Source organism: Streptomyces sp. NPDC052043 (genome assembly GCF_044548235.1).
GTDB lineage: Bacteria > Actinomycetota > Actinomycetes > Streptomycetales > Streptomycetaceae > Streptomyces.
On record NZ_JBIUBT010000001.1, the window covers coordinates 1 to 172063 of the forward strand.

Genomic DNA, 172063 nt, shown 5'->3' on the forward strand with positions numbered 1-172063 from the left:
GCGCAATCCCCGCAACTACCTGGCCTTTCTCGGACTCGCCGCCGCCCTGTGCTGCTACAAGAGACTCCTTCGCCTCACCACGTAGGACACGGTCTTAGAAGATGCGGGCAGGCTCCGGTGGGACGCTCCGCAGTCTCCCTGCGGCCGCCGTGCCGGGCTGCCCAGCTCCACTGCCGTCTGTTGTCGTTGCCGTCACTGCCGTCGGCGCAGTGCTGCGTGAGCACCGCTTGTTGCTGTGCGCGCCGGGGTGGACGACAGAGCCCTCCGCCCCGACCGTGACCCTGTGCGCCGTCCGTGCGCCCGTGATCGGTTTCATAGGGTCTTACTACAGTCCGCCTGCATGGCGAAGAAGAAAAAGAATGACCTATGGCGCTACTGGGGACTCATCGTATTCGTCATTGCTATCACTGGGTGGTTGACTTCTGACATAGGCCCCGCCGGCATCGCCGCCTTATCTGCACTTAGCTTCCTTTGGTTTCTTTTTCAGGCGCCTGTGCCATGTGGCGCGCTTAACCGTGGTGACGTGGAGCAATGCAGAAACAACGGTCGAGGAGTTTTACGGGGCTGCCACATCAAGCAACATCAGTGGCAGAAGTTGAAAGCGCTCGTTTTGCGTCGTAGATGGCGGCAAATTTCGTCCGAGCTCTTTCCGAACGCGACCACAGCCTTGGCTAGCTTGGGTGCGATTATCGCCTTAATGTCTTCAGCGATTGGTGTCTTCAAGTCACTGACCGGTAAGGAGTGATGGAAACTGAATTTGCGGAATCTGCGTCTCGTTGCCGCACGCTGTTTGACGAGCGGTTCCACGGCCCACAACGCGTGGATGAGACCATTCAGTCCATCCTTTACCTGTAGGTGATGGGCGATCAAGTTTTGCCTGTCTAGCAGTATCCACAGTGCGAGGACTGCCATCGGATCGTACGGCGCCTCTCCAGAGGTCGCAGTCCTCTACTGGAGCTCTCGCCGGGCACCCGGGATGCCGGGTGGTGTTTGAACATCAGCATTTACCTGGCCACCCAACGTCATCACGTTGAGCGTCGCGGAGTTCTCGTTGGCGATTGCGCTCTCTACACGGGCGACTAAGGTCGTGAATGCTTCGCTGTAGGACAGACCTGAGTAGGGCCCTACCTTGGTTTCAAAGTAGATCCGCTCATGCCCAAGGAGCTGCTCAGTTGACCTGTAGTTCTTCCACTGTTCGCGGTAGCGGTACACGCTCTCCAAGGACACGGAGCCGACGACGATCAAGCTAAGCACGGTGGCAGTGAGCTTGGCGAATGGCAGATCCAAGTTGACCAACACTGGAACCAATGCACCCCCGACGACGGATACCGTCCGCATCCGTAGATGCATGGCCTTCGTCTTAACGGCCTTCTTGTCGTACCAACTTTGGTATTGAGACAGTCTGGTGTCCACGTAGTCCTGAGCCGTGGCCACGGGCTGGGAAACAGCGGGGTGAGCCTCAATCGACTGATCGTCATCCGTCCCTGGCATGCGTGGAAGTACATCGATGACGGAATGACTCAGTCAACCCCGCAGGTCAGGACCGCCGGCAACTGCGGTCAGTAGCCGGTCTACTGATCACCCGTCCCGCTGACCAGCGAGGCAGAAGAAGCCCACGGCCCTGACCAGCTCAGATGCCGTGGGCTTCTGTCGGTGTCGGGTGACCTCGCACGGCCCAGAGACGGCCCAAGGACTTCGCGCCGGATCTGCCCAGCACGTCAGTCGTTCGACTGGGGCGTCCCAGACCATGAGGCGGGTGCGACCGCCGCCGCGCGTCGGCGCTTTACGGCTGGTTTCCTTCCGACCAAATTCGGGTGCAGGACGAGATTCCCTCGATGGCTCCTACCGTGGCCCCGAATTTACGCCCATCCTCGGATGAGAATTCGAAGTCGTATCTATGAGATTCGGTGGCGATCTCTGATCGAATCACCGTAAGTCTGTCCATGGCAACGTGGTAGTGCTCGTGAATCCGCGCCTTAGCGAGCTGTTCCGCGTCCTCGATGGTGGGCGCGCTCTCCAAGGACTCCCGTTGCGCTCGCTTTTTGAGCTTTTGATACACCGACTTGATGGCTGCAGTGATCGCAGGTGCTCCGACTCCTGCAGCTGTTCCAGTACCCACCTGCAATATGATCTCTGAGAAAGACCCGGAGGCTCCCCAATTGAGCCGACCTGAGCGTGCGCCCACTGAATAGTTGTTGGGATATTCGTTCCCCTCAGCCCATGCGATGGTCTCAAGCTCCGCGATCACCTCCTCTGTGAACATGTCAAGTTGCCAGAATCCGAGGTCCCAGACCTCATTCGGGTCGGAGTCGGGGGCCTCGACGATGGCAACGGTGATATGAGACTCAGGAGTCTTCATGCTTCCTCCCTAAGTACGGTCGTTCTGCATGATGTCAGGAGTGCTGCTCGCTTGGGGGTAGAACGGGAACAAATAGGTCGGCGGAACGGCTTTGGCCTGGAGCTGATTTGGCGTGAGTGATCATGGCCCATTACGCTGACCCGCGAGTGGGCAGGCTTGTGGACCTGCCCGTTAGTGCCCGATGTTGGGCCATGATCTTCGAGGCTCGCGCCAAAGTGGCTGGCTAAAGTCGTGGAGCCGACCGACCTCAGCCACATAGGGTTTTCTCTGCTCTGCCCGCTGCGCGCAGCGCGCCGCCGGGCGCGGCCAGCCGGGGCGGAGACAGGAGGCAGGCCGCGCCGCAGAGGCGGCGCGCGCCCGCGCCGTGCGCGGGCCTTGATGAAGGAGAGAAGGTTTTATCCCGCTGGGATGAGGTGCTTGCCGTCGTGGCTGCGTACGTGGGGGCCGTTGCCGTCCAGTGCGTCCAAGAGCCTGACCGCGAAGGCCTCTGTCATACGCTCGCTGACCTCGTCGGGTGTGAGCCAGGAGACGGCCGTGGACTCGCTTGAGGTGCGTTCGGTGCCGCCGGAGGGCTTGCAGCGGAAGACCAGGGCGACGACGCCGCGGGTCATGTTCTTGTAGACGCCGGTGAGTTCGTCCACCTCGACGTGGATGCCGGTCTCCTCCAGGACCTCGCGGGCCACGCCGGCCTCGGGCGTCTCGTCGAGTTCGAGGATGCCGCCGGGGAGTTCCCAGGTGCCGTTGTCGGCTCGGCGGATCGCCAGGAGGCGGCCATCCTCGCGCACCACCACTCCGGCCACGGACACGGAGTGCAGGGGAGATGGTGCCGCTTCCTGTGGTTGACTCATGTAGAGGAGCATAGGAGGCAGAGAAGGACTATGGGAACTGCGGCTGGAGGGGTCGGTTCCGGGCCTCGATACGTGCAGATCGCGGACGAGATCATGCAGCAGATCCGGGCTGGCGTCCTGAAGCCCGGCGACATGGTGCCGAGCGAGTCCGAGCTGGTGGAGCGCTATGGCGTGTCCGGCGGGACGATCCGTAAGGCCATGGTCGAGGTGCGGGCGAGTGGGCTGGTCGAGACCCGGCACGGCAAGGGCTCGATCGTGAAGAACCGGCCTCCGGTGCGGCACCGCTCCTCCGACCGCTTCCGGCGTTCGCTCCGGCAGGGAGGGAAAGCGGCCTACCTTGCGGAGTCCACGCAGTCCGGCGCCACCGCCAAGGTCAGCGTCCTCTACATCGGGCCCATGGAGGCACCCGAGGACGCCGCTGAGCGTTTGGGCGTCCCCGTTGGCACGCAGGTGCTGGCACGCCGACGCCTCTACTTCCGCAACGGCACCCCGGTCGAGACCGCCACGTCCTACCTCCCCTGGGACGTCGTGAAGGAGATCCCGGAGTTGTTCGCCGAGAATCCCGGCGGCGGTGGCATCTACGCCCGACTCGAAGACCACGGGCATGAGTTCGCGGAGTTCGTGGAGACGCTCCAAGCGCGGCCGGCCTCCAAGGCGGAGGCATCGGAGCTGGCGTTGAGCCCGGGGGCGCCCGTGGTCCACCTGATCCGGGAGGCTCGTACGACCGCGGGTCTCGTGGTCGAGGTGTGCGACACCCTCATGGCCGCTGACCAGTTCGTTTTCGAGTACCGGATCCCCGCCGCCGACTGACACCCCCTCAACTTCCTGCAGCCCGTCACGGGTTCTTCTCCGTGGCGGGTTGACTCATGTATAGGAGTCGGGCACTCTTCTTCATGTCACTCCTGTACATGAGTGACGGAGTCCAGGATCTATAGAGGAGTGGTTTCCGTGCGTCAGATTCCCGTCGACACCGCCAGCGCGGTCGTGATGGTCGCCAAGTCCCCGCAGGTCAAGGTGCGTGACCGCCGTACCGGCGAGATCGCCACCGACGCCGAGACCGGAGCGAAGCTGATGACGGTCGACGTGATGTTCGCGGCGAACGAGGAGGTGGAGATCCTTTCCATCACGGTCCCGGAGCCCGGGATCAGCGGCGAGCTGTCCATGGGCACGCCGGTCGCGCTCACCGGCCTGATCGCCCGGCCCTGGGAGAACGACTTCAACGGCCAGAAGCGGCACGGCATCGCGTTCCGTGCGGTCGCGGTCACCTCGCTCGCCGACGTCGCCGCAAGGCCCGAGGCGGCCTGATCATGACCGGCTTCACGGTCGCCCTGGTGCTGGTCGCCGCCGCCGTGGGACTCCTGCGGTGGCGGCGCCCCGCCTGGTACTGGTTGACCTTCGGGGTCACGTTGGCCGTGGTGCGGGTCCTGGTCCGCTACGGCTCCGTCATGGACGCCTGCGGACTGACCGTCCCGCCGGCGCGGTGGCGGCTCGCCCTCGCCCGTGCCGCCAACCGGCCGATACCGGAGCCCCGTTCGCCGCGCATCCTGCGGCTGCGGCCGACTCGTACCGGCCTGGTGCTGCGGCTCAAGCTCCGTCCCGGGCAGGATGCTTTCGACATCGCCGCCGCCTCGGACCGGCTTCGGCACTCGTTCTCGATGTACGGCGTGACCTCGCGTGAGCTGCGCTCCGGCGTCGTAGAGGTGCGGATGACCGGCTACGACGTGCTCAAGCGGGTGCAGATGCCGACCGAGACCGATACCCGGCCCATGCGGGTGCCGGTCGCCCTGCGGCAGGACGGTTCGGTGCACTACCGCGACTACCGGGCGGTACCCCATGCCCTCACCCTCGGAGCCACGGAGTCCGGCAAGTCCGTCTACCAACGCAACCTGGTCGCCGGACTCGCACCGATGGACGTCGCCCTCGTCGGCATCGACTGCAAGCAGGGGGTCGAACTGTTCCCGTTGGCCCGCCGGTTCTCCGCGCTGGCCGACGACCCCGACACCGCCGCCGAAGTACTCGATGCGCTCGTGGCCCGGATGGAACGCGTCTATCAGCTCATCCGGACTCAGCAACGGATCACCGCTGACGTGCCGGATGCGGAGATCGCCGCCGACATCTGGGATTTGCCGGCCGATGTGCGTCCGGTTCCGGTCGTGGTCCTGGTCGATGAGGTCGCCGAACTCGCCCTGTACGCCAACAAGGAGGAGGAGAGGCGCCGGGACCGCGTCGTCACCGCCCTGGTCCGCCTTGCCCAACTCGGCCGCGCGGCCGGCATCTACCTCGAGATCTGCGGGCAGCGCTTCGGCTCCGAACTCGGCAAGGGCATCACGATGCTCCGCGCCCAACTCACCAGCCGTACCGCCCACCGCGTCAACGACGAGACATCCGCCAACATGGCTTTCGGCGACATCTCCCCGGACGCCGTCCTCGCCGCCATCCAGATCCCGGCCGAGATGCGGGGGCTCGCCATCGCGGGCGACTCCTCCGGAGGATGGCACCGCATCCGCGCCCCGCACACATCGCTCCGCCAAGCCGTGAACATCTGCAACCGGCACGCCGACCAGACCCCGGACCTGCCCGAACTGGCCCCCTTCCGGCCCGACCTCGGGTCCGATGACGCGCCCGTGCCGCTGGTCAAGCTCTCCTCGGCCGCTGCCTGATCTGTCGGATCCCACCGGCCGGCGTGACCGCCTTCGCGCCAAGTCCCTACCCCCGCCATGCCCAAAGAAGGGAGAACCCGGCATGTGCCCGAACTGCGAGGACTTCGCACGGACCGTGCTCCTGCTCGGCCAACTCGCCTTGTACGCCGACATGGCTGGCGCCGACCTCGACTTCGTGGAAGCCGTCAGCCCGTCCCTGGCCGTCTCGCTGCCCGAGCCGCCGCTCGGCACGTTCCCGTCCGACTACGACCCCGACGGCGGCCCCGACTACCCGGGTGGCTCCTGATGGGTGCCCGTCACGCTCTCCGGGTCGACGCGGTCCTGGTTCAGGCCGTGATCGCCGGTGCCCTGTCCTTCGCCCACCTGCACGACCTCGCCGCGGCTGCCGGACAGAACGGTTGGAAGGCGTGGGCCTACCCGGTCAGCGTCGACCTGCTCCTGGTCGCTGCCTGGCGCCGCCTGCGCAGTGAGGGCCCGTCCCGGCTGGCCTGGTGCTGGTTCGTCGTCGCGCTGTTCGCCTCGCTCGGTGCCAACGTGGCCACCGCCGGGTTCCTCGACCTGACCGACCCGCCCGCCCTGCTCCGCCTCGGCATCGCCGGATGGCCCGCAGTCGCCTTCCTCGGTGGAACGCTCCTCGCTCACTCGTCGGCTGCGGAGTCGGAGCCGGTTCCGCCGGCACCCGTCGCGGACACGCGGGACGCCGAGCCCCCCGCCGAGCAGCCGGTACCGGACACCGAACGCGCGACGGTCACGGAAGTCCTGCCCGTACCCGACACCGCAGCAGCCCAGGAAGCCCACGTCTCCTCCGCCCGGGTGCCTGCTCCTCCGGTCCCCGCCGTGCTGGTCGACCACGCCCGCAAGGTCGCCGACGAGTACCGCACCCGCACCGGATCCCCGATCGATCCCGACACCCTGCGCTCCCGCCTTGGCGTCCCGCCGCACCTCGCCGACGCCATCGCCGCCCACCTCGCCTGACCAGGAAGGAGACACCGCGATGCCCGCCCGCGACAACTTCCACTCCGTGCTGCGGATCGGCCCCGTGCAGATCGGCACCCACCGCGACCGCAACGGCCGGACCACGCACGCCGCCGTCTGCACCGCCGACCGCTGCGGCTGGTCCGCCGACTACTCCAGCCACACCGCCGCCCAGCTCGCCGCCCGCACCCACCGCTGCGCCGTCCGCTAGGAGACACCGCCCGTGGACGTCCCCCTCTGGTTCGCCCTGCTGGCCGTCGGCTACCTCGGCGTCAAGCTCATCCGCCCGCCGTGGTGGCTCATCGCCGTGCTGCTCCTCGGCGGCTACCTCCTCGCCGACAGCCTCTTGGCCCCCGTCATCGACACCGCCGTCAGGTAACCCGCCCGCGAGAGGAGATCCGTTCATGTTCCGGCCCAAGCTCCCGGTCATGCCGCAGCCCACCGGCCCGGCCACCCCGCCCACGGTCGTCGAGCCGACCAGCATCACCCCGGGCACCTCGGTCCCGTCGCCGGTGCCCGTCGCCCCCGCCTCGTCCCGCCCGGTCGTCCAGGTCACACCCGGCACCGCGCTCGCCCTCGTCGGCGGTGGCACGGCCGTCGTCCTGGTCCTCGGCGCCGTCCTGGTCTCCCTGCTCCTGGCGGTCGCCATCACCGGAGCCTCGGTCGCTGTCTGCGCGGTCGTCCTGCGCTCCCTGCTCGCCTCCCACGCCAAGCGACGCTGACCGGCTCCCGGGCGGCCTCGATACCGCCAAGCATCCGCCGCCCGGGCGCCGTCCCTGTCCGATCTCGCAACCGGAAGGAACCCCCAGCATGGCCCACCGCGCCTCACCCGCGACACCGAGCGCGCCCATGCCAGACACATTGCTCGACCCCACCACCCTCCGGGACGTGCTCCGGGTGGCCTCGGCCTCCGACTACGCCCGCTGGGAAGACCAGATCCGCCGCACCGGCGGCTGCGCCGACCCGATCCACCTCACCGGCTGGATCCTCCACAAGGACAAGACCACCGGCGAGACCCTGCACCACTACTCCACCGCGAACGAGCCGGGCGGACGCCTCCGCCTCGCCTGCGGCAACCGCCGCGCCTCCCGATGCCCGGCTTGCGCCTGGACCTACGCGGGCGACACCTACCACCTGATCCGCGCCGGCCTGGCCGGGGACGACCGCCGCGACATTCCCGCCGCCGTCCGCGATCACCCGCTCGTCTTCGCCACCCTCACCGCCCCCTCGTTCGGCCCGGTCCACAACCGCCCCGACCACGGCACCTGCCGCTGCGGCGCCCAGCACGCTTCCGACGCCCTGGAGCTGGGCACCGCTCTCGACCCGGACACCTACGACTACGAGGGCGCCGTGCTGTTCAACAACCACGCCGGACAGCTCTGGCAGCGCTTCACCACGCGGCTGCGCCGCGAACTCGCCGCCCGCGCCGGCCTTCCTCGCCGAGAACTCGCCGAACACCTTCGCGTCTCGTACGGCAAGGTCGCCGAGTTCCAGAAGCGCGGGGCCCTGCACTTCCACGCCGTCGTACGCCTGGACGGCCCGGAGGGTCCCGGGACACCGCCGCCCGCCTGGGCCACGGTCGACCTCCTCACGGACGCGATGCGCGCCGCCGCCGCGCACTCGTACACGTCCGTCTCGGTCCCGGCAGCCGGTGACCAGCCGACCAGGACGTTCCGATGGGGTCGACAGCTCGACGTGCGCCCGGTCAAGGCCTTCGGCGACGGCTCCGACATCACCGAACAGGCCGTCGCCTCGTACGTGGCCAAGTACGCCACCAAGGCTGCCGAGAACACCGGCACCCTGGACCGCCGTATCGGCGAACTCGCCGAACTCGACCGCCACCAGGTCCCGGACCACACCCGTCGGCTCATCATCGCGTGCCGCGACCTGGACGCCCTGTATCCGGACCGGCGCCTCTGGGCCTGGGCGCACATGCTCGGCTTCCGCGGCCACTTCTCGTCCAAGTCGCGCAGCTACTCCACCACCCTCGGCGCCCTCCGCCAGGAACGCGCCGACTACCGCGCCGCCCAGGAAGCATCCGCCCTGGGCCTCGACGACCGGGAGCCGGACACCGTCCTCGTCCTGACGGACTGGCAGTACGCCGGCCACGGCCACACACCGGGCGAAGCCGCCCTCGCCGCGACCGTCGCGCGCGACCTCCAGACCAACCGTGAGACCGCCCGCGACGCCCTTCTGAGCGAAGGGAGCACGACATGACCACGGCCATCCGGTCACGCAGCATGCTCACCCTCGCGGAGGTCTGCGAGGAACTGGCCGTCTCGCGCTCGACCTTCTACGACTGGCGCGCGAAGCGCCGTGCCCCGCGCTGCATCAAGCTCCCGAACGGCGACCTCAGGATCCGGCGGAGCGACCTCGAACACTGGCTCGACGACCGTGAGGACGCCGCCTGATGGAGACGACGTACGACGTCAAGATCTACAAGATCCTCACGTACAAGGGCGCCCGGAAGACCACCTACACGGTGCGCTGGGTGGTGGCGGGCAAGCGCTGGCGTGAGCCGTTCGACACTGTCGCGCTCGCCGAGGGCTTCCGCTCCGAACTCATCAGGGCGGCCGGTAAGGGTGAGGCGTTCGTCATCGCGACCGGCCTGCCGGTGTCGCATCGCTCCAAGTCGGCCGCGATGAGCTGGTACAAGTTCGCCGTCGAGTACGTGGACGCGCGCTGGGCCCAACTCGGCGGCAACAGCCGGAAGAACCTCGCCAAGACCCTGACCGCGACCACCGTGGCGCTCCTGCGCGTCAAGCCCGCTCAGTTCGAGCCGGCCGCGGTGCGTACCGCCCTGCGCGAATGGGCGTTCAACACGAACCGGCGCGGTGCGGCTCCCCGCGACGTGGAGAGCATCCTCAGGTGGGTGGAGCGGAACTCGCTTCCCGTCTCGGCCTGGGAGGACCCGGACAAGGTCGACGAGGTCTTACGAGTCCTAGACACACGTCTCGACGGCAGGCAGGCCGCCGCATGGTCACGCAAGCGGCATCGGCGGATCCTGAACGTCGCCATGAAGCATGCGATGCGGCGGCGCATCCTGCGGGATAACCCCCTCCCCAAGGGGAAGGACACGACCGCTGCCACCAAGACCACCAACGCCGTGGACAAGCGGTCGCTGATGGGTCCAGACCAGGCCGCAGCGCTCCTCGACTGGATCCGGCGTCGGCCGCGCGGAGGCAGGCGCCTGCACGCGTTTTTCGCCACGTTGTACTACTGCGGTCCGCGTCCCGAGGAAGCAGTGGCCATTCGGGTGGAAGATGTGACCTTGCCCGTTCCTGATGCCGCAGACCAGTGGAGTGAACTTCTGATCCACACGGCGACTCCGGAGGTCGGCAAGCAGTGGACCGACACGGGGGAGATCCACGAAGAGCGCGACTTGAAGGGCCGTGCCGAGGGGGAGACCCGCACCGTGCCGGGGCATCCCGCTCTGACGCGGATCCTGCGGCAGCACATCGAGGACGAGCGGCTCCAGCCGGGTGACCTGCTCTTCCAGGGGGAGAGGGGCGGCATCCTCGCGGGCTCCGTCGTCCGCCGGGCCTGGCACGGTGCGCGCAGGGCGGTGCTGTCTCCCCACGTCTTCGAGTCGCCGACGGGGAAGCGCGTGTACGACAACCGCCACACGCGCCTGACGAAGTGGCTCAACGACGGGATACCGCCCGCTCAGGTGGCGGACTGGGCCGGCAACAGTGTCCCGGTGCTTCTGGCCACGTACGCCCGCTGTGTCGAGGGGCAGCTTCCTGATCTCAAGAGGCGGCTCGAAGCTGCGGGGGATCTTCCGGAGCTGCCGGACGGCGGCTGACCGTCCCGGCTGAGAACTTCGACACGTATTCGACACGGCCACCCGCGAAAACCCGGTGACAGCCGGACAGCCCCGGAGCCTCCCCATGATCGTCGGGGGAGTGCCCGGGGCTTCGCCGTGTGCGGTGAAACCCTGCCTGACCAGCGAAAAGCCCTCCCGTGAGGGAGGGCGGAGACTGGCGCCCCCGGCAGGACTCGAACCTGCGGCCAAGCGCTTAGAAGGCGCCTGCTCTATCCACTGAGCTACGGGGGCCTGGTGTGGTGGCCTCTGTCGCGGTGCCCTGGTGGGGCTGATCCGAGACATCGCCGGGGACAAGGATAGGGCTCCCGGATCCATGTCCCGGTTGCTTCGCCTCCGTGGCTCAATGTGGAGGTTCGGTGAAGCGGTCCTGATAATCGCAGGCGGGTACGAATCGTGCATCGCTTTTGACGTCCGGCGCACCTGGTGTTGTGCACTCGTTATGCCTGGGCTGTGCCCGCGCCCCAGTCGTCCCTTCCGTCCGTTGTGTTCTATCGGCGCGCAGACATGCTCATATGCTTCAGAATTCCCCTAAAATTGGGCATTCTTCGCATGTGGTGACCTTGGACGTAAGGCCTCAGCTGCTCGACGCACTCTCCGCCCTGCGCGACCGCGTCGCCGCCGCACGCTTCCCGCTGCCCCTGGCAGGGGCTCCACGCGCGCGTGTCAACCGCGACGAACTGCTCGCACAGCTCGACGACTACTTGGTGCCCCGCTTGAGAAGGCCCCAAGCTCCGTTGCTGGCGGTCGTCGGGGGATCCACGGGCGCTGGGAAGTCCACCCTCGTCAACTCGCTCGTCGGACGGCGGGTCAGCGAGGCGGGCGTGCTGCGGCCGACCACACGGACACCGGTGCTGGTCTGCCATCCGGAGGACCACCACTGGTTCAGTGGCATGCGCGTCCTGCCGGACCTCACGCGCGTGTGGGTGCCCAGGGGCTCCCCCGGGGCCGCGGACGACCTGCTGACGCAGGAGAGCGCCCCCTCCCGGGTGCTGCGCGTGGAGACCGTCGACACCCTGCCCCTCGGTCTCGCCCTCCTCGACGCGCCCGACATCGACTCACTGATCGCCGACAACCGTGTCCTCGCCGCCGAGCTGCTCTGTGCCGCCGACATCTGGGTCATGGTCACCACGGCCTCCCGGTACGCCGACGCGATCCCGTGGCGCCTGCTGCGCACGGCCAAGGAGTACGACGCCACGCTGGTGACCGTGCTGGACCGGGTGCCGCACCAGGTCGCCTCGGAGGTCTCCCGCCAGTACGGGGCGCTGCTCACCAAGGCCGGACTGGGCGAGGTGCCGCGGTTCACCGTGCCCGAGCTGCCCGAGTCGGCCTGGGGCGGGGGCCTGCTGCCCGCCTCCGCCGTCGCGCAGCTGCGCACCTGGCTGGTCCACCAGGCCCAGGATCCCGGGGCCCGGGAGTACGTCATGACCCGTACCGCCCAGGGCCTGCTCGACTCGCTGAAGTCCCGGATGCCCGAGCTGGCCAGTGCCACCGCCGCCCAGTACGCGGCCGGGCTGCGACTCACCTCGGCCGTCGACACGGCCTACGACAGCGAGCACACGCGCGTGCGGGGACGGCTCCAGGCCGGGGCGGTGCTCGCCGGGGGCGCCCTGAAGAGATGGCGCGCCTTCCCCCTGGACTGCTCCGCCGGGGAACTGCTCGACGCGCTAGTGGAGAGCCTGGGCACCCTGCTGCTGTGCGCCGTCACCGCCGCCGACGAGCGCGTCGACGAGGCCTGGCGGCACGAGCCGGCCGCCACGGTGCCGGGGCTCGATGGCCGCGACCACACGTCGGAGAGCGCCGAACACCGCATCGGGCTGGCCGTACGGCGCTGGCGGCGGGAGCTGGAGGAGTACGCCGAGGACGAGGTGGGCCGGCTGGACCGGAGCGTGGCGCCGGACCCCGAGGTCGTCGCCGCCCTGGCCGCCACCGGGCTGCTGGGAGGCCGCCGGGCGCGGTCCGCGGGAGAGGGACTCGCGGAACGGATCGGCGCGCACGGAGCACTGCGGCTGCGCGACCGCGCCGGGCGGCTGCTGACCGAACACCTGGACCGGGTGATCCACGTCGAACGCGAACGCCGTCTGGCCCCGCTCGACGCCCTCGACCTGCACCCCGAGCCCCAGGCCGAACTCATCGCCGCGCTGTCCGTACTGCTGAAGGAGAGGTGACCGTGACCGCCATCACTGACCAGAACCTGACGGAACCCACCGATCAGACGGAGGGCACCGTCCTCACGGACGGAGAGACGGACGCGAGGGCGAGCAGGGAGAGTACGGGCAGCGAGCAGACGCGCTCAGAGAACTGGGCCCGGGACCGGGCGGCAGACCCCGGGACCGAGGACGGTCACGGCGCCGAAGGGGTGCCCGAGGCCGGAGAGGCGCAGAGGCCGGGCAACGCCGAGGGCCACCGGATCCCCGGGGCGGCCTCCGAGCCCTCGGTGACCGAGCAGGTCGGCACGGCGAAGGAGGCCGGCGTCGGCCACGCGCGCGTGCGGCACGACGGCTGCGACGCGCGCGGGACGGACGACGACGCACCGAACCGTGCGGAGGCCGACGGCGCCTGGGACGACGGGCTGATCGCGCGCCGTGTCAACGAGACGGCCCCCGCCGAACTCGTCCCCGTGGAGCCCCGGATCGCCCGGCATTCGGCCGTGCCCCCGCTGGCGTACGACGGACCGCTGCGGTCCCGGCTCGACGCGCTGCGCGAACTGGTGGGCCTGTCCCGCACCCGGCTCGACAGCGGCACCCTCGCGGAGGCGGGCCGTGTCCTCGACGAGGCCGCGACGCGACGCCGGCTCTCCGGGCAGCACACGGTCGTCGCCATCGCGGGCGCCACCGGCAGCGGCAAGTCCCAGCTGTTCAACGCCCTCGCCGGCGTCGCCATCTCGGAGACCGGTGTACGGCGGCCGACCACCGCGGCGCCCATTGCGTGCAGCTGGAGCGACGGCGCGGCCAGTCTCATCGACCGGCTCGGCATCCCGGGGCGGCTGCGCAGGCGTCCGGTGCAGGCCCAGGACGCCGACCCGCAGCTGCGCGGCCTGGTCCTGGTCGACCTGCCCGACCACGACTCGGCGGCCGTGCAGCACCGCGAGCACGTGGATCGCATCCTGCGGCTCGTCGACGCCGTCATCTGGGTCGTCGACCCGGAGAAGTACGCCGACGCCGTCCTCCACGAGCGCTACCTGCGGCCCATGGCCGGCCACGCGGAGGTCATGTTCGTCGTCCTCAACCAGGTCGACCGGCTGCCCGGCGAGGCCGCCGACCAGGTCCTCGACGACCTGCGAAGGCTGCTCGACGAGGACGGGATCGCCCTCGGCGAGTACGGCGAGCCGGGCACGACCGTGCTGTCGCTGTCCGCGCTCACCGGGGACGGAGTCGGTGAACTGCGCGAGGCACTCGGCCAGTTCGTGGCCGAGCGCGGAGCGGCGGTGCGGCGGATCTCGGCCGACGTGGACGCCGCCGCCCAGCGCCTGCGGCCCGTCTACGCCACCCGGTCGAGCGCCGGGCTCAGCGAGGAGGCGCGCGAGGAGTTCGCCGCCCGGCTGGCGGACGCGGTGGGCGCCACCGCCGCCGGTGAGGCGGCCGAGCGGGCCTGGCTGCGCAACGCCAACAAGGCCTGCGGCACGCCCTGGCTGCGGCTGTGGCGGTGGTGCGGGAGCCGGCGCCTGGCACCCACCGGACGCCTCGTGCTGCGCAACCAGCAGGACGAGGAGGCCACCGCGCGGCAGCGGGTCGAACACGCGGTACGCACGGTGGCCGACCAGGCCTCCGCCGGCATGCCGCCGCCCTGGGCGCAGGCCGTGCGCGAGGCCGCCGTACGCGGTGCGCAGGGGCTGCCCGAGGCGCTGGACCAGCTGGCGTCGCGGGCCGGACTGCCCCCGGGGCGGCCCCCGCGCCCCGGCTGGTGGCCGCTCGCGGTCCTCGTCCAGGCGGCGATGACGATCCTTCAGGTGGCCGGCGGCCTGTGGCTGGTCGGCCAGATCGCCGGGGTGACGGCGCCGAACCTGGGTTTGCCCGTGCTGATCATGCTCGCCGGCATCGTGGGCGGACCGCTCGTGGAGTGGAGCTGCCGGATCGCGGCGCGCGGGCCCGCACGGCGGTACGGCCAGGAGGCCGAGCGCCGCCTGCGGGAGGCGGCCTCGGGGTGCGGCCGGGCCAGGGTGCTCGATCCGGTGGCCGCGGAACTCCTGCGGTACCGGGAGGTGCGGGAGCAGTACGCGCTGGTGAGGGGAGCGGGCGTCGGATAGAGGCCGGGCAGACAAAGGTCGGACAGCAGGGGGGCTTCGCCCACAAGGGTGAGGGAGTTTTCCACCGGCAGGCGGTGGTCCACAGGGCTCGGCGGGCTCGGCCCGGACGGAGGCAGTCTGGTTCCGCGGCGATCGCGACATACGCGGTCGCCGCGGCAGACGCAGCCGTACGGGACGGGCCCGTACGCGTGTCCGCCCGGACCGAGCGGCCGGGCGAGGGAGGGGTTTCGACGATGAACGAGACGATCGTCTGCACCGTGGGGAACGTGGCGACGCAGCCGGTGCACCGGGAGCTGCCCTCGGGCGCCTCGGCGCGGTTCCGGCTGGCGGTGACCTCGCGCTACTGGGACCGGGAGAAGAGCGCGTGGACGGACGGCCACACCAACTTCTTCACGGTGTGGGCCAACCGCCAGCTCGCCGCCAACGCGGTGGCGTCGCTGACCGTGGGCGACCCCGTCATCGTGCAGGGCCGGCTGAAGGTGCGCACCGAGACCCGCGACGGCACCAGCCGGACCTCGGCGGACATCGACGCCCTGGCGATCGGTCACGACCTGGCGCGGGGCACGTCGGCCGTCCGACGCACCGTCAGGACGGACCACCGGCCCGCGAGTCCGCCGCCCCAGCCGGAGCCCACGTGGGAGACGGCCCCGGCGGACACGGAGTCCCCGCGGCCGCCGGAGCCGGTCGCGGCGGTGTGCTGAGGTGATCTTGGCGATAACGATTGCGATTCGGATCTGTCATCTGACGATATGACAGCGAAGTCCCGGTGCGAGGGCTTCATAGGATGCCGGACACAGCTCTCTGGGCTTGTCTCTGGGCTTGAAGATTCTGCTGGTGGGACCACACCCCCACGTCAACGGGTCCTGCTCGAAGGGGAATTCTGTGTGTGCTTGGTACTCTGCGCCGTCCGTGCGCAGGCGGGGGGCGGCCCGGCTCGCCGCCGCCACCCTGGTCTCCGGATTCGTCGCCGCGGGTGTGCTGGCCGCCGCCGGACCGGCCGCCGCCGACGGTGTGCCGCAGAGTCCGGGTGGCGCGACCGCCACCATCGGCGGCCTGAAGACCTACGGCACCGCCGTCATCCATGACGACGGCGGTGACCACCAGGTCTCCGCGGGCCTGTTCGAGATGTCCGTCGACGGCGGCGGGACCCTGCAGACGTACTGCGTCGACGTGCACAACCCCACGCAGCGGGATGCCAAGTACCGCGAGACGTCCTGGAGCGGCACCTCGCTGGTCACCAACAAGAACGCCGGGAAGATCCGCTGGATCCTGCAGAACTCCTACCCGCAGGTCAACGATCTCGCGGCGCTCGCCGCCAAGGCCGGCGTCGGGAGCCTCACCGAGCAGGACGCGGCGGCCGGCACCCAGGTGGCCATCTGGCGCTACTCCGACGGAGCGGACGTCGACGCGGTCGAGCCGCGGGCCGAGAAGCTCGCCGACTACCTGGAGAAGAGCGCACGCGCCCTGCCCGAACCGCGGGCCTCGCTCACCCTCGACCCGCCCGCCGTCTCCGGTCACCCGGGCGAGCGGCTCGGCCCGGTGACGGTGCACACCAACGCGAGCAGCGTGACCCTGACACCTCCCGCGGGCGCCGCCACCAGCGGCGTGCGGATCGTCGGCAAGGACGGCAAGGAGATCACGTCCGCCAGGGACGGCAGCCAGGTCTTCTTCGACGTGCCGGAGGACGCCGGGGACGGCTCGGCGACGCTGACCGCACAGGCCTCCACCACGGTGCCGGTCGGCCGCGCCTTCACCTCCGACAGCCGCAGCCAGACCCAGATCCTGGCCGGCTCCAGCGAGTCCACGGTCGCCGCCACCAGCGGCGCGACCTGGGCCGTCGGGGGTGCGATACCCGCCCTGTCCGCGGTGAAGAACTGCGCCAAGGGCGGCCTGGACATCACCGTGGCCAACAAGGGCGACGAGCCGTTCACCTTCGAGCTGATGGACACCCGCCACACCATCGCCGCGGGCGCGTCCGAGACGATCACCGTCCCGCTCCAGGAAGACCAGGCCTACGACTTCACGATCACGGATCCCGGCGGTCACGCGCAGCGCTTCGCCGGCGTCCTGGACTGCCGGATCCAGGGCAGCCCGAGCGGCGCTGTGACCCAGACCGTCGGCGAGCCCAGCCCCGTCACGGCGGGTGGCGGCACCTCGCCCGACCCCAACCTCGCCGAGACCGGCGGCACCAGCACCACCCCGCTGATCGCCGCCACCGGCCTCAGCCTGCTGGTTCTGGGCGCCACGGCCCTGAGCATCGTCCACAAGAGGAAGAGCGCCGGGAACTGACCTAGCGTGGAGGAGGACACCGAGCGGATGCCCGGCACCGGCCGTTGAACGGGATGTGACATGACCGTGCGCGCGAGCAGGACAGACTCCGACACAGCGCCTGCCGGCGCACCGGCTCCGATCACGAAGCCCCACGGCGCCCGCGCCGCGGCCGAACGGGTCCTTTCCGGTGATGCGGTGACCGTCTCCCTGGGCGGTCTCCGCATCGAACTGCCGCCGCGGGACCAGCTCGCCTACCTCGTGGGCCTCGGCCTGCTCACGGCGTTCGACGTCATCGAATGGCCGGTCGCGCTCGCCATCGCCGTCGGGCACGAACTGGCCCGCAGCAGCCGCGGCAAAACCCTGCGCGAGTTCGGCGACGCCCTGGAACAGGCCTGAGCGCACGCTCGACGTTCGGGGGACGGCCGGACGGCCGGATAGTGATCACGCTGTGACCTGTGAGTACTCTGCATGGAAGCCGTGATCACTACGGTTCAACCGCGCCAGTGAACGACGATGTGACCACGGATCACGACCGTCGGGACGACGACAAGCGGAACGTGACGCTCGACGACGACTTCGTCACCAGCGCCACGGTGAAAGAGGGCTCCGCGGAAGAGGGCGCCGCGCCCGCCCCGAAGCGGGTGTGGCCCCGGAACACCGCGCTGGCCGTGGCGGCGGCCGCGCAGGCTCCCCCGCCCGAAGCCGCCCCGCCGGCCCTCGGGCTCCACCGCCGCGCGCCGGACAGTACGAGTCGTAGCAGTGGTGCCGCCGCGACAGCGCCCAGGGCACTCGGCAGCGACCGACAGTGACAGACGAGCCACCGCCGTCACCAGCGAAAGCCCAGGTCAGCGCGCTCAGAGCTAACGGGTTTCCGCGTAGGGGTGGCGGTACGGCAAGATGGGGTGTATCTGCCCTTGCCTGATTTCAAGCTGCCGGACGGTTTCTCTTGGCTGAGTTCATTTACACCATGCGCAAGGCGCGCAAGGCGCACGGCGACAAGGTGATTCTCGATGACGTCACCCTGAGCTTCTACCCAGGGGCGAAGATCGGTGTCGTCGGCCCGAACGGTGCCGGCAAGTCGACCGTGCTGAAGATCATGGCAGGGCTGGAGCAGCCGTCCAACGGTGACGCGTTCCTGTCACCCGGTTACACCGTCGGCATCCTGCTGCAGGAGCCTCCGCTGACCGAGGACAAGACGGTCCTGGAGAACGTCCAGGAGGGCGTCGCCGAGATCAAGGGCAAGCTCGACCGGTTCAACGAGATCGCCGAGCAGATGGCCACCGACTACTCGGACGCGCTGCTGGAGGAGATGGGCAAGCTCCAGGAGGAGCTCGACCACGCCAACGCCTGGGACCTCGACGCCCAGCTCGAGCAGGCCATGGACGCCCTGGGCTGCCCGCCCGGCGACTGGGCCGTCACCAAGCTCTCCGGTGGTGAGCGCCGCCGCGTCGCGCTGTGCAAGCTGCTGCTCGAACAGCCCGACCTGCTGCTCCTCGACGAGCCCACCAACCACCTCGACGCCGAGTCGGTGAACTGGCTGGAGCAGCACCTGGCCAAGTACGAGGGCACCGTCGTGGCGGTCACCCACGACCGGTACTTCCTGGACAACGTCGCCGGCTGGATCTGCGAGGTGGACCGCGGTCGCCTCCACGGCTACGAGGGCAACTACTCCAAGTACCTGGAGACCAAGGCCACCCGCCTCAAGGTCGAGGGCCAGAAGGACGCCAAGCGGCAGAAGCGGCTCAAGGAAGAGCTTGACTGGGTGCGGTCGAACGCCAAGGGGCGGCAGGCCAAGTCCAAGGCGCGTCTGGCCCGCTACGAGGAGATGGCCGCCGAGGCCGACAAGATGCGGAAGCTGGACTTCGAGGAGATCCAGATTCCGCCGGGCCCCCGCCTGGGCAGCATCGTCGTCGAGGTCAACAACCTCAACAAGGCCTTCGGCGAGAAGGTCCTCATCGACGACCTCTCGTTCACGCTGCCGCGCAACGGCATCGTCGGCGTCATCGGCCCGAACGGCGCGGGCAAGACCACGCTGTTCAAGATGATCCAGGGCCTGGAGCAGCCGGACTCCGGCAGCATCAAGGTCGGCGACACCGTCAAGATCTCCTACGTCGACCAGAGCCGGGCGAACATCGACCCGAAGAAGACGCTGTGGGCCGTCGTCTCCGACGAGCTGGACTACATCAACGTCGGCCAGGTCGAGATGCCGTCCCGGGCGTACGTGTCCGCGTTCGGCTTCAAGGGCCCGGACCAGCAGAAGCCCGCCGGCGTGCTCTCCGGCGGTGAGCGCAACCGCCTCAACCTGGCGCTCACCCTGAAGCAGGGCGGCAACCTGCTGCTCCTCGACGAGCCGACCAACGACCTCGACGTCGAGACCCTGTCCAGCCTGGAGAACGCGCTCCTCGAGTTCCCCGGCTGCGCCGTCGTGGTCTCCCACGACCGGTGGTTCCTGGACCGCGTGGCGACGCACATCCTCGCCTACGAGGGCGACTCCAAGTGGTTCTGGTTCGAGGGCAACTTCGAGTCGTACGAGAAGAACAAGATCGAGCGGCTCGGCCCGGACGCCGCCCGGCCGCACCGTGCCACCTACAAGAAGCTGACCCGGGGCTGATCGAAGCAGATGCGCCACATCTACCGCTGCCCGTTGCGCTGGGCGGACATGGACGCGTACGGCCACGTCAACAACGTGGTGTTCCTCCGCTATCTGGAGGAGGCGCGCATCGACTTCCTGTTCCGTCCGGACAAGGATTTCCAGCAGGGGTCAGTGGTGGCGCGTCACGAGATCGACTACAAGCGCCAGCTCGTCCACCGGCACGCGCCGGTGGACATCGAGCTGTGGGTCACCGAGATCAGGGCGGCGTCCTTCACCCTGTCCTACGAGGTCAAGGACGGCGACCAGGTCTACGTCCGCGCCTCGACGGTGATCGTGCCGTTCGACTTCGAGGCGCAGCGTCCGCGGCGGATCACCGCGGAGGAGCGCGAGTTCCTCGAGGAGTACACCGACGACGCCGGCGCCGGTGACGACACCGCGGACAAGGGCGACAAGGAGGAGGCCGTCGCCGCATGACGGACCTCCGCCTCGCCGACGAGACGGAGGCGGCCGACCTCGCCGCCTTCCTCTCCCGGCTGCTGCACTACGACCGGTCCGCCGCGGTGCGCCTCCAGGCGGCGGGCACGGCGCTCGCCGTCTTCGGACGGCCGGCGTCCTTCGAGGTGCTGGCGGTGCGCGCGGTGCGGCTCGCCGAGCCGTACCGGAACGCGCCTGACGCCGTCCTCGACGTGACCGTCTCCGCCGGTGAACTGCTGGAGTCCGTCGACGAGTCGGCGGCCACGGCCGTCGTTCCCGCGCCGGTGACCGGTCCGCCGTGGGCGGGCGTGCTGCCGCCGCGCGGCGGCTGGCGGACGGAGCCGGGGCTGCCCCCGGCCGGGGCCCTGGGCGCTACGGTGGCCGCCGCCGTCGCCGAGTTCCGCTCCCGTACAGGGGAGTTGGCGCAGGAGCATCGCACGCGCGCCGAACTCGACCGGATCGGGCGGGAGATCTGGTCCCGGCTGGTCGGCGAGACCCAACTGCCCGTGCGCGCCCTACACGCGGCGCAGTCCCTGCGATTCCTCAGGCCCCCCGCGGCGATGGGCGGGGAGGGCCCCGCAGAGCCCCCCGTGGCCGTTGGCGGGGAGGATTCCGCGAGGCCCCCGGCGGCTGTTGGCGGGGAGGATCCCGTGAAGTCCCCGGCGGCTGTTGGCGGGGAGGATCCCGTGAAGTCCCCGGCGGCTGTTGGCGGGGAGGATCCCGCGAAGCCCCCCGCGGCCGTTGGCGGGGAGAACTTCGTGAAGTCCCCGGCGGACTTTGGCGAGGAGGACTCCGCGAAGCCCCCGGCGGCCGTTGGCGGGGAAGGTCTCGCGTTGTTGTCGTCGGGTGCGTGGCTGAGGTTGCGGACCCCCTACGGGTCGATCGCGGTGCGGCGGGCGGACGCCGGGCTCGGCGCTCTGGGCGTCAGCGTCCGCTGAACGCGGCGGCTCAGCCCGCCTCGCTGTCGTCCGGCCGCACCGCGATGTGGTCGGGCTCCAGCTCCAGCGCCACGCGGTCGCGCATGCCCAGCGCCCGGGTGTACTCCGCGGGCAGTTGCAGACGGCCGGCCCGGTCGAGCATGGCGTACTCGCGGCTCACCAGCATCTCGTCACCGGTCGCCGCGTCCACCTCGCTACGGCGCAGCACCTCGGTGGAGGTGCGGCCGTCGCGGATGGCGACCGTGCGGCGCACCTCGCCGGCGACCGCCTGGTCGTGGGTGACGATGACGATGGTCGTGCCCAGACGCTCGTTGGCGGTGCGGAAGGCGGCGAAGATCTGCTCGCCGGTGTGGGAGTCCAGTTCGCCGGTGGGCTCGTCGGCGAGCAGCACCGCGGGATTGTTGGCGAGGGCCACCGCGATCGCCACGCGCTGCTGCTGGCCGCCCGACATCTGGTGCGGGCGGCGGTCCCGGCACTCGCCCACCTCCAGCAGCTGAAGGAGCTCCACGGCTCGTTCGGCCTTGGCGCGGCGGCTTCGCTCACGGGATCCGGACAACTGCATGGGCAGGGCGACGTTCTGCGCCGCCGTCAGGTACGGCAGCAGGTTGCGGGAGGTCTGCTGCCAGACGAAGCCGACGACCTCGCGACGGTACTGGAGCCGGTCCTTCGCGGTCATGGCGAGCAGGTCGCGTCCCGCGACCCGGGCCGCGCCCGCCGTGGGGGTGTCCAGGCCGGCGAGGATGTTCATCAGGGTGGACTTGCCGCTGCCGGAGGCGCCGACCAGGGCCATCAGTTCGCCCTCGCGGACCAGCAGGTCCAGGCCCTGGAGGGCCTGGACCTCCACGCCGTCGGCGGTGAAGATGCGGACCAGGCGGTCGCAGCTGATCAGCGCGTCGTGGCCGAAGGCCGGGCGGGTGCGGTTCGCGGCGGCGCGCTCGGCCAGGTCGGCCAGGGTGGGGTTCGTCGTCATCGGGGCTCTCCTGCGCGGCGGCTACGGCGGCTGTGACGGCTACGGCAGTTGTGGCGGTCGGGGCAGCCGTGGCGGTCCGGTCGGTTCATCTCGCGTCCCCCGCTCTCAACTCCCGCACGGATCCCCTGCGTCCCGTCCACCACGCCTGGCCCATGGCGATCCCGACGGTCAGCAGCAGTACCGCAGCTGCCGGCAGGGCCAGCGAGAGCGGGTCCGTCCGCAGCGCGCTCCCGCCGGCGGACGCCCCCGACGACGGCAGCGCGATGGCCGTCAGGTCGACACCGGGGGAGAGGAGCAGCACGGTCGCCCAGCCCGTCAGGGCTCCGCCCGCCGCGGCGAGCAGTGCCTGGGGCAGGGACTCCAGGACGAGCAGGCGGCGGCCCTGCGCGCGGGTGAGGCCCATCGTGCGCAGGCGGGCGAGCAGCGCGGCACGCTCGGGCGCGGCACGCAGCAGGGCGAGCAGCAGGGCCAGGACGGCGTAGCCGGCTCCGGCGGCCACCGCCACGGCGTAGACGCGCTCGGCACCGGACTGGAGGGGCGAGTCGACGTACTGCGCCCGCTCCTCGGAACGCAGGTGCAGCGACACCGACTTGCCCACCGTCCGGCGCAGGGCGCCGCCGTCCAGGTGGCCGCCGGTCAGCAGCAGCGTGTTCGTACGGGCCGCCTCGCGGTTCAGCCCGGCCCGGTCCACGACCAGGAAGCCGCTGCCGAGCACGGCCGGGGTCCGCTCCCGTACGGCGACGATCCGGACGGTGACCTCGGTCCCGTCGCCCAGCGTCACCGCGAAGGGCTTGGTGCCGTACGACTCGGCGAGCGAGGGGGAGGCCAGTGCCGGCAGCGGGGCCCGGGAACCGCCGGCCGGCCGCCGCACCTGCTGCTCGGGGAAGGCACCGAGCCCGGTGCTCCGGGCCAGGGACGCGTAGGACGCCGGGTCGACGCCCGCCAGGGTCAACCGGGTCAGGCCCGTTCCCGCCTTGGCCTGGGAGTCGACGCTCACTTCGGTGAGCTCCCGCACGCCCGGTGTCCGGCGGACCCGGTCGGCCAGGTCGGCCGGCAGCGCGGTGTCCTCGACGCGGGCGTCGGCGCCGACGGCGAGGAGGGCCGCCTCGTCGCGGGCCCCGGCCACGCCCGCCAGCACCGAACCGCCGAAGGCGGCGGTGGTGAGCGCGGTCAGCAGCGCCAGCAGGGGCAGCACCGCCGAGGCGGAGGAGCGGCCCGCGCGCGCCAGGGACAGATGGCCCACCGCGCCGCGCAGCCGGCCGGCCGGACGCATCAGCCAGCGCAGCGGCAACGGGTACAGACGGACCAGCACCAGGGCGGCGATCACACCCACCAGCACCGGGGCCAGGGAGACCAGTTGGTCCCCCGAGGCGCCGGCATCCTCCGACGGCCCCGAGACCCCGTGCCGCCGCAGCGCCTCCACCGCTCCCGCCGCGATCACCAGCAGCGTCAGCTCGGCGACCGTACGGCGCCGGGAGGGACGTACGGACACCGCGTCCTTGCGCGGTCCGTGGACGCGGACCGCGCGGTGCGCGACCAGCGCCCGCACGGGCAGCGCGGCGCAGGCGACGGCGGTGACCGCAGCGGCCGCGAGGACCGCGTGGCTCAGGCGGCCCTCGGGGACGGCGAGCAGGGCCGCCCCGAGGCCGAGCGCCCCGGCGGGCACGGCGACCACCGCCGTCTCGGCGAGCAGCCGGCCGGCCAGACCGGTCAGGGAGGCGCCGCGGGCGCGCAGCAGGGTGAGTTCGGAGCGGCGGCGGTCGGCGGCCAGGCCGCCGGCCATCAGCAGGACGACCGCGGCGACCGTCGCGCTGCCGAAGGCGGCGACCGCGACCAGCGGGCCGATGCCGGACCTGAGGCGGCCGTAGGAGACGAGCACGTCGTCGAGGTCGGTGTTCACCTGTGCGGCCGGGTCGGTGGCCGTGCGCACCTGTCCCAGGCCCGGCCCGGACTTCAGGGCGGCGACGGCGGAGTTCAGGCCGTCGAGGTCGTGGGCGTGCAGGGCACGGGTGTCGGGGGCGACCTGCCAGTAGCGGACCGGCTGTCCGTCGGTGCCCAGCATGGCGGGGGCCGCCTCGGGCGGGAGCAGCAGGGCGAAGTACCAGTACCTCCGCGATTGCGGGTCGGCCGGGTCCGAGGGGACCAGCGCGGGGGTGCGCGTCAGGGGCTGCGTCGCCCAGTACGCGCCGTCGGGCTCGCGCGGTGTCAGGATGCCGGTGATCCGCACGGCCAGCGGGGAGCGGGACACGCCGGGTACGTGGACGACCGAGCCGACCTCGATGTGCAGGCTCTTCGCCGTCTCGGCGGTCACGGCGCCCTCCACCTCCGCGGTCGCCGCCGTCACCTCGCCGTTCGCCCGCGGCAGCCGGCCCGTGCGCACCGAGGAGTGCGCGGCCAGTCCGCTCTGCGCGACCAGGCGCATCGTCGCGGGCAGCCCGTAGGGCCGCGGGACCCAGGGGTCGGGGACGATGAGGTCCTTGCCGGTCAGCACCCCGTACGCCGACTGGCCGGGATCGGCGGCGAGCGGTCGTTCGACGGCGCCGAGGACGGCGGCCTGCTGGCGGCCCATGACCGGCGGGCGCAGCGCCTGTTCCCGTTCCCGCTGCGTGAACTGGAGGCCGGGCTGCGGAGCGTACACCTGCAGGGTGGTGCGGTTCGGGGTCGCCCGGTCGACGGCCCGGACCAGGCCGGCGTCCTCGTACCGGTCGAGCGCGCGCGGGAACGCGGCCGCCAGGCACGCGGTCAGCGCGACCAGCAGGGCGAGGGCGGCCGCGGCACCCGGCGCGGTGCGCAGGCGTACCCGGACCCAGGCGGGAGTGACGGCGTTCAGCTCACTCACCTCCGCGGTCTCGAAGGGACAGCGCCGGGTCGGGCCGGCGCAGGGTCAGCACCGCCGTGACGACGAGCGGCGCGGCGGCGACGGCCGCCAGCAGCAGGGCCACCCGGGCGACCGGCAGTTCGACCAGGACGGTCGGCATCGGTTTCGTGGCCTGCCCGGTCAGGACGATCAGCGGGATCACCGCCCGCGTCAGCACGGTGCCCAGGGCGACGCCGACCACCAGTGCCAGGGCCAGCAGCACGCCCTGCTCGGCGGCCAGCGTCCGCGCCAGCCGACGGCGCGGGGCGCCCAGGGCGCGCAGCACGGCGAACTCGGCGTCCCGTTCCCTGAGCGCTCCGGCCGCGCTCACCGCGAAACCGACCGCGGCCAGCGCCGCGGCGACCACGGCCGCCGCGGTGAACGCGGCCGCGGGTCCGGCGCCGAACGGGTCGTCGCGCAACTGGGCGGCGATCTCCTCCCGCACGATCACCTGCGTCGCGGCGATGTCGGGCTGGGCCCGCAGGGCCGCGGCCACACTCGCCGCCTGGCCGTCGTCGGTGCGCAGCCACCACTCGGTGGGCCCCGCGCTCTGGCCGTGGCGCTCCTGGAGCAGCCGGTTCACCGACCGCAGGTCCATCAGCACGCCTCCGCCGTCGTGCGCCGTGGCACCGCTCTGGTCGGCACCGGTCGTGGTCGGCAGCTCCCGTATTGCGTGGACGATCCGGACCGGAACGTTCTGGCCGCCGAAGGTCACGTCCACCCGCTGCCCCTCGTGTGCGCCCGTGGAGGCCAGGAAGCGGTCGGTCGCCAGGGCGGCGACCTCCGGCTGTGCGGGCTGCGCGACCTGGAGCCGCAGGGTCAGCGTGGCCGTCGTCCAGCGGTCGTCGCGCGGCACGTAGCCGGTGTCGTAAGAGACGGTCAGCGGGCTGGAGGACGTCACGGTGGGCGCGGCCGGCGTGTTGTCGCCGGAGGGGGTGGGGTCGGAGTCGGTGGTGGCCGAGGTCGCCTTCCAGTTCGTCGGCAGGCTCAGGCGCCGTTGTGCCCCGTCGGCACCGGTCGCGGTCGCCTCGGAGAGGGTGAGGCGGTGCCGCTCGGCATGGTCGACGGGCTGGGGCAGGGTCAGGTCCAGGCCGGTGAGGACCAGGGGGCCCGCGGTGGCGGGGAGGTCCAGGTCCAGCGGGTGGGGGCGGCCGTCGGCGGGCAGCGCGCCGAGCGGCAGCCGGTACGGGACCCCGTGACGGTCCTCGACGGTGGCGGCGACGTCCGCCGACCTCCCGGCACCGGCGCCGCGGATGCCGGCCGTCAGCCGCAGCCGGGCCGTTCCGGCGGGCACCTTCAGACCCGCCGTCGGGCTCTTGGGCGCGAGCCCCGCCAGCAGCGGCCGTACGGGCTCGGACGCCAGGTCGGGGCGCATCAGCATCGTGTCCCCGGCGTTCGCGGTGTCCAGCGCGAGCACGGTCGCGGTGCGGTCGCCGGACAGCGGCTGCGTGGTGCGGACGGCGGGGGCGGCGGCGCGCACGTGCGGGAGGGCCGCGTACTGCTCGGTGCGGCCGAGCTCCCCCTCCCCGGCGGCCAGCACGCGCACCGGCGCACCCGCCTCGAAGTCGGCCTGGTCGTCCTGCGAACGGTCCCAGGAGGCGCCCTGACCGATCGCCAGCATGCCCAGCGCGATGGTGAGCACCAGCAGCAGCACCGGCCCGGCCCCGCGCATCGGGCGGCGGCTGAACTGCCAGCCCGCCAGCGCGGCCGACAGTCCGCGGCCTCCGGTCGCGCGGCGCTCGGCCAGCCGGGCCACCGGCGGCAGCAGCCGCAGGGTCAGCACCGTTCCCGCCAGCAGGGCCAGCGCGGGCGCGGTGACCAGCAGCGGGTCGATGCCGAGCGCGCCGGTGAGGTCGCCGCCGACCGCGCCGGAGGGCTGCCGGTTCAGCTGCCAGTACGCCACACCGGCCACCGCCAGCAGCCCCAGGTCCGCGCCGGCGCGTAGCGGCGCGGGCAGCGTACGGGCCCGCGAGCCGGTCGTGAACGACGAGGTCAGCGCGGGCAGCGTCACCGCCATCGCGCAGCCCAGCGCCACGGCCGCCGCCACCAGCCAGACCCCGGGCCGCCCGATCGCGGACACGTCCGGGTGCAGTCCGATCCGGGCCAGGGCGCCCCGCCCGGCCAGCAGCCCGGTCAGGGGCCCCGCCAGCAGCGGCGCGCAGGCCACGGCGGGCACGGCGAGGAGCAGCGCCTCCGTGGCCGCGAGGCCCGCGATCCGGGCACGGGAGCCGCCGCGGGCCCGCAGCAGGCGGGTCTCCCCGGCGCGTTCGGTGCTCAGCAGCCGGGCCACCAGCAGCAGCGCGTACCCGGCGAGCAACGCCAGCTGGAGCACGGCGATCAGCAGGGTGGAGCGGGCCACGAGCAGGGAGCGGTCGATCCGGTCGAGGACGTCGGGCAGCGAGGACGTCACCGCCGGTGAGCCGCTCACCGCGGTGGACTTCCGCAGGGCCGCGGCACTCTCGCGCACCGCGTCGCGCAGCGCCCCGATCCGCCCGGTCGTCAGCGTGGAGAAGTCCGCCGACGCCTGCCACGCGGTCTGTCCCGCGCTCACCCGGCCGCCGGTGACGACGGCGGAGTCGGTCAGCAGCGGCCCGTACATCGTGAAGCCGACCTTGCGGACGCCGCGGCCGCCGAGTTCGTCCAGCTGCCAGTACGGCGCGTCGGCGTGGGCGGGGCGGTAGAGCCCGGTGATCCGCACCTGGGCCTTTCGGCCGCCGAGGCGGTCGGTGAGGGTGAGCCGGGCGCCGGGCTTCAGCCCGAGGCGCTCCGCGGCGGTCTGCGGCAGCGCGACCTCGAGGTCACCCGTCGCCGTCTCGCGGGGCAGGCGTCCGGAGACGAGCCGCACCTGCGTGGGGTCCATCGCCGCGAAGTAGGTCAGGTCCGGGTCGCCGGAGCGTTCCGCCGGGGGCCGCAGGGACAGGGGCAGACCGTAGGGGCCGGAGCGCTCCAGGGTGCGCACGGTGACCGGCAGCCCGTCGAACGACGTGCGGGTCTGCTCGCGTACGGCGGCGTCGGCCGACGCGCGCGCCTCGGACGGCGTGTAGGCGCGGACCACCAGGGTGGCGTCGGCGGCGTTGCGCGGGTCCCGCAGGGAGTGGCGCAGCGCCGCGTCGCCGATCGCGCCGGAGTAGGCGGTGAGCGTCGCCAGTACCGCTGTGGTCAGCAGAACCGTGAGCAACGCGGCGGCCAGCAGCAGCCGGTGCGCCCGCGCCCGCAGCAGGACGAATCCCGTGAACCCCGCCACCCGGCTCCCCCTGCCGTTGTCCAGACCTTTTCGGTGATGTTGTCAGAGGGGACACGGCCCGGGTAAGCGTTGGTGGGTGGACTTTGACCGGATCGTGATCGGAATCCGGCGCCGAACGACCGGAATCCGGTAGTCAGGTGCTCAGCGGTGGCTCAGTCGGGTGTGTTCACCATCGACGCCGCCGCGTACGTCAGGTAGTTCCACAGCGTCTGCTCGTGCTCCTGGGACAGGCCGAGCTCGTCGACGGCCACCCGCATGTGCCGGAGCCAGGCGTCGTGCGCCGCCCGGTCGACCCGGAAGGGCGCGTGCCGCATCCGCAGCCGCGGGTGGCCGCGCCGCTCGCCGTACGTCGTCGGACCGCCCCAGTACTGGATCAGGAACAGCCTCAGCCGCTCCTCGGCCGGTTCCAGATCCTCCTCGGGATACATCTCCCGCAACTCGGGGTCCCCGGCCACCCCCTCGTAGAAACGGTGGACCAGTCGGCGGAAGGTCTCCTCCCCGCCGACCTGCTCGTAGAAGGTCTGCTCCTGAAGCGTGCCGCGCCGAATCTCATTCACCCGTCCATGCTCTCAGACGGCAGGACGAGGACCGGAGGCCTAGGTCCTGCCCGACGACAGGGCCGCGGACCACCGGTCCCGACGTGTTCTGGACGAGAGGCCCTAGCCGCGCCTGACCGTGATCGTCGTCCACGCGCCCACGTGCACGCGGTCTCCGTCCTGGAGGGGGATCGGCACGAAGGGCTGGATGGGGTCCTCCGAGCCGTTGACCGTGGTGCCGTTGGTCGAGTTCTGGTCGACCACCGCCCAGCTGCCGTCGGGCTGCTGGACCAGCACCGCGTGCTGGTGGGAGACGCCCGGGTCCTCCGGCGGGACCGCCAGGTCGATGTCGGGGGTGTCGCCGGTGGAGTGCCGGCGGCGGCCGATGGTGACCTGGTTGCCGCTGAGCGTGCGCTGCTGCTCGGGCGAGTACGCGGGCAGGTTCAGGCCCGTGGCCTCGGGGCCGGAGCGCTGCATCATCGCCATGAAGTAGTCGCGGTCCGGACCGACCGTCGCCGTCCAGGTCGCGGGCTGCTGCGGCTGCTGCGGAAAGGCCGGTCCCGGCGGGGCCTGGGTGGCACCCGGCTGCGGGTAGCCGTAGCCGCCCGCCTGACCGGGACCGGGGGCGCCGGGACCGGACGGACCGGCGGACGACGGCGGGGAGATCACCCAGTCGTCGTCACCGCCGTGCTGCGGCCGGCCCGTCTCCTGCGGGAACGCCGGCGGAGCCGGCGGGCCGGGCTGCTGGAACGCCTGCGGGGCACCACCGGGGGCACCGGGCGGCGGCGGAACCGGCCGGGACGGGTCGGTGCCGAAGTTGGGCGGCCCGGGGCGGCCGGGGGGCTCGGTGCCGAAGTTCGGCGGGCCGGGGCGGCCGGGGGGCTCGGTGCCGTAGGGCGGGGCGTGCGGGATCGGTTCGGCGGGCCGGTTCATCTGGGAGGGCCGGGAGCCCTGGTACTCGAACGAGTCGCCGCCGTAGGCCGGGCCGGGCGGCTGCGGGAAGCGCGGGCCGGAAGTGGGGCCGGACGCCGGCGGAGCGGCCGGCGTGTACGAGGTCGCCGTGTTCGTCAGGAAGTTCCACCGGCACTCCTCGCAGAACGGCGCGCCGCCCTCGCGGGGCGTACGGCACTGCGGGCACAGCTCCGGCTGGGAGTCCGGTACGGCGGACAGATGCGGGCGCCCGCCGGGCATGCCGGGCGCACCCGGCTGTCCGGGGCCGCCGGGCCCCGGCGCGGGCGGGAAGCCGTAGCCCCCGACCGGGGGTGGCGGCGGAGGCGGAGGCACGGCACCGGCCATGCGGTGACCGCACACCTCGCACCAGTCGTCGGATCCCGACTGATGTCCGTTCGGGCAGGTCGGCATGTCGGCGCTTCCCCCTCTCCTGTTCCGGCCGGTGCGGCCGGATTTCTCCAACCCCGAGGGGCCGGGCTCGTCGTCTTCCGCGGTCGTCCCGCGTTACCTCTTCACACGAACGGTCTTGGTGGACCGGGTCTCGAGCGTCATCTCGTCCGCCTCTTCGACCTTCGCTTTGAGTCGCACAGTACCCGTCGCGGCGTCGACCACGTCCACCACCTTCGCAAGCAGTTTCGCAGTATCCGCGTTCCCTGAAGCGCCGGCGAGCTGAACCGCCCGGCCCAGTTTGGCGGTTGCTCCGTCGAAATCGCCCGCTTTGCGAAGGTCGAGGCCCTGTTGGATGGCCTGTGCCAGTTCGGCCTGTCCGGTGTAGTGGGCCACCTGCGGATTGATCGAGGTGGAGGCGGCCATGTCGTCGGTCCACACGGCCCGTACCAGGCCCTGGGCGCCGAGGTTCTGCACCGTCCCGTCGGGTTGGGGCACCACCAGCGAGACCCGGGCGGCGAGCATCTCCTGTCCGATGCCGGCCGCGGGCACCTCCACACAGACGTGGTAGTCGCGGGACTCGTCCCCCCAGGAGCCGGTGGGATAGTCCCCGGCGCGCGGGCCCGCCTCGGTTCGCCGGTCGGTCAACTCCTCCACGGACGGGGCGACTTGCTTGACGAACTTGATGGTCGTGCCCACCGGCGTCCACACCCGCAGCCGGACGTCCGCGACCTCCTTGCCCATCGCCGTCTCCATCATCCGCGTGAAGTCGGCGGCCAGGCCCGCCGGGTCGGCGACGATGTCGGCGGTGCCGAGCAGCGCGGAGGCGATCTGTGTGACTTCTTTCACTTCCCAGTCGGTGCCCACGCCCCGCGCGTCACACGTGAAGCGTCCGGCGCAGTCGTCGAGGGCCTGCCTGAGGTCCTCGGGCGACTCGTGCTCGTTGCGGCCGTCGGTGAGCAGGATGCCGTGCCGGATGGCGACGTCGGCCGAGGACAGCAGCCGGTCGGCCAGCCGCAGCCAGGTGCCGATGGCCGTGCCGCCGCTCGCGCTGAGCCTGCGCAGCGCCTGCTTGGCCTGGTCGCGGGTGGTCGCGTCGGCGACCGCGAGCCGGCCGCCGCCCGGGTAGACCTCCTTGGCCACGTGCGTGCCGCCGATCACCGCGAAGTGCACGCCGTCGCGCAGGGTGTCGATCGCGGCGGCCGTGGCGTCCCGGGCGTTGCGCATCTTGGTCGGCGGGTAGTCCATCGAACCCGAGCAGTCGACCATGATCGCCACCGCCGCGGACGGTCCCTCCCCGGGCGTGTACAGGTGCGGTGCCGTGACCGCACTGCCGATCGTGCCGCCGCCGGTCGCGGTGACCGTGGCGATCGCGTTGACCTCCCGGCCGCCCTCCGGCAGGTACTCGTTCTGATACACGTCCACCGAGAACTGCGGCACGCTGGACTTCGAGAAATTCGCCATGTCTTCCCAGATCCCCCTCTGGACCCCGCGAACGGGGGCGACGACTGTGAAGGGACCGGCCCCCGCCGGTCCTCGGAGCTTTCCGCGCCGGGGACTCGGCCGGGGGTGTCCGTCACCCGCCCCGGCGTACGTCCCTCAGGCCGATCCTGCCCCCTGCGGCGCGGCCGGGAACGGCAGGACGGCCACTGTTACGTTGTCGTGGCCCCCGCCGTCCAGGGCGTGGCCGACCAGGACCCGGGCGCTGTGCAGCGGGCGCACGGCGGCGTCGAGGGGGACGGCGTCGGCCATTTCCTGTGCCGTCTCGGCGTAGTTCCACAGCCCGTCCGAGCACACCACGACCACTCCCGGCCGGTCCGGCTTGAACGAGGCGGTGTGCGGCTCCAGTTCGTAGGCGTCCGCGCCGAGCCAGCCGGTGATCGCATGGGCGCGCTGATCGGCGTACGCCTCCGCCTCGGACATCAGGCCCGCGGAGACCATCTGCGCGGCCCACGAGTCGTCCTCGGTGAGCCGGGCCGGGGGCGCGGTGCGGTCCACCGGCACCCAGTAGGCGCGGCTGTCGCCGACCCAGCCGACGACCAGCAGTCCGGGGGTGACCACCGCGCCGACGAACGTGCAGGCCGGCGCGTTCTGGTGGGCGGAGTGCCGGCCGGCCGGCGCGGGCTGTCCGGCGAGCGCGTCGACGGCCTGCGCGGCGGCCACGATCGCGTCGTGCATGGCCTGCTGGGGGTGGGTGCCCCGGGGCAGTGCGGCCAGCAGTGACTCGCTCGCCGTTCGTGAGGCGGCCAGGGAGGCCTCGTCGGGGCGGGTCGCGGAGGACACGCCGTCGCAGACGACCGCCGCGAGGGCGGGCGAGCCGTCGGGCAGCGTGGTGCGGCCGAGGGCGAAGGCGTCCTCGTTGCGGTGGTGGCGCAGGCCGCGGTCGCTGACGGCGGCGATCGGGCCCGACTCCTCTTCCATGTGGTCGCGTTCGCGCGGCTGGGCGTGCCCGCAGTTCTCGCAGTAGCCGTCGCTGTCGACGCGGCCGGCCCGGCAGGCCACGCACGTCGCGGCGGCCTCGCCCGGGGCGCCCTCGCGCGCGGCGTCGGCGTCCGCGTCGGCGGGCACGCGCGGATCCGGCGCCTGCAACGGGTACTCGTCGGGCTCCGCCGGCCGGTCGAGTCGCACGCCCGAGGCGGGCGCCTCGGAGAGCGGCGGCTGCCCCTGACTCTGGCCCGGCTGCGGCTGCGGCTGCGCCGAGGTCTGCGGCCGCGGTTGCGGCGGCTGGGCGGTCGGCTGTGGCTGGGCCGCCGCCTGGGCCTGGGCGGATGGCTGTGGTTGGGGCTGCGGCTGGGGATGCGGCTTGGCCGCCGCCTCCGGCTGCCGCGGGGACTGCTCCGCCGGGTGCGGCTGCTGCACCGCCGCCCGGGCCCGGTCCTGAGCCCGGTCCTGAGCCTGGGCCCGGGCCTGGGTCTGGGCCTGCGGCTGCCGTGCCGGTGCCGGCAGCGGGGAGCCGCTGGAGTCCGTGCCCGGCAGGTCCGTCGGCAGGTGCAGCCGCGGTGGGGCCTCGGAGGCGTCCGGGTGCGGTGCGCGCGGCCACACGGCGTCGTCGGCACGCTCACCGGGGCCGGCCGGGCGCGGCACCGCGCCGCGGTCCATGGTGAGCGTCGGCGCGTCGCCCGGTCCCGCGGCGGCCGCGGACAGGTCGTACCCGCACGCGCCGCAGAAGCGGTCACCCGTTTCGAGCGGCTCCGCACAGCTCGGGCACTTCGGCAGCGCGGCCTGCTGGTGCATCTGCGACATCAACTACACCCACGTCCGGGGGCGGTAACGGTTGGCACGTTCCACCAGGTCGATCCTCTCCTCGCCACCGGGCGCCAGCCGGGCCAGCGTGCGGTACGAACGCTCCAGGCCGAAGCGGAGTCCCCGCTCGTCCAGGTCGCTGCCGAGCAGCACCCGTTGGGCGGCCGGGTCGGTGGCCCGGCCCCCGGAGAGTATCCAGTCCAGGGCACAGCCTAGGACCTCCGCCGACAACCGCTCGCGCCGTGCCGGGTCCAGACCGTAGGCCTGGAGTGCCTCGACCTGCCCGGAGGCGGCCGTCAGATCGTCCAGGAACGGCGTGTCGGACGCCGCCGCCGTACGGTGCCGCAGACGCGCCCGTACGGCCGCCACGCGCGCCGCCGTGTAGTGGATGGAGGACTCAGGAACGGACTCCAGGGTCCGAACCGCGCCGTGCCGGTCGCCGGTGGCGAGCCGCACGCGGGCCAGGCCGAACGCGGCGCTGACCTGGCTCGGATCGGTCGACCACACCAGGCGGTAGTACTCGGCGGCGTTGTCGAGCTGGCCGAGCACCTCGGCGCACAGGCCGAGCGCCAGCTTCGGCGCGACCTCACCGGGGAAGGCGTCGTAGACCGCGTCGAAGGCGAGGGCCGCGTCCTCGTGGTCGCCGGTGACCAGCGCGGCCAGGCCCCGGTACCAGACGACCCGCCAGTCGTCCGGGTGCCGCTGCTCCAGTTGGCGCAGTACCTCCAGCGCCGTGGCCGGTTCACCGGTCTCCAGGCGGGCGCGGACCTGGCGCAGCCGGGTCTCGGCCGACTGCGTGGGCACCGCCGCGAGCGCGTGCGCCAGTTCCCCGGGCGCGGACGTCAACAGGCCCGCCAGAAAACCCGCGTTCGGGTCACCCGGGTCGACGTGCGGGACCGGCAGGGCGAGCGACGCGGCCTGCGTGTCGACGGGCTTGACGAGCGCCGGGGGAGCCGGGGCGTCCGGCGTGTTCGGAGCTCCGTGGCCGTGCGCGGTACCGGCCGTGAGGGCCGGGGCCGAACCGCGCGAGCGCGTCGCCCGCGCCCCCAGCCGGGACACGTCCCCGTCCAGCTTCGGGAACAACTCCGTGTCCGTCACTCGAAGTTCCGGGCCGAACAGGGTCGAAAGGGCCGGCCGTGCCCGGCCGGTCTGCAAGGACACGACCTCCCGCAGCACGCCCGTGAGCTGCTCGGACATCTCCTGCGCCGAGGCGAACCGGCGGGCCGGGTCGGGGTCGGTGGCACGGACCAGCAGCCGGTAGAAGGACTCGTACCGGCGGAAGACGTCGATGTTGTCGGGGTCGGGCAGGGAGTCCGCGAAGACGTTCGTGTAGCCCTGGAAGTCGAAGGTGAGGACGGCGAGCGTACGTCCCACCGTGTACAGGTCGCTGGCCACCGAAGGGCCGACCTCGGCGACTTCGGGCGACTGGTAGCCGACCGTGCCGTAGATGGCCGACTCGTCGTCGTCCATACGGCGCACCGCGCCCATGTCGATCAGCTTGAGCTGGTCCTCGGTCTGGATCGCGTTGTCGACCTTGAAGTCGCAGTACAGCAGGTTGCGGCCATGCAGATGGCCGAGCGCCTCCAGGGCCTCGATGCCGTAGGCGCAGGCCTGTTCCACCGGCAGCGGATCGCGTCTGCCCTCCGGGTTGCGGCGGGAGTTGGCGATCTCCTTCAGCGACTTGCCGCCGACGTACTCCATCACGATGTAGCCGTCGAGGGAGCCGGTGCGCTGGTCGAGGTGCTCGACGAAGTTGTAGATCCGCACGATGTTGGCGTGCTCGATCTCGGCCAGGAACCGCCGCTCGGAGATCGCCGCCTCCATCGCGTCCTGGTCGCCGGTGTCCAGCAGGCCCTTGAGCACCACCCAGCGGTCGGACACGGCCCGGTCCACGGCGAGGTAGATCCAGCCCAGGCCGCCGTGCGCCAGACAGCCCACGACCTCGTACTGGCCGTGGACGATGTCCCCGGCCCTCAGCTTGGGGACGAAGGAGTACGGGTGCCCGCACTTGGTGCAGAAGCCCTCCGTACGGCCCGGGCGGTCCCCCCGCGCGCGCCCGACCGGCCCCCCGCAGTCCGAGCGCGAGCAGAACCGCTTGCGTTCCGGCACCTCGGGGTTCTCGAGCACCATCGAACGCGGGTCGGGCCGCGGTACCTGCGGCACCTGCACCAGGCCCGCGCCCAGCCGGCTGCGGCTGGAGGAGCCCGACGCGGAGCCGGAGCTGCGCACCGACACCGAGCGGCCGGTCGCCCTGCCCGACAGCGAGCGCGAGAGCCGTCCCGACACCGAGCGGTGGGACCGTGAGGAACCCGTCGACTGCGACGACGTACGCGAACTGCGGGCGCTGGAGGACGAACGGCCGCTGCCCGCCGAGCCCCTGCCGCCGACGGCGACCCCGGTGGGCGGCGACCCCACCGAGCCGGTCGCGGACACGACCGGCGCCAGACCACACGTGTCGCAGTACAGCTCGCCGCCGCCGACGTCCTCGTACGTCCCGCCGCAGTCCGGCCGCTGACAGGTCTGCCCCGCCTGACTCATGGCTCCCCCTGCCGTCCCTCGGACCCGCCCTGACCCGGCACCCGGGAGCCGCCGAGCAGTTCGGCCGCCGCCTGCTGGTAGCGCCGCACCGCCTGTTCGGCCACCCGCAGGTCGCAGGGCGCGCTCCACAGCATGCGGCGGGCCGCGTCGTACCGCTCGACCAGCAGCGGGTCCTCCGCCAGGCCGTGCCGGGCGACCTTCGCCTTGTACGCGTCCAGCCGCCCGCGCAGCTCGGCACGGACCGCCAGCGGCGCGGTGACCGCTGTCAACGACTCACGGGCACGCTGGAGTTCGTCATCCGCCTTCTGCTCCAGCGATTCCAGCAGCGGCGACAGCCGGTGCCACCGGGCCTGCCTGCGGTACTCGGCAGCCGTCGCCAGCTGCTCCTGAAGGACGGTCGGCGGACCGCTGACCACCGGCACCTCCGTGGCGGCGATCTTCGCCAGCACCTCGCCGCGCGCGGTGCGCGCCTCGGCGAGCGTGCGGTCCGCGCGCGAGAGCACGTCCCGCAGTCTGATCAGCCGCTGCTCGGCGTCCTGCCGGACCCCGAGCACGGCCTCGATCTCCCGGCGCACCTCGTCCAGGGCCCGCGCCTGACGGTCGTACACCGTGGTGTCCGGCCGTCCGCCGCCCGGGGCCGAACTGCCCTGCGCGGGCGCCCAGAAGGCGAGCGGATCGGAGATCACCTCCGCACGCAGCCGCGTCAGTGTGCGTGTGACGTGCTCCAGGTCGTCGCCCGCCGGGTGCTCGCCGGGGCGGACGCCGACCGAGTGCGCGAGCCGGCGGGTGCGCTGGAGTTCCGCGGCCAGCAGATCGATCCGCGCGGGCAGCGCCGACCAGACCGCGTCGGCGGCGACCACCATGTCCAGACCGGTCGCGTACAGCTCGTTCATCCGCTCCACCAGCGTGGCCAGGGAGAAACTCTGGCTCAGCCGGCCCGGCCCGGGCAGCGCGGGCGCGGCGGCGGCGCCGGGGACGGTGACGGACTCGCCGCGCAGCAGCTCGGTCAGCTCCGCCAGGTCCTCGCGGCTGGACCAGCGGCGGCGGGCGCGGATCTCACGGGCGGCGCGCAGGGCGCCGCTGTAGGTGTCGAAGTACGCCCACAGCAGGGTGATCGACGCCTCGGTGGCCGCCCAGCGTTCCTTGGTGACACCGGTCAGCTCGGCGCCCTCCAGGAGTCTGCGGCCCGCGTGGTCCTGAAGGGCGAGCAGCGAGGTCTCGATGGCCTCGTGCTCCGCGCCGAGCCGCGCCAGCGCACGGTCCACCTCGTCCCGGTCCATCACCGGCCCGGCGGGGTCCGTGACGCCCATCGATCACCTCTCGCTGCTGCGTGTCGCCTGTGTCCTGTCGGGTGGTACCGGTCCGTCGCCTGTGCCCCGGCCGGTCACCGGTAGACCGGCGTCGGCGCTGTGGCCGACGGTGAGTCCTTACCCAACGTGGCGGACAACCACCTGCCGTACGACGCCTTCCAGCCCCCGTCCTTGCGGTAGTTCTCCAGTGTCCGGTTGACCTGGCGGACCAGATCGTCCGGACCGAGCTTCATGGCCACACCGTAGAACTCCTTGGTGAAGGAGGCGCCCTTCAGGGCCACCGTGGGGTCCTGCGCGGCCTGGCTGGCGGCGAGCGCGCCGTCGGTCACCACCGCGTCCACCTCGCCGAGTTGGAGCCGCACCAGGCAGTCCAGCTGGTTGGGGACCGTGGTGGTGATGTCGGTTGACGCGGGGAGGCTGCCGTTCTTCGTGTCCGCGGACAGGTGGTCGTAGGCCGTGGAGCCGGTCGCCGAGCAGATCTTCTTCCCGGCGAGGGAGTCGTCGTACCCGGTGATGTCCGAGGTCTTGGGGGCCAGGACCTGCTGGCCGGTCAGGAAGTAGGGGGCGGAGAACGCCACCTGCTTCAGGCGGTCGCAGGTGACGGTCATGGTGCGCACCACCATGTCCACCCGGCCGCTCTGGATCGCGGGTATCCGCTCGTTGGTGGGGATGGCCCTGAACTGGACCTTGTCCGCGTCGCCGAGGATGTCCTCGGCGATGCGGTGCACGAGGTCGATGTCGAAGCCCTCCAGCGCGCCGGAGGCGTTGTTCGGGTTGCGGTAGCCCCAGCCGTAGCTGTTCTGGTCGACGCCGACCGACAGGTAGCCGCGCGAGCGGATGGCCTTCAGCGTGGGGCCGTCGGCGCTCGACGGGGCCGGGCTCAGGTTCTGGGCCTGGCTGTCCTCGCAGTTGTCCGCCTTGGACTGGGTGCCCCGCGCGGCGCGCGGACCGCTCATGGCGGTGCCGCCCGCGCCGTCCGGCTGGGTGCGGGGCAGCAGCAGGACGAACGCCAGCGCCAGGGCGCAGACGGCCGCCATCGCGCCGACACCGCCCCAGCCCTTCAGGCCGGCCCGCAGACGTCGTGCTCGCATCGCCACGCCCCCTCTCACCGCTGCCACGCTCCCTTTCACCGGTACTCCGAAAGCCTGCGCCCTATGCCCACCACCGCGCCGGCCGCGCCGAGCACCGCGAGCACCGCGGAGCCGACGGGCAGGCCCGTCATGGCGGCCCGGCCGTCCTCCGCGGCCTGCTGGAACCTGCCCCTTTCGTGGGTGAGCGCCGAGGCGAGGGAGGCGTCGACGCTGTCGAAGCACTCGCCCGTGGACTCCGCCCGGCCCTTGGCGGTGGTGCCGATGACCAGGTCGCGTGCCGTCTGGTAGTCGCCGGAGTCGTTGGCCTGGCTGGCCTGTTCGTGCCGGGACTTCCAGACCTTCGTCGACTCGCTCGCCGTGCTCACCGGCTTCCTGCCGGCCGGGTCCTCGGCGAGGGCGCCGGCCCGGGCCAGCGTCCGGGTGAGGGCGTCGATCTCCTGGTCGTACGCCCAGTCGTAGGCGTCCATGATCGAGCCGTCCTTCAGCGTCTTGGTCTCCGCGCCGCGGCTGACGAGGGTCAGGTTCTCGTCGCTGCGGGCCTTGAGGGAGGCGATACGGGCGTCGTGCAGCACGTTCAGCGAGCGCACGCCGTGCGTGTAGGAGCCGTTGAGCCCCGCGCGCGCGACGCTGTGGCCGATCACCAGCCACAGCAGGACGACCGTGGTGGCGGCGGTGGCGGCGACCAGGCCGTGGTTCAGCACCCGGTTCGTCCGCCGGTAGTTGCGCCGCTGGGCCCAGGCGAGGGCGGCCAGGGCGACCACGCCGAGGGCGATCGCGGCCCACGGGTACGGTGTCGCGTCCCCGTAGTCGGAGCGCAGCCGCTGGTTCTCCTTCTGGTACAGGTCCTCGGCCGCCGGGAGCATCTCGGTCTGCATGGTGTCATTGGCGGCGCGCAGGTACGCGCCGCCCACCGGGAAGCCCTGGCGGTTGTTGGCGCGGGCGGACTCGACCAGGCCCTTGTAGCGCGGCAGGAGTTCGTTGAGTTTGGTGATGGTCTCCGCGGAGGGGCTGCCGGGGGACGAGTTGGCGGCGGCGGTGACCAGCTTGGCGGCGGCCGTGCGGACGTCGGACTCGTAGCGCTCGCGGGTGGCCGCCGTCTCCTGGAGGCCGGCCAGGTAGCCGCTGGTCGCCATGGTGTTGGCGTCGGCGAGCGAGCGGTAGATGTCCGCGGCGTCGGAGCTGAGCGGCTGGCTGCGGTGCAGGACGTCGTCGGCGGCCGAGGCGCGGTCGGTGGTCTGCAGGGCGGTGACCGCGCCGAAGGCCACGACGAGGAGCGCGAGGACGGCGCCGATGATGCGGAGGCGGCCGGGCTCCGTGGTGGCGGCGCCGCGCAGGCGCTCGGCACCCTCGGCGAAGGCGGTGCGGCGCGGCGGCGCGGCGGGCCGGGTGGCGGGAGCGGGCGCCGCGGGCTGCGGCGGCACCGCCGGCAGCGTGGGCAGGCCCGGGCCCGCCGATGCCGAACTGCTCGTCGGCGGTTGTGTCACTGTTGACCTCCCCCGTGGTCATCCGTCGCCGCAAGTATCGCTGCCGGGACCGCCATCCGCACACGCCTTCACTGGATCTCGCCCGGCCGCGGCGCGCTCGCCCGTACCACCCCTTGCCCATGAATACGCCGGGGGAACCAGTTCGGTTCCCCCCGCGCCCGCCCGCGCTTCCCTCGTGCCTCCACCCCGCACGGGCGCGCCGCCGCTCACCGCTCGAAGTGGGCCCGCACCCTTTCCCGGGCCGCCGCCGGGGCTCCCACGTGGTCCAGGCCCAGGAGGGCCGCGCCCAGGACCGGACGGGCCGTGACGACCCGTGGGACCGCCTTGGGCGCGCGGGCGGCGAGGAGGGCGCGGACGGCGTCGTCGAGCCGGGGGTGGCGGGCGGCGAGGACACTGCCGCCGAGGAGGACCGGGGTCTCCTCGTCGAGCAGCCCGAGGCGGGTCAGGGCGACCGTGGCCATGACCACCACCTCCTCGGCCTGGCGATCGACGATCGTGCGGGCGACCGGATCGCCCTCGTCGGCCGTGGCGAACAGGACCGGGGCCAGTTCGTGGCGGCGGTGGTGGTCGACCTGTCCCAGGTGCAGCGACTCGATGAGGGCGTACACGGAGTCGAGGCCGAAGTGGGCGGGGAGGCTGCGGGACAGGGCCGTGGGCGCTCCGCGGCCGTCCTCCGCGCGGGCCGCGTACCACAGGGCCTCCTCCGCCAGGCCCCAGCCGCCGCCCCAGTCGCCGGAGACGCGGCCGAGGGCGGGGAAGCGGGCGGTGCGGCCGTCCGGGAGCATGCCGACGCAGTTGATGCCCGCGCCGCAGACGACCGCGACACCGCGCGGTTCGGACACGCCCGCGCGCAGGATCGCGAACGTGTCGTTGCGGACCTCCACGGTCGTGCCCCACGCGCGCGCGTGCAGGGCGGACGCCAACTGCTCCTCCTCCACGGGCAGATCGGCGTTGGCCAGGCATGCCGCGACATGGTCCGCGGCGGTGACGCCGGCCTGCGCGTACGCCCGCCGGACCGTTTCCTCCAGGGCGTCCACCGCGGTCCCGACGCCCACGGACGGCGGCCGGAACCCGCCGCCGCGGGCCGTGGCGAGGACGTGTCCGTCGGCCGCCACGACCGCGACGTCGGTCTTGCTGTTGCCCGCGTCGATCGCGAGGACGCTTGCGGTCAGGCCCACGCGAGGTACTCCCGGTTGTGCGCGACCAGTTGGTCGGTGAGGGTCTCGGCGTAGGCGTACTGGCCGATCAGGGGATGCGAGAGGAGGGCGCGGAAGACCCGGTCCCGGCCGCCGCGCAGGGCCGCCTCCAGAGCCAGGTCCTCGTACGCGGTGACGTCCGCCATCAGACCCGCGTACAGCGGGTCGACGGGGGAGACCGGGAGGGGGACCGGGCCCTTGGTGCCCACCGCCGCCTGCACCTCGATCACCGCGTCGTCCGGCAGGAAGGGCAGGGTGCCCCTGTTGTACGCGTTCACCACCTGGTACGGGTTGCCCCCTCCGCCCAGCAGGGCCGCCGCCAGGTCCACCGCGGCCTCCGAGTAGTAGGCGCCGCCCCGCGAGGCCAGCAGGGCCGGCTTCTCCACCAGGGTGGGGTCGCCGTACATCGTCAGCAGCTCGCGCTCCATCGCGGCCACTTCGGCCGCCCGGGACGGCTTGGTGCGCAGTTCCTCCACGACCTCGTCGTGCGCGTAGTAGTAGCGCAGGTAGTAGGAGGGCACCACGCCCAGACGGTCCAGGAGCGGGCGGGGCAGGCGCAGGCCGTCGGCGATCGGCCCGCCGTGCTCGGCCAGGAGCCGGGGGAGCACGTCCTCGCCCTCCGGGCCGCCCAGGCGCACCCCCGTCTCCCAGGTGAGGTGGTTCAGGCCCACGTGGTCCAGGTGGACGTCGGCGGGCGCGAGGTCGAGCATCGCCGCGAACTTGCGCTGGAGGCCGATCGCCACGTTGCACAGGCCGACCGCGCGGTGGCCGGCCTGGAGCAGGGCACGGGTGACGATGCCGACCGGGTTGGTGAAGTCGATGATCCAGGCGTTCGGGTTGGCGCGGCGGACCCGGTCGGCGATGTCCAGCACCACCGGGACCGTGCGCAGCGCCTTGGCCAGACCGCCCGCGCCGGTGGTCTCCTGGCCGACGCAGCCGCACTCCAGGGGCCAGGTCTCGTCCTGCTGCCGGGCCGCCTGGCCGCCGACGCGCAGCTGGAGCAGCACCGCGTCGGCGCCGTCGATGCCCGCGTCCAGGTCGGAGGTGGTGACGACACGGCCCGGGTGGCCCTGGTGGGCGAAGATGCGGCGGGCCAGTCCGCCCACCAGCTCCAGCCGGTCCGCCGCCGGGTCCACCAGCACGAGTTCCTCGACGGGCAGGGTGTCCCTCAGCCGTGCGAAACCGTCGACGAGTTCGGGTGTGTAGGTCGAGCCGCCGCCGACCACGGTGAGTTTCATAGCTGTCTAACCCTTCACTCCGGTGAGCGTGACACCCTCGACGAACGCCTTCTGGGCGAAGAAGAACACGAGGATCACTGGGGCCATGACCAGAACGGTCGCGGCCATGGTGAGGTTCCAGTCGGTGTGGTGGGCGCCCTTGAAGGACTCGAGGCCGTAGGACAGGGTCCAGGCGCCCGGGTTCTCCGAGGCGTAGATCTGCGGTCCGAAGTAGTCGTTCCAGGCGTAGAAGAACTGGAAGAGGGCGACGGCCGCGATGCCCGGCCTGGCCATGGGGACGACGACCTTCAGCAGGGTGCGCAGGTCGCCGCAGCCGTCCACCCGCGCCGCGTCCAGGTACTCGTTCGGGATGGTCAGCAGGAACTGCCGCAGCAGGAAGATGGAGAACGCGTCACCGAACGCCATGGGGATGATCAGTGGCCACAGCGTGCCGGACAGGTCCAGCTGCTTGGCCCAGAACAGGTACATCGGGATGATGATCACCTGCGGGGGCAGCATCATCATCAAGATCACCAGCATGAGGGACAGATTGCGGCCCCGGAAGCGGAACTTGGCCAGCGCGTACGCCACGGGCAGCGAGGACGCCACGGTCAGGACGGTGCCCAGACCGGCGTAGAGCAGCGTGTTCCGCCACCAGGTGAGGAAGCCCGGGGTGGCGAAGACCTTCTGGTAGTTGCCCCATTCCCAGGTGTGCGGGATCAGGTCGCGGCTGAGCGCCTGGCTGTCGCTCATCAACGAGGTCAGGAAGACGAAGACGAAGGGGAGGGTGAAGAAGAGGGCCGCCGCCACGCCGAGCGCGTGGACCGCGATCCACTCCAGCACCGCCCTGCGGCGGGCCGTGCGTTCGGCGGGGGAGACCGGCCCCCGCCGTCGGGTCCCCGGCTCCACCGGCGTGTCCAGTACGTGAGTCATCGTCAGTCACCTGCCTGGATCAGACCGCCCCGGCGCCGCATCAGGAACGCGGTGAACACCATCGACAGGACGAACAGCACCAGCGCCACCACACAGGCCGAGCCGTATTCGAAGCGCTGGAAGCCGAGGTTGTACACGAGTTGGGGGAGGGTGAGCGTGGACCTGTCCGGGTAGCCGGGCTCGAACTGGGTGCCCGAGCCCTGGATCACGCCCGAGGCGACCTTCCCGGCGATCAGCGGCTCGGTGTAGTACTGCATCGTCTGGATCACCCCGGTGACCACCGCGAACATCACGATCGGAGAGATGTTCGGCAGCGTGACGTACCGGAACCGCTGCCAGGGCGAGGCGCCGTCCAGCTCCGCGGCCTCGTACTGCTCCGTGGGGACGTCGAGCAGCGCGGCCATGAAGATCACCATCAGGTCGCCGATGCCCCACAGGGCGAGCATCGTCAGGGCCGGCTTGGACCAGGCGGGGTCGTTGAACCAGCCGGGGGCGGAGATCCCGGCCTTCTCCAGGAGGGAGTTGACCGGGCCCGTCCCGGGGTTGAGGAGGAAGGCGAAGGCCATGGTCGCCGCCACCGGCGGGGCCAGGTAGGGCAGGTAGAACAGGGTGCGGAAGACCCCCGTGCCCGTCTTGATCCTGGTGATCAGCAGGCCCACGCCGAGCCCGAAGACGACCCGCAGGCTGACCATCACCAGCACCAGCCACAGCGTGTTGCGCAGGGCCGGCCAGAACAGGGGGTAGTTCTCGAAGACGTACGTCCAGTTCCGCGTGCCCCGCCACGTGGGCGGCTGGAAGCCGTCGTAGTGCATGAACGAGAAGTAGACGGTGGAGATCAGCGGGTACGCGAAGAAGACCGCGAAGCCGATCAGCCACGGCGACATGAAGGCGAGGGTCCGCAGCGCCGAACGGCGGCGCCTGGACGCCAGGGTGACGGTGGCCATGCGCGCCTACTTCGCCTGCGCGATGTCCGTGTCGATCTGCTGGGCCGTCCTGGTCAGGCCCGCCTTGAGATCCTTCGCCTTGCCGCTCTCGTAGTCGTAGCCGAACTGCTGGATCGTCACCAGGTACTGGCCGCCGTTGACCGACGCGGGCGTGGTGGTCGAGTGCGGGTCGGCGGCGATGTCCAGGAACGTCCTGAAGCGCGGGTCGTACTTCAGCTTCGGGGACTTCAGCGCGTCCAGCGTGGAGGGCACGTTGTGGATGTCGTTGGCGAAGCCGACCACCGCGTCGGTGTCCGTGGCGATGTACTTCACCAGTTCCCAGGCCGCGTTCTGCTTCTTGCTGGTGGCGGCGACACCGGCGATGGTGCCGGTGAGGTAGCCCTTGCCGTACTGGTCGGCCCGGTCGTCGGGGACGGGCAGCGGGGCGACGCCGATCTCGAACGCCGGCTTGGCCTCCTCGGCCATGCCCAGTCGCCACTCGCCGTCGAGCTGCATGGCCACCTGGCCGGTGTGGAAGGGGTGCTTGGGGCCCCACTCGTCGCCGAGCGTGGCGCGGTACCTCTCCAGCTTCTGGAAGCCGCCGAGCTCGTCGACGAGCCGCTTCTGAAGGGTGAAGCCCTCGTCGAACGCGGGGTCCTTGGCGAGGTTCGACCTGCCGCTGGAGTCGAAGTACGTCGGCGAGAACTGCGCGAAGTAGTGCTCGGTCTGCGTCTCCCAGCCGTGGTAGTTCGGCATGAAGCCCAGTTGCTGGTAGCCGTCGCCCCGGGTGATCGTCAGCTTCTTGGCGTCGGCCTCGAACTCGGACCAGGTCTTCGGGGGAGCCTTGATGCCCGCCTTGGCGAAGGCGTCCTTGTTGTAGTAGAGGCCGTACGCGTCGCCCAGCAGCGGCGCCGTGCAGCGGTTGCCGTCGAACTGGGTGTACTCGTTCATCGCCTTCGGGAACGTCTTCTCCGGGTCGATGCCCGCCTTCTTGAAGAACGGGTTCAGGTCGATCAGTGCGCCGGAGGAGCAGAACTTTCCGACGTTGTTGGTGGTGAAGGAGGAGATCACGTCGGGCGCCTTGTCGCCGCCGGTGCGCAGCGCCTGGTTGATCTTGTCGTCGGTCACGTTGCCGACGACGTTCACGTGGATGTTGGGGTGCGCCTTCTCGAAGCCGGCGACCAGCGACGTGACGGCCTTGACCTCGCTCGGGTCGCTCCAGCCGTGCCAGAAGTTGATGGTCGTCTCCTTGGACGCGTCGTCGTTCGCGCCGGAGCCCGAGCTGTCGGGCTGACCTGTACAGGCGGTGGCGAGCAGGGCCATGGCGGCGGAGGCAGCGAGGGCGAGGGCCGCTTTCCGGGACACTTCGGGCATGGCTGGATCTCCCTGGGACGGGCGGGCGGTGAGGGAAGGGGCGGAGCGGGTGCGGTAGCCGTACGGCGGTCAGCGGGAGGTGTCGAAGACCTCGTCGCGGGTGGTCGCGAGTGCGCTCTCCAACGCGCCGCGCAGTACGGGGTGTTCACGGACGTCGCCGACCACCAGGCGAGGCCGGGAGGCGGCCAGCTCCTCCAGTTCGGCCTGGACCAGGGCGCGCAGCACCTCGCCGCCGGCGGTGAGCGAGGCGCCGCTGAGGACGACGAGTTCGGGGTCGAGGACGGAGACGAGGGAGGCGAGACCGGTCGCGAGCCGGGTCGCGTACGTCGTCAGGAGCGTGCGGTGGGGGCCGGTGGCGTGGTCGGCGGCCCGGGCGACCAGGGTGGCGGCGGCCTCGGGGTAGGGACCGGCGGGCACGTCCTCGATGCCGAGTTCGCGGGCGAGCCGGGGGACGGCCTGCGAGCCGGCCAGTTCCTGGTAGCCGCCGCTGTTGGCCCTGGTCACCTGGCGGACCAGCGGGGTGCCCGGCACCGGCAGGAAACCGACCTCGCCGGCGCCGCCGGTCCAGCCGCGGTGCAGCCGGCCGCCGAGCACCAGGGCGGCGCCGAGGCCCTCCTGGTTCCACAGCAGCACGAAGTCCCGGTGGCCGCGGGCCGCGCCGAGCCGCTGCTCGGCCATGGCGACGAGGTTGACGTCGTTCTCGTACTCCACCGGCATCGGCAGGGCGGCGGCGAGTTCGTCAAGCAGGGTGGGGGAGTGCCAGCCGGGCAGGTGGGAGGCGTAGCGCAGCCGGCCGGTGCCGGGGTCGAAGGCGCCGGGGGTGCCGATGACCAGCCGGTGCACGTCGCCGCGGCCCAGCCCGGCCGCCTTCACCGCGCCGTCGAGGGCGTCGGTGACCTGCCGTACGACGGGCGACGGGGGTCCCCCCTGCTCGAGTAGGCCCGAGGGGCCGGGGGAGGAACGCCGAACCGGGGTCGGCAACTCGTACTCGCCGACGGTACGGCCGGTGATGTCGGCGACGGCGGCCCGGATGCGGACGGGGTTGACGTCCAGCCCCGCGGCGTGGGCGGCGGCCGGATTGACCGCGTACAGCTGGGCGTTGGGGCCCGGGCGTCCCTCGCTGGTCCCCGTGGCGAGGACCAGCCCGGCGGCCTCCAGGCGGGCAAGCAGCTGGGAGGCGGTCGGCTTGGACAGGCCGGTCAGCTTGCCGATCCGGGTGCGCGACAGCGGCCCGTGCTCCAGCAGGAGGTCCAGGGCGGCGCGGTCGTTCATGGCGCGCAGGAGACGTGGCGTGCCCGGTGTGCCGGCGGTTCCTGGCATGCGTGTCGTCACCTGCCCTCCCCTGAAGACCACTGTTAGGAAAGTTTCCTGTTCGGGTGGCAGGAAGGTATGCCCGGGGCGAAGCGGCCGTCAAGAGAGGCGGAGCGGTCGTGTGAAAGAACAGACGGAGCGTGCGGGGCGCGTCGCACGGTGGAATCCGCGCCCCTTCGCTCGAACGAGCGTGCTGAACCGTTCCGCCCGTCTGCTCGCAGGCTTCCTGGCCTCCTCGCAGGGCCCCTGGCCCTACTTCGACAGCGTCGGCGGGGGGATCGGCGAGGCCGCGAGGGACTGCGGCGAGGTGGCGCTGGCGAACGCCGAGGGGGCCGACATGCTCGCCGTCGGGTCGACTGCCGGGGCCCCGTCCTCCGGGGCCGTCGCGTCGCCCACGATGCGGATGTCGGCCGCGTCGAAGGCCTGCTTGACGCGCCAGCGCAGCTCCCGTTCGACGGTCACCGACTTGCCCGGCATGGTCTTGGCCGTGACGTGGACGACCATGGAGTCGATCAGCACGCTGTCCAGGCCGAGCACCTCGATCGGGCTCCACAGGAGCTCGTTCCAGGGCTCCTCCTTGCTCATCCGCTCGGCGACCTCGTCGAGGGTGGCCTTCACCTTGTCCAGGTCCTCGTCCGCCTTGACGGTGACGTCGACGCCGGCCGTCGCCCAGCCCTGGGAGAGGTTGCCGATGCGCTTGACCTCGCCGTTGCGGACGTACCAGATCTCACCGTTCGCGCCGCGCAGCTTGGTCACGCGCAGGCCGACCTCGATCACCTCGCCGACGGCGATGCCCGCGTCGATGGAGTCGCCGACGCCGTACTGGTCCTCCAGGATCATGAACACGCCGGAGAGGAAGTCGGTGACCAGGTTGCGGGCGCCGAAGCCGATCGCCACACCGGCCACACCGGCCGAGGCCAGCAGGGGGGCCAGGTTGATCTCGAAGGTGGACAGCACCATCAGCGCCGCGGTGCCCAGGATCAGGAAGCTCGTCACCGACCGCAGCACCGACCCGATCGCCTGCGAGCGCTGCCGGCGGCGCTCGGCGTTGACCAGCAGTCCGCCCAGCGCGGTGCCGTCCACGGCCTGGGCGGTGCGGGCCATGCGGTCGATGACCTTGGTGATCGCCCGCCGGACCAGTACGCGCAGCACCGTCGCGATCAGCAGGATCAGCAGGATCTTCAGGCCGATGGCGAGCCAGGTGGACCAGTTCTGTTCGACCCAGCTGGCCGCGTTCGTCGCGCTCTCGTGGGCGTCCTGGAGCGTGGGGACCGTCAGGGCCGGCGACTCGGAGGGCGACGGCGACGGCGACGGACCGACGGCCAGTGGGACGGCGGACAGGGACACAGCGGGTACCTCCAGGTGCATCCGCCCTCCGGCACGGGTCAGTGTCGACGGGGTCACGAGGAGATCACCGGACGGGCAGAACCACCACACTAACGGGGCAGGGTGTGTGGGTTCCCGTGAAGTTCCGGGAAGGACGCGCGGGGGGACGGTGACCACCGGTCTCTGAACAGGCTGTGTGAAGGGGCCGGGGTTCGGGGGATGAATGGGGTGTGGTCGAAAACACTCCCAGCCCGTTACCGGGACATGGTGGCGCGTTCACCAGGCATGAGGGGAAACTGACTGCAGGCAGCCCCGGCGCGAGCCACGCGCCGCCGGCGTACAAGGAGGCATCCGTGCCGCATGTCCTGGTTCTCAACGCGTCGTACGAGCCGCTCGGCGTCGTACCGCTCCGCCGCGCGCTCGTCCTCGTCCTCGAGAACAAGGCAGTCTGCCTCGAGGAGTCCGGCGCCTATCTGCACAGCGCAACCGTCACCGTCCCCGCACCCAGCGTGGTCCGGCTCAAGCGTTTCGTGCGGGTTCCCTACCGGGGGCCCGTTCCTCTGACCCGAAGGGCGCTGTTCGCGCGCGACGGGGGCCGGTGCATGTACTGCGGTGGCATCGCCACCAGCGTCGACCACGTCATCCCGCGCTCACGCGGTGGCAAGCACGTCTGGGACAACGTGGTGGCCTCCTGCCGCCGCTGCAACCATGTCAAGGCCGACCGCCACCTGGTCGAGCTCGGCTGGCGCCTGCGCCACAAGCCGGCCCCGCCCACGGGCCTGGCCTGGCGCATCATCGGCACCGGGCATAGGGACCCGCGCTGGCTGCCCTACCTGCAGCCGTACGGCGCGGACGACGCCCTGGCCCGGATCGACGGCATCTCCGCCTGACGATTCCGGGCCTTCGCATTGGCCGACGGGTGTGACGCCCGGCCTGCGTCCTGTACGTGTACGCAGGCCGGGCGTCACACCCGGCCTCGGCCTGGGCCTCTGCCTGGGCGGGGGCTGGTGTTGTCGTTACGGCTTCGATCGCCGTGGGGGGCCGTACTTGCGGAGCTTTCTCGCGTCCATCTCCCGGCCTGAGCGGCGTCGCGTTCCTGCGTAGAACAGGGCCGCGGCGGTGGCGGTGAACAAGGCGCCGGTGGTTCCGAGGCTGACGGTGTCGGAACCGCGGTCGTCCTTGGCCTCGGCCCACGGCCTGAAGATGCCGAGCGGGTCCTTGTACAGGATGATGTGCTGCCCTGGCTTGAACTGGCCATGGCAGTTCTGCTGTTCGGTCAGGTCCTGGACCTTGCCCGTGGTGTCCACGATGCGGCAGACGTCGCGTTCGCTGTTCCTCCCGGCGTTCCGGTACGTCGCGGTGTCGGTGACCAGGACGTCGGCCTTCTCGCCGTACTGCTTGACGTATGTCTCGAACAGGGTGGGCCCCGCGAAGAGACCGAGCGCGAACGTGGTGACGGCTGCGAGGGTCGCGGCCCCCGCGCGGTTCCAGGCGGCTCCGGCCACGATGGGCGCGGTGAACCCCGCGATGACCACGACGGCGATTCCGAACCACTGCCAGGGAAGCTGAGCGAGGACCGCCCCCACCACGGCTGCCAGCGGGATCGCCAACGCCCACAGGAGCGAGGTCAACGCGCGTGGTGCGGCGGGGCTCGGGGCCGCGGCTTCCTGTGTGGCCTCGGCTATGCCTGCTGTCCCTGACGTTCCCACGCTGATTCCCCTGTTGCGGCCGGCGGTTGTGCCGGGCCAGCTTATGAGAGCTCAACCAGGGGTTGAGGAACATCGACGGGCTGAGGACCCCCGAACGGTGGGTTCGTGCAGCCTGAGACGGCTGGTCCGGTCCCGGGGGTCCCCTGTGCCCCCGGGACCGGCGGACGTTCACGCGTACCGCAGCTCCGCCGGGCGGACCGAGCGGCGGAGCAGGGGCAGGGAGGCGGCCGTGGCCAGCAGGCAGGTGGCGTACACGGCGGCCGGGACCAGGAGCGCCGTGTACGGCACGGTTCCGGTGGTGAGGAGGCCGTACCAGAGGCCGATCGCCAGGCCGCCCGTGCCGGCCACGAGGACGGCCGGGGCCAGGGGCAGGGCGGTCTCCAGCAGGAGGGCTCGGGCGAGCACCCGCCGGGGCACTCCGGCGGCCGCCTGCGCGGCCAGCGCGCGGCGGCGGGTGGCGACGGACTCGGCGGTGCCGACGGCGAGCGCCGTGAGGACGATCACCAGGGCGAGGGCGATGGCCGCGGCGGTGAGGTTCAGCCCGGTCGTGTAGAACGACATGTCCGTCCCGAGCGTGTGCTTTCGGCGCATCTCCTCCAACGTGGCGAGCAGGGCCTGCCGTACGCCCGTGAACCCGGTCCCGACGACCGTCACCAGCAGCACCGCCGCATGCGTACGGGCCGCCGCCCACGGGTCGTCCCGCAGCCGTTCCGCCGCGATCAGCACCGCCGGGGAGCCGGTCCGGGCCGCGAGCAGCCGGCCGGTCAGCCGGGACAGGGCGCCCGTGAGCCACACCGCGCCCGCTCCGACGGCGAGGACCGCCGCCAGGACGATGACCGGGCCCCTCGCCAGGCCCGTGTTCCGGGAGTCGGCGGACGTACCGGCCACCGCCCCCAGCGCCACCACGCCCACGACCAGCAGCCCGCCCACGAACAGCAGCGCCGGACCACGCCCCGAGCGCGTAGGGCTCCGCCGCACCCACCCCAGCGGCGAGGCCACCACGTGGCGCAGCGCCAGCACCCCGGCCGCCACGCCCAGCACCGGTACCACGACCGCGACCAGCGCCATCCCGGCCCCGGCCGACGCGGTCGGCCGCTCCCACACGGCCACCAGCACCGCCCCCGCACCGGCCGTGGCGAGCGCCGAGCCCAGCAGGCAGGCGAGCCCGGTCTCCAGCGCCGCGATCCGCCGCACCCGGCCCGGCTCCGCGCCCGCCAGCCGCAGCACGGCCGTTCGCCGGTCGCGGTGGACCGCGCCGATCCGGGCGCACTGCCCGAGGAAGCCGAGCACGGGCACCAGCAGGAGCAGCAGCGTGACGATCACGCCGGAGCGCTCGCCGGGCTGGTCGAGCAGGCCGTTGCCGACGGAGAAGCGGTACTGCCCGCGTACCGTGGCCAGGACGGCGGCCGCCAGTCCCAGCCCCGTCGCGCACATCGCCCCCACCGCCGTGAGCGCGATCCGCCACCACTCCCGCCGGTCCGAACCCCGCACGAGCAGCCAGGCCAGCCGCAGATCGGTCCTCATACGAGCACCTCCGACGCGACCGTCACGCCGTCCTGGAGCCGCACCTCGCGGTCGGCGTACGCCGCCGTCTGGGCGTCGTGCGTGATCAGCAGCACCGCCGCACCCGCCTCCCGGGCGGCTCCCACCAGGGCCGTCATCACCTGTTCGCTCGCCAGGGAGTCCAGCGCCCCCGTCGGCTCGTCCGCGAACACCACCCTCGGGCCGGTCACCAACGCCCTGGCCAGGGCCACGCGTTGTGCCTGGCCCCCGCTCAACTCCCCGGGGCGAGCGGCTTCCTGCTCCCGCACCCCGAACCGCTCCAGCCATACCCCCGCCTGCTCCCGGGCCGCCCCCCGCGCGGCTCCGGCCAGCATCAACGGCAGTGCGACGTTGTCCACCACGGTCAGCTCGGGGATCAGCTGCCCGAACTGGAACACCACCCCGAAGTCGGTGCGGCGCAGCTCGCTCAGGCGCCGCTCCGCCATCCTGTCGACGCGTTCCCCGCGGTACGTCACCGAGCCGTCGTCCGGCCGGACGATGCCCGCCAGGCAGTGCAGCAGCGTGGACTTCCCACTGCCGCTCGCGCCGGTCACGGCGACGATCTCGCCCTCGCACAGCTCCAGGCACGCCCCGCGCAGCGCCGGGGTCCTGCCATGGGACTTGACGAGGTCTCGGGCCACCACAAGGGGCGCCGGAGGGTTGCTCATGCTCGGTCGACCTCCACGGTCAGAGCGGTCAGGGTGGTGAGCCGGGCCTGCGTGGTGGTCATCCAGCGCAGGTCGGCGTCGAGGTGGTTGAGGGCGTAGTCCGCCGAGAGCACGGTCGCCAGATCGGCGCCCGGGGCGGTCTTGACCGCCGTCAGCTCCCGCATCCGCTCCATGTGCGCGGCGCGTTGCGCGAGCAGGTGGGCGCCGGGGTCACCGCCGGTGAGGATCGCCACGACGACCTTCGCGAAGATCTCGTTCGCCACGAACGGTGCGGGCGGCGTGACCTGCCCGGCCCAGACGCCCACCTCCCGGGAGCCCTCGGCCGTGAGGCGGTACAGCGTGCGTTCCGGGCCGCCGTCGGAGTCGGTGCCCTCCACCTGGGCCAGTTCGTCGCGGACCAGCCGCTGCAAGGTCGTGTAGACCTGCCCGTAGGCCAGCGGGCGGGCCTGCGGGAAGTGTTCGTCGTGGCGTCGCTTCAGGTCGTAGCCATGGCTCGGCCCTCCGGCGAGCAGGCCCAGCAGGATGTGACGGGTGCTCATGTGGCTCAGTATGTACTACGTACATGTACTGAGTGAATAGTGATCGGCGAGAAACTCCGCAGGGTGCGATCGCGCGCGGTACGGCGGGCTCGGTTACCGGTTCGGTTCGGTTCGCGGTTCGATCCGCGGTTGGGTCTGCGGCTCAGTCCGCGGCTCGGTCCGCGGCTCGGTCCGCGACTGCGTACGCCTCCACCGACCACAGCGAATAGCCGTACTGGGTGGCCCGCTTGTCGCCCTGTACGCGGATGTAGCGGACGTCCCGCGCGTCCATGCGCAGCGTCTCGCGGCCGCCGGTGCTGTCGCGGACGGTGGTGGCGGTGCGCCAGCGCCGGCCGTCGGTCGAGACCTGGATGCGGTAGGCGGAGGGGTGGGCGTCCTGCCAGTGGAGGGCGACCTTGCCCAGGCGCACCGGGTGCGGGAGCTCCACCTGCCACCAGGCGCCGTCGTCGACGGGGGAGGACCAGCGAGTGTCCGGGTTGCCGTCGATCGCGGCGGACGCCGGGAAGTCGGGGGTCTCGTCGGCGGAGGAGCTCGCCGTGCCGGTGCGCGCCAGGTCGGGGCCGGCGGTCCGCGGGAAGGCGCGGACGGTGAGGGTGCGGGTCACTCCGGCGAAGGTCACGTGGATGTCGTAGGCGCGCGAGGGCGAGGACGGTGGCACGCTCACCTCGACCGGGACGTCCACGGTGGTGCCGCGGGGCACGGTGACCGAGGTGGTGGGGACACGGACCGTGACGCCCTCGGGAGCCTTCACGGTGACCTTGCCCCGCACGTCGGCGGGGCGGCCGGAGGACAGCCGGGCGGTCAGCCGCTCCGTGCCGCCGATCTCCGCGTCGGCCTCGGCGCGCGGCAGCTCCAGGTCCGCGACCGGGGTGTCCGCGAACCAGGGGACCAGGTGGCGCACCCGGGAGGGGTAGGCGCCGGTCACGCGGACGGCGTCGACGCGGGTGCCGGCCGGCGGGGGAGCGGGCTGCACGAGGGCCGGCGGGCGCGTCCAGAGGTCCGGAGCCGGGGAGACCGGCGGCCAGAGGGCCGGCGGGTGCGTCACCGGGCCGCCCGGGGACGGGGACTGCGCGGTGGAGATCTCCGTCGCGCCCCGCTCGGCCAGTGTTCCCACGCGGAGCCAGCCCTGGCCGGGGACGTGGACCTCGACGGCGCCGGAGGTTTCGGGGTCGCTCAGGACGGTCACGGCGGTGAGGGCGCGGGCGTGCGGGAAGCGGACCGTGCGGCCGTCCGGCGCCCCGCCCGGGTCGGCGGCCGGCTCGTGCGTCAGGCCCGCCCAGGTCTCGTACTCCTGCTGCGCCCGGTCGAGGAAGGGGTCCAGTACGCCCTTGCCGACCGTCACGTCGGCCTGCTTGATCCCGGCCCGCAGGCGGTCCAGCGTCCGATACGCGGTCCAGGCGCCCGTCGCGTCGCCCGAGCGCTGCGCGTGGAGCATGTCGAGCGCCGCCTCGCCGGCCTGGCCGTAGCGGGCCAACTGCGCGGACCACGGAGCTACTTCGGCCGCCAGGGTGCCATCGCCCGCCAGCCCCCGGGGCAGGTCGCGCAGCGTCGTGAAGGCGGCGCGCAGCCGCTGCTCGGCACGCTCGTTCGCGCCCCGGTCCGTCGTCGTACGGGCCTGCCACACGGCCGCGATCAGCGGGCGCAGATACGCCGACTCGGTGCCGCCGAGCACTGAGGACGCGTCGTTGCCGGCCAGCGCCGACAGCGCCTCGTGACGTCGTGCGTCGCCCCCGGCGAGGTCGGCGATGGCCGCCTGCCAGGACTCCTCGGGGCGGTAGTCGCGGGGGTTCCAGGCGTAGTCGGCCGCCGTGAACAGCGGGATGCGGGAGGCCTCCGCCTGCTCCATCGCGTTGGCCAGCAGGGCGGCCGAGCCGTTGGCGACGGCCGGTTCGCGCCCGGTGTACGCGCCGAGGAAGATGCGGTCCTCGGCGTAGTCGTTGACCGGGTAGTTGTCCATGGTGACCAGCGGGTGCCCGAACGCCGCGCGGGCGTCGGCCAGCTCGTCGCCGGTGATGGTCCGCGGCACCACGCCCACCCCGGTCCAGGCGACCTGGACCGACGCGTCCAGCGCGGACGCCAGCGCCCGCCGGTAGGGCGTCGTGCCGTCCTCGTAGAACTCCGTCGGCATCAACGACAGCGGCGCCGCGCCCGGGTGCCGCTCCGCCAGGTGACGGGCGACCTCGTTCGCCACCCGCGCCTGCGCCCGTGCCGCCGCGTCCGGGCCGGAACCGAAACGGGCCGGGTCCGCGCCGCAGTGCCACTCGCTGTAGCTGACGTTCTGGAACTGGAGCTGGAAGCTCCGGAATCCGAGCGCCCACATCGCGTCCACCTTGCGCGTCAGCGCCCGTACGTCGTCGTCCGAGGCGAAGCACAGCGACTGGCCCGGCGCCACCGCCCAGCCGAGCGTGACGTGGTTGGCGCGCGCCCGGTCGGCCAGCTCCCGGAAGGCGGCCCGCTGCGCGGCCGGGTACGGCTCACGCCAGCGCTCCTGGCGGTACAGGTCGTCGCCCGGGGCGTACAGGTAACGGTTCTGCTTGGTGCGGCCCATGAAGTCCAGCTGGGCGAGCCGCTGCTGCTGCGTCCACGCGGTGCCGTAGAAGCCCTCGGTGGTGCCGCGCACGGCGGTGCCGGGCCAGTCCCGGACGGTCACGCCGGGGACGGTCCCGTCGGGGCGCAGCAGCTGCCGCAGCGTCTGCACGGCGTGGAAGAGTCCGTCCTTCCCGGCGCCGGTGAGCGTCAGGGAGCCGCCGCCGGTGGTGATCTGGTAACCGCCGGAGGGCAGCGCGTGCCGCGGGTCGCTGTGCGCCCGCTCGGTGTACGCGCGCACCACCAGGGCGCCCGCCGGAACCGGGTCCGAGCCGGCGAGGTCCGTGACCGTCCGGGCCCCGGCCTCGAACAGCAGCGAGCGCAGCGCGCTCAGGGCGTACGGGTCCGCCTCCGCGTCGGTGACCAGGGCGACGGCCCGGTCGGCGACCGTCACCGCGCCGCCGGTTGCCCGCAGGGACTGCGGGCGCGGCCACACCGCGAGGTCGGAGGAGGAGGTGGCGGGGTGCTCCGGGGTCGTGGCCGGAAGGCCGGTGCCGGGGTCGGGGGCGGACGGCGCCGCGACGGCCGCGGGCGCGGCTCCCAGTGTTCCGGCCACGACGGCGAACGCGAGTGCGGCCGTACTCTTCCCGTGCCCCCTACCGCGCCGAAGCCGCACGGCCCCTCCTCGTCGATCGGCCTTGGCCGGGCGGAGCCGAAGGCGGTGTCGAAGACTCCCGACCACACCATCCCCGGGGGAAGGTGTCAACGAGAGTGGCCGTTGTGCCGAGATTGCCCCAACCTGGTGAAGGTGAATGTGACCGGCGGCACGCGGGTCGTCTTCCTACGTCTGCCGTGGCGTGCACTGGGTAGGGCTGCGGTAATCCCCTTGATGCCGTACTCGACAAGGAGGCCCCCGTGGCCGCACCGGCGCACCTTCTGCTCTCGGCCCTGTCCAAACACGTGGCGGAGTCGCCCGCCGACCACCTGCCGCCCACCGACGACCTGCCGTCCACCACCGGACTGCCGTCCCCCGCCGGACTGCCGCCCGAGCGCCGGCTGCCCGCCGACCCCGGCCTGAGCGTGTTCAGCGCGGAGGACACCCGTGCCGACGTCCCGCTGACCAGCGAGCCGCCGCTGCCCGACGCCGAGCCCCTCACCAGCGAGCCGCCGCTCGCCGAGACGGCCCCCCTGACCAGCGAGTCGGTCGCCGAGTCGACCGAACAGGACCCCCGTCGCGCGGAGCTGTAGATGACGGAACCGCGGCCGGACGAACCTCCCGGACCTCCCGGACCTCCCGGACCTCTCGGTGACGAGCTGACCCGGCTCGCCGCGCTGCATGGCGTGGCCACCTCCTACAGCCCCTCCCCGGGTCGCACGGTCACCGCCTCCGCCACCGCGGTCGTCGCAGCCCTGGCCGCCCTGGACGTCGACGCGAGCACCCCCGCGGCCGCCCGCGCCGCGCTCACCACCCGCGAACGGGAACGGGACGAACGGCTGCTGCCACCGACGGTCGTGTGCTGGCTGGGCCCCGTGCCTGACGCCCGCGTGGGTGGCGACCCGGCGGCAGAGGCGGACGCCGGGCTGCCGCCGGCCGCCCTCGCCGGGCTGCCGCCCGGCACCCGGCTGGACGTCGGGACGGAGCAGGGCGGGACCCGCACGTGGGTGCACGGAGTGGACCGGGCCGGCGGGGCGGAGGGCCTTTTGCCGGGCGTCCACCGGCTGACCGCCACCGCCCCCGACGGCCGCACCGCGCGGGCGCACCTGATCGCCGCCCCGCCCCGGCTGCCCACCCCGGCGGGACGCTTGTACGGGCTGCTCGTCCAGCTGTACTCCCTCCTCTCCCACCGTTCCTGGGGCATGGGCGACCTCGGCGACCTCGCCGAGCTGAGCGGCTGGGCCGGACGGGCGCTGGGCGCCGGGTTCGTCCAGGTCAACCCGCTGCACGCGGCCGTACCCGGACCGCCCGCCGACCCGTCCCCCTACCGTCCCTCCTCGCGCCGTTTCCCCGACCCGGTGCACCTGCGCGTCGAGGACGTCCCGGAGTTCGCGTACGCCGAGGACCGCGAGCGGCTGCGGGCCCTGAGGGAGCGGGCCGGCCGGCTGCGCGCCGCCGTACTGGGCGAGGGCGCGCTGATCGACCGGGACGCGGTGTGGGAGCTCAAGCGGGAGGCGCTGGAGCTGGTGCGGCGGGTGCCGCTCGGGCCCGGCCGCCGCGCCGCCTACGCCGACTTCCTCGCCGAGCAGGGCCGGGCCCTGGAGGACCACGCCACCTGGTACGCCCTCGCCGAGGTGCACGGCGCGGACTGGAGCCGGTGGCCCGAAGGGCTGCGGGACCCGCGCTCGACGGAGACCGTCCGCGCCCGCGCCGCGCTGAGGGACCGCGTCGACTTCCACTCCTGGCTCGCCTGGCTCACCGACGCCCAGCTCACCGCCGCCCAGCGCACCGCGCGCGAGGCGGGCATGGGCATCGGGATCGTGCACGACCTCGCCGTGGGCGTGCACCCCGGCGGGGCCGACGCCTGGGCGCAGCAGGACCACTTTGCGGCGGGCATGTCGGTCGGCGCCCCGCCGGACGCCTTCAACGCGCGCGGCCAGGACTGGGGCCTGCCACCCTGGCGCCCCGACCGGCTCGCCGCCTCCGGCTACGCGCCCTTCCGGCGGCTGCTGCGCGCCCTGTTCCGCTACGCGGGCGCGCTGCGCATCGACCACGTCATGGGCCTGTTCCGGCTGTGGTGGATCCCGCGGGGCCTGCCGCCCACCGAGGGCACGTACGTCCGCTACGACGCCGAGGCCATGCTCGCCGTGCTGGTCCTCGAGGCCTCGCGGGCGGGGGCCGTGGTGATCGGCGAGGACCTGGGGACGGTGGAGCCCGGGGTGCGCGAGACCCTGGACCGGCGCGGGGTGCTCGGCACCTCGGTGCTGTGGTTCGAACGGGACTGGGAGGGCTCGGGCCGCCCGCTGCCCCCCGAACGCTGGCGCGCGGACTGCCTGGCCACCGCCACCACCCACGACCTGCCGTCCACCGCGGCCCGCCTCACCGGCGAACACGTCGAACTGCGCCACCGGCTCGGCCTGCTCACCCGCCCGCTGGCGGAGGAGCGCGCGGAGGCGGCCGCGGACACGGACGAGTGGCTGGCGCTGCTGGCGGAACTGGGCCTGCTGCGGGACGCGGGCGGCGGCGCCGACGCCGCCTCGGAGGAGGCCGGGATCCAGGCCGTCCACCGCTTCCTGCTGCGTACCCCGGCCCGCATGATCGGCCTGTGGCTGCCGGACGCGGTCGGCGACCGGCGTCCGCAGAACCTGCCCGGCACCTGGGACCAGTACCCGAACTGGCGCCTGCCGGTCGCGGATGCCGAGGGCCGTCCGGTGACCCTGGAGGACCTTGCCGCCTCCCCTCGGCTGCACGCCCTGACGGACGTGCTGCGCACGGACGCGCGCACCGCGCCGGGCGACGCGGGCTGACCTGCCGGGCCGCTCACGCCGGTGCTCGGGCGCGGATACGGTACCCCGCGCGCGCGACCGGTTCCGGCGTTCGCTACGTTTGCACCGTGGACAAGAAGAACGCCCTGCGCGCCGGCGCTCTGGCCGCCGGTACGACGCTGATGATGCTGCTCATGTCGTCTCCCGCGCTCGCGCTGACCCGCGACGACGGCGACGACCCCGGCCCGGGCCTGAGCGTCATCCAGACGCTGGGTCTGTTCGTCGGTCTCCCTCTCCTGCTGTTCCTGGTCATCACCGGCCTGGTCATGGTCCTGGACAAGTCCAAGGACCGGAAGCCGCGCGCGAGCCAGGACGTGGACGTCAAGGCCAAGGTCGACGCCAAGGCCTGACCGAGTCCTCCACCCGCCGCGGGCCCGTCCGCAGCACACTCCTCCCGAGGGCGCCGACCTCGCCGTACGTACGCGCACAGCCGCCGTACGTGGGCGAGGTGGGCGCCCTCGGCGCGTTCCGGGGGCGTGCGTTCGTCAGGGGTGCGGCGCGGTCAGGTACCGCTGCACGGTGGGTGCGAGCCACGCCAGGATCTCCTCACGTGCCAGGGCGACGGTCGGTGGCAGTCGCAGCACGTAGCGGGTGAACGCGAGCCCCAGCAGCTGCGACGCGCACAGCGCGGCCCGGGCCGGGACCTGTTCGGGGTCGGGGCACACTTGTCGGGCCACCGGCAGCAACTGGTCCCGGAACACCTGCTGCATCCGCTCGGCCCCGGCCGTGTTCGTGACGCCGACCCGCAGGATCGCCGTGAGTTCCCCGTTGGCCTCCCAGATGTCGAGGAAGTGCGACACCAGCGTCCGTCCGGCCTCGTCGCGGGGCAGCGCGGCCAGGTCGGGAAGCTGTAGATCAAGAGTGACGGCCGCCGCGAACAGGCCCTCCTTGTTGCCGTAGTACCGCATGACCATCGACGGGTCGATGTTCGCGTCCTTGGCGATGGCCCGGATGGTGGCCCGCTCGTACCCGTCGGCGGCGAAGCGCTCGCGGGCAGCGTCGAGGATGGCGGCGCGGGTCGCGTCGGAGCGGCGGGCGGGGGTGGGCGCCGCCGCGGATGCTGTGGGAGGGGTGAAGGCACTGTCACGCATGCCAACAAACGTAGGCCAACACGTGTTGACACGTCCACCCTGTCGCACTACGTTGGCCAACAAGCGTAGGCCAACAGGTGTTGGCCAACAGTTGTTGTCCTCAGGAGGTCGCCATGACCGGCACAACTGGAACTGGAAACCGCACCCCGGTGATCGTCGTCGGTGCCGGCCCCACCGGACTGCTCCTGGCCGGTGACCTCGCCGCCGCCGGCGTCCCCGTCACCCTCGTCGAGAAGCGGGCACACCGCGTCAGCAACCTGTCCCGCGCCTTCGTCCTGCACGCCCGCACCCTCGAACAGCTCGACGCCCGCGACCTCGCCGACGGCCTGGAGTCCGTCGGCCGCTCCCTGACCCGGCTCCGGCTCTTCGGCCGGCTCGGCATCGACCTCTCCGCCCTGCCCTCCCGCTTCAACCATGTGCTCGTCCTCCCGCAGTACGAGGTGGAGGAGGCCCTGGAGCGGCGTGCGGTCAAGGCCGGCGTGGACTTCCGCTACGAGACCGAGGTGACCGGTCTGGCCCAGGACGCGGACGGCGTCACGGTCCAGGTCCGCGGGCCCGGCGGCCGGGCGGAGTCGCTGCGGGCGGCGTACGCCGTCGGCACGGACGGAATCGGCAGCCGCGTGCGGCAGGCGGTCGGGCTCCGCTTCCCGGGGCGCTCGGTGATCCGCTCCGTCGTCCTCGCGGACGTACGCCTCACGCAGCCGCCCGAATCCCTGCTGACCGTCAACGCCGCCGGCGGTGCCTTCGCCTTCCTCGTTCCCTTCGGTGACGGCTACTACCGGGCCATCGGCTGGCGCCGCGGCACCGAGGTCGCCGACAGCGCGCCCGTCGGCCTGGACGAGATCAGGGAGATCACACGGCTCGCCCTGGGCACCGACTTCGGTATGCACGACGCCCGCTGGATGTCCCGCTTCCACAGCGACGAGCGCCAGGCGCCCGCCTACCGCGTCGGCCGGGTCTTCCTCGCCGGCGACGCCGCCCACGTCCACAGCCCGGCCGGCGGGCAGGGCATGAACACCGGCCTGCAGGACGCGGCCAACCTGAGCTGGAAGCTCGCCCAGGTCGTCACCGGGCACGCCCCCGAGGCACTCCTGGACACCTACCAGGTCGAACGCCACCCCGTCGGCAGGTCCGTACTCCGCAGCAGCGGCGGGATCATCCGCCTCGCCATGGCCCACCGCCCCTGGACCCTGGCCCTGCGCGCCGCGCTCGCCACCGTCCTCGACAAGGCCGGCCCCGTCCGCCGCAGGGCGGCGGGCCAGCTCACCGGCATCGGCTACCGGTACGCCGCTCCCCGAGGCGCCCACCGGCTCGTCGGCACCCGCGTCCCGGACGTCGCCCTGGCCGGTGGCGGCCGGCTCTACGAGGCCCTGCGCGGCGGCCGGTTCGTGCTCGTCGCGCCGCGCACACACCCGGCCGGGCAGGACAGGGCCGGCCGGCTGACCGCGGCGCGCTGGGCGAGTGGGCGCCGTACGGCGGTGCTGGTGCGCCCCGACGGCTACGTGGCCTGGGCGGCGGACTCGGCCGACCCGGCCGCGATCGACGCCGCGCTCGCCACCCACGTGGGTTGAGCGGGCCGCTCGACGACCCAAGCGGCCCTGTGCCGGAGCGCCGGTCATTCCGGCCGGCAACTCCCTGGGCAGGTCGGCCAGTTGGCCGGTCCGCTCGGCGTCCGGGGCGGACAGTGCCTCCGTCTGCACCAGGTGGAGGCGGTGCGTACGCCTTCTCCGTCCGGTCTCCCACCGCCCTGGACCGCCCGTGAGACCGCCCGCGAGAGCGGAACAGGGGGCGCCCGGTCGAGTACCGGGCGCCCCCTACCGCCGCAGGGTCGGTGTTACGACCGCGTCGCCGCGTCCGCCGCCTGGGCCTTCAGGGCACGCTCGACGCCCGAGCGCGACTCCGCGACCAGCCGGCGCAGGGCGGCGTTCGGCCCGGCCGAGGCCTGCCACGCGTCGGTCTTGCGCAGGGTGTCCTCGGACACCTGGACCGACGGGTACAGTCCGACCGCGATCTGCTGGGCGATCTCGTACGACCGGGACTCCCAGATGTCCTCGACCACCTCGAAGTACCGGTCGGCGTACGGTGCGAGCAGCTCCCGCTGGTCGGTCTGGACGAAGCCCTCGATGACCGCCTCCTGGACGGCGTTCGGCAGCTTGTCGGAGTCGATGACCGACGCCCACGCCTCGGCCTTGGCCTCCGTCGTCGGACGGGCCGCCCGCGCGGTGGCCGCGTGCCGCTCACCGGCCGCCGTCCTGTCGCGCTCGTACTCGCCCGCGATCTCCGCCTCGTCGAACCGCCCGACGGCCGCCAGCCGCTCCACGAACGCCCAGCGCAGCTCCGTGTCCACGACCAGGCCCTCGACGGTGTGCGAGCCGTCCAGCAGGGACTCGAGCAGGTCCAGCTGCTCCGGCGTGCGCGCGGTCGCCGCGAAGGCGCGCGCCCATGCCAGCTGGTGGTCGCTGCCCGCGTCCGCCGCGCGCAGGTGCGCCAGCGTGGCGTCCGTCCAGCGGGTGAGCAGGGCCTCCCGGGCGGCCGGGTCGGAGTACAGGTCGACGGCCAGCTTCACCTGGCGGTGCAGCGACTGCACGACGCCGATGTCGGACTCCTTGCCGATCCCGGACAGCACCAGCGACAGGTAGTCGTGGGTCGCCAGCTCCCCGTCCCGGGTCATGTCCCAGGCCGACGCCCAGCACAGGGCGCGCGGCAGCGAGGACTCGAAGTCGCCCAGGTGCTCGGTGACGACGGCCAGCGACCCCTCGTCCAGGCGCACCTTGGCGTACGACAGGTCGTCGTCGTTGAGCAGGACGACCGCCGGACGGCGCCGGCCGGCCAGCTGCGGCACGGCGGTCAGCTCGCCGTCCACGTCCAGCTCGATCCGGCCGTCCGCGGCGCGCACCAGCTTGCCGCTCGCCTCGTCGAGGTCGTACAGGCCGACCGCGATGCGGTGCGGGCGCAGGGTCGCCTCGCCCTTGGCGCCGGCGGGCAGGGCGGGGGCCTCCTGGCGGATCGCGAAGGAGGTGATGACGCCCGCCCCGTCCTCACCGTCTGTCTCGATCTCCGGACGCAGGACGTTGATCCCGGCCGTCTCCAGCCACTTCTTCGACCAGGTCTTCAGATCACGCCCGGAGGTCTCCTCCAGCGCGCCCAGCAGGTCGGACAGGCGCGTGTTGCCGTACGCGTGCTGCTTGAAGTACGCCTGCACGCCCCGGAAGAACTCGTCCATGCCGACGTACGCCACGAGCTGCTTGAGCACGCTGGCGCCCTTGGCGTAGGTGATGCCGTCGAAGTTGACGAGCACGTCGTCCAGGTCGCGGATGTCCGCCATGATCGGGTGGGTGGAGGGCAGCTGGTCCTGCCGGTACGCCCAGGTCTTCATCTGGTTGGCGAACGTGGTCCACGAGTGCGGCCACTTCGAGCCGGGGGCGTACGCCATGCAGGCGGCCTCGGCGTAGGTGGCGAACGACTCGTTCAGCCACAGGTCGTTCCACCACTCCATGGTGACCAGGTCGCCGAACCACATGTGGGCCAGCTCGTGCAGGATCGTGGTGGCCCGCGCCTCGTACGCCGCGTCGGTCACCTTGGACCGGAAGACGTACTGGTCGCGGATGGTCACCGCGCCCGCGTTCTCCATCGCGCCCGCGTTGAACTCGGGCACGAAGAGCTGGTCGTACTTCTCGAACGGGTAGGCGTAGTCGAACTTCTCCTGGAACCAGTCGAAGCCCTGCCGGGTCACCTCGAAGATCGCGTCCGCGTCGAGGAACTCGGCCAGCGAGGGCCGGCAGTAGATGCCGAGCGGGACCGACTGCCCGTCCTTCTCGTACACGCTGTGCACGCTGTGGTACGGCCCGACGATCAGCGCCGTGATGTACGTCGAGATGCGCGGCGTCGGCTCGAACACCCAGACGTTGTTCTCGGGCTGGGGGGTCGGCGAGTTGGACACGACCGTCCAGCCCTCGGGCGCCTTGACCGTGAACTGGAAGGTGGCCTTCAGGTCCGGCTGCTCGAAGGAGGCGAAGACCCGGCGGGCGTCCGGGACCTCGAACTGGGTGTAGAGGTAGGCCTGGTCGTCGACCGGGTCGACGAAGCGGTGCAGGCCCTCACCGGTGTTGGTGTACGCGCAGTCGGCGACGACCCGCAGCACGTTGCGGCCCTGGAGCAGGCCCGGCAGGGCGATCCTGGAGTCCTCGAAGACCTCGGCGGGGTCCAGGGAGTCGCCGTTGAGGGTCACCTCGTGGACGGCCGGGGCCACCAGGTCGATGAAGGAGGCGGCGCTTCCCCCGTTCTCGGCTTCGCTCGAGCGGGAGGTGCCCCCACCCGCGACGTCGAAGCGCACTGTGGTCACGGACCTGTAGGTACCGCCCTCCTGCGCGCCGGAGAGGTCGAGATCGATCTCGTACGAGTCAACGGTGAGCAGCTTCGCCCGCTGCTGCGCCTCTTCGCGAGTCAGGTTTGTGCCAGGCACGCGGTCATCTCCTCGTGATGTGTGGATTGCGCCATCCTTCCACGTGACGCGCGCGGAGCGCGACGACCGGAATGCGCCGGTGGCCGGGGCGGCGGGGCGCGAGCCTGGACGCATGACAACACTGAGGGAAACGACGCGACACGGCGCGCGTGCCATCGCACCGGCCACGCTGGCACAGCTGCGGGAGCGGGACGACGCCGGACGCCCGGCGGCCCCGTTCACCGACGAGGAGGGCGGCGCGCCCCTGCGCTGCTGTCTGCGCAGGAGCGCGCCGGGGGAGCGGATCGCGCTGGTCACCTACGCCCCGCTGCGACGCTGGGCGGCCCGGACGGGCGCCACCCCGGGGGCGTACGACGAACAAGGGCCGGTTTTCGTCCACGCGCGGGAGTGCGCGGGACCGGCCGGCGAAGGCCACCCGTTCACCAACGCCCACCGTGTGGTCCGGCGCTACGGCGCCGACGGGCGCATCCTGGGCGGGCGGCTGGTCCAGGAGGGCTCCGCGCGGTTCGACGCGGCGTTCGCGGAAGCGTTCGACGACCCGGCCGTGGCGCTCGTCCACGTCCGGGCCGTCGAGTACGGCTGCTTCCTCTACGAGGTGCGCAGGACCGGGTGACCGGTGACCGGCCTTCGGGCCGACCGGCCCTCGAGCCGGCTAGGCCTTGAGCTCCGCCGCCACCAGCTCCGCGATCTGCACCGCGTTCAGGGCAGCGCCCTTGCGGAGGTTGTCGTTGGAGATGAACAGGGCCAGGCCGTTGTCCACCGTCTCGTCGCGGCGGATGCGGCCGACGTACGCCGGGTCCTGGCCGGCCGCCTGGAGCGGCGTCGGGATGTCCGAGAGGGCGACACCGGGGGCGCCGGCCAGCAGCTCGGTCGCGCGCTCCACGCCGATCGGGCGCGCGAAACGGGCGTTGACCTGGAGGGAGTGGCCGGAGAAGACGGGCACGCGCACGCAGGTGCCGGACACCTTCAGCTCCGGGATCTCCAGGATCTTGCGGGACTCGTTGCGGAGCTTCTGCTCCTCGTCGGTCTCGTTCAGGCCGTCGTCGACGAGGTTGCCCGCGAAGGGGAGCACGTTGAAGGCGATCGGGCGCTTGTAGACGGACGGCTCGGGGAAGTCCACGGCCGCGCCGTCGTGGGTCAGCCTGTCGGCCTCCGCGACGACCTTCTGGGTCTGGCCGTGCAGCTCGGCGACGCCCGCGAGGCCCGATCCGGACACCGCCTGGTAGGTGGCGACGACCAGCGCCTCGAGACCCGCCTCCGCGTGCAGCGGCTTGAGGACCGGCATCGCGGCCATCGTCGTGCAGTTCGGGTTCGCGATGATGCCCTTGGGGCGGTCGGCGATCGCGTGCGGGTTCACCTCGGACACCACCAGCGGTACGTCCGGGTCCCTGCGCCACGCCGAGGAGTTGTCGATCACCACGGCGCCCTGGGAGGCGACCTTCTCGGCCAGCGCCTTCGAGGTCGCGCCGCCCGCCGAGAACAGCACGATGTCCAGGCCGCTGTAGTCCGCGGTGGCCGCGTCCTCCACCGCGACCCCGTCGAGGACCGTTCCCGCCGAGCGGGCCGAGGCGAACAGGCGCAGCTCGGTGACCGGAAAATCGCGCTCCGTGAGGATGCCGCGCATGACCGTGCCGACCTGACCGGTGGCTCCGACGATTCCGATCCTCACGGGGACTCCTTCTGCTCACTTCACTGGTTCCGCGTACGCGGTACGCGGACGACGCTTCCATCATGCGTCTGTCCCGGGCCGGTCTGTCCAATCATCGCCACGTAGTGGGACGGACCGGGACGGGGCGGGGCGGGCTGGGACGGCCCGGTGGCCGGGCTCCGCGGCGAACGAGCCGCCGCGAACGCTCCCCGCACACGCAAGGGGCGGGCTCCGAGTGGAGCCCGCCCCGCCATCACGTACCGGAGGTGGAGACCGCCGTTACGGGACGACCTTGCCGATCTTCACGCTGCCGACGCCCGCGACGGTGTCCCGGGTGTTCAGCACCTGGACCTCGCCGAAGAACTCGCGGCCCGCGGGGGCCGACGCGTTCGCGACGACCTCGGCGGTGATCTGCGCCGTGCCGTTCGGGGCGAGCGAGTACACCTTCGAGTCGTCGACCTTCACCGAGCCCAGCGCCGCCGAGTAGTACACGTCCCGGTAGTCGTAGGCCGTGGTGCCGGCCGGCACCGAGTAGGCGTCGACCAGGACGGTGTAGGTGCCCGCGGCGGGCTTGGCGATGGAGACGGACTCCTCCGAGCCGCCCGCCGCCGAGTAGGCGACGCGCTGGCCGGCGGCGTTGTACACGTAGAGGTCCAGGTCGGCCCCGGCGTCCGAGACGTTGCCGATGGCGATGTCGAGGCGCTCGGCACCCGCGGGCACGTCGACGGTCAGGTACTGCTCCTCGCCGTCACGGATGGTGGGACGATCCGACTTCGCCGAGCCCAGCGAGCCGCCCTTCAGCTTGGCGTCAAGGCCGGCGAGCTTGTTCGTCAGCGTCCAGGTCACGGGGGCCGGCGTACCGGCCTTCGCCTCCTCGACCGTCTGCACCGCGGGGTCGAAGTCCAGCCCGTACACCGCCGCGTTCAGCGTGAACGGGTTGTCCAGCAGCGGCGAGGTGCGACGCGCCTCGACCTCGATCTCCCAGACGCCCGGCATCGGGCTGGCGTACGAACGCACGTCCGGACGGCAGGTGTTGGCCGGGTTGTAGTTCGGGTAGCAGCTCGGGGTCGAGGTGTCGTCCACCGGGGTGCCGTAGGGGTGGATCGCGATGAAGCGGGTCTGGCTCTGGTCCTTGAGGCCGCTCATCGAGATCTCGAGGGTCTTCGCGCCCTGCGGGACCGTCACGAAGTACGACAGGGTGCTGTTGCGCTGCGCGACATCGGAGACCGAGTAGGTGTACGACGGCTTGGCGATCTCCGTGGAGACCACCACGGTCAGCATGATCTGCTTGTCCACGCCCTCGGTGCCGCGGTCGTCGACCTCGAGGATCGCGCTGTGCACACCGGCGGAGCCGGGCTTCGCCTCGATCTTGACCGTCACCGGCTTGTTCAGCGGCAGCGAGACCTCGGGCGAACCGACGATCTTGAAGGTGCCGTCGCCGTTCTTCAGGCTCAGGTGGTGCTTGACCGTACCGGTCCGGCCCGTCGTGCGGGTGACCTGGACCTCGTAGGTCTTCTTCTGGCCCTTCTTCAGACCGCCCTCGCGGTCGTACAGGCCGGTGCCGAACTCGGGGGTCTCCAGTGCCCAGGACAGCGAGGTGCTGACCGGGGCCTTGACCGTGTACTCCTGCGCCGAGGCGCCCTTCTCGATCGACTTCCAGGCCTTGACGATGTCGATCAGGCCCGCGCCCTCGCTGTGCGGCTGCTCGCCCTTGATGTGCTGGGCGGTCGAGGTCAGCGCGGTGCGGAGCTTCGCCGGGGTGAGGTCGATGCGCTTCTGCTTGGCCGCGGAGAGGAGCAGCGCGGACGCGCCGGCCGCCTGCGGGGACGCCATCGAGGTGCCCTGGAGCATCGAGTAGCCGGCCGGCAGCGAGTAGCCGGCCTCGGCGACCGGGCCGCCGGGCAGCCAGGTCTGGGTGGTGTTGATGGCCGCGCCGGGCGCCGAGATGATCGGCGCGAAGCCGCCGTCCTCACGCGGACCGCGGGAGGAGAACGGCATCATGGAGTACTTCGTGTCCATGATGGAGCCGTAGTTGGCCGCCCAGGTCTCCTTGGAGATGCTCGCGCCGACCGAGAGGACCTTGTCGGCGAGGCCGGGGTCACCGATGGTGTTCAGGCCCGGGCCGCTGTTGCCCGCGGAGATCACGAGCTGCACGCCGTAGGTGTCGATGAGCCGCGTGTACAGCTTCGCGCGGGCGTTGTTGCCGTCGTTGAGCGCCGGCAGGCCGCCGATGGACATGTTGACGACGTCCACGCCGCGGTTGGCGACGAGGTCGATCATGCCCTCGGTGAGCGCGACGTTGGTGCAGCCGCCGTTCCAGTTGCAGGCCCGGGAGGAGACGATCTTCGCGCCCGGGGCGGCGCCGTTCATCTTGCCGCCGAACAGGCTGTTGGCGGCAGTGATGCCGGCGACGTGCGTGCCGTGCTCGGACTCGATCACGCCGATGTTGACGAAGTCGGCCTTCTGGCCGATCCAGGACCCGCCGTAGGGGTCCATCGCCACGTCCTTGCGGATCTCCACGACGAACGGCACGCGCAGGTCGGCGCCGGTCGCCGGGTCCTTCTTGTCCTGGCCGAAGTAGCCGACCTGGTAGCCGTCCTTGTACGGCTTCATCGGGACGTCGTCCGTGAAGTCGTTGTTGTTGTTCAGGTCGACGCGGACGGTGCCGTTGGCCGGGTCGTACAGGACGCCCCACACGCTGGTGGTCTTGCCGTCGCGGTCCAGGTCGCCGTTGGCGTCGCCGCCCTTGGTCGCGGACTCGCTGAAGGTGTTGAACAGGAAGTTGCCCTGCGGCGCCTTCCAGGTCTTGCCGCCCGCGGTGAACTGGGGACCGGTGACGCCGGTGGTCATCGGCCGCCAGGTGCCGTCGCTGTCGACGATCGGGTCGGTGGCGGTGACCCAGTCGACGATCTTGCGCTCGCCGGTGGTGGTCTTCTGGAGCGCCGGGTGGCCGAGGTCCACGCCGGAGTCGAGGATGCCGATGGTGACGCCCCGGCCGTCCGCCTTCGGGTTCTTCTTCACGAAGTCGACGGCGCCCGTCTCGAAGGACGGGTTGTACGGGTTCTCGGCGGGGGTGTTCTTGTCCGGCGCCGGGTAGGTGCCCTTCCCCTTGTCCTTGCCCTTGTCCTTGCCCTGGGCGGTGTCCGCCTCGGGCCTCGGGTCGTCGAGCGGGATGTCCTGCTTCAGGTCGATGGCCTGGACGGAGGACAGCTTCGTGGCGGCGTCGATCACCGAGTCCGCCTTGTCCGTCGGCACGGTGGCGCGGACGTAGCCGAGCTTGTCGTAGGTGCGGCCCACGGCGCCGCCCCTGACGGCATCCAGCTGCTCGGCGACCTGCTCGGTCTTGCCGGGCTCGGTCGCGATCATCATGGTGACGTTCTTGGCGCCCTCGGCCTTGGCCTCGGCGAGCAGTTCGGCGCCGGCCGAACCGAACTTGTGGTGGCGCGCCGACTTGGCGGTCGGGTCGGCGGACGCGGGGCCGTCCTGGGCGACGGCCAGGGGTATCGGGCCGGCCACGGAGAGCGCGGCCACCACGCCGGCGGCCATGGTGATGCGGGCCAGGCGTCTCGCGCCCGTGATCGGTGCGCGCTGGGGGTCGGGGGTCATCGGCATCCCTTGCAGGTAAAGGAACCAAGCGAGGTGCGATCGGGGTCGATCGCGATCGTCCGGATTTCGGGGTCGGATGATCGCTCAGCTTTACCCAAGGGAAAGATGTTTGACGAGACTTGGTCTTGTCGGGATGGAAGCATGGCGTACTTCCGCCATGCGCCACGAGAGGCATAGAGGCCCAAACCATGCCACTTCCCTCGACGGCGCGGGGCCCCAACCGCCCCTGCCGGAACGGACGTTCACTCGGTCGCGCCCGGACCTGCCCGACGTGCCCCCGTGGGCACCCGGCCGCTACCGGGGGAGCACCAGCACGGACGCGGCCGGATCGCGGTCGGCGGCTGCCATCAGGGCGGTGCGGACGACGGTCGCCTGCTGGTCCAGGGACTCCCGCAGCTTCCTGGGGCTGATGTGGACGACCGTGACGCCCAGCCGCTCCAGATGCTCTCTCCTGCGGGCGAGTTCGGAGCACGGGGACCCGTCGTCGGGCCGGCCGCCCGGGCGGGGTGCGCGGGTGTCCAGCTCCAGCGCGACCGCCTGCTGTGGCCAGTAGGCGTCCACGCCGCCGAGGCGGGGCCCGCCCGGCAGACGGAGGTCCACGTTCCAGACCGGGTCCGGCAGGCCGTGCTCACGCACCATCCGGTACAGCCGGTCCTCCGCGCGCGCCCGCCCCTCCGCCAGCAGCAGGTCCACCGCGTCCACCACGCACGGCCGGCCAAGCAGCCCGGCCCCGGCCAACTCGCGGACCACGGCGGACGGCTCGCAGTACCCGCCGCGCACCGCCTCCGTCAGCAGCCGCTGTACCGTGCCCGCGTCGGACAGGCCGGCCACCGCGTCCGCCAGGGCGCGCGGCACCGGCGCGACCGGCAGACCCGTGACCGCCTCGGCGGCGGGCAGCCCGGCCGCCCGGACGATCCGCGCGCAGCCGGCCGAGCGCAGCCGCCGGCCGCGCTCCACCAGGACGTCGATCTCCTCCAACGCCGGCAGGCCGGGAGACGTGGTGAAGCCGTGCAGGGTGAGCGCCGCCAGACCGGTCACCATCACGTCCGCGTACACCGGGCGCTGCGGATCCCCGGCGGTCGGCTGCGCCGGCACCCCGGCGGCCGTGCACGGAAGGGGCCCGCGCGCCGCGTACAGGAGGACCGCGTGCAGCCGTTCCTCACTCGTCGGTGGGCCGGGATGGAGCAGGAACACCCCCGGCAGGAGCTGCCGCCAGGGCCCGCCGGCGCGGCACCGCACGGCCGTCTCGGCCGCCGACACTCCGTGCTCGCGCAGCTGAGCGGCGGTCAGGACCCGGCAGGGCGCCTCGGCCAGATGGTGCAGGGGGCGGGGGGAGAGCTGGGTCTCGTGGTTCATGTCCGGCACGTTCCCCGCCCCGTGTCCGGCCTTCAACCGCTGTTACAGGCCCGTCGACAAACCTGGACAAGCCCGCCCTGAAGGACGGTTGTTCGGATACCGGAAACCCCTGATCCCCACGCGGGTGGACCAGGGGTTACGGCGAGCCGGGCACGCATCCTGTAACAGCTGTCGCGCGCCCGACCGTTGGCCAGAACTACGGCTCAGGCGGCGGACGTTCCGGCCGCCGCGTCGCACGCCTGTCCGCGCAGTGCCCGGGCCAGGTCGTCCCGGGCCTCCAGCACCAGGCGGCGCAGGGCGGGAGCGGCTCCCTCGTGCGCGGCGAGCCACGTGTCGGCCGCCTCCACCGTCCCCGGCGAGTCCTGCAACGCCGGGAACAGCCCCCGCACGACGTCCATGCCGATCTGGATGGACCGCTCGGTCCACACCCGCTCGATCGCCTCGAAGTACCTCGACGCGTACGGCGCGAGCAGCTCCCGCTGGGAGGCCTGCCCGAAGCCCGCGATCGTCGCCTCCACCAGCGCGTTCGACAACGCGTCGGAGTCCACCACCTGCTCCCAGGCCCGCGCCTTGACGTCGGCGGAGGGCCGCGCGGCCAGGCAGCGCACCTGGTGCCGCTTGCCGGAGGCGGTGTCGTCCCGGGCGAGTTCGGCGGCGAGCGCCTTCTCGTCCGCCACCCCGTGCGCCGCCAGCGGTTCCAGGAACGCCCAGCGCAGTTCCTGGTCGACGTCCAGGCCGGCGATCTCCTCCGTGCCGTCCAGCAGCGACTTCAGCAGCTCCAGGTCGTTCGGCGCGGAGGCCGTCGTGGCGAAGAAGCGCGCCCACGCGAGCTGGTGCTCGCTGCCCGGCTCGGCCTGCCGCAGCTCGCCCAGCGCGCCCTCGGCCAGCGCCCGCCCGCCGGTCTCCCGCCACTGCGGCGCCGCGTAGTGCACCAGCGCGGACTCCGCCCAGGCGTGCAGCATCTGGAGCACGCCGATGTCGGTCTCCCGGCCGGCGAAGCGCAGCACCAGGTCGACGAAGTCCCGCGCCGGCAGCAGCGCGTCCCGGGTCAGGTTCCACAGCGCCGACCAGCACAACGCACGGGCCAGCGGGTCGGTCAGGGTGCCCAGGTGCTCCCGCAGGGTCGCCAGCGAGGTCTCGTCGAAGCGGATCTTGCAGTAGGTCAGGTCGTCGTCGTTGACCAGCACCAGATCGGGCGCGTCCGCACCCGCCAGCTCGGACACCACCGTACGGGCGCCGGCCACGTCGGTCTCGGCGCGCGCGTACCGCTCCAGCGCCCCCACCTCGGACCGCTGGTACAGGCCCACCGCCACCCGGTGCGGGCGCAGCTCGGGGTGGTCCGCCGGGGCAATGACAGAGGCCTCCTGGACCACGGCCAGCTCCTCGATCCGGCCGTCGGCGCCCAGCACCACCTGCGGGGTCAGCGAGTTGACCCCGGCCGTCTGGAGCCACGACCGCGCCCACGCGCCCATGTCCCGGCCGCTGGTCTCCTCCAGCACCGCGAGCAGGTCGCCCAGCCGGGTGTTGCCGTAGGCGTGCCGCTTGAAGTAGCGCCGCGCGCCCTCCAGGAACGCGTCCTGGCCGACGTACGCCACCAGCTGCTTGAGCACCGAGGCGCCCTTGGCGTAGGTGATGCCGTCGAAGTTCAGCTTGGCGTCCTGCAGGTCGCGGATGTCCGCGGTGACCGGGTGCGTGGAGGGCAGCTGGTCCGCGCGGTACGCCCAGGCCTTGCGGCGGTTGGCGAAGGTGATCCAGCCGTCCGTGAAGCGGGTCGCGCCGACCAGCGAGAAGGAGCCCATGAAGTCAGCGAAGGACTCCTTCAGCCACAGGTCGTCCCACCACTCCATGGTGACCAGGTCGCCGAACCACATGTGCGCCATCTCGTGCAGGATCACGTTGGCCCGGGCCTCGTAGGAGGCCTGCGTCACCTTCCCGCGGAAGATGTACTCCTCCCGGAAGGTGACCAGACCCGGGTTCTCCATGGCGCCGAGGTTGTACTCGGGCACGAACGCCTGGTCGTACTTGCCGAACGGGTACGGGTAGTCGAAGTGGTCGTGGAAGAAGTCCAGGCCCTGCTTGGTGACCAGGAAGACGTCGTCGGCGTCGAAGTGCCTGGCGAGTCCCTTGCGGCACAGCGCGCCCAGCGGGATCTCCAGCCGCGTACCGTCCTCGAACACCCGCTCGTAGGAGTCCGTGACGTAGTGGTACGGGCCCGCGACCACACAGGTGATGTACGTCGAGATCGGCTTGGTCTCGGCGAACCGCCACACCCCGTCCTGGACCTCGCCCGCCCCGTTGCTCCACACCGTCCAGCCCTCCGGCGCCCGCACCTCGAAGCGGTACGGCGCCTTGAGGTCGGGCTGCTCGAAGTTGGCGAAGACCCGGCGGGAGTCGGCGGGCTCGTACTGCGTGTAGAGGTAGACCTCGCCGTCCTCCGGGTCGACGAAGCGGTGCAGGCCCTCGCCGGTGCGCGAGTAGGCGCACTGCGCGTCCACGACGAGCTCGTTGTCGGCGGCCAGGTCCTCCAGGAGGATCCGGGAGCCGTCGAAGACCTCGCTGGGGTCGAGGTCCCTGCCGTTGAGCGAGACGGCGGTGACGCTCGGCGCGAGCAGGTCGGCGAAGCTCGACGCGCCCGGCTCGTTGCAGCGGAACCGGATCGTCGTCACGGACCGGAACGTCCGCGGACCGTCCCCGGTGTCCTCGCCCACCGCGGACCGTACGTCCAGGGACACCTCGTATCCGTCGACGGACAGCAGGGCGGCCCGCTCCCGGGCCTCGTCGCGGGACAGATTCTCACCGGGCACAGGCGGCACTCCCTCGGATGGTTTCACGATGTGGACAGCACCGATCCTGCCATGCGGGTTTGCCGCGCGGCAGCCGGGAATGCCGTACGCGATCGTCGATGTTGGCACTTCAACGACCCTTTACCGAGGAGAGCCATGTCCGAGACCGCCTCCGCCGCGACCCCGTCGTCCGGCAAGACTCCCGTCGACTTCTGGTTCGACCCGCTGTGTCCCTGGGCCTGGATCACGTCCCGGTGGGTGCTGGAAGTGGAGAAGGTGCGGGACATCGAGGTCCGCTGGCACATCATGAGCCTCGCGGTGCTCAACGAGCCGAGGCTGGACGAGCTGCCCGAGGAGTACCGGGAGCTGCTGACCACCAAGGCGTGGGCGCCGGTCCGGGTGGTCACCGCGGCCTGGCAGAAGCACGGCCAGGACGTCCTCGGCCCGCTGTACACCGCGCTCGGCACCCGCTTCCACAACCGCGGCGAGGGCCCCACCCGCGAGGCCCTGGTCGCCGCGCTCGAGGAGGTGGGCCTGCCCGCCGACCTGATCGAGTACGCCGACCAGGAGGACTTCGAGTTCGACGCCGAGCTGCGCGCCTCGCACAAGGAGGGCATCGAGAAGGTCGGCCAGGACGTCGGCACCCCGGTCATCGCGGTGCCCGGCCCGGACGGCGAGCAGCTCGCCTTCTTCGGCCCGGTCGTCACCCCCACCCCCAAGGGCGAGCAGGCCGCCCGGCTCTGGGACGGCACCCTCGCGGTCGCCTCCGTCCCGGGCTTCTACGAGATCAAGCGCACCCGCACGGTGGGACCGGACTTCAGCAACCTGTGACCCGACAGGTCCGCGACCTTTGACCCGTCACCCTCTGAGCCGTCCGACCATCCTCTGAGCCGTTCCGATCGGCGAAAGCCCCCGCGAGTCGCCTTCTCGCGGGGCTTTCTCCTGCCCGTGGGGCTTCTCCCCGCTCCGGGGCGACGCCCGGCACCGCGTCAGCTCCGGGTGCGCGTGCGCTGCCGGAGGTACCCGATCGCCGCCAGGAAGATCGTCATGCCGCCCGTCGAGTACAGCTGCACCCGGGTGCCGGACTCAGCGGCCATCAGGACGAAGACCGCCGCCATACCGGCCAGGGCCACCCAGGTCAGCCACGGGAACGCCCACATTCGGACCGCCAGCTTCTCCGGCGCCTCCTGCTCCAGCCTGCGGCGCAGGCGCAGCTGCGAGACGGCGATGAAGATCCAGACGACGAGGATCACCGCGCCGATCATGTTCAGCAGCCAGGGGAAGACGTCGCTCGGCCGCCAGTAGCTCAGCAGCACGCAGACGAAACCGAAGACGGAGCTGGCGAGCACCGCCGGCCGGGGCACCCCGCCGGACACCTTCGCCAGCGCCTTCGGGCCCTGACCGCGCTCGACCAGCGAGTACGCGATGCGCGAGGAGCCGTAGATGTTGGCGTTCATCGCACTCAGCAGCGCGACCAGCACCACCACGTTCATCAGCTGGCCGGCCCCCGGGATGCCGAGGTGGTCCAGCGCGGCGACGTACGGGCCCCTCCCGACGACCTCCTCGGAGTCCCAGGGGACGAGCGTGACGATCACCGCCATGGAGCCGACGTAGAACAGCGCGATGCGCCACATCGCCGTGCGCACGGCACTCGCCACACCGCGCACCGGGTTCTCCGACTCGGCCGCCGCGATGGTGACCGTCTCCAGGCCGCCGTAGGCGAAGACGGAGGCGAGCAGGCCGACGACCAGGCCGTGGCCGCCGTGTGGCAGGAAGTCGGTGAGGTTCGAGGCGCCCGGGGAGTGCGTGCCGGGTAGCACGCCCGCGACGGCCAGCACGCCGAGGACCAGGAACAGGGCGATCGCGCCGACCTTCAGCGCGGCGAACCAGAACTCGAACTCGCCGAAGTTCTTCACCGCGGCCAGGTTCGTGCCGCAGAACACCACCATGAACAGCGCCACCCACACCCACTCCGGCGTGCCCGGCAGCCACCCCGTGACGATCTTCGCGGCGCCCATGCCCTCCAGACCGACCGCGGTGCACAGCAGCACCCAGAACGACCAGCCCGCGGTGAAACCGGCCCACGGACCGAACGCCCGCTCGGCGTGCGCGGAGAACGAGCCCGACGACGGATACGCGGCCGACATCTCCCCCAGCATCCGCATGACCAGCATCACGAGCGTGCCGGACAGGGCGTAGGCGACGACGATCGAGGGTCCGGCGGCGGCGATGCCCGCGCCGGAGCCGACGAACAGGCCGGCGCCGATCACACCGCCGAGGGCGATCATCGACAGGTGGCGCTGCTTCAGACCGTGGGACAGGGAGGCGTCGTCCGCCCGCGGGGGCGTTTCGACACGGGTGCTGCTTGGCATGGGCGGCTCGTCCGGTGGGGGGATACGAAAGCCCCCACAGTCTGGGCGGCCGCCGTGTCGCGACGGATCGGCCGCTCACCATCCGGACGCGCTCCGTGCGCAGCGTGAGACGGCGACTACCCCGCGCCGGGTGCCCCCGGCCGTCGCGCGGTGCGAGGTGCCGCGCATGATCGAGCAGCCGGGCCGTTTGGCGGGATCCTACAGTCGCGCTTCCCTCGGCGGGCGGGGCGGAAACCGCGTCAACTCAGTGACAGGCGTCACGCCCCACCGGGTGTAGGGCCGCTCCTTTGTGGGGAACCGACCAAGCGTCCGTTCCCCCCTTGTCGGGCGCTGACGGTGATCGTCGCGCCGCCGCTGGGATAGCGTCACGCTGTCCCGAACCGTCCTCACCCCGCGGAGTCCCCATGAGCACCGCTGCCGCCGCCCCCGCCCGTACCGGGGTCGTCCTCGCCGACCTGCTGCCCTCCTCCCGCGTCCGGGACGCGGCGCTCGTGGTGGGCGGCGCCGCGCTCACCGGACTCGCCGCCCAGATCTCGCTGCCCGTGCCGCACTCCCCGGTGCCGGTGACCGGCCAGACCTTCGCGGCGCTGCTCGTGGGCACCACGCTGGGTGCCGGCCGCGGTTTCCTCTCCCTGGCGCTGTACGCGCTCCTGGGTGCGGCGGGTATGCCGTGGTTCGCCGGCGGCGCCTCGGGCGTGGGCTCCGTCTCCTTCGGCTACGTCGTCGGCATGCTGCTCGCCGCCACCGTCGTGGGCGCCCTGGCCCGCCGCGGCGGCGACCGTAACGTCTGGCGCACGGCCGGCACGATGGTGCTGGGCCAGGCGGTCATCTACGCGGTCGGCGTGCCCTACCTGGCCCTGGCCACCGGCATGTCCGCGTCCGCCGCGCTCGCCGCCGGCCTCGTCCCGTTCCTGATCGGCGACGCCCTCAAGGCCGCCCTGGCGATGGGCCTGCTCCCCACCGCCTGGAAGCTGGCCGGCAAGTGACCGTCCGCCTCGCCACGTCGTAGGGACCACCGAAGAGGCCCGCCGGGTGACGTCGCACTGCGACGTCACCCGGCGGGCCTCTTCGGTGGTCCGGGCGTCGTCAGCCGACCGGGACCTTGGCCGTCTCCTCGGCGGCCGGGCCCGTGTCCGCCGTACGGCCGCGTCCGAGCTTGTGCCGGACGAGGGAGATCGCCAGCACGATCGCCGCGACCAGCAGCGACAGCAGCACCGTCTCGCGGCCGTCGTGCTCGGTGTCGGTCAGCATGTAGACGAAGATGAAGACGATCAGCGCGGCGGCGGCCCACGTCAGATACGGGTACAGCCACATCTTCACGACCAGCTTCTCCGGCGCCTCCCGCTGGATGATCTTCCGCATCCGCAGCTGCGAGAAGCAGATCACCAGCCAGACGAACAGGGCGACCGCGCCGGAGGAGTTGACGAGGAAGAGGAACACGGAGTCCGGGAACCGGTAGTTGAAGAACACCGCGACGAAGCCGAACACGACCGACGAGACGATCGCGGCCATCGGCACACCGCGGCGGGTGGTCCGCGCGAACGCCTTCGGCGCGTCCCCGCGTTCGCCGAGCGAGAAGGCCATCCGGGAGGCGGTGTAGAGGCCGGAGTTGAGGCAGGAGAGCACCGAGGTCAGCACGATGAAGTTCATGATCTGACCGGCGTGCGCGATGCCGAGGGAGTCGAGGGCGGCCACGTAGGAGCCCTTCTCGGCGATCGACTTGTCGTTCCAGGGGAGCAGGGCGACCACGACGAAGACGGAACCGAGGTAGAAGACGCCGATGCGCCAGATGATGCTGTTGGTCGACTTGGTGACGGCGCGCTGCGGGTCCTCCGACTCGCCCGCCGCGAGGGTGGCGATCTCGCTGCCCATGAAGGAGAAGACGACGAGCAGGACACCGGTGAGGATGGCGCCGGGCCCGTGCGGCAGGAACCCGCCGTGGGCGGTGAGGTTGCTGAGCCCTGCCTTGTCGCTGTGCACGCCGGGCAGCACGCCGAAGATCGCGAGCGCGCCGACGACGATGAACGCGCCGATCGCCACGACCTTGATCCCGGCGAACCAGAACTCGAACTCGCCGTAGGAGCCGACGGACACCAGGTTGGTGGCGGTCAGCACCACCATGACGATGAGGGCCCAGCCCCACTGGGGCACGGCCGGTACCCAGCCGGAGAGGATCTTGGCGCCCGCCGTCGCCTCCACGGCTAGCACGACGACCCAGAAGAACCAGTAGAGCCAGCCGATGGAGAACCCGGCCCAGCTCCCGAGCGCCCGGTCGGCGTGCGCGGAGAAGGAACCGGAGGTGGGGTTGGCGGCGGACATCTCGCCCAGCATGCGCATCACGAGGACGACGAGCGTGCCGACGAGGGCGTAGGAGAGAAGAATGCCCGGCCCGGCGGTGGCGATGGCCGAACTGGAACCGACGAAGAGACCGGCGCCGATGACGCCGCCGATGGCGATCATCGACAGATGGCGGTTCTTGAGACCGGCCTGGAGTCCCGAAGTCATGGGGGGAATTCCTTTGCTCTGGTGGAGCGGTTCCCCGTACGAGCGGCGTACGAGATGGTCCAGTGAAACGGAGGCAATGGAATCCGTGAACCTTCGAAATGTAATTGTTACTTGAGGTTTCTTTGAGCTTTGAAAGATTAGTCACTTTCTTCTTGTGGATGTGATAATGCGCTGACCCCGGCGCTGCCGCCTGCATTCCGCCATGTCACACTCGGACCATGCGCGTGTATCTCGGCTCCGACCATGCGGGCTTCGAACTCAAGAACCACCTCGTCGAGTGGCTCAAGGCGGCGGGTCACGAGCCCGTCGACTGCGGACCGCACATCTACGACGCCCAGGACGACTACCCGCCCTTCTGCCTGCGCGCGGCGGAGCGCACGGCCGCGGACCCCGACTCCCTCGGCATCGTGATCGGCGGCTCCGGCAACGGCGAGCAGATCGCGGCGAACAAGGTCAAGGGCGTGCGCGCGGCTCTCGCCTGGAGCGAGGAGACGGCCTCCCTCGGCCGCCAGCACAACAACGCGAACGTCGTCGCGGTGGGCGCGCGCATGCACACCACGGAGGAGGCGACGAAGTTCGTCGAGACCTTCCTCGGCACCCCCTTCTCCGGTGACGAGCGCCACATCCGCCGCATCGACATGCTCACGGCCTACGAATCGACGGGCGACCTCCCCCCGATCCCGGCCCACCACCCCCAGCAGTAGCCGCCCCCGCACCGCCACAGGCCGGGGCCCCCGGCAGAGCACTGTCGGGGGCCCCGGCCAGGGGTGCAGGGGACGGAGTCCCCGCGGGGCCTGGGGCTGAGCCCCGGGCCCGGACGTAGCCCAGCCGGGCGGCCGGGGCCGAGCCACAGCCCGGGCGCCTCGGACGAAGCCACAGCCCGGGGCGCCTCGGACGTAGCCCCAGCCCGGGTGGCCGGGGCGCAGCCCCAGGCCCGGGCACCCTTTCACCCACCGAGACGGGCGGGTGGGTGGGAAACGGGGTCCGGGGCGCAGCCCCGGCGGGGTCTGGGGCAGAGCCCCAGGGCCGGCGCACCCCTCCACCCACCGAGTCGGGCGGGCGGGCGGGCAAAAAACCGCAAGAAAGGGACACCCGTGCCAGAGGGGCACACCATCCACCGCCTCGCACAGGACTACGCCGCCCACTTCTCCGGCCGGCAGGCCCACGTCACCAGCCCCCAGGGCAAGTTCTCCACCTCCGCCACCCTCCTCACCGGAGCGGAGCTCACCCGCACGGAAGCCCACGGCAAACACCTCTTCCTCCGCTTCCGCGACGGCGACTGGATCCACATCCACCTCGGCCTCTTCGGCAAGGTCACCTTCGGCGACGCCCCTGCGCCCCCGCCCACGGACACCGTCCGCCTCCGCCTCGCCAACGCGACCTCGTACGTCGACCTGCGCGGCCCCACCACCTGTGCCCTGATCACCGACGCCGAGAAGCAGGCCGTCCACGACCGCCTCGGCCCCGACCCCCTGCGCCCCGACGCCGACCCCGACCGGGCCTACGCCCGCATCCGCCGCAGCCGTACGACCGTCGCCGCCCTGCTGATGGACCAGAAGGTCGTCGCGGGCGTCGGCAACGTCTACCGCGCCGAGGTCCTCTTCCGGCACCGCGTCGACCCCTACCGCCCGGGCAGGGACCTCACCCCGGCCGAGTGGGACGCCATCTGGGCCGACCTCGTCGCCCTCATGCGCGAGGGCGTCCGCAACAACCGCATCGACACCGTCCGCCCCGAGCACACCCCCGAGGCCATGGGCCGCCCGCCCCGCGTCGACGACCACGGCGGCGAGGTGTACGTCTACCGCCGGGCCGCCCTGCCCTGCCACGTCTGCGGCACGGACATCCGCACCGCCGACCTCGCCGCCCGCAACCTCTTCTGGTGCCCCACCTGCCAGCAGCCCGCCAAGGCCGGATGAGGCGCCCGGCTTCAGAAGAAGGCCGGATGAGACGCCCGGCTCAGAACCCGTGCGGCAGCCACGGCGCCACCGCCGAGCCGAACGCCACCGACGCCTGAGCCAGCGCCCCGCTCCGCAGCTCCCGCACCCGTCCGGCCGCCGCGAGCCCGGTCAGCGGCACGCCGCCGAGGTACACCGCCCCCAACTCCCGTACGGACAAGGAGAGATCCGCCGTGTCCGAGGTCCGCTCGCAGGACGCGCCTTTCGCGTCCCCGGTCAGCCGCCACCGCCCGGCGTTCCAGGGGCAGAAGTCGTCCGCCACCTCCATCACCACGTCCACCGGCGTCTGGTAGATCCGCGCGGCCAGCGCCGCCCCCACGTCCACGAGCCGCACGTACAGCGCGTCCCGCAGCCGCGGCCGGCACCGCCGGATGTCGGACACCAGGTACTGCCAGGCGTCGTCGACCGGCCGCTCCCGCACGACCAGCGTCGAGGTCAGATCGATGCCGAACAGGAAGCGCCACAGCGCGGCGTCGCTCGCCGGGTCCAGCGCGGCCAGGTCGCTCAGGTACACCGTGCCCTCGTGCCCGCCGGTTCCCCAGCCCGGCTTGACCCGGTAGCGGGCGTACCCCGTGACCTCGCCGGCCCGCTCGGCGACCACGCACTGCAGCGGCGAGGCGCCGTTCCGCGCGCTCTCCGGGTCGATCAGCGCCACCCGCCCCCAGCCGGGCTGCCGAGCCAGCATCCCGGGCCGGCCGGGCACCAGCCGCGCGTAGACCGCCTCGCAGTCGTCGAGCACGTCGGCGGGTGCCGCGTACCGCAGGCGTATGTCGTCCGTGCCGGCCGGGACCGTCAGACCGGACCGGTCGGTGTCGATCTCGGCGCCGAGCTCGAAGGCCGCTGCGCCGTAGCCGAAGCGGCCGTAGATCGCCGGCTCGGAGGCGGTCAGCACTGCCAGCGGCTCGCCCCACGAACGCACGTCGTCCAACTGCCGCCGCATCATCGACGTCAGCACACCGCGCCGCCGGTGCGTGGCGGCCACGCTCACCATGGTGACGCCGGCCGCCGGCAGCAGGCCGCCGCCCGGCACGGTGATCCGGAAACTGAACGCCCCCGCCGTGCCCACGCACGCGTCCCCGTCCCAGACGCCCAGGGAACGGTCCACTTCGGTCAGGGAGTTCCACGCCTCCCGCTCCTCGTCCGGCTCCGGGACCCCGCCGAAGGCGCGGACCAGATTGTCGTACCAGCGGTCCCACTCGTCCCGCCGCAGCACCCTCAGCCTGGTTGCACACTCAGTCGCCATGCGCCATGCCTACCAGCGCGCCACGGACCCTGCGAACGAATTTCGTCCAGGTGGCAGCGAGACGGCCGCCGGTGAAGTTCACTGTGAATCCGAGCCTCGGACGGGGGACAAGTGGGACCTCCCGTGCCAAGCCTCAGGTCGGATGGATAGGGTCCCCAACTAATGGCAGCAGGACGACAGCGGCGCGCGGAAGCCGAGACGTTCACGGCCCGGTTGAAGATGCAGTGGCACCGGGCCCGCGTCGGCGTGCGCAGAGCCGCCGTCGACTACTTCCGCGGGGACGGCTCGGACTGGATCGCGCTCGGCGGTCTGCTGCTGACCATCCCGCTGATCCTGGTGCTGACGCTCGCCAACTCGGTGTGGTTCTCACCGGTCGCGCTGGTGCTGCCCATCGTCGCCGGCGGGCTGCTGCTGCGCCCGGCGAGCCTGCTCGGCCTGTACGCCACCGCGGCCACGGCGCTGATCGTGGAGTCGGTGCGGCTCGGCCCGTACACCGAGGGCCCGTCCCGGGTGACCCCGGGCGTGGTGCTCGTGGTTGCCGCCTGCGGCTTCTTCGGGCTTCTGATCGCCCAGTTCCGCAGCCGGGTCGGCGTGCCCTGGCGGCGCGGCGGCACCATGCTGTTCGACCTGCGCGAACGCATCCGCGTCCAGAGCAAGCTGCCGCAGCTGCCCGACAGCTGGCACCACGAGATGGCGCTGCGTCCGGCCGGCGGCCAGTCCTTCTCCGGCGACTTCGTGGTCGCGGCCCGGACGAACGGCGGCCGCACCCTGGAGGTCGTGCTCACGGACGTGTCCGGCAAGGGCATGGACGCGGGTTCGCGGGCGCTGCTGCTGTCGGGCGCGTTCGGCGGTCTGCTCGGCAGCCTGCCTCCGCACGCGTTCCTGCCCGCCGCCAACGGCTACCTGCTGCGCCAGGACTGGGACGAGGGCTTCGCGACCTCCATCCACCTGGTGCTCGACCTGGACTCCGGCGACTACGAGCTGTACTCCGCGGGCCACCCGCCGGGCCTCCAGCTCAGCGCGGGCAGCGGACGCTGGGAGGAGAAGGCCGCCGAGGGCCCGCTCCTCGGCGTGTACGACGGCGCCCAGTTCGACCCGGTCAAGGGCTCCCTGTGCGCCGGGGACGTCCTGATGCTGTTCACCGACGGCCTGGTGGAGACGGCCGAACGCGACATCGTCGAGGGCATCGACCGCCTCACCGGCGAGGCCGACCGGTACGTCGCCGGCGGCTTCCACGGCGCCGCCTGGCACCTGATCGAGGCGGTGGCCAAGGACGTCAACGACGACCGCGCCCTGCTCCTGATCTGCCGCGAAGGCCCCACGGCCCTGGCGGCACGCTGACACACTGGGCACGTGACCGACACGCCCCGCGCCCCGCGCACCCTGTCCCTGGCCGAGGTCGAGGCGGTCGCCCGGGCCGCCCACGAGGGGCAGACCGACAAGGCGGGCCGGCCCTACGCCGAGCACCTGCGAGCCGTCGCCGAGGGCGTGCGGGCCCGGGGCGGTGACACCGAGCAGATCGCGGCGGCCTGGTTGCACGACTCCGTGGAGGACGGCGTCCTGTCCGAACAGTGGCTGCGCGAGGCCGCGCTGAGCCGTCGGACGCAGGACATCGTGCGCGCGGTCACCAAGCGGGAGGGGGAGGACCCGGAGGCGTACGCGCGGCGGATCCTCGCCGTGCCCGGCGCGCTGCTGGTCAAGGAGGCCGACCTGGCGCACAACGCCGACCCGGTCCGCCTCGCGGTCCTCGACGAGGCCACCCGCGACCGGCTGACCGGGAAGTACGCGCGGATGCGCGCGCTCCTCGGCCTCCCGGACGGCTCTCTCAGGCGCTGACCGAGCCGGACTTCTCCCACTGCGCCCGCGGTGCCTCCCGGCGCTCGCGGGCCTGCTCGCCCGCGTCCCGCCGGAAGGCCCACTTCATCTCCGGCTCCATCACGCACCGGAAGACGCGCCGCACGGGCCGCGTGCACAGCAGGGTGATGACCGCCGCCGCCAGGACGGTGGCGAGGATCTCGCCGAGCGGGCCGTGCAGCCAGGCCTGGTCGAACCAGCCCCGGAACTCGGCGCCCTTGATGACGAAGCCGTGCAGCAGATAGCCGTACAACGTGCCCGTGCCGAGCGCCGTGAACCACATCCGGCGGCCCGGCACCCAGGCGAAGAAGCAGGCGGTCAGCACCAGCGAGCAGCCGAACAGCGCCAGTGTCATCACCGGGCCGACCCACCAGGGCGCGCCCAGATCCTGCGCGGCGTCGCGGTGGTAGAACCAGGAGGCGTTCATCCGAGGCGCCGCCCACCAGGCGGTGACCAGCGCCGCCGCGAACACCGGCACCGACGCGATCCGCGCCGAACGGCGGCGCACCAGCCGGAAGTGCTCGGCCCGCAGCGACAGGCCCAGCACGAAGAACGGCAGGAACTGGAGCACCCGCTGCATGTCCAGGTCGTTGCCGATGGCCGGGCTGAGCGAGGCCAGCATGGCGATGCCGAGCGCGAGCGGCAGCGGCCGGCGGAACAGCTTCCACAGCGGGGCGGTCAGCCGCCAGACGAACAGGGCGCACAGGAACCAGGTCAGGTACCAGGGGTCGAGGAGGCTGATGTCCTGGTCGGGGCTGTGGCCGGCGTAGCGCTTGAAGAGGGAGAGGGCGGTCTCGAAGACGACGTACGGCACCACGACACCGGTGACCAGCCGTTTGAGCCGGTCGGGCCGGGCGTCGAAACTGCGGGAGAAGTAACCGGAGATGATGATGAAAGCCGGCATGTGGAAGGCGTACACGAACATGTAGAGGCCTTGCAGGACGCGGCTGTCGCCCTTGAGTTGCGCCCAGGAGTGCCCCACTGCCACCAGCACGATCGCCAGGTATTTGGCGTTGTCGAAGAACGCGTCGCGCTGTTTGCCGGGTCTTCCGTCCGGCTCGCCCGATCCGTGCGGACTCGGCGCTGCCGGCGCCGGCGCCTGTGCCGGAGGGAGCGGTGTTCTGTTCTGGCCTGGGGAAGGGGCGGCGTGGAACATCTGAGGCACCCTAGTGCCGTCCTGGGGGTTCCGTAAAAGCGCCGCCGTTACGCGCCGCTATTCACCGCGGCTATCGCGGATTTGACGAAGTCCGCGGGCCTTCACGCGTGACGGTCGACACAGCCCGGGAGCCGTTCGCGCGGGCTGCGTCACCCCCCATGTCCGGACTCGTCCTGATGAGTTGACACCCGAGTTCGTGTCTTGGGCAACAATTCGAATTCCTTGCGAACATCATGTGGATGGCATGTGACCGATCGCCGTGAATTCCCGGTGGTGACGGGCGCGGCGACCGTCGCCGAAATGCCGTACGAAGCGCGGCCCGAGGAGCACCGCGCCCCAGTGGGAAAGATCCCCGGAACGAGGAACTTGGCCGATGATGCGTCAGCCGCCGCATGCGGGAGCCGCGTTGGTGGCACGATGGTTCCAGCGGGGTGCGCGGGGCTGGCGTCCGCGGGCCGGGAGAGCTACCGACCAAGGGTGTGATCAGTTGTGGCCATTTCACTGTCAGTGGTGCTGATGTTGGCGATCATCCTGGTGGTGCTGCTCCGAGGCGGATCCATCAAGGCCGGCCCGGCCATCGTCGCCGTACTCTTCGGCTTCTTCCTCGCCTCCACCGGAATGGCGCCGTCGATCGACCGCTTCCTGAACTCGATAGCGCACACGATCAACACGATGAGCTTCTGACAGCTGACAGCTGACAGCTGACAGCGGGCAGTCGACAGGCAAGCGGCGTGCCGGAAACCGATCAGGACCAGGTCGGAGGACTGTTCCTCCGGCCTGGCCCTGAGCCGTACAGAGCGGGCGACGGGAATCGAACCCGCGTAGCCAGTTTGGAAGACTGGGGCTCTACCATTGAGCTACGCCCGCACACAAGGCGCCGTTGGTCTGCCGACCGCGGCACACAAGGCATCGTAGCGGGTCGTGCGCCGTCGACGCACACTCCGTTCCCGCGAGGTGTCCCGCGAGGCCCCCGCGAGCCGCTTGCGCCCCGCCGCCCTGCACGGCCCGGCGCCGGCCCGTGCCGGGCGGCGTGATTCCGGCGGTCGCGGAATGCGACGACCGCACTGCCTGCGGGCATGTACCCTACGTGTCGCACCAGACGGGGTGTGGCGCAGCTTGGTAGCGCGTCCGCTTTGGGAGCGGAAGGCCGTGGGTTCAAATCCCGCCACCCCGACCATCCGCCGGCCGCCGGTCGGCGTCACCACGTGTGATCGCCTTTGGGGGCGCGGAGTGGCTGCGGTTACTATGCAAACTGCGCGCCCGTGTGTCCGGTCCTGCTGGGCCAGCGAACTCCTCCGGGCGGGGCGAAATCCGCCGGACCCATCTGGCCCCGGCAGAATCCAAGCAGTCAGCCACAAGGAGACCGAACCGTGAAGAGCGCCGTGGAGACCCTGAACCCGACCCGGGTTCGGCTCACTGTCGAGGTGCCCTTCGAGGAGCTCAAGGACAGCCTCGACGCGGCGTACAAGAAGATCAACCAGCAGGTCACGGTGAAGGGCTTCCGCAAGGGCAAGATCCCGGCCCGCGTCATCGACCAGCGGTTCGGCCGCGGTGCGGTTCTCGAGGAGGCCGTCAACGACGCGCTGCCGAAGTTCTACACCGAGGCGGTCAACGAGGCGGAGCTGAACCCGCTGGGCCAGCCCGAGGTCGACATCACCGAGCTGAAGGACGGCGAGACGCTGAACTTCACCGCCGAGGTCGACGTCCGCCCGGCCGTCGAGATCCCGGACTACTCCGGCATCGAGGTCGAGGTCGACGCCGTCGAGGTCACCGACGAGGACGTCGACAAGGCCGTCGAGCAGCTGCGTGAGCGCTTCGCCTCGACGACCCCGGTCGAGCGTGCCGCCGAGGACGGCGACGTGGTCACCATCGACCTGGAGGCCAAGGTCGAGGGCGAGGTCCTCGAGGACGGCGTCGCCAATGGCGTCTCCTACACCATCGGCTCCGGCGAGCTGCTCGACGGCATCGACGACGCCGTGAAGGGCCTGGAGGCCGGTGGCGAGGCCACCTTCACCTCCGAGCTCAAGGGCGGCTCCGCGGCCGGCAAGGAGGCCGAGGTCACCGTCAAGGTCACCCAGGTCGCCGCGCGCGAACTGCCCGAGCTGGACGACGACTTCGCGCAGCTCGCCTCCGAGTTCGACACCCTCGAGGAGCTGCGCGCGGACAGCCGCAAGCGCCTGGAGAACATGAAGCAGTACGACCAGGCCACGCAGGCCCAGGAGCGCGTCCTGGACAAGCTGCTCGAGCTGGTCGAGGTCCCGGTCCCCGAGAAGCTGCTCGAGGACGAGATCAACACCCGCAAGCACAACCTGGAGCACCACCAGCTCGGCCAGATGGGCCTCACCCTCGACAAGTACCTGGAGATCCAGGGCAAGACCGCCGAGGAGTTCGACACCGAGACCCACGACGCCGCGGTCAAGGGCATCAAGACCCAGTTCGTCCTCGACGAGCTGGTCAAGACGGAGAAGCTCAACGTCAACCAGGAGGAGCTCACCGAGCACCTCATGCGGCGCGCCGCCTCCTCCGGCATGTCCCCCGACCAGTTCGCGCAGGCGGTCGTCGAGCAGAACCAGGTTCCGATGCTGGTCGGCGAGGTCGCCCGCGGCAAGGCCCTGGCCGTCGTGGTCGAGGCCGCGACCGTGAAGGACACCAACGGCGAGATCGTCGACCTGGACGACGAAGAGGAAGCCGCCGAGGCCGCCGAGGCTGCCGAGACCGCCGCCGAGGGCGAGGGCGAGGAGAAGGCCGAGGCCTGATCCGTACGGCATACGGATGCGCACGGAGGGCGGGCCCCGGGTACGTTGGTGACCTGGGGCCCGTTCGCTTTTCCGAAGACCGTTTCCGAGGACTGTTTCCGAGGACCGTGCGCTACGCCCCCGGCGAACACTCCCCTCAGCGGGATTCGCCGAAGGGAGCCGCGCGTTAGGGTCCATGAGTACGGGGGCAGGGGAGTCCCCAGCCCCTGGCAGGAACACGTGAGACGGCCCGGCGCCGTCGTAAGACGAGCAGGTGGATACGTGACGAATCTGATGCCCTCCGCCGCCGGCGAGCCTTCCATCGGTGGCGGCCTCGGCGACCAGGTCTACAACCGGCTGCTGGGCGAGCGGATCATCTTCCTCGGCCAGCCGGTCGACGACGACATCGCGAACAAGATCACCGCACAGCTGCTGCTCCTTGCCGCGGACCCGGACAAGGACATCTACCTGTACATCAACAGCCCCGGCGGCTCGATCACGGCCGGCATGGCGATCTACGACACCATGCAGTACATCAAGAACGACGTGGTGACCATCGCCATGGGCCTCGCGGCCTCGATGGGACAGTTCCTGCTCAGCGCGGGCACTCCGGGCAAGCGCTTCGCGCTGCCGAACGCCGAGATCCTGATCCACCAGCCGTCCGCCGGTCTGGCCGGCTCGGCCTCGGACATCAAGATTCACGCCGAGCGGCTGCTGCACACCAAGAAGCGCATGGCCGAGCTCACCTCCTTCCACACCGGCCAGTCGGTCGAGCAGATCACCCGCGACTCCGACCGCGACCGCTGGTTCGACGCCCACGAGGCCAAGGAGTACGGCCTCATCGACGACGTCATCACCTCGGCCGCCGGCATGCCGGGCGGCGGCGGCACCGGGGCCTGAGCCGCTCCAGGGGGCGCAGGAGGCCCCCTGAGCCGCTCCCGCGGAGTCCCGGCCCCGTGCGGGTGTCCGAGACCTCCCCGCGCAGCCCAGCCAGCCCCAGCCGACCGCCCAGCCCCTTTCCAGGAGACACCGTGAACGACTTCCCCGGCAGCGGCCTCTACGACCGTGCGCGTGCCGAGTACAACGGCCCCACGGCCGAGTCCCGCTACGTCATCCCGCGCTTCGTGGAGCGCACCTCCCAGGGCATCCGCGAGTACGACCCGTACGCGAAGCTCTTCGAGGAGCGCGTGATCTTCCTTGGCGTCCAGATCGACGACGCCTCCGCCAACGACGTCATGGCGCAGCTGCTGTGCCTGGAGTCGATGGACCCCGACCGGGACATCTCGGTCTACATCAACAGCCCCGGCGGCTCCTTCACGGCGCTCACCGCCATCTACGACACGATGCAGTTCGTGAAGCCCGACATCCAGACCGTGTGCATGGGCCAGGCCGCCTCCGCCGCCGCCATCCTGCTGGCCGCGGGCACGCCGGGCAAGCGCATGGCGCTGCCCAACGCCCGGGTGCTGATCCACCAGCCGTACAGCGAGACCGGCCGCGGTCAGGTCTCCGACCTGGAGATCGCCGCCAACGAGATCCTCCGGATGCGTGCGCAGCTGGAGGAGATGCTGGCCAAGCACTCCACCACGCCGATCGAGAAGATCCGTGAGGACATCGAGCGCGACAAGATCCTCACGGCCGAGGAGGCCCTGTCGTACGGGCTGGTCGACCAGATCATCTCGACCCGGAAGATGAACAACGCGTCCGTCCGCTGACGGGAGGCAGTATCGTCTGCCACTCCTTGGCACGGTGCACGTCAAAGCGAAACCGTGCCAAGGGGGGCCCGAACGAGGGGCCCGGCAAGGTACCGTCGACATAAGGCAGCACCAGGAGCCGCTGGACGTAGGCGTCTCCCAGGCGAAGGGGAAGCACACCGTGGCACGCATCGGTGACGGCGGCGATCTGCTCAAGTGCTCGTTCTGCGGCAAGAGCCAGAAGCAGGTCAAGAAGCTCATCGCAGGGCCCGGTGTGTACATCTGCGACGAGTGCATCGATCTCTGCAACGAGATCATCGAGGAGGAACTCGCGGAGACCAGCGAGGTGCGCTGGGAGGAGCTGCCCAAGCCCCGCGAGATCTACGAGTTCCTGGACGGGTACGTCGTCGGCCAGGAGGCCGCGAAGAAAGCCCTGTCCGTCGCGGTGTACAACCACTACAAGCGCGTCCAGGCCGGCGAGAACGGCGGCGCGCAGGGCCGTGACGACGGCATCGAGCTCGCCAAGTCCAACATTCTGCTGCTGGGCCCCACGGGCTCCGGCAAGACCCTGCTGGCCCAGACGCTGGCCCGCATGCTGAACGTCCCGTTCGCCATCGCCGACGCGACGGCGCTGACGGAGGCGGGGTACGTCGGCGAGGACGTCGAGAACATTCTGCTGAAGCTGATCCAGGCGGCCGACTACGACGTCAAGAAGGCCGAGACCGGGATCATCTACATCGACGAGATCGACAAGGTCGCGCGAAAGAGTGAAAACCCCTCCATCACCCGTGACGTGTCGGGCGAGGGCGTCCAGCAGGCCCTGTTGAAGATCCTCGAGGGGACCACGGCCTCGGTCCCGCCCCAGGGCGGCCGCAAGCACCCCCACCAGGAGTTCATCCAGATCGACACGACGAACGTCCTGTTCATCGTGGGCGGCGCCTTCGCGGGCCTGGAGAAGATCATCGAGGGCCGGGCGGGTGCCAAGGGCATCGGGTTCGGCGCGACGATCCGCTCCAAGCGGGAGCTGGAGACCAAGGACCAGTTCGAGGACGTCATGCCCGAGGACCTGGTCAAGTTCGGCATGATCCCGGAGTTCATCGGCCGGCTGCCGGTGATCACCTCGGTCCACAACCTGGACCGCGAGGCGCTCCTGAAGATCCTGGTCGAGCCGCGCAACGCGCTGGTCAAGCAGTACCAGCGCCTGTTCGAACTCGACGGCGTGGAGCTGGACTTCGAGCGTGAGGCCCTGGAGGCCATCGCCGACCAGGCCATCCTCCGCCAGACCGGCGCCCGCGGCCTGCGCGCCATCATGGAGGAAGTGCTCCAGGGCGTGATGTACGAGGTCCCGTCCCGCAAGGACGTGGCCCGCGTGGTCATCACGGCCGACGTCGTCCTCTCCAACGTCAACCCGACCCTGATCCCGCGCGACGCGCGCGGCCGCGGTCCGGGCGAGCAGAAGACGGCGTAACCGCCGCCGCGCGAACGAGTGGAACGAGTAAGGGGCCCCGGTCGATTCGACCGGGGCCCCTTCGTCCGTCAGTCCGGCGTCAGGCCTTGACGCGGACCTCCGTGCGGAACTTGGCGGTGAGTTCGGCGTCGGCCGCCGGGTCGCCGCTCTTGCCCGACGCGAGGTTGGCGACGTCCATCGGCATGACGACACCGAGCGTGCTGTGGTCGCCCCAGATGCAGATCGTCATGTTCATCTCCTTCGGCTCACCCGCGCCGCCGGTGGAGTTGTCGACCTTGGCCTGCTGGCACTTGAGGACCGCGTCGCCGAGCGAGTCCGGCGTGTACGCCTTCGGCTCGCCGACCAGCGTGGCGTCCTCGTTGTCGCCGCCCTTCTTGGACTCGTCCTTCATGTGCGCGAACATCGCGTCGACGGTCTTCTCGGGATCGTCGATCGTGCCGTAGACGCCGCCGAACTGGATCATCTTCTGGCTCAGGGGGTTGTCCTTGTCCCCGGCCTGGTAGGCGGCGCTGACGTCCTTGGGGTTGTGCACACCCCACTTCTCGGCGTCCTTCATGTCGTTCTTCGACATGCTGCCGCTGTCTTCGTCGGACTTCTTGTACTCCGTCAGCACCGTCGCCGGCGTCGTCAGCTTGTGCGGGCCGTCGTTCGCGACGCTGGAGCCGCTGCCGCCCCCGCCGAACACGAAGTACGCGCCCACCGCGATCGCCGCGACGACCGCCACCGCGCCGATGATCAGGCCGGTCTTCTTGCCGCCGCCACCGGCAGCCGGGGGCTGCGGGGCGGCGCCGTAGGGCTGCTGGCCGTACGGGGGCTGCTGGCCGTACGGGTTCGGCTGGGGCGGGACGCCCGGGGCGCCGGGCTGCTGCGGGTAGCCGTAACCGGGCTGCGGCTGGGCGGGAGGGGCCTGCTGGGGGTAGCCGTAGCCGGGCTGGGGCGGTCCCTGCGGCGGCTGCTGGCCGTAGGGACCAGGCTGGCCGTACGGCCCGGGCTGCTGGGGCTGCCCGCCGTACGGGCCCGGCTGGTTGTCGCTCATTTCCTGGGTTCCCCTCCAGATGCTTATGTGTCCCTGACATCCTGGCGCAGGTACGGCGATGCCATGTCATCGGGGTCGCCACCGTTACGAAACAAATGCGGTTCGGGACAGCGGCGTGACGCCTCTAAACTGACCCCGTGACCGAGAACGCTCAGCAGCAGCCCCCAGCGCCCGACACCGAACTGCCGACCCAGTACGCGCCGGCCGACGTAGAGGGGCCGCTGTACGAGCGCTGGGTAGAGCGGGGTTACTTCGAGGCGGACGCGAAGAGTGAGAAGCCGCCGTTCACCGTCGTCATCCCGCCGCCGAACGTCACCGGCTCGCTCCACCTGGGCCACGCCTTCGAGCACACGCTCATCGACGCCCTCACCCGCCGCAAGCGCATGCAGGGCCACGAGACGCTGTGGCAGCCCGGCATGGACCACGCCGGCATCGCCACCCAGAACGTCGTCGAACGCGAGCTCGCCAAGGAAGGCAAGTCCCGGCACGACCTCGGCCGCGAGGCCTTCGTCGAGCGCGTCTGGCGGTGGAAGAACGAGTCCGGCGGGCAGATCTCCGGCCAGATGCGCCGCCTCGGCGACGGCGTCGCCTGGTCGCGTGAGCGCTTCACCATGGACGAAGGCCTGTCGCAGGCCGTCCAGACCATCTTCAAGCGGCTCTACGACGACGAGCTGATCTACCGCGCCGAGCGCATCATCAACTGGTGCCCCCGGTGCCTGACCGCCATCTCCGACATCGAGGTCGAGTACCAGGACGACGACGGCGAGCTCGTCTCGATGAAGTACGGCGACGGGGACGACACCATCGTCGTCGCCACCACCCGTGCCGAGACCATGCTCGGTGACACCGCCGTCGCCGTGCACCCCGACGACGAGCGCTACCGCCACCTCGTCGGCAGGCTCATCAAGCTCCCGCTCACCGACCGTTCCATCCCGGTCGTCGCGGACGAGCACGTCGACCCCGAGTTCGGCACCGGCGCCGTCAAGGTCACCCCGGCCCACGACCCGAACGACTTCGAGATCGGCCGGCGCCACGACCTGCCCGCCATCACCGTGATGGACGAGCACGCCGTCATCACCGCGCACGGCCCCTTCCAGGGCCTGGACCGTCTCGAGGCCCGCTCCGCCATCGTCGCCGCCCTGCGCGCCGAGGGCCGGATCGTCGCCGAGAAGCGCCCGTACGTCCACTCCGTCGGCCACTGCTCGCGCTGCAAGACCACCGTCGAGCCGCGCCTGTCCATGCAGTGGTGGGTCAAGGTCGGCCCGCTCGCGCAGGCCGCCGGCGACGCCGTCCGGGACGGCCGCGTCAAGATCCACCCGCAGGAGATGGAGAAGCGGTACTTCGACTGGGTCGACAACCTCCACGACTGGTGCATCTCGCGGCAGTTGTGGTGGGGCCACCGGATCCCCGTCTGGTACGGGCCGAACGGCGAGGTCGTCTGCGTCGGACCCGACGAGCAGCCGCCCGGCACCGAGGCCGAGGGCTGGAAGCAGGACACCGACGTCCTCGACACCTGGTTCTCCTCCGGCCTGTGGCCGTTCTCCACCCTCGGCTGGCCCGAGCAGACCGAGAGCCTCGCGAAGTTCTACCCGAACTCCGTCCTGGTCACCGGCTACGACATCCTCTTCTTCTGGGTCGCCCGGATGATGATGTTCGGCCTGTACGCGATGGACGGCACCCCGCCGTTCCGCACCGTCGCCCTGCACGGCATGGTCCGCGACCAGTTCGGCAAGAAGATGTCGAAGTCCTTCGGCAACGCGGTCAACCCGCTGGACTGGATGGACAAGTACGGCTCCGACGCCCTCCGGTTCACCCTGGCCCGTGGCGCCAACCCCGGCGTCGACGTGCCGATCGGCGAGGACTGGGTCCAGGGCTCGCGCAACTTCGCCAACAAGATCTGGAACGCCACCCGCTTCGCGCTGATGAACGGCGCGACGGTGGACGGTCCGCTGCCGGACGCCGCGAAGATGTCGGCGACCGACCGCTGGATCCTGTCCCGGCTGAACTCGGTCGTCGCCGAAGTCGACGCGTACTACGAGGACTTCCAGTTCGCCAAGCTGTCGGACACGCTGTTCCACTTCGCCTGGGACGAGGTCTTCGACTGGTACGTCGAACTGTCCAAGACGACGTTCCAGGCGGGCGGCGAGCCGGCCGAGGTCTCCCAGCGGGTCCTGGGCGAGGTCCTGGACGTCACGCTGAAGCTGTTGCACCCGGTGGTCCCGTTCGTCACGGAGACGCTGTGGACGACGCTGACCGGCGGCGAGTCGCTCGTCATCGCCGAGTGGCCGACCGACAGCGGCTTCCGGGACGCGGACGCCGAGCGGGAGATCGAGACCCTCCAGTCCGTCATCACCGAGGTCCGCCGCTTCCGTGCCGACCAGGGGCTCCAGCCGGGCCAGCGCGTCCCGGCCCGCCTGGTCCTGGACGGCACGGCGCTGGTCCCGCACGAGCCGGCCATCCGCCAGCTGCTGCGCCTCCAGCCGGAGGGCGACGCCTTCACCGCCACGGCGACGCTGCCGGTCGCGGGCGTCGAGGTCGCGCTGGACCTGTCCGGGGTGATCGACGTGGCGGCGGAGCGCAAGCGCCTCGCCAAGGACCTGGCCAACGCCGAGAAGGAGAAGGCCCAGGCGACGGCGAAGCTCGGCAACGAAGCCTTCCTGGCCAAGGCCCCGGACAACGTCGTGGAGAAGATCCGCGGCCGCCTGGCGAAGGCCGAGGAGGACATCGCACGGATCGCCGCGCAGCTGGAGCGGCTGCCGCAGGCGTAGGGCCTCCCGCGGCGGGCACCCCGCAAGCGCGGGGAGCGGACCCACGTGAGGGCACGAAGGTCCCTGGAGCCACTCGACTCCGGGGACCTTCGACCACGTATGTCAGCGGCCCTCCGTACACTGGCCCCGTGAGTGAGTTCCCCCCGGACAACAGCGGGCAGCCCGACCCCCTCGACTCCTTCGACGAGATCATCGAGGCCGAGACCACCCGCGACCCCGACCTCGCGGTGATCGAGGCCGGCAGCCGCACCCTGCGCACGCAGGGCGGCCCGCCGCAGACGGACGTCCCCGGGCGCCCGGAGGACCCCGAGGTCGACAAGGCGCTGCGCGAGGTCGAGGCGGAGCTGGCCACCCGCTGGGGCGAGACCAAGCTGGAGCCCTCGGTCAGCCGGATCGCCGCGCTGATGGACGTCCTGGGCGAACCGCAGCGGTCCTACCCGTCCATCCACATCACCGGCACCAACGGCAAGACCTCCACCGCCCGCATGATCGAGGCCCTGCTCGGCGCCTTCGAACTGCGCACCGGCCGGTACACCTCCCCGCACGTGCAGTCGATCACCGAGCGGATCAGCCTGGACGGCGCCCCGATCTCCGCCGAGCGGTTCGTCGAGACGTACCAGGACATCAAGCCGTACGTGGAGATGGTCGACGCCGCGCAGGAGTACCGCCTGTCCTTCTTCGAGGTGCTGACCGGCATGGCGTACGCCGCCTTCGCCGACGCGCCGGTCGACGTGGCCGTCGTGGAGGTCGGGATGGGCGGCAGCTGGGACGCCACCAACGTCATCGACGGCGACGTCGCCGTGGTGACCCCCATCGACCTGGACCACACCGACCGCCTGGGCACCACGCCCGGCGAGATCGCGGGGGAGAAGGCCGGCGTCATCAAGCAGGACGCCACCGTGATCATGGCCCAGCAGCCGGTGGACGCCGCCCAGGTGCTGCTGAAGAGGGCCGTGGAGGTCGACGCGACGGTCGCCCGTGAAGGGCTGGAGTTCGGTGTCGTGGCCCGCCGGGTGGCCGTGGGCGGGCAGCTGCTCACCCTGCGCGGTCTGGGCGGCGAGTACCCCGAGGTGTACCTGCCGCTGCACGGCGCCCACCAGGCACACAACGCCGCCGTGGCGCTCGCCGCCGTCGAGGCGTTCTTCGGCGTCGGCGCCCAGCGCGCCCAGCCGCTGGACGCGGAGACCGTGCGCAAGGCCTTTGCGTCCGTCGCCTCGCCGGGCCGCATGGAGGTCGTACGGCGCTCGCCGACCGTGGTGCTGGACGCCGCGCACAACCCGGCGGGCGCGCGGGTGACCGCCGAGGCGGTCCAGGAGGCGTTCGACTTCAGCCGGCTGATCGGCGTGGTCGGGGCCAGCGGCGACAAGAACGTGCGCGGTCTGCTGGAGGCCTTCGAGCCGATCTTCGCGGAGATCGTGGTGACGCAGAACTCCAGCCACCGCGCGATGGACGCCGACGAACTGGCCGCCCTCGCCGTCGAGGTGTTCGGCGAGGACCGGGTCCAGGTCGAACCGCGGCTGCCGGACGCGCTGGAGGCCGCGATCACGCTCGCCGAGGAGGAGGGCGAGTTCGCCGGCGGCGGTGTGCTCGTCACCGGCTCCGTCATCACCGTCGGTGAGGCCCGACTGCTCCTGGGGAGGGGCTGACTTCTCGTGCGTACGCTGTGTTCCTCGACCCTGATCGGCGAGTTCTTCGTCATCGGCTTCGCCGCGCTGGTCGCGATGAAGGACCCCGGCCTGTCCATGGCCACGGTGTGGACGGTCAGCGGCATCGCGATGCTGCTGTGCCTGCTGCTGTGCGGCGTGGCGACCCGGCCCAGCGGTGTGGTCCTCGGCTGGGCGCTCCAGGTGGCGCTGATCGCGTCCGGTCTGGTCGTGCCGATGATGTACTTCCTCGGCGCGGTCTTCGCGGCCCTGTGGTGGGCGTCGGTGCACTTCGGGCGGAAGATCGAGGAGGCCAGGGCCCGATTCGCCGCGCAGGCCGCCGAGGCCGGCCCTCCGGCTGACGCTGCGTGACAGGAACGGCGACACGCCCTGTAACCTCGTCCCACCGCACATCTGCCAGGTGAAGGAGCCACCCGTGACCCAGCGCACCCTCGTCATCCTCAAGCCCGACGCCGTCCGTCGTGGCCTGACCGGCGAGATCATCAGCCGTATCGAGCGCAAGGCCGGCTGGCAGATCACCGCGCTGGAGCTGCGCGGTCTGGACACGGAGACCCTGGAGCAGCACTACGGCGAGCACAAGGGCAAGCCCTTCTACGAGCCGCTGATGGAGTTCATGGCCTCCGGCCCGGTCGTGGTCATGATCGTCGAGGGCGAGCGGGTCATCGAGGGCGTGCGCGCGCTGGCCGGCCCGACCGACCCGATCGCCGCCGTTCCGGGCTCGATCCGCGGCGACTTCGGCGTGATCGTCCGGGAGAACCTGATCCACGCCTCCGACTCCGAGGAGTCCGCCGAGCGCGAGGTGAAGATCTTCTTCCCCGGCCGCGGCTGACCCTCGCGGAGCCGTCCCCGGCCCGCCCCGGCTGACACCTCGTCAGCTCTGCTGTTCGCCCGACCCGGGCGGCCGCGCGAACCCGGCCGCCCGGTGGTATAGGCGTGCCGATCGGGGGAACGAGTGCCTCCGATGGACCGTCTCCACAAGCGAGGCGGTACGCCATCTGCTGACAATGGCGAAGACCCTCGCGCAGTGTTCGTGCAGGCGCGTCTACGATGGAAGCCTTCACGTCACAGCACCTACCTCGCCGTACCTGAAATGCCGTCAAAAGCTCCCAGGGAAGGCCAGACGAATCCTGATGGGGAACTCAATGTCGTTCATCGGCCGTGACATGGCTGTCGACCTCGGGACCGCCAACACGCTGGTGTACGTCAGGGGTCGCGGGATCGTACTCAACGAGCCGTCCGTCGTCGCGATCAACACCAACACCGGTGGGATCCTCGCGGTCGGCGCCGAGGCGAAGAAGATGATCGGGCGCACGCCGGGCAACATCGTCGCCGTGCGTCCGCTCAAGGACGGCGTGATCGCGGACTTCGAGATCACCGAGCGGATGCTCCGCTACTTCATCCTGAAGATCCACAAGCGGCGGTATCTGGCTCGTCCGCGGGTCGTCGTCTGCGTGCCCTCCGGCATCACCGGTGTCGAGCGTCGCGCCGTCATCGAGGCCTCGTCCCAGGCCGGCGCACGTCAGGTGCACATCATCGAGGAGCCCATGGCCGCGGCCATCGGCTCCGGCCTGCCGGTCCACGAGGCCACGGGCAACATGGTGGTGGACATCGGCGGCGGCACCACGGAGGTCGCGGTCATCTCGCTCGGCGGCATCGTCACCGCCCAGTCCATCCGCGTCGCGGGCGACGAGCTGGACAACGCGATCATCCAGCACGTCAAGAAGGAGTACTCCCTCCTGCTGGGCGAGCGGACGGCCGAACAGATCAAGCTCACGATCGGTTCGGCGTACGACCTCGACGCCGACGAGCACACCGAAATCCGTGGCCGGGACCTGGTCTCGGGGCTGCCGAAGACCGTTGTCATCTCGGCCGCCGAGGTGCGCAGGGCGATCGAGGAACCGGTCAACGCGATCGTCGACGCGGTCAAGACGACCCTCGACAAGTGCCCGCCGGAGCTGTCCGGCGACATCATGGACCGCGGAATCGTCCTGACCGGCGGCGGAGCACTGCTGCGCGGCCTCGACGAGCGGCTGCGCAGCGAGACCGGCATGCCGATCCACATCGCCGAGGACCCGCTCGACAGCGTGGCGCTCGGGTCGGGCAAGTGCGTCGAGGAGTTCGAGGCACTCCAGCAGGTCCTGGACGCGCAGCCGCGCAGATGACACAACTCATCGACTCCGCCGTACGAGATGATCTTTTCTCGTGCGGCGGATCGTTGATATAGAGGCTTAAGCTCCCGCAAGCGGGCCCCTTGGGATGGCGCGCAGACCGCGCTTCGCCGGGGCCACCCAGTTCCTATGAGGAAGGCACGGCCGCCGCACGTGAGGGACACGAAAGAGAGCCGGCTGCTCCTGGTGCTGCTGATCGCCATCGCGTTCGCGCTGATCACGGTGGACATCCGCGGCGGGGAGAACTCCCCGGTGGACGGTGCCCGGCGGGCCGCCGCCACCGTCTTCGGTCCGATCGAGAACGGGGTGTCGGCCGCGGTGAACCCGGTCGGCAACGCGGTCTCAGCGGTCCGCGACTCCGGCGAGCGCCACGACCGGCTCGCCGCGCTGGAGAAGGAGAACGCCGCCCTCAAGGCCGAACTCGGCAGCGACGCCGGCAAACGCAGCCGCCTCAACCAGCTGAACAAGATGCTCAAGCTCGCCGGAGACGGCCAGTACGGCATCAAGGGCGCCCAGGTCATCGCCATAGGGGCGGCCCAGGGCTTCTCCTGGACCATCACCATCGACGCCGGGGCGAGCGACGGCATCAAGCGCGACATGACCGTCCTCAACGCCGACGGCCTGGTCGGCCGCGTCACCACCGTGGGCCCCAGCACCTCCACCGTGCTGCTCGCCAACGACCCCGACTTCACCGTCGGCACCCGCATGGAGGGCAGCGACGAACTCGGCTTCGCCTCCGGCCAGGGCGACCGGCCGCTGCGCGTGCAACTCCTCAACGGCAAGGCGGACGTGAAGAAGGGCGACCGGATGGTCACCTTCGGCTCCGAGGCCGACCGGCCCTTCGTGCCGGGCGTCCCGGTCGGTGTCGTCTCCCGTGTCGACCCCTCCGGCGGCGACCTGACCCGTACCGTCTACGTCACGCCGTTCGCCGGCTTCACCAAGCTCGACGTGGTCGGCGTCGTCGTCCAGGCCCCGAAGAAGGACCCGCGCGACGAGGTCCTGCCGCCGAAGCCCAAGCCGACCCCGACGCCCACGGTGACCGTGACGGTCACCCCCTCCGCCGACGCCTACGCCAACGACTATCCGCAGCAGTAGGAGCTTCACGTCCCATGCGCCTCAACCGGATCCTGCTCTCCACCGCGCTGGTCGTCGTCGCCCTGGTGATCCAGGTGAGCGTCCTGTCCCGGCTGCACCTGCCCGGAGCCGTCCCCGACCTGCTGCTGCTCACCGTCCTCGGCCTGGCCATGGTCTACGGCCACGTCGGCGGCGCCCTGGTCGGCTTCGGCGCCGGGCTGCTCGCCGACCTCGCCCCGCCCGCCGACCACGCCGCCGGCCGCTACGCGCTCGTGCTGTGCGTCATCGGCTACCTCGCCGGACTCATCAAGCCCGGGACCGGCCAGGTCAAGTCGGTCACCGGACCCATGGCCGTGGTGGTCGCCGCCGCCGTCAGCTCCACCCTGCTGTACGCGGGCGTCGGCGCCCTCGTCGGCGACACCGCCGCCCGCCATGTCGGCCTGGGCGGACTGCTGCTGACGGCCGCCGTGTACGACCTGCTGCTCGCCCCCTTCGTGGTGCCCGGGATCATGTGGCTGGCCCGGCGCGCGGAGAACGACCCGCTCGCCGACTCCGGCTCCGCCGCCGGGAAGAGCGACATCTCCTCCGGCTGGCTCTCCGCCGGCACCGGACTGAGCATCGGCGGCCGGCGCGGCACGCTCGGCGGCCTGAAGGCCAAGGCCCGCACCCGCACCGCCCGGGTCGGCCGCATCAAGGGAGTCAAGCGACTGTGACAGCACGGCAGCCGGCCGCGCAGCCGGCCGCACAGGTCCGTTACACGCACTGAGAGGGGGAGGCAGCACCCGTGACCAACATCCCTGAGACCGGCCGGACCCCACGCGTCCAGACGCGGCTCGTCGTCATCCAGATCCTCGTCCTCTCCCTGCTCGGCACCCTCGGCGGCCGGCTGTGGTACCTCCAGATCCGCGAGGGCGCCCACTACCAGAAGGAGGCCTCCGGCAACCACGTCCAGCAGGTCGTCCAGCCCGCCGTGCGCGGCTCCATCCTGGACGCCCGCGGTGTGCCGCTCGCCGACAACGAGACCCGGCTGGTGGTCTCCGCCTCCCGCACCGACCTGCTCAAGCAGAAGGACGACGGCAAGGCGGTCCTCACCAAGCTCGCCGGTGTCCTCGGCATGGACGTCGACGAGGTCATGCAGAAGGTCCGGCTGTGCGACGCCAAGACCCCGCAGCCCTGCTGGAACGGCTCGCCGTACCAGCCCATCCCCATCACCGACGAGGCCACCCCGCGCCAGGCCCTCCAGATCCGCGAACGCGCCGAGGACTTCCCCGGCATCACCGCCGAACCCGAGGCCGTGCGCCGCTACCCCGGGCCCGGCAAGTCCAACTCCGCGCAGGTCCTCGGCTACCTCTCACCCGTCACCGACGAGGAGATCCAGCAGGCCAAGGACACCGAATCGCCCTATCTGCGCTCCGACATGGTCGGCCGCTCCGGCCTGGAACGGCAGTATGACCGGGCGCTGCGCGGCAAGGCCGGCGTCACCCGCTACGAGGTCGACAACCTCGGCCGCGTCATCGGCAAGTCCAAGTCGGACGCCGCCGAATCCGGCTCCAGCCTGGTCACCAGCATCGACTCCCGCGTCCAGCGGATCGCCGAGTACGAGCTGGACAAGGCGATGAAGGACGCCCGGCTGCAGTTCGACAACATCACCGGCAAGAACTACAAGGCCGACTCCGGGGCCGTCGTCGTCATGGAGGCCAAGACGGGCCGTGTCGTCGCCATGGCGTCCGCCCCCACCTACGACCCGAACGCCTGGGTCGGCGGCATCTCCGCCAAGGACTACAAGGCCCTCACCGGCAAGAACTCCGACTACCCGCTGCTCAACCGGGCCATCCAGGGGCAGTCCGCGCCCGGTTCGACCTTCAAGGTGGTCTCCACGGCCGCCGCGGTCGAGGCCGGCTACGACTTCAACGGCAACTACCCGTGTGTCAGCTCCTACTCGGTCGGCAACCAGGTCTTCAAGAACTTCGAAGGGGAGAGCTTCGGCCCGATCTCGCTCGGCCGGGCGCTGGAGGTCTCCTGCGACACCGTCTTCTACTACCTCTCGGACAACGAGTGGAAGAAGGACGGCGGCATCAACCCCAAGAAGGGCAAGCCGAAGGACTACTTCTACAAGGCCGCCCACCAGTTCGGCCTCGGCAAGGAGACCGGGATCGACCTGCCCAACGAGGTCACCGGCCGCGTCCCCGACCGCGAGTGGAAGCAGCGGTACTGGGAGGCCAACAAGGACGGCTGGTGCAAGACCGGTAAGAAGGACGGCAGCTACGTCGAAAAGATCGCCTACGAGAACTGCCTCGAGGGCAACAAGCTGCGCGAGGGCGACTCGATCAACTACTCCATCGGCCAGGGCGACACCCTCCTCACCCCCATCCAGGAAGCCGTCATCTACGGGGCCATCTCCAACGGCGGCACCATGTACACGCCGAGCATCGGCAAGGCGATCATCAGCTCCGACGGCAAGCAGGTCACCGAGATCAAGCCGAAGTCGCACGGCAAGCTGCCCATCACCAAGGCCACCCGCGACATGATGGACGAGGCGCTGGCAGGCGTGGCCACGCGCGGTACGGCCGCCTGGAAGTTCGCCGGCTGGCCGCAGGACAAGATCCCGCTGCACGCCAAGACCGGTACCGCCGAGGTCTACGGCAAGCAGACCACCTCCTGGCTGGCCACCTACAGCAAGGACTACACGATCATCATGACCATCGCCCAGGCCGGTACCGGCTCGGGCGCCTCCGGTGAAGCCGTCCGCAACATCTACAGCGCCCTGTACGGCGTCCAGGCCGACGGCTCCATCGACAACAAGAAGGCCCTGCTGTCCACCCCGCAGAAGAGCCTGCCGAAGATCCAGTCCGACGGCTCGATCGCCGCCCCGAAGGTGCCCGCCGACCCGGCCAAGGACCAGGAGAAGAACGCCAAACAGTCCGACCAGCAGGGCGGCAACGCCCAGGACGACCAGCAGGGCGGCGCCACCGCGAACGACCAGCAGGGCGGCAACGCGCCGAACGACCAGCAACCGCCGGCGACCACCGCCTCGCCCCCCACAGGCAACCGCAACACCCGCAGGCGCCAGCGCCGAAGGGGAAGCCGGAGGACGACCGCATGACCGGCGCGAACAGCTTCTCCATCTCCGGATACGGCCCCGAACGGGGCGGCTGGACCCGGATCCTCGCCCGCGACTCGGCCGCCCGCCGACTCGACTGGCCGATACTGTTCAGCGCGCTCACGCTGTCCGGGATCGGCGCCGCCCTGGTCTACTCCGCCACCCGCGGCCGCTCCGGCATCAACCAGGGCGACCCGTACTACTTCCTGATCCGGCACCTGATGAACACCGGCATCGGGTTCGCCCTGATGCTCGGCACCGTCTGGCTCGGCCACCGCACCCTGCGCAACGTCGTGCCCATCCTCTACGGGCTCTCGGTCCTCGGGGTGCTGCTGGTGCTCACCCCGCTCGGCGCCACCATCAACGGCAACCGCAACTGGATCGTCCTCGGCGGCGGCTTCTCCCTCCAGCCCTCCGAGTTCGTCAAGGTCACGATCATCCTGGGCATGGCGATGCTGCTCGCGGCCCGGGTCGACGCGGGCGACAAGCCCTACCCCGACCACCGCACGATCCTCCAGGCGCTCGGCCTGGCCGCCGTACCCATCATGGTCGTGCTGCTCATGCCCGACCTCGGCACGGTCCTGGTCCTGGTGACCATCATCCTGGGCGCGCTGCTCGCCTCCGGCGCCTCCAACCGCTGGATCTTCGGCCTGCTCACCGCGGGCGTCCTCGGCTGCGTCGCCGTCTGGCAGCTGCACATCCTGGACGAGTACCAGATCAACCGGTTCGCCGCCTTCGCCAACCCCAGCCTCGACCCGGCCGGCGTCGGCTACAACACCAACCAGGCCCGCATCGCCATCGGCTCCGGCGGCCTGACCGGCGCGGGCCTCTTCCACGGCTCCCAGACCACCGGCCAGTTCGTCCCCGAACAGCAGACCGACTTCGTCTTCACCGTCGCGGGCGAGGAACTCGGCTTCGCCGGCGCCGGCCTGATCATCCTGCTGCTCGGCGTCGTGCTCTGGCGCGCCTGCCGCATCGCCCGCGAGACGACCGAGCTGTACGGCACCATCGTCGCCGCCGGGATCGTCGCCTGGTTCGCCTTCCAGGCCTTCGAGAACATCGGCATGACCCTGGGCATCATGCCGGTCACCGGCCTGCCCCTGCCCTTCGTGTCCTACGGCGGCTCGTCGATGTTCGCGGTCTGGGTGGCGGTCGGACTGCTCCAGTCGATCAGACTGCAACGGCCCTTGTCCGCCTAGCAGCCCCTGCCGGCACATCCAACCCGGCGGCGACCCACCGCCCGGACCCCTGCCGCCGGAGCCGGACCCGCACTAGATTCGGGTCATGGCGGACATGAAGGTGAAAAGGGAGATCGAGCGGAAGTACGAGGCCGGCGACCGCGCACTGCCCGACCTGACCGGCGTCGGCCCGGTGGCGGCCGTCGTCGACCAGGGCGTCGCCGAACTCGACGCCGTCTACTACGACACCGCAGACCAACGCCTCACCGCCGACGGACTCACCCTGCGCCGCCGCACCGGCGGCACCGACGCCGGCTGGCACCTGAAGTTCCCGGTCGGCCCCGGAGTGCGCGACGAGATCCACGCCCCCCTCTCCGACACCGTGCCACCCGACCTCGCCGGGCTCGTCCGCTCCCGCGTCCGCGACGCGGAACTGCTCCCCCTGGTCCGCATCCGCTCCCGGCGCGGCATCCGCCACCTCGTCGACGCCGACGGCACCCCGCTCGCCGAGGTCGCCGTCGACGCCGTACGGGCCGAACGGCCGACCGGGCACGGCCGCACGGCCCAGTGGACCGAGATCGAGGTGGAACTCGCCGACGGCGGCGACCCGGCGCTCCTCGACGCCGTCGACAAACGCCTGCGCAAGGCAGGCGTACGCCCCTCCCCGGCAGCCTCCAAACTGGCCCGCGCCCTGACCGAGACCGCCCCACCGGACCGCCCCCGTCCCACCCCGGACGCGACCCCCACGACGGCCGGCGACCACGTCCTCGCCTACCTGCGCGCCCAGCGCGACGCCCTCGTCGCACTCGACCCCGCCGTCCGCAGGGACGAGTACGACTCCGTCCACCGCATGCGCGTCGCCACCCGCCGCCTGCGCAGCGCCCTGCGCACCTACCGCAACGTCCTCGACCGGAACGCCACCGACCCGGTCCGCGCCGAACTGAAATGGCTCGGCACCGAACTCGGCCGCGACCGCGACCAGGAAGTCCTCACCGAACGCCTCACCACCGGCCTCGACGACCTGCCCTACACCCTGGTCAGCGGCCCCGTCCGCACCCGGCTGCGCACCTGGTCGCAGACCGCACACGGCGACGCCCGTGGACTGCTCCTCGCCGACCTCGACGGCGAGCGCCACCTGGCCCTCCTCGACGCACTGGACGCCCTGCTCGCCGACCCGCCGCTGCGCCCGGCGGCCGCCGGGAAACCCGCCAAGGTGATCGCCAAGGCCGTACGCAAGGAGCGCGCGGCGCTCTCCGCCCTGCTCCACCAGGCCCTCGACCTGCCGCCGGGCCACGACCGCGACCTCGCCCTGCACGAGGCCCGCAAGAAGGCCAAGGCCACCCGGTACGCGGCCGAGGCGGCCGTGCCCGCCCTGGGTGATCCGGCCGCCGCCCTGGTGAAGGCGGCGAAGTCGCTGCAGAGCCTGCTCGGCGACCACCAGGACAGCGTCATGGCCCGCCGTACCCTGCGCGAGCTGGCCGGCCAGGCGCACGCGGCGGGGGAGAGCGCCTTCACGTACGGGGTGCTCCACGGACGCGAGGAGCAGCGCGCGGCCGAGGTGGAGGCGCGGCTGCCGGAAACCCTGCGGACGATCAGGAAGCGCAAGGCCCTCTGAGTGCTCCGGCCCGCCTCCGGAGCGTTCGGGACAGGTCCGGGACCGGGTTAGGCTTGATGGTCACCCCTGTCAGCTCACGAAGGTCCGTCGAGATGTCTGCCGAAGCCGCCGAGACCGTCGAGTCTGTGTTCCCACAGCTCGAAGCCCTGCTCCCGCATGTGCAGAAGCCGATCCAGTACGTGGGTGGCGAGCTCAACTCGACCGTCAAGAACTGGGACGACTGCGACGTCCGCTGGGCGCTCATGTACCCGGACGCCTACGAGGTCGGTCTGCCCAACCAGGGCGTCATGATCCTCTACGAGGTCCTCAACGAGCGCGAGGGCGTCCTGGCCGAGCGCACCTACAGCGTCTGGCCCGACCTGGAGGCGCTGATGCGGGAGCACGGCGTCCCGCAGTTCACGGTGGACGGCCACCGCCCCGTGAAGGCCTTCGACGTCTTCGGCCTGTCCTTCTCCACGGAGCTGGGCTACACGAACATGCTGACGGCCCTGGACCTGGCCGGGATCCCCCTGGAGGCCAGGGACCGCACGATCGACGACCCGATCGTGATGGCGGGCGGCCACGCGGCCTTCAACCCCGAGCCGATCGCCGACTTCATCGACTGCGCGGTCATCGGCGACGGCGAGCAGGCGGTACTGGAGGTCACGGAGATCATCCGGGCCTGGAAGGCGGAGGGCCGCCCGGGCGGACGCGAGGAACTCCTCTTCCGCCTGGCGCGGACGGGCGGGGTGTACGTGCCCGGCTTCTACGACGTCGAATACCTCCCCGACGGCCGCATCGGCCGCGTGGTCCCCAACAGGTCGGGCGTCCCGTGGCGCGTGTCGAAGCACACGGTGATGGACCTGGACGAGTGGCCGTACCCGAAGCAGCCGCTGGTGCCGCTGGCGGAGACGGTGCACGAGCGCATGTCGGTCGAGATCTTCCGCGGCTGCACGCGCGGGTGCCGCTTCTGCCAGGCCGGCATGATCACCCGCCCGGTGCGCGAGCGCTCCATCACGGGCATCGGCGACATGGTGGAGGCCGGTCTGAAGGCGACGGGCTTCGAGGAGGTGGGCCTGCTCTCCCTGTCCTCCGCCGACCACTCGGAGATCGGCGACGTCGCCAAGGGCCTCGCCGACCGCTACGAGGACGACAAGATCGGCCTCTCGCTGCCCTCCACCCGCGTGGACGCCTTCAACATCGACCTGGCGAACGAGCTGACCCGCAACGGCCGCCGCTCGGGCCTCACCTTCGCCCCGGAGGGCGGCTCGGAGCGCATCCGCAAGGTCATCAACAAGATGGTCTCGGAGGACGACCTGATCCGCACCGTCGCCACGGCCTACGGCAACGGCTGGCGCCAGGTGAAGCTGTACTTCATGTGCGGCCTGCCCACGGAGACGGACGAGGACGTCCTCCAGATCGCCGACATGGCGACCCGCGTGATCCAGAAGGGCCGCGAGGTCTCCGGCGCCAACGACATCCGCTGCACGGTCTCCATCGGCGGCTTCGTCCCCAAGCCGCACACCCCGTTCCAGTGGGCGCCCCAGCTCTCCTCCGAGGAGACGGACGCCCGTCTGGAGAGGCTCCGCGACAAGATCCGCGGCGACAAGAAGTACGGCCGCTCGATCGGCTTCCGCTACCACGACGGCAAGCCCGGCATCGTCGAGGGCCTGCTGTCCCGCGGCGACCGCCGCATCGGCGCCGTCATCCGCGCGGTCTACGACGACGGCGGCCGCTTCGACGGCTGGCGCGAGCACTTCTCCTACGACCGCTGGATGGCCTGCGCCGACAAGGCCCTGGCTTCCTTCGGCGTCGACGTCGACTGGTACACCACCCGCGAGCGCACCTACGAGGAGGTCCTCCCCTGGGACCACCTCGACTCCGGTCTCGACAAGGACTGGCTCTGGGAGGACTGGCAGGACGCCCTCGACGAAACAGAGGTCGAGGACTGCCGCTGGACCCCGTGCTTCGACTGCGGGGTGTGCCCCCAGATGGACACGGCCATTCAAATCGGCCCGACGGGCAAGAAGTTGCTTCCGCTGACGGTCAAGAACGCAGGTCCGACGCCGGCTGCGAGTGGTCACGCGCACTGAGGTCAGCGAGGCACTCGACCGGGTGAGGGAGGCGCTGGCTGGCTTCGAGCCCGCTCTCCTCCAGCGAGGGGACTCGCCGGTTTCCGGTGGCGTTTGAAGGCGTGGGTGCGCCCTATACGACCGCAGGGCTGCGGCGTTCGATGAGCACGACGTCGCGCCATACGCCGTGATGCCGGCCGATGCGTTCGCGCGTGCCGATGACGCGGAAGCCCGCCTTCTGGTGCAGAGCGAGGCTGCTGGTGTTCTCGGGGAAGATGCCCGACTGGATGGTCCAGATGCCCGCCGCTTCGGTCGAGGCGATCAACGCGTTCAGCAACGCCGTCCCGACTCCTCGGCTGCGGGCGTCGGGGTGGACGTACACCGAGTGTTCGACCACGCCGGCGTAGACGCACCGGTCGGACACCGGCACCGCCGCGGCCCAGCCCAGCACCTTGCCCTCCTGGTCCACGGCGACGTGCCGGTGGTCGGACAGCTTGGTGGCGTCGAACCGTTCCCAGGTGGGCGCGGCGGTCTCGAAGGTGGCGTTGCCCTCGTCGATGCCGAGTCGGTAGATCCCCAGCACCTCGTCGGCGTGCTCGGGGCCCATGGCCACGATGTGAACTTCGGTCGCGGCACTCACACTTGGCTCGTCGGGGCGATCTCGTCGAGCAGGCCGCGGATGCGCTTCTCGATTTTGTCGCGGATGGGTCGGACGGCGTCGACGCCCTGCCCGGCCGGGTCGGGGAGTGCCCAGTCGAGGTAGCGCTTGCCGGGGAAGACGGGGCAGGTGTCGCCGCAGCCCATGGTGATGACCACATCGGAGGCCTGGACGGCTTCGACCGTGAGCACCTTGGGCACCTCGGCGGAGATGTCGATGCCTGCCTCCGACATCGCTTCGACGACGGCCGGGTTGACCGTGCCGGTGGGCGCGGACCCGGCGGAGCGGACCTGTACGCGGTCGCCCGCCAGGTGCGTGAGGAACGCGGCGGCCATTTGGGAGCGCCCGGCGTTGTGGACGCAGACGAACAGTACGGAGGGACGTTCAGCGGAGGTGTTCATGCCGGTGTGTCTTTCTGGGCGGAGGCCGGTCAGGGGCGTGGGGGAGCGGCGAGTTCGGGTTCGCCCCGGGAAGGAACGGTTGCGGTCTGTGCGGGGGCTGGGTGTCCGAAGACCGCGAGCACCAGCCCCAGCCCCAGCGCGGCACCCGCCAGTTGGGCCACGACGAACGGGCCGAGCGAGCCGGGGGCGATGCCGGCGAAGGTGTCGGTGAAGGCCCGGCCGAGGGTGACCGCCGGGTTCGCGAACGAGGTGGAGGACGTGAACCAGTACGCCGCTCCGATGTAGGAGGCCACGGCGACGGGTCCGAAGTGGGCGCGGTCGGAGCGGGCCAGTCCGAAGACCAGCAGGACGAGTCCGGCGGTCGCGACCACCTCGCCCAGCCACAGGTGACCGGCGGAGCGGTCATGGGTGGACCAGTGGACGAGCGGTTTGCCGAACATGGCGTCGGCCACGACGGCACCGGCGATGGCTCCCATGATCTGGGCCGGGATGTAGGCGGCGACGTCTCGCGTGGTCAGTGCGTCCTTGCTGCGCCGGTCGGTGAGCCAGGCGGCGAGGGTGACGACGGGGTTGAAGTGCGCACCGGAGACCGGCCCCAGGAGCGCGATGAGCACGCCCAGGCCGAAGACCGTGGCCAGTGAGTTGGCCAGCAGTTGTACGCCGACGTCCCTGGTCAGCTCGGTGGCCTGGATGCCGGAGCCGACGACCACCGCGACCAGGGCGGCCGACCCCACGACTTCGGCGGCGGCCCGGCGGCCCAGCGGGGCGCTCACGCGGTTGTCTCGGCCGTCTGCGACGTCTTCAGGACGGCGGCGAGCCGGTCGAGGGCGGCGGGCAGTGCCCAGTAGTAGACCCACGTGCCGCGCCGCTCGCAGTCGATCAGACCGGCCTGCCGCAGCAGCTTGAGGTGATGCGAGATCGTCGGCTGGGACAGATCGAAAGCCGGGGTCAGGTCACAGACGCAGACCTCACCGCCCGCCCGTGAGGCGATCATCGACAGCAGGCGCAGGCGTACCGGGTCGCCCAGCGCCTTGAACGGCTTCGCCAGCTCCGCCGCCTGGTCCTCGTCCAGGGGAGCGGTCACCAGCCCGGGGCAGCACGCGTCGTTCTCGTCGTTCTGTCCGAGCACCACAAGCTCTTGCTTCGACATGCGTCTATGTTGACATCCTTCGATCCAGCTCACAAGCTTGCATAGGCAGACATCAATGCAAGCAGATGGGGGCCCTGTCATGTCCCGTGCTCAGCTCGCCCTGCGGGTCAGCGACCTGGAAGCGTCGATCACCTTCTACTCGAGGCTGTTCGGCACCGAACCGGCCAAGCGACGCGAGGGCTATGCCAACTTCGCCATCACCGAGCCCCCGCTCAAGCTCGTCCTGATCGAGGGCGAGCCGGGCGAGGAGACCCGCCTCGACCACCTCGGCGTCGAGGTCGAGTCCACCGACCAGGTCGACGCCGCCACCACCCGACTCAAGGACGCGGGCCTGGCCACCTTCGAGGAGAACGACACCTCCTGCTGCTACGCCCTCCAGGACAAGGTCTGGGTGCACGGCCCCGGCAAGGAGCCCTGGGAGGTCTACGTCGTCAAGGCCGACGCCGACAGCCTCGGCAAGAGCGCCGCCCCCGACGCGACCGGCCACGGCTGCTGCACCACCCGGACCACCGAACCGGCCGCCGCGTCCACGGGTTGCAGCTGCGGCTGAACCGGCGGCCAGGGCATCGGCCGGCGGGGTGTCTTGCGCCGACCTGCGCCTGGTGCTCCTCGGGGAACCCCGGCCGGTGGTCCGTCGGGAACCTGTGGCGGCCGGGACGCGTACTCTAGAGGAAGGACCGGGCGCGAAGTCTCCCCGCCGACGGGGTGGCGCCACGGACCGTCCGCCGTACACGAGGAGAAGTTCCACTGGGCAAGCGACAGCCCGAAGGCCCACCGCCCGCACCCGCGGTGCAGCGCATCCGACTGCGCTACACCAAGCGAGGCCGCCTCCGGTTCACCAGCCACCGTGACTTCCAGCGCGCCTTCGAGCGTGCGTTGCGCCGTGCCGAGGTGCCGATGGCGTACTCGGCCGGGTTCACGCCGCACCCGAAGGTCTCCTACGCCAATGCCGCACCCACCGGCACGGGCAGTGAGGCGGAGTACCTGGAGATCGCGCTCACCGCGCCCCGCGACCCGGAGCGCCTGCGTGACCTTCTCGACGAGTCGTTGCCCTCCGGGCTGGACGTCGTCGAGGCGGTCGAGGCCCGTACGTCGGGGCTCGCCGACCGGCTGACCGCTTCCGTGTGGGAGCTGCGGCTGGACGGCGTGGACCCGGCCGAGGCCGAACGCGCGGTCGCGGCCTTCAACGGGGCCGAGACCGTGGAGGTGCAGCGCCGGACCAAGAACGGCCTGCGCACCTTCGACGCCCGGTCCGCGGTGGTGGATCTGGAGAGTGCGGAAACGCACGGTTCGGCGGCTGATGGGCCGACCGACCAGCCTTGTGCGATACTGCGGCTGGTTGTTCGGCACGTGACGCCTGCCGTACGACCCGACGACGTCCTGTCCGGTCTCCGCGCCGTGGCCGACCTGGCGCCGCCGGTCCCCGCAGCGGTGACCAGGCTGGCGCAGGGGCTGCTCGATGAAGAGACCGGCACGGTGACCGACCCGCTCGCGCCCGACCGCGAGGCAGACCCGGCCGCCCCGGCCGATTCAGTGGGGGCCGCCGTTCCTGCCGCCGCGAAGGCGCCCGCGTAGGGACGGTTCCGCACCGGGACGGACGTCGAAGCGCCGCCCTCGTACTCGGGAGCCACCTGGGTCGGGCAGCGCACCGACCAACAGACTTTCGCCAGGCCGTGCACGACAAGGCGTACGGAACCGGCGAGACAGGACACAGAGAGCTCCCGTGCGGCGCCCGCGCCCCGGACGGCGGCCGTCGCGCATCGCGCGGCCGCGGACGTCAACGGTGCCGATCCACGTGATCGGCGCCGGACCAGGCGCGGCGCCCGGGAGCCTGACGGGAGATTCGCCCGCATGCTCGAACCGACCGAACCCATCAAGGGTTCCGAAGAACTGAACACCCCCAGCGACACCCTGCCGCCGCGTCGTCGGCGCCGTGCCGCGTCCCGCCCGGCGGGTCCGCCCGGCGCCGCGTCCTTCGAGGCCGCGGCCGAGATCACTGCTCCGGCCGTACCGGCCGCCTCCTCCGCGGAGCTCGCGGAGCAGGCGGAGGAGCAGCGGACTGCCGGTGGCGCGCAGGCCGCCGAGGCCGTGACCGCCGAGACGGCCGCCGTCACGGGTGAGGAGCTGGAGGAGACGGAGGAGGCCGCCGCCGAAGAGGCCGCGCCCGCGCGCCCTGCGCGCCGCCGTGCTTCCGCGCCCGCCGGGACCCCCAAGGCCGCACGGAGCGAGGCTGCCGCCGAGACCGTCGTACCGGCGACGGCCGTCGCCGAGACGCCTGCCACCGGGGCCGGTGCCGTCGAGACGCCCGCCGGGTCGGTGGAGGTCGGCGAGGCCGCCGCTCCGCGGCGTACCCGCCGGCGTGCCACGCGCAGCGTGTCCGCGCCCGCCGCGCCCGCCGCGCCCGCCGCGTCCGTGGAGACGGTCGAGACAGTCGTCCACGCCACGCCTGCCGAGAGCGCGGAGCAGCCGGAGAGCGCCGGGGCCGTCGCCGAGCCGGCGGCGGAGACGCCCGCGCCGGCCGCCCGTACGCGGCGCCGCGCGACCAGGCGCGTGTCCGCGCCCACCGGTGCCCCCGAGGTGAGCTCCGAGGCCACGACGTCCGAGCCCGCCGTCGAGATCACGACCCCCGAGACCCCCGAGCCCGCCGAACGCGAATCCGTTGCCGCCGCCGCGGAGGACGCGGTCGTCGAGGACGCCGCTCCGCGCCGGACGCGTCGTCGTGCCACGCGTCGTGTATCCGAGCCCGCCGCCGCCCCGGCCGATGAGGCCGCCTCCCAGGTCGCCACCACCGAGCCCGAGACCGCTGAGCGCGAGTCCGTTGCCGCCGCTGCGGAGGACGCGGTCGTCGAGGACGCCGCTCCGCGCCGGACGCGTCGTCGTGCCACGCGTCGTGTGTCCGAGCCCGTCGCCCAGGCCGTCGGCGAGACCCCTGCGGACCAGCCCGCCGAGGTTCCCGGCGAGGCCGGGGCCTCCGCCGCCGAGTCGCAGGCGCCCGCCGCCGAGGCCGGGGCCGAGGAGAGCGGGACGCGCCGGAGCCGGCGTCGGGTCGTGCGGCGTGCCGCGACCGGGTTCTCCGAGCCCGCCGCCAAGTCCGCCGCCGGCGACGGTGAGTCGCCGCGCCGGCCCGAGAGGCCCGCCGTCGCCGTGTTCCAGGCGCCCGTCTTCGCCGAGCCGATGTTCCAGACCCCGGAGCGCGCCGCCGCCGCGGCGGCCGCCGAGGCCGCGGAGGACGAGGAGTCCCCGAAGGAGCAGGCCGAGCAGACCGGGCAGGCCGAGCACTCCGACCAGGGCGGCTCGCGCCGTCGCCGTCGCCGCCGGGGCTTTGGTGGCGAGGAGTCCGAGACCCGCACGGTCGCGACCGCCGACGAGTCCGCCGAGGACGAGACGGAGGAGGAGACCGCCGAGTCGGCCGAGGAGGCCGTCGACGGCGAGGACGGCGAGGAGTCCGGTTCCCGCCGTCGCCGTCGCCGCGGTGGCCGTCGCCGTCGCCGGGGCGAGTCCGCGGAGGCCGACGGGGGCGAGGACGCGGAGGAGAGCGACGAACTCGCCGCCGAGCAGGCCGCGCAGGACGCCGAGGACACCTCCGAGCAGCTCGAGGAGGACGACGAGGACGCGGCCGAGGAGGACGAGGGCCGGCAGTCGGGCGGTGGCTCCAGCAGCAGCCGCCGTCGCCGTCGCCGTCGCCGCCGGGCCGGTGACAGCGGCACCGACGGCGAGCCGTCCGCCGACGACCCCGAGCGCACCGTCGTCAAGGTGCGCGAGCCCCGCAAGGCCGCCGAGCCGTCCGACGAGGTGCAGTCCATCAAGGGCTCGACCCGTCTCGAGGCCAAGAAGCAGCGCCGCCGCGAGGGCCGCGAGCAGGGCCGGCGCCGGGTGCCGATCATCACCGAGGCCGAGTTCCTGGCCCGCCGTGAGGCCGTCGAGCGCGTGATGGCCGTCCGGCAGCACGGCGACCGTACGCAGATCGGCGTCCTGGAGGACGGCGTGCTCGTCGAGCACTACGTCAACAAGGAGCAGTCGACCTCGTACGTCGGCAACGTCTACCTCGGCAAGGTGCAGAACGTCCTGCCCTCGATGGAGGCCGCCTTCATCGACATCGGCAAGGGCCGCAACGCCGTCCTGTACGCGGGCGAGGTCAACTTCGAGGCGCTCGGGATGGCCAACGGTCCCCGCCGCATCGAGTCCGCGCTGAAGTCCGGGCAGTCCGTCCTCGTCCAGGTCACCAAGGACCCCATCGGACACAAGGGCGCCCGCCTGACCAGCCAGGTCTCCCTCCCGGGCCGCTACCTCGTGTACGTCCCCGAGGGCTCGATGACCGGCATCAGCCGCAAGCTGCCCGACACCGAGCGGGCCCGGCTGAAGACGATCCTCAAGAAGATCGTTCCCGAGGACGCGGGCGTCATCGTGCGCACCGCCGCCGAGGGCGCGAGCGAGGACGAGCTGCGCCGTGACGTGGAGCGGCTCCAGGCGCAGTGGGAGAGCATCCAGAAGAAGGCCAAGAACGGCGGCAGCAGCGCGCCGACGCTGCTGTACGGCGAGCCGGACATGACCGTCCGGGTCGTGCGCGACATCTTCAACGAGGACTTCTCCAAGGTCATCGTCAGCGGTGACGAGGCGTGGCAGACGGTCCACGGGTACGTCTCGCACGTCGCCCCGGACCTCGCGCCGCGGCTGCAGCGCTGGACCAGCGAGGTCGACGTCTTCGCCACGCACCGGATCGACGAGCAGCTCGCCAAGGCGCTGGACCGCAAGGTCTGGCTGCCCAGCGGCGGTTCGCTGGTGATCGACCGGACCGAGGCGATGGTCGTCATCGACGTCAACACCGGCAAGTTCACCGGCCAGGGCGGCAACCTGGAGGAGACGGTCACCAGGAACAACCTGGAGGCGGCCGAGGAGATCGTGCGCCAGCTGCGGCTGCGCGACCTCGGCGGCATCATCGTGATCGACTTCATCGACATGGTCCTGGAGTCCAACCGCGACCTGGTGCTGCGCCGCCTGCTGGAGTGCCTGGGCCGCGACCGTACGAAGCACCAGGTGGCCGAGGTGACCTCGCTGGGTCTGGTGCAGATGACCCGCAAGCGGGTGGGTCAGGGCCTGCTCGAGTCCTTCTCCGAGACCTGCGTGCACTGCAACGGCCGCGGTGTCATCGTCCACCTGGACCAGGCGAGCGCCGGCGGTGGCGGCGGGAGCAAGCGTCGCAAGCGCGCCCGCGCCGGTGCCGAGCAGCCGCACGAGCACGAGGCGGTGGCCGCCGAGGTGGTCACCCCGACCGCCGAGGAGGAGGCGGAGTCCGAGACGGAGGCCGCCGAGCCCATCGCGCTGCCCGCGCTGGAGATGGCCCCGGACGAGGAGCTGTACAGCAGCGTCGCCGAGGCGGAGGCCGCGGCGAGCCGTGGCCGTACGCGGCGCCGCGCGAGCCGGCGGGCGTCCGCGCCCGCGGGCGCGCCGAAGGCCCACGCCGACGGTGGCACCCCGGCTCCCGCGGTCCAGCACGTCACGGCGGCCGAGGAGGCCGCGCGCCCGGTGCTCCCGGAGCCGGCCGAGCGGGCTCAGGCCGAGCCCGTGGCCGTCGAGGCCCCGACCGTCCAGGCGCCCGCGGCCGAGGCCCCGGCCGAGGAGGCCGCCCCCAAGGGCCGTACGCGTCGTCGCGCGACCCGCAAGGTGTCGGCGCCGGCCGGTTCCCCGGCGGGTGCAGAGGCCTCCGTGGTGACGGTGGCGGAGACCGCGCCGGCGGCGCCCGCCGAGCCGCAGGACGCCGCGGCCGACACGGCTCCGGCCCCGGCGGAGCAGCCGGAGGCGCCTGAGCCCGCCGCCCCGGCCCGGCCGCGCCGCCGCGCCGTGCGCGAGTCCACCGCTCCCACCGCGTCCGAGGAGACGGCCGTCGTGGTCGTCCCGTCGGGCCCGGCGGAGGAGGACGCGTCGGTCGCCGCCGCGGAGGAGCCCGCCGAGGAGACCGCCTCTCAGGCGGCTCCGGCCAAGAAGGCGGCGGCCCGCAAGACGGCCAAGAAGGCGACGGCGAAGAAGGCCGCCACCAAGAAGACCGCGGCCAAGAAGACCGCTGTGAAGAAGGCCACGGCCAAGAAGGCGGCGAAGACGACGACCGCCAAGAAGACCGCGGCCAAGAAGACGACGGCGAAGAAGACGACGGCCAAGAAGACCGCCGCGGCGGCCCAGCAGGCGCCGTCCTCGGTCGACGCGTCGGTGGACAACTGACGAGGGCCCAGCCCCCGGCCGCGTGCCCTGGCCCGGACACCCCCGCGGTGTACCGGGCCGGGGCACGCGGCTGTTCCCGGCCCGGCGGGGTGGGCGGGACACCCGGTGCCGCGCCGCCGCCCACGCGAGCGCGCCCGGCCCGCCCGCACCCCGCGGGGCCCGGTTTGACCCCTCAGGCCGGGCCCCGTAATCTTGACCGTCGGCGTGTTCACTGTGCGCGCCCCATTCCCGTAAACCTCTTCCTCCTGGAGACAGGCCCGCACGGGCCGTGACCGGGAGAGGCCGTCCGCGTGTGTCGCAGGGCTGCTGGACTGCGGGGATGCCGTTCCGAGCGAGAGAGTGAGATCCGCGTGTACGCCATCGTGCGCAGCGGTGGTCGCCAGCACAAGGTTGCTGTCGGCGACATCGTTGAGGTTGACAAGATTTCCACTGCCAAGGTTGGCGACACGGTCGAGCTCTCGACCCTGCTCGTTGTCGACGGCGACGCTGTGACCAGCGACCCGTGGGTGCTGGCCGGCATCAAGGTCCAGGCCGAGGTCGTGGACCACCACAAGGGCCAGAAGATCGACATTCTGCGCTACAAGAACAAGACCGGCTACCGCCGTCGGCAGGGCCACCGCCAGCAGTACACGGCGATCAAGGTCACGTCGATCCCCGCGGCTGCGAAGTAAGGGACTGAGGAGACATGGCACACAAGAAGGGCGCATCGTCCACCCGGAACGGTCGCGACTCCAATGCCCAGCGGCTCGGCGTGAAGCGCTTCGGCGGTCAGGTCGTCAACGCTGGTGAGATCCTGGTTCGTCAGCGCGGCACCCACTTCCACCCGGGCGCAGGCGTCGGCCGTGGCGGCGACGACACGCTGTTCGCGCTCCAGGCCGGTGCGGTGGAGTTCGGCACCAGCCGCGGCCGCAAGGTCGTGAACATCGTCCCGGTCGCCTGATCGGGAGCTTTCGCGAGGCGGACCTCACTTCCCCGGCGGGAAGGCGGGTCCGCCTTTCGCGTGTTACGCAGTAACCACATCCGTACGTATGCGCAGTGCTGGAGGCACCCACCATGACCACCTTCGTGGACCGCGTCGAACTCCATGTCGCCGCGGGTAACGGGGGCCACGGCTGTGCCTCCGTGCACCGGGAGAAGTTCAAGCCGCTGGGCGGCCCTGATGGCGGCAACGGCGGGCGCGGCGGCGACGTGATGCTCACCGTCGACCAGTCCGTCACGACGCTGCTCGAGTACCACCACTCCCCGCACCGCAAGGCCACCAACGGCAAGCCCGGTGAGGGCGGCAACCGCTCCGGCAAGGACGGCGAGGACCTGGTGCTGCTGGTGCCGGACGGCACGGTGGTCCTGGACAAGCAGGGCAACGTGCTCGCCGACCTGGTCGGCCACGGCACGTCGTTCGTCGCCGCGCAGGGCGGCCGGGGCGGCCTGGGCAACGCGGCGCTGGCCTCCGCCCGGCGCAAGGCGCCCGGCTTCGCGCTGCTCGGTGAACCGGGCGACGTGCAGGACATCGTCCTGGAGCTCAAGACCGTCGCCGACGTGGCGCTGGTCGGCTACCCGAGCGCCGGCAAGTCCTCGCTGATCTCCGTGCTGAGCGCGGCCAAGCCGAAGATCGCCGACTACCCCTTCACCACCCTGGTGCCCAACCTGGGTGTGGTGACGGCGGGTTCGACCGTCTACACCATTGCCGACGTGCCCGGACTCATTCCGGGCGCCAGCCAGGGCAAGGGCCTGGGCCTGGAGTTCCTGCGCCATGTGGAGCGGTGCAGCGTGCTCGTGCACGTGCTGGACACGGCGACCCTGGAGTCCGACCGCGACCCGGTCTCCGACCTCGACGTCATCGAGGAGGAGCTGCGGCAGTACGGAGGCCTCGACAACCGTCCCCGCATCGTGGTCCTGAACAAGATCGACGTCCCCGACGGCAAGGACCTCGCGGAGATGGTCCGGCCCGATCTCCAGGCGCGCGGCTACCGCGTCTTCGAGGCGTCGGCGGTGGCCCACATGGGGCTCAAGGAGCTGTCCTACGCGCTCGCCGACCTGGTCGCGAAGGCGCGGGCCGCCCGTCCGCAGGAGGAGGCGACCCGGATCGTCATCCGGCCCAGGGCCGTCGACGACGCCGGCTTCACCGTCACCCGCGAGGACGACGGCCTCTTCCGCGTCCGCGGCGAGAAGCCCGAACGCTGGGTGCGGCAGACCGACTTCAACAACGACGAGGCGGTCGGTTACCTCGCCGACCGGCTCAACCGCCTCGGTGTCGAGGATGCGTTGATGAAGGCCGGCGCCCGCTCCGGCGACGGCGTCGCCATCGGACCCGAGGACAACGCGGTCGTCTTCGACTGGGAGCCGTCGGTGACGGCGGGCGCGGAGATGCTCGGCCGCCGTGGCGAGGACCACCGATTCGAGGCGCCGCGTCCGGCTACCCAGCGCCGCCGCGACCGCCAGGCGGAACGCGACGACGCCCAGAACGAGTACGACGACTTCGAGCCCTTCTAGCCTCGGGCTTTCCTGGTCCGGTGGGCCGACGACGCCGGGGGGAAGTCCCCGGCGTCGAAGAGGGCAGGGGCCGTTGTCGGTCAGCATTCGCTCGACGGCGATACCAGCTTTTGTGAAGAAGGTGTGGGCCCGCTGCAAGAGGGCGGTGACGGTTTCCATTGCGGTGGGGTACAAGGGCCTTTCTGTCGTGCGGTGTAGATGTCGCAATCCACACCGAGTCAGAAGGCCCTCACCCATTTCAAGATCCGTCAGCCGAGACCTGCGTCCCCGATCTCCGTGGACGGAAGACCCGGACCAAGTGGGACTTGAGTTGCACGGCACCAAATGCTTTCGATCCGGAAGCCCCTATTGCGGCCGGCGGCCGGGTCGATCAGATGAATGCTCAGTAAGAGGGTCATCTGATAGCTTGAGCGCGAACCCAGAGGCTGGAACGGAGGTGCGAGGGCTGGTCCGGCCTTGACCCGGTCGAGGGCACACCCTCAGATACGATGCTGCAACTGCACAAGCTCGAGCGTTACAAGGATGATCAGGGAAATCAGATCGTCTACGACGGCGAGATCCGTGAGGAAAAGATCGATATCCGGTTCAAGGGGTCGAACAATACACTCACCATCAGCCCCGAGGCGGACATCAGGGATCTGCTCATCACCTTCTCGGGAAACAACGGACAGATCGAGATCGGTCCGACCACGAAGAAGCGTGCAGGTCTCCGCTTCGAGCTGCGCTGCGGGCACGAGTCCCGGATCTGGATCGGCGAGAACGTGGGCTGCGCCGGCCGCACCTTCATCTCCGCCGTCGAAGGTGTGTCGGTGTCGATCGGTGACGACGTGATGTTCGCCAAGAACATCGAGGTGCGTGGCGACGACACCCACCCGATCTACGACGTGCGCACCGAGAAGCGCATGAACCCGTCCCAGTCGATCGTCGTGGGCGAGCACGTCTGGATCGCGAAGCACGCGGTCGTGATGGGCGGCGTCACCATCGGCAACGGCTCGGTGATCGGCTTCCGCTCCATCGTCACCTCGTCCATTCCGAACAACTGCGTCGCGGTGGGTGCACCCGCGCGCGTGGTGCGGCGGAACATCGCCTGGGAGCGCCCCGAGGTCGTGCCGCGTCGCCCCAACGAGCAGTATCCGCGCAAGGGGGAGAAGTCCCCGAAGTACTGGAATCTCACCGATGAGGCGGCGATCTTGGTGACGCCGCGGACCGAGGCGCGATGGCGGCGGCTGGCCCGGCGCCTCCCGAAACCGGTACGGCGGCTGGCCCGGAGGCTCCTGCCCTCCTCACGAGCCTGACGCGACCGGTATCGGCCCGACAGCAGATCGCCTCGGCACGGACGAAGGTCCGTGCCGAGGCGATCTGCTGTCGGGTGCGGTGCGGGTGTGCTACATCCCGACGGTCGATTCCAGATGGGTCACCATGCGGTTCAGCCCGACGGGCAGGTCGACCACCGGGCGCCAGCCGAGAGCTGCCAGCCGCGCGCTGTCCAGGCCCTGCTTCTTGGTCAGGCTGTAGGAGCGCGCGTCGGACTCGTTGCTGAACCGCAGTCGGAGCCCACGCTCCGGGCGCACCTCGGTGAACAGCTCCGCCAGACGCCGGATGGAGACCAGGCCGGACGGGTCGGCGACGTTGTAGGCTCCCCGGTCACCGCGGAGCAGCGTGTAGAACAGCCCTGCGATGGCGTCGGCCACGTAGGTGTAGGTCCGCACGCCGGAACCGTCGCTGTTCAGCACGATGTCCTTGCCGGCCACCACGTTCGCTGCGAAGTCGGCCTGCACCCGCCCGTCGTCGAGCGCCATCCCCGGCCCGTAGATGTGACCGAACCTGACGACGTGACAGTCGATGTCGAACTGTGCCTGGTAGCTCGCGCAGATCGTCTCCGCGGCACGCTTGCCCTCGGCATAGCAGGCCCGCGGGTTGAGGATGTCGAAGCCGCCATAGCTCTGCTCGTCGATGAGCTCGGTCTCCGGAGGCTGGGCGCCGTAGACCTCCGCCGAGGACATCAGCACGAATCCGCGGCCGGCCTTCGCCACGCAAAGGTCGAGCAGGTTGAAGGTGCCCTGCAGATTCGCCTTGATCGTCTTGACCGGTTCGCTGCCATGCAGGGCGGGCCGCGCGGCGCTCGCCCCATGGATCACGTAGTCGACGGGGCCGGGCAGCTCGAGCGGAGTCGACACGTCCTGGACGACGAGGTGAAAGTCCGGGCGGTCGAGCACATCGGCGAGCAGACGCCTGGCCTTGTCCTCGTTCCGCACCAGGCCGTGCACGGAGATGCCCAACCCGTGCCGGTCATTCAGTGCGAGCAGGGTGTAGACGACGTACGACGGCAGCATGCCGCTGGCGCCGGTGACCAGCACGGTGCGGCCGGCAAGCTCACTCCACGGCAGGTCACGGTCGAGGATCTCATCGAGGTCGTGCGCAACGACCGGACTGGAGACGGTGGTCACTGAACTCACGTACCTACGATCTGCTGGTTCTCGATGATCTCGAAGAACGTCCGGCACAGGTAGAAATCCTCGGCCGTCGTGATCTTTATGTTCGAGCGGGGGCCGACCACCCGGTAGATCTTCTGACCGTACCGGTGCATGAGGGAGCACGAGTCGATGCTGTCGTGCTCGTCCTCGGCAACCGCCCGGTCGTACAGCGAGAGGATCTGGCCGAGCCAGAAGCTCTGCGGGGCCTGCGCGGCGTAGATGTGGTCTCGCGGGATCACATCGTCGATGTGCTCGTGCTCGCTCGACACCACGGTCTCGTTGAACTTGGTGCAGGTGATGGCGGAGCCGTGCTCCTTGACGGTGTCGATGTTGGCGCTGATCAGCTTCGCGTCGATCAGCGGCCGCACGCCGTCGTGAATCAGCACGACGGAGTCCTCGGGGCAGTCCGCGGCGACCGTCTTGAGAGCGTTGTGCCGCGATTCCTGACCGGTCTTGCCGCCGTCGACGATCCACCTGACCTTCTCGATCTCGTACCGCTTGAGCAGCTTCATCAGGTGCTGGCGGTATTCGGGAAGGATCGCGATGGCGATTGCGTCGATATCGGGGTGCGCCTCGAAGTGCTCGAGGGTGTGGATGATGATCGGCTTCCCGTGGATCTCCAGGAACTGCTTCGGGAGGGCGCGGGAGTTCATCCTCGAGCCGATGCCGCCGGCGAAAAGCAATGCGATGTTCACAGGTCATGCCTCCGACTGGTCGCTGAGCGGTTGGTCGCCCACCGCCGTGTCGTCAGGGGCGAGATCGAGCCACCGGCGATCGCCGCCCGTCTTTCTGTCATCGGGGTCGCCGAGCACCAGCCAGTCGATCACCCGGTCCGCCGAGTTGGTGTCGACGAAGTCGAAGTTCTCCCTCCGGAACTGCTCGACCTTCTCGGTGTCGTAGTCCTCGTCCCGCAGGGCCTTGAGCAGCTCGTCGAAGGTCACGCAGATCTTGCCGGGAGCGACGGAGTCGTAGTCCCGGTGGAATCCGCGGATCACCGAATACGTGTCCTTGTCGTACGCGTAGAACAGGATCGGCCTGTCGAGCAGCGTGTACTCGTAGATGACGGACGAGTAGTCGGTGATGAGGACGTCGGTGACGTGCAGCAGGTCGTTGGTGTCCGGGAACGACGCGAAGTCCAGCAGCCGGTCGGAGTATTCCGCGGGGATCGGCACGGGATCCGTTACGAAATGATGCATACGGAAGAGCACGACGAACTCGTCCCCGCAGAACTCGTGGAGCTTCGCGAAGTCGATGCGGTCGTAGTCGTAGTGCGCGTCGTCGATGTTCTTTCCGCGGAAGGTCGGCGCGAACAGCACGATCTTCTTGCCCTTGAGCTTCGGGTTGGCGGCGAAGAAGTCCTCAGTGACCTTGCGGGAACGCTCCTTGTCGAGGAACGTGTCGATGCGGGGCAGACCGGTCGGCACGACCGCCGATTCCTCGATGCCGAACGCCTCGGCGTACACCGGCACAAGATGCTCGGAGCCGGTGATCACGTAGGTGTATTTACGGTGGGCGTTGGTCAGCTTCGGTGAACCGTATCGTCCGAACCGGCTGTAGCCGACCGACTTGAACCCGCTTCCCGCGTGCCAGAGCTGGATGATCTTGGTCTTCGGGGAAATGCCCAACTGCGCGAGGAGCCCGAAGTAGTCGTCCATCATCACGATGTCCGACGTCGCCAGCAAGTAGATGAGGCGGATCGTGCTCCACTTGTTGGCGGTGCTGGGTATTCGGAACGAATAGCGGAACGAGTACTTCTTGTCGAGTTCCCGTTCGATCATCCGGTCATGGACGCGTGCCAGGTTGCCGCCGAGGCCGGTGCGCATCTCGGAGGCGAACAGGATCCGGTTGCCGCGCGATCGGTACAGGCGGTGCGAGATCGAGTAGATGCGGTTGGCGAGCTTGCGGCGCCGTGCGCGCGGGAACACCCACAGTCCGATCCGCTGGCCGAGCGGCTTCTTCGGAGCCTTCGGAGTCTTCGGACCCTTCGCGCCCGACTTGCTCGGTCCGGCGCTGCGGAACAACTGGTACGTCCGCATGAGGAACTCGGGGTGATCCTCGTCGTCCGAGATCCCGAAAGCGATCACGTACGCGGAGCGGTTGCGGTCGTAGAGGAAGGTGCGGGAGTCCTCGTCGAGGCGGTCCGTGGCCGTGAGGTCGAAGCCGGCGGCCGGCAGTCGCGTCTCTCCGGCCACCGGGACGATCCGCCAGGAGCCGTTGGGCACCTGGCGCCGGTCCTGGAAGTTGGTGACGTTGATCTGCAAGCAGTGCTGTTCGGCGTCAATTTGCCGAGAATTCACCAGGAACTCGCGCTCACCATCGACAATCAGGAAGCGGAGCGTACTAGGATCTCCAGTGAAGTCAGAGACGACCGCTGTGAGACTGAGGTGTACGCGTTCCCAGGAAATCGCTGCTATCGAGCAACGTGGCATCGTCTTCCTTCCGTCCGTGAAACCGCCGCGCAACTGTGAGGCCTGCGCGACGGCAACGGCGCCTGCCCGCGCCAGGTGGGGCGACCGTCGGAGCATAGCGCACTGAGTCACGGCACCCGTAAGTCGTGACGGGGGCCACCGTCCCAACACGGGTGGCTGATCGGCGTCGTCGAGGGTGCCGCGCGCACCATTCTCATCTCCGTCGCCCTCCTTATCGGCTCGCAGAGCCAGGATCCGTACGGTCGTGCCGTGTTGGTACCCGCGGAGGATGCCGCCCAGGCGTTCGTGTCTGTGCATATAGATATAGAGGAGAGCGATCCTGCCCCGGATCGGTGATCTCCTGGGGCAAGGGGTGCAGCAGGGTCCCTTGCAGGCTTGAGCTTCGCCCGGTTCGCCCGCTGCTGCACAGCATCGACCTCACCGGCACTGTCATCACCGCCGACGCCCCGCACACCCAGCACGCCCACGCGCCGCCGCCCTCCGCCAGGCCGCCCGCGACTACCACCGCCCCTTGGCCTCCCTCGGTCTCAACGGATGAACCCGTCGACAGCGATGGGAGCACCCTGCGGCCACGGGGGCATGTCCTTGCCTGGGGCAGCGGATCCAAGCTGCATGTGCCCGCACTGTTATCACACGAAGCGTGCAGTACACGAGTGACTCCGTTAACGTGCCATGACTTGGATTTTACTGGCACGTTAACGAAGGGCGTTGCTCATGGCGCAGTCTCTCGCCGATCTCGCGTCGGCAAGAGTACGGGGGTTCTTGCGATTCTTTCCCGAGAGCTCGCAGGCAGAGCGCGAGGAGTTGCGTGCCACGGCGCGGGAACTGCTCGACATCCACGGCGAGGGGGTGCTCACTGACCTCCCTCCGCTCGAGCGCGTCATTTGGTATCTCGCTGCCGAGGGGCGCGCCGAGGATCTTGTCGAGGTGGTCCGGCACCAGCGCAGGGACCCGGGGGCCTTCCTCGTGGCAGGCGCCCGGCGCCCCCGGCTGGTGCTGCCGGGGCTGCGGGGCCTGGCGCTGCCTGAACGGATCTCCGCGCTCACGCGTCGCGACTTGCCGGTGACGGCGCAGCTCACCTCGGTCGGCTGGCGCGGCGACGATCTGGTATGGGAAGGGTACGCGTTTGCCGCGAACCTGCCGCGTGCATCGGGCCGCGCCATCGGCCGATTCGCGGTGCTGAAGAACGACGAGACCGGCCGCCGCATCAGACTGCCCATGCGCCGCACCCGCAGCGAGCAGGCCACCGTCGCCTCCGGACAGGCCCTGCACTGCTACGACCACACGGGCTTCGAAGTCGTCGTTTCTGCTCGTCGGCTGCGCGAGCTCGCCGGGCACGGTGCCGGCCAGTGGTTTCTGCAAGTCGGGATCCTGGGACCGGGCGGGACCTACGGCGCGCGGGTGCGCCAGCGCGACGCGGGCGCGGCCGGGCACAACCAGGTTCGTCATCTGGCGGACGGCTCACGTCTCGTGGTCGGCTTCACCAAGAATGCCGTGAGCATCACGGTGCAGCAGCCCCCTGTCGAGGTCGAGTCCTGCACCGTCGCGGACGGCGAGTTGCGAGTGGTCACCAGGGCGCGGAGCGGCGCCAAGGCCCCCACCGCCGTGACCGTCGTCGCAGGCGACACCAGACTCGACAGCCCGCTCACTTCCCTGTCCGGTTCCCCTGACGCGTTCCGGCGCTACCAGTCGGTCTTCAGTCTTGCCGAGCTGGCCGCGAACGACCTGCCGGGAACCAAGACCCGGGAATTCAAGGTGACCTTGAGGGGAGCCGACGGCCGGGGCCAGGCGGCCCTCCTCGCCGAGGGCTTCACGACCGGCAGGCACCGGCTTGCCCCCAGCCGCGAGTTGGCCGTCCACCGCGACGGGCCCGGCAGGCTGGTGCTGGCAACGCGAGCCGTCCGACCCGTGGTCGACGCGATGACCGTGGCGGAGTCGGGGGAGCTGGTGCTCGAGGGTACGTATCCCGGTGAGGAAGCGGCCGGGAAGAAGGTCATCCTGCGGCACGGGGTCCGCTTCGAGGAGAAGGAGCTGCCGGTCGAGCTTGCCGACGGGCGGTTCACGGTCCGGATCAAGCCCGAGGCGGCCCCGCAGGCGCACGGTCCCGAGCTGCCCCTGTGCCCCGGTCGCTGGTACCTGTACTTCCGCGACGCGGACGCCTGGGACAAGTCCGGGGACGTCCCGGTGACGTTGCGTCCGGAGCAGGTGCAGGAGCTGCCCATGTGCTTCAGCAGCCCGCAGCGTACTTACACCGTGGACCGCCGCCACTTCGACCGCATCTTCATCGAGCCGGAACGGCTGCTCGGCCCCGGTGAGCACGGCGCCTACCGGCAGCGCATGCTGTGTGAGGCGTACTTCCACGAGCAGCGCGAGCTCCCCCTGCGCGACGCGGTGCTCTACATGAGCCTCAGCGGCAAGCAGTTCTCGGACTCGCCGCGGGCGGTCTACGAGGAGTTGGTGCGCCGGGGGGTCGACGTCGAGCACATCTGGACCCAGGACGGGGGGCTGCCCGAGATGCCGGCGGGGGCGCGTGTGGTGGGCCGTGGCAGCCGAGAGTGGTACGAGGCACTGGCGCGCAGCCGCTACGTCGTCGTCAACACGACGGTGGGCGACTGGTTCGTCACCCGCCCCGGGCAGCGGGTCGTGCAGACCTGGCACGGCACGCCGCTGAAGAAGATCGGCAAGGACCTCCAAGGCACTACCAAGTCGAATCCCGCCTATATAGCCAGCCTGCCGCACAGCTACCGGCAGTTCGACTTCGTGGTGTCGCCGAACGCGTACACCACGGAGATCATGCGCAGGGCGTACACCATCGAAGGGGAAATGCTCGAGAGCGGTTATCCGCGCAACGACGTCTTCCACGCCCCCGACCGCGACGCGCGGGCCGCGCGGGTCAGGGAGCGGCTCGGCCTGCCCGAGGGCAAGAAGGTGGTGCTCTACGCTCCTACCTGGCGGGAAGACCAGAAGCACGCGAGCAAGCTGTACAAACTCGATCTGCGGATCGACCTGGCCGCGGCCCAGGCCGAACTCGGTCACGACCATGTGCTGCTCTTCCGCAAGCACCCGAGAGTCCATGACAACGTACCGGGTGCCGGCCAGGGCTTCGTGTGGGATGTCACCCGCTACCCGGACATCGCCGATCTGTACCTCGTCGCCGATGTGCTGGTCACCGACTACTCCTCGGCGTTCTTCGACTTCGCGCACTCGGGCAAGCCGATACTGTTCTTCACCTACGACCTGGAGCACTACCGGGACACGCTGCGCGGCTTGTACTTCGACCTCATGACCCGGGCGCCCGGCCCGCTGCTGGAGACCTCCGAAGACCTGGTCAAGGCCCTGCGCGACGTCGATGCCGTCGAAGTGGAGTACCAGGAGAAGTACGCCCAGTTCATAAGGGACTTCTGCGAGCCCGGGGACGGTCTCGCGACAGCGCGGGTCGTGGACCGCATGCTCGCCGGTGGACCGCACGCCGCAGCCTCGACCGACGCCTGAGCGTGCCGCGCAGGGCCGGGCGGGCCCGGCCCTGCGCGGATGTGACGGATGGTGGGCCCGGGCGCGGTCGTAGTTCGGCTCCGTCTGGCAGGGGTGGCGCCACCGGCACGGCTGAGCCGGCCGCGGCGAAACCCGGTGAGGGCGAGGACGGGGCCTGGCGTCGGCCAAGGCCGGCGTCGTGCTGTGGGCAGGCAGCCGCGAGGAAGAGCAGGAGAAGGTGTCCGGGCGAGAGCGGTCCGTGTGCTGGACGAATGCGCGGTGACCACTCCGATTCACGTAGATTCGGCACGTGGACATCGGCGTGCAGCCGCAGGGACGCGAGGAGACGGACAACAAGGTGCCAGGGGCAAGGCAGACCGTGTGCGAGGCCCGCAGGATCGTCGTCAAGGTGGGGTCCTCGTCACTGACCACCGCCGAGGGCGGGCTGGACGCCGACCGGGTCGACGCCCTGGTCGACGTCCTCGCCAAGACCAGCGGCAGTGCGCACAAGGAGATCGTCCTGGTCTCCTCGGGCGCCATCGCCGCCGGCCTCGCCCCGCTGGGTCTGCGCCGCCGCCCCCGGGACCTCGCCCGCCAGCAGGCCGCGGCCAGCGTCGGCCAGGGCCTGCTCGTGGCCCGCTACACCGCCTCCTTCGCCCGCTACGGCATCCGCGTCGGCCAGGTCCTGCTGACCAGCGACGACACCAGCCGCCGCGCCCACCACCGCAACGCCTCCCGCACCCTCGACAAGCTGCTCGCGATGGGTGCCCTCCCGGTGGTCAACGAGAACGACACCGTCGCCACCGACGAGATCCGCTTCGGCGACAACGACCGGCTCGCCGCGCTCGTCGCCCACCTGGTCCACGCCGACCTGCTGGTACTGCTGTCCGACGTGGACGGCCTCTACGACGGCGACCCGAGCAGGCCGGGCACCTCCCGGCTGGCGGAGATCCGGGGCCCCGGCGACCTGGAGGGCGTCGAGATCGGCAGCGCGGGCAGGGCCGGCGTCGGCACCGGCGGCATGGTCACCAAGGTGGAGGCGGCCAGGATCGCGGCCGCCGCCGGCATCCCCGTGGTGCTCACCAGCACCGTCCACGCCGCCGACGCCCTGTCCGGCGGCGACACCGGCACCTACTTCCACCCCACCGGCAAGCGCTCCGCCGACCGGCTGCTGTGGCTGCAGCACGCCTCCGCCCCGCAGGGCTCGCTCACTCTCGACGACGGCGCGGTCCGCGCGGTCGTCGAGGGCCGAAAGTCGCTGCTGCCCGCCGGGATCGCCGCCGTGGAGGGCGAGTTCACCGCCGGCGACCCGGTCGAGCTGCGTGACAGGGCGGGGCGCGCGGTGGCCCGCGGGCTCGTCAACTTCGACGCCAAGGAGATCCCCCGGCTGATCGGCCACTCCACCCGGGAACTCGCCCGCGAGCTGGGACCGGCGTACGAACGTGAGGTCGTACACAGGGACGACCTGGTGCTCCTGGAGCCGTAATGCGCCGAATCGTCCGGCCACCCGGGTGCCGAAGGTGGGGGACGTTCCGTAAAACCGCCCCGCGGAGCCGTGCGGCCTGTTCCACTTTGAGGCGGGGACGCATTCCGCATGAGCGGGACCGGCGATACCAGCGGTACCGGCGAGGCCGGCGATGTCAGCGAGCGCTGCGTGAAGGAGGACGTCGTGAGACGAGTGCGCCCTGGGGCGGCGGCGTCCCGCGGTGGCCTGACGAGCGTGGCGGCCCAGGACGGCTGCGAGGAGCCGCGGGACCTGCCCCGGCTGTGGCACGTCACGCTCAGCGTCTCCGGTGCCCGGGCCCCGCTGAACGAGGTGCGGCGCGGCCTGGAGCAGCTCGCTCACGACCACCCCTTCCTGCTGACCAGCCGGTACGCGGGCGACCACGCCGAGGTCCGCTACTGGGAGGAGGCCCGCGACCTCCACGACGCGGCCGCCGTCGCCCTGCGCCTGTGGGGTGAGCACCGGCAGAGCGCCCGGCTGCCGCCCTGGGAGATCGTCGGCCTGGAGGTCATCGACCGCGAGACCTACCACCAGCGCCTCGCCGAGGGGTACGGAGCACCGCCGGCGACACCGGTCGGGGTCCATCCCTTTTGACCCGTCTCGGGGTGTGGGACAACCGGTGGTCGTACCTCCCTGCGCACTACCCTTCCTTCATGACGACGCTCTCGCCGTACGACTCGATGTCCCCGGTCACCCAGGCCGCGTACCGCGCCAAGGCCGCCGCCGCCGACCTCGCGCCGCTGCCGCGAGTGGCGAAGGACGACGCCCTGCTGGCCGTCGCGGACGCCCTGGAGGTCCGTACCGGCGAGATCCTCGAGGCCAACGCCAAGGACGTCGCCAAGGCCCGCGAGGCCGGCACCAGCGAGGCCATCGTCGACCGGCTCACGCTCACCCCCGAGCGGGTGCGCGCCATCGCCGCCGACGTGCGGGACGTGGCGGCGCTGCCCGACCCGGTCGGCGAGGTCGTCCGCGGCAACACGCTGCCCAACGGTCTCGACCTGCGGCAGGTCCGCGTCCCGCTCGGCGTGGTCGGGATCATCTACGAGGCCCGCCCGAACGTCACCGTGGACGCCGCCGCCCTCTGCCTGAAGTCGGGCAACGCGGTGCTGCTGCGCGGCTCGGCCTCCGCCTACGAGTCGAACACCGCCCTGGTCCGGGTCGTCCGCGACGCCGTGGGCGGGGCGGGGCTGCCCGCCGACGCCGTGCAGCTGGTGCCCGGCGAGAGCCGCGAGAGCGTGCGCGAGCTGATGCGCGCCCGCGGCCTGGTCGACGTGCTGATCCCGCGCGGCGGCGCCTCGCTGATCCGGACCGTGGTGAACGAGTCCACCGTCCCGGTGATCGAGACCGGCACCGGCAACTGCCACGTCTACGTCGACGCGCAGGCCGACCTCGACACGGCCGTCGACATCCTGATCAACTCCAAGGCGCAGCGGCCCAGCGTCTGCAACGCCGCCGAGACGCTGCTGGTCCACCAGGACATCGCCGCCGAGTTCCTGCCGCGCGCCCTGGACGCGCTCGCCGAGGCCGGGGTCACCGTCCACGCCGACGAGCGGGTCATGGCCCACGCCAAGGACTCCCGGGCCACGGTCGTCGAGGCCACCCCGGAGGACTGGGAGACCGAGTACCTGTCCTACGACATCGCCGCCGCCGTGGTCGACTCCCTCGACCGGGCCGTCGAGCACATCCGGCTGTGGAGCTCCGGGCACACCGAGGCGATCGTCACCACCTCGCAGCAGGCCGCCCGCCGCTTCACCCGACTGGTCGACTCCACGACCGTCGCCGTCAACGCCTCCACCCGCTTCACCGACGGCGGCCAGTTCGGCTTCGGCGCCGAGATCGGCATCTCCACGCAGAAGCTGCACGCCCGCGGCCCGATGGGCCTGCCCGAGCTGACCAGTACGAAGTACATCCTCACGGGGGACGGGCACACCCGGCGCTGACGCTGTCCGGCCCCGTGGCGGCGTGTCTCGGCAGGCGGATGAATTTCCATACCGTCTGCCCAAATTGACCCCTCAGGTCTACTCTGGATGCGTGCCGGAGGACGTGGGGGGTACGCCGTTCCCTGACGGCTGGGAGCCCGACGACGACCACGACCGCGGGGTGTCGGACGAAGAGTTCGCCTCCGTGGTCTTCGACGAGGCCTTCGTACGTGCGGCCGTGATCCACGAGCCGACCGCCGTCGAACGCCTCCTGGCCGCCGCGCAGGCCAGAGCCGAGGCCTCCGAGGCGGAGGCCCGCCGCGCCCACGCCAGGGGCGAGCGCCACGAGGACGGGTACGGACCCGGCCTCGGCCCCGACCACCCCTACGGCGACCTGGACGACCCCGACGTCCTCGAAGGCCGACCCGGCGCCCCGGGGACCTTCGGCAAGCAGGTCCGCTGGCACCGCCCCGTCGCCTGGGTGCTCGCCCTCGTCATGGGCATCGGCATGGTCGCCCTGGCCTTCGCCGCGGTCTACCGGGGCGGCTCCTCGGGCAGCCGGGACCAGGTCCCGCCGCCCGCCTCGACCGGCCTGGAGCAGGGCAGCGCGGCGGCGCCCTCCGCGTCCGCCGACTACTCCCAGCCACCCGTCTCCGCGGTCCCGCGCACGCCCTGACGGCGGGGCGACGGTTCTGGTGAGAACCTGTCAGAACTTGTCGCACATCAGGGCGTTTACCAGGGCTTGCCGCGACCTACCCTGAAGGTATGGGAGGGCCTGGAGAGCCACCTGAGGGGACACCCGAGGGCGTCCCCGGAGGTGCGGAGGACGAGTACCGGTCCGTCGTCTTCGACGAGTCGTTCGTCCGGGCTGCCCGCCTCCAGGAGTATTCCGCGCGGGAGCGGGTGACCGACCACACCCCGGCCGTGCGCCGCCGCCCGCCGCTGCGCCGCGGGCTGTCCCGGCAGGCGCTGCTGCTGGTCCTGCTGATCGTCGTCGCCTTCGGCACCGCGATCTACATGGGCGTACGGCACCCCTACCAGAGCGCGCAGGCCCAGCGGCCCGTGGAGCCGCTGCGGATGACCGTCGTCCCGCTCGCCCCGCAGGGCAGGGTGCCCGGCGCGGCCGACCCCGGGTACCTGTACGCGCACAGCCCGGCCGCCTCGTTCGCCGTCGGCGCGGAGGGCGTGCCGCTGCCCGTCGTCCGGCGCACCGCGCACTTCTCCGAGAGCCAGGTCCTCGCCGCGCTGACCATCGCGAAGGAGTACGTCGTCGCGTCCTCCCTCTACCCGGAGGTGCTCATCGGCGGCCAGACCCGCCCCGTCCGGGCGCTGCTCGACCCCGGCCAGCTCGACCAGTTCGACCAGAGCTTCGAGCACCCCGCCGCCGACGGCCGGCACGCGCCCACCGGCTGGCTCGTCCGCTTCGACCCGGCCCGGGTCGAGCTGGCCGGCCACGAGATCCGGGTGCAGGGCAGCCTCCAGGCCGCCGAGACCGACTCCTCCACCCTGGAGGTCAGCGCGGACCACACCTTCGCCTACGCGCTGAAGCCGGCCGGCTCCGCGGCGCACGCGCCGGCCTCGCTGTTCACCGTCCGGCGCGAGATCCAGTTCCGCTTCACCCAGGACGACCTGCGGCTGCACCAGGTCCAGCTCGTCGTCTCCTACGTGCAGGCCGGCCCGCTCTCCTGCGCGGGGGACTCCGCGGGGCGCTTCGAGCCGCTGCTGGCCGGCCAGGTCGCCAAGGCGGGCAGCCCGTCCGGCACGGACCCGTACGCCACCGACACCGCGGCGGCCCTGTGCGGCTCCCTGGCGCACAGCGCCGAGCCGACGGTGTGACGCCGCCGCGGGCGCCGGGCGATGTCCGCAGGGGACCCGCCCACACCCGGAAGGTCAGTCCTCGTCGCCGGGAGGGGTGCCGGTGGACGGCTGGTCCTTGCCCCGGTCGCTGGGCGGGGCCGATCCCGTGAAGCCGCCGAATCCGCGCCGCACCCGGTCGCCCAGGTCGCCGGCGCCGCCCGCCAGATCGCTGACCAGCTTCATCAGCGGGTCCTTCGAGCTCTTGACGTGGTTGGCGTAGTGGGCCGCCGACTCGCGGAAGGAGTCGCTGACCGAGGTGTCCTTGTCCTCGGTGCGGCGCGGGTAGTGGCCGTCCATGATCCGCTGGTGGTCGCGGGACTCGGCCCACTTCTTCAGCTCGGCCGCCCGCACGGTGGTGAAGGGGTGCGAACGCGGCAGCACGTTGAGGATCTTCAGCACGGAGTCGCGCAGGTCGCCCCCGGACTCGTACTCCTCGGCCTGCTGGAGGAAGGCGTCCACGTTCATCTGGTGCAGGTGGTTGCCGCCCGCGATCTTCATCAGGCCCCGCATGGAGGCCCGCAGGTCCTGGCCGACGAGCAGACCGGCCCGGTCCGCCGACAGCTCCGACTTGCGGAACCACTCGCGCAGCCCGGTGACGATCGCCATGATCGCGAGGTTGCCCAGCGGGATCCAGGCGACCCGGACGGCCAGGCTCGTCAGGAACAGCAGGATCGTGCGGTACACGGCGTGCCCGGACAGGGCGTGGCCCACCTCGTGGCCGACGACGGCCCGCATCTCCTCCTCGTCGAGCAGTTCGACCAGGCCCGTGGTGACCACGATGATCGGCTCGTCCAGGCCGATGCACATCGCGTTGGGCTGGGGATCCTGGGTCACGTACATCGGCGGGACCTTCTCCAGGTCCAGGATGTAGCAGGCGTCCCGCAGCATGTCGTTCAGGTGTGCGAACTGCTGGTCGGAGACGCGTACGGAGTCGGACAGGAACAGCAGCCTGAGACTGCGCTCGGGCAGCAGGCCGCTGAGGGCCTTGAACACCGTGTCGAAGCCGCTCAGCTTGCGCAGCGCGACCAGGGCGGAGCGGTCGGCCGGGTGCTCGTACGCGCGCGAGGAGATCTCCGGGAAGCGCCTGCGCTGCCGGCTCGGCACCTGCTCCTGCCCGTCCTGTTCGCGGCCGTCGTCGGACATGTGGTCCCCCATGTGTGTCAGTGTCCCAATGTGCCCCCGAGGCAGGACCCAGCCTAGGCGGAGATACCGTGGACGGGCAGTACAACGAAGGAGTCCACGCCATGGAGCACCACCCCGCAGCCGCCTGGCTGGCCGAGGCCGCGAGCACCACCGCCCCGCACGAAGGGTCGGGCTACCTGCTCCGGGTCGTCCTGATCGTGATGGTCCTGGGCTGCGTTCTCACCGGCTGGTTCCTCCTGCGCGGGTACAAGCGGGACGACGACTGACGCGGCGGAAAGGTTCCGGGCGGCTCCTGAAGGCGCCGGTCCCGCACCGTCCCGGACGCCTCGGTACCCGTGGGGCGGGAGCGCCGGCGGTGGCAACAGTGGAGTCGGGGTGAGCGGTGCGTCGGCGGTTGCTTACGATGGGCCGACATCCTTGTCCCGCTCACTCCCGGATAGGTTCTGCCAAAGATGAGCTTCCCCAGCAATGCTGCCCAGTTGGTCAACCTCGCCGCCGAGGGGGGCAACCACCAGAGCCTCAGCCCCTTCCTCACCGGCGGCGGCGCGCTCTTCATCCTGCTGCTCCTGCTGTGGATCACCACGCGTTTCAACCGCGACCGCTGAACCCCGCCCGGCCCGTCCCCGGGATCTGGCTCACGGAGTCCTCAGGCCGGGCCGGTAGGGTCTGCACGCATGGGAGAGCAGGACATGCCTACCGGTCCGGCGGGTGACACGGTGAAACGCCTCGAACACGGGCCCGGCGGTGGGCCCTCGGCGCCGGGCAAGCGGCGCCTGGGCGTCATGGGCGGAACGTTCGACCCGATCCACCACGGGCACCTCGTGGCGGCCAGCGAGGTCGCCGCGCAGTTCCACCTGGACGAGGTGGTGTTCGTACCCACCGGGCAGCCCTGGCAGAAGTCCCACCGCCACGTCTCCCCGGCGGAGGACCGCTACCTGATGACGGTCATCGCGACCGCCGAGAACCCGCAGTTCTCCGTGAGCCGCATCGACATCGACCGCGGCGGTCCCACCTACACCGTGGACACCCTGCGCGACCTGCGCGCGCTCAACCCCGACACCGACCTGTTCTTCATCACCGGTGCCGACGCGCTCGGTCAGATCCTCACCTGGCGGGACTCCGAGGAACTGTTCTCCCTGGCACACTTCATCGGTGTCACCCGGCCCGGCCACCATCTGACCGATCCCGGCCTGCCGGAAGGCGGCGTCTCGCTCGTCGAGGTACCCGCGCTCGCCATCTCCTCCACGGACTGCCGGGTGAGAGTCGCCAAGGGCGACCCGGTCTGGTACCTGGTGCCTGACGGAGTCGTCCGCTACATCGCCAAACGCCAGCTGTACCGAGGCCAGTGAGCCGAGAGGGGCACCGGTGAACGACCGATACGACGCTGGCCACGGCGGCGATCAGTACGAGCTCGTCGGCTACGACGAGTACGGCCGGCCTGTGTACCGGCCGGTCCCTGTCCAGCAGACCCCGCAGCAGACCTACGACGCGTACGGGCAGCAGGGCTACGGCTACGACCCGTACGCGACCGGTGCGCAGCAGCAGCTCGATCCGACGGCCTACCAGGGCGGTTACCAGAGCGGTCACCAGGGCGCCCAGCACGGCGGACACGCCCCCGGCCAGGGCCCCGGCCAACAGTCGCCCGACCCCTCCGCCCAGGGTGTCCACGGCTCCTACGACCCCTACGGGTCCGGCGCGACGGCGGCGCCGTACGACCCGTACGGGTCCGCCGCGACCAGCGGGCAGCAGCCCCGGGTCGCCGGGCAGACCGCCCACATTCCGCAGCAGGCCGCCCACATTCCGCAGCAGGCCGGACCGGCGGACGCCGACCGGGCGGCATGGGGAGCCGACCGGGACGGCGCGGACGAACGCGACTACCACACCGAGCAGTTCGCCTTCGTCGAGGAGCCGAGCGACGACTCCGAGGACGTCATCGACTGGCTCAAGTTCACCGAGAACCGCACCGAGCGCCGTGAGGAGGCCCGCCGCCGGGCCCGCGGCCGCATCGTCGCCCTGGCCGTCGTGCTGGCCCTGGTCGCGGCGGGCGGTGTCGGCTACCTCTGGTACGCCGGGAAGCTGCCCGGCCTGTCGTCGTCCGGCCCCGGTGCGGGCGCCGCGACCGCGACCGGCGCCCAGAAGCGCGACGTCATCGTCGTCCACCTGCACGACACCGACCGGGGCGGCACGTCCACGGCGCTGCTCGTCGGCAACACCACCAGCAAGCGGGGCACCACCGTCCTGCTGCCCAACTCCCTCGCCCTGACCGGCGACGACGGCTCCGTCACGACCCTCGCCGACTCGGTCAAGGACGACGGCTCCTCGGGAACCCGCGACCAGCTCGACACGGTTCTCGGCACCGACATCGAGGGCACCTGGCGCCTGGACACCCCCTACCTCCAGAACCTCGTCGACGTGGTCGGCAACGTCGACGTCGACACCAACGCCGACGTGCCCGACCCGGACGCCAAGAAGAAGGGCACGGCGCCCCTGGTCCACCGGGGCAAGGCGCAGACACTCAGCGGCAAGATGGCCGTCGCCTACGCCACCTACCGCTCCTCCGGCGAGGGCCAGGACGCCCAGCTCGAACGGTTCGGCCAGGTGATGCAGAGCGTGCTGCGCAAGCTGTCCTCCGACGCCTCGGGCGCGACGACGACGGTGCAGACGCTCCAGCAGATCCTCGACCCCTCGCTCACCGACCAGGACCTCGGCGCCTTCCTCGCCAAGCTGGCCGAGTTCGCCAAGGGCGGCGACTACAGGACGACGCTGCTGCCGGTGGGGACGGACGGCACGCTCAGCGCGCAGACCAGCGAGAGCGTGGTCAAGGACGTCCTGGGCGGCACCGCGAAGAGCCCCGACCGGTCGTCCGCCGTCCGGGTGTCCGTGCAGAACGCCTCCGGCACCAAGGACAACACCGAGAAGGCCCGGGTCGTCCTGCTGGGCGGCGGCTTCACCTTCCTGGAGGGCGGCACCGCGTCCGTCGTCCAGCAGGCGTCCGAGGTCGTCTACGCCGACGCCGCGAACAAGGAGAAGGCCGCCGACGTCGCCAAGACCCTCGGGCTGCCCGACACCGCGGTGACGAAGGGCAAGGTCACCTCGAACGCCGACGTCTCGGTCGTCCTCGGACAGGACTACCGGGGCTCGTCGGAGCAGTGATCCGTCAATTGCGTGGGGCGTCCTCGGCGGTCCGTGAGACCCTTGGTGTCAAGTGACCGCCGAAGGAAAGCCCTGTAGTGACCGCGACCGACCGCTCTCTCGACCTCATCAACACCGCCGCCCAGGCGGCCGCCGACAAACTCGCGCACGACGTCATCGCGTATGACGTCAGCGACGTGCTGTCGATCACGGACGCCTTCCTGCTGGCGTCCGCTCCCAGTGACCGCCAGGTCAAGTCGATCGTCGACGAGATCGAGGAACGACTGCTGAAGGAACGCGGCGCCAAGCCGGTGCGCCGCGAGGGCGACCGCGAGGCCCGCTGGGTCCTGCTCGACTACGTGGACATCGTCGTGCACGTCCAGCACAGCGAGGAGCGCGTCTTCTACGCCCTGGAGCGGTTGTGGAAGGACTGCCCCGAGCTGGAGCTGCCCGCCGACGCCAAGGCCACCCGGGGCAGGGCCGAGGAGCACACCAGGCAGCAGGCCGCCCAGGAGACGGCCGAGCCCGGTGGTGAGTGGCGGTGACCGGCGCCGGTGAGGGCCCCGGCCCTGTGCCGGGCCGGGGCCGCCGCATCATCCTGTGGCGCCACGGCCAGACCTCCTGGAACCTGGAGCGCCGCTTCCAGGGCAGCACGGACGTCGAGCTGACCGACACCGGCGTCGGCCAGGCCCGCCGTGCCGCGCGCCTGCTGGCTTCCCTGCGGCCCGACGCGATCGTCTCCTCCGATCTGGCGCGGGCCACCCGCACGGCCGCCGAGCTGGCCGCGCTCACCGGCCTGGAGGTCGCCCGGGACGAGGGCCTGCGCGAGACCTACGCGGGCGTCTGGCAGGGCCTGACGCACGAGGAGATCATCGGCCGGTACGGCGAGGAGTACGCCGCGTGGAAGCGCGGCGAGCCGGTGCGCCGCGGCGGCGGCGAACTGGAGACCGAGGTCGCCGACCGCGCCGCCCCCGTCGTGCTGCGCTACCTCGAGAAGGTGCCCGAGGACGGCACGCTCGTGGTGGTCAGCCACGGCGGCACCATCCGCACCACCCTCGGCCGCCTCCTCGGTCTCGAGCCCCACCACTGGGAGGGTCTGGGCGGGCTGTCCAACTGCTGCTGGTCGGTGCTCGGTGGGGGCGCCCGTGGCTGGCGGCTGCTGGAGCACAACGCCGGCACCCTGCCCGAGCCCGTCCTCGGCGACGACGACTGAGCCGCCCGCGGCCGGCGCGACCCGGATTTCACTTTCCGGCAGGTCGCAGGCTAAAGTTCTTCTTGTTCGCCCCGCCGAGCGGAGCGGAACACCACGCGGCTGGTTCGCGTGGCGGCAAGGGGCTATAGCTCAGTTGGTAGAGCGCCTGCATGGCATGCAGGAGGTCAGGAGTTCAATTCTCCTTAGCTCCACGCACCGGCACTCCGTCGAGTCGCCGAAGAGTGTTCGTGAGGATCCCGTCCCCCGCAGGGGGCGGGATTTTCTGTATTCCTCCGAATCGGGTTGAGTCGTTCGGGGCCCCGGGGCGTATACGTGTGCGAGCGCGCTCTCGGGGTTCATGGACGCGCCCCCGGCACGGCCCCGCGGCGCAGGTCGTGGCCGTACTGGTACAGAGGCGTCGCTGACCGTGTCGGCCCGGCCGTGGCAGAATCAAACGGCCGGAAGGGGGCGCGGCCCGACGGGAGGGAGTAGCGATGCCTGCCTGCATCCTCGAGGAGGTCGGTGACCTCCTCGGTGCGGCGTTGATACGCGACACGGTCACCCGCCTCGTCTGCCCCTCCTGCGGCTCCCTCCATGTGGCCCAAGTCCTCGGCGACAACGGGGGGATCTCGTACGTGTGCACCGCCTGCGGCCACAATTGGAGCTGACCCATGGGTGCACACAGGCGGAAGTGCGACTGGTGCGGCGGCGGCACCCCGATCGTCCGCGACATGGAGCCGATCAACCCCGACTACCAGTACTGGTGCGAGGAATGCGCGCGGGCGCTGATCATAAAAGGCGACCCGATCGAGACCTACCGCGAACTCGAGGGCGAGCCGATCTACGGCCGGCTTCTGGAGGAGCACTGCACCCTCAAGCGGTTCTACTCGTTCGTGACGGCGTGAGGCCGGGCCTGCGCCCGGCGGCCGGGCGGGGCGGCGCGAAACCGATTTGGTGTTCCACCCCCTGGACCGTGTAATGTTGGCGTCGCCGCCGGGGAAACCGGGCGACACGGTCGAAAACGCGGTGGGACCGCGTGGCCGCAAGGGGCTATAGCTCAGTTGGTAGAGCGCCTGCATGGCATGCAGGAGGTCAGGAGTTCAATTCTCCTTAGCTCCACAGGAAATGAGGGCGAGTCATCCACCGGATGACTCGCCCTCGACGTATGCCCGGACGCATACGGCGCGGCAACGCGCCGGCGGGCCGCCCCCGTCGCGGAGGGCGACCCGCCGGCGCGTGTGCTCAGCGGCCCAGAGCGCGGCGGCCGCGGCCCTGGGAGAGGACCGGCAGATTGCGCGACGGTGCCTGCGAGCGGGTGTCCTCCTCCAGGCGCAGGGCCAGCGCCGGGCAGCGGCGCACGGCGCGCAGGGCCTTGGCCTCCGCGTAGCGCGGAACCTTCGCCTGGGCGACGGTCGGGAAGCCGTCGGCGCCCAGTTCGAAGACCTCCGGGAGGATGTCCGCGCACAGGCCGTGTCCCCGGCACAGCGTCCAGTCGACGTGGATCTTCTGCCGGCTGGAGCCGGACTCCTCGTCCTCGACGCCGCCGGGGACGCCGGTGGGAGCCCTGCCGCCCTCGAAGAGCGGCAGGACGCCCTCCACGGGGCGCCCGCAGCCGTTGCCGAGGACATGCGCGGCCAGGTCGTCGGTGAACGCCTTGACGGTCGACTCCAGGAACATCGCCGAGCCGTCGGGGTGCGAGCACGCGCCGCGCCGCTTGACGTTCTTGGCGACCTGCTTGAGGGCCTCCAGGGCGGCCGGGCCGCCGCCGTTCAGGATGTCCTCCATGCCGCGCGCGGCGGCCGGCAGACCGAGGTAGCAGGGACCGCACTGGCCCGCGCTCTCCTCCGCCAGCCACTTCGCCACCTGGAGCGACTCGCCCAGCGGGCAGGTCTCCTGACTGATCGGCAAAATCGCCCCGGCGCCGAGCGAACCGCCCACCGCGTCCAGGGAGTTGCGCGAGACGATCGCCTCGTTGACGGTGGCCGCGTCGATCCACTTGCCGTGGTAGCCGCCGGTCAGCACGCCCTGCGGCACCGGCGGGGCGCCGGCGAGCTGGAGGACGTAGCGCAGCGGCACCCCGGTCGGCGCCTCGACCACCATGGGGCGGGCGACGGCGCCGGAGATGGTCAGCATCACGGTGCCCGGCTCGTCGTACAGGCCGGTGTTGCCGTAGCGCTCCGGGCCGATGCGGGCGGCGATCGCCAGCTGGGCGAAGGTCTCGGCGTTGGACAGCAGTGTGGGCGCGCCGCCCACGCCGTTGCGCGAGGCGCTGGTCTTGCGGCCCGGCGGGATCGCCGGACCGCCGTCGATGGAACGGATCAGCGACGCGGCCGCGCCCGTGACCATGCGCACGGGGTTGCGCTGCACGCTCGCGCGCAGGGCCGACCTGCGGCTGTTGCTCAGGCCGCGTTCGGCGAGCGCGGCCTCCATGGAGCGCTGGGTGGACTCCCTGGTGACCCCCACCACGAGCGTGCGGGCACCGAGGGCCTCCGCGCACAGCAGGGCCCCGTCCAGGATGAGGTGCGGGGCACGGTTGATCAGGACCGTGTCCTTGCGGCAGGCCGGTTCGTCCTCGCTGCCGTTGACGACGACGACCGGCCGTACGCCGCGTTTGATCGCCGACTCGGCGACCGAGCGCAGCTTCCTGTGGAAGGGGAAGCCCGCGCCGCCGCGGCCCTTCAGATGGACGGCTTCGGCGAGCTGCGCGAGCTGCTCGCCGCCCAATGGTTCGAGCGGCCCGTGCACCTTCAGGTGCATGGGCAGATCGAGTCTTTCGACAAGGTCGAAGCCCGACGTGAGCTGGGGAAGCCCGACCACGCGGACTTCGGGGACGTCGGGCAGGGCCTCGTTCACCTGTAGCCTCCGGAAGGCGTGTTCCAAGGTTCGCCCGAACCCGGCGCGTCGTAGGAGGCGCCGGGCGGTGTTTCAGTGGCGGGACCGCTGTTGTACGTGTCGTTCGGGATGTACGTGCCGTAGGGGGCGTTCGTCTCACCGGTGTCGTACACGTCACGTCCGCCGTACCCGGTGGCGCCCGCGGCAGGGCCCGGATTGCCATAGGCCGGGATGGTGTATCCCGTGTCGTTCAGCGGGTCGTAGGCCGACGGGGGCGCCTCGCCGACCGGCGGCGGCGAGGGGACCGGCCAGCTGCCCGAGGTGCTGCCGGGCCCGTCCACACGCTGCGTCGCCCCCGTGGCCTGCGGGTCGAACGGCATGTTCGTGCGCGCGGTCGCGTCGGCCGCGAAGGGCTGCCGGTCGCGCGCCGGTGTCGCGACGGCCCGGTAGGCGGCCGCGAAGCCGGGGGCGGGCTCGGGCGCCGGGGTGTCGTACAGCGGCGAGGAGGGGCGCGGACCGCCCGGTGCCGGCCTGGTCGCATCGGCGCGGGGGGGCGTCGCGCCGCGTGCGGTCCCGTAGCCCGGCAGCGCGGAGTCCGAGGCCCTGGCCCGGCTCGCGTCCAGGTCCTCCAGCTCCGGCCGCTCGCCGCCGCCCAGCACCGACACGAGCCGCTCGGCGAGCCTGCGCTTGAACGGGCGCGGCGCCGCGCGCACGGCCAGGGCCGCCATGACGCCCAGCAGGGACAGGCTGTAGAGGATGACGAAGATCGGCTTGGCCTCCCGGCCCGCGTACAGGCCGTGCACCAGCGCCGCGCACCAGGCGGGGTAGGCCAGCATGTGCATCGCCCGCCAGCGGGCCGCGACCGGGGCGGGGGTGGCGAAGTTGCCGCGCAGCGCGCCGGTGACGCCGACGAAGATCATCAGCAGACCGGCCAGGGAGCCGAGGCCGACCAGGCCCTCGATTCCGGTGACGCCGAGCGAGAACGGGACCAGCGCGGCGATCAGCTGGGTGTGCCCCAGCACGATCTTGGTGGTGATGTGCACCAGGAGGAACGCGATCGAGGCGACCGCGGTGGTCCGGTGCACCGCCTGGCCCACGATCCGCTGGCGTGTGTTGAGGACGATCCGGTCCTGGGCGACCAGGCCCCAGATCACCGAGCAGCTGAGCGAGACGAGGGAGAGCACGCCCGCGCCGAAGTTCAGGAACTCGCGGAACTGGCTGCCTCCGGCCAGCACGACCACGGGTATGAGGAGCAGGACGACAGCCGACGCCACCCCATAGGCCGAGCGGCCGGGTTTGGGGAGGGAGCTGTTACTGCGACGAGGTTTCATGGGGGGCGACTCCGAGCGGTTCGGGAAAGCGGTCCCGGGCACGCACTCTAAGTGGCTCCAAACCGAGCGGTACGCCGTTTGAGTTATTGCGTTGTTATCAACGGGGCTTCCGTGGCTCGTGTTGTCCCCATAGGCTCCGTTACGCCGGGTTAAAATTGAACGATGTTCAGCTTTTCTGAACCTTCACCAACGGCCCCCCGGTCCTGCACGACTCGCCGGCGTCCGCGTCCCGCCCCGTGGACGCTCGTCGCCGCGCACTCGACGGCTGCGGTACCCTGACGCCATGCGTGCCGTACGCCTTCTGCTTAGCGAGCCGCGCTGATCAGTCCCGACCGCCGGGTCATTCGGGTGGTCGGCATCGGCGCGGCGTCCCCTCCTGTGCGAGGGGATTTTTCGTTTCTGGAAGTCGCAGCCGTAGGCAGAGACGATCGATGGAGCTTTGAGGATCATGAGCGAGACGAACCCCGCTGCCGCCGCCGTGTCGGTGGAGGCAGCGCCGCACCGCTACACGGCCGCCGTGGCGGCCGAGATCGAGGCACGCTGGCAGGACTTCTGGGACGCCGACGGCACCTACGCGGCGCCGAACCCCAAGGGTGACCTGGCGGGCGACCCCGAGCTGGTCGCCAAGCCCAAGAAGTTCATCATGGACATGTTCCCGTACCCCTCCGGCGCGGGCCTGCACGTCGGCCACCCGCTGGGGTACATCGCCACCGACGTGTACGCCCGCTTCCAGCGGATGACCGGCCACAACGTCCTGCACACCCTGGGCTTCGACGCCTTCGGCCTGCCCGCCGAGCAGTACGCCGTGCAGACCGGCACGCACCCGCGGGTGTCCACCGAGGCCAACATCGCCAACATGAAGTCCCAGCTGCGCCGGCTGGGCCTGGGCCACGACAAGCGCCGGTCGTTCGCCACGATCGACCCGGACTACTACAAGTGGACCCAGTGGATCTTCCTGCAGATCTTCAACTCCTGGTACGACGACGAGGCCGGGAAGGCCCGTCCGATCTCCCAGCTGATCGCCCAGTTCGAGTCCGGTGAGCGGGCCGTGCCTGGGCACACGCGCGCGTGGCCCGAGCTGAGCGCCGCCGAGCGCGCCGAGGTCCTGGGCGAGTTCCGCCTGGCGTACGCCTCCGACGCGCCCGTCAACTGGTGCCCCGGTCTCGGCACGGTGCTGGCCAACGAGGAGGTCACCGCCGACGGCCGGTCCGAGCGCGGCAACTTCCCGGTCTTCAAGGCCAAGCTGCGCCAGTGGAACATGCGCATCACCGCCTACGCCGACCGGCTGCTGGACGACCTGGAGGAGCTGGACTGGCCCGAGGCCATCAAGCTCCAGCAGCGCAACTGGATCGGCCGCTCCGAGGGCGCCCGCGTCGACTTCCCGATCGACGGCGAGCAGATCACGATCTTCACCACCCGCCAGGACACCCTGTTCGGCGCCACCTACATGGTGCTGGCGCCCGAGCACCCGCTGGTGGAGAAGTTCACCCCGGCCGCCTGGCCCCAGGGCACCCACGAGGTCTGGACCGGCGGCCATGCCACCCCGGCCGAGGCCGTCGCCGCCTACCGCGCCCAGGCCGCCTCGAAGTCGGACGTGGAGCGGCAGGCCGAGGCCAAGGACAAGACCGGTGTCTTCACCGGCGCGTTCGCCGTCAACCCGGTCAACGGCGAGAAGATCCCGGTCTTCATCGCCGACTACGTCCTGATGGGCTACGGCACCGGCGCGATCATGGCCGTCCCCGCCCACGACAGCCGCGACTTCGCCTTCGCGCGCGCCTTCGAACTGCCGATGCGCTGCGTCGTCGAGCCGGACGACGACCGCGGCACGGACCCCTCGACCTGGGACGACGCCTTCGCTTCCTACGACGCGAAGATCGTGAACTCCGCCGGTGACGACGTGAAGCTGGACGGCCTGGGCGTCGCCGACGCCAAGGCGCGCATCACCGAGTGGCTGGAGCGCCGGGGCATCGGCGAGGGCACCGTCAACTTCCGCCTGCGCGACTGGCTGTTCAGCCGCCAGCGCTACTGGGGCGAGCCCTTCCCGATCGTCTACGACGAGGACGGCGTGGCCCACGCGCTGCCCGAGTCGATGCTGCCGCTGGAGCTGCCCGAGGTCGAGGACTACTCGCCGCGCACCTTCGACCCGGACGACGCCGACACCCAGCCCGAGACGCCGCTGTCGCGCAACGAGGACTGGGTCAACGTCACCCTGGACCTGGGCGACGGGCCGAAGAAGTACCGCCGCGAGACCAACACCATGCCCAACTGGGCCGGTTCCTGCTGGTACGAGTTCCGCTACCTGGACCCGCACAACGACCGCCAGCTGGTCGACCCGGAGACCGAGCGCTACTGGATGGGCCCGCGCGAGGGCATGCCGCACGGCGGCGTCGACCTGTACGTCGGCGGCGCCGAGCACGCCGTGCTGCACCTGCTGTACGCACGCTTCTGGTCCAAGGTCCTGTACGACCTGGGGCACGTCTCCTCCGCGGAGCCGTTCCACAAGCTGTTCAACCAGGGCATGATCCAGGCCTACGTCTACCGGGACGCCCGCGGCATCGCGGTGCCGGCCGCCGAGGTGGAGGAGCGCGACGGCGCCTACTACTACCAGGGCGAGAAGGTCAGCCGCCTGCTGGGCAAGATGGGCAAGTCCCTGAAGAACGCGGTCACTCCGGACGAGATCTGCGCCGAGTACGGCGCCGACACGCTGCGCCTGTACGAGATGGCGATGGGCCCGCTGGACGTGTCCCGGCCGTGGGACACGCGCGCGGTGGTGGGCCAGTTCCGGCTGCTCCAGCGGCTGTGGCGCAACATCGTCGACGAGGCGACCGGCGAGGTGACCGTCGTCGACGCCGAGGACGCCGACGTCGAGACGCTGCGCGCCCTGCACAAGGCGATCGACGGCGTCCGCCAGGACCTGGAGGGCCTGCGCTTCAACACCGCCATCGCCAAGGTGACGGAGCTGAACAACCACCTGACCAAGACGGGCCGGCCCGTGCCGCGCTCGGTCGCCGCGTCGCTGGTGCTGATGGTCGCCCCGCTGGCCCCGCACATCGCCGAGGAGCTGTGGCACAAGCTGGGTCACACCGGCTCGGTCGTCCACCAGGACTTCCCCGTCGCCGACCCGGCGTACGTCGTCGACGAGACCGTGACCTGCGTCGTCCAGGTCAAGGGCAAGGTGAAGGCGCGCCTGGAGGTCTCCCCGGCCATCTCCGAGGAGGACCTGGAGAAGGCGGCGCTGGCCGACGAGAAGGTCGTCGCGGCGCTGGAGGGCGCGGGCATCCGCAAGGTGATCGTACGGGCGCCGAAGCTGGTGAACATCGTTCCGGCGTGAGTGCCTCGGGGTAGTCCCCTACGGGCAGGTTCGGGGTTCTTCCGGAACCCGGGACCTGCCCGTTGCGTTTACCGTGGAGGGGCGGCGCGACCGGTGCCGCGGGCCGGAGGAGGAGCGTCGTGGAAACAGTCGTCACCATCCTCGTCCTCCTCTTCGTGGTCTTCCTGGCGCTCGGCGCCTACGCCGCGGTGAAGGTGGTCGGGGCAGCCAAGCGCGGTGTGGACCGCACCATCACCCAGGCCCGCCGCACGGTCGAAGACCACACGCTGCGGGCCAAGTCCTTCACCCAGCCCGGCCCGGCGGGTGAACTGGCCCAGCTCCGGCTCACCCTGCGCACCTCGATGCGCGCCACCCAGGACGCCCTGCACGCGGGCGTGCGCGAGGACGAGTCCCTCAAGGAGTCCATCGCCCTGTTCGAGCGGCTCAGCACGCACGGGCGCGAACTGGACCACGACCTCAAGCGCCTGGAGGCCGAGCCGGACCGGGCGACGCTCCGCGAGCGGCTCCCGGCCCTGCGTGAACGCACCCGGCGCATCACGGAATCGGCCGACTCCCTGCGCTGGGCGGCCCGCGACCGCGCCCGCCGCTTCGCCGAGGACGACCTGGACACGCTGAGTGCCCAGATCGACGTGGAGGCCGGCGCGCTGCGCCACTGGACCAAGACCGAGCCGACGACCGAACCGACGACCGAGCCGATGGCCGGGACGACGACGGGGTCGACGGCTGGGACGTCGACCACACCACCGGCCGCCGCGGCGGACCCGCACCCGCAGGCCTGGCCCGGCGCCGCGCGGCAGGCCCCCGCCGAGGAGCCGGACCGGCCCGCCATCACCCCGTCGGGCCGTCGCCCCGCCTATCCCTGGCAGAAGAAGCCCCGCCCCGAGAGCACGACTTGAGCGCGGCCCGATCCGGCCACGCATGACCCGGTGAGAGGGGCTGGGCTGCCGTCGGGGCACTACGGCAGGTAACCTCCAGCTCATGTCCCGCCATGTCGCGATCATCACCGATTCAACGGCCTACCTGCCGCCGCGGACGATGGAGCGTCACGGCATCACCGCGGTTCCGCTGACCGTCGTCCTCGGCGACCAGGCTCTCGAAGAGGGCACCGAGATCTCGACGCGTTCCCTCGCCCAGGCGCTGCAGAAGCGGCGTCCCGTCACGACCTCGCGGCCCAGCCCCGAGCAGTTCGCCGAGACCTACCGCAGGGTCGCGGAGTCCGGCGCGAACGCCATCGTCTCCCTGCATCTGTCCGCGGAGCTCTCCGGCACGTACGACGCCGCGGTGCTCGCCGCTCGGGAGACGCCGGTGCCGGTACGGGTGGTGGACACCGGGATGGTGGCGATGGCGCTCGGCTTCTGCGCCCTGGCCGCGGCCGAGACCGCGGAGGCCGGCGGCACGGTGGACGAGGCGGTCGCCGCCGCCGAGAAGCGTGCCGAGGGAACCTCCGCCTTCTTCTACGTCGACACCCTCGACTATCTGCGCCGCGGCGGCCGCATCGGCGCGGCGCAGGCGCTGCTGGGTTCCGCGCTCGCCGTGAAACCGCTGCTCCAGTTGCAGGACGGCCGGATCGAGCTCCTGGAGAAGGTGCGCACCGCCTCGAAGGCGATCGCCCGTCTGGAGGAGATCGTGGCCGAGCGCGCGGGCGGCGCCGACGTCGATGTCGCCGTCCACCATCTCGCCGCTCCCGAACGGGCGTCAGCCCTCGCGGACCGGCTGCGCACACGGGTGCCAGGCCTGGCCGACCTGCACGTCAGCGAGGTCGGAGCGGTGATCGGCGCACACACCGGCCCCGGGCTGCTGGGGGTCGTGGTCTCGTCCCGGTGACCCGTAGGGGTGGGTGAGTTGTCCACAACCGGCCAGTAGTCCCCGGAAATTGAGCAAGATCATCGCGAGTATCCCGGTGTGCCGGATGCTCCTGGCATGGCACTTCGATCACGCTCACGTACCGCGGCGGCGACCAGCGGGCCGGGCCGCGCCCCCGATTCGGACGGCCGTACCCGCCACCGCCGCCCACCGTCCCGCCGGGGCGCTCACGCCTCGGCGGAGGATCTGCACCGACGCGCGCGGGCGCTGTTCGCCGAAGGAGGGGTCCGGGCCGAGGAGCCGGGCAGCACTTCCCCGGAAGCCCCACCCCAGCACAAGACCGGACCTGCCCCGTCGCCGCCGCCGAGCTCCCTCTGCCCCGGCCCGTCCTGGGCCACCGCGGCGCCGAACGGGACCGGTCGCCCACCGGACGGGGCACATGCGCCGCCGAGCCGTCGGCACCGGCCCGAGGCCGAGCCCGCCTGCCTGAACACCTTCAGCCCTTCCGCCGACCGGGTTTCTGCCGACTGTGCTTCCGTTGACCGGGTTTCCGCCGACCGGGTTTCCGTCGACTGGGCTTCCGCCGGCCGGGCTTCCGTGAGCGGGGCGAGCTCGGCTCCGGAGGCTGGTGCGGGGCCGGTTCCGGTGATGGGTGAGGGTGCGCGGGCCGGGGCCGGGGCCGGGGCCGGCTTCGGCCGCGTCGGCGCGAGTGAGCCCGGCCCGTCGGACGCGGGCCCACTCGCAGTGGGCGGCACTCGTCCGACCGGCGCGGCTGATGGGGGACTTGGCGTCGTCGAGGGAAGGACAGGCGCGGCCGGTGTCGCTGTGCGGGCCGCCGCCGTGGACACGGGCGGCGGCGTCGAGGCGGGGCTCGTGGATCCTGCCGGGGTGCCGGACTGGCGGGAGCGGGCCGGGGCGGCGGTGCGCGAGCGGATGCCGTTGTGGTTGCAGTCGCGGTGCGGCCTGGAGCGCCGGAACGTGGTGGCGCTCACGGTGCTGTTCGTCGTCGCCGCGCTCTTCGCCGTGCAGCACTTCTGGACCGGCCGTACGCAGACGGTCCAGGCGCCCGAGGCGGTGCGGGCCATGGCTCCCCACGAGGACGGGGGACAGGACAAGGCCACCGCGGCCGGGGCCCCGGTCACCGCGCGGGGTGCCCCGGCGTCTCCCGGCGCGGAGATCGTGGTGGACGTCAGCGGCAAGGTCCGGCGCCCCGGAATCCAGCGCCTGCCGGCCGGATCGCGGGTCGCCGACGCGCTCCAGGCGGCCGGCGGGGTGCGTTCCGGCACCAGTACCGACGGCCTGAACCGGGCCCGCTTCCTAGTGGACGGTGAACAGGTCGTCGTCGGTGGCCCGGCCCCGGCCCCCGCCGCCGCACCGGACGGGCCCGGGCCGGGCAGCCCCGTTGGTGCGGCCGGTACGGGTGCCGCGGGCACGCCCAGGGCCCCGGTCTCCCTCAACACGGCCAGCGCGGACCAGTTGCAGACCCTGCCCGGCGTCGGTCCCGTGCTGGCCGGGCGCATCGTCGACTACCGCACGCAGCACGGCGGCTTCCGCTCGGTGGACCAACTGCGTGAGGTCAGCGGCATCGGTACCCGCCGCTTCGCGGATCTCCGCGATCTGGTCAGCCCGTGAACCCCGCCACTGGCACCGACTCCGCCACCGGCACTGGCATCGGCGCCGCCACCGCCACTGGCACCGACTCCGCCACTGGCATCGGCGCTGCCACCGGCACTGGTACTGGCACCGGCGTCGCCACCGCCACCGGTACCGCCCCCACCACCGCCCCCGCCACGACCGCCATCCCCACCGGCGCCGAGCGAGGCCCCGCGTTACCCGGCCGCCCCGCCCCCGCCGGGGACCCGCCCACCTCGCCCCATGTCCGCCCGGCGGTGCACGCCGCCTCTGGCAAGCGGCTGGGAGCCGCCCACCCCCGGCAGGAAGGACCGGCAGACCTGCGGCTCGTCCCTCCCGCCCTCGCGGCCTGGGCGACGGCGGCGCTGGCGCTGGACGCCTCCACGGGCCGGGTGACCGGCTTCGTGATCGCCTGCCTCGCCGCTGCCGCGGTACTCCTGCTCGGCCGACGACGCGGAAGACGTGGAACATCCGCGGCGGGACAGCCGGCCACCGCTGCTGCCACCGCAGGGCGGACGTGGGCGCACGCCCCCTGGGCACGCACCTCCGTCGCCGCCGCGCTGCTCGGTGCCGCCGCGGCCGCCGTGTCCGCCGGGCTCCACGGGGCGGACGTCCGACGCGGTCCGGTGCCCGCCCTGGCACGGCAGTTCGCCACGGTGACCGCTGAGGTGGAGCTGACCTCCGACCCGCGCCTCACCCGCCCCCGGATCCGCGGCGACCACCAGACACCCGCCTGGGTACGGATGGACGCCGAGGTGGTGCGCGTCGACCGGCCCGGCTCGCGGGAGGCCGTGGTGACCCGGACTCCGGCACTGATCCTCGTCACCACGGCTGTGCAGCCGGCGGCCCGCGCCGAGGACCCGCCGTGGAGACCCGGACGCCCACCGGACGGGCACGACGAGCACCCGGTGGAAGGGACGCAGCGCTCGCCCTGGCTCGGGCTGCTGCCGTCCACGCGGCTGAGAGTGACCGCGCGGCTGGAGCCCCCGATGACGGGCGGCGACCGGATCGCGGCGGTCCTCCGGGTCCGGGACCGGGCGGCGCCCGAGGTGGTCGCGGAGCCGTCCGCGCCGCAGCGGCTGGCGGGCCGGCTGCGCGCCGGACTGCGGGCGGCGACCGACGGCCTGCCGCCGGACGCGCGGGCGCTGCTGCCGGGCCTGGTCGTCGGGGACACCTCGCGGATCACCCCCGAACTCGACGAGGCGTTCAAGGCGACGGACCTCACCCACCTCCTGGCCGTCTCCGGGAGCAACCTCACCATCCTGCTCGTCCTGCTCCTGGGGCCACCGGGCCTGGCCCAGCGGGTCGAGCGCCGCGGCCTGGCACCACGGCTCGGCCTCCCCCTGCGCGGCACCGCGCTGCTCGGGGCGGCGCTCACCCTGGGGTTCGTCGTCGTGTGCCGGCCCGACCCGAGCGTGCTGCGGGCCGCGGCCTGCGGAGCGGTGGCGCTGCTTGCCCTCGCGACCGGGCGCCGCAGAACGATGCTCCCGGCCCTGGCGACGGCCGTCCTGCTGCTGGTGCTCTACGACCCGTGGCTGTCGCGCAGTTACGGCTTCCTGCTGTCGGTGCTGGCCACCGGGGCCCTGCTCACCCTCGCACCCCGCTGGAGCGCGGCGCTGCGCCGGCGCCGGGTGCCCGCCCGGGCCGCCGAGGCACTGGCCGCGGCTGCCGCGGCGCAGGCGCTGTGCGCGCCGGTCGTCGTCGTGTTGTCGGCCCGGGTGAGCCTGGTGGCGGTGCCGTGCAACCTGCTCGCGGAGGCCGCCGTCGCGCCCGCCACCGTGCTGGGTTTCGCGGCGCTGGCGACGGCACCGCTGGCGATGCCCGCGGCGAAGGTGCTCGCCTGGTGCGCGAGTTGGCCGGCCGGGTGGATCGCCGACGTGGCCCGGACCGGGGCGGACCAGCCCGGCGGGGGAGTGGACTGGCCGGACAGCTGGACCGGGGCCCTGCTGCTGGCGCTCGTCACGGCGGCGGCCGTGATCGTGGGCCGGCGGTTGCTGAGGCACCCCTGGCTCTGCGGGCTCTGCGGCGCGCTGCTCCTGCTGGTGGTCGTGCAGCCGCCGCCGCTGACCCGGGTGATCACCGGCTGGCCGCCGCCCGGATGGCGGTTCGCGATGTGCGACGTGGGGCAGGGCGACGCGACGGTGCTCGCGGCGGGCCGCGGCGCCGGTGTGGTCGTGGACGCCGGACCCGACCCGGCACTGGTGGACCACTGCCTGCACAAGCTCGGCATCACCAGGGTCCCGCTGGTCCTGCTGACCCACTTCCACGCCGACCACGTGGCCGGCCTGCCGGGCGTGCTGCGCGGACGCGCGGTGGGCGCGATCGAGACGACCGGATACGAAGAACCCGCGCAGCAGGCCGAGTTCGTACGGAAGGAGGCATCCCGCCGCGGCATCCCGCTCACCCGGGCCGGCGCAGGGGAGCTGCGCGGCATCGGCGATCTGACCTGGCAGGTGCCGTGGCCGCCCCCGCCCCCCGCCCCCGAACCGGACGGGCCCAACGACGCCAGCGTCACGCTGCTCGTCCACTCCGGCGGACTGCGGCTGCTGCTCCTCGGCGACCTCGAACCCCCGGCCCAGCAGGCGCTGCTGGACTCCCCGGCGAGCGCGCGACTGGCGGGCGTGGACGTGCTCAAGGTCGCCCACCACGGCTCGGCCTACCAGAGCCCGGACCTGATACGCGTGGCGTCCCCGCGCCTGGCCCTGATCTCCTGCGGCGCGGACAACCCGTACGGCCACCCGGCTCCCCCCACCGTCGCGGCCCTGCGCGCGCTCGGCGCGATGGTGCTGCGCACGGACCGGGACGGCGCGCTCGCGGTGACGGGGGCGGGCGCGGGGGTGCGCGTGGCGCGGGGCTGAGTGCCTGGGTGTGCGCCGGTTGTGAGGGAGGTGGGGTGAAAATGTTCACTATCTGTCAATGAGGGGCCGGTTGATGCGCCTTGCGTGCAGTCCCACGGCATGTGCCGGATTCTCGCGATATGGCCTCGTGTTGCCTGGAATGCCCTGTTGGTGATCGAATACTTCTTCGGCAACACAGATGTCGAGGCATGCATGGGGTGGCGTAGATGTTCGGCCGCTGGCTGGGAAACCGGACGAACCGGATGCAACAGGCGAGTCCGCTCGCGGCGGTGCAGACCCCGCCCGACGCGGGTGTGCTGAGCTGCCGGGTGCTCGATCCGGTCAACGAACCGGTGGCGCACGCGGAGTTCACCGTCAGCGACACCATGGGGCGCGCGGTGGTCGGCGGCGGCACGGACCCCTACGGGTTGTTCCTGGCGACGGTGCCCGCGGGGGAGTACCGGCTCGCCATCTCCGCGGAGGGGTACACGCCGCACCGGGCGACCGTGTTCGTCGGCCAGAACTCGCTGGCCCCGTTGGGCGACGTGACCCTCCAGGTCGCCCAGCCGCCGGACCTGCCGGCGCCGGGCGACTGGGAGATAGAGGCGACGCACTCCTCGATCGCCTTCACCGCCCGGCACATCGGGCTGGCCCGGATCCACGGGCGGTTCAACTCCTTCGCCGGGGCGGTGCGGATCGCCGATCCCGTGGAGCGGTCCGCGATGCACGTGGTGATCGACGCGGCGTCCATCGACACGAACGTGCGGATGCGCGACGACCATCTGCGCTCGGCGGACTTCCTGGACGCGGCGAACTTCCCGACGCTCGAGTTCTACAGCGAGCGGTGCGTGCACAGGGGTGGCAGTCGGTGGGCCGTCACCGGCGCGCTGTCGCTGCACGGCGTGACACGTACGGTCACGCTCGACACGGAGTACCTCGGGCTCGGCAACGGCATAGAGGGCGAGGCGCGGGTGGCCTGCCGGGCCACCACCGAGCTGCACCGGGACGACTACACGGTGAGCTGGCAGACGATGCTGGCGCGGGGGATCGCCGTGGTCGGACCGACCATCCAGGTCGCCCTCGACGTGCAGCTCGTCCGCAAGGCCTGACGGTCGGCCGGGCGGCCGCCCGCCGCCGAGAGGTGCCGGACAATGGCTCCGTGAGCGATGTGAGACACGTGCTGGTGCTGCCCGACCGCGATGCCGCGGAGGAGGTGGCGCAGGCGCTCGCGGAGCGGTTCGCGGTCGACGAGGAGCCGCGGATCGTCCGTGACGCGCTGGCCGGTGAGGACGACGCCGAGGACGCGCAGTGGCTGGTCGTCCTCGGGGACGAGGAGGAGCGGCTCGATCCGGCGGAGCTGGACGCGTTCGCGGCGGAGTGGGAGGGCTGGCGCGAGGAGCCCTAGGCGTGCCGGACCCCTAGGCGCGCGGACCCCTTGGCGCGTGGACCCGCGCCATGCGCCGGGGGCGTTGTCGGTGGTCCGTGGGATGCTTGTCGCGATGGCCAGGAAGACTGCGAACGACGACCCTCTCGCCCCGGTGACGCTTGCCGTGGGGCAGGAGGACCTCCTGCTCGACCGTGCCGTGCGGGAGGTGGTGGCCGCCGCCAGGGCCGCCGACGCCGACACGGACGTACGGGACCTCACCCCGGACCAGTTGCAGCCCGGCACGCTCGCCGAGCTGACCAGTCCGTCGCTCTTCGCCGAGCGCAAGGTCGTGGTCGTACGCAACGCGCAGGATCTCTCGGCCGACACGGTCAAGGACGTCAAGGCGTATCTGGGGGCGCCCGCCGAGGAGATCACGCTGGTGCTGCTGCACGCGGGCGGCGCCAAGGGCAAGGGCCTGCTCGACGCCGCGCGCAAGGCCGGCGCGCGCGAGGTGGCCTGCCCGAAGATGACCAAGCCGGCCGACCGGCTCGCCTTCGTACGGGGCGAGTTCCGCGGACTCGGACGCTCGGCCGCACCGGAGGCGTGCCAGGCGCTCGTCGACGCGATCGGCAGCGATCTGCGGGAGCTGGCGTCGGCGGCGGCGCAGTTGGCCGCCGACGTCGAGGGAACGATCGACGAGGCCGTCGTCGGCCGCTACTACACCGGGCGGGCCGAGGCCTCCAGCTTCACGGTCGCCGACCGGGCCGTCGAGGGGCGGGCGGCGGAGGCGCTGGAGGCGCTGCGGTGGTCGCTGGCCACCGGCGTGGCACCGGTGATGATCACCAGCGCCCTCGCCCAGGGGGTGCGGGCGATCGGGAAGCTGTCGTCCGCGCGCGGCGGCCGTCCGGCCGACCTGGCCCGGGAACTGGGCATGCCGCCCTGGAAGATCGACCGTGTCCGGCAGCAGATGCGCGGCTGGACCCCGGACGGCGTGGCCGTCGCCCTCCGCGCGGTGGCCGAGGCCGACGCGGGCGTCAAGGGCGGCGGCGACGACCCCGAGTACGCCCTGGAGAAGGCAGTCGTCACCATCGCCCGGGTGGCCCGCTCCAGAGGACGCGGCTAGGACCGGCCAGGACCTGCTGCGAAAGTCCCGCCCACGAGATTCCCACCCACCCCGCGACACCCCGGCTTCTGTGCCCGGCACGCCTCCGCGCCCTTCGCGGCCCCGCACGCCTCCGCGACACGCCGAAGACCCCGTCGCTCTCGCTGGGGAAAGGGAGCGCGGCGGGGTCTTCGGTTCACGCCGGTCGGATCCGCGCCCGCGTGGCGAACGCAGGCCGCGCGCGGATCCGGGGTGCCGGTCGGGGGCGGATGAGAGAGGGCCCGCCCTCAGTCCTTCCGGCCAAGTCGGATCCCTGGGGATCCGTTCAGATCAAGAAAGGGGTTCAGCCCTTGAGGGCGACGACCTTGGAGGCCAGCGCCGACTTCTTGTTGGCGGCCGCGTTCTTGTGGATGACGCCCTTCGAGACGGCCTTGTCGAGCTGACGCGCGGCAGCGCGCTGGAGCTCGGTGGCCTTCTGGACGTCACCCGCGGCAGCGGCCTCGCGGGCCTTGCGGATCGCGGTCTTCAGAGAGGACTTGACGGCCTTGTTGCGCAGCCGGGCCTTCTCGTTGGTCTTGTTCCGCTTGATCTGGGACTTGATGTTCGCCACGAATGAGCCTTTTCAGGTTCTGGCACGGGGCCGCACGGGACCCGCACCGGTGATTTCTTGAGGTTGTGCCTCGTGCGTAGAGGGCATGAGACACAGTCGCCCAGGCTACCAGCGGCCCGCTGGGCGGCCCAAACCGGTCGCCGGTCCCCACCCGTGGGACCATGGAAGCTACGTATCGTTCCGACCCGAGGCACAAGGCGCCTCAAGAAACAGGACCCTGCGTGCCCGCGACCCCTGACAACGTGCCCGAGCCGAGCCGTACCGCCCCGGCTCTGATCCGCAACTTCTGCATCATCGCGCACATCGACCACGGCAAGTCCACGCTCGCCGACCGGATGCTCCAGCTGACCGGGGTGGTCGAGCAGCGGCAGATGCGCGCTCAGTACCTCGACCGCATGGACATCGAGCGCGAGCGCGGCATCACGATCAAGTCCCAGGCGGTGCGCCTGCCGTGGGCTCCCACCCACGACCCCGGCAACACGCACATCCTCAACATGATCGACACCCCGGGGCACGTCGACTTCACCTACGAGGTCTCGCGGTCGCTCGCCGCCTGCGAGGGGACCGTCCTGCTCGTCGACGCGGCCCAGGGCATCGAGGCCCAGACCCTCGCCAACCTCTACCTGGCGATGGAGAACGACCTCACGATCATCCCGGTCCTCAACAAGATCGACCTGCCGGCCGCGCAGCCGGAGAAGTTCGCCGAGGAGCTGGCCAACCTCGTCGGCTGCGACCCCGAGGACGTGCTGAAGGTCTCTGCCAAGACCGGCCTCGGCGTCGAGGCGCTGCTCGACCGGGTGGTCAAGGAGATCCCGGCCCCGGTCGGCGTCGCCGACGCGCCCGCCCGGGCGATGATCTTCGACTCGGTCTACGACTCCTACCGCGGTGTCGTGACCTACGTCCGTGTCATCGACGGCCAGCTCAACAAGCGCGAGCGGATCCGGATGATGTCCACCGGCGCCACCCACGAGCTGCTGGAGATCGGCACCAACTCCCCGGAGATGCTGCCGGCCGACGGCATCGGCGTCGGTGAGGTGGGCTACCTGATCACCGGTGTGAAGGACGTCCGCCAGTCCAAGGTCGGTGACACCGTCACCAGCCAGCACAAGGGCGCCGAGGAGGCGCTCGGCGGCTACAAGGACCCCAAGCCGATGGTCTTCTCCGGCCTGTATCCGCTGGACGGCTCCGACTACCCCGAGCTGCGCGAGGCGCTGGACAAGCTCCAGCTCAACGACGCCGCCCTGGTCTACGAGCCGGAGACCTCCGCCGCCCTCGGCTTCGGTTTCCGCGTCGGCTTCCTCGGCCTGCTCCACCTGGACGTGATCCGTGAGCGTCTCGAGCGCGAGTTCGGTCTCGACCTGATCGCCACCGCCCCCAACGTGGTCTACCGCGTGCTGATGGAGGACGGCATCGAGCACACGGTCACCAACCCCAGCGAGTTCCCCGAGGGGAAGATCGACGAGGTGTACGAGCCGGTCGTGCGGGCCACGATCCTCGCGCCCACCGAGTTCATCGGTTCGATCATGGAGCTGTGTCAGACCCGCCGCGGCACCCTCCTCGGCATGGACTACCTCTCCGAGGACCGGGTGGAGATCCGCTACACCCTCCCGCTCGCCGAGATCGTCTTCGACTTCTTCGACCAGCTGAAGTCCAAGACCCGCGGCTACGCCTCCCTCGACTACGAGCCCACCGGTGAGCAGAGCAGCTCCCTGGTCAAGGTCGACATCCTGCTGCACGGCGACAAGGTGGACGCCTTCTCGGCGATCACCCACAAGGACCAGGCGTACGCGTACGGGGTGCGGCTCGTGGCCAAGCTCAGGGAGCTCATCCCGCGGCAGAGCTTCGAGGTGCCCGTCCAGGCCGCCATCGGCTCCCGGGTGATCGCCCGCGAGACCATCCGCGCCATCCGCAAGGACGTCCTCGCCAAGTGCTACGGCGGTGACATCTCCCGTAAGCGGAAGCTGCTCGAGAAGCAGAAGGAGGGCAAGAAGCGCATGAAGATGGTGGGTTCCGTGGAGGTCCCGCAGGAGGCCTTCATCGCGGTGCTCTCCAGCGACGACGGCGCGGGGTCGGCCAAGGGCAAGAAGTGACCGCCTGGTAGCTCCGGGTGTGCGGCCGCCCACCCGGCGAAGTGGGTGAAAAAGGGGCCCGTCGTGCGAAAGCGCGGCGGGCCCTCGCGCATCCGCGCGGTAGCTCTGTGTGGTGGCTCTCCGGGGGAATGCCGGGCGCGGCCCCTTACGCGGTGGCCGGTCGCGCCTTAGTCTGATCGTGCTCGTTAGTTACTCGTGAGTTAAGCAACAGTTCGAACCACCGAACCGCCACCCGAGAGTCACCCAGCCGCAAAGAGCCAGCCGCACTGCCGCGGGCCCCGGAGGATGTCGTGAGCGACGCACAGACCCTGATCGAGAACCGTCCGCCGTCCGTGGCGGCCCTCTTCCTGGAGCGCGTGGCGGCCACACCGGACGCCGAGGCCTACCGCTACCCCGTACCCGCGTCCTCCGGCGAGGGCCTGGACGGCTGGAAGTCGCTGAGCTGGGCGCAGACCGCCGAGCGGGTCTACGCCATCGCCGCCGGACTCGTCGAGCTGGGCGTGCGGCCGCAGGAGCGGGTCGCGCTCGCCTCCTCCACCCGTGTGGAGTGGCTGCTGGCCGACCTCGGCATCATGTGCGCGGGCGCGGCCACGACCACGGTCTACCCGCAGACCAACGCCGACGAGTCGGCCTTCATCCTCTCCGACTCCGGGAGCAGGGTGCTCGTCGCGGAGAACGCCGAGCAGCTGGCCAAGGCCGAGGAGAAGCGCGCCGAGCTGCCCGAGCTGCACCATGTCGTCGTCATCGACCCGGACGGCGTCGAGACCAGTGACCGGGTGCTCACCCTGGCCGAACTGGAGCGGCGCGGCGCCGCCCACCTGGGCGAGCACCCCGAACTGATCAAGGAGCGGGTCGGCGCGATCACCGGGGACCAGCTCGCCACCCTCATCTACACCTCCGGCACCACCGGCCGCCCCAAGGGCGTCCGGCTGCGCCACGACAACTGGTCGTACATGGCCAAGGCGATCGCCGCCACCGGCCTGGTCGGCGCCGACGACGTGCAGTACCTGTGGCTGCCGCTCGCCCATGTCTTCGGCAAGGTCCTCACCTCAGGCCAGATCGAGGTCGGGCACGTCTGTGCCGTGGACGGCCGCGTCGACAAGATCATCGAGAACCTGCCGGTCGTCCGGCCCACCTACATGGCGGCCGTGCCGCGCATCTTCGAGAAGGTCTACAACGGCGTCGCCGCCAAGGCCCGCGCGGGCGGCCCGGCCAAGTACAGGATCTTCCAGTGGGCCGCCGAGGTCGCCCGCGAGTACGCCAAGGTCACCCAGGACAACTTCAAGCGCACCGGCACTCGCTCCGCGCCCTTCCGCCTGGCCGCCCAGCACAAGGTCGCCGACGCGCTCGTCTACGCCAAGATCCGCGAGGCCTTCGGCGGCCGGCTGCGCGCCTGCGTCTCGGGCAGCGCCGCCCTGGCCCCGGAGATCGGCTACTTCTTCGCCGGCGCCGGCATCCACATCCTGGAGGGCTACGGCCTCACCGAGTCCTCCGCCGCCTCCTTCGTCAACCCCGGCGAGGCCTACCGCACCGGCACGGTCGGCAAGCCGCTGCCCGGCACCGAGGTGCGCATCGCCGAGGACGGCGAGATCCTGCTGCGCGGCCCCGGCATCATGGAGGGCTACCACAAGCTGCCCGAGAAGACCGCCGAGGTGCTGGAGGCCGACGGCTGGTTCCACACCGGCGACATCGGCGAGCTCTCCCCCGACGGCTATCTGCGCATCACCGACCGCAAGAAGGACCTCATCAAGACCTCCGGCGGCAAGTACATCGCGCCCGCCGAGGTCGAGGGGGGGTTCAAGGCGGTGTGCCCGTACGTCTCCAACATCCTCGTGCACGGCGCCGACCGGAACTTCTGCACCGCGCTGATCGCCCTCGACGAGGCCGCGATCCTGGACTGGGCCAAGGAGAACGGCCTGGAGGGCAGGTCGTACGCCGAGGTCGTCGCCGCGCCGCGGACCGTCGAGATGGTCGACGGCTACGTCAGGCAGCTCAACGAGGGCCTTCAGCGCTGGCAGACCATCAGGAAGTTCCGCCTGCTGCCGCGCGACCTCGACGTCGAGCACGGCGAGGTCACCCCGAGCCTGAAGCTGAAGCGGCCGGTGGTGGAGCGGGAGTACAAGCATCTGATCGACGAGATGTACGCGGGCGCGCGTGAGGCGTGATCGCTGAGCCGGTGCGGCCGGTGAACTCCCCGCGCGCCTCGGACGCGCGGGGAACGATCACCGAACACGTTCATCGGCGCTCGGACCTGTCCGACTTTGATCGATTCGATGGCCCAGTTCTCATGCAAGACGGCACACTTCGGTAACTCGTTGCATAGGGACGCAGTCGGTCTGTCACCCTGTCGGCATCGACCGAATCGATTCGTCCGGAGCGCCGGGGGAGCCGCAGATGGGGGCCATTCCGACACAGCGGGAGACCGTCTCCCGTGCCTCCGAGGTGCCCGCGCACGCGTCCGGCGCTCCCGCGCACGGCGCGGGCACGTGTCCGCAGGCACACGCCGCGCTGTCGGGGTGCGCCCTGGCGCCCGGCTCCGCCCGCGCACTGCTGCGCGCCGCCCTGGCCGAGTGGGCGGACCTCGGGTTCGAGATCGGCGAGCGGCTGGCCGACGACGCCCTGATCGTGGTGAGCGAGCTGGTCACCAACGCCGTCGTGCACGCGGGCACCGATGTCGAGCTGACCTGCCGGCTGGAGCCGGAGACCGGCGCCTGCGTGGTCGAGGTGGGCGACCAGCATCCCTCGCGCGCCCCCCGCGACCACGGCTCCGAGGCACCGCACGAACCCCCCGAGTACGGCCGCGGCCTGCGGCTGGTCGCCACGCTCTGCGAGGCGTGGGGCGTCACCTACCGGACCGGCGCCAAGACGGTGTGGGCACGGCTGCCCGCCGACGGCGGCACGGTGGAGGAGGTCGAGGAGGCGTACGCCGCGGACGGCGGGCTCGGCATCGCCGAGGTCCTCGCGCCCGAGCCGCAGCGCGTCGGGCGGGAGCAGGACTGGCTGGGGCGCGGCGCGCTGTCCTTCCTTGCCGAGGCCTCCGACCTGCTCGCCGGGCAGCTCGACGAGGACCTGGTCGCCTCGCTGACCGGGCAGTTGCTGGTGCCCCGGCTGGCCGACTGGTGCGCGGTGTGGCTGGAGGACGAGTCCACCGGCCGGCGGGGGCCTTCCCGCTGGAGCTCGGGCGAGGGCGGCGGAGGCTGGAGCGACGGGACCGGCGCGGCCGGGCCGCGGCTCGCCCGGGTCTGGCACGGCAGCGAGAGCCGCATCGAGGAACTGCGCCGGGCCCTGGAGAAGGACCCGCCGCGCCCCGCCGACGACCTGCGGTCCGGGCCCGCCCCCTACCCCTGGCCCGGGGAGGCCCTCGGCCCGCACGCGGGCCACGGCGAGGCGCTGGCGTACCGCCTGATCGCGGGCGGCCGTCCGCTGGGCACGCTGGTCATCGGGCGGACCGGGCTGCTCCGCTTCCCCGACGAGGTCACCGGGCTGGTCGAGGACCTCAGCCGCCGGGTCGCCCTCGCCATCGGCGCGGCCCGGCAGTACGCCCGCCAGGCCACCATCAGTGCCGTGCTCCAGCGCGGCCTGCTGCCCGGCGCGGTCGCCGAGATCCCCGGCCTGCGCAGCGCGCTGGTGTACGAGCCCTGCGACAAGGGCGGCCCCAGCGGCGACTTCTACGACCTCTTCCCGGTCGGCGACGGCCGCTGGTGCTTCGCCGTCGGCGACGTGCAGGGCAAGGGCCCCGAGGCCGCCGTCGTCATCGGGCTCGCCCGGCCCTGGCTGCGGCTGCTGGCCCGCGAGGGCTACGGCGTCGCCGACGTCCTGGACCGCCTCAACCAGCTCCTCCTCGACGACGCCACCGAGGCCGCCGACGCCGCCGCGCGCGTCCTGGTGGCGGCCGGCGGACGGACCCCGGTCCCCGGTGACACCCAGACCCGCTTCCTGTCCCTGCTGTACGGCGAGCTGACCCCCTTCGACGGCGGTGTGCGCTGCACCCTCGCCTCCGCCGGGCACCCGCTGCCGCTGGTCCTCGGGCGCGAGGGCGGTGTGCGTTCGGTGGCCCGGCCGCAGGCGCTGCTCGGGGTGATCGAGGACGAGACGTACTCCTGCGAGACCTTCGAGCTGAGGCCCGGCGACACCCTGCTGTGCGTCACCGACGGCGTCACCGAGCGGCGTTCCGGCTCCCGCCAGTTCGACGACGGCGACGGCCTCGCCATGGCCCTCGCCGGCTGCGCCGGGCTCGACGCGGAACCGATCGCCGACCGCATCCGCCGCCTCGTCCACGACTTCGGCACGGGCCCACCGGAGGACGACCTGGCCCTCCTGGTGCTCCAGGCCGAGTGCGACTAGCGGAACGCGACGGCGGCGCCCAAGGAGCCGGCCCGGCTCTCCGGACCGCGGGTTCCCTCCGGCGTGCTGGACAATGGAAGGCATGCCTTCCGCACTTCCCGATGGTGAGCCCGTTCCCGATGACGGGGCGCTGCCCGTGCAGGCGTTCGCCGGGGCGGCCGAGCGGCCCCTCGGGTTCTACCTGCACGTCCCCTACTGCGCGACCCGCTGCGGGTACTGCGACTTCAACACCTACACCGCCACCGAGCTGCGCGGCACCGGCGGGGTGCTCGCCTCCCGGGACAACTACGCCGGGACGCTGACCGACGAGGTCCGCCTCGCCCGCAAGGTCCTCGGCGACGACCCGCGCGAGGTCCGCACGGTCTTCGTCGGCGGCGGCACGCCCACGCTGCTGCCCGCCGAGGACCTGGTGCGGATGCTGGGAGCGATCCGCGACGAGTTCGGCCTCGCGGCCGACGCCGAGATCACGACGGAGGCCAACCCGGAGTCGGTCGACCCGGCCTACCTGGCCACACTCCGCGAGGGCGGCTTCAACCGGATCTCCCTCGGCATGCAGAGCGCCCGGCAGCACGTACTGAGGATCCTCGACCGCACCCACACGCCCGGCCGCCCCGAGGCCTGCGTGGCCGAGGCGCGCGCCGCCGGCTTCGAGCACGTCAACCTCGACCTGATCTACGGCACCCCCGGCGAGTCCGACGACGACTGGCGGGCCTCGCTGGACGCGGCCCTCGGCGCCGGCCCCGACCACGTCTCGGCGTACGCCCTGATCGTGGAGGAGGGCACCGGGCTCGCCCGCCGCATCCGCCGCGGGGAGGTCCCGATGACGGACGACGACGTGCACGCCGACCGCTACCTGATCGCCGAGGAGACCCTGTCCGCAGCGGGCTTCGAGTGGTACGAGGTGTCCAACTGGGCCACCTCGGAAGCCGGCCGCTGCCTGCACAACGAGCTGTACTGGCGTGGCGCCGACTGGTGGGGCGCGGGTCCCGGCGCGCACAGCCACGTGGGGGGCGTGCGCTGGTGGAACGTGAAGCATCCGGGTGCGTACGCGGCGGCCCTGGCGGCCGGCCGCTCCCCGGGCGCCGGCCGGGAACTCCTCACCGAGGAGGACCGCCGGGTGGAGCGCATCCTGCTGGAACTGCGGCTGCGGGAGGGCGTCCCGCTGGACCTGCTGCGCCCGGACGGTCTGACCGCGTCCCGGCGCGCGCTGTCCGACGGGCTGCTCCAGGAGGCGCCGTACGAGGCGGGCCGCGCCGTGCTCACCCTGCGGGGCAGGCTGCTGGCCGACGCGGTGGTGCGGGACCTCGTGGACTGAGGCGGAGGCACCCGGCGCCGGCCCCGCGGGCCCGCGAGCCCGGGAGGACCTCCGCCGTGGTTACTCGGGCTGGGCGGTGACGAAGTCGATCAGCTGCTCGACCCGGCCCAGCAGCTCCGGCTCCAGGTCCCGGTACGACCGGACGCGCGACAGGATCTGCTGCCAGGCCGCGCCCGTGTTGTCCGGCCAGCCCAGGGCGCGGCACACACCCGTCTTCCAGTCCTGGCCGCGGGGGACGCGGGGCCAGGACCCGATCCCGAGCGAGGACGGCTTCACGGCCTCCCAGACGTCGATGTACGGGTGGCCGACCACCAGGGCGTGCTCGCTGGTCACCGACTCGGCGATGCGCCACTCCTTGCTGCCGGGGACCAGGTGGTCCACGAGGACCCCGAGGCGGGCGTCCGGACCGGGCGCGAACGCCTCGACGACCGCCGGCAGGTCGTCGACGCCCTCCAGGTACTCCACGACCACGCCCTCGACGCGCAGGTCGTCGCCCCACACCTTCTCGACCAGTTCGGCGTCGTGCCGGCCCTCGACGTAGATGCGCCCGGCGCGGGCCACGCGCGCGCGTGCCTCGGGCACGGCGACCGAACCGGATGCCGTACGGGTGGGCCGTACCGGGCCGGACGACGGCCTCACCAGGGTGACCACCCGGCCCTCCAGCAGGAAGCCGCCGGGCGCGAGCGGGAACACCCGGTGCTTGCCGAAGCGGTCCTCCAGCGTCACCGTGCCCGCCTCGCAGCGGATCACCGCCCCGCAGAAGCCGGTCTCGGGCTCCTCCACCACCAGACCCGGGCCGGCGGGAACCTCCGGCACGGTCCGGGGCTTCTTCCAGGGGGGAGTGAGATCGGGTGAGTACACGCGGGGGTGCGGGCCCGAAGGGCCCTCGTTGGAAGGGCGGTGGTGGGAGACGGGTGGGCGGGGGTGCGGGCCCGAAGGGCCCTCGTCGGAAGGGCGGTGGTGGGAGACGGGTGGGCGCATTCGAGTGACGATATGGACAGGGCCCGGGTCCGATCAGCGCGACACGCCGAAGCGCGCGGCCAGCGCGTCCCGCTGGGCGCGGACGAAGGCGGTGTCCACCACCGCTCCGTGGCCGGGTACGTACAGCGCGTCCTCGCCGCCGAGGGCCAGCAGCCGGTCGAGGGCGGCGGGCCACCGGGACGGCACGGCGTCCGGACCCGCCTGGGGTTCGCCGGACTCCTCGACCAGGTCGCCGCAGAACACCACGGTCGGGTCGCCCGGCACCACCACCGCGAGGTCGTGCGGGGAGTGCGCCGCACCCATGTTCGCCAGCAGCACCTCCCGCCCGCCGCCGAGCCGGAGGGTGAGCCGGTCGCGGACCTCGCGGCCGGGCCGTACCAGGACGGCCGCCGCCTCCTCGGCCTCCCCGGCGTCCAGCCCCTGGCGCACCGCGTCCTCGCGCAGCTCCTCGCGCTCGCCGCTGTCTCCGAACACCGCGTTCGCGCCCTCGGCGGCGAAGATCTCCGCGCCGGCGAACTCCGCCGCCCCGAAGACGTGGTCGAAGTGGGCGTGGGTGAGCGCGAGATGTGTCACATCACCACCGGCGAGCGCCCGCGCCCACGCACGCAGCCGTGCGCCCTCCGCGCGGCTCGAACCCGCGTCGACCAGCAGCGCGGCGCCCTCCCCGACCACCAGCCCGGTCGTGCAGTCCCACACGGGAAGACGGCAGCGTCCGACCCCGTCCGCCAGCGGTTCCCAGCCCGGCTCTTTCCCCATCACGGTCACGGTCGCGTTGATACCACGGTCGTGGTCACGGCCACAGGGTGACGCCAAGGTCTCAAGGGGAGGGGTGACGGCAGGGCCCCAAGAGAGGCGACATCCCGGCCGATCCCGGGTGATCCCGGTCCCGACCTCGCAGGCTGTCGCGGCCCGGCCTTGCCGGGGGCGTACCCGGCGGCCGTACACTGGGCCGGGTAGAGCTGGCACTCCTATGCGCAGAGTGCCAGGCGGGTGGCCGAGGAACGACCCTGGAGGTGTGCGCGATGCTCAGCGAGCGGCGGCTTCAGGTGTTGCGCGCCATCGTCCAGGACTACGTCGGCACCGAGGAGCCGGTGGGTTCCAAGGCCCTCACCGAGCGGCACAGCCTGGGCGTCTCACCGGCCACGGTCCGCAACGACATGGCGGCCCTGGAGGACGAGGGCTTCATCGCCCAGCCGCACACCAGTGCCGGCCGTATCCCCACCGACAAGGGGTACCGCCTGTTCGTCGACAAGCTGGCCGAGGTCAAGCCGATGACCGCGCCCGAGCGGCGCGCCATTCACCACTTCCTCGACGGCGCCGTCGACCTCGACGACGTGGTGGCCCGCACGGTGCGGCTGCTCGCGCAGCTGACCCGGCAGGTCGCCGTCGTGCAGTACCCGTCGCTGACCCGTTCGACCGTGCGGCACGTGGAACTGCTGGCGCTCGCGCCCGCACGCGTGATGCTCGTGCTGATCACGGACACCGGCCGGGTCGAGCAGCGGATGATCGACTGCCCGGCGCCCTTCGGGGAGACCTCCCTGGCCGACCTGCGGGCGCGGCTGAACAGCCGGGTCGCGGGCCGCCGGTTCACGGACGTCCCGCACCTCGTCGAGGACCTGCCCGACGGCTTCGACGTCGAGGACCGGGGCACCGTCGCGACCGTGCTGTCCACCCTGCTGGAAACGCTCGTCGAGGAGAACGAGGAGCGGCTGGTCATCGGCGGCACGGCCAACCTCACCCGCTTCGCGCACGACTTCCCGCTCACGATCCGGCCCGTACTGGAGGCGCTGGAGGAGCAGGTCGTGCTGCTGAGGCTGCTCGGTGAGACGCAGAATCCGGGCATGACCGTGCGCATCGGTCACGAGAACGCCCATGAAGGACTCAACTCCACGTCCATCGTGTCGGTCGGCTACGGTTCGGGCGGCGAGGCAGTGGCCAAGCTCGGCGTGGTCGGACCGACCCGCATGGATTACCCGGGAACGATGGGAGCGGTACGCGCAGTGGCACGGTACGTCGGACAGATCCTGGCGGAGTCTTAGGTGGCCACGGACTACTACGCCGTACTCGGCGTACGCCGCGACGCGTCGCAGGACGAGATCAAGAAGGCGTTCCGCCGGCTCGCCCGCGAGCTGCACCCGGACGTCAATCCCGATCCCAAGACGCAGGAGCGGTTCAAGGAGATCAACGCCGCCTACGAGGTGCTCTCCGACCCGCAGAAGAAGCAGGTCTACGATCTCGGTGGCGACCCCCTCTCGCAGTCCGGCGGGGGCGGCGCGGGCGGCTTCGGAGCCGGCGGTTCCTTCGGGAACTTCTCCGACATCATGGACGCCTTCTTCGGCACGGCGTCGCAGCGCGGACCGCGCTCGCGCACGCGCCGGGGCCAGGACGCGATGATCCGGCTCGAGGTCGAGCTGGACGAGGCGGCCTTCGGCACCACGAAGGACATCCAGGTCGACACGGCCGTCGTCTGCAACACGTGCAGCGGCGAGGGCGCGGCCCCGGGCACCACCGCGCAGACGTGCGACATGTGCCGCGGCCGGGGTGAGGTCTCGCAGGTCACCCGGTCCTTCCTGGGCCAGGTCATGACGTCGCGCCCCTGCCCCCAGTGCCAGGGCTTCGGCACGGTGGTGCCCACCCCGTGCCCGGAGTGCGCCGGCGACGGCCGCATCCGCGCCCGCCGCACCCTGACCGTGAAGATCCCGGCCGGTGTCGACAACGGCACGCGCATCCAGCTCGCGGGTGAGGGCGAGGTCGGCCCCGGCGGCGGTCCGGCCGGTGACCTGTACGTCGAGATCCACGAGCTGCCGCACTCGACCTTCCAGCGGCGCGGCGACGACCTGCACTGCACGGTCACCATCCCGATGACCGCGGCGTCCCTCGGCACCAAGGTGCCGCTGGAGACCCTGGACGGCCTGGAGGAGGTCGACATCCGCCCGGGCACCCAGTCCGGCCAGTCGATCCCGCTGCACGGCCGGGGCGTCACGCACCTGCGCGGCGGCGGCCGGGGCGACCTCATCGTGCACGTCGAGGTCCAGACCCCGACCAAGCTCGACCCCGAGCAGGAACGCCTGCTGCGCGAGCTGTCCAAGCTGCGCGGCGAGGAACGCCCACTGGGCCAGTTCCAGCCGGGGCAGCAGGGCTTGTTCTCGCGGCTGAAGGACGCGTTCAACGGGCGCTGACGCGGGGCTGGGGTCTGCCGAGGGCCCGGGGGGTCGTCCTCCGGGCAGGTGCGGCTTGGAGGGGATTCCTCCGGCATATGCCGGAGGTCGCCCGGATGTGGACTCGTCCGGAGGACGTGACAACATGCCGTCATGTCCTCCGCACTGACCGATCTCTTCCCGCACCCGATCGTGCAGGCGCCGATGGCGGGCGGTCCCGCGGTGCCGCCGCTCGCCGCGGCGGTGTCCGATGCCGGCGGACTCGGGTTCCTCGCCGCCGGCTACAAGACCGCCGACGGCATGTACCAGGAGATCAAGCAGCTGCGCGGACTGACCGGCCGCCCCTTCGGCGTCAACGTGTTCATGCCGCAGCCGGAGAGCGCCGAGACCGCCGCCGTCGACCTCTACGCCCACCAGCTCGCCGGCGAGTCCAGCTGGTACGAGACCGAGCTCGGCGACCCGGAGTCCGGACGCGACGACGGCTACGACGCCAAGCTCGCCGTGCTCCTGGAGGACCCGGTGCCGGTGGTCTCCTTCCACTTCGGCGTGCCGGCCCACGAGGTCGTGGACTCCCTGCACCGGGTCGGCACCTTCGTCCTCGCCACCGCCACCACCGTCGAGGAGGCGCTCGCCGTGGACCGGTCGGGCGCGGACGCGGTGATCGCCCAGGGCGTGGAGGCCGGCGGCCACCAGGGCACCCACCGCGACGTGCCGGAGCAGGACGGCGCCGGGATCGGCGTGCTCTCGCTCGTCGCCCAGATCCGTGAGGCGGTCGGCCTGCCGATCATCGCCACGGGCGGCATCATGCGCGGCAGCCAGATCGCCGCCGTGCTCGCGGCGGGCGCCGGCGCGGCCCAGCTCGGCACCGCCTTCCTGGCCACCCCCGAATCCGGCGCGCACGACCGGCACAAGCAGGCGCTGACCGACCCGGTGTTCCCGCGTACGGAGCTGACCCGGGCGTTCTCCGGGCGGCCGGCCCGCGGGCTGGTCAACCGTTTCCTGCGGGAGCACGGCCCGTACGCCCCCGCCGCCTACCCGGAGGTCCACCACCTCACCGCCCCACTGCGCAAGGCGGCCGCCAAGGCGAAGGACGCGCAGGGCATGGCCCTGTGGGCGGGCCAGGGCCACCGGATGGCCCGCGACCTGCCCGCCGGGCGACTGGTGGAGGTGCTGGTCGCCGAACTCGACGAGGCACGGGCGGCGCTGGTGGCCGGACCGGCGGCAGGAGGTGACGCACGATGACCGCGCCGGTGTTCGTCGTGGACGAACTGAAGGACCTGGGCACGGAGTTCGTGCTGGACGGCCCCGAGGGGCGGCACGCGGTCTCGGTCAAGCGGCTGCGGCCGGGCGAGGACGTGGTGCTCACCGACGGCCGCGGGCGCTGGATCGAGGGCGTGGTCAAGGCCGCCGAGGGCAAGGACCGGCTGGTGATCGCGGACCTGGCGGCCCTCGTCGAGGAACCTCCGGGGGCCCCCCGCATCACCGTCGTCCAGGCCCTGCCCAAGGGCGACCGCGGTGAACTCGCCGTGGAGACCATGACCGAGGTCGGCGTGGACGCGATCGTGCCCTGGGCCGCCTCCCGCTGCATCACGCAGTGGAAGGGCGACCGCGGTCTGAAGGCGCTCGGCAAGTGGCGCTCGACCGCCCGCGAGGCCGGCAAGCAGTCCCGCAGGGCGCGCTTCCCCGAGGTCGCGGACGCGGCGACGACCAAACAGGTTGCCGCACTTCTGGCCGAAGCCGACTTCGCCGCCGTGCTCCACGAGAGCGGCGAGGAACGCCTGGCCACCGTCGAACTTCCCGCCGAGGGCGAGATCGTGCTGGTCGTCGGCCCCGAAGGCGGTGTCTCCCCCGAGGAGTTGGCGCAGTTCCGGGACGCCGGCGCGAAGGCGTACGTGCTCGGGCCCACCGTGCTGCGCACCTCGACCGCCGGCACGGCCGCGGCCGCCCTGCTGCTGGGCCGTACCGGCCGCTGGTCCTGACCGGCAGGTCACGCGCCACGACCGGCCGGCCCCACGACCGCACGCAATGCCGACCGCACGACCGACCGGTCGGCCGCACGGGCACGGTCACGCGCGGCGCGCACGTGACCGTATGCGCTCTACCGCCCCGGACGCGGCGGTGGCAGTCTGCCGTACATGGGGGCATTGAGGCGGATTCGGCACCTGGCGCGCGGGCGGCGGGTGAGGGGTGCGGCGGTGCTCGCGGTGGTCGCCGCGGGCGGGGCCGTCGCCTGTGATCCCGGCGCGCTCAGCGCCACCTCTGCGGCGTACACGACCGACAGGACGGCCACGGCGGAGCTGAACCGGCGGCACGCTCCCGTGAACTGGCTCAGCTGCACGGGCACGGACGACGGCGGCGGCCGGACACGCACGGCGGGGAATCAGGGGAGCCGGTCGCCGTCGGCGTCCGGGACCACCGTGGTCTCCGTGGACTGCCAGGGGGAGACGAAGGACGGCCGGAAGATCACCGTCACCGGGAAGGTCAACCGGGCCGTCGACGGAGCCTGTGTGCGCGGGGACCTGACCGCCAAGGTGGGCGGCAAGGTGTGGTTCCACGTGCGCGGCCTCGGCGACTGCGGCGCCACGACCCGGTCGGCGTACCGGCCGCCCGTCACCTACCGGCCCACCCACGGGCAGCCGGAGCCGGCGGTCACGGTGACCGTCACGCGCACGATCTGGTGCCAGGGCGATCCCACCTGCCGGCCCGTCCACGGCAAGTGAGGCCGCGCCGCCGCCGGTTGACGTGCGAGGATCTGTCCGACCCCTGTCCGCGGCGGCCGCCGCTGCGTAGGGTGATCACGTGACTCAGCCCGCATCGTCTTCGCCGCCCCTGTCATCCGTGTCGTCCGCCTCCGCCGCGTATCTCCGGTACCCGCATCTGCGTGGCGAGTTGGTCGCCTTCACCGCCGAGGACGACGTGTGGCTCGCGCCACTGGACGGCGGCAGGGCCTGGCGGGTCAGCGCCGACAACGTGCCGGCGAACCATCCCCGCATCTCGCCCGACGGCACCCTCGTCGCCTGGACCTCCACCCGTGACGGCGCCCCCGAGGTGCACATCTCCCCGGTCGACGGCGGCCCCGCCAAGCGGCTCACCCACTGGGGGAGCGGGAAGACCAGGGTGTGCGGCTGGACCCCCGACGGCGAGGTCCTCGCGATCAGCACCGAGGGCCAGGCGAGTCTGCGCCGCACCTGGGCGCGCGCCGTGCCGCTCGACGGCGGACCGGCCACCACCCTGCCGTACGGGCCCGTCGGCGACATCGCGTACGGCCCGCACACCGTGCTGCTGTCCGCGGGGAGCCGCGAGGCGGCCTGGTGGAAGCGGTACCGCGGCGGCACGGCGGGCAAGCTGTGGATCGACCGTGAGGACACCGGGGAGTTCGTCCGGCTGCACGAGGACCTGGACGGCAACATCGAGTACCCGCTGTGGGTGGGGGAGAGGATCGCGTTCCTCTCCGACCACGAGGGCACCGGCGCGCTGTACTCCTCCCTCGCCGACGGCTCCGACCTGCGCCGGCACACCCCGACCGGGGGCTTCTACGCCCGGCACGCCGCCACCGACGGCACCCGGGTCGTCTACACCAGCGCCGGTGAACTCTGGCTCCTCGACGACCTGGACGGCGCCGAACCGCGCCGCATCGACGTCCGGCTCGGCGGGCCGCGCGTGGACCTCCAGCCGTATCCGGTGAGCGCCTCCCACTGGTTCGGCTCGGCGTCCTCGGACCACACGGCGCGCGGCAGCGCGGTCGCCGTGCGCGGCGCCGTCCACTGGGTCACCCACCGCTCCGGCCCCGCCCGCGCGCTCGCCGCCGAGTCCGGCGTACGCACCCGGCTGCCGCGCACCTTCCGTGCCGAGGGCGAGGAGTGGGTGGTGTGGGTGACGGACGCCGAGGGCGAGGACGCCCTGGAGTTCGCGCCCGCCACCGGCCTGGCGCCCGGCGCGACCCCGCGCCGGCTGGGTGCCGGACAGCTCGGCCGCGTCCTGGAACTCGCCCCCGCCCCCGACGGCAGCCGCGTGGCCGTCGCCTCCCACGACGGCCGGCTGCTGCTCGTCGAACGCGACAGCGGCGAGGTGCGCGAGGTCGACCGCAGCGAGGACGGGGACGTCAGCGGCCTCGCCTTCTCCCCCGACTCCGCCTGGCTGGCCTGGTCGCACCCCGGCCCGCTGCCGCTCAGCCAGCTCCGCCTGGCCAACACCACCGACCTGTCGGTCACCGAGGCGACCCCGCTGCGCTTCAGGGACCACGCGCCCGCGTTCACCTTCGACGGCAAGCACCTCGCCTTCCTCTCCCACCGCTCCTTCGACCCGGTCTACGACGAGCACGTCTTCGACATGGCGTTCGTCGAGAGCTCCCGCCCGCACCTGATCACGCTCGCCGCGGCGACCCCCTCGCCGTTCGGCCCGCAGCGCCACGGACGGCCCTTCGAGGCGCCCGACAAGGAGGAGACCCCGGACAGCGAGGGCGTCCCGACGACCCGGATCGACCTGGAGGGCCTGGCCGACCGCATCGTGCCGTTCCCGGTCGAGGCCGCCCGCTACTCCGACCTGCGCGCCGCCAAGGACGGCGTGCTCTGGCTCAGGCACCCGGTGCGCGGAGTCCTCGGCACCTCCCGCGCCACACCCGACGACCCCGACCCGAAGACCGAGCTGGAGCGCTACGACCTTCTCCAGCAGCGCCTCGAGTCCCTCGCCGCCGACGCCGAACACTTCGCGGTCAGCGGCGACGGCAAGCGGGTCCTGCTGTGGACGGACGGCAAGTTCAAGGTCGTGCCCAGCGACCGGCGCGCCTCCGGCGACGAGGACAGCGACACCAACATCACCGTCGACCTCGGCCGGGTCCGGCAGACCGTCGACCCGGCCGCCGAGTGGCGGCAGATGTACGAGGAGACCGGCCGCATCATGCGGGACCACTACTGGCGGCCGGACATGAACGGCGTCGACTGGGACGGCGTCCTCGACCGCTACCGGCCCGTCCTGGACCGGATCGCCACCCACGACGACCTGGTCGACCTGCTGTGGGAGGTGCACGGCGAACTGGGCACTTCGCACGCCTACGTCATGCCGTCCGGTGGCCTCGGGCACGACGGCACCCGGCAGGGGCAGCTCGGCGCGGACATCTCCCGGCACGAGGACGGAAGTTGGCGCATCGACCGGATCCTGCCCTCGGAGACCTCCGACCCCAACGCGCGCAGCCCGCTCGCCGCGCCCGGTGTCGCGGTGCGCGCCGGGGACGCGATCGTCGCGGTCGGCGGCCGGCCGGTCGACCCGGTGACGGGCCCCGGACCGCTGCTGGTCGGTACCGCGGACAAGCCGGTCGAACTCACCGTCCTGCCGGCCGGCGGGGGCGACCCGCGGCACGCGGTCGTGGTTCCCGTCGCCGACGAGGAACCCCTGCGCTACCACGCGTGGGTGGCCGACCGCCGGGCCTACGTCCACGAGCGGTCCGGCGGTCGCCTCGGCTACTTCCACATACCGGACATGATGGGGGCCGGCTGGGCACAGATCCACCGCGACCTGCGCGTCGAGATGGCCCGCGAGGGACTCGTCGTGGACATCCGGGAGAACCGCGGCGGCCACACCTCCCAGCTCGTGGTGGAGAAGCTGGCCCGGCGGATCGTCGGCTGGGACCAGCCGCGCGGCATGCGGGCGTACAGCTACCCGCTGGACGCGCCCCGCGGCCCGGTCGTCGCCGTCGCCAACGAGTTCTCCGGCTCCGACGGCGACATCGTCAACGCGGCGATCAAGGCGCTGGGCATCGGGCCGGTCGTCGGCACCCGCACCTGGGGCGGCGTGATCGGCATCGACAGCCGCTACCACCTGGTCGACGGCACGCTGATCACCCAGCCCAAGTACGCGTTCTGGCTCGAGGGTTACGGGTGGGGCGTGGAGAACCACGGGGTGGACCCGGACGTCGAGGTGGCGCAGCGCCCGCAGGACCACGCGGCGGGCCACGACGCCCAGTTGGACGAGGCGATCCGGATCGCACTGGAGGCGCTGCAGGAGACGCCGGCCAAGACCCCGCCGTCCCTGCCGTCCCTGCCGTGACCGTCCGGGGTGCGGGGGGCGCGGCCCCCCGCCCCCCCCGGGGGGGGCCCCCCGGGGGGCCCCCCCCCCCCCCCCCCCCAACCCCGCGGGGGGCGCCCCGCCGGGCCCGGGGCCCCCCCCGCGCCAGCCGGGTAT

138 protein-coding genes and 5 tRNA genes are annotated in these 172063 nt (G+C 71.7%); 91 read left to right on the forward strand and 52 right to left on the reverse strand.

All coding sequences use genetic code 11. The features are described from left to right. Positions 1–340: 340 nt before the first annotated feature. Positions 341–745 carry a hypothetical protein gene (locus ACIHCX_RS00005; RefSeq protein WP_400025061.1) on the forward strand — a complete coding sequence of 135 codons (405 nt, stop codon included), beginning with the start codon at positions 341–343 and terminating at the stop codon, positions 743–745. 203 nt (positions 746–948) lie between these two features. Here ACIHCX_RS00005 and ACIHCX_RS00010 read toward each other — a convergent pair whose 3' ends face one another. The 3 genes from ACIHCX_RS00010 to ACIHCX_RS00020 form a co-directional block, all read right to left on the reverse strand. Further along, positions 949–1413 (reverse strand): DUF4231 domain-containing protein, encoded by a 465-nt coding sequence (locus ACIHCX_RS00010; protein WP_400025063.1) that lies wholly within the window; start codon positions 1411–1413, stop codon positions 949–951. Between the two features lie 370 nt (positions 1414–1783). Then, entirely contained in the window at positions 1784–2359 is a 576-nt protein-coding gene (locus ACIHCX_RS00015) for a hypothetical protein (protein ID WP_400025065.1), read from the reverse strand. A gap of 395 nt (positions 2360–2754) precedes the next feature. Beyond that, positions 2755–3219, reverse strand: coding sequence for an NUDIX hydrolase (locus tag ACIHCX_RS00020; RefSeq protein ID WP_400025067.1), 465 nt, complete (start codon positions 3217–3219; stop codon positions 2755–2757). 18 nt (positions 3220–3237) lie between these two features. Here ACIHCX_RS00020 and ACIHCX_RS00025 point away from each other — a divergent pair, with 18 nt between their 5' ends. The 11 genes from ACIHCX_RS00025 (at position 3238) to ACIHCX_RS00075 (ending at position 10647) form a co-directional block, all read left to right on the forward strand. Further along, positions 3238–4017: a GntR family transcriptional regulator gene (locus ACIHCX_RS00025; RefSeq protein ID WP_400025069.1), complete on the forward strand. Its 780-nt coding sequence runs from the start codon at positions 3238–3240 to the stop codon at positions 4015–4017. Positions 4018–4155: 138 nt separating this feature from the next. Further along, complete coding sequence (locus ACIHCX_RS00030; protein ID WP_400025071.1) at positions 4156–4512, forward strand: hypothetical protein; 357 nt, start codon at positions 4156–4158, stop codon at positions 4510–4512. 2 nt (positions 4513–4514) lie between these two features. Next, a complete protein-coding gene (locus ACIHCX_RS00035; RefSeq protein ID WP_400025073.1) occupies positions 4515–5867 on the forward strand; it encodes an FtsK/SpoIIIE domain-containing protein in 1353 nt (450 codons plus the stop codon). A gap of 82 nt (positions 5868–5949) precedes the next feature. After that, positions 5950–6153 carry a hypothetical protein gene (locus ACIHCX_RS00040; RefSeq protein WP_400025075.1) on the forward strand — a complete coding sequence of 68 codons (204 nt, stop codon included), beginning with the start codon at positions 5950–5952 and terminating at the stop codon, positions 6151–6153. Next, the gene (locus ACIHCX_RS00045) at positions 6153–6842 is read left to right on the forward strand and encodes a DUF2637 domain-containing protein (RefSeq protein ID WP_400025076.1); all 690 of its coding nucleotides are present in this window, start codon (positions 6153–6155) and stop codon (positions 6840–6842) included. The genes ACIHCX_RS00040 and ACIHCX_RS00045 overlap by 1 nt, the downstream gene beginning before the upstream one ends. 19 nt (positions 6843–6861) lie before the next feature. Next, positions 6862–7053: a mobile element transfer protein gene (locus ACIHCX_RS00050; RefSeq protein WP_400025078.1), complete on the forward strand. Its 192-nt coding sequence runs from the start codon at positions 6862–6864 to the stop codon at positions 7051–7053. A 12-nt stretch (positions 7054–7065) separates the two neighbouring features. Next, a complete protein-coding gene (locus tag ACIHCX_RS00055; RefSeq protein WP_390839833.1) occupies positions 7066–7221 on the forward strand; it encodes a hypothetical protein in 156 nt (51 codons plus the stop codon). Between the two features lie 25 nt (positions 7222–7246). Further along, positions 7247–7564 (forward strand): SpdD-like protein, encoded by a 318-nt coding sequence (locus ACIHCX_RS00060; RefSeq protein WP_400025080.1) that lies wholly within the window; start codon positions 7247–7249, stop codon positions 7562–7564. 127 nt (positions 7565–7691) lie between these two features. After that, a complete protein-coding gene (gene repSA / locus ACIHCX_RS00065) occupies positions 7692–9059 on the forward strand; it encodes a replication initiator protein RepSA (protein WP_400025082.1) in 1368 nt (455 codons plus the stop codon). Continuing rightward, complete coding sequence (locus ACIHCX_RS00070; RefSeq protein WP_362347845.1) at positions 9056–9253, forward strand: helix-turn-helix domain-containing protein; 198 nt, start codon at positions 9056–9058, stop codon at positions 9251–9253. The genes repSA and ACIHCX_RS00070 overlap by 4 nt, the downstream gene beginning before the upstream one ends. Continuing rightward, entirely contained in the window at positions 9253–10647 is a 1395-nt protein-coding gene (locus tag ACIHCX_RS00075; RefSeq protein WP_400025083.1) for a tyrosine-type recombinase/integrase, read from the forward strand. The genes ACIHCX_RS00070 and ACIHCX_RS00075 overlap by 1 nt, the downstream gene beginning before the upstream one ends. 176 nt (positions 10648–10823) lie before the next feature. Here the strand turns inward: ACIHCX_RS00075 and ACIHCX_RS00080 are convergent. Further along, a tRNA-Arg gene (locus ACIHCX_RS00080) sits at positions 10824–10899 on the reverse strand. Between the two features lie 320 nt (positions 10900–11219). Here ACIHCX_RS00080 and ACIHCX_RS00085 point away from each other — a divergent pair. The 9 genes from ACIHCX_RS00085 (at position 11220) to ACIHCX_RS00125 (ending at position 21187) form a co-directional block, all read left to right on the forward strand. Further along, positions 11220–12833, forward strand: coding sequence for a dynamin family protein (locus tag ACIHCX_RS00085; RefSeq protein WP_400025085.1), 1614 nt, complete (start codon positions 11220–11222; stop codon positions 12831–12833). A gap of 2 nt (positions 12834–12835) precedes the next feature. After that, positions 12836–14911: a GTPase gene (locus tag ACIHCX_RS00090; protein WP_400025087.1), complete on the forward strand. Its 2076-nt coding sequence runs from the start codon at positions 12836–12838 to the stop codon at positions 14909–14911. A gap of 233 nt (positions 14912–15144) precedes the next feature. Then, complete coding sequence (locus tag ACIHCX_RS00095; RefSeq protein WP_400025089.1) at positions 15145–15612, forward strand: single-stranded DNA-binding protein; 468 nt, start codon at positions 15145–15147, stop codon at positions 15610–15612. Positions 15613–15820: 208 nt separating this feature from the next. Continuing rightward, positions 15821–17200, forward strand: coding sequence for a Cys-Gln thioester bond-forming surface protein (locus ACIHCX_RS00100; RefSeq protein ID WP_400025090.1), 1380 nt, complete (start codon positions 15821–15823; stop codon positions 17198–17200). A 177-nt stretch (positions 17201–17377) separates the two neighbouring features. Then, positions 17378–17578, forward strand: coding sequence for a hypothetical protein (locus ACIHCX_RS00105; RefSeq protein ID WP_400025091.1), 201 nt, complete (start codon positions 17378–17380; stop codon positions 17576–17578). A 107-nt stretch (positions 17579–17685) separates the two neighbouring features. Then, complete coding sequence (locus ACIHCX_RS00110) at positions 17686–17991, forward strand: hypothetical protein (RefSeq protein WP_400025092.1); 306 nt, start codon at positions 17686–17688, stop codon at positions 17989–17991. A 137-nt stretch (positions 17992–18128) separates the two neighbouring features. Then, entirely contained in the window at positions 18129–19793 is a 1665-nt protein-coding gene (gene ettA, locus ACIHCX_RS00115) for an energy-dependent translational throttle protein EttA (protein WP_400025093.1), read from the forward strand. Between the two features lie 9 nt (positions 19794–19802). Continuing rightward, on the forward strand, positions 19803–20249 hold the full coding sequence (locus tag ACIHCX_RS00120; protein WP_400025095.1) for an acyl-CoA thioesterase: 447 nt from the start codon (positions 19803–19805) through the stop codon (positions 20247–20249). Then, a complete protein-coding gene (locus tag ACIHCX_RS00125; protein ID WP_400025096.1) occupies positions 20246–21187 on the forward strand; it encodes a hypothetical protein in 942 nt (313 codons plus the stop codon). The genes ACIHCX_RS00120 and ACIHCX_RS00125 overlap by 4 nt, the downstream gene beginning before the upstream one ends. Before the next feature lie 10 nt (positions 21188–21197). Here the strand turns inward: ACIHCX_RS00125 and ACIHCX_RS00130 are convergent, their stop codons facing one another. The 18 genes from ACIHCX_RS00130 to ACIHCX_RS00215 all read right to left on the reverse strand — a co-directional run bounded on the left by ACIHCX_RS00130 (position 21198) and on the right by ACIHCX_RS00215 (position 48099). Beyond that, positions 21198–22157, reverse strand: coding sequence for an ABC transporter ATP-binding protein (locus ACIHCX_RS00130; RefSeq protein WP_400025097.1), 960 nt, complete (start codon positions 22155–22157; stop codon positions 21198–21200). 85 nt (positions 22158–22242) lie between these two features. Then, entirely contained in the window at positions 22243–24987 is a 2745-nt protein-coding gene (locus tag ACIHCX_RS00135; RefSeq protein ID WP_400026543.1) for an ABC transporter permease, read from the reverse strand. A gap of 1 nt (position 24988) precedes the next feature. Next, complete coding sequence (locus tag ACIHCX_RS00140) at positions 24989–28258, reverse strand: FtsX-like permease family protein (RefSeq protein ID WP_400025098.1); 3270 nt, start codon at positions 28256–28258, stop codon at positions 24989–24991. A 152-nt stretch (positions 28259–28410) separates the two neighbouring features. Further along, positions 28411–28815 carry a globin gene (locus ACIHCX_RS00145; RefSeq protein ID WP_400025100.1) on the reverse strand — a complete coding sequence of 135 codons (405 nt, stop codon included), beginning with the start codon at positions 28813–28815 and terminating at the stop codon, positions 28411–28413. A gap of 102 nt (positions 28816–28917) precedes the next feature. Beyond that, positions 28918–30156 carry an FHA domain-containing protein gene (locus tag ACIHCX_RS00150; RefSeq protein ID WP_400025101.1) on the reverse strand — a complete coding sequence of 413 codons (1239 nt, stop codon included), beginning with the start codon at positions 30154–30156 and terminating at the stop codon, positions 28918–28920. 93 nt (positions 30157–30249) lie between these two features. Next, complete coding sequence (locus ACIHCX_RS00155; protein ID WP_400025102.1) at positions 30250–31596, reverse strand: VWA domain-containing protein; 1347 nt, start codon at positions 31594–31596, stop codon at positions 30250–30252. Between the two features lie 135 nt (positions 31597–31731). Then, a complete protein-coding gene (locus ACIHCX_RS00160) occupies positions 31732–33375 on the reverse strand; it encodes a PP2C family serine/threonine-protein phosphatase (RefSeq protein WP_400025103.1) in 1644 nt (547 codons plus the stop codon). A gap of 3 nt (positions 33376–33378) precedes the next feature. Further along, positions 33379–35913, reverse strand: a complete 2535-nt coding sequence (locus tag ACIHCX_RS00165) for a tetratricopeptide repeat protein (protein ID WP_400025104.1) — start codon at positions 35911–35913, stop codon at positions 33379–33381. Continuing rightward, positions 35910–37223 carry a hypothetical protein gene (locus tag ACIHCX_RS00170; protein WP_400025106.1) on the reverse strand — a complete coding sequence of 438 codons (1314 nt, stop codon included), beginning with the start codon at positions 37221–37223 and terminating at the stop codon, positions 35910–35912. The genes ACIHCX_RS00165 and ACIHCX_RS00170 overlap by 4 nt, the downstream gene beginning before the upstream one ends. Before the next feature lie 74 nt (positions 37224–37297). Further along, positions 37298–38314 carry a glutamate ABC transporter substrate-binding protein gene (locus ACIHCX_RS00175; RefSeq protein WP_400025108.1) on the reverse strand — a complete coding sequence of 339 codons (1017 nt, stop codon included), beginning with the start codon at positions 38312–38314 and terminating at the stop codon, positions 37298–37300. A 35-nt stretch (positions 38315–38349) separates the two neighbouring features. Further along, on the reverse strand, positions 38350–39798 hold the full coding sequence (locus ACIHCX_RS00180) for a hypothetical protein (RefSeq protein WP_400025109.1): 1449 nt from the start codon (positions 39796–39798) through the stop codon (positions 38350–38352). 206 nt (positions 39799–40004) lie between these two features. After that, entirely contained in the window at positions 40005–40976 is a 972-nt protein-coding gene (locus tag ACIHCX_RS00185; RefSeq protein ID WP_400025111.1) for an N-acetylglucosamine kinase, read from the reverse strand. After that, on the reverse strand, positions 40967–42232 hold the full coding sequence (locus tag ACIHCX_RS00190; RefSeq protein ID WP_400025112.1) for a 6-phospho-beta-glucosidase: 1266 nt from the start codon (positions 42230–42232) through the stop codon (positions 40967–40969). The genes ACIHCX_RS00185 and ACIHCX_RS00190 overlap by 10 nt, the downstream gene beginning before the upstream one ends. 6 nt (positions 42233–42238) lie before the next feature. Then, complete coding sequence (locus tag ACIHCX_RS00195; RefSeq protein WP_400025113.1) at positions 42239–43144, reverse strand: carbohydrate ABC transporter permease; 906 nt, start codon at positions 43142–43144, stop codon at positions 42239–42241. A gap of 2 nt (positions 43145–43146) precedes the next feature. Beyond that, positions 43147–44088: a carbohydrate ABC transporter permease gene (locus ACIHCX_RS00200; RefSeq protein WP_400025114.1), complete on the reverse strand. Its 942-nt coding sequence runs from the start codon at positions 44086–44088 to the stop codon at positions 43147–43149. Between the two features lie 6 nt (positions 44089–44094). Beyond that, complete coding sequence (locus ACIHCX_RS00205) at positions 44095–45441, reverse strand: ABC transporter substrate-binding protein (protein ID WP_400025115.1); 1347 nt, start codon at positions 45439–45441, stop codon at positions 44095–44097. 69 nt (positions 45442–45510) lie between these two features. Next, on the reverse strand, positions 45511–46761 hold the full coding sequence (locus tag ACIHCX_RS00210) for an ROK family protein (RefSeq protein ID WP_400025116.1): 1251 nt from the start codon (positions 46759–46761) through the stop codon (positions 45511–45513). Positions 46762–47004: 243 nt separating this feature from the next. Then, positions 47005–48099: a mechanosensitive ion channel family protein gene (locus ACIHCX_RS00215; protein WP_400025118.1), complete on the reverse strand. Its 1095-nt coding sequence runs from the start codon at positions 48097–48099 to the stop codon at positions 47005–47007. Positions 48100–48431: 332 nt separating this feature from the next. On the opposite strand from ACIHCX_RS00215, the gene ACIHCX_RS00220 reads away from it, so the two are divergent. Then, the gene (locus ACIHCX_RS00220) at positions 48432–48968 is read left to right on the forward strand and encodes an HNH endonuclease (protein WP_141360845.1); all 537 of its coding nucleotides are present in this window, start codon (positions 48432–48434) and stop codon (positions 48966–48968) included. Positions 48969–49094: 126 nt separating this feature from the next. Here ACIHCX_RS00220 and ACIHCX_RS00225 read toward each other — a convergent pair whose 3' ends face one another. The 5 genes from ACIHCX_RS00225 to ACIHCX_RS00245 all read right to left on the reverse strand — a co-directional run bounded on the left by ACIHCX_RS00225 (position 49095) and on the right by ACIHCX_RS00245 (position 55678). Further along, the gene (locus tag ACIHCX_RS00225; RefSeq protein WP_400025119.1) at positions 49095–49709 is read right to left on the reverse strand and encodes a hypothetical protein; all 615 of its coding nucleotides are present in this window, start codon (positions 49707–49709) and stop codon (positions 49095–49097) included. A 246-nt stretch (positions 49710–49955) separates the two neighbouring features. Further along, positions 49956–51311 carry an ABC transporter permease gene (locus ACIHCX_RS00230; RefSeq protein WP_400025121.1) on the reverse strand — a complete coding sequence of 452 codons (1356 nt, stop codon included), beginning with the start codon at positions 51309–51311 and terminating at the stop codon, positions 49956–49958. After that, positions 51308–51997 carry an ABC transporter ATP-binding protein gene (locus tag ACIHCX_RS00235; protein WP_400025123.1) on the reverse strand — a complete coding sequence of 230 codons (690 nt, stop codon included), beginning with the start codon at positions 51995–51997 and terminating at the stop codon, positions 51308–51310. Before ACIHCX_RS00235 ends, ACIHCX_RS00230 begins: the two co-directional genes overlap by 4 nt. Beyond that, positions 51994–52536: a PadR family transcriptional regulator gene (locus ACIHCX_RS00240; RefSeq protein ID WP_400025125.1), complete on the reverse strand. Its 543-nt coding sequence runs from the start codon at positions 52534–52536 to the stop codon at positions 51994–51996. Before ACIHCX_RS00240 ends, ACIHCX_RS00235 begins: the two co-directional genes overlap by 4 nt. Positions 52537–52678: 142 nt before the next feature. Further along, complete coding sequence (locus tag ACIHCX_RS00245; RefSeq protein WP_400025127.1) at positions 52679–55678, reverse strand: beta-N-acetylglucosaminidase domain-containing protein; 3000 nt, start codon at positions 55676–55678, stop codon at positions 52679–52681. Between the two features lie 299 nt (positions 55679–55977). Here ACIHCX_RS00245 and ACIHCX_RS00250 point away from each other — a divergent pair, with 299 nt between their 5' ends. From ACIHCX_RS00250 to ACIHCX_RS00260, 3 genes are all read left to right on the forward strand, one after another. Then, a complete protein-coding gene (locus tag ACIHCX_RS00250) occupies positions 55978–56310 on the forward strand; it encodes a hypothetical protein (RefSeq protein WP_400025128.1) in 333 nt (110 codons plus the stop codon). Continuing rightward, entirely contained in the window at positions 56311–58524 is a 2214-nt protein-coding gene (malQ, locus tag ACIHCX_RS00255) for a 4-alpha-glucanotransferase (protein WP_400025130.1), read from the forward strand. 86 nt (positions 58525–58610) lie between these two features. Then, positions 58611–58892: a hypothetical protein gene (locus ACIHCX_RS00260; protein ID WP_400025132.1), complete on the forward strand. Its 282-nt coding sequence runs from the start codon at positions 58611–58613 to the stop codon at positions 58890–58892. A 135-nt stretch (positions 58893–59027) separates the two neighbouring features. On the opposite strand, the gene ACIHCX_RS00265 is transcribed toward ACIHCX_RS00260, so the two are convergent. Beyond that, positions 59028–59633, reverse strand: a complete 606-nt coding sequence (locus ACIHCX_RS00265; protein ID WP_400025134.1) for a TetR family transcriptional regulator — start codon at positions 59631–59633, stop codon at positions 59028–59030. Between the two features lie 113 nt (positions 59634–59746). Here ACIHCX_RS00265 and ACIHCX_RS00270 point away from each other — a divergent pair, with 113 nt between their 5' ends. Next, positions 59747–61204, forward strand: coding sequence for an FAD-dependent monooxygenase (locus ACIHCX_RS00270; protein ID WP_400025136.1), 1458 nt, complete (start codon positions 59747–59749; stop codon positions 61202–61204). Positions 61205–61467: 263 nt separating this feature from the next. On the opposite strand, the gene pepN (ACIHCX_RS00275) is transcribed toward ACIHCX_RS00270, so the two are convergent. Beyond that, positions 61468–64095, reverse strand: coding sequence for an aminopeptidase N (pepN, locus tag ACIHCX_RS00275; RefSeq protein ID WP_400025137.1), 2628 nt, complete (start codon positions 64093–64095; stop codon positions 61468–61470). Positions 64096–64207: 112 nt separating this feature from the next. Between pepN (ACIHCX_RS00275) and ACIHCX_RS00280 the strand changes: the two genes are divergently transcribed. Beyond that, positions 64208–64708: a DUF1203 domain-containing protein gene (locus ACIHCX_RS00280; protein ID WP_400025139.1), complete on the forward strand. Its 501-nt coding sequence runs from the start codon at positions 64208–64210 to the stop codon at positions 64706–64708. Positions 64709–64747: 39 nt separating this feature from the next. Here ACIHCX_RS00280 and ACIHCX_RS00285 read toward each other — a convergent pair whose 3' ends face one another. From ACIHCX_RS00285 to pepN (ACIHCX_RS00300), 4 genes are all read right to left on the reverse strand, one after another. Beyond that, entirely contained in the window at positions 64748–65764 is a 1017-nt protein-coding gene (locus ACIHCX_RS00285) for an aspartate-semialdehyde dehydrogenase (protein ID WP_400025141.1), read from the reverse strand. A 258-nt stretch (positions 65765–66022) separates the two neighbouring features. After that, positions 66023–69349, reverse strand: coding sequence for a S8 family serine peptidase (locus ACIHCX_RS00290; RefSeq protein ID WP_400025142.1), 3327 nt, complete (start codon positions 69347–69349; stop codon positions 66023–66025). A 294-nt stretch (positions 69350–69643) separates the two neighbouring features. After that, complete coding sequence (locus ACIHCX_RS00295; RefSeq protein ID WP_400025143.1) at positions 69644–70705, reverse strand: hypothetical protein; 1062 nt, start codon at positions 70703–70705, stop codon at positions 69644–69646. Between the two features lie 203 nt (positions 70706–70908). Next, entirely contained in the window at positions 70909–73509 is a 2601-nt protein-coding gene (pepN, locus tag ACIHCX_RS00300) for an aminopeptidase N (protein WP_400025144.1), read from the reverse strand. A 135-nt stretch (positions 73510–73644) separates the two neighbouring features. Between pepN (ACIHCX_RS00300) and ACIHCX_RS00305 the strand changes: the two genes are divergently transcribed. Continuing rightward, entirely contained in the window at positions 73645–74319 is a 675-nt protein-coding gene (locus tag ACIHCX_RS00305) for a DsbA family protein (protein ID WP_400025146.1), read from the forward strand. Positions 74320–74477: 158 nt separating this feature from the next. Here ACIHCX_RS00305 and ACIHCX_RS00310 read toward each other — a convergent pair whose 3' ends face one another. Continuing rightward, positions 74478–75860, reverse strand: coding sequence for an amino acid permease (locus tag ACIHCX_RS00310; RefSeq protein WP_400025148.1), 1383 nt, complete (start codon positions 75858–75860; stop codon positions 74478–74480). A 404-nt stretch (positions 75861–76264) separates the two neighbouring features. Here ACIHCX_RS00310 and ACIHCX_RS00315 point away from each other — a divergent pair, with 404 nt between their 5' ends. Continuing rightward, on the forward strand, positions 76265–76846 hold the full coding sequence (locus ACIHCX_RS00315; protein WP_400025149.1) for a biotin transporter BioY: 582 nt from the start codon (positions 76265–76267) through the stop codon (positions 76844–76846). 100 nt (positions 76847–76946) lie between these two features. On the opposite strand, the gene ACIHCX_RS00320 is transcribed toward ACIHCX_RS00315, so the two are convergent. Next, positions 76947–78365, reverse strand: a complete 1419-nt coding sequence (locus ACIHCX_RS00320; RefSeq protein WP_400025150.1) for an amino acid permease — start codon at positions 78363–78365, stop codon at positions 76947–76949. Positions 78366–78583: 218 nt separating this feature from the next. On the opposite strand from ACIHCX_RS00320, the gene ACIHCX_RS00325 reads away from it, so the two are divergent. Both ACIHCX_RS00325 and ACIHCX_RS00330 read left to right on the forward strand, forming a co-directional pair. After that, positions 78584–79069 carry a ribose-5-phosphate isomerase gene (locus tag ACIHCX_RS00325; protein WP_141360894.1) on the forward strand — a complete coding sequence of 162 codons (486 nt, stop codon included), beginning with the start codon at positions 78584–78586 and terminating at the stop codon, positions 79067–79069. A 390-nt stretch (positions 79070–79459) separates the two neighbouring features. Continuing rightward, complete coding sequence (locus ACIHCX_RS00330) at positions 79460–80281, forward strand: Fpg/Nei family DNA glycosylase (protein ID WP_400025152.1); 822 nt, start codon at positions 79460–79462, stop codon at positions 80279–80281. 40 nt (positions 80282–80321) lie between these two features. Here ACIHCX_RS00330 and ACIHCX_RS00335 read toward each other — a convergent pair whose 3' ends face one another. Next, the gene (locus ACIHCX_RS00335; RefSeq protein ID WP_400025154.1) at positions 80322–81563 is read right to left on the reverse strand and encodes a GNAT family N-acetyltransferase; all 1242 of its coding nucleotides are present in this window, start codon (positions 81561–81563) and stop codon (positions 80322–80324) included. A gap of 162 nt (positions 81564–81725) precedes the next feature. Between ACIHCX_RS00335 and ACIHCX_RS00340 the strand changes: the two genes are divergently transcribed. Beyond that, the gene (locus tag ACIHCX_RS00340; protein WP_400025156.1) at positions 81726–82904 is read left to right on the forward strand and encodes a PP2C family protein-serine/threonine phosphatase; all 1179 of its coding nucleotides are present in this window, start codon (positions 81726–81728) and stop codon (positions 82902–82904) included. A gap of 12 nt (positions 82905–82916) precedes the next feature. Next, positions 82917–83399 (forward strand): HD domain-containing protein, encoded by a 483-nt coding sequence (locus ACIHCX_RS00345; protein ID WP_400025158.1) that lies wholly within the window; start codon positions 82917–82919, stop codon positions 83397–83399. Here the strand turns inward: ACIHCX_RS00345 and ACIHCX_RS00350 are convergent. Then, complete coding sequence (locus ACIHCX_RS00350; protein ID WP_400025159.1) at positions 83389–84573, reverse strand: acyltransferase family protein; 1185 nt, start codon at positions 84571–84573, stop codon at positions 83389–83391. The genes ACIHCX_RS00345 and ACIHCX_RS00350 overlap by 11 nt on opposite strands. A gap of 489 nt (positions 84574–85062) precedes the next feature. Here ACIHCX_RS00350 and ACIHCX_RS00355 point away from each other — a divergent pair, with 489 nt between their 5' ends. Continuing rightward, complete coding sequence (locus ACIHCX_RS00355; RefSeq protein ID WP_400025161.1) at positions 85063–85257, forward strand: hypothetical protein; 195 nt, start codon at positions 85063–85065, stop codon at positions 85255–85257. A gap of 112 nt (positions 85258–85369) precedes the next feature. On the opposite strand, the gene ACIHCX_RS00360 is transcribed toward ACIHCX_RS00355, so the two are convergent. Beyond that, positions 85370–85440: transfer RNA gene (locus tag ACIHCX_RS00360), tRNA-Gly, on the reverse strand. Positions 85441–85673: 233 nt separating this feature from the next. Between ACIHCX_RS00360 and ACIHCX_RS00365 the strand changes: the two genes are divergently transcribed. The 5 genes from ACIHCX_RS00365 (at position 85674) to clpX (ending at position 90467) form a co-directional block, all read left to right on the forward strand. After that, positions 85674–85750, forward strand: a tRNA-Pro gene (locus ACIHCX_RS00365). A 193-nt stretch (positions 85751–85943) separates the two neighbouring features. Next, positions 85944–87329, forward strand: a complete 1386-nt coding sequence (tig, locus tag ACIHCX_RS00370; protein ID WP_400025163.1) for a trigger factor — start codon at positions 85944–85946, stop codon at positions 87327–87329. Between the two features lie 273 nt (positions 87330–87602). Beyond that, positions 87603–88208: an ATP-dependent Clp protease proteolytic subunit gene (locus ACIHCX_RS00375; protein ID WP_398142502.1), complete on the forward strand. Its 606-nt coding sequence runs from the start codon at positions 87603–87605 to the stop codon at positions 88206–88208. 131 nt (positions 88209–88339) lie between these two features. Then, positions 88340–89020: an ATP-dependent Clp protease proteolytic subunit gene (locus tag ACIHCX_RS00380; RefSeq protein ID WP_400025164.1), complete on the forward strand. Its 681-nt coding sequence runs from the start codon at positions 88340–88342 to the stop codon at positions 89018–89020. A 160-nt stretch (positions 89021–89180) separates the two neighbouring features. Further along, positions 89181–90467, forward strand: a complete 1287-nt coding sequence (clpX, locus tag ACIHCX_RS00385) for an ATP-dependent Clp protease ATP-binding subunit ClpX (protein WP_100566838.1) — start codon at positions 89181–89183, stop codon at positions 90465–90467. Positions 90468–90546: 79 nt separating this feature from the next. Here clpX and ACIHCX_RS00390 read toward each other — a convergent pair whose 3' ends face one another. After that, on the reverse strand, positions 90547–91503 hold the full coding sequence (locus tag ACIHCX_RS00390; protein WP_400025166.1) for a hypothetical protein: 957 nt from the start codon (positions 91501–91503) through the stop codon (positions 90547–90549). Between the two features lie 137 nt (positions 91504–91640). Here ACIHCX_RS00390 and ACIHCX_RS00395 point away from each other — a divergent pair, with 137 nt between their 5' ends. The 11 genes from ACIHCX_RS00395 to ACIHCX_RS00445 all read left to right on the forward strand — a co-directional run bounded on the left by ACIHCX_RS00395 (position 91641) and on the right by ACIHCX_RS00445 (position 107142). Further along, positions 91641–94271, forward strand: coding sequence for a valine--tRNA ligase (locus ACIHCX_RS00395; RefSeq protein WP_400025167.1), 2631 nt, complete (start codon positions 91641–91643; stop codon positions 94269–94271). A 128-nt stretch (positions 94272–94399) separates the two neighbouring features. Next, on the forward strand, positions 94400–95917 hold the full coding sequence (locus tag ACIHCX_RS00400) for a bifunctional folylpolyglutamate synthase/dihydrofolate synthase (RefSeq protein ID WP_400025169.1): 1518 nt from the start codon (positions 94400–94402) through the stop codon (positions 95915–95917). A 6-nt stretch (positions 95918–95923) separates the two neighbouring features. Next, positions 95924–96286 carry a DUF4233 domain-containing protein gene (locus tag ACIHCX_RS00405; RefSeq protein ID WP_400025171.1) on the forward strand — a complete coding sequence of 121 codons (363 nt, stop codon included), beginning with the start codon at positions 95924–95926 and terminating at the stop codon, positions 96284–96286. Positions 96287–96350: 64 nt separating this feature from the next. Continuing rightward, entirely contained in the window at positions 96351–96764 is a 414-nt protein-coding gene (gene ndk, locus ACIHCX_RS00410) for a nucleoside-diphosphate kinase (RefSeq protein WP_400025172.1), read from the forward strand. Between the two features lie 313 nt (positions 96765–97077). After that, a complete protein-coding gene (locus tag ACIHCX_RS00415; RefSeq protein ID WP_400025174.1) occupies positions 97078–98097 on the forward strand; it encodes a rod shape-determining protein in 1020 nt (339 codons plus the stop codon). A 159-nt stretch (positions 98098–98256) separates the two neighbouring features. Continuing rightward, on the forward strand, positions 98257–99198 hold the full coding sequence (gene mreC, locus ACIHCX_RS00420; protein ID WP_400025175.1) for a rod shape-determining protein MreC: 942 nt from the start codon (positions 98257–98259) through the stop codon (positions 99196–99198). Between the two features lie 14 nt (positions 99199–99212). Then, entirely contained in the window at positions 99213–99890 is a 678-nt protein-coding gene (mreD, locus tag ACIHCX_RS00425; RefSeq protein ID WP_400025177.1) for a rod shape-determining protein MreD, read from the forward strand. 71 nt (positions 99891–99961) lie between these two features. Beyond that, the gene (gene mrdA / locus ACIHCX_RS00430; RefSeq protein ID WP_400025179.1) at positions 99962–102280 is read left to right on the forward strand and encodes a penicillin-binding protein 2; all 2319 of its coding nucleotides are present in this window, start codon (positions 99962–99964) and stop codon (positions 102278–102280) included. After that, positions 102277–103476 carry a rod shape-determining protein RodA gene (gene rodA / locus ACIHCX_RS00435; protein ID WP_400025181.1) on the forward strand — a complete coding sequence of 400 codons (1200 nt, stop codon included), beginning with the start codon at positions 102277–102279 and terminating at the stop codon, positions 103474–103476. The genes mrdA and rodA overlap by 4 nt, the downstream gene beginning before the upstream one ends. A gap of 85 nt (positions 103477–103561) precedes the next feature. Continuing rightward, positions 103562–105070, forward strand: coding sequence for a CHAD domain-containing protein (locus ACIHCX_RS00440; RefSeq protein WP_400025182.1), 1509 nt, complete (start codon positions 103562–103564; stop codon positions 105068–105070). A 92-nt stretch (positions 105071–105162) separates the two neighbouring features. Next, positions 105163–107142: a TIGR03960 family B12-binding radical SAM protein gene (locus ACIHCX_RS00445; RefSeq protein WP_400025184.1), complete on the forward strand. Its 1980-nt coding sequence runs from the start codon at positions 105163–105165 to the stop codon at positions 107140–107142. Positions 107143–107254: 112 nt separating this feature from the next. Here the strand turns inward: ACIHCX_RS00445 and ACIHCX_RS00450 are convergent, their stop codons facing one another. Genes ACIHCX_RS00450 through ACIHCX_RS00465 form a run of 4 tightly spaced genes read right to left on the reverse strand, consistent with a single transcriptional unit; the run spans position 107255 to position 109330 of the window. Continuing rightward, positions 107255–107728: a GNAT family N-acetyltransferase gene (locus ACIHCX_RS00450; protein WP_400026546.1), complete on the reverse strand. Its 474-nt coding sequence runs from the start codon at positions 107726–107728 to the stop codon at positions 107255–107257. Between the two features lie 29 nt (positions 107729–107757). Next, entirely contained in the window at positions 107758–108180 is a 423-nt protein-coding gene (locus ACIHCX_RS00455; protein WP_400025185.1) for an arsenate reductase ArsC, read from the reverse strand. 29 nt (positions 108181–108209) lie between these two features. Then, positions 108210–108953, reverse strand: a complete 744-nt coding sequence (locus ACIHCX_RS00460) for an aquaporin (RefSeq protein WP_400025186.1) — start codon at positions 108951–108953, stop codon at positions 108210–108212. Continuing rightward, a complete protein-coding gene (locus ACIHCX_RS00465; RefSeq protein WP_400025188.1) occupies positions 108950–109330 on the reverse strand; it encodes an ArsR/SmtB family transcription factor in 381 nt (126 codons plus the stop codon). The genes ACIHCX_RS00460 and ACIHCX_RS00465 overlap by 4 nt, the downstream gene beginning before the upstream one ends. 79 nt (positions 109331–109409) lie before the next feature. Here ACIHCX_RS00465 and ACIHCX_RS00470 point away from each other — a divergent pair, with 79 nt between their 5' ends. From ACIHCX_RS00470 to ACIHCX_RS00500, 7 genes are all read left to right on the forward strand, one after another. Then, on the forward strand, positions 109410–109880 hold the full coding sequence (locus ACIHCX_RS00470) for an ArsI/CadI family heavy metal resistance metalloenzyme (protein ID WP_400025190.1): 471 nt from the start codon (positions 109410–109412) through the stop codon (positions 109878–109880). A gap of 239 nt (positions 109881–110119) precedes the next feature. Next, positions 110120–110905 (forward strand): TIGR03936 family radical SAM-associated protein, encoded by a 786-nt coding sequence (locus ACIHCX_RS00475; RefSeq protein ID WP_400025192.1) that lies wholly within the window; start codon positions 110120–110122, stop codon positions 110903–110905. 276 nt (positions 110906–111181) lie between these two features. Further along, entirely contained in the window at positions 111182–115543 is a 4362-nt protein-coding gene (locus ACIHCX_RS00480; protein ID WP_400025194.1) for a ribonuclease E/G, read from the forward strand. Between the two features lie 350 nt (positions 115544–115893). After that, entirely contained in the window at positions 115894–116214 is a 321-nt protein-coding gene (gene rplU / locus ACIHCX_RS00485; RefSeq protein WP_030749991.1) for a 50S ribosomal protein L21, read from the forward strand. A 14-nt stretch (positions 116215–116228) separates the two neighbouring features. Beyond that, positions 116229–116483, forward strand: a complete 255-nt coding sequence (rpmA, locus tag ACIHCX_RS00490) for a 50S ribosomal protein L27 (RefSeq protein WP_030051735.1) — start codon at positions 116229–116231, stop codon at positions 116481–116483. Positions 116484–116596: 113 nt separating this feature from the next. After that, positions 116597–118033, forward strand: coding sequence for a GTPase ObgE (gene obgE / locus ACIHCX_RS00495; RefSeq protein ID WP_400025196.1), 1437 nt, complete (start codon positions 116597–116599; stop codon positions 118031–118033). 488 nt (positions 118034–118521) lie between these two features. Continuing rightward, positions 118522–119328 (forward strand): acyltransferase, encoded by an 807-nt coding sequence (locus tag ACIHCX_RS00500; protein WP_400025198.1) that lies wholly within the window; start codon positions 118522–118524, stop codon positions 119326–119328. A 90-nt stretch (positions 119329–119418) separates the two neighbouring features. On the opposite strand, the gene ACIHCX_RS00505 is transcribed toward ACIHCX_RS00500, so the two are convergent. Genes ACIHCX_RS00505 through ACIHCX_RS00515 form a run of 3 tightly spaced genes read right to left on the reverse strand, consistent with a single transcriptional unit; the run spans position 119419 to position 122768 of the window. Beyond that, positions 119419–120489, reverse strand: a complete 1071-nt coding sequence (locus tag ACIHCX_RS00505) for an NAD-dependent epimerase/dehydratase family protein (RefSeq protein ID WP_400025200.1) — start codon at positions 120487–120489, stop codon at positions 119419–119421. Next, entirely contained in the window at positions 120486–121202 is a 717-nt protein-coding gene (locus ACIHCX_RS00510) for a 2-C-methyl-D-erythritol 4-phosphate cytidylyltransferase (RefSeq protein ID WP_400025202.1), read from the reverse strand. Before ACIHCX_RS00510 ends, ACIHCX_RS00505 begins: the two co-directional genes overlap by 4 nt. Positions 121203–121205: 3 nt before the next feature. Then, positions 121206–122768, reverse strand: a complete 1563-nt coding sequence (locus tag ACIHCX_RS00515) for a CDP-glycerol glycerophosphotransferase family protein (protein ID WP_400025204.1) — start codon at positions 122766–122768, stop codon at positions 121206–121208. Positions 122769–123650: 882 nt separating this feature from the next. Between ACIHCX_RS00515 and ACIHCX_RS00520 the strand changes: the two genes are divergently transcribed. The 6 genes from ACIHCX_RS00520 to ACIHCX_RS00545 all read left to right on the forward strand — a co-directional run bounded on the left by ACIHCX_RS00520 (position 123651) and on the right by ACIHCX_RS00545 (position 131666). Next, a complete protein-coding gene (locus ACIHCX_RS00520; protein WP_400025205.1) occupies positions 123651–126428 on the forward strand; it encodes a CDP-glycerol glycerophosphotransferase family protein in 2778 nt (925 codons plus the stop codon). 337 nt (positions 126429–126765) lie between these two features. After that, positions 126766–127893, forward strand: coding sequence for a glutamate 5-kinase (gene proB / locus ACIHCX_RS00525; protein ID WP_400026548.1), 1128 nt, complete (start codon positions 126766–126768; stop codon positions 127891–127893). 192 nt (positions 127894–128085) lie between these two features. Beyond that, positions 128086–128505: a hypothetical protein gene (locus ACIHCX_RS00530; protein ID WP_400026550.1), complete on the forward strand. Its 420-nt coding sequence runs from the start codon at positions 128086–128088 to the stop codon at positions 128503–128505. A 59-nt stretch (positions 128506–128564) separates the two neighbouring features. Continuing rightward, a complete protein-coding gene (locus tag ACIHCX_RS00535) occupies positions 128565–129851 on the forward strand; it encodes a glutamate-5-semialdehyde dehydrogenase (protein ID WP_400025207.1) in 1287 nt (428 codons plus the stop codon). A 64-nt stretch (positions 129852–129915) separates the two neighbouring features. Continuing rightward, on the forward strand, positions 129916–130506 hold the full coding sequence (locus ACIHCX_RS00540; RefSeq protein WP_400025209.1) for a hypothetical protein: 591 nt from the start codon (positions 129916–129918) through the stop codon (positions 130504–130506). Positions 130507–130595: 89 nt separating this feature from the next. Continuing rightward, on the forward strand, positions 130596–131666 hold the full coding sequence (locus ACIHCX_RS00545; protein WP_400025211.1) for a hypothetical protein: 1071 nt from the start codon (positions 130596–130598) through the stop codon (positions 131664–131666). A 54-nt stretch (positions 131667–131720) separates the two neighbouring features. Here the strand turns inward: ACIHCX_RS00545 and ACIHCX_RS00550 are convergent, their stop codons facing one another. Beyond that, on the reverse strand, positions 131721–132842 hold the full coding sequence (locus ACIHCX_RS00550) for a M48 family metallopeptidase (protein ID WP_400025212.1): 1122 nt from the start codon (positions 132840–132842) through the stop codon (positions 131721–131723). Positions 132843–132931: 89 nt separating this feature from the next. Between ACIHCX_RS00550 and ACIHCX_RS00555 the strand changes: the two genes are divergently transcribed. The 10 genes from ACIHCX_RS00555 to ACIHCX_RS00600 all read left to right on the forward strand — a co-directional run bounded on the left by ACIHCX_RS00555 (position 132932) and on the right by ACIHCX_RS00600 (position 138273). Then, the gene (locus tag ACIHCX_RS00555; protein WP_400025213.1) at positions 132932–133096 is read left to right on the forward strand and encodes a hypothetical protein; all 165 of its coding nucleotides are present in this window, start codon (positions 132932–132934) and stop codon (positions 133094–133096) included. 186 nt (positions 133097–133282) lie between these two features. Beyond that, a complete protein-coding gene (locus ACIHCX_RS00560; RefSeq protein WP_400025215.1) occupies positions 133283–133435 on the forward strand; it encodes a hypothetical protein in 153 nt (50 codons plus the stop codon). Between the two features lie 69 nt (positions 133436–133504). Further along, complete coding sequence (nadD, locus tag ACIHCX_RS00565) at positions 133505–134179, forward strand: nicotinate-nucleotide adenylyltransferase (RefSeq protein WP_400025217.1); 675 nt, start codon at positions 133505–133507, stop codon at positions 134177–134179. 16 nt (positions 134180–134195) lie between these two features. After that, positions 134196–135983, forward strand: coding sequence for a LytR C-terminal domain-containing protein (locus ACIHCX_RS00570; RefSeq protein ID WP_400025218.1), 1788 nt, complete (start codon positions 134196–134198; stop codon positions 135981–135983). A gap of 77 nt (positions 135984–136060) precedes the next feature. Continuing rightward, on the forward strand, positions 136061–136507 hold the full coding sequence (gene rsfS, locus ACIHCX_RS00575) for a ribosome silencing factor (protein ID WP_400025220.1): 447 nt from the start codon (positions 136061–136063) through the stop codon (positions 136505–136507). Beyond that, complete coding sequence (locus ACIHCX_RS00580) at positions 136498–137175, forward strand: histidine phosphatase family protein (RefSeq protein ID WP_400025222.1); 678 nt, start codon at positions 136498–136500, stop codon at positions 137173–137175. Before rsfS ends, ACIHCX_RS00580 begins: the two co-directional genes overlap by 10 nt. Positions 137176–137293: 118 nt before the next feature. Continuing rightward, positions 137294–137366: transfer RNA gene (locus ACIHCX_RS00585), tRNA-Ala, on the forward strand. 282 nt (positions 137367–137648) lie between these two features. Beyond that, entirely contained in the window at positions 137649–137822 is a 174-nt protein-coding gene (locus tag ACIHCX_RS00590) for a hypothetical protein (protein ID WP_400025224.1), read from the forward strand. A 3-nt stretch (positions 137823–137825) separates the two neighbouring features. After that, a complete protein-coding gene (locus ACIHCX_RS00595; RefSeq protein ID WP_100566877.1) occupies positions 137826–138059 on the forward strand; it encodes a hypothetical protein in 234 nt (77 codons plus the stop codon). Positions 138060–138200: 141 nt separating this feature from the next. Continuing rightward, positions 138201–138273 (forward strand) — tRNA-Ala (locus tag ACIHCX_RS00600). Between the two features lie 123 nt (positions 138274–138396). Here the strand turns inward: ACIHCX_RS00600 and ACIHCX_RS00605 are convergent. Then, a complete protein-coding gene (locus ACIHCX_RS00605; protein WP_400025226.1) occupies positions 138397–140007 on the reverse strand; it encodes an NADH-ubiquinone oxidoreductase-F iron-sulfur binding region domain-containing protein in 1611 nt (536 codons plus the stop codon). Continuing rightward, complete coding sequence (locus ACIHCX_RS00610; RefSeq protein ID WP_400025229.1) at positions 140004–141317, reverse strand: cytochrome b/b6 domain-containing protein; 1314 nt, start codon at positions 141315–141317, stop codon at positions 140004–140006. Before ACIHCX_RS00610 ends, ACIHCX_RS00605 begins: the two co-directional genes overlap by 4 nt. Positions 141318–141765: 448 nt before the next feature. Here ACIHCX_RS00610 and leuS point away from each other — a divergent pair, with 448 nt between their 5' ends. The 8 genes from leuS (at position 141766) to holA (ending at position 153409) form a co-directional block, all read left to right on the forward strand. After that, on the forward strand, positions 141766–144648 hold the full coding sequence (leuS, locus tag ACIHCX_RS00615; protein ID WP_400025231.1) for a leucine--tRNA ligase: 2883 nt from the start codon (positions 141766–141768) through the stop codon (positions 144646–144648). A gap of 119 nt (positions 144649–144767) precedes the next feature. Beyond that, entirely contained in the window at positions 144768–145544 is a 777-nt protein-coding gene (locus tag ACIHCX_RS00620) for a hypothetical protein (RefSeq protein ID WP_400025233.1), read from the forward strand. An 82-nt stretch (positions 145545–145626) separates the two neighbouring features. Continuing rightward, complete coding sequence (locus ACIHCX_RS00625) at positions 145627–146472, forward strand: DegV family protein (protein WP_400025234.1); 846 nt, start codon at positions 145627–145629, stop codon at positions 146470–146472. A gap of 627 nt (positions 146473–147099) precedes the next feature. After that, positions 147100–148083, forward strand: coding sequence for a helix-hairpin-helix domain-containing protein (locus tag ACIHCX_RS00630; protein WP_400025235.1), 984 nt, complete (start codon positions 147100–147102; stop codon positions 148081–148083). A gap of 257 nt (positions 148084–148340) precedes the next feature. Beyond that, positions 148341–150941: a ComEC/Rec2 family competence protein gene (locus ACIHCX_RS00635; protein WP_400026552.1), complete on the forward strand. Its 2601-nt coding sequence runs from the start codon at positions 148341–148343 to the stop codon at positions 150939–150941. Positions 150942–151147: 206 nt separating this feature from the next. Beyond that, positions 151148–152029 carry a YceI family protein gene (locus tag ACIHCX_RS00640; protein WP_400025236.1) on the forward strand — a complete coding sequence of 294 codons (882 nt, stop codon included), beginning with the start codon at positions 151148–151150 and terminating at the stop codon, positions 152027–152029. A gap of 50 nt (positions 152030–152079) precedes the next feature. Beyond that, positions 152080–152325, forward strand: a complete 246-nt coding sequence (locus ACIHCX_RS00645; protein ID WP_400025237.1) for a hypothetical protein — start codon at positions 152080–152082, stop codon at positions 152323–152325. A 94-nt stretch (positions 152326–152419) separates the two neighbouring features. After that, on the forward strand, positions 152420–153409 hold the full coding sequence (holA, locus tag ACIHCX_RS00650; protein WP_400025239.1) for a DNA polymerase III subunit delta: 990 nt from the start codon (positions 152420–152422) through the stop codon (positions 153407–153409). Positions 153410–153731: 322 nt separating this feature from the next. Here holA and rpsT read toward each other — a convergent pair whose 3' ends face one another. Next, entirely contained in the window at positions 153732–153998 is a 267-nt protein-coding gene (gene rpsT, locus ACIHCX_RS00655) for a 30S ribosomal protein S20 (protein WP_400025241.1), read from the reverse strand. Between the two features lie 221 nt (positions 153999–154219). Between rpsT and lepA the strand changes: the two genes are divergently transcribed. The 4 genes from lepA to hemW all read left to right on the forward strand — a co-directional run bounded on the left by lepA (position 154220) and on the right by hemW (position 161747). Next, positions 154220–156088 (forward strand): translation elongation factor 4, encoded by a 1869-nt coding sequence (lepA, locus tag ACIHCX_RS00660; RefSeq protein WP_400025242.1) that lies wholly within the window; start codon positions 154220–154222, stop codon positions 156086–156088. Positions 156089–156378: 290 nt separating this feature from the next. Beyond that, entirely contained in the window at positions 156379–158253 is a 1875-nt protein-coding gene (locus ACIHCX_RS00665; RefSeq protein WP_400025245.1) for an AMP-dependent synthetase/ligase, read from the forward strand. A 229-nt stretch (positions 158254–158482) separates the two neighbouring features. Further along, positions 158483–160432, forward strand: a complete 1950-nt coding sequence (locus ACIHCX_RS00670; RefSeq protein WP_400025246.1) for a SpoIIE family protein phosphatase — start codon at positions 158483–158485, stop codon at positions 160430–160432. A gap of 82 nt (positions 160433–160514) precedes the next feature. After that, positions 160515–161747 carry a radical SAM family heme chaperone HemW gene (gene hemW, locus ACIHCX_RS00675; protein ID WP_400025248.1) on the forward strand — a complete coding sequence of 411 codons (1233 nt, stop codon included), beginning with the start codon at positions 160515–160517 and terminating at the stop codon, positions 161745–161747. A 60-nt stretch (positions 161748–161807) separates the two neighbouring features. Here the strand turns inward: hemW and ACIHCX_RS00680 are convergent, their stop codons facing one another. Together ACIHCX_RS00680 and ACIHCX_RS00685 are read right to left on the reverse strand one after the other, a co-directional pair. After that, positions 161808–162563 carry a DUF3097 domain-containing protein gene (locus ACIHCX_RS00680; protein WP_400025250.1) on the reverse strand — a complete coding sequence of 252 codons (756 nt, stop codon included), beginning with the start codon at positions 162561–162563 and terminating at the stop codon, positions 161808–161810. A 198-nt stretch (positions 162564–162761) separates the two neighbouring features. Further along, on the reverse strand, positions 162762–163493 hold the full coding sequence (locus ACIHCX_RS00685) for an MBL fold metallo-hydrolase (protein WP_400025252.1): 732 nt from the start codon (positions 163491–163493) through the stop codon (positions 162762–162764). 257 nt (positions 163494–163750) lie between these two features. Between ACIHCX_RS00685 and hrcA the strand changes: the two genes are divergently transcribed. The 6 genes from hrcA (at position 163751) to ACIHCX_RS00715 (ending at position 171928) form a co-directional block, all read left to right on the forward strand. Beyond that, the gene (gene hrcA, locus ACIHCX_RS00690; RefSeq protein ID WP_400025254.1) at positions 163751–164767 is read left to right on the forward strand and encodes a heat-inducible transcriptional repressor HrcA; all 1017 of its coding nucleotides are present in this window, start codon (positions 163751–163753) and stop codon (positions 164765–164767) included. Next, positions 164768–165907, forward strand: coding sequence for a molecular chaperone DnaJ (gene dnaJ / locus ACIHCX_RS00695; protein WP_400025256.1), 1140 nt, complete (start codon positions 164768–164770; stop codon positions 165905–165907). Positions 165908–166039: 132 nt separating this feature from the next. Beyond that, positions 166040–167128 (forward strand): nitronate monooxygenase, encoded by a 1089-nt coding sequence (locus ACIHCX_RS00700; RefSeq protein WP_400025257.1) that lies wholly within the window; start codon positions 166040–166042, stop codon positions 167126–167128. After that, positions 167125–167865, forward strand: coding sequence for a 16S rRNA (uracil(1498)-N(3))-methyltransferase (locus ACIHCX_RS00705; protein ID WP_400025258.1), 741 nt, complete (start codon positions 167125–167127; stop codon positions 167863–167865). The genes ACIHCX_RS00700 and ACIHCX_RS00705 overlap by 4 nt, the downstream gene beginning before the upstream one ends. A gap of 156 nt (positions 167866–168021) precedes the next feature. Then, positions 168022–168606, forward strand: coding sequence for a hypothetical protein (locus ACIHCX_RS00710; protein ID WP_400025260.1), 585 nt, complete (start codon positions 168022–168024; stop codon positions 168604–168606). 118 nt (positions 168607–168724) lie between these two features. Next, a complete protein-coding gene (locus ACIHCX_RS00715; protein WP_400025261.1) occupies positions 168725–171928 on the forward strand; it encodes a S41 family peptidase in 3204 nt (1067 codons plus the stop codon). Positions 171929–172063: the final 135 nt, after the last annotated feature.

Coding starts and splice junctions, on each gene's coding strand:
- rodA (WP_400025181.1), top strand. CDS start 102,277: ATGACCGGCGCGAACAGCTTCTCCATCTCCGGATACGGCCCCGAACGG.
- ACIHCX_RS00590 (WP_400025224.1), top strand. CDS start 137,649: ATGCCTGCCTGCATCCTCGAGGAGGTCGGTGACCTCCTCGGTGCGGCG.
- hemW (WP_400025248.1), top strand. CDS start 160,515: ATGCCTTCCGCACTTCCCGATGGTGAGCCCGTTCCCGATGACGGGGCG.
- ACIHCX_RS00130 (WP_400025097.1), bottom strand. CDS start 22,157: ATGACGACGAACCCCACCCTGGCCGACCTGGCCGAGCGCGCCGCCGCG.
- ACIHCX_RS00640 (WP_400025236.1), top strand. CDS start 151,148: ATGTTCGGCCGCTGGCTGGGAAACCGGACGAACCGGATGCAACAGGCG.
- ACIHCX_RS00700 (WP_400025257.1), top strand. CDS start 166,040: ATGTCCTCCGCACTGACCGATCTCTTCCCGCACCCGATCGTGCAGGCG.
- ACIHCX_RS00195 (WP_400025113.1), bottom strand. CDS start 43,144: ATGACTCACGTACTGGACACGCCGGTGGAGCCGGGGACCCGACGGCGG.
- ACIHCX_RS00020 (WP_400025067.1), bottom strand. CDS start 3,219: ATGCTCCTCTACATGAGTCAACCACAGGAAGCGGCACCATCTCCCCTG.
- ACIHCX_RS00175 (WP_400025108.1), bottom strand. CDS start 38,314: ATGCGAGCACGACGTCTGCGGGCCGGCCTGAAGGGCTGGGGCGGTGTC.
- ACIHCX_RS00125 (WP_400025096.1), top strand. CDS start 20,246: ATGACGGACCTCCGCCTCGCCGACGAGACGGAGGCGGCCGACCTCGCC.
- ACIHCX_RS00050 (WP_400025078.1), top strand. CDS start 6,862: ATGCCCGCCCGCGACAACTTCCACTCCGTGCTGCGGATCGGCCCCGTG.
- holA (WP_400025239.1), top strand. CDS start 152,420: ATGGCCAGGAAGACTGCGAACGACGACCCTCTCGCCCCGGTGACGCTT.
- ACIHCX_RS00155 (WP_400025102.1), bottom strand. CDS start 31,596: ATGGCGAATTTCTCGAAGTCCAGCGTGCCGCAGTTCTCGGTGGACGTG.
- ACIHCX_RS00230 (WP_400025121.1), bottom strand. CDS start 51,311: ATGAGGACCGATCTGCGGCTGGCCTGGCTGCTCGTGCGGGGTTCGGAC.
- ACIHCX_RS00310 (WP_400025148.1), bottom strand. CDS start 75,860: ATGCCAAGCAGCACCCGTGTCGAAACGCCCCCGCGGGCGGACGACGCC.
- ACIHCX_RS00025 (WP_400025069.1), top strand. CDS start 3,238: ATGGGAACTGCGGCTGGAGGGGTCGGTTCCGGGCCTCGATACGTGCAG.
- ACIHCX_RS00190 (WP_400025112.1), bottom strand. CDS start 42,232: ATGAAACTCACCGTGGTCGGCGGCGGCTCGACCTACACACCCGAACTC.
- ACIHCX_RS00450 (WP_400026546.1), bottom strand. CDS start 107,728: ATGGGCCCCGAGCACGCCGACGAGGTGCTGGGGATCTACCGACTCGGC.
- ACIHCX_RS00500 (WP_400025198.1), top strand. CDS start 118,522: ATGCTGCAACTGCACAAGCTCGAGCGTTACAAGGATGATCAGGGAAAT.
- ACIHCX_RS00625 (WP_400025234.1), top strand. CDS start 145,627: ATGTCCCGCCATGTCGCGATCATCACCGATTCAACGGCCTACCTGCCG.
- ACIHCX_RS00555 (WP_400025213.1), top strand. CDS start 132,932: ATGGAGCACCACCCCGCAGCCGCCTGGCTGGCCGAGGCCGCGAGCACC.
- hrcA (WP_400025254.1), top strand. CDS start 163,751: ATGCTCAGCGAGCGGCGGCTTCAGGTGTTGCGCGCCATCGTCCAGGAC.
- ACIHCX_RS00440 (WP_400025182.1), top strand. CDS start 103,562: ATGGCGGACATGAAGGTGAAAAGGGAGATCGAGCGGAAGTACGAGGCC.
- ACIHCX_RS00550 (WP_400025212.1), bottom strand. CDS start 132,842: ATGGGGGACCACATGTCCGACGACGGCCGCGAACAGGACGGGCAGGAG.
- ACIHCX_RS00335 (WP_400025154.1), bottom strand. CDS start 81,563: ATGGCGACTGAGTGTGCAACCAGGCTGAGGGTGCTGCGGCGGGACGAG.
- ACIHCX_RS00375 (WP_398142502.1), top strand. CDS start 87,603: ATGCCCTCCGCCGCCGGCGAGCCTTCCATCGGTGGCGGCCTCGGCGAC.
- ACIHCX_RS00520 (WP_400025205.1), top strand. CDS start 123,651: ATGGCGCAGTCTCTCGCCGATCTCGCGTCGGCAAGAGTACGGGGGTTC.
- ACIHCX_RS00325 (WP_141360894.1), top strand. CDS start 78,584: ATGCGCGTGTATCTCGGCTCCGACCATGCGGGCTTCGAACTCAAGAAC.
- ACIHCX_RS00415 (WP_400025174.1), top strand. CDS start 97,078: ATGTCGTTCATCGGCCGTGACATGGCTGTCGACCTCGGGACCGCCAAC.
- ACIHCX_RS00670 (WP_400025246.1), top strand. CDS start 158,483: ATGGGGGCCATTCCGACACAGCGGGAGACCGTCTCCCGTGCCTCCGAG.
- ACIHCX_RS00480 (WP_400025194.1), top strand. CDS start 111,182: ATGCTCGAACCGACCGAACCCATCAAGGGTTCCGAAGAACTGAACACC.
- ACIHCX_RS00120 (WP_400025095.1), top strand. CDS start 19,803: ATGCGCCACATCTACCGCTGCCCGTTGCGCTGGGCGGACATGGACGCG.
- ACIHCX_RS00015 (WP_400025065.1), bottom strand. CDS start 2,359: ATGAAGACTCCTGAGTCTCATATCACCGTTGCCATCGTCGAGGCCCCC.
- ACIHCX_RS00610 (WP_400025229.1), bottom strand. CDS start 141,317: ATGAAACCTCGTCGCAGTAACAGCTCCCTCCCCAAACCCGGCCGCTCG.
- ACIHCX_RS00470 (WP_400025190.1), top strand. CDS start 109,410: ATGTCCCGTGCTCAGCTCGCCCTGCGGGTCAGCGACCTGGAAGCGTCG.
- ACIHCX_RS00200 (WP_400025114.1), bottom strand. CDS start 44,088: ATGGCCACCGTCACCCTGGCGTCCAGGCGCCGCCGTTCGGCGCTGCGG.
- ACIHCX_RS00455 (WP_400025185.1), bottom strand. CDS start 108,180: ATGAACACCTCCGCTGAACGTCCCTCCGTACTGTTCGTCTGCGTCCAC.
- ACIHCX_RS00535 (WP_400025207.1), top strand. CDS start 128,565: ATGACGACGCTCTCGCCGTACGACTCGATGTCCCCGGTCACCCAGGCC.
- ACIHCX_RS00350 (WP_400025159.1), bottom strand. CDS start 84,573: ATGTTCCACGCCGCCCCTTCCCCAGGCCAGAACAGAACACCGCTCCCT.
- ACIHCX_RS00075 (WP_400025083.1), top strand. CDS start 9,253: ATGGAGACGACGTACGACGTCAAGATCTACAAGATCCTCACGTACAAG.
- ACIHCX_RS00270 (WP_400025136.1), top strand. CDS start 59,747: ATGACCGGCACAACTGGAACTGGAAACCGCACCCCGGTGATCGTCGTC.
- malQ (WP_400025130.1), top strand. CDS start 56,311: ATGACGGAACCGCGGCCGGACGAACCTCCCGGACCTCCCGGACCTCCC.
- ACIHCX_RS00060 (WP_400025080.1), top strand. CDS start 7,247: ATGTTCCGGCCCAAGCTCCCGGTCATGCCGCAGCCCACCGGCCCGGCC.
- ACIHCX_RS00445 (WP_400025184.1), top strand. CDS start 105,163: ATGTCTGCCGAAGCCGCCGAGACCGTCGAGTCTGTGTTCCCACAGCTC.
- ACIHCX_RS00545 (WP_400025211.1), top strand. CDS start 130,596: ATGGGAGGGCCTGGAGAGCCACCTGAGGGGACACCCGAGGGCGTCCCC.
- ACIHCX_RS00560 (WP_400025215.1), top strand. CDS start 133,283: ATGAGCTTCCCCAGCAATGCTGCCCAGTTGGTCAACCTCGCCGCCGAG.
- ACIHCX_RS00390 (WP_400025166.1), bottom strand. CDS start 91,503: ATGAGCGACAACCAGCCGGGCCCGTACGGCGGGCAGCCCCAGCAGCCC.
- ACIHCX_RS00630 (WP_400025235.1), top strand. CDS start 147,100: ATGGGTGAGGGTGCGCGGGCCGGGGCCGGGGCCGGGGCCGGCTTCGGC.
- ACIHCX_RS00465 (WP_400025188.1), bottom strand. CDS start 109,330: ATGTCGAAGCAAGAGCTTGTGGTGCTCGGACAGAACGACGAGAACGAC.
- ACIHCX_RS00205 (WP_400025115.1), bottom strand. CDS start 45,441: ATGCCCGAAGTGTCCCGGAAAGCGGCCCTCGCCCTCGCTGCCTCCGCC.
- mreD (WP_400025177.1), top strand. CDS start 99,213: ATGCGCCTCAACCGGATCCTGCTCTCCACCGCGCTGGTCGTCGTCGCC.
- ACIHCX_RS00005 (WP_400025061.1), top strand. CDS start 341: ATGGCGAAGAAGAAAAAGAATGACCTATGGCGCTACTGGGGACTCATC.
- leuS (WP_400025231.1), top strand. CDS start 141,766: ATGAGCGAGACGAACCCCGCTGCCGCCGCCGTGTCGGTGGAGGCAGCG.
- ACIHCX_RS00210 (WP_400025116.1), bottom strand. CDS start 46,761: ATGCCAGGAACCGCCGGCACACCGGGCACGCCACGTCTCCTGCGCGCC.
- ACIHCX_RS00040 (WP_400025075.1), top strand. CDS start 5,950: ATGTGCCCGAACTGCGAGGACTTCGCACGGACCGTGCTCCTGCTCGGC.
- ACIHCX_RS00295 (WP_400025143.1), bottom strand. CDS start 70,705: ATGAACCACGAGACCCAGCTCTCCCCCCGCCCCCTGCACCATCTGGCC.
- ACIHCX_RS00710 (WP_400025260.1), top strand. CDS start 168,022: ATGGGGGCATTGAGGCGGATTCGGCACCTGGCGCGCGGGCGGCGGGTG.
- ACIHCX_RS00265 (WP_400025134.1), bottom strand. CDS start 59,633: ATGCGTGACAGTGCCTTCACCCCTCCCACAGCATCCGCGGCGGCGCCC.
- ACIHCX_RS00160 (WP_400025103.1), bottom strand. CDS start 33,375: ATGTCGCAGATGCACCAGCAGGCCGCGCTGCCGAAGTGCCCGAGCTGT.
- ACIHCX_RS00705 (WP_400025258.1), top strand. CDS start 167,125: ATGACCGCGCCGGTGTTCGTCGTGGACGAACTGAAGGACCTGGGCACG.
- ACIHCX_RS00240 (WP_400025125.1), bottom strand. CDS start 52,536: ATGAGCACCCGTCACATCCTGCTGGGCCTGCTCGCCGGAGGGCCGAGC.
- ACIHCX_RS00150 (WP_400025101.1), bottom strand. CDS start 30,156: ATGCCGACCTGCCCGAACGGACATCAGTCGGGATCCGACGACTGGTGC.
- ACIHCX_RS00595 (WP_100566877.1), top strand. CDS start 137,826: ATGGGTGCACACAGGCGGAAGTGCGACTGGTGCGGCGGCGGCACCCCG.
- nadD (WP_400025217.1), top strand. CDS start 133,505: ATGGGAGAGCAGGACATGCCTACCGGTCCGGCGGGTGACACGGTGAAA.
- ACIHCX_RS00305 (WP_400025146.1), top strand. CDS start 73,645: ATGTCCGAGACCGCCTCCGCCGCGACCCCGTCGTCCGGCAAGACTCCC.
- ACIHCX_RS00070 (WP_362347845.1), top strand. CDS start 9,056: ATGACCACGGCCATCCGGTCACGCAGCATGCTCACCCTCGCGGAGGTC.
- ACIHCX_RS00315 (WP_400025149.1), top strand. CDS start 76,265: ATGAGCACCGCTGCCGCCGCCCCCGCCCGTACCGGGGTCGTCCTCGCC.
- ACIHCX_RS00320 (WP_400025150.1), bottom strand. CDS start 78,365: ATGACTTCGGGACTCCAGGCCGGTCTCAAGAACCGCCATCTGTCGATG.
- ACIHCX_RS00290 (WP_400025142.1), bottom strand. CDS start 69,349: ATGACCCCCGACCCCCAGCGCGCACCGATCACGGGCGCGAGACGCCTG.
- ACIHCX_RS00035 (WP_400025073.1), top strand. CDS start 4,515: ATGACCGGCTTCACGGTCGCCCTGGTGCTGGTCGCCGCCGCCGTGGGA.
- repSA (WP_400025082.1), top strand. CDS start 7,692: ATGCCAGACACATTGCTCGACCCCACCACCCTCCGGGACGTGCTCCGG.
- obgE (WP_400025196.1), top strand. CDS start 116,597: ATGACCACCTTCGTGGACCGCGTCGAACTCCATGTCGCCGCGGGTAAC.
- ACIHCX_RS00235 (WP_400025123.1), bottom strand. CDS start 51,997: ATGAGCAACCCTCCGGCGCCCCTTGTGGTGGCCCGAGACCTCGTCAAG.
- ACIHCX_RS00340 (WP_400025156.1), top strand. CDS start 81,726: ATGGCAGCAGGACGACAGCGGCGCGCGGAAGCCGAGACGTTCACGGCC.
- ACIHCX_RS00095 (WP_400025089.1), top strand. CDS start 15,145: ATGAACGAGACGATCGTCTGCACCGTGGGGAACGTGGCGACGCAGCCG.
- ACIHCX_RS00045 (WP_400025076.1), top strand. CDS start 6,153: ATGGGTGCCCGTCACGCTCTCCGGGTCGACGCGGTCCTGGTTCAGGCC.
- rpmA (WP_030051735.1), top strand. CDS start 116,229: ATGGCACACAAGAAGGGCGCATCGTCCACCCGGAACGGTCGCGACTCC.
- ACIHCX_RS00165 (WP_400025104.1), bottom strand. CDS start 35,913: ATGAGTCAGGCGGGGCAGACCTGTCAGCGGCCGGACTGCGGCGGGACG.
- ACIHCX_RS00170 (WP_400025106.1), bottom strand. CDS start 37,223: ATGGGCGTCACGGACCCCGCCGGGCCGGTGATGGACCGGGACGAGGTG.
- ACIHCX_RS00280 (WP_400025139.1), top strand. CDS start 64,208: ATGACAACACTGAGGGAAACGACGCGACACGGCGCGCGTGCCATCGCA.